This is a genomic window from Serratia proteamaculans (assembly GCF_949794035.1).
Classification (GTDB): domain Bacteria; phylum Pseudomonadota; class Gammaproteobacteria; order Enterobacterales; family Enterobacteriaceae; genus Serratia; species Serratia proteamaculans.
Window position 1 is genome coordinate 57672 of record NZ_OX461105.1, and the last position, 230686, is coordinate 288357.

Below are 230686 nucleotides of genomic sequence, written 5' to 3' on the forward strand. Positions count from 1 at the left end.
CGGTGGGGTTCCGCTGGGCGATGGAAGCCAAAATACACAATAAAGCCAAGCTGATCGTCATCGATCCGCGCTTTACCCGTACCGCATCGGTGGCGGATTTCTACACGCCGATCCGTTCCGGGACCGACATTGCCTTCCTGTCGGGCGTGTTGCTGTACCTGATGACCAACGACAAGATTAACCGCGAATACGTCCACGCCTATACCAACGCCAGCCTGCTGGTGCGGGAAGACTTTACCTTCGAAGACGGCCTGTTCAGCGGTTATGACGCGGAGAACCGCAAGTACGATAAAACCACCTGGAACTACCAGTTCGACGAAAACGGCTTCGCCAAGCGTGATCTGACGCTGCAGGACCCGCGCTGCGTGTGGAACCTGCTGAAACAGCACGTCAGCCGTTATACGCCGGAGGTGGTGAACAATATCTGCGGTACGCCGACCGAAGATTTCATCAAGGTCTGTGAATACATCGCCGAAACCTGCGTGGCGGATAAAACCGCGTCGTTCCTGTACGCCCTGGGCTGGACTCAGCACTCGGTCGGCTCGCAGAACATCCGTACCATGGCGATGATCCAGCTGTTGCTCGGCAACATGGGCATGGCGGGCGGCGGCGTCAACGCGCTGCGCGGCCACTCCAACATTCAGGGTCTGACCGATCTGGGTCTGCTGTCGCAGAGCCTGCCGGGCTATATGACGCTGCCGTCGGAGAAACAGACCGATCTCGACACCTACCTGAAAGCCAATACGCCGAAGGCGCTGCTGCCAGGCCAGGTGAACTACTGGAGCAACTACCCGAAATTCTTCGTCAGCATGATGAAGAGCTTCTACGGCGACAAGGCGCAGAAGGACAACGGTTGGGGCTTTGACTGGTTGCCGAAGTGGGACAAAGGCTACGACGTGCTGCAGTACTTCGAGCTGATGTCACAAGGCAAGGTCAACGGTTACTTCTGCCAGGGCTTCAACCCGGTGGCGTCGTTCCCGAACAAGAACAAGGTAGTGGCCTCGTTGTCAAAACTGAAGTTCCTGGTGACCATTGATCCGCTCAATACCGAGACCTCCAACTTCTGGCAGAACCACGGCGAGTTCAACGACGTTGATCCGTCGAAGATTCAGACCGAAGTGTTCCGCCTGCCGTCCACCTGCTTCGCCGAAGAGAACGGTTCGATCGTCAACTCCGGGCGCTGGCTGCAGTGGCACTGGAAGGGCGCGGATGCCCCGGGTGAAGCGATGAACGACGGGGAAATCCTGGCGGGCATCTTTATTCGTCTGCGTGAGATGTACGCGCGTGACGGCGGTGCGGTACCGGAACAGGTACTGAACATGACCTGGGATTACCTGACGCCGGAAAATCCTGCTTCGGAAGAAGTGGCGATGGAAAGCAACGGTAAAGCGCTGGCGGATGTACTCGACGCCGACGGCAAAGTGTTGGCGCAAAAAGGTGAGCAGCTCAGCACCTTTGCCCATCTGCGTGACGACGGCACGACGGCCAGCGGCTGTTGGATCTTCGCCGGTAGCTGGACGCCAGCCGGTAACCAGATGGCGCGGCGCGATAACGCCGATCCGTCCGGCCTCGGCAATACGCTGGGTTGGGCCTGGGCCTGGCCGCTCAACCGCCGCATTCTGTACAACCGTGCGTCGGCCGATCCGCAGGGCAAGCCTTGGGATCCCAAACGTCAGTTGCTGGAGTGGGACGGCACCAAGTGGGGCGGGGTCGATATCCCGGACTACAGCGCCGCCGCACCGGGTAGTGACGTTGGGCCATTCATCATGCAGCCGGAAGGCATGGGCCGCCTGTTCGCCACCGATAAAATGGCCGAAGGGCCGTTCCCGGAACACTACGAGCCGTTTGAAACGCCGCTCGGCACCAACCCGCTGCACCCGAACGTGGTTTCCAACCCGGCAGCTCGGGTGTTCAAGGACGATCTGGCGGCAATGGGCACGTCCGACAAGTTCCCGTACGTCGGGACCACTTATCGCCTGACCGAGCACTTCCACTACTGGACCAAGCACGCGGTACTCAACGCCATCGCGCAGCCGGAACAGTTTGTGGAGATTGGCGAGAAGCTGGCGGAGAAAAAAGGCATTCAGCACGGGGATACGGTGAAGGTCAGCTCCAACCGCGGGTTTATCAAGGCCAAGGCGGTGGTGACCAAGCGTATCCGCACCCTGCAGGTGAATGGGCAAGACGTCGACACCATCGGTATCCCGATCCACTGGGGTTACGAAGGGGTGGCGAAGAAAGGCTTTATTGCCAACACGCTGACGCCGTTTGTCGGTGATGCCAATACGCAAACGCCAGAGTTCAAGGCGTTCCTGGTCAACGTGGAAAAGGTGTAACGGAGACGAATTATGGCAATGCAATCTCAGGACATCATTCGTAAATCCGCCACCAATGGCTTCACGCCGGCGCCACGCGCCCGTGACCACCAGGAAGAAGTGGCCAAACTGATCGATGTCACCACCTGTATCGGCTGCAAGGCCTGTCAGGTGGCCTGTTCCGAGTGGAACGACATCCGCGATGAAATCGGGCATAACGTCGGGGTGTACGATAACCCCGCCGATCTGACCGCCAAGTCGTGGACGGTGATGCGCTTCTCCGAAGTGGAGGAAAACGGCAAGCTGGAGTGGCTGATCCGCAAGGACGGCTGCATGCACTGCGCTGATCCGGGCTGCCTGAAGGCCTGTCCGTCGGAAGGGGCAATCATCCAGTACGCCAACGGCATCGTCGACTTCCAGTCCGAGCACTGCATCGGTTGCGGTTACTGCATCGCCGGTTGCCCGTTCGATGTGCCGCGCATGAACAAGGACGACAACCGGGTGTACAAGTGCACCCTGTGTGTCGATCGCGTTGATGTCGGCCAGGAACCGGCCTGTGTGAAGACCTGCCCGACCGGCGCTATCCATTTTGGCACCAAGGACGCCATGAAGGAGATTGCCGCCGAGCGCGTCAGCGAGCTGAACACCCGTGGTTATCAGAACGCCGGTCTGTACGATCCGGCGGGCGTGGGTGGCACCCATGTGATGTATGTGCTGCACCATGCCGACAAACCGCAGCTGTATCACGGTTTGCCGGATAACCCGACCATCAGCCCGGCGATCACGTTCTGGAAAGGCGTGTGGAAACCCCTGGCGGCCATCGGCTTTGCCGCCACCTTTGCAGCGAGTGTGTTCCACTATGTCGGTGTCGGTCCAAACCGCGTCGAAGAGGAAGACAACGACGAGCTGCACGATGAGGAGACGCGCAAATGAGGAAGGAAAAGCGTATTCAGCGCTACAGCGCGCCGGAGCGGATTAACCACTGGATTGTGGCGTTCTGCTTTGTGTTCGCCGCCATCAGCGGGCTGGGGTTCTTTTTCCCCTCCTTCAACTGGCTGATGAACATTTTCGGCACGCCGCAGTTGGCGCGCATTCTGCACCCCTTCGTTGGGGTGATCATGTTTGCGGCCTTCCTGCTGATGTTCCTGCGCTACTGGAAGCATAATCTGATTAACCGCGAAGACATCGTCTGGGCCAAAAACATCCAAAAAATCGTCATGAACGAGGAAGTGGGTGACACCGGGCGTTATAATTTCGGTCAGAAGTGCGTATTCTGGGCGGCAATCATTAGCCTGGTGTTGCTGCTGGCCAGCGGTGTGGTGATCTGGCGGCCGTACTTTGCGCCGTCCTTCCCGATACCGCTGATCCGCATCGCGCTGCTGGTGCATTCGCTGGCTGCGGTGGGGTTGATCATCGTGATTATGGTGCACATTTACGCTGCGCTGTGGGTAAAAGGCACCATTACCGCCATGGTGGAAGGCTGGGTGCCGGCGGCCTGGGCTAAAAAACATCATCCGCGTTGGTACCGAGAGGTCCGCGAGAAACAACAGGAAGACAAACCCTGATGAGCATCCGCATTGTTCCTAAAGAGCAACTAGGGGCACAGCGTGAGAAGTCCACAACGGCGGAAACCATCCCGCCGTTACTTTTCGCGAATCTGAAAAGCCTTTACAGCCGCCGTGCTGAACGCCTGCGCAAGCTGGCGACCGACAACCCGCTGGGCGACTACCTGAACTTCGCCGCCCAACTGGCCGAGGCGCAACATCATGCGCTGCACGACAACCCGCTGACGCTGGATTTGACCGACGCGTTGCAGCAGAGTGCCGCCAGCGGCAAACCGCCGCTGGATCTGAGCGTCTACCCGCGCAGTGAACACTGGCACAAGCTGCTGGCCTCGCTGATTGCCGAGTTGCGCCCGCAGGCGCCGGAACACATTCTGGCGGTGCTGGATAACCTGGAAAAGGCCTCGTCACACGAGCTGGAGTTGCTGGCCGACGCCTTGCTTAACCAGGATTTCGGCAAAATTGGCAGCGAGAAAGCGCCGTTTATCTGGGCCGCGTTGTCGCTCTATTGGGCGCAGATGGCCGGGCAAATCCCTGGCAAAGCGCGCGCGGAATATGGCGAACACCGCCAGTTCTGCCCGGTATGCGGTAGCATTCCGGTGTCCAGCGTGGTGCATATCGGTACCGTCAGCGGCCTGCGTTATTTGCACTGCAACCTGTGCGAAAGCGAATGGCACGTGGTGCGGATCAAGTGCAGTAACTGTGAGCAAACGCGCGATCTCAACTATTGGTCGCTGGACAGCGAACTGGCGGCGGTGAAGGCGGAAAGCTGCGGTGACTGCGGCACTTACCTGAAGATTTTGTATCAGGAAAAAGACCCGCAGGTTGAAGCGGTTGCCGACGATTTGGCCACGCTGGTGCTCGACGCCAAAATGGAAGATGAAGGCTTTGCCCGCAGCAGCATCAACCCGTTCCTGTTCCCGGGGTCGTAATCTCTGGCATATTGGGCTGAATGTATTCGGCCCTTAGCATTTACCGGATGATTAATTTCGGATTGGGCTTCTGGCATTCGCCCGGGCGAGTTGCTACGTTTACGGCATGACGCGCGAAGCGAAAGGAAAGGGATTGACGATGTTGAAGACCATTGCGAAATTGACGGCGGTTGCAGTTTTGACCCTTGTGCTGGCGGCCTGCGACAACAAGGACGACACCAAGCCGGAAGTGCCGAAGCCGGATACAAAACCGACCGTCACTCAACCTGCACCGCCACCGCCGGTGGTGGAGGCCCCACCCGCGGCGCCTCCAGGCCTGAAAGTCTCGATGCAAAAGGGCAAGATTACCTTTGAATTGCCGTCGGGCTTTAGCGATCAGACCGAGAACAGCGGCATTATCAACGACAGCAAATCCACCATTCAGCGCTTCCTTGACGGCAAGTCGCGTCAGAGCACCGTCTCTTCCGAAGTGATCCCGCCGGACGACATGAAGCTCAACAGCAGCGATAAAATGCTGAAAGAGCTGACCCAGAGCATTATCACCGAACTGGGCGACCGCTATCAGAACATCAAGACCACTAAAGAAGAGAGTTTCACCGTTGGTAAACAGAAATTCCATCGTCTGGATACCGAGCAGAGCGTCAACGGGCAGAAGGTGATGTCCACCATCATGCTGACGGTATTCAATAAGCGGGTGGTGACGTTGCAAATGTTGTCGCCGGCCAAAACGCCGGAGGCGCATCAGGCGCTGGTTCAGCAGGTTATCGACACGCTGGCGGTGAAATAACACCGCTGTGGTTTGCAAACCGAGGGGAAGACTGATGAAGCTTATTGGCAGTTACACCAGCCCTTTTGTCCGCAAGATTTCCGTGATGTTGTTAGAAAAGGGGATCGCGTTCGAATTCGTTAACGATCCGCCGTATGAGCCGGGCAGTCGGGTGGTGGAGCTGAATCCGCTCGCCAAGGTCCCGGTGCTGGTGGCCGAAGACGGTGCCGTCTTTTACGACTCGCGGGTGATCGCCGAATACCTCGAACTGCTGTCGGTGGCCCCGGCGTTTTTGCCCGCCGATCGCGCGGCAGCGCTGCGCATTCGTCAGGTGGAAGCCCTGGCGGATGGTGTAACCGAGGCCGCCGCCACGCTGTTTCGCGAGAGCAAACGGGCGTCGGAAAAACAGGACGAAAACTGGATCCTGCGCCAGCGCGCCAAGCTGACGCACGGACTGGACGCGCTGGAAAAACTGGCGCAGGAAAAAACGCTGCTGAACACCGACACGCTGACGCTGGCCGATATCGCCACCGGCTGCGCGCTGGGCTACCTTAATTTCCGCCGCATCATGCCCAACTGGTGCGTTGAGCGACCGGCGTTGATCAAGCTGGCCGAACGGCTGTTTGCCCGCGAAAGCTTTGCCCGCACCTCGCCCCCCTGATCTCCCTCACCCCGCTGCTGCGGGGTTTAGATTGATGACAAACACCCGAAAAACGTGGTTTTCGGATGTTTGGGGTAAACCAGGAGACATAATTCTTTTGTTTTTATTGGTACTCAAATCATTACGTTAACCACCAAGGCTTGGTCAGCAGTCTTACCCCGCTGCTGCGGGGTTTTGCTTTATGCCGAGACCACTACATTAAAACCGAGCGACCATGAGCACTGAATCCCAGTATCTTTACAGCCAGTTACCCGCCATTGACCGCCTGCTGCGCGATCCCGCTATTGAACCGCTGGTGGAACAACATGGCCAGACGCTGATTAGCGACCTGCTGCGCCAACTGCAACTGCAGGCGCGTGAAACCATTAAACAACATCAACGGCTGCCCGACTGGTGCGCCGATTGGCCGCAGGCGCTTGGCGCAGCGCTGGCACAACGGCAGCGCACGGCGTTGACACCGGTATTCAACCTGAGCGGTACCGTGCTGCACACCAATCTGGGCCGTGCCCTGCTGGCGCAGCCGGCGATTGAGGCGGTGACGCGCTCAATGGGAGAGCCGGTGACGCTGGAATACGATCTGGATGGCGCCGGGCGTGGGCATCGCGATCGCGCCATCGCGGATTTATTGTGTCAGCTGACCGGCGCGGAAGACGCCTGTATCGTCAATAACAATGCGGCAGCGGTGCTGCTGATGCTGGCGGCAATCGCACCCGGCAAGCAAGTGGTGGTGTCGCGCGGTGAGCTGGTGGAAATCGGCGGTGCATTTCGCATACCTGACGTGATGCGTCAGGCGGGCTGCCAGTTGGTGGAGGTGGGCACCACCAACCGCACTCACCTGAAAGACTACCGTAACGCCATTAACGACCAGACCGGGTTGCTGATGAAGGTGCATACCAGTAACTACAGTATTCAGGGCTTTACCGCCGCGGTGGACGAAGCCGAACTGGCGCAGCTCGGTGCAGAGCACGGCCTGCCGACCGCCACCGATCTGGGCAGCGGCTCACTGATTGATATGGCGCAGTATGGTCTGCCGGCCGAGCCTATGCCGCAGCGGTTGCTGGCCGCCGGGGTTGATCTGGTGACCTTCTCCGGTGACAAACTGTTGGGCGGCCCGCAGGCCGGTATCATCGTCGGTAAAAAGGCGCTGATTGCCCGACTGCAGCAGCATCCTTTAAAGCGTGCGCTGCGCGTTGGCAAGCTGACGTTGGCAGCGCTGGAGGCTACCTTGCGGCTCTATCAGCAACCCGAGCTGCTGGCACAACAGCTGCCGACGCTGCGATTGCTGACTCGCCCACAACAGGCAATGCAGCAGGCCGCCGAGCGACTGTTGCAGGCGCTTACGCCACAGTTTGCCGGGCATTTCCAACTGCGTGCCGAACCCTGCTGGTCGCAGATTGGCAGCGGCTCGTTGCCGGTGGATCGGTTGCCGAGCTATGCACTGACCTTTACGCCGAAGGACGGCCGCGGCGCGACGCTGGAGGCACTGGCGGAACGCTGGCGCCGTCTACCGCAGCCGGTGATTGGCCGAATTAACGACGGCCGGCTGTGGCTCGATCTGCGCTGCCTGGAGCAGGAAGAGGCGTTGATTGAGGCATTGAGCGCATGATTATTGCTACCGCAGGCCATGTCGACCATGGCAAGACCACCTTGCTGCAGGCGATCTCCGGGATCAACGCCGATCGTCTGCCGGAAGAAAAACGCCGGGGCATGACCATAGATCTGGGCTATGCCTACTGGCCGCAGCCCGATGGTCGGGTGCTGGGCTTTATCGACGTGCCTGGCCATGAAAAATTCCTCGCCAATATGCTGGCGGGCGTTGGCGGCATTGACCATGCGCTGCTGGTGGTGGCCTGCGACGACGGTGTGATGGCACAAACTCGTGAGCACCTGGCGATCTTGCGGTTGAGCGGCCGCCCGGCATTGACGGTGGCGCTGACCAAGGCCGATCGGGTGGATGAGGCGCGTATTGATGAGGTACGGCAGCAGCTTGGCGAAGAACTGGCCCGCCAGGGTTGGCATCAGGTGCCAATGTTCGTCACTGCTGCGCTACAGGCGCGGGGCATTGATGCACTGCGTGCGCACCTGTTGGCATTGCAGCCTGACGAACATGCGTTGACGCGCCGTTTCCGCCTGGCGGTGGATCGCGCATTCAGCGTGAAGGGGGCGGGTTTGGTGGTGACCGGCACTGCATTGGGTGGAAAGGTCGCGGTGGGTGACCTACTGTGGCTGACCGGTGTCGATGCTCCGGTGCGGGTACGAGGTTTACACGCTCAAAATCAGCCGGTTGAGCAAGCGCAAGCCGGGCAGCGTATCGCCCTGAATATCAGCGGTGACGTCAGCAAAGAACAGGTGGCACGCGGTGACTGGCTGCTGGCGCAAAAGCCGCTGTTGCCCGCCGAACGCATTCTGGTCGCACTGGATGCCGATCGGCCGATACGCCACTGGCAGCCACTGCATCTGCATCATGCCGCCAGCCATATCACCGGGCGAATTTCGCTGCTGAATGAAGGCTTGGCAGAGCTGCTCCTCGATCGCCCGTTGTGGCTGGCGGAAAACGATCGGCTGGTGCTGCGAGATATTGGCGCACGCCAAACGCTGGGGGGAGCCAGGGTGCTGAGTTTGACGACGCCGAAACGTGGCAAGCGCCAACCTGAGTATCTGGCCTGGCTGGCAGCGCTGGCACAGGCTGACGACGACCGACAGGCGCTGGCGTTGCATCTGCCTAACGGCGCACTGGATCTGGCCGCTTTTTCCTGGGCACGGCAACTGACCGAAGGCGAACTGGCGTCGCTGTTGGCGGGCCGTGAATTGCTGATTAGCGGCAATATGGCGCTGGCGCAGGAGAATGCCCAGCAGGGCCAACGGCGTCTATTACAGGTATTGGCCGAGTATCATCAGCAGCATGCCGATCAGCTCGGTCTGGGGCGGGCACGCCTGCGGCGTATGGCCTTGCCTCAGTTGGCTGAACCGCTGGTATTTATGATGATCGATCGGCTGCTGGCCGAGGGGGTTATACACAATACGCGGGGCTGGTTGCACCTGCCGGAGCACGGTTTGGCCTTCAGTGCAGAAGAGCTGGCTCTGTGGGTGCGTATCGAGCCATTGTTCGGCGACGAGGCCTGGTGGGTGCGCGATCTGGCGACCGAATTGGGCGAGGATGAGGCCCAGGTGCGGGCGACGTTGCGTAAAGCGGCGCAGTTGGGGCATGTCACGGCGGTGGTGGTGGATCGTTACTACCTAAGCCGACGCATAGAACAGTTCGCTGCACTGATCCGCGAGCTGGATGTGGAACAGGGCAGTGCTAACGCCGCCGATTTTCGCGATCGTCTTGGTGTGGGCCGCAAGCTGGCGATCCAGGTACTGGAGTTCTTCGACCGCAGCGGTTTCACCCGCCGCAAAGGTAACCAGCACCTGCTGCGTGATAGTGGGTTGTTTAAAATGTGATGTTGCTTTAGCCACACTTGTTCAATATTTGATAGATTACATCAATAAAATTAATATATTTAAGGATGAATATCATGGGAAGTATTGAGCAAGGGCAACTGTTGTATCATTTAACCAGCTTGAGTAATTTGTCTTCTATTTTGCGGTTGGGCTTATTAACCCGTGCTGAACTTAATCCTGAATTATTTGAAGATGTTGCAGATGGTGGCATTTTAGAAAAACGGAAAAAACTGGGTTTGGACTATCGGGTTCCGTTCCACTTTTTTGCCAATAACCCTTTTGATGGCAGGGTTCAAGCTGAACATCAAGGCAAACAATTCATTATCATCAGTGTCCGCCGAGATATGGCAGCACGCGACAATTGGCACATTGTTCCTCGTCACCCTCTTTCCCATGAAGATATACAACTTTTTGATTATCTGGACGGTATTGATCAAATTGACTGGGAGTGTATGGAGCGGCGTGACTATCATGATAGCCAATCAAAATGTGTTTGTATGGCGGAGTGCTTAGCGCCGGGCAAAGTTGAACCCGCATTGTTTAACACTATTTGGTGTAAAGATGAGGATACCAAGCAGCAAGTAGATGTGCTGCTGGCAGAGACGAAATATACTCCCCGAGTGACTATTAACCAGTGGATGTTCTTGAAGCAACATGGCGAACTATAAAAGCCTGAATCCCCAGAAAGCGCTGATTTGGCGCATCGTTCACAAGGATAATCTTCCTTGGATCCTGGCTAATGGTTTGCATGCCGGCAGTAGCGAGAAAAAAGCGTCTGACTGGGTGAGTATCGGCAACACGGAGCTCATTGAGCGTCGTAAACACCGTAAGGTGCCTGTAGCACCCGGTGGGACACTGGATGACTATATCCCTTTCTATTTCACTCCTTTTTCGCCGATGCTGTACAATATTCATACTGGCCGTGGTGGTGTAGCCCGGCAAGCTAACGAAGACATTGTCATTTTGGTTTCAAGCCTGCATCGGTTACAGCAGCAGGAGCGGGTTTTTGTATTTACCGATCGCCATGCATATACCCCTATGGCAGGTTACTACAGCCACCTTGCGCAGTTAGATAAAATTGATTGGGAACTGTTACAGCAACGTAATTTTAACCGAGTACCCGATAAACCTGAGCAAATTGAACGGTACCAGGCTGAAGCCTTGGTTCATCACCATTTGCCCGTCACCGCATTGTTGGGGATTGTTTGTTATAGCTCGGCGTTACAAGAAAAATTGCAAAAAGAATTCGGTCATTTACTGAACATACAGTGCTTGCCAGATTGGTATTTTAATGGTGGGGGGAACCAATGATTCGTTTTACACAAGGTAACCTGTTAGATGCGCCCGTAGAGGCGCTCGTCAATACTGTTAATACCGTCGGTGTCATGGGCAAAGGTATTGCCCTGATGTTCAAAGAACGTTTCCCGGCCAATATGAAAGCCTATTCTGCGGCGTGTAAGGCCGAGACGGTGCAAACGGGCAAAATGTTCGTTACTGATACCGGGGAGCTAATGGGGCCGCGTTGGATTATTAATTTTCCAACCAAACAACATTGGCGCAGTCCGTCCAAATTAGAGTGGATTGTTGAAGGGTTACGCGATCTGCGCCGCTTTATCATGCAAAACAATATAGCTTCAATTGCCATCCCACCTCTTGGGGCTGGGCATGGTGGGCTAGACTGGGTTGCGGTTCGTGATGTGATTATTCAAGAACTCAGCGATTTGCCACAGGTGGATATCATTATTTATGAACCCATTGAAAAATATCAGAATGTGGCAAAAAGCGTGGGTGTTGAAAAACTCACCCCAGCTCGGGCGCTGATCGCGGAGTTGGTCCGTCGCTATTGGGTCTTGGGGATGGAGTGCAGTTTACTTGAAATACAAAAGCTGGCGTGGTTCCTGGAGCGCGCAATCATCGCTCAACAAGTTGAAAATCCCTTGAATCTTCAGTTTAAAGCTCAGAACTATGGCCCTTATGCGGACAGACTACGTCATTTGCTTAACGGGTTGGATGGGAGCTATTTACGGTGTGAGAAACGGCTGGGGGATGCCAAGCCTTTGGATATCATCTGGTTTAATGATGCTAAGCGCGATGTGGTTCTTGCCTATCTCAAAAGCGAAGCTAAAACCTGGTTACCCGCGTTGCAGAAGACAACGGAGTTGATTGATGGCTTTGAATCGCCTTATGGACTGGAATTGCTCTCGACAATCGATTGGTTAGTCTACCAGGAACATATCTCTGCTGATGAAGAATCACTAGCGGAAGGAATTCGCCACTGGCCAGCAGGTGAGCGTTGGGCGCAACGGAAGTCGGGATTGTTCGACAAGACGGCAATAAATATGGCGTTAACCCGCTTACAAACATTATATCCCCCTCATGCTTGATGGGGGGCAGTTTATCAAACTGCCCCCCATCAGATGAGATTACATGCTTGTAGTTGCCGTCGGGGTTGCGTCGCCGCTGCGGCGTTTGCTGAGGAACAGCGCCACCAGAGCCAGCCAGCACAGGCCGCTGACCAGGTTGAACAAATTGAACAACCCGCTGCCGCCCCAGACGTAGGCCACTTTCGCCAGCTCAATTCCGACGGTGAACACCATCATGCTCAGCATGCCCATGGTGGCGGAAACCGTGCCCTTGCTCACATTGCTTGAGAACAGCGTCAGGCGATACAGCCCGGCGTTGGCCAGCCCGATACCGTAAGCGTACAGACTCAGGCCCGCAGTCATCCACAGATAGGCGTGAGTTGAGAACAGCGTGGCCAGCGCCGCGATCAGCAGCCCCAGCATCATTGGCCCTGCGCCCAGTTTGATCAGCCGTTGGACGCTGTTCTTGCCGGTCATCCGCGCCAGCGTCAGGTTGCCGAGGATCAGCGCGCCGAACACCGGAATTTGCAACAGGCCGTAATCCAGCGTCGACAGCGACTCGCCACTGATCAGGATCACCGGTGATTGGGCAATCCAGGCCAGCAGCGGCAGGCTGGCGAAGCCAATGGCCAACGCACCGCAGACAAAGCGACGGTTGGACAGCACCTGGCGATAGTCACGCCACAGGTTGGCAGCCGAGAGTTTCTCACCCTGCAGCGACGCGGTTTCCGGCATCGCTTTCCACAGGCCGTAGAAGGCAAACGCTGCCAGTGCCGCAAACAGCACGAACATGCTTTGCCATGGTGCGACGTGGATCAGCGCTGCACCGGCCAGCGGCCCGAGCAGCGGGGCGATCAGTGCCACGTTAGCCATCAGCGCGGTGATTTTTATGCACACCGATTCCTCAAAGGATTCCTGTATCGTGGCGTAGCCCACCGCACCGATAAAGCACAGGCCAATCCCCTGCAGGAAACGCATAAAGATAAACTGTTCAATGCTGGTCACCAGCAAAATCGCCAGGCAGGCGACGATAAAGAACGCCACGCCGGCCAGCATCACCGGGCGACGGCCACGGCGATCCGACAACGGCCCCAGCAGCCATTGCAGGAAAATACCGCCGGCCAGATAGGCGGTCATGGAGGTGGGCACCCACTCTTCACCGGCATTGAAATCGGCCACCACCGCCAGCATGCCAGGCTGGATCATATCGTTGGCGATATAGGTGGCGAATTCGAACAGCACCAGACACAGAGGGAATAAAAGCGCCTGTCGACCCAAGCGAGCCGCAGGTGGTAATGTTGTTTTCATATTTATCGTACTGAAAGTAAAGAAGAAATAAGGAACTGTCAGGGCGGGAAGCGCTATCTGAGCGAGTTGTGGCGGCTATTTTGCCGCCAATTGTTCACCTTGGCAATAATAAGGTGTTGTTTCAGCACATTCTGATATTGCCCGTCAGGGTTGCCACCCACACTTTCGCTGGTTAACCTCCTTTTAACAGACGAAGATGACAATATTGCGGGCGACCTTTTGAGTAATAAAATTGGCTGGATAGATAACTTGCGCGCGGTGGCGTGCATGATGGTGGTGATGATCCACGCGACCACCTATTACGTCACCAGCGGGGTGGCGGTGGGCGAACACAACTGGGATATTTCCAACCTGTTGAATTCGATGTCGCGCGTCTCGGTGCCGTTATTTTTCATGATTTCCGGTTATCTGTTTTTCGGTGAGAAAAGCGCCGGTAAGAAACATTTCATCCGTATTGGCTGCTGTATCTTGTTCTACAGCGCCATCGCGCTGATCTATATTGCGACGTTCACCAAGATTGGCTTCTGGCCGTCGCTGCGCGGCATATTGCTGAAACCGGTGTTCTATCACCTGTGGTTCTTCTATGCGATCGCGGTCATTTATTTGCTGTCGCCGCTGATCAACGTCAAACCGGTATCGCGCCGCTATCTGGCCGCTGTACTGGTGATCCTGGCGGTGATCGCCAACCCCAATACCCGTCCGCTGACCCTGGACAATGCGCACCTGCTGCCGGTGAATCTGTATATCTATGGCGACACCTTCTATTACCTGCTGTATGCGTTGGCCGGCCGGGCGATTGGCATGATGGACACCCAGGGACGTGGCATCAGTTGGCTGGCGGCGTCAGGTTTTGTGTTTAGCGTGGCGTTGATTATTCACGGCACCAAAAGCCAGATGTTTATTAACGGTAATTTCGCCGATACCTACTACATCTACTGCGGCCCGCTGGTGTTTATCGCGGCGGTATCACTGCTGATCTGGTTTAAAAACTGTCTGCCGGAGCCGATTGGCTGGTTGGGCGTTTTTTCCCGCCATTCGCTGGCGATCTACGGTTTTCACGCCATTATCGTTAACTTTATGCGTAACCGGCATCTGGAGCTGACGGCCCATCCATTGCTGGATATCTTCTGGGTGTTCGGGGTGGCGTTGGCACTCAGCTTGCTGTTGTCGATAGGGCTGCAGAAAATAGACCCTCGACGGCTGGTGTCATAGCTCGGCTGAACCGCGTTGCTGGGCGCGTCTCAGTTGGCGGCCGGAGGAAAACCCCGCCGCCAAGGCCGCTTTCTCCAGCCCATAGCCTTGCTGCAGGCGCTGCTGCGCTACTGCCAGCCGTAGCTGCTCATGATACTCGCGCACGCTGATACCGATATGGCTACGGAACAATCGTGCCAGATGACGGCTACTGACGTGGGCCTTTTCCGCCACCTGCGGCACCGACCATTCCGCTTCCGGTTCGGCGGCCATCACGTCTTGCGCACGGTGCACCGCCGGGTGCAGGTGGTTACGGTAGCGTAGCCAGGGTGAAAGCTGCGGGTCGTCGCCGGAACGGCGAAAATACACCACCATCTCACGGGCGATTTCCATTGCCCGGGTAGCGCCACACTGGCGGTTAATCAGGTGCAGAGCCAGATCGATACCGGCAGTGATCCCCGCGCTGGTGTAAACGCCGCGGTCTTCAACAAAGATGCGATTTTCTTTCACCTGCGCTGCCGGGGCCTGCTGGCGCAGGCGATCGAGCACGTCGTGATGGGTGGTGCATTGGTAGCCGTCGAGCAAACCGGCCTGCGCCGCCAACAGGGCGCCGGAACAGACGCAGACCAATGTGATACGTTGCTGTTGCAGGTCGGGCTTCAGCGCAGCCAGCCAGCGGCGGGCCTGTTCGGCTGGCGCAGTGGCGAAGAAATGCTGCGAATCACTGACGCCCGGTACCACCAGAATAGCGCCGTTTTCCAGCCGGTCAGGCAGCGGCTGTAGCTGACTCAACGTCATGCCGATCGAACAGGTGACCTGCGGCAGTGGGCTGATGTAGCGCAGGCTGAACTGCCCGGCCAGGCGCAGAGTTTCCGCCGGGCCGCTGACGTCCAGCGACAGCACCTGGGGCAGCATCAGAAAGTAGACGGCCTGCGGCATGATTACTCCTGTGAGAGTTGCGCCAGTGCCTCATCCACGCTGGCGATGCGGGCGAAGCGATCGACCAGCACCGTCTCAGTATGCCGCTTGAGCTGTTCGCTGGTAAAGACTTGTCCGTCGGGGTGTTGCATCGGGAAGGTCAACGTGGCTTCGGTGACAAAGGTGACCTGATAGCCGAGATCGGCCGCTACCCGGGTGGTGGTTTCACAGCACTGCTCGGTACGGATGCCGCAGATAATCAAATGCTTGATATGTCGCTCAAGCAACCAGGCATCCAGGCCGGACTCGGTCAGTGCGTTGTGCACCTGTTTGTGTACCGTGACATCGGCCTGATGGTCGAGGAAGGGCAGGCGCTTTACCCAGCCGGACGCCAACGAAAAGGGCCCCTCTGGCGACACGTGGAACACGTCAACCAGCGGCACGCCTTGCTGGTGACAGCCTGCGATCAACCGCGTCAGCGCCTGTTGGAAAGCCGGCAGATCCTCTTCTTGCCAGAATGGACGATGCTGGAATGATTGCTGAACATCGATGATCAATAACGCGCTCTGTGACATTTTCGGCCCTCCGCCAATTAGGTATAACGCCATACTGCGCCGTTATCCTGCAGGGAAGAAGGCCAAAAACGGCCATTATGGTGGCATCAGCGGACCAGCATCAGGCTTTGCCGATCTGGCCGGCGACCAGCCGCCCCTGATGGAAGGTGGCGCGGCGAGTTGGCAGGCGGGCTACCGCTTCGGCGGAGCAACTGGCGTTGATCAGCACGAACTCTGCGCTGTCACCGGCTTTGGGCCACACTCGTTGACCCTTGTCATTCAGCGGCAGCACGCCGCCGGTGGAAATGGCCATGGCGCGTGACAGATGAAACTCGTCAGAACCCCGGTAAAGTTGGGCGTAAAGGTTGGCTTTTTCCAGAATGTCGCCAGTGCCGAACGGGGACCAGTGGTCGATCACGCTGTCGGTTCCGGTCATCACAAATACCCCTTTCTCACTGAGCTGTGGCAGCGGCATCATCAGCCCGCCAATCGGCACCGTGGAGGCGATGGTGATTTGCTGCGCGGCCAGGCGGGTGGCGGTTTCCTCCAGCTCATTCGGATTCAGCGAGGTCAGGGCAAATGCGTGGCTGATGGTGACTTTACCGCGCAGCGAAGGGTTCTTTTCTACGGTGGTAATCATGTAGTTGATGGCGGCCACCCCGGCCGGGCTGGTTTCATGCAGGTGGATATCGACGCCTTTGCCGGTGTCGAGCGCAATCTGGAACATGGCGTCCAGTGACTGTTCCATCGCGCCGTCGACGTTGGTCGGATCCAGCCCGCCAACGTATTGCACCCCCATCTGCATGGCTTCACGCATTAAGCCGTCAACTTTAGAGTGCAGCAGGCCGTGCTGTGGGAAGGCGACGATTTCACAGCTGAAATCGGCCTGGTGAATTTCCAGCGCGCGCTGCAGGTGTTCCAGGCTTTTCAGCCCGCTGACCGGATCGATATTGCAGTGGCTACGCGCCACGGTACTGCCTTTGGATTGCAGCAGGGCGATCAGGTTTTCTGCACGTTGTTGTGAGGTAGGCAACAGCTTGGGGATCAGCGTCTGTTCCAGCGCAATCATATCCATAATGGTTTTGCCCTGGCGCGGACGCGGTGCCTGCCATGGGCCGCTGTAAAAGGTTTTATCCAGGTGGATATGCATGTCGCGAAATGCCGGCAACAGCAACTGACCCTGTGCCTGATAATGTGGCACGCCAGTGGGAACCGCTGCCTCTTTTGGGTGGATAGCGGCAATTTTTCCGTCTTTGATTTCAAGCTGATAGAGCGCGGTGCGGGTGCCTATCACCGTGTCACCGTCGTACTCAAAACCGTCTTCCAGCCGCACATCGCTCAGCCAGTAGTGGCTGTCGGTCAGGGTCATGGGTTGGGTCTCCGGTGTGCAGGGGCTTCCCGGCGGCACGGCGGCCTGCGCCACGCCGCCGGTCAGGCCGATCACCGCACAGGCAGTGGTAATTTTGCCGGTTTGGCTGAGGAAAGCTCTGCGGCTTTGTTGTTGATTTTTTTCCACGTTCAGTTCCTTAATCCAGAGGTGAGGTGTGTCAAAAGACAGCCACCAATTTAGGAGAGGAGCCGACGGGTTGGCAGTGACATTTGCCACTGGCGACTATTCGATTTGGCAATAATAAGGGGGGCGGGTATTACCCCACCCCTGTTTTTACATCAGCGGCAACAGACGGGTATAGAGTTCGCGGAAGGTGCTGCGTAGCGCAGTGTACTGTTGGTGGCGCTCGGCATCTGGGGTATGTACCTGCTCCAGCGGTAATTCAGGCAGCAGTTCGCCGAGTGGGCGCTGCGGGTTCAGTGCGATCTGCGCCAGCCGCGCGGCCCCCAGCGCCGGACCGACGTCGCCGCCGGTTCGGTATTCCAGCCGCTGGCCACTGATGTCCGCCAGCATTTGCCGCCAGAATGGACTGCGTGCGCCGCCGCCAATCAGGGTGATGCTGGAGGGCTGCAGGCCGCTGGCGTGCAGCACGTCCATCCCGTCGGCCAGGGCGAAACCGACGCCTTCCAGTACCGCCCGCGCCAGATCGTTCGGACCATGCTGATGGGTGAGCCCCCAGAATGCCCCCTTGGCGTTCGGATTATTATGCGGAGTTCGCTCTCCGGACAGATAGGGCAAAAACCACAGCGGAGCCGCCGCCGGGGAGGCCTGTTCAACGTTACGCAGCAGGGTGGCGACGTCTTCGACATTAGTCAGTTTGCAAACCCAGTCCAGACAGGAGGCGGCGCTGAGCGTCACCGACATCAGGTGCCAGGTGTCAGGCAACGCATGGCAGAAGCTGTGCACCGCGCTGGCCGGGTTGCTGAGAAAACCGTCGCTGACCGCAAAATACACCCCCGAGGTACCGAGTGACAGCATCGCCTGCCCGGCCTGATACAGCCCCACGCCGATCGCCCCGGCCGCGTTATCGCCGCCGCCGGCCACCACCGGTACCGGCGACATACCCCAGCGGCGGGCCAGTTCGGTATGGGTCTGGCCGGTTACCTGATTGCCCTCGAACAGTTGCGGCATCTGGCGGCGGGTCAGGCCGCAGGCGGCCAGCATCTCGTCGCTCCAGTCGCGTTGCGCTACGTTCAGCCAGCCGGTGCCGGCGGCGTCCGACATGTCGCTGGCGAAGTCGCCGGTGATGCACCAGCGCAAATAATCTTTGGGCAATAGCACTTTATCGATGTGCTGAAACACCTGGGGCTCATGCTGTTGTACCCACAGCAGCTTAGGGGCGGTGAAGCCCGGCATCATCAGGTTGCCGGTGATTTGCCGTGATTGCGGTACCGCCTGTTCCAGCGCCAGACATTGCGCGGCACTTCTGCCGTCGTTCCACAGGATCGCCGGGCGTAGCACCTGTTGCCGTGCGTCCAACAGCGTGGCGCCGTGCATCTGGCCGCTGAGACCGATGGCTTTTACCTGCTGCAGGCTGTGCTGCTTGCCCAGCGCCAGCATCGCGCGATCGGTGGCGTGCCACCAGTCCTGCGGCGCTTGCTCTGACCACAGGGGGTGAGGGCGGGAAATGGGCAGCGACTCACCGTGGCTGGCAAGCAGTTGGCCCTGCTCACTGAGCAAAATGACTTTTACGCCGGAGGTGCCGAGGTCGATGCCGATATACATGGTTAAGGATCCTTAAATGCGCGGCGGAGTGCCGCGCGGGGTCAGTTAGCCGAACAGGTAGCGGTTCATCAGGTTTTCAAGCTGCTCCTGGCGGCCGCTGACGTGCTGTGGCGCCAGTGCATGTCCTTCAGCGTACTGCGCCAGGGCTTCGAGCGACAGTTTGCCCTGCAAAATTTGCTGGCCCAATTCACCATTCCAGCCGGCATAGCGTTTGGATACCTGCTGGTGTAACTGACCGTCAGTCACCATTTTCGCTGCGACCTTCAGCGCCAGCGCCATGGTGTCCATGGCACCAATATGGCCATAGAACAGGTCGTATTTGTCGGTGCTTTGACGGCGTACCTTGGCATCAAAGTTCAGCCCGCCGGTGGTAAAGCCCCCGGCCTTGAGAATTTCGAACATCACCAGCGCGTTCTCTTCTACGCTGATCGGGAACTGGTCGGTGTCCCAACCCAACTGCGGGTCGCCCCGGTTGGCATCGACGGAACCAAAGATGCCGAGCGCAATGGCGGTGGCGATCTCATGGTGGAACGAGTGACCCGCCAGCGTGGCGTGGTTGGCTTCGATATTCACCTTGATCTCTTTCTCAAGGCCGAACTGCTTGAGGAAGCCGTAAACGGTGGCGACATCGTAGTCGTATTGATGCTTGGTCGGTTCCTGGGGTTTGGGCTCAATCAGCAAGGTGCCCTGGAAACCGGTTTTATGTTTGTGCTCCACCACCATCTGCATAAAGCGGCCAATTTGCTCACGCTCCTGGCGCAGGTCGGTGTTCAGCAAGGTTTCATAGCCTTCGCGGCCGCCCCACAGCACGTAGTTCTCACCCCCCAGGCGTTGAGTGGCATTCATGGCGGTAAACACCTGAGTGGCAGCCCAACTGAACACTTCCGGATCCGGGTTGGTGGCGGCACCGGCGCCGTAACGCGGGTGGGTAAAACAGTTGGCGGTACCCCACAGCAGTTTTACGCCGCTGCTGTACTGTTTTTCCTCCAGTACGTCGGTCATGACCGCAAAGTTGTGCAGATACTCTTTCAGCGAAGCGCCTTCCGGCGAAACGTCGACGTCATGGAAGCAGTAGTAGGGGACGTTCAGCTTGTGGAAGAACTCGAACGCCACGTCGGCTTTGCGTTTGGCCAGCGCCAGCGCATCGCCCGGTTGCTGCCAGGGACGATCGAAAGATCCGACGCCGAACATGTCCGCGCCGTTCCAGCAGAAAGTATGCCAGTAGCAGGCGGCAAAACGCAGGTGCTCCGCCATACGCTTGCCGAGCACCAGTTCATCCGGATTGTAATGATGAAAGGCCAGCGGGTTATTACTGGTAGGGCCTTCGTAGCGCACTTGCTCAAGCTGATCAAAATAAGATTGCATTATCGACTCCTGGGTAGCAATGCCCGGTTTACGGGATGCCTTTATCTTCGGAGTTTGCGACAGGCTGCTCAATTACGTTATTTCACACTTAAATTCACAGAATTATTAAATGTGCGGCAGATCTCATAATAGGTTTTTAACCACGGTTTATTTAAGGTTTCTTCATTTTTATTTGTCGACCTGCTGTTTTTCAGCCTGAAAGCATGACCGCCATCATAAAAACAACATTAAACCAAAAATCATAATTAGCCGGTAAAAATCAGTAATTGCTGAATATTAAATAACCGATAACAATCCGCTCTAAGCTGCGTCACTAGCCCGTTTCAATTATTGCCCCTACACGTTAAATAACAAAGGTATATAAGATGAAATTTAAACCTGTGTTCCTTTCGGTCTGCGCACTGCTGGCGCTGGCCAGCCAACCGGCGTTCAGCAAAGAAGTCAAAATCGGCATGGCGATCGACGACCTGCGTCTGGAGCGCTGGCAGAAAGACCGCGATATCTTTGTCAGTAAGGCCAAATCACTGGGGGCCGATGTGTTTGTCCAGTCGGCCAACGGCAATGAAGAAACCCAGATGGCGCAGATTGAAAATATGATCAACCGCGGCGTCGACGTGCTGGTGATTATTCCTTATAACGGCAAGGTGTTAAGCAACGTGATCAGCGAAGCCAAGCGGGAAGGCATTAAGGTGCTGGCTTACGATCGCATGATCAATAACGCCGATATCGATTTTTACATCTCCTTTGATAATGAAAAGGTCGGTGAACTGCAGGCGCAAAGCCTGGTGCAGCGGGTACCGCAGGGCAATTACTTCCTGATGGGCGGCTCGCCGGTGGATAATAACGCCAAGCTGTTCCGCCAGGGGCAGATGAAGGTGCTGCAACCGCTGATCGACGGCGGGAAAATCAAGGTAGTGGGCGATCAGTGGGTCGACGGATGGTTGCCGGAAAACGCATTAAAAATCATGGAAAATGCGCTGACTGCCAACAATAACAAGATTGATGCGGTAGTGGCTTCCAACGATGCCACCGCCGGTGGTGCGATCCAGGCGCTGGCCGCTCAGGGCCTGGCGGGCAAGGTAGCCATCTCCGGTCAGGATGCCGATTTGGCGGCGGTTAAGCGTATTGTCGCCGGTACCCAGACCATGACGGTGTATAAGCCGATCAGCAAGCTGGCCGACGAGGCGGCGGGCATCGCGGTGCAACTGGGCAAGGGTGAACAGCCGAAGGCCAACGCCACGTTAAATAACGGCAGCAAAGATGTGCCATCCTGGTTATTAACCCCTATTCCGGTGGATAAATCGAATATCGACAGCACCATTGTTGCCGACGGCTTCCACAAAAAAGCCGACATTAATTAATTCCGACAGCCGGTAATGCGGAGGGAATAATGCCCAGCCTATTAGAAATGAAAAATATCACCATGCAATTCGGGGTGGTCAAGGCGGTGGATAATGTCAGCCTGAAATTAGAGGCCGGACAGGTATTATCGCTGTGTGGTGAAAATGGTTCGGGAAAATCCACCCTGATGAAAGTGCTGTGCGGAATATATCCGCACGGCAGTTATCAGGGCGATATTTATTTCTCTGATGATTTATTAGCGGCAAAAAACATTCGCGACACCGAGCAGAAAGGCATCGCCATCATCCATCAGGAGCTGGCGCTGGTGAAGCAGATGACGGTGCTGGAAAACATGTTTCTCGGCAATGAATGGTGTCGATACGGCGTAATGGATTACGACGCCATGTACCTGCGCTGCCGACGGATGCTGGCGCAGGTCAAGCTGGAGGTGGATCCCAACACCCCTATCGGCGAACTGGGGCTGGGCCAGCAGCAGTTGGTGGAGATCGCCAAGGCGCTGAACAAGCAGGTGCGGCTGCTGGTGCTGGATGAGCCGACGGCGTCGTTGACCGAAAGTGAAACCGCTACGCTGCTGGCGATCATTGGGGATCTGCGCGATCACGGCATCGCCTGTATTTACATTTCGCACAAGCTGAATGAGGTGAAGGCGATCTCGGATCTGATCTGCGTGATCCGCGACGGCAAGCACATCGGCACCCACCCGGCGGCGGAAATGAGCGAGGACGATATTATCGCCATGATGGTCGGGCGTGAGTTAACCGAGCTGTATCCGCAGCAACAGCATGATATCGGTGAGGTGATCCTGCAGGTGGATAACCTGACCGCCTGGCACCCGGTGAATCGCCATGTTCGACGGGTGGATGATGTTTCTTTCAGCCTGCGACGCGGCGAGATCCTCGGTGTGGCCGGCTTGGTCGGCTCCGGACGGACCGAAACCATGCAGTGCCTGTTCGGCGTCTACGCTGGCCGGTGGCAGGGAAGCATTACCCTCAATGGCCAGCCGGCCGCTATTAATAATTGCCGCCAGGCGATGCGATATGGCATCGCCATGGTGCCGGAAGACCGCAAGCGTGATGGCATCGTACCGGTGATGGGCGTGGGGGCCAATATGACGTTGGCCGCACTGAGTGATTTTAGCGGTGCGCTGACGGTGATCGATGACGCCCTGGAACAGGCGACCATTCGCCAGTCGCTGGCACAGCTTAAGGTAAAAACTTCCTCGCCTGAACTGGCGATTGCCCGGCTGAGCGGTGGTAATCAACAGAAGGCTATTCTCGCCAAGTGCCTGCTGCTGAAGCCGAAGATTCTGATATTGGATGAGCCGACGCGCGGTATCGACATCGGTGCCAAACATGAAATCTATAAGTTAATCAATCAACTGGTACAGCAGGGGATTGCGGTGATCGTGGTGTCTTCGGAACTGCCGGAAGTGCTGGGATTAAGCGATCGTGTCCTGGTGATGCACCAGGGGCGCATCAAGGCGTCGTTGATCAACCGGGGTCTGACCCAGGAACAGGTGATGGAAGCCGCATTGAGGAGTGAAACAGATGTCGAAAAACACGCAGTCTGAAGCGATCGTGCCGGCAATGGTGGAAAAAAGACCCATAGTGAAACTGAAATCCATCAATTTGCAGGTGTTTGTGATGTTGGCGGCGATAGTCGTCATTATGCTGTTCTTTACCTTTACCACCGAGGGGGCTTATCTCAGCGCGCGTAATATTTCCAACCTGCTGCGCCAGACGGCGATCACCGGCATTCTGGCGGTCGGTATGGTGTTCGTGATTGTGTCGGCAGAAATCGATCTGTCGGTCGGTTCAATGATGGGGTTGTTAGGTGGGGCGGCGGCGGTTTTCGACGTTTGGCTTGGCTGGCCATTGCCGCTGACCATCGTGGTGACGTTGCTGGCCGGTCTGCTGTTGGGGGCCTGGAACGGTTGGTGGGTGGCTTATCGCAAGGTTCCGTCGTTTATCGTTACCCTGGCGGGGATGTTGGCCTTTCGCGGCATCCTGATCGGCATTACCAATGGTACTACCGTGGCACCGACCAGCGGCGCGATGTCGCAAATTGGCCAGAGCTATTTGCCGAACGGCCTGGGTTTTGGCATCGGTGCGGTTGGGCTGATGCTGTTTGTTGCCTGGCAGTGGCGGCGGCGCAGTCGGCGTGCCCAGCTCGGTTTGCCCGTGGCCACACCGACCGGTGACGTCACCCGGCAAAGTATTTTGGCGCTGCTGGTGCTCGGCGCCATCTATTTGCTCAACGATTACCGTGGGGTACCGACGCCGGTGTTGATCCTCACCGCGCTGATGCTGGCAGGGATATTTATGGCCACCCGCACCGCCTTTGGCCGTCGGATCTACGCCATCGGCGGCAATATTGACGCGGCGCGGCTGTCGGGTGTCAACGTCGAACGCACCAAGCTGGCGGTGTTTGCCATCAACGGTTTGATGGTGGCCATTGCCGGTCTGATCCTCAGTTCACGCCTGGGGGCCGGGTCACCTTCGGCGGGCAATATCGCCGAGCTGGACGCCATCGCCGCCTGTGTGATTGGCGGCACCAGCCTGGCCGGCGGCATCGGTAGCGTGGCTGGCGCGGTGATGGGCGCGTTCATCATGGCATCGCTGGATAACGGCATGAGCATGCTGGACGTGCCGACCTTCTGGCAGTACATCGTCAAGGGCGCCATTTTGCTGCTGGCGGTATGGATGGACTCCGCCACCAAGCGCCGGGCATAAGAATAGCGTCTGAGCTCACAGTTATGAGGTGATGCCTGCTGCTCTCGCAGATAATACCCTGTAGCTTTCAGGTTGCAGCCAGGCGACTCACTCGCCTATCCCCAGACATTGTAGGGGCGCTGCATGCTGCGCCCGCCTTAATCGGGGCGAATTTATTCGCCCCCTACAGTCACTGGGGGTTACCGGGGATGCCCATGTTCGAAAAGCGCTTTCGCATTACCTTGCTGTTCAACGCCAATAAAGTGTACGACCGCCAGGTGGTAGAAGGCGTCGGCGAGTATTTACAGGCTTCACAATGTGACTGGGACATCTTTATCGAAGAGGATTTCCGCTGCCGTATCGACAACATCAAGGACTGGCTGGGCGATGGGGTGATCGCCGATTTCGACGACGGTGAAATCGAACGGTTGCTGCACAACGTCAGGGTGCCGATCGTCGGGGTGGGTGGTTCTTATCATCGCGATGAGGACTACCCGCCGGTGCACTACATTGCCACCGACAATCAGGCACTGGTGGAGGCGGCATTTACTCATCTGAAAGAAAAAGGCATTAACCGTTTTGCCTTCTACGGTTTGCCCAGCGAAGGCGGTAAACGCTGGGCACAGGAACGTGAGCATGCCTTCCGTCAGCGGGTGGCGCTGGAGCAGTATCAGGGCGTGGTGTATCAGGGAATGGCCACCGCGCCGGAGAACTGGCAATACGCACAGAACCGGCTGGCAGACTGGGTGCAGACCCTGCCGCAGCAGACCGGCATTATCGCGGTGACCGATGCGCGGGCACGGCATTTGCTGCAGGTGTGTGAACATCTGGATATCGCGGTGCCAGAGAAGCTGTGCGTGATCGGCATCGACAATGAAGAACTGACGCGTTACCTGTCGCGGGTGGCGCTGTCTTCGGTGGCGCAGGGCACCCGTCAGATGGGGTATCGCGCCGCCAAATTATTGCACCAACTGCTTGATCGCCGTGAATTGCCGCTGCAGCGCATTCTGGTGCCGCCGGTGAAGGTGATTGAACGACGTTCTACCGATTTCCGCTCGCTGCGCGATCCGGCGGTGATCCAGGCGATGCATTACATTCGTCATCACGCCTGCAAGGGCATCAAGGTCGAACAGGTGCTGGACGCGATCGGCATGTCACGCTCCAATCTGGAAAAACGCTTCAGGGATGAAACCGGCGAAACTATCCACCATGTGATCCATCAGGAAAAGTTGGATCGCGCCCGTAACCTGCTGACGGCAACCTCACTGACCATCAACGAGATCTCACAGATGTGTGGCTACCCGTCGCTGCAGTATTTTTATTCGGTGTTCAAGAAAGGCTATGACATGACGCCGAAAGATTATCGCCAGCGTTATGGCGAGGTGAGCTATTAGGCTGCTTGTTTAATGTAGCCAATATGGCTACATTTGTAGCTAATATGGCTACAAAGAGAAACATCATGTGCGGTTCCCTGCTTGATCTCTTATTCAGTGAATATCGGCGAAAAGTGCTAAGTCTGTTGTTAACACAACCAGAACAAGCATTTCATGTCCGCGAAATTGCGCGCCGTACCGCAACTCAGGCCGGTACCCTACATAAAGAGTTGAACAAGCTGGCGCAGAGCGGCATCTTGCTCAGGCAGCAACAGGGAAACCAAATCTGTTATCGGGCTAACCCCGATTGCCTGATTTTTCCTGAACTGGCGGCTATTTTCCGCAAAACCTCCGGGGTGGCCGAGCGTTTGTGCCAGGCGTTGGTCGAACTTAACGCCGAGCTTGAACTGGCCTTTATTTTTGGTTCGATTGCCAGTGGTAAGGCCAAGGCTGATAGTGATATAGACGTCCTGATCGTCGGCAACTTGTCTTTCTCTGAGGTGATTAACGCGTTTTACCCGTTGCAGCAGGAATTGGGCAGGGAAATTAACCCCAAACTGTACTCGCCGGCAGAGTGGCGGGCGGCTTTGGCGGAAAACTCCGCCTTTATTCAGGACATTATGAGTAAGCCCCAGCTAGGGATTTTGGGAGACAAGGATGACGTTAGACAATTTGATAGGCCTTGGCCTGGAGGCGATACGACCTGACGCAGGCGCAATCAGAAAATTACTCTCCGCTGCTGCGCGTAATCGGCATGACGCCAGTATCACTCTGCTCAGCAATGAAACGCGTTTTGACACGGCGTATAAAGCGGTCATGCAAATCGCGAATGCAGCCCTGCAGGCAGAGGGTTTTCGGACCTCGCCCCATAAACCCGGTCATCATCAACTCATGATCCAATCATTGCCGCTGACCCTGGGTATTTCGCGTGAAGCAATGATCTGTTTGGATGCTTTACGAAAACAACGCAATATCGCTGATTATTCAGGTGATTTGGTGACGGATGCGGCGGTGCATGCCTGCCTGGAACAGGCAGAAATACTTTGGCTGGCGGCTAACGATTGGCTGCAGCTCAAACATCCGCAGTTTTTGGAATAACCTTCTCACACCAACCCACAAAACGCCTTTAGCCGTTCGGCCAGCGCCGGGGTAGCGGCGGGGGCACCATCGCGGTAATACAGCGCCAGTTCAATGTTGTCGATCGGCGGTAATCCTTCGGCGATGCCCAGTACCCGGTGGCAGGGCAAACGGCAGCCGGCTGGCAACAGGGTGACACCCAGCCCAGCGGCGGACGCGGCGGTAAGCGCGGCCAGACTGGCGCTGCTGTAACCGATGCGCCAGCGTTTGCCGAGGTTATCCAGCGCCTGACACAGGGAGTCGCGGTATAACCCATTGAGTGGGAACACAGCCAGCGGCACCGGCGATTGTTCGATAGCCGGGAAGGCCAGACTGTCCAGCCACAGCAGAGGCTCCGGCCTGGCGGCACGCGGTGGCTGGCTGCGACGTTGCTTAACCAGGATCAGATCCAGCTCTTCGCGGGCATAGGCGCTGTGCAGATCGGCACTCAGGCCGCTGGTGACATCCAACCGCAGATGCGGGTTTGCGCGGCTGAACTCTGCCAGCAGTTCGGTGGTGGGCGCGGCGAAATCCTCCGGCATCCCCAGCCGCAGTACACCGTCATGCCAGATGCCGGTCAAGGCATCGTGCGCCTCTTCATTCAGCGCGATGATGCGCCGCGCATAGCTCAACAGCTTGACGCCTTCCTCGGTCAGCAACACCTGATGGGAAGACCGTTCAAACAGCGGTTTGCCCAGCATCTCCTCCAACCGGCGTACCTGTTGGCTGACGGTAGATTGTGACAAAAACACCCGTTCTGCGGCGCGGGTGAAGCTGTTGCTGTCACACACCGCGACGAAGCTGAGCAGTAACTGCGGATTGAACATCGGATAACGATTCATTTTCCCACTGTTGGCTATTTTATTATTTAATTTCCCAATACTAGCGGGGATGCCTAGAGTAAGGCAACGCTGCGGCGGCCACTCTGTGACTCCGCACTCTTCATCCCGGAAGTTCAGGAATAGACCGTGTTAAATCATTTTGTTGTTCCCTCCTTGTTACGCCGCTGGTTCAACCCCCTGCTGTGGGCGCTGGTGCTGATTGGCCTGAATATGCGGCCATTGCTGACCTCGATCGGCCCGTTGTTACCGACGCTGCGGCAGGCTACCGGACTGAGTTTTGGCGGCGCAGCCCTACTGACTACCTTGCCGGTACTGATGATGGGGCTGATGGCGCTGGCGGGTGGGGCGATTAACCGCCTGTTCAGCGAACGCACTGGCGTGGTGTTGAGCCTGCTGGCGATTGGTGTGGGTGCCGCCTGGCGTGAGCTGGCACCGGGCAGCACGCAATTAATGCTGAGTGCGGTACTGGGTGGGCTGGGGATTGGGGTGATCCAGGCGGTGATGCCCGGCATTATCAAACATCACTTTCTCAAGCAGATGGCGCTGGTGGCCGGGCTGTGGTCGGCGGCACTGATGGGCGGTGGCGGCCTGGGGGCGGCGATTACCCCCTGGCTGATGAGTGTCGGCCATGACTGGCACAGTGCCCTGGCCTGGTGGGCCGCACCGGCGCTGGTGGCGTTAATCGCCTGGTGGCCGGTCAGCCGTGGTTTGGCGCGCCTGACGCCGTCGGGGACTTCCAGCGGGCCGAGCCTGTGGTTCAGCCGTCGTGCCTGGTTGCTCGGTGCCTATTTTGGTTTGATCAACGGCGGCTATACCAGCCTGATCGCCTGGCTGCCACCCTATTATATGCAGCTCGGCTGGCAGCCGCAGGCCAGCGGATCGCTGTTGGCGCTGATGACCTTCGGCCAGGTGGTAGGGGCGTTGCTGTTGCCGGCGCTGGCCCGCTCGGCGGATCGTCGCCCGCTGTTATTGCTGGCACTGGCCATGCAGTTGGTTGGTTTCATTGGCCTGATCTATCTGCCGCAGACGCTACCCTGGCTGTGGGTGTTGCTCTCGGGTTTGGGGCTGGGCGGTGCCTTCCCGTTGTGTCTGGTGCTGGCGCTCGATCATATCCCACACCCGGCGGCGGCGGGGCGGCTGGTGGCCTTTATGCAGGGTATCGGTTTCCTGCTGGCGGGTACCACGCCGTACATTTCCGGTCTGCTGCGTGATTACAGCGGCAGTTTTGTGCTGGATTGGCAAATCCACGCGCTGCTGGTGGTGGTGCTGATCGCCATCACCTGGCGCTTCCACCCGCACAGCTACCAGCAGGCCTTCGCCGAATAATATTTCTGTCATTGCGGCTCCCTATAGTGACGTTGCTTTTACTTCTGGGCGATAACAACAAAAAGGGAACCAAGACATGCACATCACCAAAACCCGCCTGGCGCTGTTGGCCGGCTGTATGGCGCTGAGCAGTAACCTGTGGGCAGAAGCTCAACCGGTGCCAGCGACCTTGGCCGGACACGCGTTACTGGCGGTGAAATCCAACGTTGCAGCCCCACAGGATGCCCCCGCCGATTTGCAGCAAAGCGGTAAATACACCAGCGGCAAACGCGTGACCGAACTGGGCAGCGTGGCGGGCAAATCCGCCGATCGCATGACCGGTATCGGCCTGCCGATCAACGGCCAGCCGCTGCAGGGCCATTCCGGCATCAAGCATATGCCCGACGGCACCTACTGGGTGCTGACCGACAACGGCTTCGGCAGCAAGGCCAATTCGCCGGATGCCATGCTGTACCTCAATCACTACAAAATCGACTTCGGCAACGGCACGGTGACGCCACTGAAAACGGTGTTTCTGCACGATCCCGACAAAAATGTGCCCTTCCATATCATCAATGAGAGCACCGATAAACGTTACCTGACCGGCAGCGATTTTGACCCGGAAAGCTTCCAGTTCGCCGACAATGCCCTGTGGATTGGCGACGAGTTCGGGCCTTATCTGATCAAGGCCGATCTGAACGGCAAGGTGCTGGCGGTGTTTGACACCAAGGTGGACGGCAAGGTAGTGAAGTCGCCGGATAACCCGACGCTGACCCTGCCGGGTGCGCCGGACGGCAAACAGAACTTCCAGGTGGCACGTTCCAAGGGCTTTGAGGGCATGGCGGCGTCACCGGACGGCAGCAAACTGTACCCGTTGCTGGAGGGCGCACTGTGGGACGGTGAAAAGTTTGAGAACCTCGACGGCAAACGCTATCTGCGGGTGCTGGAATTCGACGTGAAGCAGCAGGCCTGGACCGGCCGCAGTTGGCAATATGTGTTGGAAGACAATCAGAACGCCATCGGTGATTTCAATATGATCGACGCCACCCATGGGCTGGTGATTGAGCGTGATAACGGCGAAGGCACACAGGACAAAGCCTGTGCGGCGGGCGCACCGACCGACAACTGCTTCAACCAGGTGGCGAAGTTTAAACGGGTATATAAAATTGCTTTCTCCGACGATAACGTCGGTAAACCGGTCGACAAGTTGGCCTATATTGACCTGATGAACATTCAGGATCCGAACAAACTGGCGCACAAACCGCTGAACAACGGCGTGCTGACCTTCCCGTTCTTCACCATTGAAAACGTGGATGTGGTGGACGGTAGCCATATCATTGTTGGCAATGATAATAACTTCCCGTTCTCCTCCAGCCGTCAGCCGAACGTGGCGGATGACAACGAGTTTATCCTGCTGGACGTGAAGGACTTGCTGAAGCCTTAAACCCTGCGAGCCTCCGGCGCATTGCCGGGGGCTAGTGCTATTTCCCTCTTAGCACTGAGGGTAAACTGCGCTATAATCAGCCCCTTGCTTCCGATTCCCGAAGGAAGATCCTCGTCCCCGGTGGGGCGGCCGGACTTCAAATCCGGTTGGGGCCGCCAGCGGTCCTGGGCAGGTTCGACTCCTGTGATCTTCCGCCAAATTTCATCCTGACAGTTTCTGTAAATTCCATAAATCCCCCCAAATCAGTGCAGAACTGCTTTCATTCTAACTAATGGCAGATAATAAATTTTTGGTGAAAATAAACTTCACCAGTTTTAGCACAAAGAGCTAAAAACGCGTCTATCTTTACCATTGAACACTGGATCCGTAAATTAGAGGCGGTTATGTTTCTTAATTACTTTGCGCTGGGTGTCCTTATTCTGGTTTTCCTTATTATTTTCTATGGGATTATTATTCTTCATGATATCCCCTATCTCATTGCAAAGGCACGTAACCATCCGCATGCCGATGCTATCCATGTCGCGGGCTGGGTGAGTTTATTTACTCTGCATGTTATCTGGCCGTTTTTATGGATATGGGCTACGTTATACCGCCCCGAGCGTGGTTGGGGTATGCAAGGTCAGGAGGCATCGTTCGCACAGTTGCAGCAACGTGTGGCGGAGCTGGAGTTGAAACTGGGTGATAATAAAATGCCGCCTTCGGAGTAGCCACCATGGATCTGCTCATTATCCTGACGTATGTCGCTTTTGCCTGGTCTATTTTTAAAATTTTCAAAATCCCGGTCAATAAATGGACCGTGCCTACCGCTGCACTGGGCGGAGTGTTTTTAATCGGGGCGTTAATTCTGCTAATGAATTACAACCACCCCTATACTTACCTGGCGCAGAAAGCGGTGATCTCTATCCCTATTACTCCGCAGGTGACAGGTATCGTTAGCGAAGTAACCGATAAGCAAAACGTATTAATTAAAAAAGGTGAAGTGCTGTTTAAATTAGACCCTGTGCGCTACCAGGCAAGAGTTAATAGACTTCAGGCCGACCTGGTCACCGCGATTAATAATACTCAGGTGCTCAAAGGGCAGCTCGATGAAGCTATTGCCAACACTTCTCGGGTTAGCGCGGAACGCGATCGGTTATATAAAGACTACCAACGTTATGTCAGGGGCAGTCAGGCCAAGGTCAATCCATTTTCGGAAAGTGATATTGATAACGCCCGACAGAACTATCTGGCACAAGATGCGTTGGTAAAAGGCTCGGTGGCTGAACAGGCACAGATAAAAAGTCAGTTAGACAGCGTAATTAACGGGGAGCAATCTCAAATCGTGAGCCTCAGGGCGCAGTTAGCCGAGGCCAAATATAATCTTGATCAAACGGTGATCCGTGCCCCAAGCAACGGTTACATCACCCAGGTGCTGATCCGCCCAGGTACCTATGCCGCGGCGTTGCCATTGCGCCCGGTCATGGTGTTTATTCCTGAGCAAAAACGCCAGATTATCGCGCAGTTCCGACAAAACTCGTTGCTGCGCTTGAAAGCCGGTGATGAGGCCGAAGTGGTGTTTAATGCGTTTCCCGGCCAGGTCTTCCCAGGCAAATTGATAAGAATTCTCCCGGTGGTGCCCGGTGGTTCATATCAGGCGCAGGGCACACTGCAATCGCTGAGCATGACGCCTGGCAGCGATGGTGTTCTGGCCGTGATTGAGCTGGCGCCTAACAGTGAAGTTGACGAATTACCTGACGGCATTTTTTCTCAGGTGGCAGTTTACTCCGATCACTTTACCCATGTGGCGGTAATGCGCAAGGTACTGTTACGAATGACCAGTTGGATGCACTATCTGTATTTGGATCACTAACTCAGTATAAAAAAGCCGCTTCCTGAGGAGGCGGCTTAGTGACTTACGGTTTAGGCATATTGCGTTAATCGCCAGGTGACAGCCTGGTTATTATAGGGGGGCATGGTATTGCCTTTAGCAATAGGAGCGGTGGTTGATGGTGTACCTACAACTGTCCAGACGCCGCTTTCAGGGCACTTGTGCCCGGTAGAGGCTGTAGTACCGATAGGGGATTTAGCCATGATGATCTTTCCTTAATCAGTGCGGTGCTACCCTTAGCCCCGCTAAGAAAGATATTTACAGGTTCTCGTATATATTCAATCCCACAAGCCAAATACAAAGCATTAGTTTTTTATTAGTAAATTTAGGTGTCTATTATTTAAGTTTACATGTTCTTCGCCGTGGATTACTTCAATATATAATAAATTTATATTGTCAGTGTGATGGTATTCTATTTTTATATCATTTTTTGAATAATTTAAATTCTTTATTATTAAGTGGAGAGTTGTTCTATTAATAGAACATTGAAATGGAAAATACAAAACAGGCCCAACGTACAGTCATTCCCTAACCCCTGAACAACGAAGTTATCGGTGACAATAGACGTCGGTTGTCTGGCATAGAAAGCAACCCAATAAGGTCGGGTAGACGGCCTGCGGCCCTGGAAAAGATGAGTTTGAAAGAGTAAATTAGCAGGGTTAAGGTGAGGATCCCGGCCAGCAGTGACTTTTTGTCTATTCTGTCTGACCGGAAAGTTTCCCTGGTGTTGGCTGAGTGACCTACCTGATCTTGCAGAGCAGTTTTTTACTCTTCGCCTAACGCGGTTCATTATAAGACAGAGTGCCTGATTCATAACCTGAACTTAAGTGCAGCTCGTACCTCTACATAAGTGCAGGTTTTCTCACTAAATGGACCAAGTCAGACTGCCACGGAGCCCGTATGTTTTCTTCCTTCAGTGAAAATCAAACAATAACGGAAACGCTCAGGGGACATATCGACCGAAAGTTGTCCTCACTCGGTAGCCCTGAATTCGCCTACACGGTGATTAGAAAAAAAGATCCGTCAGATGTACTTATTATTTCCAGCTATCCTGAAGAATGGGTAGATCTCTACCGCACCAACAATTTCCAGCTCACTGACCCGGTGGTGCTGACCGCGTTCAAGCGCAGCTCGCCCTTTGTCTGGGACGAAAATATCACCCTGATGTCAGATAAGATTTTTTGCCTTTCCAGGCGCTACAACATTGTTAACGGCTTCACCTTTGTGTTGCACGACTCTATGAATAGCTTGGCGTTGTTATCGGTCATCCTCGGCGGCAGTGGAGAAGAGGATCTGGAAAAGCGGATCTCATCCGATCGCGGAGCCATGCAAATGTTGCTGATCGATATCAATGAACAAATGTATCGTCTCGCAGGCTCCGTCTCTTCCAGCCGGCGGAAGCATCATACGGATACGGAAAAACCCATTTTTACCCCACGGGAGAGTGAAGTGCTGTATTGGGCCAGTATGGGGAAAACCTATGGCGAGATTGCCGCCATCGCCAGTATTTCCCCGAGTACGGTGAAGTTTCATATGAGAAATATTGTGGTTAAACTTGGCGTCAGTAACGCCCGGCAGGCTATTCGGTTGGGTGTTGAGTTGGGGCTTATGACGTCGTCAGCAGCCAGATAAAATGAGTCAGGCCCGGTGAGACTCCTTTATGTCATCTCACCGAACCAGCCGAAGGCAGTTTGGCTTTATCTGGCAGAAGGACAGGTCTCCGCCAACGCGGTTAACCCTTCGCTTTCCTGCCTGAATGACACCTTGCCTTGATCCAGCGTGACCACGAAGACGCTGTCGAAATCGCTACCCGGCCATTTGGGCACCGAATTGGCGTCGCCTCCGCGTGCGGCCACGATGTTCTTCACCGCCTTATCGAGATTCTTGTGTTCCCAGGCGATGAAAATGCGTGAGTTTTGGTATTTATCGCTGAGCAACTCCTGTTGCAGCCCGGCGATGTCATCGGCGTGGAACTGAATGCCGATCGGTAACCTCACACGCACGGCGGTGGGCATGATGGTCGACAGCGCCCGCAGTGAACTGCCGGCTTTGTTTTCTTTCGGCCCCGCGGCAAAGATAAAGTCCGGCTTGCCGTAGCGGCTCAGCAGTATGTCCGGCAGCGCCAGCGCGCGGTTCAACCCTTTGCAGGTCAGCTGCCCGCTGTTGTTGGCCGGCTTTTCCCCGTGTCGCACAAAGATCAGCGTTTCCTGCGCCAGTGCACTTTGGCTGAACAGCAGCAACGCCGCCAAACCGCCGAGTAAATTGTGAGCTACTTTGTTAAACATCCTCAACCCTTATGTAATGGCTTGCTGATTTCTGTGCGCTTTTCGCCGCGTTACTCGCTATCATAACCGGCGTGACAAAAGGCCTACCGCACCGATGCGGGGCCTCTGGGATAATTAAATACTGGCCTAAGGAAGGATTTACAATGAAAAACATTTTCTTTTTTGATGCGATGCTGACACCGAAAATCATCACCGGTGTTTACTGGCTTTGCCTGCTGAGCATTGTTGTTGGCGGGATAGGGGCGATGTTCTACGGTGAGTTTTTCCGTGGTCTGTTCGCGATCATCATCGGCGGCGTGTTTACTCGCGTTTGCTTTGAAATGATCATTATTGCGTTTAAAAATAACGAATACCTGCGCAAAATCTCCGAAAAGCCGTAATGCCGTAAAAATCCGCCTTCGTAGAAGGCGGCATTGCTTGGGCGCCCCATAGGGGCGTACTAAGCTCGAACCCTAAGGGTCCTCACTTCACATTCCATGTAAACTCAGCTGGTTTTCTTCTTGCTCGTGTTTCTCTTGGTACTTTACGTACTTGCGGATCATCTCTGCGTTTACACCTACGGTGTCCACACAGTAGCCCTTCGCCCAAAAGTGATTTCCCCACAACTTGTGCTTCCTCAAGTAGGGGAATTTATTAAACAAACGGATAGCTGTTCGGCCTTTAAGGTGGCCCATCACTTCTGATACTGACAGTTTCGGCGGGATCTTTATCAGTAAATGAACATGATCTAACTGAACATTTAACTCCACTATTTCTACATGGAGTTGTTCACTTAATATTCTTATTTGCCTGTAAACCTCTTTCCCTACATTGTTTTTCAGTATTCGAAATCGGCACTTGGGCGTCCAAACTATATGGTATTGACAATGCCAGAGCACATGCGATGCTTTTTCGAACCTACTCATGGTTAAATCCTTATCAGTTATGGGGATAACGGATTCGGATTTTCCCATGAGTAGCATTACTGGCAGAGCCAAAAAGTCGATAACCACGTCCATAGGACGTGGTATTCAGTTAGAAATAAAAATGCCGGGCATCGCCCGGCATCCTGTTATTCCCCCAAAGTTAACGCCAGCCGTTCCCGCATCAGCTCGATAAAATTATCCGGCAATGTTTTCGCCGTTGGCGCCCGCAACGCCTGGCTCCAGACCGGCTCAGGGAAGTGCGAGTCGTCGAGGTAACGCGGGACGATATGCCAATGCAAATGCGGCAGCGCGGTGCCCAGGCTGGCGATGTTGATCTTCGCCGGCGTCAGTCGTTGGCGCAACTGCGCCTCAACCTGTGCCACCACCGCCATGATGCTGTTGCGTTGGTCGTCACGCAGGTCGCTTAACTCGGCGATGTGTTCATGCCACACCACCCGACACCAGCCGGGGAATGGGCTGTCGGCGATAAAAATTGCCCGGCACTGTGAGTTTTGCCACAGCACGATCTCATCGGTCGGATGGCAGTAAACACAAGATTCATGATTCATTTTATTCTCCTGCTGCGGTTTTGGGCGCAGCGAAACCCCGCCGCGCGTTAGCACAGCCAGGTATTCAGTGTGAAAGAGAGCGGGACCGGCGGCCCCGCCGGGGCTACGAGTTAATCACCGACTGGCGGCGTACCAGGCTGGGGGCAAATAAAAACTCCTCAACCGGCAGTTCCGGGTTTTCCAACCGGCCGATCAGCCGATCGACAATTTTCACTGCCATCTCGCGCAGCGGGGGTGCCACAGAGCTGAGCGCCGGGTTGAACAGTTCGGACAGAAACATGTTATCGATGCCGACCACCGAAATATCCTCCGGTACCCGCACCCCCAATCGCTGCAAGGCAGAAATCATGCCGATGGCCAGCATATCGTTCAGCGCTACCACACCGTCCGGCCGTGGTTCACTCTGGCAGACTTGTTCGGCCAGCGTTTTCCCCAGTTCGGCCATTTCGGCATCGCCGTAGGCGAACTGCGCTTTACCTTCGATCACCCTGACCGGCAGCCCGGCAGCCTCCAGTGCCTGCCGGTAACCGGCAATCTTGTTGGCACGGCTGCTGGTCATGCCGGAGGCGGTGGCGAAAGCGATACGGCGGCAGCCCTGGGCGATCAGATGCTGGGCCGCCATGCTGCCGGCGGCGCTATTGTCCATCGACACGCTGTCGATCGGCAGTGCCGTCTCACCCGGTGCCGTCAGGGTGCGTTCGTCGTAGTTAATCATTACCAGGCCGCGTTTCAGGGCGTCACGGAAATGGGGGCGATCGTAAAAGGTGGAGGCGACCACCACGCCACGGATGCCTAACGCCAGCAGGTCGTCGAGAAAACGGATCTCTTCTTCCTGCTGGCGATGGGTATCACCCAGCAGCACCTGATAGCCGTAGTTTTGCTTGGCCGCCAGCTCAATCTCACGCACCAGCGCAGCGAAGCTGGGGTTGACGATCGAAGGCACCAGCAGGCCGAGCATTTTGACCTGTCCGGTTTTGAGCTGCTGCGCCGCCCGGTTCGGCTGGTACTGCAACGCCGCCATCGCCTGCTCAATACGGGCCAGCGTATCCTTGCGCATCTGATCGACCCGGCCGTTCAGCACGTTGGAAACCGTACTGACCGAAACCCCGGCATGACGTGCCACATCACGTATATTCGCCATCACATTCCCGTTTTGCATTAACCCATTACCGCGACTTTATCACGCGCTCGAAAGTGAGTCACAGACCCTTAGGGCGCGATCTGTCCGCCGTTGACGTCGATAATCTGTCCGGTGATGTAGCCGCTGCAGTTATGCGATGCCAGGAACAGATAAGTGGGCGCCACTTCTTCGCTGCGGCCAAAGCGGCCCATTGGGATCGAGGCGCACATCTTGCCCAGCACTTCTTCGCTTTTGCCATGATGGAAGGCGGTGTCGATACTGCCCGGTGAGACGATATTGAAACGGATGTTGTCCTGGGTGAACTCCTTCACCCAGTTGCGGTGAATGTTGTGCAGCCAGGCCTTGGCGCTGGCATACAGACCGGCACCGATACCGCCGCCTTCACGTGCGGCGATGGAACCGGTGCTGATCACACTGGCAGTAGCGCCGCTCTCGCGTGCCGAGGCGCGCAGGTGTGGGATAGCGAATTTGGTGACCATCAGCGCCGAGCGGCAGTTCAGGTCCATCACCCGGTCAAAGAATTCGTCGTCTATCGCTTCCAGGCCGTTGCGCCCGCCCAGCCCGCCGGCGTTATTGATCAGAATGTCGATGCCACCAAAGCGGGCGACAAAGGCTTCGACCAGCGCTTCACAGCCTGCGGAGCGCGATAAGTCGGCCGAGAAGAATGCGCATTCACCGGGAAAGGCGGCTATTTCTGCCGGGGGTTCGCTGCGCATGCCGTTAATGCCCACTTTGGCGCCGTGTTGGGCGAACAGGGCGGCGGTCGCCAGACCAATACCGGCGGTGGAACCGGTGATCAGCACGCGTTTGTTGGTTAAATCAGAGAACATGGTGTGACTCCTTGCTTGAGAAAATCAGTAACCCAGCTGCGTGGGCAGCCAGGTAGTGAGCGCCGGGAACAGCGCGATAACGATGATGCCGAGCAGTATGATCAGCAGGTATTTGGCCATCGGCTTAATCACGTCCTGCATCGGCACACCGCAGATGGCGCAGGTGGTGTACAGACCCAGGCCGATGGGTGGGGAAAACAGGCCGAAACCCATCGCCAGAATCATCACAATGGCGTAGTGCAGCGGGTTAAAGCCAAGTTGGGTAGCGATAGGCACCAGGATCGGGGCAAAGATAATCAGCGCCGGAGCGCCCTCCAGCACCGCGCCGAAGATAATCAGGATGACAATCGACAGCAGCAGGAACAGCCACGGGCCGTAGTCCGCGCCGATGGCGACCAGCAGCTGTGCGCACTGCTGGGGGATCATCTCGATGGTCAGGGCGAAGGACAAACTGGTGGCGCAGGCAACGATAAACAGCAGCATGCCGGACAGCGCGGCAGTATCGACAAACAGCTTCAGGGTGGCTTTCAGGGTCAGTTCCCCAAAGGCCAGCCGACCGACCACGATGGCGTAAACCACGGCGAAGGCGCAATGCCGTTCACTTAAGTGGTGAGGCATAACGATTCACCGGATAACGGGTTTTTGATATCTTAACCGCCCTCGGCCTTGATGGTCGGGGGCGTTTTGTTATGAACATCGCCTCCAAACTCCCCCTCAGGTGCATCAGCCGTTTCGGTATCGTTCCGGGGGATACCGTATTACCCAGCACTATCAGTTCCGTCGCTATTACCCCAAAAGCAAATTTAAAACTCATCTCCGACGGCGCTCTTTTATACTGTTTTGCCGTCAGCGCCGCTTCCCGCCTGATAAGGTTGTAAGCCAGCAGCAACCCCCACACTTCCTGATGCAGCAACTCCACTTTGCGGCTTCTCAGCACCATCGCATTACTCTGCAGGCTGCTTTTGATATTGCGAAAACCCACTTCGATTTCCCATCGGGAATGATAAAGCTCCGCCACCGCTTTGGCCGGATAACGATCCGCAGGCAATGAAGTCAGCACGGTTTTCTCCACACCGCCGATATCGTAACTGACCGCCCGGGCATACCAGGACTCAGGAAGGGCCGGGTTTTGCTTTCGAGCCTGCGCAGAGACTTTCATTTTTAGCAGACGGTCGCCCGCTCCGTAGCTTTCCTGCACGTCTGCGACCATCCCTTTGCGGGCAGGCAGTAGCCAGTGGCGATTTTCGCCGCCATGGTTCACCCCTGTTAGTAAATCCGCACTAAAAAATAGCTTATCAAACAGGGTGATGGAGTTATCCGGTAACGCCTTAATCAGGTCATGCGCCAACCGGGTCTCGCTACACCGGTAAGGCCCGGTGACCGCATCCAGCAGAACATGACTGCTCAGGTTCATCAACGCCACCAGACGCATCACCGGAAAAGGACTCTGTCGGTCTGTAGAGGTGTTACTGGAACCAAAATGCGCACGAAGTTCCGGTTCATCGGGCGTACGCAGTTGTGCACCGTCGACGGCAAAGAGCTGCAATCCTCTCCAGTCATCTTTGGGATAGCGTTCAGTCCCCCAGGTTCGTGCTGTCTGGCGAAACAGCCATTCAACAGGGGCAGCACCGACACGCTGGCGTGCCTGTGTAATGGCGCTGCGTGCCAGAAGCTGCGTGCCGGCTTCGCCATCGGCACTGAGGTTAAGGCGGCGGACAATATCGGTAATGGGCTCATTACGAAAGAAGGCCATACAAACGACCATCCAGACCACCATGTCCCCGGGCAGGCGGCGGCGTCTGACGGTGGCATGGGTAGACAGAGAAAGGCAATGCTGGAGCCATTCAACAGGAAGATGTTCAGCAAAAATCTGCGCAGAAGGTGGCGGTAACAAAGGCTGGTCGCTAAAACTGAGCAGGTCATCGAGAAGTGGCATAAGAAAACGGCTCCCTGTAATGGAAGCCGTTATATTGCCGCAGATTAAGGATCGGTCAACCGATCCTTAACTGATCGGCATTGCGGCGAAGGCGGAAATCTCGGTGGAAGTGGCGATACCGGCCACCACGCCCTTGCCGATCATCAAAATCATTACCAGCCCGACGGCAGCCCCGATCAGCAGTTGGCGGGTCGGCATACGCACCGGGTAGGCGTCATCGACGTTGATGCGTTTGCCGAAAATCACGGCGGCAATCAGCAGCAATACCAGCAGGCACAGCGCCGGGATCAGTCCGGCGATGAACAGTGCGCCAATGGATATGTTGGCGATAAAGCCCATCACGATCAGGTTGACGCAGGGAGGAATGGTTTCCGCCATGATGGCCGAGGCGGCGAACACCCCAGCCGACTCTGCCGCCGGTTGGCGCGCTCGTCTTACTGCGGGCATCAGCACGCCGCCGACCGTGGCGACGTCCGCCAGCTTGGAACCGGAAATGCCGGAGAAAAACGCCATCGACACAATGGTGGTCATGTGCAGGCCACCGCGATAACGCCCCATGCCACGGACGATCAGCTCAACCAACCGCGACGACATGCCGTTAACCTCCATTACCGCACCGGCCAGCAGAAAGAACGGGATAGCCAGCAGCACGAAATGGTCGACGCCGGCAGTGACCTGCTGGGCAAAGAACACGAACGGCAGCGACGGATCGCTGAGGAAGAACACCATCGCCGACATGCCGAGGGTAAAGGCGATCGGCACGCCGGAGATGATGCCCAGAATAAAGCAGGCCAGCATCAGCACGGCGGGCAGTGAGCTGAATCCCAGCGGGATATGCAGGCTGAGGTAGCCCACGCCGCCCAACAGCACGACGGCGGCGGCGCTGATTAACACCACTTTCAACGGTGCCTGGCAGGCGTGATCGAGCGCGCTGACCAGCATCACCGCCGCGCCGATAAACACCGGCACCACAAAGATCGCCTGCGGCAGGCCGTGTTCGGTGGTCTGCGGCAGTGAAATACCCACCAGGCTGAAGCTGGAGACCGTCAGCCCCAAAGCCACCAGGACCAGCACCCAACGGCTGGCATGCACTACGTAGGGCCGAGCTACCGCGGGTACCCAGCGCAGGAACAGATCGACGCCGATGTGCCGACCGCGCCCGGTGGAGGTGGCGACGCCGAAGAACACCAACGTCACCATCAGCGCGCGCGCCACTTCTTCCGCCCATTCGATCGGGCTGTGCAGCGCGTAGCGCCAAATCACCGAGGCGAACACCACCACCACGTTGATCAGCAGCGCCAGTGCGCCACCCCAGGCGGTAAAACGGGTCAGGGCGCGGCTTAACTGCGTCAGGATGGCCACTTTTTTCACACTCATTTCAAGGGTTACAGGAAGGGTCATAGCAAATCCTCCGCCAGAGGGGCGTTACGGCTGCGCTGTGGCATGAATGGCATCCAGCACCGCTTTGGCCTGTGGATATTTCCCGCTAAACGCCGCCTGAAGTGGCAACGTTTGCTGACGGAAATAGTCGCGGTCGGTTTCGGTAAAGGTCACGCCGGCGGCTTTCAGTTTTTCCATCGCCTGAGTTTCTTTTTCCGCCGCGATTTTGCGTTCATAAACCGTGGCTTCGCTGGCTGCCGCCAACACCTCGGCTTGCAGTGGCTGCGGGATGCGTTGGAACGCCGCCTGGCTGATGGTGGCGACAATCGGGTTGTAGATATGGCGGGTCAGCGTGGCGTATTTGGCGATCTCGTAATACTTGCTGGTGTAGACCGTGGCAGCGTCATGTTCCACGCCGTCGATCACCCCCATTTGCAGCGCGGAATAGACTTCACCGCCGGGCATCGGGATCGCCGTGGCACCCATGCTTTTCAGCGTGGCGATAAAATTGGGTGCCGGCAGCACGCGTACTTTCATTCGGTTGAGGTCGTGCGGCGACTGCAGCGGCTTTTTACTGTAAATGTTGCGCGCGCCCAGGCTGAAGCCGTAGCCCAGTACCTTGATATTGCTTTGTTTGGCCAGCATGGCGCTCAGCAGTTGGCCCGCCTGGCCATCCAGCGCCCGACCCAATTGCGGGTTATCGTTAAACAGATAACCCAGATCCAGCACGCCGATTTCCGGTACCAGCGTGCCCCAGATGGAGGTGCCGGAGATCATCATGTCGATCGCGCCAATACGCACCTGCTGGACGGCATCGGCCTCTTTGCCCAGCATGCCGTTGGGGAAATAGTTGAGGGCGATTTTGCCCGGCAGGCGCTGGTCCAGATTCTGTTTGAAACGGTTAAACCAGATGGCGTGCGCGGAATATTCATCATCGGGCAGCGATGAATAGACCCGCAGGTTAACTTCGGCCGCATTGGCGCGCAGTGGCAAGATAAACAGCATAAATAACAGCGTGATAAACAGGCGCGGCGTTAAGCGGCATGTCAGTGATTTCATCAGCCTGGCTCCCGATCGCAGACAGCCTGCGATGCTGGTGGTGAAGATGATTTCCCCTGCGTGGCAAAGCTGTAGGGACAGGGGGAACGAGTACGATACTTTGTCTCTGGTCTTTAACTGTAACGTTTTAGTGTATCGTTACAGAAAACCTACAAACATTCCGTCGGCAGATCAATTTTTATCCGCAAAAATGGCTGGGAAATGCGGGTTCTGTGAGCAGGTTCTAAAAATCGGTGGGTCACGGCCGGCGATTGTCGGGCTGCCCCTGCGGGCATTTAACTTCTATAATCGCAGCTGGGATCACCGTGAATTCAGGAGTGGGCATGCCTTCCAGGGCGATAATTAAATGGACCAAACGGCTGACGATTGTGGCTGTCACTGTGTTGCTCACGCTGTTTGCGGTGCGCATTTATGATACTCAGAGCGGTCCGGCACTGGAGCCGTGGCATACCTTTGTGCCACACGAACTGTCGGCTGCCGAAATGGACAAGACTGACTGGCAGGGCTATCTGGCCGCAGAGAGCCGGGTGTTTGATGAGGTGAAGACCAACGTCACGGACAAACTTTCCGCCAGCGAACGCATCCCACTTAACCGCTACTTCGATGGCAGTCCGGTGTATCCGGAGCACTTTGCCCGCGACTGGAACCGTTCCTACGAACTGCTGCCGCAGGGGGAGCCGCGCGGTGCCGTGGTGCTGTTGCATGGCCTGACCGACTCCCCTTACAGCCTGCGGCACATTGCAGAGAATTACCGGCAGCAGGGTTATGTGGCGGTCGGCATTCGCCTGCCGGCACACGGTACGGTACCGGGCGCCCTGACCGATATTGAATGGCAAGACTGGTTGGCGGCAACGCGGTTAGCAATACGTGAGGCGCGCAGCCAGGCCGGGGGCGACAAGCCGCTGCATATTGTGGGCTTTTCCAACGGCGGAGCGCTGGCGATGAAGTACGCGCTGGATGCATTGGATGATCCACAATTGGCGGCGCCGCAGCGATTGATCCTGATCTCACCGATGATCGGTGTCACCAGCTTTGCCCGCTTCGCCGGCATTGCCGGTTGGCCGGCGGTGTTCCCGGCGTTTGCCAAAGCCGCCTGGCTTGGGGTACTGCCGGAGTTTAATCCTTTTAAATACAATTCGTTCCCGGTAAATGGGGCACGCCAGTCCTATCTGCTCAGCAATGGTCTGCAACAGCAAATCGCCCGCGCGGCGCGTGACGGCAAGCTGGATAAATTAGCGCCGGTGCTGACTTTCCAGTCGGTAATGGATTCCACCGTCAGTACCCGGGCGGTGATCCGCGCGTTATATAACGAACTGCCGGCGAACGGCAGCGAACTGGTGCTGTTTGACGTCAATCGTACGGTGAACTTCGGTCCGTTACTGCGGCCAAACGCGGCGGCGGCGGTCAGCCAACTGTTGCCTGCGCCTCCGCGCCGTTATCAGACCACGGTGATCGCCAACGCCTCACCGGAAAGCAGCGAGGCGATCGCCAGTGTGACACCGGCCGGGGCTACCACGCCAAGCGAGCAACCGCTGGGCATGACTTACCCGGCGGATATTTATTCGCTTTCGCACGTGGCGCTGCCGTTCCCGGTGAGTGATTCGCTGTATGGTCGGTTTCCGGCGCAGCGTGATGAGTTCGGTATTAGCCTGGGTACCCTTGCTGCGCGCGGCGAACGTTCCGTGCTGGTGGTCGATCTCGATTCGCTGATGCGCATTGCCTCGAACCCGTTTTTCCCCTACCTGTTGCAGCGCATCGATAGCAAACTCTAGGCGAAACCCAGGATGCTGAATGCATCGTCCTGCGGGTAGTAGCCGAGCAGGCGACTGGTTTCCTCCAGCGACAGTCGCTTATAGCGGTTATTGGACACGCCGTGCACCACCGCATGGTGCACGCCTTCAATGCGCAGGCAACGTTCCAACAGATCGGCGGCGTCACGGTGGCTGAGAAAAGCGCTCATGTCACGGGCGCTGAGCTGCTCGCCGGGTTTCAGCGTGGTGAAGTTGGCGATGCGTACCGACAGGGCGGAAAGCCCTTCCTGATGGGCGAAATAGGCGGCGATACCTTCGCCAAAGGCCTTGCTGACGCCGTACATATTTTTCGGTTTGGGCGCGTCCTGTGGCCGAATCTGGTAATCCAGCGCATAGCCTTCCACTGCCTGCGCACTGCTGGCGAAGACTACCCGTTTGCAGCCGGCGTCTTTTGCCGCCCGGAAAATATTGAAGGTACCGAGGATGTTGTTATCCATCAGCGAATGGCAAAAGTCCGCATCGGGCGAGGGATCGGCCGCCAGATGCAGCACGGTGTCAATATTGGCGCAGGCCGCACGGCAGGCTTCAATATCGGCGATATCAAAGCTGATCACCTCATCACCAGGCAGCAGATCGGTCAGCCGATCGAGGTTTTTTTCCGCCAACCGTAGCTGATAGCGATTTCCCACCGATTGACGGAATGCCGTCGCCACCCGGCCACCCGCGCCGGTAATCAGAATTCGTCCAAATTCAGTACGCAAAGTCATGATCTTAGCCAGTCCCTAAAGTCCATTATGTCGTGACCAGTAATAATCCGCCGCGTAAGATTTGTCCAGTATCAAATTAGCATGACTTATGTTTCAGCGCGTCAGTGGGCATTTTTCTCCGATGAGATCAGTCAGAAAAGTCATCACCGCGCGCACGGCCGTTGAGCGTGCCAAATCCGGGTAAGTGACCAGCCACAGTTCGCGGGTCGGTGCAGCGATTGAAGTCGGCAGTGTCACCATGTCTGGGTCGCTATCGGCGACAAACGTCGGCAATACCACCGCTCCTAGTCCCGATCGTGCCGCTTCCTGGAGCGAGAACAGATCGCTGGCCTGAAATACCACCGGACGGCCCTGCAACAGCTGTTGTAGCCACTGCTGATGCGGTTGGTTTTGGTAGTGGTGGTCGTAGCCGATAAAGGCCCGCGCCGACTCCGGCAGGGCGGCGTGCTGCGGCGTGGCGTACAGCCCGTAGCGCATCATGCCGATACGTTGCACCAGCAGATCCGGTTGTTGCGGGCGCACCATACGCACCGCGACTTCGGCGTCACCGCGATCCAGCTCGGCGATCGCCGATTCGCCGGAGAGTATCAGCGTAATGTGCGGAAAAGTATGATGAAATTGCGCAATTTGTGGGGCGATAACCCGTGCGGCAATCGACGGCGGCGCGCTGATACGCACCTGAGTTTGCGGCGTCTCACCGGCGCTGCGCGCATGGCGGACAATGGCGTGGCTTTGATTTTCGATGTCGGCCGCCAGCCCGGCAATCATTCTGCCGTCCTGCGTCAGCGGCGTACTGCGTGGCAGACGCAGGATCAGTCCCAGGCCGAGCGCCTTCTCCAGCGCCGCCACCCGTCGGCCTACCGTGGCGTGATCGCAGCCCAGCTCCCGCGCCGCTGCCGACAATGAACCGGTGCGTGCCAGCACCACGAAGTGTTTTAAATCCTGCCAATCGAACATCAGTGAATTCCTGCACAGTCTTGCCGCGAATTTATGGAATATTCACACAGACTGGGACGTGATTCAATGACGTTATCTTTGTAACCAGGTTGAATAATTCAATTAGGATATCTTATGAATTTGCATCTACAGGGGCGTATCGCGTTGGTGACGGGTGCCAGCGAAGGGATTGGCGCAGGCATGGTTCGGGTATTGGCGGCACAGGGGGTGATTGTGGTGGCGACGGCGCGCCGCGAAGACCGTTTGCAGACCCTGGCGGATGAGGTTGAGCAAGCCGGTGGCATACGGCCCTATGTCATCGCGGCAGATATCACCCAGACACAGGCGCTCGACAGCATGCTGGCGCTGGCGATACAGCAGTTCGGGACCATCGATATTGTGATTAATGCGGTTGGGGGTGCCCGCCCGACTTCACTCAGCGAAGGCGACGCGGGTTGGGAAGAGGCGTTTGCCCTGAACTTTACCCCGGCGCGTCGGATAACCCATGCATTGCTGCCCCGCATGCAGGCGCAGGGCTGGGGGCGCGTGATTAACATCAGCGGCTCGATGGAGCCGCGTAGCCTGAACGCGGCCACTGCCGCCAAAGGGGCATTGCATCTGTGGGCCAAGGGGTTGGCAGGCGAAGTGGCGGCGCAAGGGATTACCGTCAATACGCTGCAACCCGGGCGGATTAATAGCGAACAGGTGCGTGAAAAACTGCACCCGACCGAGGCCGCGCGCCAGGCGTTTATCAAACAGAATATCCCGATTGGCTACTTTGGTGAGCCGGAGGATATGGCCTATCTGGCCGCGTTTCTTTGTTCCCCGCAGGCGCGCTATATCACCGGAGCGGTGATCCCGGTAGACGGCGGCATGCATTATTTCGCTCACTGAAGCCGTTTTGCCCGCCGGATCACAGTTCGGTAATTTGCCGGGGCAAAGCCTTGCCCCACTGAAAAGCACAGTGTTAACGTCTTAGCTCAGCCGATTTAGGGTTGTCACTGCTCCGGCAGGCAAAACCTAAACCTCGTGCTTCTGTCCCCCTGGTGGGAGCAGAGGCCATGAGGTTTAGGTTTTTTTTTGCGCTGAATTTCGTGACGACGATTGGCCATCGCGGCACTGAGGTTGGCAGAACGTAGATTCTAAGGGTAACACTATGAAATATGAACAATTAGCCAGTGAGATCTTGGCCGGCGTCGGTGGCCGCGACAACGTGAGAAGTCTGGTGCACTGCGCCACCCGCCTGCGTTTCAAGCTATGTGACAGCCAGCGTGCCGATGCCGCGGCACTGAAAAAAAATCCCGGTGTGATCATGGTAGTGGAAAGCGGCGGGCAGTTTCAGGTGGTGGTGGGTAACCACGTGGCGGAGGTCTACAACGCGGTCAATCAGGTTGGTGGGCTGGGCGATGGCGCGGTGGCGGAGGATGACGGCAAAAAGGAAAACCTGTTCAGTCGCTTTATTGACGTGGTGTCCGGCATTTTTACGCCGCTGCTGGGGGTGATGGCCGCTTCGGGGATCCTGAAGGGGTTTCTGGCGTTGAGCCTGGCCTGCGGCTGGCTGCTGGAGAGTGGTGGCAGTTTTAAAATGCTGTTTGCTACCAGTGACGCGCTGTTCTATTTCCTGCCGATTATGCTCGGCTATACCGCCGGGAAAAAGTTTGGCGGTAATCCGTTCATTACCATGGCGATTGGTGGGGCTCTGACCCACCCGCTGATGATGGCGGCATTTGAAGCGGCACAGCAGCCAGACGCGGTGCGCGAGTATTTCTTCGGCATTCCGCTGACCTTTATCAATTACAGCTCGTCGGTGATCCCGATTATTTTTGCCGCCTGGATCTCGTGCCGGCTGGAGCCGCTGTTTAATCGGGTGATCCACAGCGCGCTGCGCAATTTTATTACGCCGCTGCTGTGCCTGGTGGTCACCGTGCCCTTGACCTTCCTGCTGATCGGCCCGGCAGCCACCTGGCTCAGCCATTTACTGGCCAACGGTTTTCAGACCATCTACGGATTTAACCCGATTATTGCCGGTGCCTTTATGGGGGCGATGTGGCAGGTGTGTGTGATCTTCGGTCTGCATTGGGGACTAGTACCCTTGATGATCAATAACCTGAGCGTGCTCGGCCGCGACACCATGGTGCCGTTGCTGCTGCCGGCGGTGATGGGGCAGGTGGGCGCCACGTTGGGCGTCATGCTGCGTACCCGCGATGCCAAACTGCGGGCTCTGGCCGGGTCCGCCATCGGTGCCGGGGTGTTTGGTATCACCGAACCGGCGGTTTACGGCGTGACCCTACCGAATAAACGGCCGTTTATTTTCGGCTGCATCGGTGGTGCGCTGGGGGGCGCGGTGATCGGCTATTTCCATACCGCCACCTATTCCTTTGGTCTGGTGAACATCTTTACCTTTGCGCAGATTATCCCTGCCAGCGGCTTCGATGCCACGGTGTGGGGCGCGATTGTCGGCACCTTGCTGTCATTTTGTTTCGCGGCGGTGGCCAGTTACCTGTTCGGTGTGGCGCCCGTTGAGGCCGCCGTGGAACCGGCACCTGTCGCACCGCTTAACCGTAAACAGTTTGTCGTCAGCCCGATTGCCGGCGAAGTGATGTCGCTGGAGCAGGTTAACGACGCCACCTTCGCCAGCGGGTTGCTGGGCAAGGGAGTGGCGATCGTGCCGCTGCAAGGGCGGGTGGTCGCGCCGGTTGCCGGGCGTGTGGCCTCGCTGTTTAAAACCAAACACGCCATCGGTATTGAGTCGGACGAGGGCGCAGAGATTTTAATTCACGTCGGCATAGATACCGTCAAGCTTGATGGGCTGCATTTCACTGCCCATGTGCAAGAGGGCGATCGGGTTAACCCGGGCGATCTGCTGATTGAGTTTGACCAGGTGGCGATCCGTGCCGCCGGCTTTGATACCACCACGCCGATCATCATCAGCAACAGCGATGACTACGTCGACGTGCTGACCAGCGGCCAGGGCAGGGTGCAGGAACAGGCACCGCTGCTGACTTTATTAGGTTAACCGAGGAGAAAGCGATGAGCAGCAAATTTCCAGACCATTTTCTGTGGGGCGGCGCAGTGGCGGCCAATCAGGTGGAAGGGGCTTATCAGACCGACGGCAAAGGGCTGTCGACCTCTGATTTGCAGCCGCAGGGCATCTTCGGCGCGATTACGCCACGGGTTGACGGCGACAGCGGCATCAAGGATGTGGCGATCGACTTTTATCATCGTTATCCGCAGGACATCGCGTTGTTCGCTGAAATGGGCTTCAAGTGCCTGCGTACCTCCATCGCCTGGACGCGTATTTTCCCGCAGGGCGATGAGGAGGCTCCGAACGAAGCCGGGCTGGCGTTCTATGATCGGCTGTTCGACGAAATGGCCAGGTACGGCATTCAGCCGTTGGTCACTTTGTCGCATTACGAAATGCCCTACGGGCTGGTGAAGCAATACGGCGGCTGGGGCAACCGCAAGACTATCGGCTTTTTCGAGCACTACGCGCGCACGGTGTTCGAACGCTATAAGCACAAGGTGCAGCACTGGCTGACCTTTAACGAGATCAATATGTCGCTGCATGCGCCGTTTACCGGCGTCGGTCTGGCGGAAGACAGCAGCAAAAGCGAGATTTATCAGGCGATCCACCATCAGCTGGTGGCCAGTGCCAGGGCGGTAAAAGCCTGCCATGAGATTGTGCCGGGCGGCAAAATCGGCAATATGCTGCTGGGCGGTATTCTCTATCCGCTGAGCTGCAAACCGGAAGACGTGCTGGAAACCCAGCGCCAGAACCGCGACTGGTTGTTCTTTGGCGACGTACAGGCGCGCGGCGGCTACCCGGCGTATATGCGACGTTACTTCCGTGAAAACGGCATTCAGGTCGAGATCACCGCCGAAGATCAACAGGCATTGCGCGAGACCATCGATTTTATCTCCTTCAGCTATTACATGAGCGGCTGTGTTACCACCGACGAGGCCCAGAACAACACTGCCCGGACCAACATTCTCAATATGGTGCCGAACCCGCATTTGGCCAGTTCGGAGTGGGGTTGGCAGATCGACCCGGTTGGCCTGCGTTATCTGCTCAATGTGCTGTACGACCGCTACCAGAAGCCGCTGTTTATTGTGGAGAACGGCCTGGGAGCCAAGGACCGTGTCGAGGCCGACGGCAGCATCAATGACGACTACCGCATCAATTATCTCAACGACCATCTGGTGCAGGTGGCGGAGGCGATTGACGATGGCGTGGAGGTGATGGGTTACACCAGTTGGGGCCCGATAGACCTGGTCAGCGCCTCTAAGGCCGAGATGTCCAAGCGTTACGGCTTTATTTATGTCGACCGCGACGATGCCGGCAACGGGAGCCTGGAGCGCCGCCGTAAAAAGAGTTTCTACTGGTATCGCGATGTGATCCAGAGCAACGGTAACAGTCTGAAAGACAAAGCTTAAACTTTATCAACCCACCCGGTGGCAACCGCCGGGTTATTACCTTTATCTACTGCTGCCAATTATGGGAAATTCTCGCCCAGGGAATGCTGTTGCCCGCAGTCAGCGTAACAGGCGGAGAAATATAATAATGAAATATCCATTACCTCACTCTATGACACTCGCCGCGCTCTTGCTGACCTGCAGCGGCGCGCAGGCGGAAACTTTGCAAAGCGCCAAGGACGTGGAGGCACCCACCGCCAAATGGCAAGGCGTCGCGCTCGGGTTTGAACCGCCGCAGCCAGGGCTGTTGGGCGATATGCTGGGGATCAGACCGATCCTGGAAGATCATGGCTTTCACTATAATCTGGGTTATCTCAGCCAGATTTCCTATAACGCCGGCGGTGGCTATAACCACGATAAGCAGCTGTCCTATATCGATCAGTTCTCGCTGACCTTCAGCCAGGACTTGCAGGCGCTGACCGGTATCCCGGATGCGGCGCTTGAAGGCAATATCGTTAACCGTAACCATGATAACAACCTGACGCGCGATCGCTTGCAGGACCCGCGTGTTAATCCGACTGACCTGTCGCAGGAAAGCTATGGTGGTCAGTCGATCACCCGACTGGGCTGGCTGACCTTTAGCCGCAGCTTCCTTGATCGCCGGCTGCAATGGCGTATCGGCATGATGAACAAGGTGCAGGACTTCGACCAGATCATTCCCTGCGATTTCCAGACGCTGACGCTGTGCGGCGGCAAGTCTGCCAACTCATTGACCTGGTATAACTGGAACGTCCACTACTGGGGCACCACCCTGCAATATAAACTGACTGACGGGCTGACCTTCAAGACCGGCGTGATGGAGCAAAACCCGCAGGCACCAAGCCGCAGCCATGCCTGGAGTGGGTCGACCAAGGGCAGTAAAGGCATGCTGTTACCGATGGAGTTGGAACTGAAGACCAACGCGGTCAATCAGTTGCCGGGGGTTTACAATATTGGCGTGCTGTTTACCAATGCCGACCAGCAGGATTTGTATGAGGGGGTTTCCGGTGGCCCGGGGGCGAGCGATCCAAACGGCTACCGCAGCCACGATCGCACCTGGTTCCTGTATAGCGGTTTTAACCAACAGGTCACGCGCCACCCAGACGACGCCAATCGCGGTCTGAGCCTGTTCTACAGCCTGGGGCTGGCGGATCAGCGCTCCAACTATATGCATTACTCCACTTCGACCGGTATCCGCTATCGCGGGCTGTTTGACGCACGGCCAGACGACTGGCTGGGTCTGGGGGTGTCCATGGTTAAGCTGAGCAACCATTACCGGGATAACCAGCGCTACCTGAATCAAGTCAACAACGCTACCGGGTATAACGATCCCAACTATCATCCGGTGCCGGGGCATTCGGTGACGGCAGAACTCTATTACCGCTTCAACGTCACCCCGTGGCTGCAACTGCAGCCGGGCATACAATATTGGCACCATCCGGCGGGCGTCAACGAAACTCAGGACGCCTGGGTGACGGCGCTGAAAACGGTGGTGACTTTCTGACGACTACGCCGCATCGCTTTCCCGGTAACGCTGGCGTGCATGTTCGAACCAGCTTGCCGGGACGTTATGCGGCGGCAACTGCAGCCTTTCCAGGCCTTTTTCGACGATGTGATGCGCCTGTTGCCACAGCGTCGGGTCACCTTCGGTCAACACTTCCAGCAGCCGCTGCTTTTCGATCAGATAGGTTCGGGCGAAATGACTGTCATAGTCCAACAGTGAGCGGGTGTTGTCGATCAGGTCCGCCAGCTTGATGGTCTTGGCCTGCGGTGATGCCTGGGCGCTGTGGTGTCGATCGCGATTTTTACGCTCGAAGCGGTTGCCGTCGCCGCTGCCGCTGACGTTGGTCAGCATTGCTACCAGGGCTGCGACCTGTGGCCCAAAGTGGCTTTCGATATCGCCGAGGGTGGTGGGCGTATCCTCTACCGTGTCGTGCAACCAGGCGGCGGCCAGCATTTCTTCACTGTGCGGCACGCTGCTGACGATTTCCATCACCGCCTGCGGGTGAACAATGTAGGGGTCATTGGTGTATTTGCGGCGCTGATCGATGGCCGCATGCGCCTTGGTGGCGTAGCGGCGCGCGCGTTCTGTCAGTGTGTCTGTCATATCCTTTCCCTCCAAACAGCACTTCGCTGTGGCATCCCCTGCTTTTAACAAGGTAGCATATTGGGTGACTGCTCCCCGCCGTAAACGGTGAGGCTTCCCACTTCTCAGGCCGCTACTGTCGATATGACAGATTTACGCTGGCCTCCATGGGCAGAAACGACGAGTCCCGCCGCCTGTAAATCCGTTATGCCCTTGCGCTGGATGTTGATGGCCGCGTTAATATCGCGGTCATGTTCAACACCACAGGCCGGGCATGGCCAGATACGTTTATTCAGCGGCATTTCTGCCATTTTATAACCGCAACAATGGCAGGTTTTAGAGCTGGCAAACCATTGATCACTTTTCACCAGATGTTTGCCGGCCTGCTCCGCTTTGTATTCCAGTTTCATCACGAACCCAGTCCACGACGCATCCGCAATGTGCCGCGCCAGCCGGTGATTTTTCATCATGTTTGCTGCTTTCAGTGTCTCAACAATGACCGCTTGGTTTTCGTCAACCAGTGTACGAGACAATTTATGCTGGAAGTCAGCACGGGAATTCGCCACATGCTCGTGACATTTAGCCACCCGTAAACGCGCTTTTGCCCGGTTTGCACTGCCTTTTATTTTCCGGGATAGCGACTTTTGTTTGCGCCGCAGATTACGGCTGGCGCGTACCAGAGGCCGTGGATTGGCTGTTTTTTCGCCATTAGACTGAATGAGGTAATGGGTCAGACCCAAATCACAACCGGTTACACGAGTTATCAGTGTGGGTTTGGCTGGCGCAGCCAGTCCATCGTCACAGAGTATTGAAGCATAATATTTTCCTGTCGCGCCACGACTGACGATGATACTGGATACCCTCCCGATAATATCGCGATGAATGACTGCTTTCATCGGTGTCATTTTTGGCAACTGGATCGCGTCGGTTAATACTTTGCCGTTGGGGTGATAGCTGGATTGTTTGCCATGCTTGCGCTTAAAGGTGGGGAAGCGAGCACGTTGCCTGAAAAAGTGTCCAAAAGCGGTATCAAGATTAATCACCGCCTGCTGTAACGCCAGTGAATCATAGTCTTTCAGCCAATGGTAACGACGGGATCTTTTTCCTACCGCCAGTAATGGTTTCAGGTCTCGCTTAACACTGACCGATACACCATGCCGCTGGTACCTGTGGCGGCTGATATGCAGAGCTTTGTTGTACGCAAAACGCACCGCGCCGAACTGAGCATTCAAGAATGCTTCCTGTTCGGTCGTCGGGTACAGGCGTACTTTAGTGGCTCTTTTCATCATGGACGCTCACCGATAATCAGCTTGTACTGTATGACCTTAGGAAGTCTTTGACCAGAAAATGTGCATCACTATAAGTTGACCGGTTATCTTCGCCGTCACCATTGGGTCAGCAAATGAGTTGTCCATTCTGGACGGGTTTTTATCTCACCGCAGCGCAACAATCGAAACACTGAAAACCTATGTACCATCGCAGAAAATACCTGATTAGCTCCCCTTATATCCCCGCCCGAGGGGGCGAGGGTTTACGGGGCAAATGCTAAAAAATAGTTTGCGATTACATCGTGCACTATCTATATTCAGAACATGAAAACCGAAAACACCGAACAACCCGAGACGAAAAACCTGCTGCTGCTCGACCAGCAACTGTGTTTTGCCCTGTACTCCGCCAACCTGGCGCTGAACAAGGTGTACCGTAAATTGCTGAGCCGGCTTGAACTCACCTATCCGCAATACCTGGTGATGCTGGTGCTGTGGGAACGGGATGAAATCAGGGTTACGGACATTGGCGAGCGGCTGTTTCTTGATTCCGCGACCCTGACACCGCTGCTGAAACGGCTGGAAATAGCCGGGCTGCTGGTGCGTTACCGTGCCACCACCGATGAGCGGCAGGTGATTATTGCGTTAACCGACGCCGGTCGCGCGCTGCGTGAAAAAGCTCAGTCGGTACCGGAAGCCGTCATGTGCGCTACCGATTGCAGCCTCGATGAAATCGTCAATATCAAGCAGCAACTGGAAAAGCTGCGCGGCAAGCTGATCAACCAGCTCTGACGGCCGGTGCCAGACGCAGGATCGGCCTTGATGGACTACACTGGAAGTAAGCGTCAAATATATAGTGTGCGATTTAATCGCGAAAGATATACCAATGACGGCGTTTTGCCTGCAAGAACCGCCGTCTAGCCTCCAACCAGAAAGAAGGAATGATGTATGTCGATTGAAAAAGTTGTTTACCGTGCTCATGCCACAGCAACCGGTGGCCGCGATGGCCGTGCGACCTCATCTGACGGTGTGTTGGATGTCAAACTGGGCGTGCCGAAAGAAATGGGCGGCGCGGGCGGTGAAGTCACCAACCCGGAACAGTTGTTTGCTGCCGGTTATTCGGCCTGCTTCCTCGGCGCACTGAAGTTTGTCGCGGCGAAAGAAAAGGTGAAGATCCCGGCCGAAGCCAAAATTGACGGTACCGTGGGTATTGGCGAAATCCCCAACGGCTTCGGTATCGAAGTGCAGTTGGATATCACCTTGCCGGGCATAGAGCGCAGTGTGGCAGAAGATCTGGTGAAAAAAGCCCACGTGGTCTGTCCTTATTCCAACGCCACCCGCGGCAATATTGATGTAACGCTTAACGTTAAGTAAGGTTTTCGCTAACGCCACGGAAAAAATGGAGGGTTCCCCCTCCATTTCTCATCCTGCCCCGCCCCTGCTTTTTGCACAAAAAATGACAAAAATGCTTATTTTTTGAGAATTCTCTTGATTATTACCCCCAAAATAGCGCTTATTGCCGATCGGCTGAACCTGCGGCCGCAATAAATGTCTGACTGACTTCAGAACTGTTAAAGCCCCCGGAGCCACCGCGTTACATGAACAAAGTTAAATCGCTATCACAGCAGAATTTATCGTTATTGTTAGCGATCTATATCGGCATCTTTTTGAACCTTTCCGTTTTCTATCGTCGCTTTGATTCATTTTCGCACGGCATTCAGGGGATTAAGGTTATTGCAGCGGTAACTGAGGTTGTCGCTATCGTTCTGTTCACCTTCTTTATTATGCGGCTGGTATCGCTCGGCGGCCGGCTGTTCTACCGCATCATTGCCTCGCTATTGGTGCTGATTTCCGTGGCTGCCAGCTATTACATGACGTTTTTCAACGTGGTGATCGGCTACGGCATCGTGGTGTCGGTGATGACCACCGATGTTGACCTGTCGAAAGAAGTGGTCGGCATGCACTTTGTGCTGTGGATGGTGGTGCTCAGCGCATTGCCGTTGCTGTGCATCTGGAAAAACAACCTGCGTTATACCCTGATCGAACAGCTGAAAACGCCCGGACACCGGATCAAACCCCTGGTGGTGCTGGTGGCGGTGGTTGCGTTGGTCTGGTTGCCGCTGCGTATGCTGGATAACGAGCAAAGCGCGCAGGAGAAAATCACCAATGTGGACTTGCCAAGCTACGGCGGCGTAGTGGCGCATTCCTATTTGCCATCCAACTGGCTGTCGGCGCTGGGGCTGTTTGCCTATACCCGTTACGACGAAAGTCAGGATCAGGCCAATTTGTTCGACCCGGCCAAGAACTTTACCTATGTGGCACCGGCCGATATTGATGACACCTACGTGGTGTTTATCATTGGTGAAACCACACGCTGGGATCACATGGGTATTCTCGGCTACGACCGTGACACCACGCCACGTTTGTCCAAAGAGAAGAACCTGGTGGCGTTCCGCGGCACGTCTTGTGATACCGCCACCAAACTCTCGCTGCGTTGTATGTTCGTGCGGGAAGGCGGCACGGCAGACAATCCGCAACGTACGCTGAAAGAGCAAAACGTGTTTGCGGTGATGAAAGATTTGGGCTTCACCTCCGAGCTGTTCGCCATGCAGAGTGAGGTCTGGTTCTATAACAATACCGAAGTGAACAACTATTCGTTCCGCGAGATGATCGCCTCCGAGAAACGCAACGACGGCAAACCGGTTGACGATATGCTGTTGGTGGATGAAATGAAGGAGTCGCTGGCCCGCTATCCCAAGGGCAAGCATCTGGTGATCCTGCACACCAAAGGCTCGCATTACCTTTACTCACAGCGTTATCCGCGCAGCTACGCACGCTATCAGCCGGAGTGTATCGGTGTTGATGATTTCTGCTCCAAGGATCAGTTGGTTAACGCCTTCGATAACTCGGTGCTGTATACCGACAGCTTTATTGCCAATGTGATTGACCAGGTGCGCGAGAAGAAGGCGATTGTGTTCTATTCTTCCGATCACGGTGAATCGATAGGCGAGAATTCACACCTGCATGGCACGCCGCGTGAAATGGCGCCGGTGGAGCAGTTCCGCGTGCCGATGATGGTATGGGCGTCCGACAAGTTCCTGGAAGACCCACAGCATCGCGGTGCGTTTGAGCAATTGCAGGCGCAACAGCGGGTTGGCAAAACCCACCGTCATGTTGAGTTGTTCGATACCATTCTCGGTTGCCTCGGTTATACCTCGCCGAACGGCGGCATCGAGGCCAAAAACAACTGGTGTAATATTCCGCAGGAAAAAGCGTCACCCAGCGAGCTGTAACCCTCCCATACCGGGCGCATGGCGCCCGGTAAAATCCGTTAATACCTTCCCTTCATCAACTAATCCGGCTCAGGCTTGCGGTATACTTGCGCACTTTCCCCCTCGGACCGGAGATTTCCATGACCTTGCGCGTGGCGTTTATTGACGATCATGACATTGTGCGATCGGGCTTTGTGCAACTGCTGTCGCTGGAGCCGGATATTCAGGTGGTCGGCGAGTTCAGCAGCGCGGCTCAGGCACGCGCCGGCCTGCCCGGTCTGGAGGCGGAAATCTGCATCTGTGATATTTCGATGCCGGACGGCAGCGGGCTGGATTTACTGGCGGATATTCCCTCCGGTATTCGGGTGGTGATGCTGTCGATGCATGACAACCCGGCGCTGGTGGAGCTGGCACTGGAACGCGGTGCCTGCGGGTTTTTATCCAAACGTTGCAAGCCGGAAGATTTGATCACCGCGGTACGTACCGTCGCCAGCGGTGGCGTGTACCTGATGCCTGAAATCGCCCAGCAGCTGGCGCGGGTGAAGGTGGACCCCCTGACTCGTCGCGAACGCGAAATCGCGCTGTTGCTGGCGCAAGGGCAGGAGGTGCGGGAGATTGCCGCTGCGCTGGGACTGTCACCCAAAACGGTACACGTGCATCGTGCCAATCTGTTTGCCAAGCTGGGTATCAATAACAACGTTGAACTGGCGAAGCGGATGCTGAACCTGTGATGCAACGCCTGATCACCCAACTGGCGCTGTTTTTTATCTATGCGACCAGCGCATTTTGCCTGTGGGGCATCGGCACCGCGCTGATCGACCCGCCGTGGCAGGCGCTGTTGCTGTTCCCGTTTGGCCTGCGTATGGGGATTCTGCTGCAAAGCCCTTATCGCTTCTGGCCGGGTATCCTGCTGGCCGATCTGCTGCTGATGGTAGTGCTGGCGGATCAGTTCGGTTACGGGCCGGCGCTGTGGGCTTCGGTGGTGGTGCTGGTGTTGACGGTATTGCTCAGCCTGGTGGCTTCCCCCTGGTTGCTGCGGCATCAGGAAAGCGACAGCGAATGGCAATGGCCCTTGATGCAGGGCGCGGTGGTGGCAGTGGCCGCGTTGCTGCAAGCGCTGGTGTGGCAGCTGGTGAACGGTGAGGGGGCCCGCGCGCTGCTGCTCGGGCTGGCGGGCGGCTTTACCATTGCCCCGACCTGTCTGCTGCTGTGGCACTATCTGGCGCGGCAGATCTGGGTCCCGCTGGAACCGGGTCTGATCCATAAGCCGGTGACGCTGCGGTTGCGCCATCTGGCCAGTTATTTGCTGCTGTTTGCTCTCAGTATCTGGCTGCAACAGCAGGTTAATGCCGCCGAGCTGCGCCGCTTTGCGCCCTTCTGTCTGGCCATCCCGATCGTCTTTATGTCTTATCGCTACGGCTGGCAGGGCGCGCTGCTGGCGACGTTGCTCAATGGCGTGGTGCTGGTGGCCAACGAACCGCCACAGCCCGAATCACACCGCGATTTGCTGTTGTCGTTGCTGGCCCAGAGCCTGACCGGCCTGCTGCTCGGCGCGGGTATTCAACGCCAGCGCGAACTGAACCAGCAACTGCGGCTGCGGTTGACGGAAAATCGCCAACTGGCGCGCGCGCTGGTCACGGCAGAAGAGCAGACCCGGCGGGAAGTGGCGCGGGAGCTGCACGACGAGGTCGGTCAAACCATCACCGTGATCCGTACCCAGGCCAGTATTATCAAGCGGTTGGCACCGCAGCCGCAGGTGATGGGCTGCGCAGAGGCGATAGATACGCTGGCGCTGCGAGTATATGACGGCGTGCACGATGTGCTGACCCAACTGTGGCCGGCCGCGCTCAATAATTTGCCACTTTCGGCGGCGGTGGCAGCGATGCTGCGTGAATCCTTGCCACAGGATGCGTCGCTGGTGAGCGTGATGCAGTGGCAGGTGCCGGATGAACTGCTGGATGAGACGCTGAAAATCACCCTGTATCGGGTGTGTCAGGAAGGGGTGACCAATGTTTGTCGTCACGCTGCTGCCAGCCGGATTGAGCTGGATGCGCGTCTTCGCCAGCGTAAAGGACGGCTGCCGCAAGTGCTGCTGACCATTCGCGATAACGGCGTCGGTATCGATCTGGCCAATCATGAGCCGGGTTATGGTCTGCGCGGCATGCAGGAACGCATCAGCGCACTGGGCGGCCGCCTGCGGCTGACGTCGGAGAATGGCACCTGTTTGAATGTGATCTTACCCACAGTTTCACCGGCGGAAGGGCCAAACTAGGAAATACTCCTAGCCGCGTCGGGAATCCGGCGTAAGTCATTTTCGCGCGCGCGCAGCATGATAGCGGCACTTTTCATATTCTCTGAGGTTTCACATGTGGTCTTTCCTTAAAAGCCGCGACGATGTGCCGCCGGTTACCGATCAAAAACAGATCGATGCCAGCTATAAATACTGGCGCATCCAGCTGATGTGGACGATGTACATCGGCTATGCCGCGTTTTACTTCACGCGCAAAAGCTTCAACTTCATTATGCCGGCGATGCTGAGCGATCTTGGCCTGACGATGTCCGACGTTGGCATCCTCGGCACGTTGTTCTACATCACTTACGGCTGCTCGAAGTTTATCTCAGGCATGATCAGCGATCGTTCCAACCCGCGCTATTTTATGGGGTTAGGCCTGATCATGACCGGCATACTCAATATCTTCTTCGGCCTCAGTTCTTCGCTGTTGATGCTGGGCACGCTGTGGATCCTCAACGCCTTCTTCCAGGGCTGGGGCTGGCCACCTTGTTCAAAAATCCTCACCAGCTGGTATTCGCGCTCCGAGCGCGGCGGTTGGTGGGCGATCTGGAACACCTCGCATAACTTTGGCGGTGCGCTGATCCCATTGCTGGTTGGCTTTATCTCGCTGCACTTCAGCTGGCGCTACGGTATGATTATTCCGGGCATTATCGGCGTGGTGATGGGCCTGTTGATGTGCTGGCGCCTGCGTGACAAGCCGTCCACCATGGGACTGCCTAGCGTGGGAAAATGGCGTAACGACGCCATGGAACTGGTGCAGGAATCGGAAGGTCAGGGGCTGACCAACCGCGAAATCATCAAGCGTTACGTGTTGACCAACAAGTATATCTGGCTGCTGGCGGTGTCCTATGTGCTGGTGTACATCGTGCGTACGGCCATCAATGACTGGGGCAACCTGTACCTGACCCAGGAGAAAGGCTATTCGCTGATGACCGCCAACTCGGCGATTTCCCTGTTCGAAGTGGGTGGTTTTATCGGCTCGCTGGTGGCCGGTTGGGGCTCTGACAAGTTGTTCCGCGGTAACCGTGGGCCAATGAACCTGATCTTCGCCATCGGTATCTTCCTGTCGGTTGCGGCGCTGTGGATCATGCCGGGCGTCACCTTCCTGCTGCAGGCCGCCTGCTTCTTTGCTATCGGCTTCTTCATCTTTGGTCCGCAGATGCTGATCGGCATGGCGGCAGCGGAATGTTCGCACAAGGATGCTGCTGGGGCGGCGACCGGCTTTGTCGGCCTGTTTGCTTACCTGGGTGCCGCGTTGTCCGGCTACCCAATTGCGCGGATTATGGAAATCTGGCACTGGAACGGTTTCTTCGTGGTGATTTCCATCGCCGCCTGTTTGTCTGCGCTGTTCCTGTTGCCGTTCTTACGCGCCCAATCTCCGGCGCTGAAAACGGCTAAGGCATAATGAAAAAGCGCGCTGCAGGCTGCTACAGCGCGCTTTATGCCGATTTTATCACCACTTGATGTGTCGGGACGAGAAAGTGATTGACGCGTATTATCGTCAGCAGTAACATGCGCCCGCATCGGCGAGTAGCGCAGCTTGGTAGCGCAACTGGTTTGGGACCAGTGGGTCGGAGGTTCGAATCCTCTCTCGCCGACCACATTCGAAAAACCTGCTTTTTTAAAGCAGGTTTTTTTTCGTCCGTAGTTTATAGGATGAGCACCTCCGAAGGAGGTTTGAGCCGAGCGCAGCGAGACAACGTTGCTTTAGCAACGGCCCGCAGGGCAGCATCGCAGATGCAGTAATCCTCTCTCGCCGACCACATTCGAAAAACCTGCTTTTATAAAGCAGGTTTTTTTTCGTCTGCAATTCAGGCAGCCTTGCCGACCACGAAGTCAAAATGGATCTCGTCATAGGGGAAGATAATGCCCCTTTCGCTTTTATCAATAATGCCGCAACCCAGCAGAGCCTGCAGATCGGTATGCACCGCTTTCACATCCCGTTTGACACGACGCGCCACTTCTCTGATGGAAAGCTCCCCACAACCGGTCATGGTATGCAGGATTTGCATTTTCTTGGGCGACAGGGTTTTCCACAGACTCTCCCAATCTAAAAATGTGATGTAGTTTCCTTGTTGCCGTTTTTTGCCTTGCAGGGCTTCATCCATATTGCGTTGAACCTCCTCAAGAGAAGCAACGCGGATAGTGACTCTGTTCATTCTCCTTCCCCTCTTAGTTGCGCGACTTCATCGAAGAAGCTGCGTTTCAGCGCTATCGGGTGGGTAAAAATAATAGGTTGCTCTTTATTTCCCACATGTTTGTGATCGCCTTTGCCTGCTTCATTGTCATAACGTAAACGGCAAATGCCCTCTTTGACGTAGGCAAATCGATACTTATAGTTATGAGTGCTGCCGTTAACCGGGGGCTCAACATGCCAAATAACCAATTGTATAAATTCAATGTTTGTTAGTTGGATTTTGTCCTGATAGATCAGTTGAGAAGGCACTTCCGTCTCCTTCATGTTGTTTAAAATAACAGCACATTTAGAGTGTTGTCAATGGTGACAACACCTTGTGGCATGACAAATATTTATCCTTTCCCTGTATTTAATTCACTATCCTTATTCCCACTGCTACGGATTATCCATTATTAAATTAATTCATTGTTGCTCAATAAAACCCGGTTGATGGCGCTATTGTTTTAATGATTATTTTATCTATAGTCTGAATACACGAGATGGGAATGATAGATTTCCATTACGTGGGAAAGATTAATGCTTATTTATTCATTTTAATCGGCCATGATTATTGCGGAATTGTTTTGCTCTGACAATCGGCGGCCGTCATTAAATATTTTATGTTTATCCTCTCGGAATAAAGGAATCAGTTATGCGCAAATTTAATAAACCGCTGTTGGCGTTGCTGATCGGCAGCACGCTGTGTTCTGCGGCGCAGGCCGCCGTACCGGGCAAGCCTACGCTGGCCTGGGGCAATACCAAGTTCGCCATTGTCGAAGTCGATCAGGCCGCGACGGCTTATAATAATCTGGTGAAGGTTAAAGATGCCGCCGACGTTTCTGTTTCATGGAATTTATGGAATGGCGATACCGGTACCACGGCAAAAGTATTATTAAATGGCAAAGAAGTCTGGAGCGGTGCCTCAACCGGCGCTTCGGGCACGGCAAACTTTAAGGTTAATAAAGGTGGCCGTTATCAAATGCAGGTGGCGTTATGTAATGCCGACGGTTGTACCGCCAGCGATGCCACCGAAATTGTAGTGGCAGATACCGATGGTAGCCATTTGGCACCGTTAAAAGAGCCGCTGCTGGAAAAAAATAAGCCTTATAAACAAGACTCCGGCAAAGTGGTCGGCTCTTATTTTGTTGAATGGGGCGTTTATGGCCGTAATTTCACCGTCGATAAACTGCCGGCGCAGAACCTGACGCATCTGCTGTACGGTTTTATTCCGATCTGCGGCGGTGACGGCATCAACGACAGCCTGAAAGAGATCGAAGGCAGTTTCCAGGCACTGCAGCGCTCCTGCCAGGGCCGCGAAGACTTTAAGGTGTCGATCCACGATCCGTTTGCCGCGCTGCAGAAAGGGCAGAAGGGGGTTACCGCCTGGGACGACCCCTACAAAGGTAACTTCGGTCAGTTGATGGCGCTGAAGCAGGCCCGTCCGGACCTGAAAATCCTGCCGTCGATTGGTGGCTGGACGCTGTCTGACCCGTTCTTCTTTATGGGCGACAAAGTGAAGCGCGATCGTTTCGTCGGCTCAGTGAAAGAATTCCTGCAAACCTGGAAGTTCTTTGACGGCGTGGATATCGACTGGGAATTCCCGGGCGGGCAGGGCGCTAACCCGAAACTGGGCAGTGCTCAGGATGGGGCAACCTATGTGCAACTGATGAAAGAGCTGCGGGCGATGCTGGACCAGCTTTCAGCACAAACCGGTCGCAAGTATGAACTGACCTCCGCAATCAGCGCCGGCAAGGATAAGATCGACAAGGTGGACTACAACACCGCGCAGAACTCGATGGATCACATCTTCCTGATGAGCTACGACTTCTATGGCGCGTTCGATCTGAAAAATCTGGGTCACCAGACCGCGCTGAAAGCGCCTTCCTGGAAACCGGATACGGCGTATACCACGGTGAATGGCGTTAACGCGCTGCTGACGCAGGGGGTGAAGCCGGGCAAAATCGTGGTGGGTACCGCCATGTACGGCCGCGGCTGGACCGGAGTGAACGGCTACCAGAACAACGTTCCGTTCACCGGCACCGCGACCGGCCCGGTCAAAGGCACCTGGGAAAATGGCATCGTGGATTACCGCCAAATCGCCAATGAGTTTATGAGCGGCGAATGGCAGTACAGCTATGACGCCACCGCCGAAGCGCCTTATGTGTTCAAGCCTTCGACTGGTGACCTGATTACCTTCGACGATGCACGCTCGGTGCAGGCCAAGGGCAAGTATGTGCTGGATAAGCAGTTGGGCGGGTTGTTCTCCTGGGAGATTGACGCCGATAACGGGGATATTCTGAACAATATGAATACCAGTTTAGGCAACAGCGCCGGCACGCAATAAATCGGTTGTAGCACGTTGCCGGGGGATATCCTTTCGCCCCCGGCTTTTTGACAGACGAAAGTTTTTTTACGGCGAATAGATTGTGGTGCCACTCAACTAAAAAAAGTGCCGACACCTCACCCTTTCGGGTAAGAGGGGCAGCATTTCATCCTGTATTTTACCTAGATCACAAAAATAACCGTTCAGATATTCATCATTCAGCAACAAACTTTTTTTGTTTTTTATCGGAGTTAAACACCAGTAACTTTCTGCAACACAGTCTATCGAGCTAAAAATGACCGCATAGCATAAGTTTTCATGCTGCAACTGTTAAAGAAAGGTTTTTTTTATGTTTGTTTGCTGTTTCTCACAGTCTGTGTAAATCCCCACTGGTTATATTGACGACACCCCAAACAGTTGGCAATTTGGTAGCCTGAGGGGTAAGAGCGAGAGTTGTTTGAGTGAATCCCATACGCTCAGACGTCCCCACCGGGAGGCGTTCCATCCGGCTCTCTTGCGACTATCCCCCCAGCCTTCGGGCACGACTGCACAGGCCGCGCAATAAAAAATACAGGCTCTGGCGGTAATACACACATCACATCACATAATGGAGCACAAACGATGACAAGTTCCTTGGGAAAAACGGGGATTCTGAAATTCGGTATTGGGCTGATTGCGCTGACCGTTGCGGCCAGCGTGCAAGCCAAGACTCTGGTTTACTGTTCTGAAGGTTCCCCGGAAGGGTTCAACCCACAGTTGTTCACCTCGGGTACCACCTACGACGCCAGCTCGGTCCCTATTTACAACCGTCTGGTCGAATTCAAAATCGGCACCACCGAGCTTCAGCCGGGCCTGGCTGAAAAGTGGGATGTTAGCGAAGACGGCAAAATCTACACCTTCCACCTGCGTAAAGGCGTGAAGTGGCAGAGCAGCAAAGACTTCAAACCGACTCGTGATTTCAACGCCGACGACGTGGTGTTCTCCTTCGAACGCCAGCTGGACGCCAATAATGCCTATCACAAAGTCTCCGGCGGCAGCTATGAGTACTTTGAAGGCATGGACATGCCGAAGCTGATTGCCAAAATCGAAAAAGTGGACGACTACACCGTACGCTTTGTGCTGACCCGTCCGGAAGCTCCATTTGTGGCTGACCTGGGCATGGACTTCGCTTCTATTCTGTCTGCCGAATATGCCGACGTGATGATGAAAGCCGGCACCCCGGAAAAAGTTGACCTGAATCCTATCGGTACCGGTCCGTTCCAACTGCTGCAATACCAGAAAGACTCCAAAATTCTCTACAAGGCATTTGACGGTTTCTGGGGCACCAAGCCGAAGATTGACCGTTTAGTGTTCTCTATCACGCCAGACGCTTCAGTGCGTTACGCCAAACTGCAGAAAAACGAATGCCAGGTAATGCCGTACCCGAACCCGGCCGACATCGCGCGCATGAAGCAGGACAAAACCATCAACCTGATGGAACAACCGGGGCTGAACGTTGGCTACCTGTCGTTCAACGTTGAGAAAAAACCGCTGGATAATCTGAAGGTGCGTCAGGCGTTGACCATGGCGGTCAACAAGCAGGCGATCATCGACGCGGTCTATCAGGGCGCAGGCCAGGCGGCCAAGAACCTGATCCCGCCGACCATGTGGGGCTATAACGACGCGGTGAAAGACTACACCTACGATCCGGTCAAGGCCAAAGAACTGCTGAAAGAAGCGGGCATGGCGGACGGTTTCTCCATTGACCTGTGGGCGATGCCAGTACAACGTCCGTATAACCCGAACGCACGCCGTATGGCGGAAATGATCCAGTCTGACTGGGCGAAAATCGGCGTGAAAGCCAAAATCGTAACCTATGAGTGGGGCGAATACCTCAAGCGCGCCAAAGCGGGCGAGCACCAGACGGTGATGATGGGCTGGACCGGCGACAATGGGGATCCGGACAACTTCTTCGCCACGCTGTTTAGCTGCGCCGCAGCCAAAGACGGTTCCAACTACTCTCGCTGGTGCTACAAGCCGTTTGAAGATCTTATTCAACCGGCGCGCGCCGAATCGAACCACGACAAACGCGTAGAACTGTACAAACAGGCTCAGGTAGTGATGCACGATCAGGCTCCGGCGCTGATTGTTGCCCACTCCACCGTTTACGAGCCAGTGCGTAAAGAAGTGAAGGGCTACGTCGTGGATCCGCTTGGTAAGCATCACTTTGAGAATGTCTCTCTGGATTAATTCCACTACCGGTTAAGTCAGCGCCCTCTCTCCCCAAAGGAGGGGGGCGTTGTTGCCCGTAGGCAGAGAAACACCAGAAGTGTGTGAGCTTTAATAAGCCTGGCGGACGATGAGCTGCCGGGCATTGATACAGAGAGTTCGGGATATGTTGCAGTTCATACTCCGACGTTTGGGGTTAGTTATCCCAACGTTTATCGGCATTACTTTGCTGACTTTTGCATTCGTCCATATGATCCCCGGTGACCCGGTGACCATCATGGCCGGGGAACGCGGGATCTCCGCAGAACGCCATGCACACCTGATGGCGGAAATGGGGCTGGATAAACCGCTCTATCAACAATATTTCACCTACGTATCCAACGTGTTGCATGGCGATCTGGGTACTTCCCTTAAAAGCCGTATCTCCGTGTGGGAAGAGTTTGTTCCCCGCTTCAAGGCCACTTTGGAACTGGGCCTCTGTGCGATGATTTTCGCCGTGCTGGTGGGCATTCCGGTTGGGGTGCTGGCGGCGGTCAGGCGAGGCTCAGTCTTCGATCATACCGCGGTCGGCATTTCACTGACCGGCTACTCGATGCCGATCTTCTGGTGGGGCATGATGCTGATCATGCTGGTCTCGGTGCAGCTCAATCTGACGCCAGTCTCGGGGCGGGTCAGCGATACGGTGTTCCTTGACGATAGTCTGCCGCTGACGGGTTTTATGCTGATCGACACCCTGATCTGGGGCGAGCCGGGCGACTTCGTTGACGCGGTGATGCATATGATCCTGCCGGCCATCGTGCTGGGTACCATCCCGCTGGCGGTGATCGTGCGTATGACGCGCTCCTCGATGCTGGAAGTGTTGGGCGAAGATTACATCCGTACTGCGCGCGCCAAGGGCGTGAGCCGCATGCGGGTGATTGTGGTGCATGCGTTGCGTAACGCTTTGCTGCCGGTCGTCACTGTGATCGGCCTGCAGGTCGGCACCATGCTGGCCGGTGCGATCCTGACCGAAACCATCTTCTCCTGGCCGGGCCTGGGGCGCTGGCTGATGGACGCGCTGCAACGTCGTGACTATCCGGTTGTTCAGGGCGGCGTGTTGCTGGTCGCCTGTATGATTATTCTGGTTAACCTGCTGGTAGACGTGCTCTACGGCGTGGTCAACCCGCGTATTCGCCACAAGAAATAAGGGGCGCTCTAATGTCTCAAGTCACTGAGTCTGTTGTTAAAGGTGCGCCGAAGCCAATGAGCCCATTGCAGGAGTTCTGGCACTATTTCAAGCGCAATAAAGGGGCCGTTGTTGGCCTGGTATATATCGTTCTGATGTTTGTGATTGCCATCGGGGCCGGGGTGCTGGCACCGCATGCACCGGCGGATCAGTTCCGCGACGCGCTGCTCAGGCCACCGGTCTGGCAGGAAGGCGGCAGTTGGCAATATCTGCTGGGTACCGATGACGTTGGCCGCGATGTCCTGTCGCGCCTGATGTACGGTGCGCGGCTGTCGCTGTTGGTGGGCTGTCTGGTGGTGGTGCTGTCGCTGATCATGGGCGTGGTACTGGGCCTGCTGGCCGGCTACTTCGGCGGTGTGGTGGATGCGATCATCATGCGTATCGTCGACATCATGCTGGCGTTGCCAAGCCTGTTGCTGGCATTGGTATTGGTGGCGATTTTCGGTCCGTCGATCGTCAATGCTTCCCTGGCGCTAACCTTCGTTGCCTTGCCGCACTATGTGCGTCTGACCCGTGCCGCAGTCCTGGTGGAAGTGAACCGCGACTACGTCACCGCTTCACGCGTGGCGGGTGCCGGTGCGATGCGCCAAATGTTTATCAATATCCTGCCAAACTGCCTGGCACCGCTGATCGTCCAGGCTTCTCTTGGCTTCTCTAACGCTATCCTGGATATGGCCGCTCTCGGCTTCCTGGGTATGGGTGCACAGCCGCCTACGCCGGAGTGGGGCACCATGCTCTCCGACGTGTTGCAGTTCGCACAAAGCGCCTGGTGGGTTGTGACCTTCCCCGGTGTGGCGATCCTGCTGACGGTGCTGGCATTTAACCTGATGGGGGACGGCTTGCGTGATGCTCTCGACCCCAAACTCAAGCAGTAACAGAGGACGAGAGAGATGGCGTTATTAAATGTAGACAAGCTTTCGGTGCACTTCGGTGACGAAGGCACCCCTTTCCGCGCGGTAGACCGAATCAGTTACAGCGTGGAGCAGGGCCAGGTAGTGGGTATCGTCGGTGAATCCGGCTCCGGCAAGTCTGTCAGCTCGTTGGCGATCATGGGGCTGATCGACTTCCCCGGTAAGGTGATGGCCGACAAGCTGGAGTTTAACGGCCAGGATCTGCGCAAAATTTCCGAAAAAGAGCGCCGCCAACTGGTGGGCTCGGAAGTGGCGATGATTTTCCAGGATCCGATGACCAGCCTGAACCCGTGTTACACCGTCGGTTTCCAGATTATGGAAGCGTTGAAGGTGCATCAGGGCGGCAACCGTCGTACCCGTCGTCAGCGGGCTATCGACCTGCTGACGCAGGTAGGCATCCCCGATCCGGCCTCGCGGCTGGACGTGTACCCGCACCAGCTGTCCGGTGGTATGAGCCAACGCGTGATGATCGCCATGGCGATTGCCTGTCGGCCAAAGCTGTTGATTGCCGATGAGCCGACCACCGCACTCGACGTAACCATCCAGGCGCAAATTATCGAACTGCTGCTGGAGTTGCAGCAGCGGGAAAATATGGCGCTGCTGCTGATCACCCACGATCTGGCGCTGGTGTCCGAGGCGGCGCATCACATCATCGTGATGTATGCCGGTCAGGTGGTGGAATCCGGCAAGGCATCGGAAATCTTCCGTGCGCCACGTCACCCCTATACTCAGGCGTTACTGCGTGCGCTGCCTGAATTCGCTGCCGACAAGGCGCGCCTGGCCTCGCTGCCGGGCGTGGTGCCGGGCAAATATGACCGCCCAAGCGGTTGTTTGCTCAACCCACGTTGTCCGTACGCCAATGAGCGCTGCCGTACTGAAGAGCCGGAATTACGCACTATTCCCGGCCGTCAGGTTAAATGTCATACACCGCTGGATGATGCGGGGAGGCCGACCGTATGAGCCAGAACCAACCCTTATTGCAGGCGATTGACCTGAAGAAACACTACCCGGTCAAGAAGGGCATCTTTGCCCCGGAACGGCTGGTTAAAGCACTGGATGGCGTCTCTTTCACCCTCGAGCGTGGCAAAACGCTGGCGGTGGTGGGCGAGTCCGGTTGCGGCAAGTCGACGCTGGGCCGCCTGCTGACAATGATTGAAGTGCCGACCGGCGGTGAGTTGTACTACCAGGGACAAGATTTGCTGAAGCCGGACGTCACCGCTGAGAAGCTGCGGCGTCAGAAGATCCAGATTGTGTTCCAGAATCCTTACGGATCGCTCAACCCACGTAAAAAGGTCGGGCAGATCCTCGAGGAGCCGTTGCAGATCAATACCGGGTTGAACAGTGCACAGCGTCGTGAGAAAGCGTTGGAAATGATGGCCAAAGTCGGCCTGAAAACCGAACATTACGATCGCTATCCGCATATGTTTTCCGGCGGTCAACGCCAGCGTATCGCTATCGCCCGTGGCCTGATGCTCAACCCGGACGTGGTGATTGCCGATGAACCGGTCTCCGCCCTCGATGTCTCGGTGCGGGCGCAGGTACTGAATCTGATGATGGATCTGCAGCAGGATCTGGGGCTGTCCTATGTGTTCATCTCGCACGATTTGTCGGTGGTGGAGCATATCGCCGACGAAGTGATGGTGATGTACCTCGGCCGCTGCGTGGAGAAGGGCAGTAAAGACGCGATTTTCAACAATCCGCGTCATCCGTATACCCAGGCGCTGTTGTCCGCGACGCCGCGTCTGAATCCGGATATGCGCCGTGAACGTATCAAGCTGACCGGCGAACTGCCGAGCCCGATGAACCCGCCGCCGGGCTGTGCATTCAATGCCCGCTGCCGTCGTGCTTTTGGGCCATGCACCCAGTTGCAGCCTCAGTTGAAGCAATACGGCGACCAGATGGTGGCCTGCTTTGCGGTCGATCAGGATGAAAATCCTGCGGCATAACTTTGTTATCAATGACTATTACTATCAATGCCGGCATCTACGCCGGCATTTTTTTGATTTAATCCAAGGGATTATTAATTAGATTATTTAGTCAAAAGCCAATCTGTATTAATGGCGCTTATTCAGTTTAACGAAATCCTTACTAAATAACCTTTCATTAGGAATCTTCGCAGGATCATAATAAATTAACCACTTAATTTTACTTTGCCTAATACCGGCTATAAAAAAGCACGCCCGAAGGCGTGCTGAGTATTAAAGGGAATATTCTTAGGCACGTTTACTGTGGGTAAGGCACCCAATCACCGCCGTTCAAACGGATGTAGGGCTTGCCCTGATACTGCATCACGATGGCGTTGTCATTTTCTGAAATGACCGCCGTCTGCGGCAGGTTCTGCGTCAATGCCTGCCAGTCTACGCTCGGTGCGGTAAACGCCTTGCCGTCGACCAGGCGCGAGACCAGATCGGACAGCGCCAGGTAGCTGCTCGGCGTCTTGATCTGCAGCGGGCTACCCTGATGTGGCGCTTTCATGCCCACCAGTTTGATGCCCACCGGGGTATGGGTAATGTTCGGGCTTGGGATATCCCGCAGGCCGGACATCTGCATTTTGTCACCCACCAGGGCTGCGCCGTGCTCCGGCACAATCACCACCATTACCTTGCGCCCGGACTTCTCCAGTTGATCAAGGAAGGTATTTAACTGGTCGAACAGCTTCTGCGCCCGTGGCTGATAGTCCGCACTCTTGTTTGAACCAACGAAGCGGTTACCGTCATGCAGCGGAATGATGTTGAAGAAGGTGGCGCTGCGGGTATCACCGCTCTTCTGCTGCTGGCTCAACCAGCGGGTGAGCAGTTCCAGATCGTTGTAGATCGGCTCGCCGTCAAACGACGCCAGCTCATTGCCGATACCGGCCTGAGACATCAGTGGTGCCTGCATATCACCCTGTTCGCGCAGCTCTTTCAGGAAGTTGCCGAACACGCCGGAGTGATCCAGCATCAGCTGTTCTTTGAAGCCCAGCTTGGCCAGATTATCAAACAGATAGCACTGCTGGTTCACCGGTTGATACAGGTCGTGGTGCGAGGGCTGGCCGCAGCTGGCACGCAGCAAACGGATTGCCGCCGGGCCGCTGTAGGCGGTTGCCGAGTTGAAGTTGTCGAACATAATGTCCATCTTCGACCACAGCGGGTGGTTTTCCAGTTTCACCGCATCCATGTCAGCCCAGGCCAGCGAACAGATATTAATCACCAGCAGGTCGAACGGTTGAGCATCGGCAGGCAGGCTGGCCGGGAAAGCGGTGGCGCGGGATTTTTCCTTATCGTAGAACTGGTTCAGATAGGCCGTCAGGTTGGCGCTGGTGGGCGGCGCGCTGTCCGCCGGAGCGCTATCACCGCCAGCCGCCGGGGCTGTCGTTGCCGGCGTGCTGCTGCTGGTGGAGGCGGTGGTGCTGGCCGGCAGCAGTGACACCGCCGGACCGGCAATATTGACCAGATTCAGCCACACCAGCGCAGCGACGGTGAAGACCGTCACCCGCACCCACTGGGCCAAAAACAGATAGGCAATCAGCATCACAAAGGCGGCGCCGATCATCTGCCAGTTGATAAAGCGGTTGGTCAGCTCCAGCAGATACTGGGCACTGAAGCCGGTCAGTTGCGAACCCTGACTCATAATGCTGTTGATACCGGGTAGCCAGGTGTCGTGATAGAACAGCGCGATACCTATCGGGATCGCCACGTAATGGCGCCAACGGTGCACGCGCAGTGCCGGTATCGGCATCAACAGAAACGCCATGAACACCAGGTTTGGCAGCGCATGGAAGTTCAGGTAACCGAACCACAGCAGGGCAAACTTGGCCAGGAAGTAGTAGTTCCAGCCGCCCAGCCCACGCCAGTAGCGCCACAGGGAGTTGTCGGATTGCGGGGTGTTTGTTGGCTTCATGGCTGCTTCTTACGTTTAATCTGAGATGAAGAACCTTCGCGCACCCATAACCCGACGGATTTTAAATAGCGCGGTGATAACAACAGGTTTTGCCAGTATTGACGCCAGCGCGGGAAACGCCGGTGAAAGGCATAGCCCAGTGGAATGAAAATAAGCGCGCACAGGATAATCAACTGCACAATATCGTTAAGATTCAACATGCTTGTTCTCCTGCGTCGCGGTGGTGAGCGTGAAGGCCACCGGCTGACGGCGCTCCGGCGGGCTGTCGGCCTCGGCGGCGGTCTGGCGTGGCGTCGCCGGGGCGGTTGCTGCCGCCAACGGAACCGGGGCGTTGTGCGCCAGCCGTTTGATTTCTGAAATAATGTCCACGTCCTGGTGCCACACCACCCGGTTACTGAAAGCTTCGTCCACCGGCAGGCGGAAGATAAATTTCAGGGCGGTATCCAGATCGTTAATCCGGCAGGTAGAAAGGAACAGCACCAGCCGGCCTTGCACCACGGTCATCACGTCGCCGAAGCGGCGCAAAAAACACAGGGTCATCGCCTGTTCGGCACGCAGTCCTGGAGCCGGGCGCAGTGCGACCATCACGCCCTTGCCGTCTTCCGGCAGCAGCGTGTTGCCCATCAGCGAAATGACCGCTTGGCTGAAATCCTCCGGCCGCATATAGCCCTTCAGTTGCAATGGACGCAGCCCGGCCAGCAGGGTATCGATATCTGCCGGAACGTGGCGTGAGAAGCGTTGCCCCTGGATACCTTCAAGCATGGTCAGAAAGCGCGACAGCGGCGCCACGTGCGGCACAATCAGGTTGGCGCCGCAGGCCAGCAGCAGGCGTTCGTCGCTGTAACGCAGGCTGGCGCTCATCTCGCGCACGACGATTTTCAGTCCGTTACCGCGCTGGCGGCGCAGGCTGTGAATTTGGTGGGCCAGTGCATCGATTTCGTCGCTCTGGTATAGCGCAAAAATCAACGTTGCCGAGAGTGTCAGCATGCCATGCTGCGCCAGCAGCGCGTTGCTTTCCAGCAGCTGCCAGTTGGCCGACAGCGGGGGGGCACCTTCCAGAATACTCTGCTGGGCCAGATACAGGCCCTCGTCGCTGCGGATAGCGGTCGGGGAGGGTTTGTTGTCATCGTCACCCTGCCAGCCGTGCTCACCGACATACAGCGTCAGCAGTTGGTTGGCGTTGATGCCGTTTTCGGTGCTCCACCAGTTGACCAGATACTGGGCGCTGTCCTGTTGCCATTGCAGGCTGGACAGGCCGTTAAGGATCCGGTGTTGGGCGCTGAGCTGCCCCTTGAGTTTGTTGACGCCGCTGCCGTGGCTGAGGATCAGCAGCGTGCAGCCTTGTCGGCGCAACCAGGCACCGGTAGCGCGGGTCCAGTCACGCAGTTCTTCACTGGTGAAGGTTTGCCACAGGCTGGCGTGGGCCAACAGGATTAACAAGCGGTTTTGCGGTTTTAAGGCGCGCATCAGGTCGTCGCTGAAATGCGTCAGCGCAGCTTTTTTTTCCGGTAACTGATACAGCGGAATTTTTTTCAGGGCAGGGGAGGCGAGTTCAGCCAGCAGCCGATCGGGTTTTTCTCCGCTGCAAATCAAAGCGACCTGGCTGGTTGCAGCCTGGGCAGCTAAAGTTTGTTGGCAGAGCAGGTTAGCATCGGTTTGACGGTCGATATTCACCCAATACAGACCCGGAGCCTGCATGACAGACAGTTCTTCCCAAATCTGCCGAATACCTAATGAGAAAGATTGCGCCATAGGTTATGTTTCTACTTTCGTTGAAAGTGTCGTCGCGGCCAACTGAGTCTTGCTATTCAGTCATACTATCATTGGGATCAATAATAACAAATCTTACATTCTGTGTAATAATATCTCTTAGGAATCATCTTATTGGCCATGTCTTTTTATTACGTTGCTATAGTTAATTAACATTAGCCTATTTTTAAAGGCGGCAGAATGAATAATCAATTAACGCGCTTTCATGCAGTTGTACCGCCAGAAACACAGGATGATCTACTGGCCCTCAGCCATGCCTTTTCTTTACCAAAATTAAGTTATATCGATATTTCGCGTCAGGAGCGTTTAACGCAGATGATGACGCGCTGGCCGCTGCTGGCCGAACTGGTGCAGACCACGGGGAGTCGCTAATTTATGCCGGTGATTGCGCTGCAGGGTTTGCGAGGCGGAATGGGCGCGACGTCGGTCACTGCGGCGCTGGCGTGGGCATTACAGCAGTTGGGCGAGTCGGTGCTGGCGATAGATTTCGCGCCGGATAACTTACTGCGCCTGCATTTTAATACGCCGTTTGAGCTGGCGCGCGGCTGGGCCCGGGCAGAGCAGGACGGCGGCGATTGGCGGCAGGGCGCGATGCGCTACTGCGAAAACCTCGACTTTCTGCCTTTTGGCCGACTTACTGCGCCGGAACGGTTAAATTTACAACAGCATTGTCAGCAACATCCCGCCCGCTGGCAGGATAATCTGGTGCAGTTAAGCGCCAGTACCCAGTACAACTGGATCCTGCTGGATCTGCCTGCGGATGACGAGGTGCTGGCCCAACAGGCGCTGCCGCTGGCGGATTGTGTGTTTATGCTGATCGCGCCGGATGCCAATTGCCAGGTGCGGCTGCATCAACAGGCGTTACCGGACGACTGCCGTTTCCTGATTAACCACTACTTCGCCGCCAGCCAGCTACAGCAGGATTTGCATCAGCTGTGGTTGCAAACGCTGGGCGGGTTATTGCCGGTGGTTATACACCGCGATGAGGCGATGGCCGAAGCATTGGCGGTGAAGCAACCCCTGGGCGAGTACCGACCGGAAAGCCTGGCGGCGGATGAAGTGCTGACGCTGGCCAACTGGTGTTTGATCAATCTGAAGGATACGGCACCATGAGCCGGGTGATGAGCCTGCTGCTGGTACCACCGGTCCAACAGGCGGTGCAGACGCGTTATCGCGCCTACCGTCGCCATGGCTCATCGGCATTTACCGCCTTTTTCACCACGCTGCTGGTGGCGTTGGGCTGGATTTTCCTGCGCTTTGAATCTCCGGGTTGGCAACGGCTGCGAGCCGGTCGCGCCTATTGGTTCCCGCATCTGTCGTTTAGTCGCCCACGCCCGGCGGATGTGCTGCGCTATCTGGTGCAGGGGGTGTGGCTGTTGGTGTTCCGTACCGACCGCGAACCTCTGGGCCGCAATTATTTCGCCGGCTGGCAGCGCCTGCAATTGCGCTATGCCAACTGGCTGAAAACGGTGCCGCAGCGGCTGGAAAGCGCCGGGCTGGAGCAGCGTTCGGTGGCACGACTGAGCCGGATGAACCGGCGCCTGCGTCGCGTGCTGTTTATTATTGTCGGTGTTCTGGCGGCGATCCTGGCGATCCTGTGTATTTCGCAGCCGTTCGACCTGTCGGCGCAGTTTGTGTTTGTGCTGTTGCTGTGGGGCATCGCGATGGTGGTGCGTCGGGTGCCGGGCCGTCTGCCGGCGCTGATGTTGATCGTGCTGTCGCTGACCGTCTCCTGCCGCTATTTGTGGTGGCGTTATACCGCCACGCTGAACTGGGACGACCCGCTCAGCCTGACCCTGCGGCCTGCTGCTGCTGGTGGCGGAAACCTATGCCTGGGTGGTGCTGGTGCTGGGCTATTTCCAGACCGTCTGGCCGCTTAACCGCCAACCGGTACCGATGCCCGCCGACAGCGCGACCTGGCCGACCATTGATCTGCTGGTACCCACCTACAACGAAGACCTCGGGGTGGTGAAACCCACCATCTACGCCGCGTTGGGTATCGACTGGCCGAAAGAGAAGGTGACCATTTACATCCTCGACGACGGCAACCGACCGGAATTCAAGGCCTTTGCCGAAGAGGTGGGGGTGAAATATATCGCCAGGCCCACCCATGAGCACGCCAAGGCCGGTAACATCAATAACGCGTTGAAACAGGCGACCGGCGAGTTTGTGGCGATTTTCGACTGCGACCACGTGCCGACGCGTTCCTTCCTGCAACTGACCATGGGCTGGTTCTTCAAAGACAAAAAGCTGGCGATGCTGCAGACCCCGCATCACTTCTTCTCGCCGGATCCGTTTGAACGCAACCTCGGGCGTTTTCGTCAGACACCGAACGAAGGCACGCTGTTCTATGGGTTGGTGCAGGACGGCAATGACATGTGGGATGCGACCTTCTTCTGCGGCTCCTGCGCCATTCTGCGCCGCAGCGCGCTGGATGAAATTGGCGGTATTGCGGTGGAAACCGTCACCGAAGATGCCCACACCTCACTGCGTTTACACCGTCGCGGCCACACCTCGGCCTATATTCGTATCCCACAGGCCGCGGGGCTGGCGACCGAAAGCCTGTCGGCGCACATTGGCCAGCGTATTCGCTGGGCTCGCGGCATGGTGCAGATCTTCCGGCTGGATAACCCGCTGTTTGGCAAAGGGTTGAAGCTGGCGCAGCGGTTGTGTTACGCCAACGCCATGCTGCACTTCCTGTCCGGTATTCCGCGGCTGATCTTCCTCACCGCGCCATTGGCCTTCCTGCTGCTGCACGCCTATATCATCTTTGCTCCGGCGCTGGCGATCGCGCTGTATGTGCTGCCGCATATGATCCACGCCAGCCTGACCAACTCACGCATCCAGGGTAAATACCGCCACTCTTTCTGGAGCGAGATCTACGAGACGGTGCTGGCCTGGTACATCGCCCGGCCGACCACGGTGGCGCTGTTCAATCCGCACAAAGGCAAATTCAACGTGACCGCCAAAGGCGGGCTGGTGGAGGAGGAGCATGTCGACTGGGTGATTACCCGGCCCTATATGTTCCTGGTGATCTTGAATCTGGCCGGGTTGGTCTTCGGCGTCTGGCGGCTTGGCTACGGCCCGGCGGATGAAGTCATGACGGTCGTCATCAGCCTGGTATGGGTGTTGTACAACATGACCATCCTCGGTGGCGCAGTGGCGGTGGCGGTAGAGGCCAAGCAGGTTCGCCAGGCGCACCGGGTGGAGATTGCCATGCCGGCGGCGATCGCTCGCGCCGACGGGCATCTGTTCCCCTGCACGTTGCGTGATTATTCCGACGGTGGGGTGGGGATTGAGATGCGCGTAGCGGATGCGCTGAAAGACGGTGACAAGGTGTCGCTGTTGCTCAAGCGCGGTCAGCAGGAATACAGCTTCCCGTGTGTGGTGACGCGTGCCTTCGGCAGCAAGGTGGGGATCCGCATGGTCGGCCTCAGCACCCGTGAACATATTGATTTTATTCAGTGTACCTTTGCCCGCGCCGATACCTGGGCGTTGTGGCAGGACGGGTTCCCTGAAGATAAACCGATCGAAAGCCTGCGTGACGTTCTGGCACTGGGCTTCCGGGGTTATATACGTATGGCGGATTACGCACCGCCGATGGTGCGCCGCCTGCTGGTCGGAACCACGACGCTGATTGGGTGGGTAGTGTCATTTATCCCGCACGGCGTCGGCAGGGCTCCGGCCTTCAGCCAAAAAGAGACAGTGGTATAGGCAAACCGCCCGCTTACTCGCCTGGCCCCCAGGCTCTAACATTGATGATGATACGATGACGAGAAAAATAACCTGGTTTACCGCCCTGGCCTTAGGCATCAGCACCCTGTCTCAGGCTGAAACAGCCACCGCGCCGACCGTTGCCGCACAACCGCCGGTGACGGTGCCTGCCGATGGGCCGGTCACCACGCCGATGGGATCGGTCGCACCGCAGGATCCGAATGCCCCGGTGCGTGACGTGCAATTGCCGTTTGCCAAGATTGCGCCGCCGCCGGGGACTTTCACCCTGCGCGGTACCCGGCCGGATGGTCAGGTCGAGTTTGGCGTGCGCAGTGATGAAGTGGTGTCGCAGGCGATGCTCGATCTTGAGTTCACTCCGTCACCGTCACTGATCCCGGTGGAATCACAGGTCAAGGTGTACCTCAATGACGAACTGATGGGCGTGACTGCCCTGGCCAAAGAGCAGCTCGGCAAGCCCAATCGCCTCCAAATGGCGATCGATCCCCGCTATATCACCGATTTTAACCGTGTGCGACTGGTGTTCGTCGGTCACTACCAGAACATTTGTGAAAACCCGGCCAGTACCACGCTGTGGCTTGAAGTCAGTAAATCCAGCTCGTTGAATTTGCGCTACCAAACCTTGCCAGTGAAGAACGAACTGTCGCATTTCCCGGAGCCGTTCTTTGACAGCCGCGACAACCGACCACTGACCTTGCCGATGGTGTTTGCCGGCCAGCCGGATATCACCCAGCAGCGTGCCGCAGGTATTCTGGCCTCGTGGTTCGGCGGCAAAGCCCAGTGGCGTGGCCAGTCGTTCCCGGCGTTGTATAACCAGCTGCCGGAACAGCATGCCATCGTCTTCGCCACCAATAAGCAGCGCCCGGACTTCCTGCGGGATTACCCACCGGTCAATGGCCCGACGGTGGAAATGATCAGCCATCCGGATAACCCGTACATCAAACTGCTGTTGGTACAGGGCCGCGATGACAACGATTTGATCACCGCAGTGAAAGGCATTGCGCAGGGCAACATCCTGTTCCGCGGTCAGAACGTCACGGTCGACAAAGTGGAACAACTGGCACCGCGCCAGCCCTACGACGCGCCTAACTGGGTGCGAACCGACCGGCCGATGACCTTTGCCGAGCTGCAACAATACGCTGAACAACTGCAGACCAGCGGCATCGAGCCCGGCCCGATCTCGCTGACCATGAACCTGCCGCCGGACCTGTTCCTGATCCGCAGTACCGGCATTGATATGCATCTGAAATACCGCTACACCGCGCCGCGTATTCAGGACGGCTCGCGCCTGAGCGTCAGCCTGAACAACCAGTTTGTGCAGGCCTATTCGCTGGTGCCGGAGCATGAGCAGGGCACTCAACTGTTGCGTTTGCCGCTGACTCAGGGGCTGATCGACTCGGACAAGAGCGTCAATATTCCGGCGCTGCGGTTGGGGGCGACCAATCAGCTGCGTTTCGACTTTGACTACACCACGCTGCTGGCCAGCGGTGCCGAAGGGCGCTGTGAAACCTACTCCTTTACTGCCAACCATGCGGTGATCGACGGTGCATCGACCATTGATTTCTCTGGTTACCGCCACTTTATGGCGATGCCGGATCTGCGTGCCTTCGCCAACGCTGGTTTCCCTTTCAGCCGCCTGGCCGATTTGTCGCAGACCCTGGTGCTGGTGAACAAACAGCCACAGCCACCGCAGGTCAGCGCATTGCTGAACGCGATGGGCATTATCGGTGCCCAGACCGGTTACCCGGCGCTGGCGGTGACGGTGAGTGATGACTGGTCACAGGCCAAGGAACGCGACGCCGATATTCTGATGATCGGCACTATCCCGCCAGAGCTGCGGGACGACAAAAAAATCAACCTGCTGGTGGACGCGACCCAAAGCTGGGTGAAACAGCCGACACGTCAGCTGTCGCTGCCGACCATGGACGTGCTGGCGGAAGACACCAGGGCGGACAGCAAAACCACCATCAGCTCAGAAGGTGCGATGTCGGCGATAGTCGGTGTGCAGTCACCGTTTAACAGCCAACGCAGCATTGTGGCGCTACTGGCCGACAGCCCGCGCGGCTACGATCTGCTGAACAACGCGCTGCTGGACAGTGGCAAGCGTGCGGCAGTGTTTGGTTCGGTGGCGGTGATCCGGGAATCAGGGGTGAACAGCCTGCGAGTGGGCGACGTTTATTATGTCGGTCACTTGCCGTGGTGGGAACGCATCTGGCACGCACTGTCGACCCATCCGGTATTGCTGGCGGTGATCGCGGTAGCGGTGGTGGTGATCCTGGCACTGATGCTGTGGCGTGGTCTGAAGGCCTTCAGTCGTCGTCGTTTGTCACCTGAAGATCGGGACTGATTGCCATGCCTGCGACGCTGAAAGGTCTGACATTTGGCATGCTGCTGCTGTGCGCTTTCAGCGCGGCGGCGGCCTGCGAGTGGCCGGCCTGGCAACAGTACAAACAGTTTTATATCAGCGAGCAGGGGCGGGTGATCGACCCGAGCAGCCCGAACCGTATCACCACCTCGGAAGGCCAGAGTTACGGCCTGTTCTTTGCGCTGGTGGCGAACGATCGACCGGCGTTCGACCACCTGCTGGAGTGGACGGAAAACAATTTGGCGGCGGGCGATCTCAGCGCCCATTTACCCGCCTGGTTGTGGGGTGAAGACGATAAAAAACAGTGGACGGTGCTGGACAGCAATTCGGCCTCCGATGCCGATCTGTGGATTGCCTATAACCTGCTGGAGGCCGGCCGCCTGTGGAAAAGCCGTCGCTATCAAACCCTCGGCACCCTGCTGTTGCAGCGTATTGCCCGTGAAGAAGTGGCGGATATCCCCGGTCTGGGGCTGATGCTGTTGCCGGGCAAGGTGGGGTTCGTGGCGGAAGATCGCTGGCGGCTCAACCCGAGCTACCTGCCGCCGCAACTGCTGGCGCGTTTTGCCGCGTTGAACGGCCCGTGGCGTGCGATGCAGCAGACCAATCAGCGGTTGTGGCTGGAAACGGCCCCTCACGGCTTCTCGCCGGACTGGGTGGTGTGGCAGGTTGGCAAAGGCTGGCAGCCGGACACCGTCAAACCGAATATTGGCAGTTATGATGCTATCCGGGTTTATTTGTGGGCCGGCATGCTGGCGGAGGACGATCAACACAAGGCGGCGCTGCTCAAGCAGTTGCAGCCGATGGCGCAGCTCACCGTTCAACAAGGTGTACCGCCGGAGAAAACCGATACTGCCAAAGGTAAAACCACGGGTGACGGCCCGGTGGGCTTCTCCGCCGCGATGCTGCCGATGCTGGCGAATCAACCCGAGGCGTTGCAGGTGCAGCGCCAACGCATTAAGCAAAACCCGCCGGGCGACGATGCCTATTTCAGTGCCTCGCTGGCGCTGTTCGGCCAGGGGTGGGATCAACAACGTTATCGTTTTAATCGGCAGGGTGAACTTCAACCCGCCTGGGGCGGCCAATGCGTAACTTCCGAATAAACTGGCTGGGCCTGGTGCCTTTAAGTCTGGCAATGTTGCCGCAGGCGCAGGGGGCAGAAACCGTCGCGCCGGAGCAATGGCTGTTGGAGCAGGTGCGCGTCGGTGAAGCCAGTAATAAGGATGAACTGGTTCGCCAGTCGCTCTACCGGCTTGAACTGATGGATCCGAACAACCCGGATGTGATTTCGGCGCGCATGCGGCTGGCCTTGCGGCAGGGGAATCAGGCGTTGGCACAGCAGCAGTTGGATAAGCTGAAAAAGATTGCGCCGCAGTCCAGCGCCTATCGCCAGGCGGAAATGAACATGTTGCTGACCCAGCCGGAAACCCGGCAAAAGCTGCAGCAGGCGCGGCTGATGGCGACCGCTGGTCGTTTGCCGGAGGCGAAGGCGCAGTATGACGCCCTGTTCCATGGGGATCCGCCGACGCTTGAACTGGCGGTGGAATACTGGCGGCTGGTGGCACGGCTGCCGGGGCAGGAAGCGGCGGCGCTAAAGCAGCTACAGACGCTGGATCAACAATATTCCGGCAACGTACCGCTGCGTATGTCGCTGGCGCGGATGCTGTTTAGTCAGGATCGTGACGCTCAGGCCTATGATTTGCTGCAGAAAGTGGCGGCCGATCCTGCCGGACGGGGAGATGCGGCCGATCTGTGGCTGGAGAAAGTGAAGGCCATGCCGGTCAGCCCGCAAAGCGTGGCGGCCCTGAACCGTTTCCTCGGGGTATTTGATACCGGCGATCAGGCGGTCAGTGCCCGGCAAGAACTGGCCCGGCAGCAGGCGCTGTTGTCGGACCCGGTCTATCTGGCGCGGGTGCGAGGGTTGGCACAGGTCGACAAGGGCGGCAGCCGTGCTGCGATCCCTGAACTGAAGAAAGCGCTGGCGGCGTCCCCCAATGATGCCGAAGTGCTGGGCGCGCTCGGGCAGGCCTATTCCCGCGCAGGTAATCGCCCGCAGGCGTTGAGCCTGTTCCGGCAGGCATTGCAGGCCGATAAAAGCGGCTACGGCAGCAGTAAGTGGCAGAGCCTGATCAAGAGCAACAGTTACTGGCTGGCGGTCGACGAAGGTGACAAGGCGTTGAAAGCCGGCAATCTGCCGTTGGCGCAGCAAAAATACCAACAGGCGCGGCAGTTCGACAGCACGGACAGCAGTGCCGTGATCGGCCTGGGTGACGTTGCGGTGGCGCGTAAAGATGACGCCGCCGCCGAGCGTTTTTATCAGCAGGCGTTACGGCTGGATCCGGGCAGCGGCAGTGCGGTGCGTGGCTTGGTGAATATCTATCAGCGTCAGTCGCCGGAGAAGGCGCTGGCCTATCTCAACAGCCTGCCGCGCAGCCAGCAAAATAAACTGCGCAGCACGCTCGAAGGCTTGCAACTCGATATGCTGAAACAGCAGGCCGACCAGCTGGTTCAGCAGCAACAGTGGCACCAGGCGGCGGAGAAATACCGCCGTGCCCAGCAGATGGACCCCGATGACGTCTGGCTGACTTACCATTATGCGCAAACGCTGCGTCAGGCCGGGCAGCCACAACAGGCGGATGCCCTGTTCAAGCGATTGGCGCAAAAACAGCGCGGCAACCCGCAGCTGAGCTATGCCTATGCGCTGTACCTCTCCGGCAGCGATCGCGACCGGCAGGCACTGGCGGAGTTGAATTCTTTGCCCACCGCGCAGTGGAACGACAATATGCGCGAACTGGCACAGCGACTGAAAATGCAGGCGACGCTGGAGCATGCCGAGCAGCTACGTGCCGCAGGTGACGAGCCGGGCGCGGTGGCTTATCTGCGCCGACAGCCGGCGGATACCCGCATCGATCTTCAGTTGGCCGACTGGGCGCTGGCGCGGGGTGACTATGACGCCGCACTGGCGGACTATCAGCGGGTACGAACGCGTGAGCCGAATAACCCGGATGCGCGGCTGGGGGAAATTGAGGCCTATGTGGCTCAGGGCAGGCTGAGCGAGGCTCGCCAGGGCTTGCAAACCAAAGCGTCGGAACCGACGCCTTCAGGCAACAGTGAGCGGCGGGAAGCAAACGCCTGGTATGCCGTCGGCGAACCGCAGAAAGCCACCGATATCTTTACCCGGCTGAAAACGGCGGCCCAGCCTGAGCCGGCAAGCCAGTCGAAGGCGCTGATTTACCGCGATGCGGCAAGGCTGGAACGTGACCAATTACAACCAGCGCTGGCGCAACAGGATTATAAACAGGCGATGGTGGCCAGCGGCATTGCGCCGAGCGTGCCGCAGGATAACGACAGCTACACCTATTTGACGCGCAATAACCCAGGCGACGACTGGCTCAAGCGCGGTATCCGCTCGGACGCGGCGGATTTGTACCGTCAGCAGGATGTTAACGTCACGCTCGATCACGATTACTGGGGCTCGAGCGGCACCGGCGGCATCTCCGATTACAAAGCGCATGACACCATGCTGCAGGTGGATATGCCGTTGTACGACGGGCGGGCGTTTTTCCGTTCCGATACCGTGCAGTTGGATGCCGGCAGTTTCTCCACCGACAGCAGCGGCAAATATTACGAGACCTTCGGCACCTGTAATACCCAGGGCTGTAGCGGCGACGAGCATCAGAAAACCACCGGCACCAGCGTGGCGGTGGGTTGGCAGAACGATCGCTGGTCGGGGGATATCGGTACTACCCCGATGGGCTTCGAAGTGGTCGACTGGGTCGGCGGGCTGGCCTACAGCAATGACTGGAACCACATTGGCTGGACGCTAGCGGCTTCGCGCCGACCGGTTTCCAGCTCATTACTGGCATTTGGCGGTACCAGAGACCCGAATACCGGCACCACCTGGGGCGGCGTTCGCGCCACCGGGGTTAGTCTGAGCGGCAGTTACGATCGCGGCGAGGCGCACGGCGTCTGGGCCGATCTCAGTGCGCATCAGTTGACCGGTAAGAACGTTGAGGATAACCAGCGTGAGCGTTTCATGGCCGGTTATTACTACAAGCTGATCAATGAAGATAACCGCCGCGTCACCGTCGGGCTGAACACCATGCTGTGGCATTATCAGAAGGATTTGAGCGGTTACTCTCTCGGCCAGGGGGGCTACTACAGTCCACAGCAATATATGTCGCTGGCGGTGCCGATCAATTATCGCCAGCGTACCGAAAATTGGTCATGGGAGTTGGGTGGATCGGTGTCGTTGTCCCATTCGAAAACCAACAGTCAGCAACGCTATCCACTGCAGGGGTTGATCCCGGACTCGCTGCCGGACAAGTTTGCGGTAGAGGACGGCAGCTCTTCTTCTGGCGTGGGTTATACCCTGCGGGCCATTGTTGAGCGCCGTCTCAGTTCGCACTGGACCCTCGGTGCCGGTCTCGATATTCAGCAGGCGAAAGACTATACGCCAAGCCACGCATTGATTTATCTGCGCTATTCGATGGCCGGCTGGCAAGGCGATTTGGATTTACCGCCGCAGCCGCTGACGCCGTACGCCGATTTCAAGTAACCCAACTCAGGTAGATTCAGAGTGTCGGACACAGGGTAGTTTTGCTACCCTGTGTGAGTTTGGTGTGCATCCTGAGATACCCGGGCCTAGCGCACCGAGGGGCGCTCCGGCAACTAAAGTTGCTACGACCCCTTCGGCACGCTCTCCCTAATAATCGGCTTTGCAGGCCGTTAGACACCCGGTAGTTTTGCTACCCTGTGTTTATTCCCATTAGGAAAAGACTGAAACCCGCGGTTTTCTTGGTTTTGTCCTGGGTATGGCCAGATAAAAACAGTCAACGATCGAGTATACTCAGACCGGTCCGAGGGATGGGTATTATTCATCCCTTTTTTATTTCAGCCCGAAGTAGCGGAGAGCAGGTTTGCGGGTCAGGCGTTCATTAACGATTAAACAGATGGCAACGGTATCCGGCGTAGCGCTGGTGACAATCTGTATCTTTATCGTGATCCAGTTATTCCATTTTGTGCAGCAGCGCAGGGATGACTATGCCCAGCAACTGGAAAATATTGCTCATTCCGTCCGTCAGCCGCTGGCGGAGGCCGTGTTGCGCATGGACGTGCCGGAAACCAAACGGGTGCTGAATACCCTGTTGCCGGTGGGTATCCTGAGCCGGGCGGATATCGTGTTGCCGAACGAATTCCAGGCGTTACACGCTAATTTCCCGCCGGAACGTCCGGTACCAACGCTGATCGCTCGCCTGTTCGAACTGCCGATCCAGATTTCCGTTCCGCTCTATTCGCTGGAGCGCGTGCCGGCCAACCCGCAGCCACTGGCTTATCTGGTGCTGCAGGCCGATTCGTTCCGCATGTACCAATTCATTCTCAGCATGCTGTCGACCATGTTATCGACCTATTTGCTGTTGGCGCTGATCCTGTCGGTTTCCATAAGCTGGTGTATGAATCGGTTGATGGTGCACCCGCTGCGCGCGATGGCTAAAGAGCTGGATAATATTTCGCAGGAAGAAGCGCCTTATCATCAACTGATGCTGCCGGTGTTACACCAGGACGATGAGCTCGGGCTGCTGGTGCGCAACTACAACCGCAATCAACAGCGGCTGGCCAAGGCTTATGCCGAGATGAGCCGCATGAGCACCCATCATCCGGTCACCGAGCTGCCCAATCAGGCGTTGTTTACTGCCCTGCTGGAGCAGCATATCGCTTCCAGCCTGCGGCCCGAGCGTTTTAATTTGCTGGTTATTGGCATTGAAACCTTGCACGAGGCCTCCGGCGTACTCAATCCGGCAATGCGTGAAGCGCTGTTGTTGACGCTGGCGAAGAAGCTGCGTGAATGCATAGATGAAAACGGCGTGCTGGCGCAGCTGAGCAAAACCGAGTTTGCCATTCTGGCCAAAGGCGTAGAGCGTCCGTTCCATGCCATGCAACTGGCGCGTCGCATCATGGCGCAGATTAATGCGCCGTTGAGCCTGCAGGAAATGCCGTTGCGGCCAAGCGCCAGCATCGGTATTGCCCATTATCTTAATTCGGGGGAGAGCGCGGAACAGCTGTTGCGTAGTGCCACCTCGGCGATGATGACGGCGCACCGCGAAGGCAAAAATCAGGTGTTGTTCTTCGAGCCAAGCCTGACGGAACGCACTCAGAAGCGACTGACGCAGGAAAGTGAAATCCTGCATGCCATCGAGCAGCGCCGCTTTACCCTGTTTTTACAGCCGCAGGTCGATATGCAGTCCAACGCGGTGATCGGCGCCGAAGCATTGCTGCGCTGGCAACAATATGACGGCAGCTTTATCCTGCCGGCAGACGTTATTCCGTTAGCCGAAGAACTCGGCGTGATCGTGCCGCTCGGCAACTGGGTCCTGGAAGAGGCTTGTCTGATCCTGGCGGATTGGCAGACCCGTGGCATTACGCTGCCGCTGGCGGTCAACGTGTCCCCGATCCAGATGAAGCACGAGGATTTTGTCCCGCACCTGAAGAGCCTGTTGGCGCAGCATCAGATTGACCCGCGCAAGCTGCTGTTGGAAATTACCGAAACGGTGCGTATTGACGATCTCGATCGTGCGCTGGCGCTGTTGCGGGAGTTGCACGATTTGGGGCTTTCCATCGCACTGGATGACTTTGGCATGGGATATTCCAGCCTTAATTACCTTAACCGATTGAAATGTTTGCCAATCGACTTGATTAAAATCGACAAGAGCTTTATTCAGGGCCTGCCGACGGACGACGCCATGGTGCGCATCGTCAGTTCGATTTCCGAGGTATTGGCGTTGCCGGTGATGGCCGAAGGCGTCGAAAATGCCGAGCAGCGTGACTGGCTGCTGCAGCACGGTATTCATAGCGGCCAGGGGTTCCTGTTTGCTCGTCCTTTACCGCGCAGTGAGTTTGAAGCCGAGTTCTGCCAGCCTCCAGCCTGAGGCCCTTCCTTGCCTTTTGCCATGGGCGGCATCCTCGTCGCCCGTTAATCCCGTCCGAAAACCTTCACTGGGCATCTACCTCTTTTGCATTAGTGCAAACAAAGGCTTACGTAATTTACAGCCTTACATTCGGGCTGGCGCGTTTCAGCTCTTAAATTCGTATCAACATGTATCTAGTGGTGCAACAAATTATTTCCATGTTGTTAGGTGGGTGTTATTTTCCGCGCAAGCGATGAACAGGCGAGATAACTAGACTACCGCCTGGTGCGTGTCTTCCCCCCCAAAGGATGTTCATATGAAACTCACTATCTTTAAGAGCCTCTATTTTCAGGTGCTGACAGCGATAACGCTGGGCGTCCTGCTTGGCCATTTCTACCCTGACATTGGCGCGCAGATGAAACCTCTGGGCGATGGATTCGTTAAGCTGATTAAAATGATCATCGCTCCGGTGATCTTCTGTACCGTGGTGACGGGCATCGCGGGTATGGAGAGCATGAAGGCCGTAGGCCGCACCGGTGCGATTGCACTGCTCTATTTTGAAATTGTCAGCACCATTGCGCTGCTGATTGGGTTGCTGATCGTCAACGTGGTACAGCCAGGGGCCGGGATGAACATCGACCCTGGCACGCTGGATGCCAAAGCGGTCGCGGTCTACGCCGAGCAGGCTCAGCAGCAAGGTATCATTCCGTTCTTGCTGGACATCATCCCTGGTAGCGTCATCGGCGCCTTCGCCAGCGGTAATATTCTGCAGGTGCTGCTGTTTGCCGTGCTGTTCGGTTTTGCCCTGCATCGTCTGGGTGACAAGGGCCAACTGATCTTCAATGTGATCGAAAGCTTCTCCCGCGTGATCTTCGGCATCATCAATATGATTATGCGCCTGGCGCCGTTGGGGGCATTCGGGGCGATGGCGTTTACCATAGGTAAGTACGGTGTGGGCTCGTTGCTGCAACTCGGCCAACTGATTGCCTGCTTCTATCTCACCTGTGTGTTGTTTGTGGTGGTGGTGCTGGGCTCGATTGCCCGTGCCAACGGCTTCAGCATTTTCAAGTTTGTCCGCTATATAAAGGAAGAGCTGTTGATCGTACTCGGGACGTCTTCTTCCGAGTCGGTACTGCCACGCATGCTCGACAAGATGGAAAAACTGGGCTGCAAAAAATCGGTGGTGGGATTGGTTATTCCGACCGGCTATTCCTTTAACCTCGATGGCACCTCAATCTACCTGACCATGGCGGCGGTATTTATCGCGCAGGCAACCAACACCCATATGGATGTTATCCACCAGGTGACTCTGCTGGTGGTGCTGTTGCTGTCCTCTAAAGGGGCGGCAGGGGTGACCGGCAGTGGCTTTATCGTGCTGGCGGCGACCATTTCCGCCGTGGGTCATCTGCCGCTGGCCGGTCTGGCGCTGATCCTGGGTATTGACCGCTTTATGTCTGAAGCCCGCGCCCTGACCAATCTGGTCGGTAACGGGGTGGCCACGGTGGTGGTGGCAAAATGGTGTAAACAGTTGGATGAAAAACAACTGCATGACACCCTGTCCAACAAGCACGGCTCAGGAGCTGATAAAACACTGCCTTCAGCCTGATTTTATCGTCAAATCACCGGTTGCAGCCGCAACCGGTGATGTTTTATCCCCCCGCGTAATGATTTCTTGCATTAAAAACTCGGTTATCCATTATTTTTCACACTAATGAGTGACATCCGCAAAGGCGCGCGGTCTAACTCGATGGTACACTTTCTGCTTTCCGCCCCACTGTGAAACTCAGGGCGTTTTGTAGGCTGTTCGTCGCAGCCTAATATTCCGGTGAATGGAATATCCGCATTTGCATAAAGAAATTGGATATACCCTATGAATTTCACGTTGCGGCTAGGCGGCCAGCTCGCTCATCCTCAGGCGCTTACTTGAGTAAGTAACTGAGGTGAACGAGTGCAGCTAACAACGCTGCAACTTGAAAGGCGACGGGTATAGTTATTAAGTAGGGGTTCACATGCAGGGCACCAGAATTCATCTCATAGCAGGTGGGCTGCTGTTGGCTGCAGCCAACAGCAGCGTGCAGGCTGAAACACTACAACCCGATCCTGCCTGGCAGCAGGGGGCGTTGGCCAACGGGTTTTCATGGCAGATATTAGACACGCCGCAACGACCGAGCGATCGCGTCGAACTGCGGTTGATGGTCAACACCGGCTCGTTAGTGGAGTCTTCGCAACAGATTGGCTTTGCCCATCTGTTGCCGCGCCTGTCTTTGGCGCGTAGCGAAAGCTTTACGCCACCGCAGCTGCGTTCACTGTGGCAACAGAGCGTGGACAGCGAGCGGCCTTTACCGCCGGCCATCAGCTCTTATGACTTCACCATTTATAATCTCAGCCTGCCGAATAACCGCCCAGATGTGCTGAAAGAAGCGCTGGCGTGGCTTTCCGACACTACCGGCAAGCTGGCGATCGACGAACATACGGTGCATGCGGTGGTTAATTCCAGCGTTGATCCGGTCGGGACCTTCCCGCCGAACCCGAAAGATGCCTGGTGGCGTTATCGCCTGAAAGGCTCGACGCTGTTGGCGCACGATCCAGCCCAGCCGCCGAAGCGTCCGGTGAATATCGATCAACTGAAAAAATTCTACCAACAATGGTACACCCCGGATGCGATGACGTTGTACGTGGTGGGTAAGGTAGACAGCCGCAGCCTGAGCGAGCAAATCAACAAAGCCTTTTCGCCGCTGCAAGGCAAGCGTGAAACGCCGGCCCTGATGCCAACGCTGACGCCACTGCCACCACAGCCGGTCAGCCTGATCAGCGAACAGGTGAAGCAGGATACTCTGTCGATCATGTGGGATGCCCCATGGCACCCGATCCGGGATTCACAGAATCTGAGCCGCTATTGGCGTGGCGATATGGCCCGCGAAGCCTTGTTCTGGCATCTCCAGCAGGTGTTGGAAAAGAGTGACCAGAAGAACCTGCATCTGGGCTTCGATTGCCGCGTGCAATATCAACGTGCTCAATGTGCCATCCATCTCGACACGCCTAATAACAACCTGAACAACAGCCTGGGCTTTATCGCTCGCGAGTTGGCTAATGTACGTAACAATGGGTTGTCGCAGGACGAGTTTAATGCCCTGCTGGCGCAGAAAAACGATCAACTCAGCAAGTTGTTCGCCACCTATGCCCGTACCGATACGGATGTGTTGATGAGTCAGCGCTTGCGCTCGCAACAAAGCGGCGTAGTGGATATCGCGCCGGAGCAGTATCAAAAACTGCGTCAGGAGTTCCTGAGCGGATTGACGCTGGAGGTGCTGAATCAGGAGCTGAAGCTTCAGCTATCCCAGGATGCGACGTTGGTGTTGATGCAGCCGAAAGGGGAGCCGGAGATGAGCATGAAGCAGTTACAGGAAACCTATAACGGCATTATGTCCCCAGCCCCGGCGGTGGTATCGGAAGAAGTCAAACCCACCGATACCGCACCCGCGCCAGAGACCAGCGCACAGTAACGAGAGAGGGGCGCTCGCCCCTCAGCTACGGTACAGTACTTTGATGATGTGGTAGCCGAACTGGGTCTTCACCGGGCCGTAGGGCTTCAGCAGCGGAATGCTGAACACCGCTTTATCAAAGGCCGCCACCATGGTGCCCTTGTTGAACTCGCCCAGAGAGCCGCCGTTGCGTTTTGATGGGCAAGTTGAGTATTTGCGCGCCAGGGTGTCAAAGCTGACACCGCGTTTAAGCTTGGCCAGCAGTTCGTCGGCCAGTTTTTCGTTATCTACCAGAATGTGCAGGGCGCACGCCGTCTTTGCCATGGTATTGCCTTTATCGATACAGAAATTGCGCTGATTATACCCGTTAAATCTCATCGGTGCTTTCTGCTACAATCCTCTTCCACGTTATAAATTCGAGCAATAAAGCGCCATGCGATTAAACCCCAGCCAACAACAAGCCGTCGAATTCGTTACCGGGCCCTGCCTGGTGCTGGCCGGTGCCGGTTCCGGCAAGACGCGCGTCATCACCAACAAAATCGCTCACCTGATCCACAACTGTGGTTATCAGGCGCGGCACATCGCCGCCGTGACCTTTACCAATAAGGCTGCGCGTGAGATGAAGGAGCGTGTGGCGCAAACCATGGGGCGCAAAGAAGCACGCGGGCTGTTGATTTCCACTTTCCACACGCTGGGGCTGGAGATCATCAAACGTGAATATGTTGCGCTGGGGATGAAGTCCAATTTCTCACTGTTCGACGACCAGGATCAGTTGGCACTGTTGAAAGAGCTGACCGAAAAATGGCTGGAGAATGATAAAACGCTGGTGGCGCAGCTGATTTCCACCATCTCCAACTGGAAGAATGACCTGGTCGATCCCCAGAAGGCGATGGAGCTGGCGCGTTCCGAACGCGACAAGTTGTTTGCCCATTGCTACGGTCTGTATCACGCGCATATGCGTGCCTGTAACGTGTTGGATTTCGACGATTTAATCCTGTTGCCGACTTTACTGCTGCAGCGCAATGAAGAAGTGCGTGAGCGCTGGCAAAACCGCATCCGCTACCTGTTGGTGGATGAATATCAGGATACCAACACCAGTCAGTACGAACTGGTGAAACTGTTGGTGGGCAACCGTGCGCGCTTTACCGTGGTCGGGGACGATGATCAGTCGATTTACTCCTGGCGTGGGGCGCGCCCACAGAACCTGGTGCTGTTGAAGGAAGACTTTCCGGCACTGCAGGTGATTAAGCTGGAGCAGAACTACCGTTCCAGCGAGCGTATCCTGAAGGCGGCGAATATCTTGATCGCCAATAACCCGCACGTGTTTGAAAAACGGCTGTTTTCCGAGCTGGGCTACGGCGAAGAGCTGAAAGTGGTGACCGCCAATAATGAGGATCACGAGGCCGAGCGCGTAGTAGGGGAACTGATTGCCCATCACTTCGTGAAGAAAACCAACTACGGCGATTATGCGATCCTCTATCGCGGCAACCATCAGTCGCGGCTGTTTGAAAAAATGCTGATGCAAAACCGCATCCCTTACAAAATCTCCGGCGGCACCTCGTTTTTCTCGCGGCCGGAAATCAAGGATCTGCTGGCCTATCTGCGCGTTCTGACCAACCAGGATGATGACAGCGCGTTCCTGCGTATCGTTAACACGCCAAAGCGTGAGATCGGCCCGGCGACGTTGCAAAAACTGGGTGAATGGGCAAACCAGCGTAACAAAAGCCTGTTCCGTGCCAGTTTCGATCTCGGCCTGAGCCAGCACCTGACTGGTCGCGGGTTAGAATCACTGCAGCGCTTCACTCACTGGCTGGACGGCATTGCCCAACTGGCGGAGCGTGAACCTATAGCCGCAGTGCGTGATCTGCTCCACGGCGTCGATTACGAAAGTTGGTTGTTTGAAACCTCACCCAGCCCGAAAGCCGCCGAAATGAGGATGAAAAACGTCAATACGCTGTTCGGCTGGATGACGGAAATGCTGGAAGGCAGCGAGCTGGATGAGCCGATGACGCTGACCCAGGTGGTAACCCGCTTTACCCTGCGTGATATGATGGAACGTGGTGAGAGCGATGAAGAACTGGACCAGGTTCAGTTGATGACATTGCATGCCTCCAAAGGGCTGGAGTTTCCCTATGTGTTCCTGGTGGGGATGGAGGAGGGGTTACTGCCGCATCAGAGCAGCATTGACGAGGATAACGTCGATGAAGAGCGGCGTCTGGCCTATGTGGGGATCACCCGTGCCCAAAAAGAGCTGATTTTCACCCTGTGTCGCGAACGTCGCCAGTATGGCGAGCTGGTACGGCCGGAACCGAGCCGTTTCTTGCTGGAGTTGCCGCAGGATGATCTGGCGTGGGAAAGTGAACGCAAAGTGGTTAGCCCGCAAGAACGGATGCAAAAAGGGCAGAGCCACCTGGCCAATATTCGTGCTCAGTTGGCCAAGGCGAAAGGCGAAGGTTAAAAGAAAGGGCGCTATTAGCGCCCTTGTCATATCAACGTTGTTCTTCCAGTATCAACGGCCAGTGAACGTAGCTTTGCCAATGACTTTCCTGATCCAGCGCCTCCGCCCGAAGCGGGTGCTGTTCCAGCCAACCTGGCGGCAGGATCACCGTCAACTCGTCATCATTGTTAGCGCGCAGACGTACCGCGGGCAGCGTGTCGTCGCGACGACGACTGGCAAAGATGATCGCCAGGCGTAAAAGTCGGCATAGACGTTGCGCCATACGCGGCGGCAGGGCGTTTTGCTGGCTCAGCAGCGGCAGATCGATAGTGTTGCTCTGATTTTGCAGCAGGGTGGCCAGCAGCTTTTTCTGTGCCGGGGTGAAACCGGGTAAATCCAGATGGCGAATCAGGTAGGCGGCGTGTTGCGGCGCTTGCTTGAAATCAACGCTGAGGCCAATTTCGTGGATCAGACAGGCGCTGTGCAATAACTCGCGACATCGCGCATCCAGTTGCCATTCATTGCTCACCTGCTGTGAGAAGTTGGCAGCCAACTGGCTGACGCGTTCGGCCTGCTCGGTATCCAACAGGTAACGCCGCTGCAGGTTGCGAATGGTGCGGCTGCGGATGTCCTGTTCAACCGGCAGATGCAGCATGCCATAGACCAGTCCTTCGCGCAGTGCGCCACCGGCCAGCATCATGCTTTCAATGCCCAGCTCCTGGAAAATTGCCAGCAGGATCGACAGCCCACTTGGAAACACCAGTGCGCGCTCCAGCGTCAGCCCTTCAATTTCCAACTCTTCCAGTTTGCCACACTGAATGGCGCGCTGTTTCAATTGGCGTAGCTTGGACAGGGTGATACGTTCATCCATGCCCTGCGCCACCATGATTTCCTGCAGTGCCTGAACGGTGCCGGAAGCGCCGACGCAGATTTGCCAGCCGTGTTGACGCAGCTGTGGCGCAATGGGACGCACCATTTCACGTGCTGCCTGTTCGGCCCGCTCGAAATTCTCCTGCCCCAAATTACGATCGCTGAAGAACCGTTCCAGCCAGGTGACACAGCCCATCGACAGGCTGTACAGCTGGGCCGCCTGCGCACCGGTGCCGGTGACCAGCTCGGTGCTGCCACCGCCGATATCGACCACTAAACGTTTGTCCGGCCCCCCGGTGGTATGGGCAACGCCGTGGTAGATCAGGCGCGCTTCTTCCTCGCCGCTGATCACCTGGATCGGGCAACCGAGGATCTGCTCGGCGGTCTGCAGGAATTCATCGGCATTGGATGCCAGACGCAGCGTGGCCGTGGCGACCACACGGATCTGTGCACGGGGAATGTCCTGCAGGCGTTCAGAGAACAGCTTCAGGCATTGCCAGCCGCGCTGCATGGCCTCATGCGAAAGGTGACTGTTCTGATCCAGCCCGGCGGCCAGACGCACTTTGCGCTTGATGCGCGCCAGGGTCTGAATACTGCCGGCCACCTCGCGTACCACCAACATATGGAAGCTGTTGGAGCCAAGGTCGATGGCGGCATAAAGTGCGCTGGAACTGAGCATTATCTATCAGCCTGAACGTTTACGGTTGCTGCGTGGCGCACCGCCACGACGTGGCGCGGAGTTACGGCGTGGGCCGTTGCCGCCGCGTGGGCGTGCCAGGCGTTTCGGCGCAGGCAGGTCACTCATTAACGCATCGCTGTTGTACTTGCTCACCGGAATGCTGTGACCGGTGTAGGTTTCGATCGCCGGCAGGTTGAGTGCGTACTCTTCACAAGCCAGGCTGATGGAATGACCGCTTTCGCCGGCACGACCGGTACGACCGATACGGTGAACGTAGTCTTCGCAGTCGTCAGGCAAGTCGTAGTTGAAGACGTGAGTCACCAACGGGATGTGCAGACCGCGGGCGGCGACGTCGGTGGCGACCAGAATATCGAGGTTGCCCTTGGTGAAGTCATCGAGGATACGCAGACGTTTTTTCTGTGCCACATCGCCGGTCAACAGGCCTACGCGGTGACCATCGGCAGCCAAATGGCCCCAAACGTCTTCACAGCGGTGCTTGGTGTTGGCGAAGATGATGCAGCGGTCTGGCCACTCTTCTTCGATCAGCGTCTGCAACAGGCGCATCTTTTCTTCGTTGGACGGGTAGAACAGTTCTTCTTTAATGCGGTGGCCGGTTTTTTGTTCCGGTTCCACTTCAACATATTCAGCGTTGTTCATCTGCTCGAAGGCCAGCTCGCGTACGCGGTAGGACAGGGTGGCAGAGAACAGCATGTTCAGGCGTTGATCGACCGCAGGCATGCGGCGGAACAACCAGCGGATGTCTTTAATAAAGCCCAGATCGTACATACGGTCGGCTTCATCCAGCACCACAACCTGGATCGCGCCCAGGTCGATATAGTTCTGTTTGGCGTAATCGATTAAACGGCCGGTAGTCCCCACCAGGATATCCACGCCGCTTTCCAGCACTTTCAGCTGTTTGTCGTAGCCATCGCCGCCGTACGCCAGACCCATTTTCAGGCCGGTGGATTGGGAGAGGGCTTCCGCATCGGAGTGGATCTGCACCGCGAGTTCACGCGTTGGCGCCATGATCAAGGCGCGCGGCTGGTTGATCTTGCGATCCTGTTTCGCCGGGTGAGAAAGCAAATAGTGAAAAGTAGACGCTAAAAATGCCAACGTCTTTCCGGTACCGGTTTGCGCCTGACCTGCAACGTCACGCCCAGAGAGCGTGAGCGGCAATGCTAACGCCTGGATAGGCGTGCAATATTGAAACCCTTTCTTTTCAAGGGCTTCAACGACTAACGGGTGCAGGGCGAAGTCGGAAAACTTCTGTTCGGTCAAGTGTGTTTTGCTCATAGTGTGGTAGAATATCAGCTAACTATTGCTTTACGAAAGCGTATCCGGTGAAATAAAGTCACCTTAGGTTGGTTAATGCTACACCAACAAGGTAGACACAATCCTTTGGAGTAGAACATGAGCGATAAAATTATTCACCTGACTGACGGCAGCTTCGACACCGACGTGCTGAAAGCTGAAGGGCCAATCCTGGTCGATTTCTGGGCTGAATGGTGTGGGCCGTGCAAGATGATTGCTCCGATTCTGGATGAGATTGCCGATGAGTTTGAAGGCAAGCTGACCATCACCAAGCTGAATATCGACCAGAACCCGGCAACCGCACCCAAGTACGGTATCCGTGGTATCCCTACGCTGTTGCTGTTCAAGAACGGTGAAGTGGCCGCGACCAAGGTTGGTGCGCTGTCCAAAGGTCAGCTCAAAGATTTCCTTAACGCGAATCTGTAATCGGGCGGGAAGCCCTATACCCACTGGATGTGACGCTACGGCCGAAAACGCCGCCGCGTGAGAGACAACGGGGATATACAGGCGTCTGGCGGGGATGTTCAATTCACCGCTAGACGCCTGCCAAGAAGCGTGTTAAGTTTAACCATACTGCATATAGAACTTGCCCGAAGTTGTAAATCTAAAGAGTCTAAATCTAAAGCTTTACTCTGTGTTGAACCGCTGGTTTTGAAAGAAAAAATGAACTCAGCCCGCGTTTTAGCAATCAAACAGTTTTGCAAAATCAATTTTAAGGTACCTTCGATCTTAAACCGTCAATGCGCGCGTCCTCTGTAAGCCATTTCTTACCGTGACAGCTCAGCGCCCGGTGGTCGAACGTCCAGTAAACAGGCACGAATATCCAATGGATTTCAAGGTGTGGCCAGTCGGCAACCGAACACATCTCCGCAGCTTAGTCCGCTAAGCCCAGAGGTGAGCAAGGCAAGCCAACGCAACCACTAGAAAGACCAAAGATATATCCCGCTGCCATACCATTCACGATATTAGTTCGAGACATACCCCGAGTTTAAGAACCCACCACTATGAATCTTACCGAATTAAAGAATACGCCGGTTTCTGAGCTGATTACTCTCGGCGAAAATATGGGGCTGGAAAACCTGGCCCGCATGCGCAAGCAGGACATTATCTTCTCTATCCTTAAGCAACATGCGAAAAGTGGAGAAGATATCTTCGGTGATGGCGTGTTGGAGATATTGCAGGATGGATTTGGTTTCCTCCGCTCTGGAGACAGTTCCTACCTTGCAGGCCCCGACGACATCTACGTATCCCCTAGCCAAATCCGCCGTTTTAACCTCCGTACAGGTGACTCCGTTTCCGGTAAGATTCGTCCGCCAAAAGAAGGCGAGCGCTACTTTGCCCTGTTGAAAGTTAACGAAGTTAACTACGACAAACCGGAAAACGCCCGTAGCAAGATCCTGTTCGAAAACTTAACCCCACTGCATGCCAACTCCCGTCTGCGGATGGAACGCGGTAACGGCTCAACCGAAGACCTGACGGCACGCGTGCTGGATCTGGCTTCGCCGATTGGTCGTGGCCAGCGTGGTTTGATTGTAGCGCCGCCGAAAGCCGGTAAAACCATGCTGCTGCAGAACATTGCGCAGAGCATTGCTTACAACCACCCAGACTGCGTGCTGATGGTGCTGCTGATCGACGAACGTCCGGAAGAAGTGACCGAGATGCAGCGTCTGGTGAAGGGCGAAGTTATCGCTTCTACCTTTGACGAACCGGCTTCTCGCCACGTTCAGGTTGCAGAAATGGTGATCGAGAAGGCCAAGCGCCTGGTTGAGCACAAGAAAGACGTGATCATCTTGCTTGACTCCATCACCCGTCTGGCACGTGCCTACAACACCGTAGTTCCGGCTTCCGGTAAAGTGTTGACCGGTGGTGTGGATGCTAACGCCCTGCATCGTCCAAAGCGTTTCTTCGGTGCGGCACGTAACGTTGAGGAAGGCGGCAGCCTGACCATCATCGCTACCGCGCTGGTTGATACCGGGTCGAAAATGGACGAGGTTATCTACGAAGAATTTAAAGGTACCGGCAACATGGAATTGCATCTGGCGCGTAAAATCGCCGAGAAGCGCGTATTCCCTGCGATCGACTACAACCGCTCTGGTACCCGTAAAGAAGAATTGCTCACCACTTCTGAAGAACTGCAGAAAATGTGGATCCTGCGTAAAATCATTCACCCGATGGGCGAGATTGATGCAATGGAATTCCTCATTAACAAGTTGGCCATGACTAAAACTAACGATGAATTCTTCGATATGATGAAGCGCTCATAATGACGATGCGCTCATAATTGAGTAAAAATTCAAAGAACGCCACGCCTAGTCGTGGCGTTTTTTGCTTTTGGCAGATACGATAAGTAACAGAAATGGAAACGTAAGTTATTTTCGTGACTTACTGAGAATTCATCTTATTTGCGGTCGGCGCTTCGTCGTTCGCGCATTGCTACTGTCGAAACAGCAGACAGAGACATTGGAATAAGAATGAATGGCTGTTGTCATAGGAAATGACTGAAAGGTAGCGGGATACCATGGCGCAACCTGTCGCCCGTGTTAAGCTGCCTTATCTTCTACAGAGATCTTGTTAACTGTGAACTTACTCACTATGAGTACTGAAATTCTATTTGTTTTCCTGTTTTCTTTGGCTTTTCTCTTTGTTGCCCGTAAAGCAGCAAAACGTATTGGTCTGGTTGATAAACCTAATTACCGCAAACGCCATCAGGGGCTGATCCCTCTGGTCGGGGGTATTTCTGTTTACGCCGGGCTGTGCTTCGCCTTCTTTATCTCTGACCAATCGATTGCGCATGGCAAACTCTACCTCGCTTGCGCGGGGATATTAGTGTTCGTTGGTGCTCTTGACGATCGTTTCGATATCAGCGTTAAAATTCGAGCGCTGGTTCAGGCTCTGGTCGGCATTGCGATGATGGTCTTCGCCGGGCTCTACCTGCGCAGTTTTGGCCATGTGTTGGGTGACTGGGAAATGCAGTTGGGGCCGTTCGGCTATCTGGTCACGTTATTTGCCGTGTGGGCTGCGATCAACGCCTTTAACATGGTAGATGGCATCGACGGTCTGCTGGGGGGGCTCTCGTGCGTGTCTTTTGGCGCGCTGGGCGTGTTGCTGTACCTGAGCGGCCATTCTGACCTGGCTTTCTGGTGCTTCGCGATGATTGCCGCCATCGTTCCTTATATCCTGCTTAACCTCGGCATTCTCGGTCGCCGGTATAAAGTGTTTATGGGGGATGCCGGCAGTACGCTGATCGGTTTCACCGCCATTTGGTTGCTGCTGCAAAGCTCGCAGGGTAAAGCGCATTCCATCAACCCTGTAACCGCACTGTGGATTATCGCTATTCCACTGATGGACATGATTGCGATCATGTACCGTCGTTTACGTAAAGGGATGAGCCCTTTCTCCCCAGATCGCCAACACATTCACCACCTGATTATGCGCGCGGGCTTTACGCCACGGCAGGCTTTCGTGTTGATTACCCTGGCGGCGGCACTGCTGGCGGCCATTGGCGTGCTCGGCGAACGTCTTACTTTTATCCCTGAGTGGGTAATGTTGGCATTATTCTTGCTTGCCTTCTTTTTATACGGTTACTGCATTAAGCGCGCCTGGCGTGTTGCACGTTACATTAAGCGTATCAAGCGCCGTCTGCGGCGTTCGAACGGCAATAAGCAAGTATCTTAACCAGAGGCTTTTGGGCAGTGATGAATCCAGAAACAATGTCTGACAAGAATATCCCGGCAGTGGATAACGAACTCGATATCCGCGGCCTGTGCTGCACCCTGTGGCGCGGTAAGCCATGGATTATCGGTATAGCGGCGTTATTTGCCGTGGTTGCGCTGATGGTTTCCTACCTGGTGAAACAGGAGTGGAGTGCGGCAGCAATTACCGATCGGCCAACAGTGAATGCGTTGGGGGGTTATTATTCCCAGCAGCAATTCCTGCGTAATCTGGATGTGCGGACGATGCCGGCCGCCAGCGCCGAGCAGCCGGGCATTGCTGACGAAGCCTATAATGAATTCATTATGCAGTTGGCAGCCTACGATACGCGTCGCGATTTCTGGCTGCAGAGCGATTATTACAAACAGCGCCAGGAAGGCGATGCCGCTGCCGATGCGGCATTGCTGGATGAACTGATTAACAACATTCAGTTTACTCCGCGCGATGATAAAAAAGTGCCGAACGACGGCGTGAAGCTGACGGCGGAAACGGCGGCAGATGCCAACCGTCTGTTACGTCAATACGTGGCGTTTGCCAGCCACCGTGCTGCTCAGCATCTGAACGAAGAGATCCAGGGCGCCTGGGCGGCCCGCACCACCTCGATGAAAGCGCAGGTCAAGCGCCAGGAAGCGGTGGCGGCGGCAGTGTATAAGCGTGAGTTGAACACCATTCAACAGGCGCTGAAAATTGCCGAGACGCAGGGCATCAGCCGGACTCAGACCGATACCCCGGCAGAACAACTGCCAGACTCTGACCTGTTCCTGCTGGGTAAACCTATGCTGCAGGCGCGTTTGGAAGGGCTGCAGGCTTCGGGACCGACCTTCGATCTGGATTATGATCAAAATCGTGCGATGCTGTCGACATTGAACGTCGGCCCGACGCTGGACGAGAAGTTTCAGACTTACCGCTATTTGCGGACCCCGGAAGAACCGGTAAAACGTGATAGCCCACGGCGGATATTCTGGTTGATCATGTGGGGCGCGATGGGCGCTTTGGTTGGCGCAGGTGTTGCCCTGGTGCGTCGGCCGCGTAATTAAAAATAATATAATAACTCGCTGATGGGCATGTAAGTGCCCAATTCGCAGGTACGCCTGCGGTTAACCGACCAAAAGAGATTCGCTGTGAAAGTGTTGACTGTTTTCGGCACCAGACCTGAAGCCATCAAAATGGCCCCGCTGGTACATGCCCTGGCTCAGGATGAAGCCTTTGAATCAAGAGTCTGCGTTACGGCACAGCATCGTGAGATGTTGGATCAGGTATTGCGGTTATTTGAGATAGTGCCTGATTACGACCTGAATATCATGAAGCCCGGTCAGGGATTGAGTGAGATCACCTGCCGTATTCTGGAGGGCCTGAAAGGCGTTCTTGAAGAGTTCAAACCGGACGTGGTACTGGTTCACGGTGATACCACTACCACGCTGGCGACCAGTTTGGCGGCGTTTTACCAGCGTATCCCGGTTGGGCACGTAGAGGCGGGTCTGCGCACCGGCGATCTTTACTCCCCGTGGCCGGAAGAGGCTAACCGCAAACTGACCGGTCATCTGGCGATGTATCATTTTGCCCCGACGGAAAACTCGCGTCAGAACCTGTTGCGCGAACTGCTGCCGGACGATCATATCTTCGTTACCGGCAACACGGTGATTGACGCGCTGTTCTGGGTTCGCGATCGGGTGATGGGTGATGCTGCATTGCATGACAGCCTGGCACAACGCTACCCGTTCCTGGATGCCAATAAAAAAATGATCCTGGTGACCGGCCACCGTCGTGAGAGCTTTGGCGGCGGGTTTGAGCGGATTTGCAGCGCGCTGGCAGAAATTGCCCGTTCGCATCCAGAGGTGCAGGTCGTGTACCCGGTGCATCTCAATCCCAACGTCAGCGAGCCGGTCAATCGCATTCTGAAAGGGATTGATAACATCATCCTGATCGACCCGCAGGATTACTTGCCCTTTGTCTACCTGATGGCTAACGCTTATATGATCCTGACCGACTCTGGTGGTATTCAGGAAGAAGCGCCGTCATTGGGCAAACCTGTGCTGGTGATGCGTGACACCACCGAACGACCGGAAGCGGTAGATTCGGGCACGGTGCGTCTGGTGGGAACCGACGTAGCCAAAATTGTTGATGCGGTTACCCGGTTGCTGACGGACGAAAACGAATATCACGCCATGAGCCGGGCGCATAACCCTTACGGTGACGGGCATGCCTGCCAGCGTATTCTCGAAGCTTTGAAGAATCATCAGGTGACACTATGAGTTTTAACACTATTTCGGTTATCGGCCTGGGTTATATCGGTCTGCCAACGGCGGCGGCGTTTGCCTCCCGCAAGAAAAAAGTGGTGGGCGTAGATGTTAACCAACATGCGGTGGATACCATTAACCGTGGCGCGATCCATATCGTAGAACCCGATCTGGATAAAGTGGTGAAAGACGCGGTCGACGGCGGCTACCTGCAGGCGGTGACCAAACCCCTGGCTGCGGATGCTTTCCTGATCGCGGTGCCAACGCCGTTTAAAGGCGACCATGAGCCGGACCTGGCCTATGTTGAAGCGGCGGCCAAATCACTGGCACCGGTGCTGAAAAAGGGCGACCTGGTCATTCTGGAGTCGACCTCTCCGGTGGGTGCCACCGAGCAGATGGCGCAGTGGCTGGCCGAGGCGCGTAGCGATCTCAGCTTCCCGCAGCAGGCGGGTGAAGCCGCAGATATCAATATTGCTTACTGCCCGGAGCGCGTGCTGCCAGGGCAGGTGATGGTTGAGCTAATTCAGAACGACCGCGTGATTGGTGGCATGACGCCAAAATGCTCAGAGCGTGCCAGCACGCTGTACAAGATTTTCCTCGAAGGCGAGTGTGTGATTACCAATTCACGCACTGCAGAGATGTGCAAACTGACCGAAAACAGCTTCCGCGATGTGAATATCGCCTTTGCCAATGAGCTGTCATTGATTTGCGCCGATCAGGGCATCAATGTCTGGGAACTGATCCGTTTGGCAAACCGCCATCCGCGGGTGAATATCCTGCAGCCTGGTCCTGGCGTTGGCGGCCACTGCATCGCGGTCGATCCTTGGTTTATCGTGTCACAGAACCCGCAGCAGGCGCGTTTGATCCATACTGCGCGCCTGGTGAATGATGGAAAACCTTTGTGGGTGGTTGACCGCGTCAAAGCGGCAGTGGCCGACTGTCTGGCCGCTACCGATAAACGCGCTTCAGAAGTGAAAATCGCCTGCTTTGGTCTGGCCTTCAAGCCAAATATCGACGATTTGCGTGAGAGCCCTGCGGTGGAAGTGGCGCATCTGATTGCCGATTGGCACGTGGGTGAAACCCTGGTGGTTGAGCCGAATGTGGAACAGTTGCCGAAATCGCTGGCTGGCCATGTGACGCTGAAAGCGCTGGCCGATGCACTGCAGCAGGCGGATGTGATCGTGATGCTGGTCGACCATAAGCAATTCAAGGCGATCAAGCCGGAAGAAATTACGCAATCCTGGGTCGTGGATACCAAAGGGGTATGGCGTTGAGACGTATTTTAGTCACTGGGGGCGCCGGTTTTATTGGCTCCGCGGTTGTGAGGCATATTATCGAAGCCACGCGGGACAGCGTCCTGGTGGTCGACAAACTCACCTATGCGGGCAATCTGGAGTCGCTCACGGTGATTGCCGATAACCCACGCTATTCGTTTGAGCAGGTGGATATCTGCGATCGCGCGGCGTTGGATCGTGTGTTTGCCGAGTATCAGCCGGACGTGATTATGCACCTGGCGGCAGAAAGCCATGTTGACCGTTCTATCGACGGCCCGGCGGCATTTATTGAAACCAACGTGGTAGGCACTTACACCATGTTGGAGGCGGCCCGCCATTATTGGCAGCCGCTGGATGCGAAGAAGAAGCAAGGCTTCCGCTTCCACCATATTTCTACCGACGAAGTGTATGGCGATCTGCACGGCACGGACGACTTGTTCACCGAAACCACGCCTTACTCGCCAAGCAGCCCGTATTCGGCCTCCAAGGCTTCCAGCGATCACCTGGTCCGCGCCTGGCTGCGTACCTACGGCCTGCCGACCCTGGTCACCAACTGTTCCAATAACTACGGCCCGTATCACTTCCCGGAGAAGCTTATTCCGCTGGTGATCCTCAATGCCGTTGCCGGTAAGCCATTGCCGGTGTATGGCGACGGGGCGCAGGTGCGTGATTGGCTGTATGTGGAAGACCACGCTCGTGCGCTGTACCAGGTGGTTACCGAAGGCGTGGTGGGGGAAACCTACAATATCGGCGGCCACAACGAGCGCAAGAATATTGAGGTGGTACAAACCATCTGCGATCTGCTGGAAGAGCTGGCACCAAACAAGCCGCAGGGCGTAGAGAAATACCGTGACCTGATTACTTACGTCAAGGATCGTCCGGGCCATGATATGCGCTACGCGATCGATGCCGGAAAAATTGACCGGGAGCTGGGTTGGCACCCGCAGGAAACCTTTGAAAGCGGCATCCGCAAAACGGTTTCCTGGTATCTGAACAATGAAACCTGGTGGCGTCGCGTACAGGACGGTTCCTATGCGGGTGAACGTTTAGGTTTATCCGACTAAATTTAGCGAGGTCGCTGCTAGGGTAGCGGCCCTGTGAGTCTGGAGTGAGTATGAAAGGTATTATTCTGGCGGGCGGTTCCGGCACGCGTTTACATCCGATTACCCGCGGCGTCTCCAAGCAGCTGTTACCTATTTACGACAAACCAATGATCTACTATCCGTTGTCGGTGCTGATGCTGGCGGGGATCCGCGATATTTTGATCATCTCTACTCCGGAAGATTTACCTTCGTTCAGACGCTTGTTGGGTAGCGGCGAAGAGTTTGGCATTAATCTCAGCTATGCCGAACAACCCAGCCCTGACGGCCTGGCGCAGGCGTTTCTGCTTGGCGAAGAGTTCCTGAACGGCGAACCAAGCTGCCTGGTGCTGGGCGATAATATTTATTTTGGTCAAGGGTTTAGTCCGAAACTGAAAACGGTTGCTGCCCGTACGCAAGGCGCCACCGTGTTTGGTTATCAGGTGATGGATCCTGAGCGCTTTGGCGTCGTGGAGTTTGACGATAATTTCCGTGCGCTGTCGATCGAAGAAAAGCCGAAAGAGCCTAAATCCAATTGGGCGGTGACCGGGCTGTATTTTTACGATAGCCAGGTGGTGGAGTTCGCCAAACAGGTCAAGCCTTCGGAGCGCGGCGAGTTGGAGATCACCAGCATTAACCAGATGTATCTGGAGCGTGGTGAACTGACGGTTGAACTGTTGGGACGTGGTTTCGCCTGGCTGGATACCGGTACTCATGACAGTCTGCTGGAAGCCAGCAGCTTTGTGCAGACGGTGGAAAAACGTCAGGGCTTCAAAATTGCCTGTCTGGAAGAGATTGCCTGGCGCAACGGCTGGCTGGACGATGATGGAGTTAAGCGCGCTGCCCAAGCGTTGCTGAAAACCGGTTATGGCAAGTACCTGCTGGATCTGCTGCATGCGCGTCCACGCCAGTATTGAGCCCTTAGCCTGGGAAACCGAGTTTTTCGCCCTTAACAGCGCCAAACTCAACTTTTCTACGCCTGCCCCGGTGCTCATCGAGGCCGATCTGGCCGCTTATACCTTGGTACAGGCTAAAATTCTTGCGCATCAAACGGCCTGGGCGGACGGCTTGGCCCGTTTGGGTTTCCAACTGGTAGAAGGCGAAGTCGATCTGGTGCTGAATATCGGCACGGAATGTGCATCCTCCCAGAGAGTGACTCCGCAGGCGATTCGTCCGGCGGTATCGGCTGATATCCCGATGCTGCGCGCGGCGGCAGCCAGCGTGTTCACCGCCAGCCGTTTCCGCGCCCCCTGGTATCACTCCCAGGATAGCGGCCGCTTTTATGCCGAATGGATAGAAAAGGCGGTATTGGGGACATTTGACCATCAGTGTCTGCTGGCACTGGACGATACTGGGCAGCCGGAAGGCTTCGTCAGCCTGCGTGAACTGGGTGGCCAGGAGGCCAGAATCGGCCTGTTGGCGGCGTTCCCCGGCGCGGCAGGCAAAGGAATAGGCTCGCGATTGATGGCGGCGGCCATTGCAGAGTGCCGGCAAGGGGCGTTGCAGCGTCTGCGGGTTGCGACTCAGTTCGGTAATATCGCCGCACTACGGCTCTATCAACGACAGGGTGCTGCTATTGAAAGCACCTCGTATTGGTTATACAGAGGAAGACATGATCCCATTTAACGCACCACCGGTTGTTGGCACTGAACTTGACTATATGCAGGCTGCGATGAGCAGTGGCAAGCTGTGTGGTGACGGTGGTTTTACCCGTCGTTGCCAGCAGTGGATGGAACAGCGCTTTGGCAGCCCGAAGGTGCTGTTGACGCCGTCCTGTACTGCCTCACTGGAGATGGCGGCGATCCTGCTGGATATTCAGCCGGGCGATGAAGTGATCATGCCAAGCTTCACCTTTGTTTCCACCGCCAATGCTTTTGTGCTGCGCGGCGCTACCGTGGTGTTTGTCGACCTGCGTCCGGACACCATGAACATCGATGAGAGCAAGATCGAAGCGGCTATCACCGATAAGACCCGTGCCATTGTGCCGGTGCATTACGCTGGCGTAGCCTGCGAAATGGACACCATCATGGCTCTGGCGGCAAAGTACAAGCTGTTCGTGGTGGAAGATGCTGCGCAGGGCGTGATGTCCACCTACAAGGGGAAGGCGCTCGGTACCATCGGTCATATTGGCTGCTTTAGCTTCCACGAAACCAAAAACTACACCGCAGGCGGTGAGGGCGGTGCCACGCTGATTAACGATCCGGCGTTGATTGACCGGGCGGAAGTCATTCGGGAGAAAGGCACCAACCGCAGCCAGTTCTTCCGCGGCCAGGTGGACAAGTACACCTGGCGTGATATCGGTTCCAGCTATCTGATGTCAGATTTGCAGGCCGCTTATCTGTGGGGCCAACTGGAAGCGGCCGAAGCTATCAACCAACGCCGTCTGAAGCTGTGGCAACAGTACTATGACAGCTTGCAGCCGTTAGCCGAGGCGGGCCGCATTGTGCTGCCGACCATCCCGGCGGACTGTGTGCAAAACGCTCACATGTTCTATATCAAATTGCGCGATGTTGAAGACCGTACGGCGTTTATCGATTACATGAAAGAAGCCGAGATCATGACGGTGTTCCATTACATTCCGCTGCACGATTGCCCGGCGGGCGATCGTTTCGGCCGCTTTGCCGGTGAAGATCGCTTCACCAGCCAAGAGAGCGCACGTCTGGTCCGTTTGCCATTGTTCTACAATATGACTGATATCACTCAGCGCACGGTGATCAATACCATTCTCAGCTTCTTCGCCTGATATGTCGCTGGCAAAAGCATCGATTTGGACCGCCGGTTCCACGCTGATCAAGATTGGCGTGGGACTGTTGGTGGTGAAACTGCTGGCGGTGGCGTTTGGCCCCAGCGGGGTTGGGCAGGCGGGTAACTTCCGCCAGTTGATTACCGTGCTGGGCGTGCTGTCCGGTGCCGGGATTTTTAATGGCATCACTAAGTACGTTGCCGAATACCATCAGGATCCGCAGCGGTTGAAACTGGCCGTCGGCACGGCGTCAACTATCGTGCTGGGCTTTTCCACGCTGTTGGCGCTGGTGTTCTTGTTCGCGGCAGAACCGATCAGTATCGGGCTGTTCGGCCATGCTGATTATGTTGGCGTGGTGCGGGCGGTGGCCTTTATTCAGATGGGCATTGCCTACGCCAACCTGTTTATGGCGGTGCTGAAGGGCTACCGCGACGCGATGGGCAATGCGCTGGCGGTGATTGGCGGCAGCCTGATTGGCGTGGTGGCCTACTACCTGTGCTTTAAGCTGGGTGGCTATGAAGGTGCGCTGGCGGGGTTGGCGTTAGTACCGGCATTAGTGGTGTTGCCCGCCGGCTTTATGCTGTGGCGGCGCAAAACCCTGCCGCTGAGCTATCTGGCGCTGGCATGGGACAAGGCGCTGGCCAGCCATCTCGGCAAGTTCACCATCATGGCGCTGATCACTTCAGTGACGCTGCCGGTGGCCTATGTGATGATGCGTAACCTGCTGGCCCGTGATTACGGTTGGGATGAGGTGGGGATTTGGCAGGGCGTCAGCAGCATTTCCGACGCGTACCTACAGTTTATCACCGCTTCCTTTACCGTCTATTTGCTGCCGACGCTGTCGCGGTTGAAGGAAAAAAGTGCCATCTCTCAGGAGATTGTGCGCTCGCTGAAATTTGTGCTGCCTGCGGTGGCGGCGGCAAGTTTCACCGTCTGGCTGCTACGCGATTTCGCCATCTGGCTGCTGTTCACGGACAAGTTCGTCGCAATGCGCGATCTGTTCGCCTGGCAACTGGTGGGGGATGTGCTGAAGGTCGGTGCCTATGTGTTTGGTTACCTGGTTATCGCCAAGGCGTCGCTGCGTTTTTATATCCTGACCGAAGTCAGCCAGTTCCTGCTGTTGACGCTGTTCTCGCATTGGTTAATCCCCTTGCACGGCGCGCTGGGTGCGGCACAGGCTTACATGGCAACCTACATTGTGTATTTCACGCTCTGTAGCTGCGTATTTATTCTTTATCGTAGACGAGTATGACTACACTGATTCACGTATTGGGATCTGACATCCCGCATCACAATCAGACGGTGCTGCGTTTCTTCAACGACGTGTTGGCGAAGCGCCTGCCGTCCGATCAGACACGCCATTTCATGGTGGCCGCCAAAGATGCCGCCGCCTTGGGGCCGCTCCCTGAACTGAACATTGAATATCATCCGGATAAGAAAAGCCTGGCGATGGCGGTGATTGCCCGTGCCCAGGCCGATCGCAAGACGCGTTTCTTCCTGCACGGTCAGTTTAACCCGACGCTGTGGTTGGCATTGCTGAGCGGTAAAATCAAAGCCCAGCAGGTGAGCTGGCATATCTGGGGCGCCGATTTGTATGAAAACGCCACCAGTTGGAAATTCCGCCTGTTCTATTTGCTGCGCCGTATTGCACAGGGGCGGGTGGGGCACGTATTCGCGACCCGTGGCGATGTGATCCACTACCAGCAGCGACATGCCCGCGTACCGGCCTCCCTGCTGTATTTCCCGACGCGGATGGATCCGGCATTGACCGGTGTCAGCGTAGAGAAAAATCTGGCCGGGCCGATGACCATTCTGGTGGGGAACTCCGGCGATCGCACCAACCGCCACGTTGAGGCACTGAAAGCGATTCACCAGCAGTTTGGCCCAGATGTGCGCGTGATCCTGCCGATGGGCTATCCGGCTAATAACGACGCTTACATTGAACAGGTCCGCGCTGCCGGGCTGGCGCTGTTCAGCGCCAAGAACCTGCAGGTACTGACGCAGCAGGTGGCGTTCGACGACTACCTGAATATCCTGCGCGAGTGCGACCTCGGCTACTTTATCTTTAACCGTCAGCAGGGGATTGGCACGCTGTGTCTGCTGATCCAGTTTGGTGTGCCGTTCGTGCTGAGCCGACAGAACCCGTTCTGGCAGGATCTGGCGGAGCAGCACTTGCCGGTGTTGTTCTATGGTGATTCGCTGGATGAGGCGGTAGTGCGTGAAGCGCAACGCCAGCTGGCGTCCGTCGATAAGCAGGCGATTGCCTTCTTTAATCCCAACTACGTTGATGGCTGGCAACAGGCATTAACCCTGGCGGCAGGGGATAATTCATGACGCTGGCGCAATTTGGCGGGTTATTCGTCGTCTACCTGATCGGTGCGTTGTTTGTTCTGACGTTGACCTACCAGGAGTTTCGGCGCGTCCGCTTTAATTTCAACGTCTTCTTTTCGCTGCTGTATTTGCTGACGTTTTACTTCGGCTTCCCGCTAACCTGCCTGTTGGTGTTTCAGTTTGACGTTGAGGTGGTGCCGGTAGAATTCTTGTTGTACGCCATCCTCTCGGCTACCGCGTTTTATGCGATTTACTACGTAAGCTATAAAACCCGGCTGCGAAAGCGTAGCGTGCAGCCGCGTAAACCGGTATTCAGCATGAACCGGGTTGAAACCCATCTGACCTGGATCCTGCTGGCATTGGTGGCGATGGTTACCGTCGGCATTTTCTTCCTGCAAAACGGCTTCCTGCTGTTCAAACTCAATTCTTACAGCCAGATCTTCTCCAGTGACGTGGCTGGCGTAGCGCTCAAGCGGTTCTTCTATTTCTTCATTCCGGCGATGCTGGTGGTGTATTTCCTGAAGCAAGATCTGCGAGCCTGGTTCTTTTTCCTGGCAGCGACGGTGGCTTTTGGCATCCTCACTTATGTGATTGTCGGCGGCACCCGCGCCAACATCATTATTGCCTTCTCACTGTTCCTGTTTATCGGCATTGTACGCGGCTGGATCTCGCTGTGGATGTTGGTGGCCGCGGGCGTGTTCGGTATTGTCGGCATGTTCTGGCTGGCGTTAAAGCGCTATAGCCTGGACGTCAGTGGCCCCGAAGCGTTTTATACCTTTCTTTATCTGACGCGAGACACCTTCTCGCCGTGGGAAAACCTGGCGTTATTGCTGCAAAACTACGACAAGATTGATTTCCAGGGGCTGGCGCCGATAGTGCGTGATTTCTACGTGTTCATTCCAGCCTGGCTGTGGCCGGGCCGACCGGACACGGTGTTGAACACCGCTAACTACTTCACCTGGGAAGTCCTGAATAACCATTCCGGCCTGGCCATTTCACCGACGCTGATTGGTTCGCTGGTGGTGATGGGCGGCGCGTTGTTCATTCCTGTTGGCGCGGTGCTGGTGGGGATGATCATCAAATGGTTCGACTGGCTGTATGAAATGGGCAAAAGCGAGTCGAACCCTTATAAAGCCGCCATATTGCAGGGTTTCTGCTTTGGTGCGGTATTCAATATCATCGTATTGGCGCGAGAAGGGGTGGATTCGTTTGTCTCGCGGGTGGTGTTCTTCTGCCTCATTTTCGGCGCCTGTTTGCTGATGGCAAAATTGCTGTATTGGCTGTTTGATACTGCCGGATTGATTAAGGTGCGGGTGCTGCGTTCGCGAACGCTGAGTCGTCCTGCTTCATCCGTGCAGGCCGACGGCCTTTTGTAAGGGTAATAACAAGATGGAAGCAAAAATCTCGGTGCCCAAATACGAGCTGCGCGGTTTCAGCCTGTGGGGATTTCGCGATATGGCGCAGTGCATGGATTTTCTGTTCGACGGTGGCCACGTAAAGCGAGGCACGCTGGTCGCCATGAACGCCGAAAAAATTCTGACGGCGGAACAGGATACTGAGCTGCATGCCTTGCTGGATGAGGCCGAGTACAAGTATGCCGACGGTATCAGCATGGTACGGTCAATTCGCCGGAAATATCCGGGAGCCGATGTGTCACGCGTAGCCGGAGCCGATCTGTGGGAAGCGCTGATGCAACGCGCCGGGCGTGAGGGTACGCCAGTATTTCTGATTGGCGGCAAGCCGTCGGTGCTGGCAGAAACCGAACAGAAGCTGCGCAGCCAGTGGAATGTGAATTTGGTCGGTAGCCAGGACGGTTATTTCAAGCCGGAACAGCGTGAGTCGCTGTTTGAGCGTATCCGCGCCAGCGGTGCCGCCATAGTGACGGTTGCCATGGGGTCACCGAAACAGGAAATCCTGATGCGTGACTGTCGCAAGGTACACCCCCAGGCGTTGTATATGGGCGTAGGCGGGACCTACGACGTGTTCACCGGGCACGTGAAGCGTGCACCCAAGGTTTGGCAGAACCTCGGCCTGGAGTGGCTCTATCGGCTGCTCAGCCAGCCGAGCCGCATCGGGCGCCAACTGCGGTTGCTGAAATTCGTGAGTTACTATTATCGCGGCAAGATGTGATGAAGGTGCCGGGGCGGATTATTCTGTCCCGGCGCAACAAGTTGTTCAAATAACCTGCTTTGTGGCCAATTTTCCAACATTCTATAACCTCAGCCGCTAAACCCCCTTGTGTTTATTCCATAAAGTTTTAACTTGCGGTTTGCTTATAGCGGCAAAATGCGAAACGATACCGCCCTGAAATTACCCCCAGCTGTTGGCGCCTGATACGGTCGCGCTGAACGACGTTTTTCTCGCCGTAAGATAGCCCCATCACAAGTTGATGACCGCCAACGCGGCGGGAGATGATTTACGCTATTTTTCATTAAAACAATAACGACCGGTAACGGCCGGCATGCAGACACAATCAAAAGAATATTATCGAGGATTTATGCCACACACTGAAAAACCGCAAGGACTACACCGGGGGCTGGAAGCCCGGCATATCGAGCTGATTGCTCTGGGCGGCACCATTGGTGTCGGCCTGTTTATGGGCTCGGCCAGTACGCTGAAATGGGCGGGGCCGTCGGTGTTATTGGCTTATATCATCGCCGGGCTGTTCGTGTTCTTTATTATGCGTTCGATGGGCGAGATGCTGTTCCTGGAGCCGGTCGCGGGCTCCTTTGCTGTTTATGCACATAAATATATGAGTCCGTACTTTGGCTACCTGACTGCCTGGGGCTATTGGTTTATGTGGATTGCCGTCGGGATCTCGGAAATTACCGCCATTGGGGTCTACGTGCAGTTCTGGTTCCCGGAGATCCCGCAGTGGCTACCGGCGCTGATCGCCGTAGCGATGGTGGCGTTGGCTAATGTGGCGGCGGTACGCCTGTACGGCGAGCTGGAGTTTTGGTTTGCCATGATCAAGGTGACCACCATTATTGTGATGATTTTGGTGGGGCTGGGGGTGATCTTGTTTGGTTTTGGTAACGGGGGGCAGCCTATCGGTTTTGCCAACCTGACCGAACACGGTGGTTTCTTTGCCGGTGGCTGGAAGGGTTTCCTGTTTGCGTTGTGTATTGTCGTGGCATCCTATCAGGGGGTTGAACTGGTCGGTATTACCGCCGGTGAGGCCAAGAACCCGCAGGTCACGCTGAAACGCGCAATTAATAATATCCTGTGGCGCATCCTGATCTTCTACGTCGGCGCCATTTTTGTCATTGTCACCATCTTCCCATGGAACGGTATTGGCACCGCCGGCAGTCCGTTCGTGCTGACCTTTGCCAAAATCGGCATCGTTGCCGCCGCCGGTATCATTAACTTTGTGGTGCTGACCGCCGCACTCTCTGGCTGCAACAGCGGCATGTATAGCGGGGGGCGTATGCTGTACGCGTTGGCCAAGAACCGTCAATTGCCCGCCTCGCTGACCCGACTGTCTGCCAGCGGCGTGCCGGTGAACTGTATTGCCGTGACCATCGCCTGTTTGCTGGTCGGTTCCTGCTTGAATTATCTGATCCCCAATCCGCAGGCGGTGTTCGTCTACGTTTACAGTGCCAGCGTGCTGCCGGGCATGGTGCCGTGGTTTGTGGTGCTTATCAGCCAGCTGTATTTCCGCCGCGCCCATAAGGAAGCGATCAAAACCCACAGCTTTAAGTCAATTATGTTCCCCTATGTGAACTATCTGACCATCGCTTTCCTGGTCTGCGTGCTGATCGGCATGGGAATTAACCCGGATACGCGTATTTCTCTGCTGGTCGGGGCAATATTCTTAGCAGCAGTCAGTCTGTGCTACTTTGCTTTCGGTATGCACAAGAAACATCATCCGGCTGAAAAACGGACAGAAACCCAGCAATAACCGGTCAAAAGGGGCTACGGAGAGCCCTTTCCTGCGCGGGAGTGAGCAAAGCGTAATCAAACGCAACATTTCTGCGAAAAAGCACTAGACAGGATTGGGTTAAAACCGTAGTATCCCCTCCCGCAACGGCGCTATGCGCCCGTAGCTCAGCTGGATAGAGCGCTGCCCTCCGGAGGCAGAGGTCTCAGGTTCGAATCCTGTCGGGCGCACCATTAAGTTTGTGTGCAAGAGCTGCGGTGGTAGTATTACCGCGTGAAGTTAAGAAGTAATGGTGGCTATAGCTCAGTTGGTAGAGCCCTGGATTGTGATTCCAGTTGTCGTGGGTTCGAGTCCCATTAGCCACCCCACTTCCTAAGAGAAGTGAAGAATTGTAAGCTGTTTTGTGACTGTGCGAAGGTGGCGGAATTGGTAGACGCGCTAGCTTCAGGTGTTAGTGTTCTTACGGACGTGAGGGTTCAAGTCCCTCTCTTCGCACCACACACAAAATGTCTAATAAATTTAATATTTACATAGACATAAGCGATAAAATTCGGTAGTATCTGCAACAAGAAATCGGCGAGTAGCGCAGCTTGGTAGCGCAACTGGTTTGGGACCAGTGGGTCGGAGGTTCGAATCCTCTCTCGCCGACCACATTCAAGAAAACCCGCTTTTAGCGGGTTTTTTTACATCTGTAGTTTATAGGATGAGCACCTCCGAAGGAGGTTTGAGCCGAGCGCAGCGAGACAACGTTGCTTTAGCAACGGCCCGCAGGGCAGCATCGCAGATGCAGTCATCCTCTCTCGCCGACCACCTTCAGAAAAGCCCGTTCAGCAATGAACGGGCTTTTCGCTTTCTGCCATTCAGTAAACCTCACTTTTAACTTCCTGCTGTCCTGCTTTTGGTTTCTGGAGTCGTGTTGGCTTTCAGCGACATCGGCACGGCGCATTGTCGCCAGGTTGAGACATATAACATCATGATTTAATACGATAAAAATCACTTTGGCTTAAGTCGTCGTTATAAGGCGACATATCTGCTGGGGTCAGGGAGAGGGTGGGGTAATACCCGATGAGAGGCGATAAATTTAATATGATGCTTAAATTGCTTTTAATTCATAGTTTTAGTTTATTTCCTTCAGGCTAAACGGCACTTCTCCCAAAGTTGGCACGCCAAGTGCAATATCTATTCCGTAGATGCTCATTCCACCTCTTATGTTCGCCTTAGGCTTCATAAACCCTGGGAATGACGCAGAGCCGATTTAGGGTGCCTATTGCCCACCAGAACGATGTCAGCGTTGCTAGCAACCCGACATCACACTCCGGGCATAACGTTGAGTGAGGCACCGCCCCTGTTGTCCTAGACCTGATTGCTTTTTTATACACTTGCCCCCGCGGCAAGTGTTTTTTTTTGCCTATCCCCTTCATACTTGAAGCTGCATCTGTGTTGGCTGCGTTCGTATGTCCCGGTAAGAGAATAAAGAGGATAAAAAAGGCGCACCCACAGGGCGCGCCTTGAAGACAATGCATTGTCGCGTTATTCGCCGTTCTGCTTCAGGGTCAACATCAGGCCTTCACGACGCATCTGGGCAGCCTCATCGGAACGGTGCAGCTTATCCAGTACGTCCGCCAGCCAGGCGTAGTCGTAGGCATCCGGACGCTGTTTCAGCGCTTCCCGGAATGCATCGGCAGCCTGTTGCCACTCGCCGTGTTTCATCAACAACTGACCCAGCGTGCTGTTCAGCAGCGGTGTGGCGCCATGCTGTTTCACCTGCTGGCGCAGCGCTTTCTCCAACTGTTGCGGATTGCCGGACTTCAGACGCGGGATCAACAGCACCAGACGCTCATCATATTGGCGCTTCAGGCTATCGAGCACGATTTCCTGTGCCAGCTCGTGGTCATTGCATTCAATCAGGTGATCCACCATCGCAATTTGCAGTGGAACTTCATGGCGCGTTTTGCGGCTCTGATCTTTCCACCAGCGTTTCAGACCGTCGCTGCCTTCATCTGCCATGGCCTGATTCATCAGGCCAATATAGGCCTGCTGCTGCAGGGTCTGCAGTTCAGCCTCGGTATGCAGGTTAATCTTGCTCATCGACGGCAGGATCTCCAGCAACGAGGCAAAAGCGCCGGTGCGCAGATAAGCCAGTTCCGCCAGACGCAACACTTCCGGATGACGCGGTGCCTGGTTCAGCAGGCGATCGACACCGTGACGTGCAGCATGGTTTTCTCCCTGCGCCAGTTGGATGCGCACGCGGGTGATATCTACCGGCAACTGGTCGGTGTCGGCGGCTTCGGCGGCACGTTCCAGGTACTGGTTAGTGCGGAAGTCGTCACCGCGTTGCTGTGCAGCTTCGGCAGCCAGCAGGTAGTTCACCACCGGCTGTTCGGCGTGATCGGCATTGCGCGTCAGCAGTTTTTCGACCTGCTTGTAATCGCCTTCGGCCAGTTTGATCAGCGCGGCCTTGGTTTGCTTGCGCGCGCGGCTACGTTTGCGGCCCAGGAACCAGCCGCGGGTACGTGCGCCGGTGCGGAAGACGCGGCGCAGGATCCATTCGATCACCAGCAGCACGACAAACAGCAGGACGCCCATGATCACCAGGCCGGTGACGCTGGTTTCGATATTGTAGTTATCGGTCTGAATCAGCACATAGCCCTGATGGCCGGCCAACATCGGCCCGACCACCACGCTTGCGATCAGCACCAGGAACAGAAATAGCACGCGTAACATGGCTTATCCCTCCTGGTGGGCAGCAGGGGACTGGGTCATCAGATTGCGCACCCGGGTCTGCATCAGTTTTTCCAGCAGTGGCTGGCTTTTCAGCTGATCCGGCACGTCCATGGTGATCGACTGCTGGCTCAGGGTATCCAACTCTTCCAGGAAAGCTTTCGTGGCCGGGTCGGTAGTATCGAAATAGGCGCGGACCCAGGTAGAGATGGTTTCCAGCGACTGTTTATACACTTCGTTCTGGTGGCGTGGAATTGCCTGCGCGGCCACCAGCAGGCGTGAACGGATATTTTCACGCAGGTAAATATCCTGATTCGGTGCCAGCAGCGGTTCGGCACTGCTATCACGGCGGCGAACGGTAATAAAGTCGGCCATAAAGTTGTGCCAGCTTTTGGTCAGGTTTTGCCGCCACTCGCCGATCGAACTGGATAGCTCGCTGCTGTCCTGATCCATCGGTGATTCGTCATTGTCGTTATCCGCCAGGCGCAGGTTATCAACCTGATTGGATAACTGATTGGTCTTGAGAATGATGCCGTCGAAATCTACCTGGGTCAGAGTGGACAGCGTGCTGACGTCTTCGGTAATCGCCCGGCGCACTTCGAGCAGGCTCGGATCGTTCATGTCTGCCAGGCTGGCATCGGCGCTTTTCAGCAGAGCGGCGGCGGTGGTGACGTCCTGATCGCTCCACAGTTTACGGCCGGCCATTTTCACCAGGAAATCGGCCTGTGCCAGTAACCAGGTCTTGGCATCGCTGCCGGAGATGATGGCGACTTTTTCTTGCAGCTCATTCAGTTGTCGCGTCAGGGTCGCTTGCTCGCGGTCAGCGGCATCCAGCGTTTTACCCTGTTGCTGCAACAGACCTTCCAGCGCGCTTCTTTCCTGCTGTTGGCTCTGCTTCAGCGCTTCCAGCTGTTGCTGCAAGGTTTGATTGGCGGCGATCAACTGCTGTGCCTGTTGATGTGTGTGGTAATAGCCGCCGGCGCCCAGGGCAATGACCAGCACGATGGCGATCGCGCCCAGTACTGGACCGGTATTTTTACCTTTACGCTTGTCAGCGTCGGGTGGCTTGGGGCTATCAGCCACTGGGGTTGGCTCTTCAACCGGGGCGGAGGGGGTATTTTGTTCCGTCATAGTGGCACATCCCATAGTCAGGTTTATTGTAGCGCGCGGATCAGCGCGTCATTATCGGCGTTATCAGCTACCCGAATTGTGCTCCAGCCCAATTCCTGGGCGAGGGTAGCCAGGCGTTCGCTCACCACTACCAGGCGGCAACGCAACAGCCACGATGAACGGTAGTAATCAGGAACTAAAGTATAGAGCTGTTGTAACATTTCACCGCTGGTGACTACCAGCGTATCAACACCGGCACGCTGCCAGTGGGCGCTTTGCTCGCTGCCATCATAGTGCACCGGGCTGCGTTGATAACATTCATAATAGCTGACGGTGGCACCACGTTCACTCAGGCTGTTGCCAAGCAGCTCGCGCCCGCCGTTGCCGCGCAGGATCAGCGCCTGCTTGCCGTCCAGCTTCTGTAAGGCAGGTAATAGAAGCAGCGTTTCGCTGATCTCCTGCTCACGTGGGTACTCCACCGGCAGGCTGCTGATGCGGTGCATCGCCAGCGCGGTGTTGCGACCGATAGCATAATAGGCCAGCCTGGCAGGCCATGGCAGCCCAACGCGACCCATCACCGAGTTGGCGTAGCTGACTGAATGCTGCGACAGGATAAACACCAAATCGCCATCATTAAGTTGCTGCAGCGCCTGTGGCAGTTTGGGCAGATCGCCGCCTGGGGCGAAGTCGATCAACGGGGCATGATAGGCAACCCGGCCGAGCGCGCGCAGTCGGCTCACCAATTGCTCTCCCGAAGGAGAAGGGCGGGTTACCAGGATCGTCATGCCGGGGGATTCCCTTGATAAACATCCTGCAGAATTTCACGGGCGCCCTGCGCCAGCAACTCTTCCGCCAGCTCAACGCCCATTTGTTCCGCTTGCGCGGCGGGGCCGCGACGTTCGCCACGTACCATCTGGCTGCCGTCCGGGGAGCCGACCAATGCACGCAGCCACAGGCTGTCGCCATCCAGTTCGGCATAGCTGCCGATCGGTACCTGGCAACCGCCTTCCAGTCGGGTATTCATCGCCCGTTCGGCGCGAACACGAGTTTCGGTTACGGCGTGATTGAGTGGAGCCAACAGCGCGCGGGTGGTTTCATCGTCAAGGCGGCATTCAATGCCCACTGCACCCTGACCGACGGCCGGCAAGCACTCTTCCGGGCTCAGCGGGCTACGGATGCGTTGTTCCAGGCCCAGGCGTTTGAGCCCGGCGACCGCCAGAATAATGGCGTCGTAGTCGCCGTTGTCCAGTTTTGACAACCGGGTACCGACGTTGCCGCGCAGGTCACGCACGATCAGGTCCGGACGACGTTCACGTAACTGGCACTGACGGCGCAGGCTGGAGGTGCCGACCACGCTGCCCAGCGGCAGTTGATCGAGCGAGGCGAAACGATTGGATACAAATGCGTCACGCGGATCGTCACGCTCACAAATGGTCACCAAACCCAGGCCCGCGGGAAAATCTACCGGCACGTCTTTCATCGAATGGACGGCGATATCCGCGCGGCCATCCAGTAACGCCAGCTCAAGTTCCTTAACAAACAGCCCTTTACCGCCGACTTTAGCCAGCGGCGTATCCAGAATAATGTCGCCCCGCGTGACCATCGGTACCAGTTCGACCTGCAGGCCAGGGTGGCTGGCCATCAGACGCTGCTGCACATAATGTGCCTGCCAGAGAGCGAGTGGGCTTTGTCGGGTGGCAATTCGAATAATTTTGTCTAACATGCTTGTTACCGTTTTTATAATTCGCTGTTCATCCTACCACTGAGTGTGAAAACTGTCAGTGCAAGAAGCCACAGGCGAATAAAGGACAACGGAATCAACGGGACGTGTGATGTGTTTTGGGGCAGTTAACACTGCGGGTAAATCGTTTGGAGTGGCGCAACAATAATAGTGAAGCGTTACCTCCTTTACGGTCAATCAGCAAGGTGTTAGATTGATCACGTTTCCAGCAATAAGTTGCCAAATATTCTTCCAATACTAACGGCGCTTATGGAATACGGGTTTTTTTCTAAATACCGGGATAATCAGGCGAGACGTCTTGTACCTCTACATCGAGACACTGAAGCAGAGACTGGATGCGATCAATCAATTACGCATCGATCGCGCCCTAGCGGCCATGAAGCCCGCGTTCCAACGGGTATACAGTCTGCTGCCTACCTTACTGCACCACCACCACCCACTGATGCCAGGTTATCTGAACGGTAACGTTCCCCATGGCGTCTGTATCTACACGCCTGATGAAACCCAGCAAGAATACCTCAACGATTTAGAAGACAAATGGGGCAGCCCGTTTGACAAGCTGGCCAGCGGTGAACTGCCGATTACCGGGGTTTATTCGATGGGCAGCACGTCGTCGATCGGCCAGAGTTGCAGCTCGGATCTCGACATCTGGGTGTGCCACCAGTCCTGGCTGGATAACGAAGAGCGTAACCGCCTGCAGCAGAAATGCAGCCTGTTGGAAAAATGGGCAGCGTCGATGGGGGTGGAAGTCAGCTTCTTCCTGATCGATGAAAACCGCTTCCGCCATAACGAAAGTGGCAGCCTGGGCGGTGAAGACTGCGGTTCCACCCAACATATCCTGCTGCTGGACGAATTTTACCGCACCGCGGTGCGCCTGGCCGGCAAACGCATTTTGTGGAACATGGTGCCGGGCGAAGAAGAAGCGCATTACGATGAATATGTGCTGTCGCTGTACTCGCAAGGTGCGCTAACGCCGAACGAGTGGCTGGATCTCGGCGGCCTGAGCACGCTGTCGGCGGAAGAATACTTCGGCGCCAGCCTGTGGCAGCTGTACAAAAGCATCGACTCGCCTTACAAGGCGGTGTTGAAGACCCTGCTGCTGGAAGCCTATTCCTGGGAATACCCGAATACTCAGCTGTTGGCGATGGACATCAAGCAACGCCTGCATCAGGGCGAAATCGTCTGCTTCGGTCTCGACTCCTACTGTATGATGCTCGAACGCGTTACGCATTATCTGAATGAAATCAACGATACCACCCGCCTCGATCTGGTCCGCCGCTGTTTCTACCTGAAAGTCTGTGAAAAACTTTCGCGCGCTAATGCGTGCGTCGGCTGGCGTCGTGAGATCCTCAGCCAGTTGGTCAGCGAATGGGGCTGGGACGAAGAGCGTCTGGCGATCCTGGATAACCGCGCCAACTGGAAAATCGAACGGGTGCGTGAAGCGCACAACGAACTGTTGGATGCGATGATGCAAAGCTATCGCAACCTGATCCGCTTTGCCCGTCGTAATAATCTCAGTGTCAGTGCCAGCCCGCAGGATATCGGCGTGCTGACCCGCAAGCTGTACGCCGCGTTTGAAGCGCTGCCCGGCAAGGTGACGTTGGTGAACCCGCAGATCTCGCCGGACCTGTCAGAAGACGATTTAACCTTTATTCACGTGCCGATTGGCCGCGCCAACCGCACCGGCTGGTACCTGTACAATCAGGCACCGGCCATGGACTCGATCGTCAGCCATCAACCGCTGGAATATAACCGCTACCTGAACAAACTGGTGGCCTGGGCCTATTTCAACGGCTTGCTGACGCCGAAGACCCGTTTACACATCAAGAGCGGCAATCTGTGCGACACCGCCAAACTGCAGGAACTGGTGGCCGACGTGTCGCACCATTTCCCGCTGCGGCTGGCCGCACCTACGCCAAAAGCCTTGTACAGCCCGTGTGAAATTCGCCATCTGGCGATTATTGTCAATCTGGAAAACGATCCGACCGCCGCCTTCCGCAATCAGGTGGTGCATTTCGATTTCCGCAAGCTTGACGTGTTCAGCTTCGGCCAGCAGCAGCAATGCCTGGTGGGCAGTATCGACCTGCTGTACCGCAACTCCTGGAACGAAGTGCGTACTCTGCATTTCAGCGGTGAGCAATCGGTGTTGGAAGCCTTGAAGACCATTCTTGGCAAAATGCATCAGGACGCCGCCCCGCCGGAATCGGTGGAGGTGTTCTGCTACAGTCAGCATCTGCGCGGCCTGATCCGTACCCGCATCCAGCAATTGGTGTCAGAGTGCATTGAACTGCGTCTGTCGAGTACCCGACTGGAGCCGGGCCGCTTTAAAGCGGTACGCGTTGCCGGTCAGACCTGGGGCCTGTTCTTCGAACGGTTAAGCGTATCGGTACAGAAGCTGGAAAACGCGGTGGAATTCTATGGCGCTATTTCCAACAACAAATTGCACGGCCTGTCGATCAAAGTGGAAACCGATCAGGTGCATTTGCCGCCGGTTGTGGATGGCTTCGCCAGTGAGGGGATCATTCAGTTCTTCTTTGAAGACACCTCGGACGACAAGGGCTTTAACATCTATATTCTGGATGAGTCGAACCGGGTTGAGGTTTACCACCATTGTGAAGGCAGTAAAGAAGAGCTGGTGCGTGACGTCAGCCGTTTCTATTCTTCCTCGCACGATCGCTTCACCTACGGCTCCAGCTTTATCAACTTCAATTTGCCGCAGTTCTACCAGATAGTGCAGCTTGATGGCCGCACTCAGGTGATCCCGTTCCGCAGCAACGTGTTGTCGAGCCTGTGTGTGCCGCTGACCGATGGTTCCGCTCAGCCGCTGAAACAGCAGTTCCAGCTACACTGACATTACAGGGGCTCGCGTTTGCTGAACCCCTGTGAATGCCGTTATTTTCAGGCAAATTTCACTGCTTCGCCTGCCTGCGCGCTGGCAGCTTCGCTCAGCAATGGGTAGAAGGCGCGATCGCTGCGATCGCAGAGCCACACGCCATCACGGTAGTTAAAGTGATAGCCGCCGGTCTTGGTCGCCAGCCAAACCTGATGCAGTGGCTCCTGGCGATTGATGACAATTTTGGTGCCATTTTCGAAGCTTAACGTCATTACGCCGCCGTTAGTTTCGTAATCGATATCCGCATCGCCAGCAAAATCGTCCAGTGTCTCTTCAATATTAAGCATCAGTTGGTCAGCTAACTGGTGAAACTCACTGTCGTTCATATTCAATTCCTATTGCTTTTCATGATCCACCTGCGATTATAGAGACCTTGGACGCATGAATTACAGGCATTAATGCAAATGAAAAAACAACTACGCTATGCGCTGATGGCAGTTCTGCTTGCCGGGCTCTCCGGCTGTGGTCTGAAAGGCCCGCTGTACTTCCCTCCAGCCGATCCGGCCAGCACTAAGAAACCGGCCACTCAGGTTCAGACTGGCGAGCAGGTACAGAAAAATCAGCAGGAACTTTCCAGCTCTCAGCAAAAACCGTCGATGAGCGCTCAGTAACACCTTGTTTGCGGCGGCACAGGCCACCGCAAACCAAGACGGATAGCGGAGTATGATATGCAGTTCTCCAAAATGCACGGTCTGGGCAACGACTTTATGGTGGTCGATGCCGTTACACAGAATGTCTATTTTTCACCCGAGCTGATCCGCCGTTTGGCCGATCGGCACCTGGGCGTTGGCTTTGACCAGCTGCTGGTGGTAGAACCGCCTTACGATCCGGAACTGGATTTCCACTACCGTATTTTTAACGCTGACGGCAGTGAAGTGGCGCAGTGCGGTAACGGCGCTCGCTGTTTTGCCCGCTTTGTGCGGCTGAAAGGGCTGACCAACAAGCGCGATATTCGCGTGAGTACCCAGACCGGGCGCATGGTGCTGAGCGTCACCGATGATGATCTGGTGTGCGTGAATATGGGCGAGCCGAACTTCGATCCTCAGACTGTGCCCTTCCGCGCGACCAAAGAAGAAAAGACTTACATCATGCGTGCGGCGGAGAATACGGTGCTGTGCGGCGTGGTGTCGATGGGCAACCCGCATTGTGTTTTACAGGTAGATGAGGTAAAAACCGCCAAAGTGGAGTTGCTCGGCCCGGTGCTGGAAGGGCATGAACGTTTCCCTGAGCGGGCCAATATTGGTTTTATGCAAGTTGTCAGTCGTGAGCACATCAAACTGCGCGTGTATGAGCGCGGTGCCGGCGAAACCCAGGCCTGCGGAAGCGGTGCCTGTGCGGCGGTGGCCGTGGGGATCCAACAGGAATTGCTGTCGGAAGAGGTGCATGTAGAACTGCCGGGTGGCAGCCTGCATATTCGCTGGAAAGGACCGGGCAGCCCGTTGTTTATGACCGGCCCGGCAACCCATGTATATGACGGATTTATTCATCTATGAAGAGCGTTGAGGACCAGGCTGTCGCAGGCATTGAGCTTGACGACGACGCCGTGATGCAGTTTCTGCTGCAAAACCCGGATTTCTTTATCCGCAACGCGCGGTTGGTGGAACAGATGCGCGTTCCCCATCCCGTTCGCGGTACCGTGTCGTTGGTCGAGTGGCATCTGGCCCGCCAGCGTAATCATATCAACCGGCTGGAAGAAGAAATTACCCTGCTGATGGAGCAGGCCAGCGCCAACGAAACGCTGTTTGCCAGCCTGCTGCATTTACAGGCCAATCTGGCCACCGCCGACAGCCTGCAGGATATGCTCAACCGCCTGCAGCGTTGGGCGCGCGGTTTCGGTTTGGCCGGTGCCAATATCCGCCTGTTTTCCGAAAGCTGGAAAATCGGTGCGCCTTCCGATTTCACCCACCTTGCCCTGTCGCGTTCGTCGTTTGAACCGCTGCGCATTCAGCGCCTGGGTGACCAACAGCATTTTCTCGGCAGCCTGAATGGCCCTGAGTTGCTGTTGTTACTGCCGCAGGCCAAGCTGGTCGGCTCGGTAGCGCTGTCGATGCTGGGTGAAGACGGCGAGCTGGGTATGGTGATCTTCAGCAGCCGCGATACGCAACACTATCAACAAGGCATGGGCACGGTGATGCTTAATCAACTGGCGCGCATGTTACCGGAATTGCTGGAACGCTGGGTCGAACGCGCATGACTCCGTTGGCGGCCAGCCTGCAACAGCCGGTGGACGCTTTTTTGCGCTATCTGAAGGTCGAGCGTCAGCTTAGCCCGCTCACCCAGTTGAGTTATTCGCGTCAATTGCAGGCGCTGATGGTGCTGGCGCAGGAGATAGGCGTGACGGAGTGGCCGGTGCTGGACGCCGCCAAAGTCCGCCAGCTTGCAGCACGCAGTAAGCGCGCCGGGCTACAGTCATCCAGCCTCGCGCTGCGCCTGTCGGCGTTGCGCAGTTTTCTCGACTGGCAGGTCAGCCAGGGTATGCTGATTGCCAACCCCGCCAAAGGGATCCGAACGCCACGCAGCGGCCGTCATCTGCCGAAAAACATCGACGTCGATGAAATGAATCAGCTGCTGAATATCGATCTTAACGATCCCCTGGCGGTGCGCGATCGCGCCATGCTCGAAGTCATGTACGGTGCCGGGCTGCGTCTTTCTGAACTGGTGGGTCTGGATTGTCGCCATGTCGATCTGGCCGCCGGTGAAATCTGGGTGCTGGGTAAGGGCAGTAAGGAACGCAAGCTGCCGGTGGGGCGGACTGCGGTGACCTGGCTTGAACACTGGCTGGCGATGCGCGATCTGTTCGGGCCATCAGACGACGCGATGTTTCTGTCCAATCAGGGCAAACGCATCTCGACCCGTAACGTGCAAAAGCGTTTTGCCGAGTGGGGCGTCAAACAGGGCGTTAACAGTCACATTCATCCGCACAAGCTGCGCCACTCGTTTGCTACCCATATGTTGGAGTCCAGTGGCGACTTGCGAGCGGTGCAGGAACTGCTCGGTCACGCCAACCTGACCACCACCCAAATCTACACCCACCTCGACTTTCAACATCTGGCCAACGTGTACGATGCCGCGCATCCACGCGCCAAACGGGGGAAATCCTGATGCATTTTTATCGTCCGTTGCGGCCGCTGGCGGCGCTGACCTTTGATCTGGACGACACGCTGTACGACAACCGGCCGGTGATCAAACAGACCGAGCTGCAGTCGGTGGCCTTTCTGCAGAACTATCATCCCGGACTGAACCACTTCCAGTCGGCGGATTTTCATCGCCTGCGCCAGGAACTGCGTGAACAGGATCCGGAGATTTATCATGATGTCACCCAGTGGCGCTGGCGTGCTATCCATCTGGCACTGAGCCGTCAGGGGCTGCGTGATGCCGAAGCCGCCGACGGGGCCGATGCGGCGATGCAGAACTTTGCGCTGTGGCGCAGCCGTATCGAAGTACCTGAAGCGACGCATGCTACGTTGAAGGCGCTGGGTGAACGTTTTCCGCTGGTGGCGATCACCAATGGCAATGCCGATCCGGCGCTGTGCGGGCTGGACGGTTACTTCCAGTTTGTGCTGCGTTCCGGGCCGGATGGCCGCGCCAAGCCCTATCAGGACATGTATCAACTGGCCGCTGAGCGGTTAGGCGTTGCCCCTGAAAGCATTCTTCACGTGGGTGATGATTTGACCACCGACGTCGCCGGGGCATTGCGCTCCAGCCTGCAGGCCTGTTGGATCAACGACCGCCAGCGCAGCCTGATGCAGGCCGCCGACAGCCGTCTGCTACCACATATTGAGATTTCGCAGTTGGCATCGCTGACAGCATTGTTATAATCCCTGCCAGAACTCTGTATAAATTCCCAGTGGAATCGCGTCCCTGACGCGCTTTCCCTTACCAATTAATGGTGCCTATGGACGTTTCCGATCTGCTCGACAGCCTGAATGAAAAACAACGCGAAGCCGTGGCGGCGCCACGTGGCAACCTGTTGGTACTGGCCGGCGCGGGCAGCGGTAAAACCCGGGTACTGGTGCATCGCATTGCCTGGCTGCTGTCGGTAGAGAACTGCTCGCCGTATTCGATTATGGCGGTGACGTTCACCAACAAAGCGGCGGCGGAAATGCGCCACCGTATCGAACACCTGATTGGCACCAGCCAGGGCGGCATGTGGATCGGAACCTTCCACGGCCTGGCTCATCGGCTGCTGCGTGCTCATCATTTGGATGCCAACCTGCCGCAGGATTTCCAAATCCTCGACAGTGACGACCAGTTCCGCCTGCTTAAACGCATCGTCAAAGCGCTGAATATCGATGAAAAACAATGGCCGCCGCGTCAGGCGATGTGGTACATCAACGGCAAAAAAGATGAGGGCCTGCGTCCACACCATGTTGAAACCTACAACAACCCGGTGGAGGCGACCTGGCTGCGAATCTACCAGGCCTACCAGGAAGCCTGCGATCGCGCCGGGCTGGTGGACTTTGCCGAACTGTTGCTGCGCGCCCATGAGCTGTGGCTGAACAAGCCGCATATCCTCAATCATTACCGCGAACGCTTCACCAACGTGCTGGTGGACGAGTTTCAGGATACCAACAGCATCCAGTATGCCTGGATCCGCCTGCTGGCCGGCAATAACAGCAACGTGATGATTGTCGGTGACGATGACCAGTCGATCTACGGCTGGCGCGGCGCTCAGGTGGAGAATATCCAACGCTTCCTGAAGGATTTCCCCGGTGCGCAAAGCGTGCTTTTGGAACAGAACTACCGTTCGACCAGCAATATCCTGAAGTCGGCCAACACCCTGATCGCCAACAACGGCGGCCGCATGGGTAAAAACCTGTGGACCGAAGGGGGCGAAGGCGAACCTATCTCCATCTACTGTGCCTTTAACGAGCTCGACGAGTCGCGCTTTGTGGTGGGCCGTATCAAAGCCTGGCAGGAAAACGGCGGTGCGCTGAATGACTGCGCCATCCTTTATCGCAGCAACGCCCAGTCACGCGTGCTGGAAGAGGCGCTGCTGCAAACAGCGATGCCATACCGCATTTACGGCGGGCAACGCTTCTTCGAGCGTCAGGAGATCAAAGATGCCCTGGCCTACCTGCGGCTGATAGCCAACCGCAACGACGATGCTGCCTTCGAACGCGTGGTGAATACGCCGACGCGCGGCATTGGCGACCGCACACTGGACGAAGTGCGCCGCACGGCCCGCGATCGTCAATTGACCATGTGGCAGGCTACCCGCGTGCTGCTACAGGACAAAGTGCTGGCCGGGCGTGCGGCATCCGCGCTGCAACGCTTTACCGAACTGTTGGACTCACTGGCGCACGAAACCGCCGATATGCCGTTGCACGTCCAGACCGACCGGGTGATCCGCGACTCGGGGCTGTTCATCATGTATGAGCAGGAGAAGGGCGAAAAAGGTCAGGCACGTATCGAAAACCTTGAAGAGCTGGTGACGGCAACGCGTCAGTACAGCTATCAGGATGAAGATCAGGATCTGATGCCGCTGCAGGCGTTTCTGTCACACGCTGCGCTGGAAGCGGGCGAGGGGCAGGCCGATGCTTATCAGGACGCAGTACAGTTGATGACCCTGCACTCGGCCAAGGGGCTGGAGTTCCCGCAGGTGTTTATCGTCGGTATGGAAGAGGGGATGTTCCCGAGCCAGATGTCGCTGGACGAAGGCGGCAGGCTGGAAGAAGAGCGCCGCCTGGCCTACGTTGGTCTGACCCGCGCCATGCAGAAACTGACGCTGACCTATGCCGAAACACGTCGTCTGTACGGCAAAGAGGTTTATCACCGGCCTTCACGTTTCATCGGCGAACTGCCGGAGGAGTGTGTGGAAGAAGTGCGTTTGCGCGCCAGCGTATCACGCCCGGTGAGCCATCGTCGCATGGGCACGCCGATCAGCGAAAACGACACCGGTTACAAGCTGGGCCAGCGCGTGCGCCATCCCAAGTTTGGTGAAGGGACCATCGTCAATCTGGAAGGCAGCGGCGAACACAGTCGGTTGCAGGTTGCTTTCCCGGGTGAAGGGATCAAGTGGCTGGTGGCCGCTTACGCCCGTCTGGAGACAGTCTAAGCTCTGGCGCTAACAGGGGCGAATGGACCCGCCCCTGCAGCCACATCAAACAGAACGGGTATAGCGATCGCCAATCTGCGCAGTAGCGTACCAACGTATCACGGCTTCAGTACCCTCAGCCCCTTCCTGCGGTGCCCACGGCATGCAGTCTTCTTCCGACAGCGCCTGATAAGGCCCTTGTTTCACTTCGAACACCACGCCGCCCGGATCAACCGACAGCACGGCATGCCAGGTAAACGCCGGCATCTCCAGTACTTTGGTTTCTTCGCCAAGCAGGGTGCGTTGGGTGACCACGCCGTCCTCGTCAAACTGCAACACCACAAAGCGGCCGCGCAGCGGCGTCAGCAGTTCCCAGGTTTGCGGATGGCGGTGGGGACGGATATAGGTGCCGGGTTCCATGGCAATCGCCAGCCGTTGCACCGGGTCGCTCAACTCTTCGTGTAAGGTACGGTGCGCGCGCAGGCGTGCCACTTTAGCGGCCTGTTCACTCATCGCCGTCAGGTCGTGGGCGGTAATCTGTTTCATCAGTAAAGTCCGCAAGCTTATCGTGGCCTAATCTTAGCAACATTCCTGTGCGTGGTCAGAGATCGCCGCGACTATTTCGTTACTGTTTATCGTGGATTAAGCCGATTCTGCCCCATGGGTTATGGCGATGAATTGTTGCGCAATTATCGAACCTAACCGGTTGACAGACTTTTTCTTCTCGGCGTAACATGCGCGCACTATTATCAATGAGGACATACGCCTTGGACACACCCAGTAGATACTGGCTCACTGACCTGGACAACAACAGGTACAACTTCTAAGGCTATCCCATTGAGCTGATAGCCTTCGTGGTTGTCGGCGACCGCTTATGTGTCGCTATGAGTCAGATCCTTCATGGTCTGAAACAAGCTGGTGATACAACATCCCCCCTGTTTCTGTGCTTCCACGCGTTGTTTACCCCTGTCACCCCAAGGGAGTTTTAGCAGATGCTGAGCGCGTTTAAATTAGAGAACAGCCGCCTGTCCCGTCTGGAGTTGGATGACTCCGATGATCTCACTACGTCACTGTGGGTTGACCTGGTTGAGCCGGAAGAAGGCGAACGTGAGCGCGTGCAAAACGAGCTGGGCCAAAGCCTGGCAACACGCCCGGAGCTGGATGATATCGAAGCCTCCGCGCGTTTTTTTGAAGACGAAGACGGCCTGCATATTCACTCCTTCTTCTATTTTGAAGATGCGGAAGATCATGCCGGTAACTCCACCGTGGCTTTCACCATTCGCGACGGACGCCTGTATACCTTGCGTGAGCGCGAGTTGCCGGCGTTTCGCCTGTACCGCATGCGCGCCCGTAACCTGACGATGGTTGACGGCAACGCCTACGAGCTGTTGCTGGATCTGTTCGAAACCAAGATTGAGCAGTTGGCGGACGAGATTGAAAACGTCTACAGCGATCTGGAAAAGCTCAGCAGGGTGATCATGGAAGGCCACCAGGGCGATGAATACGACGAGGCGCTGTCGACGCTGGCCGAGCTGGAAGATATCGGCTGGAAAGTCCGTTTGTGCCTGATGGATACCCAACGTGCGCTGAACTTCCTGGTGCGTAAGGCGCGGTTGCCGACCGGTCAGTTGGAACAGGCGCGTGAAGTGCTGCGCGATATCGAATCCCTGCTGCCGCATAACGAATCTCTGTTCCAGAAAGTGAACTTCCTGATGCAGGCGGCGATGGGCTTTATCAATATCGAACAGAACCGCATCATCAAGATCTTCTCGGTGGTTTCGGTGGTGTTCCTGCCGCCCACGCTGGTGGCCTCAAGCTACGGGATGAACTTTGAGTTTATGCCGGAGTTGAAGTGGTCGTTCGGTTATCCTGGCGCCATCAGCCTGATGATCCTGGCGGGGCTGGCCCCCTATCTGTACTTCAAACGCAAAAACTGGCTTTAATCTGACGGGCGACCCTGTTCGCCCGATATTTCTGCTGCTGCCAAAGATTAGCCTGCTAAATGAGGGTAGAATGCCCGCTTAGCTTATCTGTCCTTAAGGCGTGCGTGTCGATGGAGAAGTTCCCCCGCTTGATTCAATGGTTGATCCTGCTGCTGGCTTCGCTGGTGCTGGGGTTTGGCCTGCAAACTTTCCATATTCCCGCTGCGCTGTTGCTGGGGCCGATGATTGTCGGCGTGGCCATGGGGTTGTTGGGGGCCTCGGTTCGCATTCCCGGTTACCTTTTTATCGCCGCCCAGGCGGTGCTGGGCTGTATGATTGCACAAAGCCTTTCTCCCGCTATTCTCACGCCGTTACTCGACGACTGGCCGCTGGTGCTGCTGGTGCTGATCGCCACGCTGCTGGCCAGTGGCATTTCCGGCTGGTGTCTGGTGCGTTTTAGCAGCTTGCCTGGGCCGACCGGTGCCTGGGGCTCATCGCCTGGCGGAGCGTCGGCGATGGTGGCAATGGCCGGGGATTTTGGCGCGGACGTTCGACTGGTGGCCTTTATGCAGTATCTGCGGGTGCTGTTTGTCGCGACCGCAGCCGCTATGGTGGCCCGCATTGGGCTGGGTGATGAGGCGGGGCACGGTAGTGCGGCGCTGGAGTGGTTTCCGTCACTGGACTGGCGCTTCCCGGCAACGCTGGGTGTGGCCATTGTCGGTGCCTGGTTGGGCCCCCGGCTGCGCATTCCTTCCGGTGCACTGTTGTTGCCGATGATCATCGGTGCGGCACTGCATTCCAGCGGTACTATGGCGCTGCAGGTGCCGGAATGGCTGTTGGCGTTGGCCTATACGTTGATTGGCTGGAGCGTCGGGCTGCGTTTTACCCGGCCGATATTTTTGCTGGCATTGCGGACTCTGCCGCAGATGGTGGTGTCGATCGTCGCGCTGATGCTGTTTTGCGGCCTGCTGGCGTGGATGCTGACGCACTTTCTGCCGGTAGATCTGATGACGGCCTATCTGGCGACCAGTCCGGGCGGGTTGGATACCGTGGCCATCATTGCGGCGGGCAGCCGGGTGGATATGTCTTTTGTGATGGCGATGCAGACGCTGCGGCTGTTCACCATTCTGCTGACGGGGCCGGCGATGGCGCGGTTTATTTCCAACCACGCCACGCCGGCCTCAACTTAGCCCTGGCATCAACGCAGTTTACGTTGGGTGTAGAGTGCGTCGAGGATAAACAGCAGCAATGCCGCCCAGATAAAGCCGAAGGTGACCAGTTTGTCCTGACCGATAGTTTCACCGTAGAAGGTGACGGCCAGCAGGAACATCAGCGTAGGGCCAAGGTACTGGAAGAAGCCGAGCGTCGACAGGCGCAGACGGGTGGCTGCAGCGGTAAAGAACAGCAGCGGTATGGTGGTGACGATACCGGCGGCCACCAGCAACAGGTTCAGCGACCAGGCATTGGCCCCGAGGTGGCTGGTCGGGCTGTCAGCGAACAGGAACAGATAGGCCGCTGCCACGGGTAGCAGCCAAAGGGTTTCGATCAGCATACCGGTCTGCGCGTCGATGGCGATCTTCTTGCGTAGCAGGCCGTAGAAGGCAAAGCTGAATGCCAACCCCAGGCCGATAATCGGTAGCGAACCGAACTGCCATAGCTGGATCAGTACGCCCGCGAAAGCCAGTGCCACCGCCAACCACTGCATCCGGCGGAAGCGTTCGCCCAGGAACAACATCCCCAGCAGCACGTTCACCAGCGGATTAATGAAATAGCCCAGGCTGGCTTCCAGCATATGGTGGTTATTCACCGCCCAAATGAACAGCAACCAGTTACCGCCGATCAGCACTGCGGTTACCGCCAACAGCAGCAGCCGTTTGCGGTCGTGGCAGGCGGCACGCACCTTCGGCCAGTTACGGCCCAGCGAGATCAGCGCCAGCATAAAGAAGAAGGACCAAATCACCCGATGGGTGAGGATCTCATCGGCGGGTACCTGTTGGATCAGCTTGAAATAAGCCGGGGCGATACCCCAAATAAAATAGGCGGCCAGAGCAAAGAAGATGCCCTGCCGTGTTTGCTGTGCGTCCATGACGTTACTCGGATGGGTAAAACGGAGATGCGGTGAGTGTACTGAAGACCCTCACCGCACACAATCACCCGACCAGGTAGGTGGCGGTGGCGCTGGCGATATGCAGGCCATCGTGGTTATGCAGTTCGACGCGGGCGACCGCGACTTTATTGCCGCTGCGCAAGACGCTGGCGGCAGCGACGAAATGTTCGCCACGGCCAGGGCGCAGGTAGTCAACGCGCAGATCGATAGTCCCCATACGCGAAAGACGGGTGGCAACTTCTTCTTCGATCAACGGATCCAGGCGCATTAACACGCTGCCGGCGCATGCCAGGCCAGCGGCGACGTCCAGCACTGAGGCGATCACCCCACCGTGCAGGATTTTCTGGGCGGCATTGCCTACCAGCTTGGGCTGATTGGTAAAACTCAGTTCCACATAGTCGTCGTCAAAGCGGCGCAGCTCTAAGCCCAGCTCGCGATTAAACGGCATGTGATAAACAAAGATTTCGCCAATCTTCTGGCGGGCGGCTTCAAGTGTCAGTGGTGTGGTAGACATAAATACCCATTTTTTTCTGTGTAGTAGGGGAAGCTAACTGGTCAGTCCAGGTTAACTGTTTGTTGATATTATGCCTATATTTTGTTGCTTTCCAGACTAATCCAATAAATACACGTCACACTGCTGTAAAACCGGCTTTGTGTGTAAAATGGCCTGTTTTTATTTCAGAATTTGTCAATTTTGTTGGGGTGAGGAACGTTATGCGCATTTTGTCAGGGTTCATTTTGGCCACGCTGGCGGCGGCACCGCTGGTTCAGGCGGAAGAAGCCAAAGAGCAGCAAATTCATGATAAACCGGCGGTGCGCGGCAGCATTATTGCCAACATGCTGCAGGATCACGACAACCCATTCACGCTGTATCCGTATGAAACCAACTACGTGCTGTACACCGATACCAGCAATATCAACAAAGAGGCCATCAAGTCCTATAACTGGGCCGATAATGCGCGCAAGGATGAAGTGAAGTACCAGCTCAGCCTGGCTTTCCCGCTGTGGCGTGGCATTCTTGGTGACAACTCGGTGCTCGGTGCCTCTTATACTCAACGTTCCTGGTGGCAGCTTTCCAACCACAGTGAATCCTCGCCGTTCCGCGAGACCAACTACGAACCGCAGGTGTTCCTGGGGTGGGCGACCGATTACAGCTTCGCCGGCTGGACACTGCGTGATGTTGAAGTCGGTTTGAACCACCAGTCCAACGGTCGCTCGGATCCCACCTCTCGCAGTTGGAACCGCGGTTATGCGCGCTTTATGGCGCAAAACGGCAACTGGCAGGTGGATCTCAAACCCTGGTTCCGCTTCTCGGAAAGCGACAGCAGCGACGACAACCCGGATATCACCAAATACATGGGCTATTACCGCCTGAAAGTCGGTTATGCCTGGGGTGACAGCGTGTTCAGCGTCGACAGCCACTACAACTGGAACAGCGGCTACGGCGGTGCAGAAATGGGCTGGAGCTACCCGATCAGCAAGCACGTGCGTTTCTATACTCAGGTGTTCAGCGGCTATGGCGAATCCTTGATTGATTACAACTTCCGGCAGACACGGGTTGGCGTTGGTGTCATGCTTAACGATATTATGTAGTCCGGCCGTCATCAAGGCGTCGCTATACAGCAAAAAATGGGGAAGTGTGTGTCAACCGCAGCAGTGATAAACAAAGAGTTGCTGGCCGAACAGGTATTACGCGATACCTTCGGCTACCAGCAATTCCGACCGGGTCAACAAACGATTATCAACACGGCGATCGGTGGGCAGGATTGCCTGGTTGTCATGCCGACCGGCGGCGGTAAATCGTTGTGCTACCAAATCCCGGCGCTGGTGATGGATGGCCTGACGTTAGTGGTTTCCCCTTTGATCTCGCTGATGAAAGATCAGGTCGATCAACTGCTGGCCTATGGCGTCGCCGCCGCCTGCTATAACTCGACGCAAACGCGCGAGCAGCAGCTCGAGGTAATGGCGGGCTGTCGCAGTGGCCAGATCAAAATGCTGTATATCGCCCCCGAGCGGCTGATGATGGACAGTTTCCTCGATCAGCTCGGTGGCAATCCGCCGGCCTTGCTGGCGGTGGATGAGGCGCACTGTATTTCGCAGTGGGGCCACGATTTCCGTCCCGAATACCGCGCATTGGGGTTGTTGAAGCAACGCTTCCCGAATATGCCGGTGATCGCCCTGACCGCCACCGCCGATGAATCCACCCGTGGCGACATCGTACGCCTGCTGGCGCTGCAGGATCCGCTGGTGCAGGTCAGCAGCTTTGACCGCCCCAATATCCGCTATACGCTGGTGGAGAAGTTTAAACCGCTCGACCAACTGTGGCGCTTCGTGCAGGACCAACGTGGCAAGAGCGGCATTATTTACTGCAACAGCCGCGCCAAGGTAGAAGACACTACGGCACGTCTGCAAAGCCGCGGGCTGAGCGTGGGGGCCTACCATGCCGGGCTGGATAACGACCGCCGTGCGCAGGTACAGGAAGCGTTCCAGCGCGACGATTTGCAGGTGGTGGTTGCCACCGTCGCTTTTGGTATGGGCATTAACAAACCCAACGTGCGCTTTGTGGTGCACTTTGATATCCCGCGCAATATCGAATCTTACTATCAGGAAACCGGCCGCGCCGGTCGTGATGGCTTACCGGCCGAAGCGATCCTGCTGTATGACCCGGCTGATATGGCCTGGCTGCGCCGCTGTCTGGAAGAGAAACCCGCCGGACAGCAACTGGATATAGAGCGCCACAAGCTGAACGCCATGGGCGCTTTTGCTGAAGCGCAAACCTGCCGCCGCCTGGTGCTGCTCAACTATTTTGGCGAAGGCAAACACCAAAACTGCGGCAACTGCGATATCTGTCTGGATCCCCCCAAGCGTTACGATGGGCTGGAAGATGCGCGCAAGGCGCTGTCCTGCGTGTACCGTGTCGGCCAGCGTTTCGGACTGGGATATATTGTCGAAGTGCTGCGTGGTTCCAATAATCAGCGCATCCGTGAATACGGGCACGAGAAACTGCCGGTTTACGGCATCGGCCGTGAGCAAACCACCGAGCACTGGACCAGCGTATTGCGTCAGTTGATCCACCTGGGCTTTATCACCCAGAACATCGCCATGCACTCGGCGCTACAATTGACCGAGTCTGCGCGGCCGGTGCTGCGTGGCGAGCTGGAGCTGCAACTGGCTGTGCCGCGTATCCAGAGCCTGAAGGCGCGCAGCAGTGCCAACCAGAAATCCTACGGCGGCAATTACGATCGCAAGCTGTTTGCCAAACTGCGCAAGCTGCGTAAATCGATTGCCGACGAAGAAAACATCCCGCCTTACGTGGTGTTTAACGACGCCACACTGCTGGAAATGGCGGAACAGATGCCTATCAAGGCCGGTGACCTGTTGAGCGTTAACGGTGTCGGTCAGCGCAAGCTGGAGCGTTTTGGCGCTCCGTTTATGGCGATGATCCGCGATCACCTCGATAATGATGAAAATTAAGGGCAATAAATCATGCTGATGCTGTTTCTGACCGTGGCGCTGGTGCACCTGATTGCGCTGATGAGCCCGGGGCCGGACTTCTTTTTTGTTTCGCAAACCGCCGCCAGTCGCTCACGCCGTGAGGCGATGATGGGCGTGATGGGCATTTCACTGGGTATCGTGGTGTGGGCGGGCGTAGCGTTGATGGGCCTGCACCTGATCCTGCAAAAAATGGCCTGGCTGCATCAGATTATCATGGTCGGCGGTGGGATCTACCTGTGCTGGATGGGTTGGCAACTGCTGCGTTCCGCGCGTTCCCAAAATGCACAGTCGGAGCCTGCGCCAGAGGTGAAAGTGGCCTTGCCGAAGCCTGGGCGCAGCTTTATCCGTGGCTTTCTGACCAACCTATCGAACCCCAAGGCAGTTATCTATTTCGGCAGCGTGTTTTCACTGTTTGTGGGTGACGACGTTGGTGCCGGCGCACGCTGGGGCTTGTTCCTGCTGATCATTGCCGAGACCTTTGTCTGGTTCAGCCTGGTGGCGGTGGTGTTTGCATTACCGACCATGCGTCGTGGCTATCAGCGACTGGCTAAGTGGATCGACGGGCTGGCGGGCATGCTGTTTACCGGTTTCGGTTTACACCTTATTTTTACCCGCTAATCACTGCCACAGAAAATTTGAAGGCCGAACAGTCATGTTCGGCCTTTTTGCTTTATGCCTTGCGTGCCGTAGCCAGCAACCCGGCCACCAGAATAAACAGCGAACCGAAGATGCGGTTCAGCAACTGCATTTGGCGCGGTGTTTTCAGCCAGCCGGCAATGCGAGTGGCCAGGGTGGCGTAACCAATCATCACGAAAATATCCACCACCACAGTCGTGACGCCGAGCACCAGGTACTGTTCGGCCTGCGGCTGGTTGGGCAAGATAAACTGCGGGAACAGCGCGGCCAAAAACACGATGCTCTTCGGATTGGTCAAATTGACCAGGATAGCGCGGCGGAACAGGCGACGGCGCGGCATTGTCCCCGCCAGCGTATGCAAGTCCAGCGAACCTGCTGCACGCCACTGTTGAATGCCCAGCCATACCAGATAGGCGGCACCGAACCATTTCAGCATTTCAAACGCCAGCAGCGACTGTGACACCAGCGCGCCCAGACCGATGCCCACCAGCACGATATGCAGGCTCAGCCCGACCTGCAGGCCGGCAATGGATGCCGCTGCGCCGCGATAACCGTGGCTGATACCGGTGCTCATGGTGTTGATCGCCCCTGAACCGGGTGACAGGCTGAGGATAAGAGTTGTCAGAAGATAGGTTAACCACCAGTCCAAGGTCATTGAGGTACTCCCTGAAAGTGCCAATATGTGCCAAAATAGCCTCTATCCGGCGTCTTTCAAGCTGCAGCGTTGTTACCTGCACTCGTGCACCCCAGTCACTTACCGGAGTAAGCTCCTGGGGATGAACGAGCTGGGCGCCTAGCTGCAACTTGAAATCCATCGGATATAGTAATATTTATCACATTTTTATAGGCTCTACCTCCAGCTAAAAGGCATGTGATGACGTCGTTTACTCTCAGCACTAATGACTGGTTAACGCGTGAAAAGCAGTTTGCTGCTTTCGCCACGGGACCGCTGCTGGACTTTTGGCGGCAGCGTGAGGAGGGCGAGTTCAATGGCGTGGGTGGCGTGCCCATCCGTTTCGTGCGCTTCAGTTCTGCCCGCCATCAGCGAGTGGTGGTGATCAGCCCCGGTCGTATCGAAAGTTACATTAAATATCCTGAGGTTGCCTACGATCTGTTCCATTGCGGCTATGACGTGATGATCCTGGATCACCGCGGGCAAGGCCGTTCCGGTCGTTTGCTGGCTGATACGCACCGTGGTCATGTGATAAACTTTGCCGATTACGTCGACGATTTCGCCCAGTTTTATCAGCAGGAGGTGGTGCCGCACGGTTACCGGCAACACTTTGCGTTGGCCCACTCGATGGGCGGTGCAATTCTGGCACAGTTTCTGGCTCGTCAGCCGCAGGCCTTTGACGCCGCGGCGTTTTGCGCGCCAATGTTCGGCATTTATTTACCGATGCCGGGCTGGATGGCCAACCGCATTCTGAACTGGACGGAGAAGCACCCGGCGGTACGCGATTACTATGCGATAGGCACCGGTCAGTGGAGGCCGCTGCCCTATGTGGTCAACGTGTTGACCCACAGCCGTGAACGCTATCGTCGCTGTTTACGCTATTACGCCGATTATCCCGAGCTACAGGTGGGCGGGCCAACCTACCACTGGGTACGGGAAAGCCTTCAGGCCGGGCGAGAAATCATCGCCCAGGCGGCTAAAATTACCACGCCGCTATTATTATTGCAGGCCGGTGAGGATCGGGTGGTCGACAACCGTTCCCATCAGGCTTTTTGTCAGGCATTGTCAGACGCGGGCCATCCCTGTGAAGGGGGAAAACCGCAGGTTATCGAAGGTGCACGGCATGAGATCCTGTTTGAGCGGGACGCGATGCGCGCCGAAGCATTGAACGCAATCCTGCGTTTCTTTGCTCAACATTTAGGTGGTACCCCAACCGCCGACCACACCATTAGAGGTTAGAAATTACCGCTATGTATCACGTCGTCGCTTCCGATTTAGATGGCACGCTGCTATCACCCGACCACACTCTGTCACCTTACGCCAAAGAGACGTTGAAGCTGCTGACCCAGCGCGGCGTGCATTTTGTCTTTGCTACCGGCCGTCATCACATCGACGTTGCGCAGATCCGCGATAACCTCGATATCAGCGCCTTTATGATCACCTCCAACGGCGCTCGCGTGCACAATACCGACGGTGAGCTGATTTTCAGCCACAACCTGGCCGAAGACATCGCCCGCGATCTCTACGGTATGCTGCATAACGATCCGGACATCACCACCAACGTTTACCGTAATGACGACTGGTTCATTAACCGCGAAAGCCCGGAACAGAAAGAGTTCTTCCGCGAATCTGTTTTCCAGTACCAATTGTTCGAGCCGGGCCTGCTGGAAACCGACGGCGTGTGCAAGGTGTACTTCACCTGTGAAGATCATGAAAAGCTGCTGCCGCTGGAAGATGCCATCAATGCGCGTTGGGGCGATCGGGTTAACGTCAGTTTCTCGTTCCCAACCTGTCTGGAAGTGATGGCGGGTGGCGTATCAAAAGGCCACGCGCTGGAAGAAGTGGCCAAGATCATCGGATATACGCTGAAAGAGTGCATTGCCTTCGGTGACGGTATGAATGATCTGGAAATGCTGTCGATGGCCGGCAAAGGCTGCATCATGCGCGACGCGCATCAGCGTCTGAAGGACAAGCTGCCGGAACTGGAAGTGATTGGCTCCAACGTCGACGATGCGGTGCCGCACTACCTGCGCAAGATGTTCATCGCCTGATATACCCTTTGTCTTTCGCGCCGCAGCGTTGTTGGCTACGCGCGTTTACCCCAGTCACTTACTTGAGTAAGCTCCTGGGGATTCACGTGCTTGCCGTCTAGCTGCAACGCGAAATCCATTGGGTATCAATTAACGATAAGGGCACCTTGCAATTACTTGTGCTGGCCCTGCTTTTGCAGGAATTGCACACCTTTGTCAGGGAAGTCGGTGAACACGCCGTCAACGCCTGCCTGGTTGTAAATCACGTCATACAGTTGATTCACGTCGGTGACGTAGTTCGGCAGTGCATCGGCACGGATGGTGAAGGGGTGTACCGCCAGCTTATTGGCATGGGCTTCTTTCACCATGTCGGTCAGCACCACCTTGCCCGGCTTGGATTTCTCTGCCACGACCAGCATATGGTAGTCCGGCCCGATGCCATCGGCGTACTGGGCAATCTGCTTCATCGCACCCGGTTTGAACATCCAGTCATAGTCGTATTCCACCCACTTGCCGTCGGCCTTCTGCTCATAGGTTTCCTGCCATTTGTTATAGGCGATCAGCTGGATCAGCTTCAGATCCATGCCCATCTTCGGCTCCAGCTCGGTTTTAATCCGCTTCAGCTCGTTGGCGTCAAAGCATTGCAGATAAACGTTGTCGCCCTTGCCGGTATAACCGTACTGCTTCAGCACCGCCAGCACTTTGCTGGAAATATCCTTGCCTTCCTGCTTGTGGAACCACGGCGCTTTGATTTCCGGGTAAATACCGATGTTTTTGCCGGTTGAATGGTTCAGCCCCTGCACAAACTCGATCTCTTCCTGGAAGGTATGGACGCGGAAGTCGGATTTGCCCATCGGGAAACGGCCAGGGTAGCCCTGCACTTTTTTACCGTTTTCGATCTCAAAGCCTTCGGTGAACTTCAACGATTTGATTTCTGCCAGCGTAAAGTCGATGGCGTAATAGCGGCCGTCCTTACGGGCGCGGTCCGGGAAGCGTTCGGCTACGTCGGTGACGCGATCGAGATAGTGGTCATGCAAAACCACCAGCTCGTTGTCCTTGGTCATCACCAGATCCTGCTCGAGGAAGTCCGCACCCTGCGCGTAGGCCATGGCCTTCGCCGGCAGAGTGTGTTCCGGCAGATAACCGCTGGCACCCCGGTGGGCGATCACCACCTTGTCGGCGGCCTGTGCGGCGCTGACCATTGAGGTGGCCAGGATAATCCCTGTCAGCAGGGCTTTGACTTGAGTCCGCATTCTGTTGTTCTCCATGTTGTAGGGGCAGGGGTAGTAAAAAGGCCGCAGCGCGGCCTTTAAATAATGCGAAAGTTGTATGACGCTTAACCGCGTTTGTTGGCAGCGATTTCCGCGTGGTGTTTTTTCTCGCTCAGCATGGTCAACAACAGCAACAATACTGCGCCGACGCTGCCGCCAATCATCACCATAAAGCCACCGTCCCAACCGAAGTAGTCAACGGTGTAGCCGACAATGGCGCTGGCTGCGACCGAACCGCCCAGATAACCGAACAGACCGGTAAAGCCCGCAGCGGTACCGGCCGCTTTCTTCGGCGCCAGTTCCAGTGCGTGCAGACCGATCAACATTACCGGGCCGTAAATCAGGAAACCGATGGTGATCATACAGGCCATATCGATGCCAGGGTTACCGACCGGGTTGAGCCAGTAAACCACGGTAGCGATGGTCACCAGGGTCATAAAGAACACGCCGGTGGCGCCACGGTTGCCCTTGAACACCTTGTCCGACATCCAGCCACACAGTAGGGTGCCCGGGATACCGGCATATTCGTACAGGAAATAGGCCCAGGAAGACTTATCCAGCGAGAAGTGCTTCACTTCTTTCAGGTAGGTCGGTGACCAGTCCAGGATGCCGTAACGCAGCAGGTAAACGAACACGTTGGCCACGGCGATGTACCACAGCAGCTTGTTCGGCAGGATGTACTGCATGAAGATTTGCTTGGCGGTCAGCTCTTCTTCCGCTTTCTCGCTGTAGTCGTCCGGATAATCGTTTTTGTATTCTTCAATCGGCGGCAGGCCACAGGATTGCGGGGTGTCACGCATCAATGCGAAGGCGATCAGGGCCACCAGAATGGCACCGAAGGCCGGCATATACAGTGCAGCGTGCCAGTCGTTGAACCAGGCCATGCCCAGCAGGAACAGCAATGGCGGCAGACCGCCACCCACGTTATGGGCGCAGTTCCAGACCGAAACAATGCCGCCGCGCTCTTTCTGCGACCACCAGTGCACCATGGTACGGCCACATGGCGGCCAGCCCATACCCTGGAACCAACCGCACAGGAACAGCAGCACGAACATCACCGCAATGCTCGAAGTCGCCCATGGCACGAAGCCCATGAACAGCATCACTGCGGCAGCCAGGATCAGGCCGGCGGGCAGGAACACCCGGGGGTTGGAGCGGTCAGAAACCGACCCCATGATGAATTTGGAAAAACCATAGGCGATGGAAATACCGGACAGCGCGAAACCGAGGTCACCGCGGCTGAAGCCCTGGTCGATCAAATAAGGCATGGCCAGGGTGAAGTTCTTGCGCACCAGGTAGTAGGCGGCATAACCGAAGAAAATCCCCATAAAAATTTGCCAGCGCAATTTACGGTACAGCGGGTCGACTTTGTCGACCGGCACACGGGAAATGTGTGCTGCCGGCTTAAAAATACTCAACATGAGCGCCTCCGATGGCTTTATCTAGTTATCACATCAATATGACCTTTTACGTTCATTTGATGATTGAGCGGATATCGAATGTGGTGTTTTTTTGTTCCATAACGAGCGTCATCCTAGTCAAATCAGCCTGGTGTCGCTGTGATGAATGGCGCAATTGTTACACTTTTATGAAACACCGGCGGATTTTGAGCGATTCGTTAACGTTATGAAATAGAAAAACGCCCAAAAATCGTGATTATGATCACATTCATGGTTTTTTGTGGACATTTGGTTTTCGTTTATAGTTCGTTATTGTTCCTTATCAAACAAAGACCCCAATGACTGTGGCTCAATAGGCCAATAATCACGGATCCTGAGAGAGCCTCATGAGCAGTCATTCACCGGATAACGAAACGGATGTGATCATCATTGGCGGCGGTGCGACCGGAGCGGGCATTGCTCGTGACTGTGCGCGTCGTGGCCTGCGTTGCATACTGCTGGAGCGCCACGATATCGCCACCGGTGCCACCGGCCGTAACCACGGTCTGCTGCACAGCGGAGCACGCTATGCGGTGACCGACGGTGAGTCGGCGCGCGAATGCATAGAAGAGAACCAAATCCTCAAGCGCATTGCGCATCACTGCATCGAGCGTACCGATGGGCTGTTTATCACGCTGCCGCAGGATTCGCTGGCCTACCAACAACAGTTTATTGTCTCCTGCCACAGCGCTGGTATCAAAGCCGAAGCAATTGACCCGCAGTTGGCGCTGCGCCTGGAGCCGGCCGCCAACCCGGCGCTGATCGGTGCGGTGCGGGTGCCGGACGGCACTGTCGACCCCTTCCGTCTGACCGCCGCCAATATGCTCGATGCCCGTGAGCACGGTGCGCAGATCCTCACTTATCATCAGGTGGTCGGTTTACTTCGCGCGGGCGATCGCGTAACCGGCGTGCGCGTTTTCGACCATCAATCGGCACGCCACTACGATATTCACGCCGAGGTGGTGGTCAACGCGGCCGGTATCTGGGGCCAGCAGATTGCGGAATATGCCGATCTGCGCATTCGTATGTTCCCGGCCAAGGGCGCTCTGCTGATCCTCGGCCATCGCATCAATAACATGGTGATCAACCGCTGCCGCAAACCGGCGGATGCCGACATTTTGGTGCCGGGCGACACCATTTCGGTGATTGGCACCACCTCCACCCACATTGATTATGACCAGATCGACAACATGCTGGTGACGCCGCAGGAAGTGGACATTCTGATCCGTGAGGGGGCGCTGTTGGCGCCGGAACTGGCTCAGACCCGTATTCTGCGTGCCTATGCCGGTGTGCGGCCGCTGGTGGCCAGCGATGACGACCCCAGCGGTCGCAATGTCAGCCGTGGCATCGTGCTGCTCGATCATGCCAGTCGCGACGGGCTGGAAGGCTTTATCACCATTACCGGCGGCAAGTTGATGACCTACCGGCTGATGGCGCAATGGGCGACCGATAAAGTGTGTGAAAAGCTTGGGTTAGACAGCCCCTGTACCACCGCGCAGGAAGCCTTGCCCGGCTCCCGTCAGTCGGCGGAAGAGACGGTGCGCAGCGTGGTTTCCCTGCCTGCCAGCATTCGTGGTTCGGCGGTGTATCGCCACGGCGATCGTGCCAGTCAGGTACCGGCCGGCGATCGGCTGGATAACAGCCTGGTGTGTGAATGTGAAGCGGTCACCGCCGGTGAAGTGCGCTATGCGGTTAACTCCCTTACCGTCAATAACCTGGTCGATCTGCGCCGCCGTACCCGTGTCGGCATGGGCACCTGCCAGGGAGAACTCTGCGCCTGCCGTGCCGCCGGGTTGCTGACGCGTTTTAACGTCACCACCCCGCAGCAGTCGATCGATCAGCTATCGCATTTCCTCAACGAACGTTGGAAAGGAGTAAGGCCGATCGCCTGGGGTGATGCATTGCGTGAAAGTGAATTTACCAGTTGGGTTTACCAGGGATTGTGCGGGCTCGATGCCCGGGGGGAACAGGAGGCCGATGATGCGATTTGACGTAGTGGTGATTGGCGGCGGCCTGGCGGGCATGACCTGTGCCATTCGGCTGGCGGAACAGGGTAAGCGTTGCGCCGTGGTCAGCTCAGGCCAAAGCGCGCTCTATTTTTCATCCGGATCGCTGGATCTGCTGGCGCAGCTACCCGACGGCACCCCGGTAACCTCACCCCTGGCGGCAATGCCGGCGCTTGCGCTACAGGCGCCACGGCATCCTTATGCGCTAATAGGTGCCGAACGGGTGGCGGCACTGTCGGACGACGCAGCTCAGTTGCTGCAGCGCTGTGGTTTGAGCCTGCAGGGCAGCAGTGAACGTAATCATCTGCGGGTTACGCCATTAGGCACGCGTCGGGCGACCTGGCTCAGTCCTCAGGCCATCCCGGTCACGCCGTTGGACGGCGAACTGCCGTGGAAAAGTATCGCGGTGATTGGCATCGAAGGATTTTTGGATTTTCAGCCACAGTTGGCCGCCAGTTCCCTGACGCAGAGCCTGGGTATCCAGGCGGAAGTCGCTTATATGCACTTGCCGTCGCTCGACCGGCTGCGCAACAACCCCAGTGAGTTCCGGGCGGTGAATATTGCCAGAGTGCTGGATCTGCCGGAAAACCTGACGCCGATGGCGGACGAGGTGAGCCGATTGGCCGGTGATGCCGAGGCGATCTTCCTGCCCGCCTGTCTGGGGCTGGAAAATGATAGCTCACTGGCAGCACTGCAGATGGCGGTGGGTAAACCGATCCGTCTGTTGCCGACGTTGCCGCCTTCGGTACTGGGCATGCGCCTGCACCAGGCCCTGCGTTCGCGTCTGCAGCAACTGGGCGGCGTGTTCATGCCGGGTGACAGCGTGCTGCGGGCGGATATCGAAGCCGGGCGAGTCACCGGCCTCTATACCCGCAACCACACCGATATTCCGTTGCTGGCGCAACAGGTGGTGTTGGCCAGCGGCAGCTTTTTCAGCAACGGGCTGGTGGCGGACTTCGAGGGCATACGTGAGCCGGTGTTTGGGCTGGATGTCGACAGCCGGGCGGATCGCGCTGACTGGAGCCACCGTAATCTGTTTGCTCCGCAGCCTTACCTGCAATTTGGGGTACGCACCGATGAGCGGCTGCGGGCCTTAAGGCAGGGAGAGCCCCTGAGCAACCTGTATGCCATCGGTGCAGTGACCGGCGGCTATGATCCCCTGCAGCAGGGCTGCGGTGCGGGTGTTTCGCTGATTGGGGCGTTGTACGTCGCGCAACAGATTGCGGCACAGGAGGAGCGTCCATGAGCCTGCAGAAAGACAACAGCTTTGAAAACTGCATCAAGTGCACCGTCTGCACCACCTATTGCCCGGTGGCCAAAGTCAATCCGCTCTACCCAGGGCCCAAACAGGCAGGGCCGGACGGCGAGCGCCTGCGGCTGAAGGATCCGGCGCTGTATGACGAAGCGCTGAAGTATTGCACCAACTGCAAACGCTGTGAGGTGGCCTGCCCGTCCGACGTCAAAATCGGCGACATCATTCAGCGCGCCCGTGCCGACTTTGCCCAGAGCAAACCCACGCTGCGCGACGCCATCCTCAGCCATACCGACCTGATGGGTTCGCTGTCGACGCCGTTTGCGCCGATTGTGAACGCCGCCACCGGGTTAAAACCGGTGCGTGCCCTGCTCGACAAGGCGCTGAAAATTGACCATCGGCGTGAACTGCCAAAGTACTCGTTCGGCACCTTCCGCCGCTGGTATCGCCAGCAGGCTCAGGCCCAACAGCGTTATGCCGAGCAGGTGGCATTCTTCCACGGCTGCTTCGTCAATTACAACCACCCGCAACTGGGTAAGGATCTGATCAAGGTCTTTAATGCGATGGATATTGGCGTGCAGTTGCTGAAACGCGAGAAATGCTGCGGCGTGCCGCTGATCGCCAATGGCTTTATCGCCCAGGCCAAAAAACAGGCCAGGGTGAATGCCGAATCGCTGCACGAGGCGGTGCTGGAGCGGGGTATCCCTGTGGTGGCGACCTCTTCCAGCTGTACTTTTACCCTGCGCGATGAATATCCGCATTTGCTGGAAGTGGATACCTCGGCGGTGCGCGAGCGGGTGGAGCTGGCGACGCGCTATCTGTACCGCCTGCTCAATCAGGGTCGTCAGTTACCGCTGAAACACACACCGCTGCGGGTGGCCTACCATACGCCATGCCATATGGAGAAAATGGGCTGGACTGCCTATACGCTGGAGCTGTTGCGACAGATACCGGGGCTGGAGCTGGTGGTGCTGGATTCGCAGTGCTGTGGCATTGCCGGCACCTATGGATTTAAATCGGAGAATTATGAGACGTCGCAGGGCATTGGTGCGTCGCTGTTCCGTCAAATAGAGGAAAGCGGGGTGGACCTGGTGGTCACGGACTGCGAAACCTGCAAATGGCAAATCGAGATGTCGACCAGCAAGCGCTGCGAACATCCGATCACCTTGTTGGCGCAGGCATTGGCATAGGGCGCAGCGGGCTGCGCCCAGAGTAAGATTACTTGTTCAGTTTCAGCGTTTTGATGATGCCTTCGGCTTCGCTCTGCGCTTGCTGCTGGTTATCCGCCGGCAGCGTCACCTGAATGGTCAGCATATTGTTGTCCAGCGTGCCGATCAGGATAGAGGAATAGGCTTTCTCGCCGCCGCTGGTGATGATGCTGTCCAATTGACGCAGCGGTACGCCGTTAACGTCGATGGCTTTGTTGGTGATCACCTGCAGGTTGGCGTCACGCGAGCGCTGGGTATCTTCCAGACGCTTGCTCAGGGTTTCCAGGCTGTCGGCTGTTTTATCGCCGAGGATCACGATCAGAGCGCGCTGGCCGGTACTGTCGGCGTAAACGTGCATGTTGTTCGCCTGATTGCCCAGCTTGCCGCTTTGGTCCGCCATGCCCACCGGCAGGGTGAATGCCAGCTTGCCATCCAGCAAGCTCACCTGTTGCCCGGCTGGGGCGCTGGCTGCGGCATCACCTGCCGACGCCTTGGTGTCTTTGGTTTCGCCGTCACAGGCCGCCAGGCCAAGCACTAACAGGCTGATACCCATCAATTTTGCTACTTTACGCATTGGGCTTCCTTCTTCCTTTCAGGTAGGGTTTCACTGCCTTATCGCAACCTATTCCACGTTGAAATGCAAGGCTGATGTTGTCACAAGGTTTTCTCAAGTAATAGCCGATAATCAGCCACTTCGCCTTTCTTTTCCAGTTGAACAATCTGATAGTGACGGCCGATGAGCATCATCAGCGGCTGTGCAGGTTGCCGAATTCGGGGATTTGCTGATAAAGACGGTGAGTTTCTTCGAAGGTGGCGTGGCGGGTGGTGATGGTCATGGCGGCCTCCGGATCGATGCAGGCCGCCAATGATAACACGGGTCAGCCTGCTTGCAGGCTGCCGTTGTCTTGGCGGGCGGCGATACGCTTAAGCAGCATATTCAACAGAACGCCATACATCGGCAGGAAGAACAGCATGCAAATCAGCACTTTGAAGCTGTAGTCCACCAGGGCAATCTCAACCCAGTTGTTGGCCATAAAGGCGTCGCTGCTCTTGTAGAACGCAATAAAGAAGAACGACAGAGTATCGCTGATATTGCCGAGGAACATGGCGGCGGCAGGGGCAACCCACCAGGCACTGCGCTGACGCAGGCGATTGAAAACGTGAACGTCGAGGATCTGGCCGAGTACATAAGCCATAAAGCTGGCGACGGCGATACGCGCCACAAACAGATTAAAGCTACCCAGTGCGGCAAAGCCCTGCCATTCGCCCTGATAGGTCACGGTGGAAATCACGTACGAGATAAACAACGCCGGTACCATCACCGAAAGAATGATGCGTCGTGCCAGCGGGGCACCGAAAATTCGCACCGTCAGATCGGTAGCCAGAAAGATAAACGGGAAGGTAAATGCACCCCAGGTGGTATGAAAGCCGAAAATGGACATCGGCAACTGCACCAGGTAGTTACTGGAGGTAATGATGACAATATGGAACAGCGATAGCCAGACTAACGCGGTAAGGCGCTGCCGAGCAGTAAACGAATACATGTTGTAGCCTTTTTAATAGTGGGGTGAGGGAACCCAAATTGATACCCGTCGTCTTTCAAGCTGGTCGCCTAGCTGCAACTTGAAAGCCATAGGGTATCGTTATCAAAGCAGCGAAATAAGCTGCGCGGCCGCATGATACGCGTTTGCGCAACCAATGCAATGGTTAAATTTAACGCAAACGTTAACGCATCTTGCGCAGAAAAACTACCGGCGTAAACTAGGCGCTGATGAGATGCGGCGAGCGTTCGCCGATCGCTTTTGACCGAGAAAAATTGCATGACTGACTTATTTGCCCAGGCCGACCAGACGCTTGATGCGCTGGGGCTGCGCTGTCCGGAACCGGTAATGATGGTGCGTAAAACCGTACGCCATATGGATGACGGTGAAACGCTGCTGATTATTGCTGATGATCCGGCCACCACCCGCGATATTCCGGGGTTCTGCCGCTTTATGGAACACACGCTGGTGGCGCAGGAAACCGACGCCGCGCCTTACCGCTACCTGTTACGTAAGGGCGTCTAAGTACCGTAGCCATATTATGACACCCCAGGGGCAAGATATTCGCTGCCCCTGGGGTGTGTTATGACTTAGTCGCGCTTCTTCAGCAGTCGCAGGGCGTTGGCGGTGACCAGCGCGGTGGCGCCAGAGTCCGCCAGCACCGCCAGCCACAGCCCGGTCAGGCCCAGCAGGGTGGTGATCAGGAATACCCCTTTCAGCCCTAGCGCAATGGTGATGTTCTGCCGAATATTGGCGTGTGTTGCGCGTGAGATACGGATCATTTCCGCCACGCCCACCAGCCGGTTATGGGTCAGCGCCGCGTCGGCGGTTTCCAGCGCCACGTCGGTACCGCTGCCCATCGCGATGCCGATACTGGAGGCTTTCATCGCCGGTGCATCATTGATGCCGTCGCCGATCATCGCCGTTGGCCGCAGTTCGCTCAGTTCAGTCACCGCCTTCACTTTATCTTCCGGCAGCAGCCCGGCCCGGTAATCCAGCCCCAACTCAGTGGCAATCGCCGCCGCCGCACGCGGGTTGTCACCGGTTAACATCACCCCGTTGATCCCCAGCGCTTTCAGTTCGGCAATCGCCTGTTTGGCATCGCTACGCAGTGTGTCACGCAGTGCCAGCAGGCCAATCGGAATACCGTCTTCCAGTACCACCACCGCCGTTTTACCGGCATTTTCCAGTCGTTCTACCTGACTGACGTCTTGCGGAGTGAGCAGGCCTGCGGCCAGCTTGGCGGGAGCACTGATCAGCAGGGTTTTACCGTCGATAACACCCTCGACCCCAACGCCTGCCAGTGCGCGACGGCCCTGTGCCAGCGGCAGAGGCACGCCATACTGTTCGGCGCGGTTGATAATCGCTTGCGCCAACGGATGATGGGAACCGGCCTCGACGGCGGCGGCCAGGGTTAGCAATTGCTGTTCGCTGATGCCGTTGAGCGGGAGCACATCGGTCACCGTCGGTTTGCCTTCTGTCAGCGTACCGGTTTTATCGAAGGCGATGGTTTGCACCTGGCCCAGTTGCTCCAGCGCCGCACCGCCTTTAATCAGCGCACCGCGACGGGTGGCGGCTGCCAATCCAGAGGTGATCGCCGCCGGGGTAGAGATCACCAGCGCACAAGGACAGCCGATCAGCAGCAGGGTCAGGCCGCGATAAATCCAGATATCCCAGGGCTGTGCATACAGCAACGGTGGCACCAGGATCACCGCGATGGCCAGCAGCATAATCGCCGGGGTGTAGTAACGGCTGAAACGGTCGAGGAAACGTTCGATCGGCGCACGGCGTTCTTCGGCTTCTTCAATCAGTTGCAGGATACGGTCAATGGCGTTTTTACCCGGCTCGGAAATGACCTTCATCTGCGCGGCCTGATCGACCGACAAACTGCCCGCTGCGACTTTCTGGCCCTGCTGACGTTCGACCGGTACAGATTCGCCGGTCAGGGCGCTTTCGTCGAAGCTGGCGAACGGGTTGAGCAGCTCGGCATCGGCCGGCAGACGGCCGCCGGGGGCAATTTCAATCACATCGCCGGGGCGCAGGCTGGCAACGGGGACGCGTTTGCGTTGTGTTCCCTGCAACAGCAGGGCGTCTTCCGGCACCAGCTCCATTAGCGCCTTTACGCCGCGTCGCGCACGGTTGGCGGCATAGGATTCCAGCATCTCGCCAACCATAAACAGCAGCAATACCATTGCCGCCTCGGCGGTCGCGCCGATAAAGAGTGCGCCAATGGCCGCGACGCTCATCAGGGTTTCGATGGCAAACGGCGTGCCGGAGCGGATCAGGCGTACCGCCTTGGTGGCGACCGGGGCCAGGCCTACCAGCGTGGTGGCGATAAAGGCAATGCGGCTTAGCTCGGGGTTAACCAGGCTGAGTGCCCAACTGACGATCATCAGCGCAGTGAGCAGCAACAGGGGGCCAAACTCGCCAAGGCGTGACGTTTTTGGCAAATCGGCTGGGGTGGTCTGGGTACCGAGCAGGGTAAAACCGGCCTGTTTCACCGCATCCTGAATGCGCTGGCTGATATCGGATTGGGCGTCGACCACCAGTTTTTCGGTGGCAAACAGCACGCGGGCGTTGTCGACACCCGGGAGCGCCGTCACCGCATTTTCAATTTTCTTGGCACAGCTTGGGCAGTCCATGCCGGTGACTTTCCAGCTGTAGCGTTGGCTACCGGAGAGAGGGGCGGCGGCTAATCTGTCGCTTTCCTCATCCGGATCCTCATGATCGTCAGTGCTGCAACCGCCTGCGCCATGATCGTGCGTATGGGCATGTTCACCAGGGCTGGCGACACTTGGCTTTTCACTGCTGCAACCGTGCTGGGTTTTGCTGTGGCTGTGGTTGCAACCGCAGCCGCCTTCCGCGTGGTGATGTTCCTGATGATTATGCTTTTCATGGTGAGTCATAGCGTCCCCCTCCGGGCCGTTAATGAAGTTCATTGGCCAGACTCTACACCCTGGAGTCAACTCCAGAGTCAAGCAGCGGATGAGAATTATTGCTAACTGTGAGGCGGGAGTTATCGCGGGTGGATCAGGGCCGTTAGGCGAAATAATAAGATGTTATTCCAATACAAACTTAAAGGTCCCGGCGGCTAATAATAAAGAGTTATTAATCTATAACTCTTTAGCTAAATTTAACTTTTTGTCACTTAAATGCCAGCACGATCCGCTTGCACCTGCAGGCCGCATTTTTGTTGAAGTTTGTTGCTAACATGTGACGATTAAGTTTCATTTAGATTGTAAAGATCGCCAAAACCCAGCATAAGTCTCCTTCGTTGTGAAAATATATAGCTGATTATTTTATGTTCAGTTTTGCGGTCCTGCCTATAATTGGAATCGATTACCATTTATGGCGGTAATCTTATTTGCTGATATATATGCATTAATTCTATCTAACACACTGCCGGTAACGGCGCATAAGTCCCTGCCGGTTAGCCGACGGATCCTTCTTCGTGGCTGTCTGGCAGGTTATGTCTATCTGTCTGATTGATAACGATCAGCTAATGAGTGGAATCGAACCAATGCAATCTACTAAAAAGGCAATTGAAGTTACTGAATCCAGCCTCGCAGCGACCGGGTCCGGCTACAATGCTGTAGACGATCTGTTGCATTACCACGAGCGTGGCAACGGGATCCAGGTTAATGGCAAGGACTCATTTTCAAACGAACAAGCTGGGCTGTTTATTACCCGTGAGAACCAAACCTGGAACGGTTATAAAGTTTTTGGTCAACCGGCCAAATTAACTTTCTCGTTCCCGGACTATAAATTCTCCTCCACCAACGTCGCCGGCGACACTGGGCTGAGCAAGTTCAGCGCGGAACAGCAGCAACAGGCCAAACTGTCACTGCAATCCTGGTCTGACGTGGCCAATCTCACCTTCACCGAAGTTGCCGCCGGCCAAAAGGCCAATATCACCTTCGGCAACTACAGTCAGGATCGTCCCGGTCATTATGACTACGACACCCAGGCCTACGCCTTCCTGCCGAATACCATTTATCAGGGTCAGGATCTGGGCGGCCAGACCTGGTACAACGTCAACCAATCCAACGTTAAACATCCGGCCAGCGAAGACTATGGCCGTCAGACGTTTACCCACGAGATTGGTCATGCGCTGGGCCTGAGCCACCCGGGTGAGTACAACGCCGGTGAGGGCAACCCAACCTACAATGACGTCACCTATGCCGAGGACACCCGCGAGTTCAGCCTGATGAGCTACTGGAGTGAAACCAACACCGGCGGTGATAACGGCGGACACTATGCAGCGGCACCGCTGTTGGATGACATCGCCGCTATTCAACACCTGTATGGTGCCAACCTGTCGACCCGTACCGGCGACACCGTGTATGGCTTCAACTCCAATACTGGCCGCGATTTCCTCAGCACCACCAGCAACTCACAGAAAGTGATCTTTGCTGCCTGGGATGCGGGCGGTAATGACACTTTCGACTTCTCCGGTTACACCGCCAACCAGCGCATCAACCTGAACGAGAAGTCCTTCTCCGACGTGGGCGGGCTGAAAGGCAACGTGTCTATCGCGGCGGGTGTGACCATTGAGAACGCCATCGGCGGGTCGGGCAATGACGTGCTCGTTGGCAATGCGGCCAACAACGTGCTGAAAGGTGGTGCGGGCAACGACGTGCTGTTCGGCGGTGGCGGAGCGGATGAACTGTGGGGCGGCGCAGGCAAGGATATCTTTGTCTTCTCTGCGGTCAGTGATTCCGCACCGGGCGCTTCCGATGTGATCAAGGATTTCCAGAAAGGCGCCGACAAAATTGACCTGTCGTTCTTCAATCAGGGCAAACAGGGCGGCGATCAAATCCACTTCGTCGATCATTTCAGCGGCGCCGTGGGCGAAGCCTTGCTGTCCTACAATGCGTCAAATAACGTCAGCGATTTAGCCCTGAATATCGGCGGCCATCAGGCGCCGGACTTCCTGGTGAAAATCGTGGGTCAGGTAGACGTCACCACTGATTTTATCGTGTAACCGTGAGGATAACGCCCGGTGCAACCTGGCCGGGCGTTATGCAGGAGCCGATATGAAAGGCAGCTTGGCGCGTACCGCCATCATGGCGGGGAGCATAATGGTTACGGGGGCAGTTATGGCCAGCAGTTTGGTTCTTCCTACCGCAGGGTCACTGGCCGGGCAATGGCAAGTCGCTGATGCGCAACAACAGTGCCAGATCGAGTTTTTGGCCAGTGAACAGCGTGCAACTAACGGCTTTCAGCTGGTGGATCGGCAGAATTGCCTGAAGAAGGTGTTAACGGCTGAAGTGGTCGGCTGGCGTCCGGCGCCGGATGGCATCGCTCTGCTACAGGCGGACGGCAGCACGCTGGCGTTCTTTTCGCGCGACGGGGATATTTATCGTAACCAGCCAGGTGCGGGTGACGGCCTGACGCTGAAGGCGCTGGTGTAATCATAGCGGGTTCGGCAGCCGAACCCGCCCTGAGAAATTACAGGTAAAGCGAACGTACAATCAGGAAATGGCCCGAGAAGTAGCAGAATGCCACCAGCGCATCGGCTGCGCGGAAGGTAAAGCGATAGCGATTCAGCAGCCACACCACGTTGGCCAGCAACAGCAGTGAGGTCCCCGCCAGCAGCGAGAAACCGAAATCGGTGCTGCGCATGAAGTACTGTTCCCCCGCCAGCCACACCATCAGCAGCGTCATTGCTACCAGGGTGGCAATCGGCCAGCGCATCTCTTCCAGCCGGGTCCAGATAGTCGCCAGCAACAGCACACCAATCACCAGCAGCGCCAATGGCAGCGGCCAAAATAGGCTGAAGGTCATCTGACTGGCGAAACTCAGGGTATACAGCAGATTCGACAGGAAAAATGCACCGATGGCGTACAGCACGCGTTCGCGCGGCAGCAGTAACAGTGCGTCGGCGATCAGCGTCGCCAACAGGCCGAGGACAATCAGATAGCCCGCTGGGCCGAGCACCGGCGCTTGCCAGGCCAGTAATAACAGCAGCAGCAGGGTAACCGGTTTAAACACCCAACGTTGCCAGCGTGGCCCGCGGTAGGAGGCGTCAACGAACAGCCAACCGGAAAAGAATACGGCAAGGAACGGCCAACTCATATGTCTTCCTTATTCATTATGGGAGCCACAGCCTCCGGCTCCAAATTGTCACCAGTGTCACTTCCTGATTGCAGTGTAGGCAGCACGCCTGTAATCGACAACGCTTTCTTGAGAATGCTATGTTTACGCCGATTTAACCGCGAAGGGAATGGGAATCAAGATGAGTAAGCCACCGCTGTTTTTTGTCGCCGTGATTGCGTTGATCGCCGTACTGGCGACGCATCGCTATTTCAACCAGCGCCGTTCGGAGGCGGAAAACGACCGCGCGCCGGTTCGCAGCTTGCAGGTTACGGTGAGCGATAAGCGTGAGTTCCCTGCTTCAAATAACCGTTCACGCCAGCGCGAACATATCGTCAATGAAGCGATGCGGTATGAAGTGGTGTTCCACCCGCAGCGTGGGGGAGAGGACATTACCCTGCGGCTGAAACAGCAGCAATACGGCCCTATAGAGAAAGGTGCGCAGGGCATGCTGCTCGTACAGGGCACACGCTTTGTCTCTTTTACCGCTCAGCCGTAGGGCTCCCGATCCCGCGCCCGCGTGGTGTTATTTTCTTTTGATCGGCGGCTGTTTTTTCTGCCAGGCCAGCAGTTCGAAAACGCCAAAGATGAAGATCTTGGCTTCCTGCCAGTAGCTTATCGGCTGATCTTTAGGTTGCGTCGACTTCAGCAACACCAATTGCAGCCCGTGCATCACCACCATAAAGAACAGCGCCACGTCGATGAAGTACTTCAGCGGCTTGGGAAAAGGGTGAAACAGATTGGAGAGCAGAAAGCCCCATACGCACAGCATCAGCAGGCGACCCAGATTAATCAGCATTGTCGGTTTTCTCTTGAGAACGGATATAAAGACGGTAAGCCACCTGACCGGCGACTTTTTCACGGTGTAGCTGCCAGTTGGCCGGGACGTCCGTGGCGGCACTTTCGGCTTCGGCCTCTACATAGATCCAGGCCTCATCGGCCAGCCAGCCCTGTTGCTCCAGCAGCGTGACGGTTTCCGCCAGCAGCCCTTTGCGAAAAGGTGGATCGAGGAACACGACGTCAAACGGCTGAGCTTTGCCTGCCAGCCAGCTTAACGCGTTGGTATTGACCACCTTGCCTTTGCCTTGCAGCAGCGCCAGATTCTTTTCCAACTGCTGCGCCACCGGGCGTTCAAACTCTAACAGCGTGACGCTGCCGGCATAGCGTGACAGCGCTTCCAGGCCGAGTGCGCCGCTACCAGCAAAACAGTCCAGACAGCGCGCGCCCTGGATCACCGGTGCCAGCCAGTTAAACAGGGTTTCACGGACGCGGTCGGTGGTTGGACGCAGCCCTGGGCTATTCGGTACCGGCAGTTTTCGTCCACGCCATTGGCCGCCGATAATGCGGATCTGCCCGGCCGCAGCCTGAGGCGGTTTTTTGGCCGACGCCCGGGGCGATATTCTTGTCATAGGTTTGCTTTATTTCTTTCTGGGGCGGTGAAGGCCGCACAAGTTAACGAAAAGTTGCCTCTATTCTACCGGTGAGACGCGCCGGGGGAAACGGTAAAACTTTGTTGCCTGATTTCACAGCGGAAAGCATACCGGATGCGTGTTGCTGCGCGAGGGAAAGTGATAGACTCGGCGGAATAATTGTCAGTATAAGCAAGCCTTCGGTACGGAGTAGAGTCATAACATGGCAAAAGATAAGAAACGCGGGTTTTTCTCCTGGCTGGGCTTCGGCCAGAAGGAAGAAGAGCAACAGCAACCTGAAACGTCGGTAGAACCGGCGGAAAATCAGGCCGTGGAGACCCCGGCTGAACCGGTTGCTCCCAAGCTGGATGACCAGCTTCCCGCCCAGGAATCTGAACCTGCCGCCTCCGTAGAGACCCCTGGCGAATGGGACGGCAGCCTGACCGGCGAACATATCGCCGAAAGCGTGCCGGTGGTGACCGAGCACCCTACAGCGGCAGAAACGCTGGCAGAAGAGATTGTTATCCTTACCGAACAGGTGGCGGCAGAGCAACAACCTGCGGTAGTAGAGGAGATCGCCGAGCCGATTGCCGAGGTTGAGCCTGAACCGGAAGTGATTGCACCTGAGCCGGTTATCGAACCTGAGCCAGAACCGGTTGCTGTGATTGAACCTGAAGTGGTCGAGCCCGAACCTGAGGTGATTGCGCCAGAGCCAGAGCCTCTGCCGGCCAGCGTGGCGCTGGAGCCGATTATCGTCGCACCGGCCATTATTGAAGAGATTGAACAACAGCAACCTGAGCTGCTGGCCCCTGCGGTGACTCAGGAACAGGAACGCCCGACCAAAGAAGGCTTCTTTGCCCGCCTGAAGCGCAGCCTGGTGAAAACCAAGCAGAATCTGGGTTCCGGTTTTATCGGTCTGTTCCGTGGCAAGAAAATCGATGACGATCTGTTTGAAGAGCTGGAAGAACAGCTGCTGATTGCCGACGTCGGCGTGGAAACCACGCGTAAAATCATTACCTCCCTGACCCAACACGCCAGCCGCAAGCAGTTGAAAGATGCTGAGGCGTTGTACGGCAAGCTGAAGGAGGAAATGTCTGAAATTCTGACTAAAGTTGAACAGCCGCTGGATGTTAGTGGTAAAACCCCGTATGTCATTCTGATGGTTGGGGTGAACGGCGTGGGTAAAACCACCACCATCGGTAAGCTGGCTCGCCAGTTCCAGGCGGAAGGCAAATCGGTGATGCTGGCAGCGGGGGATACCTTCCGTGCGGCAGCGGTGGAGCAGTTGCAGGTGTGGGGCGAACGTAACCGTATTCCGGTCATCGCGCAGCAAACTGGCGCAGACTCCGCCTCGGTGATTTTCGATGCCGTACAGGCCGCCAAGGCGCGCGGTATCGACGTACTGCTGGCCGATACGGCAGGGCGTCTGCAGAATAAAGCGCACCTGATGGAAGAGCTGAAGAAGATCGTCCGCGTTATGAAAAAACTGGACGACCAGGCCCCCCATGAGGTTATGCTGACTCTTGATGCCAGCACCGGACAAAATGCGGTCAGCCAGGCGAAATTATTTAATGAAGCCGTAGGCTTAACCGGTATCACACTGACTAAACTGGACGGTACCGCCAAGGGCGGGGTGATCTTTGCCATTGCCGATCAGTTCGCTATCCCGATTCGCTATATCGGCGTTGGGGAAGGCATCGAAGATTTGCGGCCGTTTAAGGCTGACGATTTTATTGAGGCACTTTTTGCCCGAGAGGATTAATACGGATGATTCGCTTTGAACAGGTCAGTAAAGCTTATCTGGGCGGACGGCAGGCACTGCAGGGGGTAGATTTTCATCTGCGCCCGGCAGAGATGGCGTTTCTGACCGGCCATTCCGGCGCGGGTAAAAGTACCCTGCTGAAACTGATTTGTGGCATCGAACGGCCGAGCGCCGGCCATATCTGGTTTGGTGGTCACGACATCAGTCGCCTGAGAAACAGTGAGGTGCCGTTCCTGCGTCGTCAGATCGGCATGATTTTCCAGGATCACCATCTGCTGCTGGATCGTACGGTGTATGACAACGTGGCGATGCCGCTGATTATCGCCGGTGCCAGTACCGAAGACATCCGCCGCCGCGTTTCTGCTGCGCTGGACAAGGTCGGGCTGCTGGATAAGGCGAAAAACTTCCCGATCCAGCTTTCAGGTGGTGAGCAACAGCGTGTGGGCATTGCCCGTGCGGTGGTGAACAAACCGGCGGTGCTGCTGGCGGATGAGCCAACCGGTAACCTGGATGATGCGCTGTCGGAAGGCATTCTGCGCCTGTTTGAAGAATTTAACCGTGTTGGCGTGACCGTGCTGATGGCCACCCATGACACCGGGCTGATTGCCCGTCGCAATTACCGCACTCTGCGCCTGAGCCAGGGTCGTATGGCTGGAGGAGCGCATCATGGCGAATAACGCAAAAACCGCCAAGAGCAAAGCGCTGCGCGGCGGCTGGCGTGAACAATGGCGTTACGCCTGGATGAACGCCATCAAGGATATGCTGCGCCAACCCTTGGCAACGCTGTTGACGGTGATGGTGATTGCCATCTCCCTGACACTGCCGAGCGTGTGTTACATCGTCTGGAAAAACGTCAGTACCGCCGCGACCCAATGGTACCCAACGCCGCAGTTGACGGTTTATCTGGATAAATCCCTCGATGACGACGCGGCGGTGAAAGTGCTCGACGCCATCAAGGCGGAAGCCGGCGTAGAGAAAGTGAATTACCTGTCGCGTGAAGAGGCCCGCGGTGAATTCCGCAACTGGTCCGGCTTTGGCGGCGCACTGGACATGCTGGAAGAGAACCCGTTACCGGCGGTCGCCATTATTACGCCGAAAATGAGCTTCCAAAGTTCCGACACCCTCAACACCCTGCGCGATCGCGTGGCAGCGGTACAGGGTGTGGATGAGGTAAGGATGGATGACAGCTGGTTTGCCCGCCTGGCGGCGCTGACCGGACTGGTGGGCCAGGTGGCTGCGATGATCGGCGTGCTGATGATTGTGGCGGTGTTCCTGGTGATCGGTAACAGCGTGCGGCTGAGCATCTTCAGCCGTCGTGACACCATCAACGTGATGAAGTTGATCGGCGCGACCGACGGCTTTATCCTGCGGCCGTTCCTGAACGGCGGGGCGATGCTGGGCTTCTTTGGCGCATTGTTGTCGTTGCTGTTGTCCGGCGGGATGGTGTGGCGTCTGGAGTCGGTGGTCACCGGCGTGGCCAAGGTCTTTGGCACCACCTTTACCCTGCATGGGTTGGGTTGGGATGAAGCACTGTTACTGCTGATTGTCTCTGCGATGATCGGCTGGATCGCCGCCTGGCTGGCGACGGTGCAACATTTACGTCGATTTACACCACAATAAAGTTTTTTTGGTATACTCTTCTCCTGCTGCTCCGAGCGTGTTGCGGGAGAAGAGCTACCGGCACCAATCCAAGCACCATCCAGTCTCTTCTTTGCGCACAAATTCCCTATCGGCCTGAGTCTTCGTCACGTATTGTCATGCACAATGTGATCGAAAAACTGTGAACTAATAGGGCGGAACACGGTCAAAATCTGCAGCAAAATGTTATGGTGCCCGGCGTGTGGACCGCTTTTGCAATAGCAACTGCCGTAGAATCAATCATTTCCCCGCCGTGATAATCACCTGCATGACCTGTTTTTTTCAAGAGAGGGTTTGAATGACCAAAGAAATGCAAACTTTAGCTTTAGTGCCCCTGGGCAGTTTGGAAGCCTATGTTCGGGCCGCCAACACCTATCCGATGCTGACGGCAGAGGAAGAGCGGGAGCTGGCTGAACGGCTGCATTATCAGGGCGATCTGGAAGCCGCTAAGCAGCTCATCCTGTCTCACCTGCGCTTTGTCGCTCATATTGCCCGGAATTACTCTGGTTACGGCCTGCCGCAGGCGGATCTGATCCAGGAAGGTAATATCGGCCTGATGAAAGCTGTTCGCCGCTTCAACCCAGAGGTTGGGGTGCGTCTGGTTTCCTTTGCGGTGCACTGGATCAAGGCAGAAATTCACGAGTACGTACTGCGCAACTGGCGTATCGTTAAAGTTGCGACCACCAAGGCACAGCGCAAGCTGTTCTTTAACCTGCGTAAAACCAAGCAGCGTCTGGGCTGGTTTAATCAGGACGAGGTGGAACTGGTGGCCCGTGAATTGGGTGTGACCAGCAAGGACGTGCGCGAGATGGAGTCTCGTATGGCGGCACAGGATATGACTTTCGATCCAACGCCGGACGACGACGCCCGTGAAGGCCAGTCGATGGCGCCAGTGCTGTACCTGCAGGATAAAAGCTCTGACTTCGCCGAAGGTATCGAAGAAGATAACTGGGAAAGCAACGCCGCAGACAAACTGGCCTATGCGATGGAAGGCCTGGACGAGCGTAGCCAGCACATCATTCGTGCCCGTTGGCTGGACGACGACAATAAATCCACGCTGCAAGAGCTGGCCGATCAGTACGGTGTTTCTGCTGAGCGCGTACGCCAGCTAGAAAAGAACGCCATGAAGAAACTGAAAATGGCGATCGAAGCCTAATCCCGCGTAAGCGTTAAAAAGCCCGGCTCGCCGCAATGCCGTTCACTTAAGTGGTGAGGCATAACGATTCACCGGATAACGGGTTTTTGATATCTTAACCGCCCTCGGCCTTGATGGTCGGGGGCGTTTTGTTATGAACATCGCCTCCAAACTCCCCCTCAGGTGCATCAGCCGTTTCGGTATCGTTCCGGGGGATACCGTATTACCCAGCACTATCAGTTCCGTCGCTATTACCCCAAAAGCAAATTTAAAACTCATCTCCGACGGCGCTCTTTTATACTGTTTTGCCGTCAGCGCCGCTTCCCGCCTGATAAGGTTGTAAGCCAGCAGCAACCCCCACACTTCCTGATGCAGCAACTCCACTTTGCGGCTTCTCAGCACCATCGCATTACTCTGCAGGCTGCTTTTGATATTGCGAAAACCCACTTCGATTTCCCATCGGGAATGATAAAGCTCCGCCACCGCTTTGGCCGGATAACGATCCGCAGGCAATGAAGTCAGCACGGTTTTCTCCACACCGCCGATATCGTAACTGACCGCCCGGGCATACCAGGACTCAGGAAGGGCCGGGTTTTGCTTTCGAGCCTGCGCAGAGACTTTCATTTTTAGCAGACGGTCGCCCGCTCCGTAGCTTTCCTGCACGTCTGCGACCATCCCTTTGCGGGCAGGCAGTAGCCAGTGGCGATTTTCGCCGCCATGGTTCACCCCTGTTAGTAAATCCGCACTAAAAAATAGCTTATCAAACAGGGTGATGGAGTTATCCGGTAACGCCTTAATCAGGTCATGCGCCAACCGGGTCTCGCTACACCGGTAAGGCCCGGTGACCGCATCCAGCAGAACATGACTGCTCAGGTTCATCAACGCCACCAGACGCATCACCGGAAAAGGACTCTGTCGGTCTGTAGAGGTGTTACTGGAACCAAAATGCGCACGAAGTTCCGGTTCATCGGGCGTACGCAGTTGTGCACCGTCGACGGCAAAGAGCTGCAATCCTCTCCAGTCATCTTTGGGATAGCGTTCAGTCCCCCAGGTTCGTGCTGTCTGGCGAAACAGCCATTCAACAGGGGCAGCACCGACACGCTGGCGTGCCTGTGTAATGGCGCTGCGTGCCAGAAGCTGCGTGCCGGCTTCGCCATCGGCACTGAGGTTAAGGCGGCGGACAATATCGGTAATGGGCTCATTACGAAAGAAGGCCATACAAACGACCATCCAGACCACCATGTCCCCGGGCAGGCGGCGGCGTCTGACGGTGGCATGGGTAGACAGAGAAAGGCAATGCTGGAGCCATTCAACAGGAAGATGTTCAGCAAAAATCTGCGCAGAAGGTGGCGGTAACAAAGGCTGGTCGCTAAAACTGAGCAGGTCATCGAGAAGTGGCATAAGAAAACGGCTCCCTGTAATGGAAGCCGTTATATTGCCGCAGATTAAGGATCGGTCAACCGATCCTTAACTGATCGGCATTGCGGCTCGCCGGGCTTTTTTGTGCCTGAAATTCGGCGTTATGGCGCAACGGCGGCGAAGTCCGGTGCCGGGCAGCTATAGCCAAACTTGTTGGCCCAGGGGTAACGAGTCCCGGTGTTGATATAGCGCTGGTACAACGCCTGACCGGTTTTTGCATCACGTTTGATCACCCAACCGGCGGCATTACACAGCACGGCAGCATAGGCCTGGCTTTTAGGCGGCAACAAATCGGCCGCCTGCTGGGCCAGTGTGACGGCCTGCCAACGATAATGCAGGAAGCGATTATCCTGCGGCGGCAATGCCGCTTTGGCCCGCGCGGCCTCTGCGCTGCTGATCCAACTCTTATGCTTCAATTCACGGGTATCAAAGGCATCCCCCAGATAGGAATAGCCCGCGTCATAAATCGCGTAATCCGGCGTCATCTCATAACCGGTGAACGTTAACCCCTGGGTGCGCAGCAGCGTTGCCGCCTGATAGTAGGCTTGGGCGCGCGCCAGTTTATCGGTGGTTTTGTCCTGAGCCGTTTTCAGCTTATCGGCGTACTGTTGCGCCACCTGGCGATAGTTAGGGATGTCAAAATAACCCATGGCCTCTTGAGGACGTCCGGCGCGCATCAGCCGCCGCGCCAGCAGTTCGCGCAATTGCACTTCCGGCGTGAGGGGCTGGCCGTTGTATTCGTCCGGATTGACCGGTTTTAGCGGCGTGGTCGGCGCAGGCGCATGCTTATCGACAAAGCCTTTCAGTTCGTCGACGGTCAGCACCCGTTCGGCCACGTCGGCGACGTCCGCCCAATAAAGCGCCTTGCCGCGATACAGGAAATCCATCGCCTGCAGATAGTCACCGCGATCCAACGCCAGGATCGCCTGTTCCCCGGCCACCCGACACTCGGGGACGATAGTTTCCGGCGTAAAGTCGGCATTGCGCTGCTCGCCCCAGCTTTCACTGGATGGGAAAGCGGCCGCCGCTTTGGCGTAGTCTGCAGTCGCGGCCTTAACATCACCGTCACGCAGCGCCATCTTGGCGCGTAGCCACCAGGCCAGCCCGCTGTCACCGGCGTGTTTCAGCAGGCTGGCCGCCATCGGATATTGTCCGGCGCGGTAAGCCAATGCCGCCAATCGATCGCTGCCGCTGAAGCCGCTTTTCACCGAGGCATCCAACAGCGTCAGAATTTGGCTGACGATCTGCGTTGAGCGGCTGCTGGTGCCGTCGGTATCGGCCATTTGCAGATTACTGCTGCGGGCGAACAGTTCGATGGTCACCAGCTGTTGGATCAGCGGATCGGCAATCGCCTGTTTTAGCACCTCGAAGTGGTCAGGGTTGACCAGATAACTGGAGACGTACTGCAGCGACAGTCCACCCTCTTGATCGCCCTGTGCCGCCTGCTGCGCATACAGCCGCGCCGCTTGAGTGACGTCATTCAGCCACAGGTGAATACGTGCCTGCTGCCCCAGGCTGCTCAGCGCCAGCTGATCCGGATCGGCCGTGCCGGTTTTCACTCGTTCAATCACCTGCTGGAAAGCCGCCAGCGCTTGCTCCAGCTGTGGTTTCGCCGGGTGTTTGACTACCGTGGTCGCCGCGCCGTTCTCGTTCTCCGGCGTGCCATGGTCGTTCATCAGCAACCGACCCAGTGAGTACTGCGCCCGCAGTCCCCAGCCGCCCTGATCTGCGGCGGGCAGTGCCAGCACCTGCTGAAAGTATTCACCGGCACGTGGATCTTCACCGGCAAAAGCTACGGCGCCCAATTGGTAAAGGCGCGCAGCGTCAGACAGCCCCTGGGTATTGACCGCATCGGCTTCCTCAACCGTTTTGGCGGCGCGCATTTTGCCAATGATGATGGTTTCCGGCGGCTGCGGCATGGGTTTCGGCGGCATAGGCGGCGGTGGCGCTTTCCATAACGGCAGCTGTTTATCCACGGTGACCAGGCGACCGGCTTCAAAGGCAAAGTTGCCCTCCGGCATGTACAGCAGCGTGCCATTGCGATCGACCAGCAAACGGTTAGGGAAATCCGGCCCGCAGGCGTAACCGTTAATCGGCATCGCTAACGCTGAGCCGATCAGGGCAGCCAGTGGAAGGGTGCGAGTATTAAGGTGTGACAAGGGTGCCTCCTGGCGTCAGTTGTTGGCAGCGTAGCCAGCCCAGTGGCCGGGATTGCCCGGCGCGTAGTTGGTCGCCGCTAATCAGGACAAAGCGTTGCCGTTGAGGCTCACTTTCCAGCCGGTAATTGCCCGCGGCATCCCCCGCCAGGCACTCGCTGGCGGTGATGACGATTTCATGGGGCAGCGGGGCGTCAACCGGCCCGTTATTATGAATTATCAGATCATTCAACCCATTTTGCTGTGGCTGAGGGCTAAATTTTACCTGCCAGTTGACGCTGAGCGGCCGGTTTTCTATCACCGCCCGCAGCGTAGCCAGCGACCAGGCACGACGATCTTCCGCCAGTGGTAGCCGGAACCAGATAATGCCGCGCAGGTGTGGCGTGGTCTGCGCGTTCAATTGATGCAAAAAATCAGCCACCTGTTGCGGCGCGACCGTCAGTTCACGCGTGGTACCAGCCACGCGCAGCGAGGCTTCGCTTTCAACCTGTGCACCTTGCGCATCAAACCCCACCAGACCCATGCCATAGGCAGGTAACGCCACCCGGAAGGGTTTTGGCGTGATTTTCGCGTACTGTTTTACCCAGCGCAGTGCCAACGGGCCGGAAAATAACCCTTGCTGAGGAGACAGCACCGCATGCACCTGCAGTACCGAACTGTCCACCTGTTGTAATACACCCGGCAACGCCGCGGAGCCGATCCAGGCCGGTAAGGCGGTAATACCCAGTTGCAGTGAGTGAGGGAGCTGTTGACGCAGTTGCTGGAGGAAATGCTGATAATCAGGCAGACGTGCGGTGGCGGCGTCATGGTCTATTTCAACGCCGACGACCTGCAGCCCGGCGGCCTGCCACTGTTGTACCTGCTTTAGCAGGCGCTGGCGAATGGCGGGCTCATCCAACTGCGCCAGTTGTCCGTCCAGACGAGCCACCAACCACAGCGGGCGGCCATCTTGTTTCAGTAACGGCAGATTGACCGGGATCTCACGCCAGCCTTCACGCGGATGCACCTGCAAACCCAGCACCCGCAATGCAGGGAACAGATCGCGGCTTTGCGCCAACGCCACTGCATGTTGCGGCGTCCAGACCCGTTGCCAGACGTAGACCTGGTTATCCCAGGGCTGCGGTAACTGCAGTGCCTGCTGACGGCCGCCGAACCAGGCGATCGATGCCAGGGCCAGCATTAATAACGCCATTAGCCTGCGTTTCATTGCTGCCAGAGTTCGCCTTGCTGTGTGAACCCGCAGGCGCGCATAAAGTTATCCACTTCACCGCGTTCGCGTGGCGTCAGACCGGCGGTAGAAAGCTGCCAGTGCGTTATCTGCGGCAGCTGGCGCTGGGCGTCCTGTACCAGATACAGCCCGACACCGCGGCGGCGCGTCACTTCGCGCACCAGTAAATCCTGCAACTTGGCGTGATCACCGTTCAGCTCGATTTTCACCGCGCCCAACAGGCGTTCGTTGAAGCGAGCGGCAAACAGCGCTTTATCGCCGCCCAGCCAGCTTTCCCACTGTTCCGGCTGCTGATGCGGCCAGATTTTGCCAAGGTCGATAAGGTCTTGTGGGGACAGCGTGGTTAATCGCTCAATAGTCAGTTTCATGCAGGATTTCCGAACGGCTAATCGATGCCGACAGTGTAATAGATCTTGCGCAGAGCGATGTGTAAGTTTTTCTGTACGATTACTGGGCGAAATGTTTTTTGCAAGACGCATTTTCCGAGTAAATATGTAGTGAATCGATCGAGAACCAGCATAACGCGCTGCGCCTGGTGCTAAACAGCGCAGATTTAATCCGGATTTTATGCTGTTTACACCGCTTGTTCCTGATTGTGCAAGTTGATTTGCAGCAGAAAATTCCTGTTTAATGGCATGAAAAATAAAGTCTTATTAGAAAATATTGCCATGAAAACACCTAAATCATTATTACTTATGAATAAAAGCAGTAAATAAGGGTCAGGTGCAGGCAAACACAACAGGTACGTTCACAACGACAGATGGGGATTTGCGGATGAAATTAACAAAAGGTAAGGCGCTGTTGGCAGGTTGTATCGCGATGGCTATCGGGCATGCGGCAATGGCCAAAGACATTAAGGTTGCGATCGTCGGGGCGATGTCAGGGCCGGTCGCACAGTATGGTGACATGGAGTTCACCGGTGCCCGTCAGGCGATTGCCGACATCAATGCCAAGGGCGGTATCAAGGGCGATAAGCTGGTCGCCGTGGAATACGATGACGCCTGTGACCCGAAACAGGCGGTAGCGGTGGCCAACAAGGTGATCAACGACGGTATCCGTTATGTGATTGGCCACCTGTGCTCTTCCTCGACGCAGCCGGCTTCCGATATTTATGAAGATGAAGGCGTGATCATGATTACCCCGGCGGCCACCAACGCCGATCTGACCACCCGCGGTTACAAGATGATCATGCGCACCACCGGCCTGGACTCCGATCAGGGCCCGACGGCGGCCAAGTACATTCTCAGTGAGATCAAACCCAAGCGCATTGCGGTGATCCACGATAAACAACAGTACGGCGAAGGTCTGGCGCGCTCGGTGCGTGACAGCCTGAAAAAACAGGGTACCGACGTGGTGATGTTTGAAGGCATCACCGCCGGCGATAAAGATTTCTCCACTCTGGTGGCACGTCTGAAGAAAGAGAACGTCGATTTCGTTTACTTCGGCGGTTACTACCCGGAAATGGGTCAGATCCTGCGCCAGGCCAAACAGGCCGGCCTGACCACCCGCTTTATGGGGCCAGAGGGTGTGGGCAACTCCTCACTGTCTAACATCGCCGGTGCCGCTTCTGAAGGCATGCTGGTGACCTTGCCGAAACGCTACGATCAGGTTCCGGCCAACAAACCTGTCGTGGATGCGTTGAAAGCCAAGAAACTGGATCCGACCGGTCCATTCGTCTGGACGACTTACGCCGCACTGCAATCTCTGACCACCGGGATGGAGCGCAGCGGCAGCCAGGAGCCGGCCGACATCGTCAAGGATCTGAAAACCGGCAAGCCGGTGGACACCGTGATGGGGCCGCTGAGCTGGGATGACAAAGGCGATCTGAAAGGCTTCGAGTTCGGCGTGTTCGAGTGGCATGCAGACGGCACATCAACACCGATTAAATAAGCCATAATCATCAGGGTAGGGCGCAGTTCTGCTGCGCCCGCGGGCCGGTTCGCCGGCTCCGTATCCCTTTACCTGAATGATCTTCGCGTTCAGGTTTCGCAGCCAAGGGTTAGAGTATGTCAGAGCAGGTTCTCTATTTTCTGCAGCAGATGTTCAACGGCGTCACGTTGGGCAGCACCTATGCATTGATCGCCATCGGTTACACCATGGTCTACGGCATCATCGGCATGATCAACTTCGCCCACGGCGAGGTGTATATGATCGGCAGCTATGTCTCCTTTATTGTTATCGCCGCCCTGATGATGGTGGGTATCGACGTTAGCTGGCTGCTGATTGGCGCCGGTTTCCTGGTGTCGATCGTCATTGCCAGCGCCTACGGCTGGAGTATTGAGCGGGTGGCCTACAAGCCGGTGCGCAACTCCAAACGTCTGATCGCGCTGATCTCCGCCATCGGGATGTCGATATTCCTGCAAAACTACGTCAGCCTGACGCAGGGCTCGCGCGATCTGGCGCTGCCAAGCCTGGTCACCGGCCAGTGGGTGTTGGGTGAAAGCAACGGCTTTGCCGCCACCATCACCACCATGCAGTTGATTATCTGGGTCGTCACCTTCCTGGCGATGCTGGCGCTGACGATATTTATTCGTTACTCGCGCATGGGCCGCGCTTGCCGTGCCTGCGCGGAAGATTTGAAGATGGCCAGCCTGCTGGGTATCAATACCGATCGGGTAATCTCGCTGACCTTCGTGATTGGCGCAGTGATGGCGGCGGTGGCCGGCGTGCTGTTGGGCCAGTTCTACGGGGTGATCAACCCGTACATCGGTTTTATGGCCGGTATGAAAGCCTTTACCGCGGCCGTGCTGGGCGGCATCGGCAGCATTCCCGGCGCAATGATTGGCGGCCTGGTACTGGGCGTGGCGGAAGCGCTGACCTCAGCCTACCTGAGCACCGAATATAAAGACGTGGTGTCGTTCGCGCTGCTGATCGTGGTGTTGCTGATCATGCCAACCGGCATCCTTGGGCGTCCGGAGGTTGAGAAGGTATGAAACTCAATCTGCTCAATGCGTTGATCGCCACCCTGGTGCTGTTTGTGATGGCTTCATTCCTGATGGGGATGCAGCTAAGTCTCGACGGCACCAAACTGGTGGTGCATGGCGCGGCGGAAGTCCGCTGGATGTGGATCGGCATTGGCTGCGTCATCGTGTTCTTCTTTCAGTTACTGCGCCCGCTGATGCAGCAGGGGCTGAAAAAAATCTCCGGCCCTTCATTCGTCTTACCGAGCTTTGATGGCACCACTGCGCGTCAGAAGCTGCTGGCCGCGGCGATCATTGTTGCCGCCGTCGCCTGGCCGTTTCTGGTGTCGCGTGGCACGGTGGATATCGCCACCCTGACGCTGATCTACGTGATGCTGGGTCTGGGTCTGAACGTGGTAGTGGGGCTGTCCGGTTTGCTGGTGCTGGGTTACGGCGGCTTTTACGCCATTGGTGCTTATACCTACGCGCTGCTGAACCACTACTATGGCCTGGGTTTCTGGGAAAGCCTGCCGCTGGCGGGCATAGTCACCGCCATCTTTGGTTTCCTGCTCGGTTTCCCGGTGCTGCGACTGCGCGGCGACTACCTGGCGATTGTGACGCTGGGCTTCGGTGAGATCGTGCGCATCCTGCTGCTGAACAATACCGAGATCACCGGCGGCCCGAACGGTATCAGCCAGATCCCGAAACCGACCTTCTTTGGGCTGGAGTTCAACCGCAGCCTGCGCGACGGCGGCTGGGACACCTTCCATAACTTCTTTGGTCTGAAATACGATCCGAGCGATCGCATTGTGTTTTTGTATCTGGTGGCACTGCTGTTGGTGGTGCTGACGTTGTTTGTGATTAATCGTCTGCTGCGCATGCCGCTGGGCCGTGCCTGGGAAGCGCTGCGTGAAGATGAAATCGCCTGCCGTTCACTGGGCCTTAACCCGACCAAAATCAAACTGACCGCCTTCACCATCAGCGCCGCCTTCGCCGGGTTTGCCGGCACGCTGTTTGCTGCGCGTCAGGGCTTTGTCAGCCCGGAATCCTTTACCTTCGTCGAGTCGGCCTTCGTGTTGGCGATTGTGGTATTGGGTGGCATGGGGTCACAGTTTGCAGTGATCCTGGCGGCTATTCTGCTGGTGGTATCGCGCGAACTGATGCGTGATCTGAACGAATACAGCATGTTGTTGCTGGGTGCTCTGATGGTGTTGATGATGATTTGGCGGCCGCAGGGGCTGCTGCCGATGAAACGGCCACAGCTCAAACTGAAAGCGGCAGATATCCACGCGGGCAAGGGAGAGCAGGCATGAGTGTGCAACCTTTGCTGAAGGTCGAAGGGCTGTCGATGCGTTTCGGCGGCCTGCTGGCGGTCAATAACGTGGCGCTGGAGCTGAATGAAGGCGAAATTGTTTCGCTGATTGGCCCGAACGGTGCCGGAAAAACCACGGTGTTTAACTGCCTGACCGGCTTCTACCGCCCGACTGGTGGCACCATCAAACTGCGCGAACGTCACCTGGAAGGGTTGCCCGGCCAGACGATTGCTCGCATGGGCGTGGTGCGGACTTTCCAGCACGTGCGGCTGTTTCGTGAAATGACGGTGATCGAAAACCTGTTGGTTGCGCAGCATCAGCATCTGAAAAGCGGCGTCTTCGCCGGCCTGCTAAAAACGCCGGCTTTCCGTCGCGCCGAAGCCGATGCGTTGGATCGTGCTGCGGTGTGGTTGCAGCGGGTTGGCCTGCTGGAGATGGCTAACCGCTCGGCGGGTAACCTGGCTTACGGGCAACAGCGGCGGCTGGAGATTGCACGCTGCATGGTAACCCGGCCGGAACTGCTGATGCTGGACGAGCCGGCGGCGGGGCTGAACCCGAAGGAAACCGACGAACTGGACCACCTGATTGTCGAACTGCGTAATCAGCATAAGGTGTCGGTACTGTTGATTGAACACGACATGAAGCTGGTGATGGGCATTTCCGACCGCATCTACGTGGTGAACCAGGGCACGCCGCTGGCGCAGGGCACCCCGGCAGAAATCCGTAACAACCCGGATGTGATCCGGGCCTATCTGGGCGAATAATTTATGTTGTCATTTAATCAGGTATCCGCCCATTACGGCAAAATCCAGGCGCTGCATCAGGTCAGCCTGAACATTAAGCAGGGCGAGATAGTCACGCTGATCGGCGCTAACGGCGCCGGTAAAACCACGCTGCTCGGCACGCTGTGCGGGGAACCTCGCGCCAGCGAAGGCAGCATCACCTTCCTCGATCAGGACATCACCCAGTGGCAGACCTCACGTATCATGCGTGAGGCGGTGGCCATTGTGCCGGAAGGGCGGCGGGTGTTCTCGCGCATGACGGTGGAAGAGAATCTGGCGATGGGCGGTTTTTTTGCCGACCGTCAGCAGTATCAGCAACGCATCGAGCGGGTGTTCGAGCTGTTCCCACGCCTGCTGGAACGCCGTGCTCAGCGCTCCGGTACCATGTCCGGCGGTGAGCAACAGATGTTGGCGATCGGTCGTGCGCTGATGAGCCAACCAAAGTTACTGTTGCTCGACGAACCCTCCCTGGGGCTGGCACCGATCATTATTCAACAGATTTTTGACATCATTCAGCAACTGCGCGAAGAGGGAATGACCATCTTCCTGGTGGAGCAAAACGCCAATCAGGCGCTGAAACTGGCAGATCGTGGTTATGTACTGGAAAACGGCCGCGTGGTGTTGGAAGATACGGGAGCCGCATTGTTAGCAAACGAAGCAGTTAGGTCGGCATATCTGGGCGGCTGAAATACCCGTCGTCTTTCAAGCTACAGCGTTGTTAACTGCACTCGCTTACCTCAGTCACTTACTAAAGTAAGCTCCTGGAGGATAAGCGAGTTGGTCGCCTGGCTGTAACTGGAAATCCATAGGGTATTAGAGGGAATTTACCGATAAAGGTAACTCAGGCTGCACCTGCATTTTTAACGATTACGAGAAGAAGAAGAAATGAACACAGAAGGGTTACTCGCGCAGCGCATCGTAAAAGTAAAAAGCTCGGCAATCCGTGAATTGCTCAAGCACAGTAAGATGGAAAACGTCATTTCGCTGGCGGGCGGCATCCCCTCTGATGCCCTGTTTGATTTCGAAGGTTTGAGCATCGCTACCCATCAGGCGATCACCGAGCAGCCGAAAAGCGCCTTCCAGTATGGTCTGACCGAAGGCAGCCCGGTGCTGCGTGAGCGCATTTGTGAGCTGTGCGCCCAGCGTGGTGTTTCTGCCACCGCCGAAGAAGTGATGGTGACAGCAGGATCTCAGCAGGCGCTGGATCTGGTGATGCGTGCCATCGTCAACCCGGGCGACGTGTTTGTGGTGGAGCGTCCGACCTATCTGGCGGCGTTACAGACGCTGGAGCTGGCGGAAGCCAACATCATGTCGGTGTCGTCCGACAGCGATGGTATGGTGGTCGAAGAGCTGGCCGAGCTGCTGAAAACCCAGCGTATCAAGGGCGTGTATGTGGTGCCGAACTTTGGCAACCCGAGCGGTATCACCCTGAGTGCAGCCCGTCGCGAGCTGTTGGTGAAGCTGGCCGCAGAGCACAATTTCCTGATCATCGAAGATGACCCGTACGGCGAGCTGCGCTTTACCGAAGAGCGCCACGCCACGCTGCACCAGATTTCGCAGCAGGTGCTGGGCCATACCGATAACATTATCTACACCTCGACCTTCTCCAAGATCCTGGCGCCGGGCCTGCGTCTGGGCTGGGCAATTCTGCCGCCGTTCCTGCTGCACAAAGTGGCGATCATCAAGCAGGCGGCGGATCTGCACGCCAGCGCGCTGTCGCAGAGCATCGTAGAATGTTACCTGGGGCTGGATCGTCTGCCGACGCAGATCGAAAAGATCCGCGCAGCCTACAAGCAAAAAGGGGAGATCCTGGCCGGATTGGTGGAGCAAGAGCTGGGCGACCACATCAGCTTTGATATGCCGAAGGGCGGTATGTTCCTGTGGGCGCGTTTCCGTCAGCCGTTTAACGCCACCGAATGGCTGAAAACCACTCTGCAGCAGGGTGTGGTCTTCGTGCCGGGGGAATACTTCTTCTCTGACAATCCGGATCGCTCGACCTTCCGCCTGTCGTTCGCTACCGCCACTGAACAGCAGATGCAAGAAGCCGTTGCCCGCCTGCGTCGTTCACTGTAATTCCCACGGCGGCGGGGCACTTTTCCCCGTCGCCGACATCAAACCGCAATCTGCACTTCACTCTCCCGTCATATGGCTGTCATCTGGCGGTTATATTTCTGTCATCCGAGCATGGCATGTTATCCCCGTCATCTTTCAAGCCGCAGCGTTGTTGCCTGTCCTGATGCTTCCCTGTCACTTAGTTAACTAAGCTCCGAGGGATCCATCAGGTTGCCGCCTGGCTGCGACTTGAAAGCTATAGGGGAACGCTTCCGAACAAGAATTGATTCTTTTCGCTCACGCGCTTATTACACCAGCTTTTTTCAGGAGTTAGGCATGCTCACCTACGCTATTCGCAAAACTACGCTGTGCGTCGCGTTGACCCTGGCGGTCAGCACTCAGGCACTGGCGGCGACCGAGATCCCGTTCTGGCATTCGATGGAAGGTGAATTGGGTAAAGAAGTGGACTCCCTGGCGGACCGCTTTAACCAGTCGCACACCGACGTCAAAATTGTCCCGGTTTATAAAGGTAACTACGAACAGAGCCTGGCGGCGGGCATTGCGGCCTATCGCTCCGGTAAAGCACCGGCGATCCTGCAGGTGTACGAGGTGGGTACGGCAACCATGATGGCCAGCAAGGCGATCAAGCCGGTGTATGAGGTGTTTAAAGACGCCGGTATCAACTTTGACGAGTCGGTGTTCGTGCCGACGGTGTCCGGTTACTACACCGATAACAAGAGCGGGCACCTGCTGTCCCAGCCGTTCAACAGCTCCACCCCGGTGCTGTATTACAACAAAGATGCGTTTAAAAAAGCCGGTTTGAACCCGGACCAGCCGCCAAAAACCTGGCAGGAACTGGCGGCGGATACCGCCAAACTGCGCGAGGCCGGCATGAAGTGCGGCTACGCCAGCGGTTGGCAGGGCTGGATCCAGCTCGAGAACTTCAGCGCCTGGCACGGGGTGCCATTCGCTACGGAAAACAACGGCTTTGGCGGTACCAGCGCCAAGCTGGAGTTCAACAAGCCGTTGCAGGTCAAGCATATCCAACTGCTGGAAGAGATGAACAAGAAGGGTGACTTCACCTATTTCGGCCGTAAAGATGAATCCACCGAGAAGTTCTACAGCGGTGACTGCGCCATTACTACCGCATCATCCGGCTCACTGGCGGATATCAAACACTACGCCAAATTCAACTACGGCGTGGGCATGATGCCGTATGACGCCGACGCCAAGAATGCGCCGCAGAACGCCATCATCGGGGGTGCCAGCCTGTGGGTGATGAATGGCAAAGATGCCGCCACCTACAAGGGTGTCGCCGAGTTCCTGCAGTATCTGGCGCAGCCGGAAATTGCCGCCGAATGGCACCAGAAGACCGGCTATCTGCCGATCACCACCGCCGCTTACGATCTGACCAAGCAACAGGGCTTCTACGACAAGAACCCGGGCGCCGATGTGGCGACACGTCAGATGCTGAACAAGCCGCCGTTAGCGTTCACCAAAGGCCTGCGCCTGGGCAATATGCCGCAGATCCGTACTGTGGTGGATGAAGAGCTGGAAGGTGTGTGGACCGGCAAGAAAACGCCACAGCAGGCACTGGACGCTGCCGTGCAGCGCGGTGACGTCTTGCTGCGTCGCTTCGAGTCCCAGACCAAGTAGCGTCAACCGGGACTCCGTTCCGGCGAACGACACCGATCCACCCCCTCTCCCCTGGGAGAGGGCCGGGGTGAGGGGCTCAGTCAGCCCTTCCCCCACATTAACGGTTAACCCCTATGTCATCTTCCCGTCCCGGTTTCGGCTGTAGCTGGCTGCCCTACGTATTGGTGCTGCCGCAACTGTTGATCACCGCAATCTTCTTCCTGTGGCCCGCCGGCGAGGCACTGTGGTATTCGGTACAGAGCCTAGATCCGTTTGGCCTGTCCAGCCAGTTTGTCGGGCTGGATAACTTTACCCAGCTGTTCCAGGACCCTTACTACCTCGATTCGTTTTACACCACGCTGATCTTCAGCTTCCTGGTGGCGGGGATTGGGTTGGTGGTATCCCTGTTTTTCGCCGCGCTGGTGGACTACGTGCTGCGCGGCAGCCGAATTTACCAGACGCTGATGATCCTGCCTTATGCGGTGGCCCCGGCGGTGGCGGCGGTGCTGTGGATTTTCCTGTTTAACCCCGGTCTGGGGCTGATTACCCATTTCCTCAGCGGCTTGGGCTACAACTGGAACCACGCGCAGAACAGCGGGCAGGCGATGTTCCTGGTGGTGCTGGCTTCGGTATGGCAGCAAATCAGCTATAACTTCCTGTTTTTCCTGGCGGCATTACAGTCCATTCCGCGCTCGCTGGTGGAAGCGGCAGCCATCGACGGTGCCGGGCCAGTGCGGCGTTTCTTCAATCTGGTGTTGCCGTTGATCACGCCGGTGAGCTTCTTCCTGCTGGTGGTGAATCTGGTGTACGCCTTCTTCGATACCTTCCCGGTGATCGATGCCGCGACCGGCGGCGGGCCGGTACAGTCCACGACCACGCTGATCTACAAGATCTACCGTGAAGGCTTTGCCGGTCTGGACTTGTCCAGCTCCGCAGCGCAGTCGGTGATCCTGATGCTGTTGGTGATTGGCCTGACGGTGATCCAGTTCCGTTTTGTCGAACGTAAGGTGCGCTACCAATGATTGAGAACCGACGCGGGCTGGATATCTTCAGCCACGTAATGCTGATTATCGGCGTGCTGGTGGTGCTGTTCCCGCTGTACGTGGCCTTTGTCGCCGCCACGCTGGACGACAAACAGGTGTTCCAGGTGCCGATGACCCTGATCCCGGGCGGCCACCTGTGGGAAAACATCAGCAATATCTGGCAGGGTGGCGTGGGCAACCTCAAGGTGCCGTTTTCGCTGCTGCTGCTGAATAGCGTGATCATGGCGCTGGCCATTACCTTTGGCAAAATCCTGGTGTCGGTGCTGTCGGCCTACGCCATCGTTTACTTCCGTTTCCCGCTGCGCAGCCTGTTTTTCTGGCTGATTTTCCTCACCCTGATGCTGCCGGTGGAAGTGCGTATCTTCCCGACGGTGGAGGTGATCTCCAACCTCAACCTGCTGGACAGTTACACCGGCCTGACGCTGCCGCTGATGGCTTCTGCCACCGCCACCTTCCTGCTGCGTCAGTTCTTTATGACCTTGCCGGACGAACTGCTGGAAGCCGCGCGCATTGATGGCGCGGGGCCGATGCGCTTCTTCTGGGACATCGTGCTGCCGCTGTCGAAAACCAACCTGGCGGCGCTGTTTGTCATCACCTTTATCTACGGCTGGAACCAGTACCTGTGGCCGATCCTGATCACCAGCGACGCCTCAATGGGCACTGCGGTGGCGGGGATCAAAAGCATGATCTCCACCTCCGGCGCGCCGACCCAGTGGAATCAGGTAATGGCAGCGATGATTCTGACTTTAATCCCACCGCTGGCGGTGGTTCTTCTGATGCAGCGCTGGTTTGTACGCGGTCTCGTCGACAGCGAAAAGTAACGAGAGAAATTTTCACATGGCAGGTTTAAAACTACAGGCAGTCACCAAATCTTACGACGGTAAAACGCCGGTGATTAAGCAGATCGATCTCGATGTGGCGGACGGTGAGTTTATCGTGATGGTCGGCCCGTCCGGCTGTGGCAAATCGACGCTGCTGCGCATGGTCGCCGGGCTGGAACGTACCACCAGTGGCGATATTTATATCGATGGCCAACGCGTGACTGATATGGAGCCGAAAGATCGCGGCATCGCGATGGTGTTCCAGAACTATGCGCTGTATCCGCACATGAGCGTGTATGACAACATGGCCTATGGCCTGAAAATTCGCGGCTTTGGCAAACAGCATATCCAACAGCGGGTTGAAGAAGCGGCGCGCATTTTAGAACTGGAACCGCTGTTGCAGCGCAAGCCGCGTGAGCTTTCCGGCGGGCAGCGCCAGCGGGTGGCAATGGGGCGCGCTATCGTGCGTGAACCGGCGGTGTTCCTGTTTGATGAACCCTTGTCCAACCTGGATGCCAAGCTGCGTGTGCAGATGCGTCTGGAATTACAGCAACTGCACCGTCGACTGAAAACCACCAGCCTGTACGTCACGCACGATCAGGTGGAGGCGATGACGCTGGCACAACGGGTGATCGTGATGAACAAGGGCGTGGCGGAGCAGATTGGTACCCCAAGCGAGGTCTACCAGCGCCCGGCATCGCTGTTTGTTGCCAGCTTTATTGGCTCACCGGCGATGAATCTGTTGCCTGGCACCCTGAGTGCCGACGGCAGCCAATTGTTGCTGGCGGAGGGCATGACGCTGAATTTGCCGCAGGCCAAAGCGCAGTGGGCCGGCCGGCCGTTGACGGTCGGTATCCGTCCGGAGCATATTCAACTGACTACCGAGCAACAGGGCGGCGTACCGCTGGTGCTGCAAACGCTGGAGCTGTTGGGCGCAGATAATCTGGCGCACGGGCAGTGGGGCGGTCACGGCGTGATTGCGCGGCTGTCGCATGAAACTATGCCGGCGGCGGGCAGCACGCTATATTTACAGCTGCCTGCACAGGCACTGCACTTTTTTGATACCGATAGCGGATTACGGATGGAACAATGACCACAGCCTGGCCTTACCCACACATTGTCGCCCACCGTGGCGGCGGTTCCCTGGCGCCGGAAAATACCCTGGCGGCGATCGACGTTGGCGCGCGTCACTGCCACAAAATGATTGAGTTCGACGCCAAACTGGCGCAGGACGGGCAAATCTTTCTGCTGCATGACGATACCCTGGATCGCACCAGCAACGGCTGGGGCGTGGCGGGTGAGTTGCCGTGGGACAAGCTGGTGCAACTGGATGCCGGCAACTGGTATAACTCCGCCTACAAGGGCGAGCGTTTGCCGCTGCTGGCCGAGGTGGCGGAACGCTGCCTGCAGCATGGCATGATGGCGAACATTGAAATCAAACCCACCACCGGCAGCGATGACGAAACCGGTCGGGTGGTGGCGTTGGCGGCGCGTCTGCTGTGGCAGGGACAAACCGATCCGCTGCTTTCATCATTCTCGGTTGAGGCACTTGAGGCGGCACAGCGCACGGTGCCGGAGCTGCCACGTGGCCTGCTGCTGGATCAGTGGGATGACAACTGGCCGGCGCTGACCGAACGTCTGGGCTGCGTATCGTTGCACATCAACCACAAAGAGCTGACGGAAGAGCGGGTGGCGGCGCTGAAAGCGGCAGGTTTACGCATTCTGGTTTATACCGTTAACCAACCGGCGCGTGCGCGCCTGTTGTTGAACTGGGGCGTTGATTGTATTTGTACTGACCGGATAGATTTGATTGGCCCCGATTTTCCGAATGGTTAACCTGGGTTAAAAATTTGCCGCTGTCCGCTCTACCCTGCTGACAGCGGCTACGATCATCCTCATGGGCGCATCGGCGTAGCCGGCAACGGAGCCTGCGGCACCGAAGGCGTGGTGCGGTTGAACGGGTTACGTGGTTGGTTACCATTTGGCAGCAGTTGCCCGCCGTTCGGCGAATTTGGCTGCAGTTGCTGCTGATTGTTGTCGAACTGCCGCTGTTGTTGCAGGCGGCGCTGATCCAACTGCTGGTTATTCAGCATGCGCTGTTGCTGCGCTTGCTGATTGCGTTGGTTGAGAAACTGCTGTTGCGAGCTGAGCTCGGTGACGCCGTTGGCTGCGGTGGCCAACCCGGACAGCAGCAACAGGCCGTAGAGCAGGTGATAACGCTTCATGATCTTTACCTCCGTTTTCTATTAAGACTAACTCACCGGTGAAATTTTGCCGACAGTTTGTATTTTGCACAGATGTAAACCGCCTTTTCGTCACGACCTTTCCTGCCTTCCGTTACAATCGCCCTTTGTGAATTTTTAGGGTGAACCCATCGTGCTACTTCTGGTGATTACTACCATTCTGTGGGCGTTCTCTTTCAGCCTGATTGGCGAATATCTGGCGGGTCAGGTCGACAGCTGGTTCTCGGTGCTGATGCGTATCGGCCTGGCGGCATTGGTGTTCCTGCCGTTCCTGCGCTGGCGCAATATCAAACCGAAAGTGATCCTGATGTACATGCTGGTGGGGGCCTGTCAGCTCGGCATCATGTACCTGTTCAGCTTCCGCGCTTACATGTACCTGACGGTGCCGGAATTCCTGCTGTTTACCGTGCTGACGCCGCTGTACGTCACGCTGATTTATGATTTGATCAGCGGCCAGCGTCTGCGCTGGAGCTACGTATTCAGTGCGCTGCTGGCGGTGCTGGGGGCGGCGATCATCCGTTACCACCAACTTAGCGAGCATTTCTGGTGGGGATTACTGCTGGTGCAGGCGGCGAACATCAGCTTTGCCATCGGCATGGTCGGTTACAAGCGCCTGATGGAAGTGCACCCGTTACCACAGCACACCGCGTTCTCCTGGTTCTACCTGGGCGCGTTAGTGGTGGCGGTGGTAGCCTGGTGCCTGTGGGGCAATCCTCAGCAGTTGCCGACCACCAACCTGCAATGGGGCATTCTGGTGTGGCTGGGCGTGGTGGCTTCCGGGCTGGGGTATTTCATGTGGAACTACGGTGCAACGCAGGTGGATGCCGGCACGCTTGGCATCATGAATAACATGCATGTGCCCGCCGGGCTGTTGGTGAATCTGGCCATCTGGCAGCAACAACCGCACTGGCCAAGTTTTATTATCGGTGGGGCGGTGATTGTCGCTTCGCTGTGGGTGCATCGTCGTTGGGTGGCACCCAAGATAATCAGTAAATAAACCGGGCCGCCCAAGCGCAGGCAGCCCTGTTTTCAGGGTTGCGAAGCCAGCGGTTTGACGCTGGCAACACCGGCGCTTGGGCGGTCGGCATCACGCACGAAGGGCAGATGATTGCAGGCGTGCTGGCGCGCCGAACGGATAAAGGCTTCGGTTACCGCCTGGCGCTGCTCACCATCACGTACCGCCGCATACAGACGACTCCACAGGCCATCCCCCAGAGTTTTGGTCACCACCAGCCCCTGGCGTTCAAAACTTTCCACCACCCAATGCGGTAATGCCGCAATCCCCATCCGCGCCGACACCATCTGGATCAGCAGCAGGGTGTTATCGACGTTTTTCAGCGCCGGGCTGATGCCCGCCGGTTGCAGGAAATGACGCCAGATATCCAACCGCTGGCGCTGTACCGGATAAATCATCAGCGTTTCATCGATTAAATCTTCAGGCTCAATGTGCAGCTTGCTGGCTAACGGGTGGTCCGGCGCCAGCACCAACCGTACTTCAAAATCAAACATCGGTGAATAATGCAGACCGCTGCGCGGCAGAATGTCGGAGGTCAGCACCACATCCAGCTCGCCCTGCTGCAATGCCGGCTGCGGGTCAAAGGTGACGCCGGACTTGAAGTCCATCACCACCTGCGGCCAACTCTGGCGGAAGTTATCCAGCGCCGGTGTCAGCCACTGAATACAACTGTGGCATTCAATGGCGATGCGCAACGTGGCTTGATGCGGCTCGTGGCAAGTCTGCAGTGCCTGCTGGATTTGTGGCAGCACCTGCTCCGCCAGCTGTAACAGGATCTCTCCCTGCGCGGTAAAGCGCAGCGGTTGGCTTTTGCGAACGAACAGCTTGAAGCCCAGACGCTGCTCCAGATCGCTGAACTGATGCGACAGAGCAGACTGCGTCTGATGGAGTTGGGCTGCTGCGGCCGCCAGCGAGCCGGTATTGCGCAGAGCCTGCAGCGTCCGTAAGTGTTTCAGTTCGATCATGAGAGTCCTTCACAGTGACAGTGAATAAATTGCGCTTGTGGTTAATACAGTACCTGCGGATTATGGATGTGTAAACATCTGGACGGCTAAATGGGGAATATGACGATGGCAATTTTAAATCACACACTCGGTTTTCCACGCGTTGGGCTACGACGTGAGCTGAAAAAAGCTCAGGAAAGCTACTGGGCAGGTAACTCAACGCAGGAAGAACTACTGGCGGTTGGCCGCGAGCTGCGCGCTCGACATTGGCAACAGCAACAGCAGGCCGGAGTGGATTTAGTGCCGGTCGGCGATTTCGCCTGGTATGACCATGTGTTGACCACCAGCCTGTTGCTGGGCAACGTGCCGGCGCGTCATCAGAATGCGGACGGCTCAATCGATCTGGACACGTTGTTCCGTCTGGGCCGTGGCCGTGCACCGACCGGCGAACCGGCGGCAGCGGCGGAAATGACCAAATGGTTTAACACCAACTACCACTACATGGTGCCTGAATTCCATAAGGGCCAGCAGTTCAAACTGGGCTGGACCCAATTGCTGGACGAAGTTGACGAAGCGCTGGCGCTGGGTCACAAAATCAAGCCTGTACTGCTGGGGCCGGTCACTTATCTGTGGCTGGGCAAAGTGAAGGGTGAGTCGTTTGACCGCCTGTCGCTGCTGAACGATATCCTGCCGGTTTACCAGCAGGTACTGGCCGAACTGGCGAAACGTGGCGTTGAATGGGTGCAGATCGACGAGCCTGCGCTGGTGCTGGAATTGCCGCAGGAGTGGCTGAACGCCTTCAAACCGGCTTATGACGCACTGCAAGGCCAGGTAAAACTGCTGCTGACCACCTACTTCGACAGCGTTGGCCACAATCTTGACACCCTCCGTGAGCTGCCGGTGCAGGGGCTGCACGTCGACCTGGTTGGCGGCCACGACGATATCGAGGTATTGAATAAAGCGCTGCCGAAAGAGTGGCTGCTGTCACTGGGTGTGATCAACGGACGCAACGTCTGGCGCGCCGATCTGAGCAGCTGGTTTGAGCGTTTGCAGCCATTAGTGGGCAGCCGCCCGCTGTGGATCGGGACTTCCTGTTCATTGCTGCACAGCCCAATCGATCTGAGCGTGGAAACCCGCCTGGATGAAGAAGTGAAAAGCTGGTTCGCCTTCGCTCTGCAAAAATGTGCCGAAGTGGCGTTGCTGAGCGCAGCGTTGAATGCCCCGGGCGCAGCAAAACAGGCTGAACTGGACGTCTACAGCGCGCCAATCCGTGCCCGTCGTCAGTCCAGCCGCGTGCATAATGCGCAGGTTGGTCAACGCCTGGCGGCAATTACTGCCCAGGACAGCGAACGTCAGCGTCCTTACGTCGAGCGTGCTCAGGCACAGCGTGAGCGTTTTAACCTGCCGGCCTGGCCGACCACCACTATCGGTTCATTCCCACAGACCACCGAAATCCGTGGCCTGCGTCTGGACTTCAAACAGGGGCGTTTGGACGGCAATAACTACCGCACCAGCATTAGCGAGCACATCAAACAGGCGATCACAGAACAAGAGCGTCTGGGTCTGGACGTATTGGTGCACGGCGAAGCCGAGCGCAACGACATGGTGGAATACTTCGGCGAGAACCTCGACGGCTTCGTCTTCACCCAAAACGGCTGGGTACAGAGCTACGGTTCCCGCTGCGTAAAACCACCGGTGATCATCGGTGATATCAGCCGCCCGGAAGCCATCACCGTTGAGTGGGCGAAGTATGCTCAGTCACTGACCGACAAACCGGTAAAAGGCATGTTGACCGGCCCGGTGACCATTCTTTGCTGGTCGTTCCCGCGTGAAGACGTGACCCGTGAAGTGATTGCCAAACAGATCGCCCTGGCACTGCGTGATGAAGTGCAAGATCTGGAAAAAGCCGGCATCGGCATCATCCAGATTGACGAACCGGCACTGCGTGAAGGCCTGCCGCTGCGTCAATCCGACTGGGCTGCTTACCTGAACTGGGCGGTGGATGCGTTCAAACTGAATGCCGCCGTGGCGCAAGATGACACGCAGATCCACACCCACATGTGTTATTGCGAGTTCAACGACATCATGGATTCGATAGCTGCGCTGGATGCCGATGTGATCACCATCGAAACCTCACGTTCCGATATGGATCTGTTGGAAGCCTTCAAGGAGTTCGAATATCCAAACGAAATTGGCCCGGGCGTGTATGACATTCACTCGCCAAACGTGCCAAGCGTGGAGTGGATCGAAGCGCTGCTGCGTAAGGCTGCGCAGAACATTCCGGCAGAACGTCTGTGGGTCAACCCGGACTGCGGCCTGAAAACCCGTGGCTGGCCGGAAACCCGTCAGTCGCTGGCCAACATGGTGCTGGCAGCGCAGCGCCTGCGCGAACAGCAGGCCTGATAACCCTATTTTGGTGAGCTGATTCTGGGCGCTTCGGCGCCCTTTTTTATGTCGAGTTTGTTGGCGTTTGCTGCTGATGTCATTTGTTGTTCTTCCCCCGCGTTTTCGTTGTCGCTTTTGGTTATGATCGGCTATCGCTTTACCCCCGATTTGAAGGATTGCTTCGATGAAACACCCGCTTGCAACCTTGCTGGCACCACTGCTTAATGATGTGCAGGGTATTCGGCAGGTGTATTTCGCCGGTAATCAGCAACCGGCACCCGAACTGGCTTATCAGGTGGATTTTCCGCGTCTTGAAATGGTGATCGAAGGTGAACAGGAGATGGCTTGGGAGGGCGGTCAGGGTATCCAGCAACAATTGCTGCTGTCGGGAGATGTGCTGTTTGTTCCGGCGCAAGGGTGGAACAGCCCGCGTTGGCAACGGCCCGTAACCACGCTCAGCCTGTTGTTTGGCAAACAGCAACTGGGGTACAGCCTGGTGGGCTGGGATGGGGAAAATACGCGGCCGTTGGGGAAAGATAACGTGGCGCGTCGTGGCCCTCGTGTGGGGTCATTTATGTTGCAGGCGCTCAACGAACTGGCCTGGCGTCAAAGCGATCAAGCTACCGCACGTTTTCTGACCAAGGGATTGTTGAGCCATGCGCTCGATCTGTTCGGCAGCTCAGTGAAAACCGCTTCCCGCAGCCAGGCTTTGTTCGACGCAGTGCGCTGCCATCTGGAAGAGCATTATCGCGAACCTCTAACCCGTGAGTCGGTAGCCCAGGCATTTTATATCTCGTCAAACTACCTCTCTCACCTGTTTCAAAAAACCGGTGGGGTTGGGTTTAACGAGTATTTAAATCACGTGCGGCTGGAGCAGGCGAAGCATTTGCTTAAACGCTATGACATGAAGGTAAAAGAGGTGGCGCATGCCTGCGGATTTGTCGACAGTAACTATTTCTGCCGCCTGTTTCGCAAAAATACCGAGCGCTCTCCCTCGGAATATCGTGGGCAATACCATAGCGAACTGAAAGCGCGGGACGAGGCGGATTAAACCACCCGGATATGCGTTTGCTGCGGTGATGCGGCGGCTTTACGTACCGCACTTAGCGCCTTTTCCGGGGTATGTAAAAAAGTGTTGATGCCGATCTGCACGCAGCGGTGGTGCTCAAAGCGTTCACTTTCCGCCAGCAGGATATCGCTGATTAACAGTACTACGTCGGCCTCAGACAGGTCATTTACCGTCAGCGGATTTTCAATCCCCAGCGCGCCTTGAGTTTCGACTTTCAGCGGCCACTTTTCCTGAGCACAGAGTTTTTCCAACCTTTCGGCAGCCATATAGGTATGGGCAACCCCGCTGACGCAAGCCGTCACGGCCACCAGTTTTATCGCCATAAGATACCCCTTCCTCTGTTATCGCCAGTCATCCACCCATCGTTACCCGGAACCCTGCCTGTTGCGCCATGGCCTGCAACGGCGCGATCTCCTGCTCTGACGGGGGAGCAACATTGCGCAGTGTATATTCACGCCCCAGCAGTTCATATTTGGCCTCGCCATATTGATGAAAAGGCAGCAGGTGGATCTCCGACAGCCCAAAAGGTGCCAGGAATGCCAGTACCTGAGCCATATTCTCCCGGTCCAGGGTGTAGCCGGGGATCAACGGCAGGCGAGGGAGCAGCTTAATGCCGCGCTGTGCCAGCATGGTAAAGTTTGCCAATACCCGCGGCTGATTTATGTTCAACAGGCGTTTTGCAGCATTGGTGTTCATGATTTTCAAGTCGAACAACACTTGATCGCAATGTTCCGCCAGGGCCAGCACGCTGGCTAACGGCGCATCCCCGGCAGTTTCTATCGCAGTATTGATGCCCAATGCCTGCAAGCGCTGTAACAGTTGGCCGGCAAACTCGGCCTGCATCAGTACCTCGCCGCCGGAAAGCGTGACGCCGCCGCCGGAGCTGCGGTAGAACACCTCATCTTTTAAAATTTGCAGCAGCAGGGCATCCAGCGTCATGCTCTGACCGATAAGCTCCATCGCCCCGCTTGGGCACTCTTGTGCATCATTCAGGCAAGGTTGGCAGTGCAGGCATTTGGCTTTACGCCGCACCAGGTGGAACTTGCCCGACATCGATTCCGGATTGGCGCACCATGGGCAGGTGTGGGGGCAACCTTTAAAAAACACCAGGGTACGTATGCCCTGTCCATCATTCAGCGAAAACCGCTGAATGATGAAAATACGGCCCAGAGGGGCGGCGGTAGCGGCCCGGTCAAACCCGGGCGCAATAAGGTTACAGTTGATGCGCTGTACGGCGGATGATGTCATCCTGGATCTCCTTCGACAGCTCTACGAAGAATGCGCTATAGCCGGCGACCCGCACCACCAATCCGGCGAAATCCTGCGGCCGGGCTTGCGCTTCCCGCAGTGTTTCGGCATTCACCACATTGAACTGAACATGCTGCAATTTGAGCTTGGTAAAGGCCCCGAGGAAATCCGCCAGTTTGTTCAGCCCTTGTTGACCCTCCAGCGTAGCGGGTGTGAACTTCACGTTCAGCAACGTGCCGTTCGAAAGCAAATAGTTATCCAGTTTGCTTACCGATTTCAGCACTGCCGTCGGCCCTTGAGCATCCTGGCCGAGCATCGGTGAAAGCCCTCCGTCCGCCAGTTGTTCTCCGGCGTAGCGTCCATCCGGCGTTGCCCCCACCACGGCACCCAAGGGGACATGGGCGGATACGGTATAGGAACCTGGTGTAAATTGGCCGCCGCGCGGGTTGCGATATTTCTCCACTTCTTTGCAGTAAAAACGCAGCAAATCGGCACTGATCAGATCAACTTCGTCGATATCATTGCCGTACTTATCGAAATGGTTAATCAGTCTGGCCCGGATTTTTTCCCCCTCTGTCGTGGCAAAGTTGGCTTTTAACGTCGCCAGCAGGTCGTCAAAACTCAGACGCTGCTGTTCAAATACCAATCCTTTCAGGGCAAATAGCGAGTCGCTCAGGTTAGCGATGCCGATACCTTGTACGCCGGAGAAGTTATAGCGTGCTCCGCCGTCGGTAATATCTTTGCCGTTTTTCAGGCAGTCTTCGATAAACGAAGACAGCAGCGGAACCGGTGCCCAGTCGCGGTGGCCGATATCACAAATATTGCTGCCTTGCGCCATGAGCCGAACGTAGTGGCGGATCTTCTCACGGATCTGTTCCAATAACAGTGGATAGGTAAGGCTGCTATTGCCTTCATTGTCCAACAGCGTCAGTTCCATTACCTTCAGCAGGTTGAACATGGCGATATCGTGCAGGCCGTAGGTCCGTCCGGGGATCGACAGTTCAACACAGCCGACGACCGCATAGTCACGCGCATCTTCCAGCGACACCCCACGGTTAAGAAATGCCGGCACGACCACTTCATCGTTGAATATTTGCGGAATGCCGGTACCAAGACGAATAGTTTCGGCGGTTTTCAGCAGGAACGGTCGGTCGATAAATTCATTAACCCGTACGCCCAGGTTCGGCTGGGGCAAACGGATAGTCTGATAGGCGTCCAGGCACAGGAACGACAGCAGGTTGACCGCGCTGCGGCCGGTTTCCGTCAGGCCGCCCAACAAAATGGTGTAACCGGTAGGGAAGCCGGCGAAATAACGGGCGCTGGAGGTGGATCGCAGCAGGACGATGTCGTTGCATTTCACCCACAGGCTTTCCAGTAACTCCCGCAGGAAGGCCGGATCTTCTCCCTGATTGAGGGAGGCCTGGTAAAACGGCAGCATGTACTGATCGAAGCGGCCCAGTGATAACGAGCTGGCGTTGGATTCGTACTGCAAAATAATATTCATGTACCAAAATAGCTGGCAAGCCTGATAGAAATCTTGTGGTTTGTGGTGTGCGATCTGGGCAGAAACCCTGGCAATACGCAGCAATTCGGCGCTGCGGGTTTCGTCGCTGCACTCGGCCGCCATACCTCTTGCCAGTGTGGCATAGCGCAGGATATGGCGTTGTGAGGCTTGTAACAACAGCAGCGCGGCGGCGTAGAACGGGTTGTCCGGTTGCTGCACTACATGCTGTTGCAGTTCGGCTAATAAGCTATCCAGTCCATGGTTCAGCAGGCGGGGATAATCGATAATGATATGCCCCTGGCCCTTGTCGGTCTGATTGATGCTGAAAATCTGGGTTTGCGTAGCCGTTTTCACCTCTTCCGGCATTTGGCTGTTGATGAAGTCTTTCATCGAGCGCGTTGCCCAGTAGGGATAAAGCTGTTCACGGTAAAGCTGTTTGTCGGCATCAGAAATGGCGAAGCGATCTTGTGGACGGGTTGGAAAGGCATCCAGCTCTTCCAGCAGCCAGTAGGGGTCCATTTCTGGCGATACGATCCCCGCACGTGGTTTCACCGTGCGGTTACCGGCGATTAACTCGTCTGCCCGCAGCGAAATCTCAACGTGATCCAGAATATACGCGGTGGCTTTGGCACGGCGGATGAGGGTCGGTTCCCCTTCAGTTTGCCGGTGACTGTTAGTGTAAAGCTGCGCACGTTCCAGCGATATTTCACGTGGGGCGGAGAACAACGCAGTTTTCAGGCGTTCGATTCGGGAGGTCATCACGTTTTCCTTCTGTGAGGGTCTGCGGGCGGTAGCGCCCGGCATGGGGCCGGGCATACGTTCAGGCCAGTTGCGCCAGATGGGCTGCAATTTTGTCCATGATGGCGTCGGCGCGTTTTACCGCGTCGCTGATGGCTACGCGCACCACGGTCTTCCCCTTGAAACGCTCTTCAAATTTGATGCCGATATCTTTGGTCAGGATCACCACATCGGCGGCTGCCACGTCTTCGGTGCTGAGTTCGTTCTCCAGGCCAATAGAGCCCTGGGTTTCCACCTTGCACTGCCAGCCTTTGGCTTTGGCTGAACGTTCGAGGGCTTCGGCAGCCATATAGGTGTGGGCAACACCGGAAGGACAAGCGGTAACTGCGATAATTGTCGTCATAATCAGCTCCTTTTTTATTCAGTTAATTTCGAAATCCAGATCCAGGCTGGTTTCCTGCGGTGTATTGGCGGCCTGTTTCCTGGCGGCAAAGCGCTTCAGCAGGTTAACCAGCAGGGCGGTGACCACCATGCCTACCAGCAAGGCCGCGACGAAGCCCAGCTTGCCTTCAACCACCGGCAGCACAATCAGGCCACCCCAGCCGGCATAGCACTGCGCTCCGGTCAATGCGGCGGTAACGGCGGCACAGGCGGAACCGATCATGATGGAAGGGATAACCCGCAGTGGGTCGGCGGCGGCAAAGGGGATAGCGCCTTCGGTCACGCCGACGCAGCCCATCAACAAGGCGGCTTTACCGGCTTCGCGTTCTTCTGCACTGTAGTATTTACGGCCAATCAGCGTGGCGAACCCCAGACCGAGCGGCGGGGTGGCGATGGCAACGGCCGCTATGGCAACCACCGAGTAAACGCCTTGTGCCACGCAAATCAGCATAAAGGCATAGGCCACCTTGTTGACCGGGCCGCCCATATCAAATGCCAGCATCAACCCCAGGATAATCGCCAGTACGATGATGCTGCCCTGCTGCATGCCTTGCAGCCAATGAGTCAGGCCATTAGTCAGCGCACCGACCGGTTCCCCCAACCCCCACATCATGATGCCTGCGGTGAGCAGGGTGCCAATAATCGGGATCACGAAGATCGGCATCACCGAGCGCAGGATCTTCGGCACTGGGATCTTTTTCAGGTAGAACACGATAATGCCGCCCAGCAAACCGGCGATGATGGCACCAAAGAAGCCGGCACCGAAAGAGGCACCCACCCAGGCACCAATGGCGGAAGGCGCTAATGCAGAACGATCGGAAATCGAGTAGCCAATATAGGCTGCCAGGAAGGGCACCATCAGCGTCAGCCCCGCCACCCCGATGTCGAACAGTCTTTTCAGATTAGGATCGGTGGCGGCATCGGGTACGGCACCTTTGCCGTATAACATCACCGAGACGGCAAGCAGAATGCCGCCTGCGACGACAAACGGGATCATATGGGAGACGCCGGTCATTAAATGCTGACGCGTATTTTTAAGTATGCCGATCAGATCTTTCATTGCTCACTCCCTGGCCGCAACCAGCGTGCTTCTGGGGACAAAACCATCGGAGTAATAACCCCTGATGGAGAAAGGTTGTTGGCTATCACAATAGGCATCTGCCCGAGCAACAAACAGTGGATAAAATTGCCATTTACTGGATTTTTGTAATGTCAGAGTAAAAGTGCGATCAACCTCAAAGTGTGGGTCCCGATAAAGCGGCCTTGATAGAAAGGCTTTGTGAGCGGCTTCTCATTTATGCCGTCATCATACATTTGTCCAGTGTTTGGCATTTTTGTCCGATAGCCGCCACCCGCGTTGGGCTTTTATCCTTGTGACAAATTGGTGTTGTTCACTGCTGCCAAGGCATGAGGAAAGAGTGATGGCTAAAATTGTGACGTTTACCTGCGTGCTGCCTAATGGCGTTCATGCTCGCCCAGCGAGTCATATCGAAAAACTCTGTAACGGTTTTCATTCCCGCTTTGAATGGTATAACCCGCGCCGCGGTATCAGCGGTGATGGCAAAAGCGTGCTGTCGCTGATCGGCGCTGACATCCTGTTGGGGGATGAATGTCGGGTAACGATTGAAGGGGAAGATGAGCAGGCGGCGTCCGAACGCCTGAGCCAGTTCATTGAACATGAATTCCCACACTGTGACGAAGCATTGCCACAGGTGGATGATTCTGCCGAGCAGGAGCCCATCCCGGCCTCTCTGGCCAATCTCAATCCCTGGCTGCTGCGAGCATGCCCGGTCAGCCAGGGCACTGCCGGCGGTAAACTGGTGCACCTGGCGCGGGTCGATTTAAACTCGCTGGATTTACCAACGGCCAAAAGCGTTGAACAGGAACAAAATCAACTGGCGGACGGCCTGGCGCGTTTCGGTAAGGCGCTGGATCTGCAACTGATGGCAGGCAGCGGCACCACGACGGCGGTGCTGGAAGCGCACCGTTCGTTATTACGTGACGGCGCATTCCGCCAGCACCTGCTTGAAGCCGTGTTGTGTGGGGAAAGTTGTGCGGCAGCGATTGTGAGCGCCGCCGCTCACTTTAGTCGGCAGTTGGCGCAGTCTGCCAGTGCTTATCTGCGTGAACGCGAACTGGATATTCGTGATGTCAGTTTTCAGCTTTTGCAGCATATTTATGGCGAGCGCAGCTTCCCGGCGCAGCAGGCACTGAATGTCGACAGCATTTGCATCACCGATGAACTGACGCCGAGCCAGTTTCTCGAGTTGGATAAGCGCTATCTGAAAGGCTTGCTGCTGGGCAGTGGCGGCAGTACCTCGCATACGGTGATCCTGGCTCGTTCATTTAATATTCCGACATTGGTGGGGGTAGATGCCGCGGCATTGCAGCCCTACCTGAATCAATCGGTGCAGATCGATGGCGATCTCGGGCTGGTGGTCTGCGATCTCAGCGAATCGGTTCACCGCTATTATCAACAGGAGCAATGGCTGAGCGCGCAAATCCGCCAGCAGCAAAGTGCTTATCTTGATCAGCCGGGGCGCACGGCAGACGGTATCCGTATGGAAGTGGCGGCTAATATCGCCCATGCGGTGGAAGCGCAGGCCGCATTTGGCAATGGTGCCGAAGCGGTGGGCCTGTTCCGTACTGAAATGCTGTATATGGATCGCCTGACCGCACCTGCGGAAGATGAGCTGTATAACATTTATTGCCAGGCGATAGAGGCGGCCGGTGGCAAGGCGATTATCGTGCGCACCATGGATATTGGCGGTGACAAACCGGTGGATTACCTGAACATCCCAATGGAGAACAATCCATTTCTCGGCTACCGGGCGGTGCGTATCTATCAGGAGTTTTTGCCCCTTTTCCGTACCCAACTGCGCTCGATCCTGCGGGCTTCAGCACATGGCCCGTTGAAGATCATGATCCCAATGATCTCTTCGATGGAAGAGATCCTGTGGGTGAAAGACCAATTGGCGGAAGTGAAGCAATCACTGCGCGCTGCTCAAATCCCTTTTGATGAAAAAATCCCCCTCGGCATCATGCTGGAAGTCCCCTCGGTGCTGTTTATCATCGATCAGTGCTGCGAGGAGATTGATTTCTTCAGCATCGGCAGCAACGACCTGACGCAATACCTGCTGGCGGTGGATCGCGATAACGCCAAAGTCATCAAACACTACAACAGTCTGAACCCGGCCTTCTTACGCAGCCTGGACAGTGCGGTGCGCGAGGTGCATCGCCACGGCAAATGGATAGGGTTGTGCGGTGAACTGGGGGCCAAGGGCTCGGTGCTGCCGTTGCTGGTAGGCATGGGGTTGGACGAGATCAGCATGAGTGCGCCTGCGATTGCCGCCACTAAAAGCCGCTTGGCCAAATTGGACAGTCGTGAATGCCGTCTGCTGCTGAACCGGGCGATGGCTTGCCGTACTTCACTGGAAGTGGAACATCTGCTCGCGCAATTCCGTATGGAGCAAAGCGATGCACCGTTGATTACGCCAGATTGTATTGCGCTAGGGGCTGACTGGTGCAGTAAAGAAGAAGTGATCAAAGGTATGGCGGATAACCTGCTCCTGGCTGGGCGCTGTCGTTATCCCCGCAAGTTGGCTGCCGATTTGTGGGCCCGTGAGGCTGTCTTTTCCACCGGTCTGGGTTTTGGTTTTGCCATTCCACATACCAAATCCGAACACATTGAGCAGTCCACTATTAGCGTGGCCAAGCTGGCGCAGCCGGTCGTCTGGGGTGATGAAGAGGCGCAGTTCATCATCATGCTGACACTCAACAAGCATGCCGCGGGTGATCAACATATGCGCATTTTCTCCAAACTGGCACGACGCATTATGCATGAAGGCTTCCGCGATGCGCTGGTGAAAGCCGTGACGGCCCAACAGGTGGAAGCATTGCTGAAACAAGAACTGGAACTGTGATCCATTCAGGGCGCTGCGGCGCCCTTCATTTTAGCTTCGAGGGACAATTATGGAACTCTATCTGGATACTGCGGATATCAGTGCAGTAAAGCGTTTGGCGCGAGTGTTACCGCTGCAGGGGGTGACGACTAACCCGAGCATAGTGGCTGCGTCACATACCTCATTATGGGAAGTGTTGCCGGCATTGCGTGATGCATTGGGTGGGGAAGGCAAATTGTTCGCTCAGGTACTGGCCGCTACGGCAGATCAGATGGTGGCGGAAGCGGTAATGCTTAACCAGCGGGTTCCTGGCCTGGTGGTGAAGGTGCCGGTGACGGCTGAGGGGTTGGCGGCGATCAAGACGCTGCATAGCATGGGTATCCCGACGTTAGGTACGGCGGTGTATGGCGCGGCGCAAGGGTTGCTTTCTGCTCTGGCTGGGGCGGAGTATGTGGCACCCTATGTTAATCGACTGGATGCCCAGGGCGGCAACGGTATGGTTACCGTGCAAGAGCTGCAACAATTGCTGACGCTGCATGCGCCACAGGCCAAAGTATTGGCCGCCAGCTTCAAAACACCTCGTCAGGCGCTGGAATGCCTGCTGGCAGGTTGTGAAGCCATTACGCTACCGGTAGATGTGGCGGAGCAGTTTATTTGTACGCCGGCGGTACAGGCCGCCGTGGATAAATTTGAGTGCGACTGGCGCGCCGCGTTCGGGGGATTGACCTTAGGTTAATGGTAAAAGGGACGGGGCAATGTTTGCCCCTGCCCCTTATTTAACGCCCGGCACGCCATGTTGGGCGAACCATGCCAGCATGCGTTGCCAACCGTCTGTTGACGCTTCCGCATCATAGCTTGGTCGATAATCGGCATAGAAGGCGTGGCCGGCTTCGGGGTAGACCACGATCTCGGCTTCGGCATTGGCCGCGCGGATCGCCTGACGCATGCTGTCCACCGAATCCAGCGGGATACTGGTATCCTGCCCGCCATATAATCCCAGCACCGGCGCAGAAAGTTGCGTAGCGACATCGATCGGATGTTTTGGCGAATTCAGCGTTTTCTCACCCACCAGTTTGCCGTACCAGGCAACAGCGGCTTTCAACTGCGGGTTATGCGCGGCATACAGCCAGGTAATGCGCCCGCCCCAGCAAAAACCGGTAATCGCCAACTTGCCGGCATCGCCGCCGTGGCGCATCGCCCAATGAGCGGCATGATCCAGATCCGCCAGCACCTGACGATCTGGCACCTTGAGCACCAGCTTTTGGAACAGCTCGCTGATGTCGGTGTAATCTTTGGCATCCCCCTGGCGGAAATACAGCTCCGGCGCGATCGCCAGATAACCCTGTTTCGCCAGGCGGCGACAGATATCCTGAATATGTTCGTGAACACCGAAAATCTCCTGTACCACCAGCACCACCGGGAAGGGGCCGCTGTGATCTGCAGGTTTGGCGATATAGGCCGGCAGATTGTCACCCTGTGAAGGAATGGTGGTTTCCCCGGCATGAATGCCTTGTTCATCGGTGAGAATGGTCGAAGCAGCCAAGGGTGTAACGGCCGGGGTGAATCCCCCCTGGGCCTGTTTTAATGTCATCACTTGATCGGTTTTCATTGCGGGGCTCCATGCAATCGAGAAAAGCGCTGAGATTAACTATAGGAAAGATTAGCGGTTATTGGCACCGGGTGGAGCATTTTCAGTCAAGTCTGTAAAAAACGAATAATTATCTGGCTTTAGCGCATTTTTGTTGTCTTTTTATCATGCTATTACGCCTGTTGACCCGCATTAGCACCATAAGGTGCGTTAGCTCCCTTTATTGTGGCTAAGTCACCGATAAAATAAGGTTATTTTCTGTCATCTGGTAAATAGTTTCATCAGGTAATCAGCCCTGAGCTCAGGAAACAGAGTGAAAAATGGCGATGCATTTTGTCGACTAGACTAGGGGCATCTGAGACGTTCATATCGACTGCTCACTTTGTTTTTGTGACTTAAATCACAAAAGTTATGTAGATTGCAGTCTGTTTCTTTATTCATAGTGATGGTTGTCACGAAAATGAGTGACAATTTTCAGTAGAGTACTTTTTTGTTCCTCCCAATAAACATGATCTATGAGGAGTCTCGTATGTCCCAATCTGACGTTTTTCATCTCGGCCTCACTAAAAAAGATTTACAAGGGGCCCAGCTTGCCATCGTTCCAGGCGATCCACAGCGCGTAGAGAAAATTGCCAAGCTGATGGAAAATCCGGTGCATCTGGCTTCCCATCGTGAATTTACCTCCTGGCGCGCAGAACTGGACGGCAAAGCCGTGATCGTCTGCTCTACCGGTATCGGCGGCCCGTCTACCTCAATCGCGGTTGAAGAACTGGCGCAATTGGGTATCCGTACCTTCCTGCGTATCGGCACCACCGGTGCGATCCAGTCGAACATCAACGTTGGTGATGTCCTGGTCACTACCGCAGCGGTTCGCCTCGACGGTGCCAGCCTGCACTTCGCACCGATGGAGTTCCCGGCCGTGGCCGACTTTGCCTGTACTACGGCACTGGTCGAAGCCGCCAAGGCTGCCGGCGCCACCACGCACATTGGCGTGACCGCGTCTTCCGATACCTTCTATCCGGGCCAGGAGCGTTATGATACCTACTCCGGTCGCGTCGTCAGCCGCTTCAAAGGCTCGATGGAAGAATGGCAGTCGATGGGCGTGATGAACTATGAAATGGAATCTGCCACGCTGTTGACCATGTGCGCCAGCCAGGGCCTGCGTGCCGGTATGGTTGCCGGTGTGATTGTTAACCGCACCCAGCAGGAAATCCCGAACGCAGAAACCATGAAAAACACCGAAAGCAAAGCGGTGCAGATCGTGGTTGATGCGGCGCGTCGCCTGCTGTAATTACCCCGCAGTTCAACGGGTCGCCGACGCGGCCCGTTTCTCCATTCAACCGTAATCTGTTACGGTTAACCTCATCAGCGCCATCTTTATGGCCACCTCTATGACCCGTTGAGCCCGGCTTTGCTGCTGCTCTCTGGTTGCGTTTTTTCAGACAATCACCACGAGGACGTCTATGACCGCCCAGATCTTGCTTCATCCCTCATTGGCGCCGCTTGATGGCGGCATTAACTTTCGCGATCTCGGCGGCAACAGCGTCGCCGACGGCCGCCGTATCAAGCGTGGCCTGCTGTTCCGCTCCGGCTCGCTGGAACGTCTGACGGAAAACGACTGCACCTTCCTGGCCGGTGTGCCGGTACGCTCGGTGCTGGATTACCGGGACCCTGATGAAGTTCAGGCCAAGCCAGACATCCTGTGGCGCGGTGCCGATTACCATCATTTTCCGGCCAATCCGTTGAGCAATGAGGTGAATGCCAATCTGGAAAAACTGACCAGCGATACGCTGGCCGGTTTCGACGCACAGGCGTTTATGCTGGAGCTTTACCGTCGGCTGCCTTTCGGCAATGCGGCATACAAACAGTTGGCCCAATTGCTGAGCAACGTCGATAACGGTGCCATCGTCCAGCACTGTGCGGTGGGCAAGGATCGCACCGGCGTCGGATCGGCGCTGGTGTTGTTTGCGCTGGGGGCTGATGAAGCGACGGTGGTAGAAGATTACCTGCTGACCGAAACCACGCTGGCGACCTTCCGCGAGCAGATGCTGGATCAACTGTCGATTCGCCTCAACGCCTCTGCATTGGGGCAGTTTGCCTACGTGCTCAGTGCTCGCGAAGAGTTCCTGATGACCGCACTGAGCTGCATCCGTGACCAATATGGTTCTACCGATCGCTGGCTGGAGGCTGAGTACGGCCTGGGCCAACACCAGCGTGAAGCGTTGCAGGCATTCTACCTCGAGTAAACCGCGCAGGTGTTTAGCCGGGGTTTAACCGACCCCGGCCGACATTGCGTATTCTTGGGGCCATAAATCCCGCATCAGGAGCCTATATTGAGCCTCAATGACATTATCCACTGGGTCAGCGAAACCGTGCGTCAGCACGAAGGCTGGGCTATCCCGATTATCTTCTTCCTGGCGTTCGGTGAATCACTGGCATTTCTGTCGCTGTTGTTACCGGCCACGGTGATCTTGCTGGCGCTGGGAGCGTTGATTGGTGAAAGCGGCATTGCATTTTGGCCGATCTGGGCCGCCGCTGCCGCAGGGGCATTCTTCGGCGACTGGCTTTCTTACTGGATTGGCTACCACTATCAAGATCGTGTGGCGCACATGTGGCCGTTATCGCGTAATCCGCAATTGTTGACGCGTGGCCATGCGTTCTTTGAACGTTGGGGCGTACTGGGTATTTTCATCGGCCGCTTCTTCGGCCCGTTGCGTGCTGTGGTACCGCTGGTCGGTGGCATTTGCGGCATGCCCCAGCGTTATTTTCAGGTGGCGAATATCACTTCGGCGATGATCTGGGCGTTCGGCATTCTCGCGCCGGGGGCGTTTGGCATCAAGTGGTTAAGCCAGTGGTTTGGCTAGTTCTGGTCTGACTTGCGTAGCGTTTCGCAATTTTGCGCCGTTGGGGCAAAAACAGACTGGACATCCATACAGCATCCCCTTAACGTGACGGGCAACAGGCGCATAAAACGCCGGAACGGTCAGGTGTAACAGGAGGCAGGGTGGATACCAGTTTGGTTTACGGTATGGGCGGGGTGGCAATCGGCCTGCTGCTGGGGTGGCTAATCGCCAGCCTGCGGGTGCAGCAGACACATGCACAGCATGAAACCGAGCTACGGCTGTTGGAACAATCACTGCAACAGACGCAGCAGGAAATTGCGGCCCGACAAGAAACGCTACAGCGTAATGAACAGCAAATGCGGCAGAGCGATTTGGAACTGCGCAATTTGCACAGCCAGTTGGCGGCCGGACATGAAAAACTGCAACAGCTCGATCACTGGCGTAACGAATGTGAGTTGCTGAATCAGGAGCTGCGGGCCCAGCGTGAGGTTAACAGCGCGCAAGAGGCCGAGCTGCGGGAGGTGACTATTCGCCTGGAAGAAACCCGCATGGCGGCAGAAGAGAAGCAGCGTCTGCTGATCAACAGCGAACAGCGCCTCACTACCCAGTTTGAAAATTTGGCCAACCGCATTTTTGAACACAGCGGGCGGAAGGTTGACGAGCAGAATAAGCAAAGTCTGGATCGCCTGTTGTTGCCGCTGCGCGAGCAACTGGACGGTTTCCGCCGTCAGGTGCAGGACAGTTTTGGTCAGGAAGCTCGCGAGCGCCATACGCTGACCCACGAAATACGTAATCTGCAGCAGCTCAATGCACAAATGGCGCGCGAAGCGATTAACCTCACCAAGGCCCTGAAAGGGGACAATAAAACGCAGGGTAACTGGGGTGAGGTGGTGTTAAGCCGGGTGCTGGAGGCCTCAGGCCTGCGCGAAGGGCATGAATACGAAACCCAGGTCAATGTGCGGCTGGACCATCAGAGCCGTATGCAACCCGACGTTATCGTTCGTCTGCCGCAGGGCAAGGACGTGGTCATCGACGCGAAAATGTCGCTGGTGGCCTACGAACGTTACTTCAACAGTGAAGATGAAGCCGAGCGCGAGGCGGCGCTGAGTGAGCATATTGGCTCGCTGCGCGGCCATATCCGCCTGCTGGGGCGCAAGGATTACCAGCAGTTGCCAGGCCTGCGTTCGCTTGATTACGTGTTGATGTTTATTCCGGTCGAGCCGGCTTTCCTGTTGGCCATCGACCGTGAGCCGGAGCTGATCAGCGAGGCACTCAAGCACAATATCATGCTGGTCAGCCCGACCACCTTGCTGGTGGCGCTGCGCACCATTACCAACCTGTGGCGCTATGAGCATCAGAGTCAGAATGCTCAGCGCATTGCCGACAGAGCGGCGCGGTTGTATGACAAAATGCGGCTGTTTGTTGACGATATGTCGGCACTGGGGCAGAGCCTGGATAAGGCTCAGGGGAGTTATCGTCAGGCGATGAACAAACTGAGTGAAGGCCGTGGTAATCTTATCGGCCAGACCGAGGGGTTCCGTGCGTTGGGGGTTGAGGTGAAAAGGCCGATCAACCCGCTGCTGGCTCAACAGGCCAGTGCGCAGCATGATGATGAATTCGAGGCGGCGGGCGACGATGAAGTTGGCGCGCTGCCGGAGGCGGAAGACGACGACTCCGCAGAGGAACCCCGCTCCGCATCGCAGGCATGACAGCCGCTGCGAGGTGGGGTATTCCGTGGGGTTCTGGTACACTCATCCACACTAAATTGACTGAATAGCAGGCAGGACAATGGCAGATCAACCGCAGGAAACCACTGACTTTGGTTTTCGCACCGTAGCTCGAGACGAGAAGCAGGCCATGGTGGCAGACGTTTTTCATTCGGTAGCTGCAAAGTATGACGTGATGAACGACCTGATGTCGTTTGGCATCCACCGTGTCTGGAAGCGTTTTACCATTGACTGCAGCGGCGTACGCCGTGGGCAGCGGGTGTTGGATCTGGCCGGGGGTACCGGTGACCTGGCCGCCAAGTTCTCCCGCATGGTCGGTGAGCAGGGGCAGGTGGTACTGGCGGACATTAATGATTCGATGCTGAAGATGGGGCGCGAGAAGCTGCGCGATCGCGGCATTATCGGCAACATCAGTTACGTGCAGGCCAACGCCGAAGCGCTGCCGTTCCCGGATAACTATTTTGACTGCATCACCATTTCATTCGGCCTGCGCAACGTCACCGACAAAGACAAAGCGCTGCGTTCCATGTTCCGCGTGCTGAAGCCGGGTGGTCGTTTGCTGGTGCTGGAGTTCTCCAAGCCGCTGCTGGCACCGCTGAGAAAAGCCTATGACGCTTATTCTTTCCATGTGCTGCCGAAAATCGGCGAGCTGGTGGTGAAGGATCCGGAAAGCTACCGTTATCTGGCCGAGTCGATCCGCATGCATCCCGATCAGGAAACCCTGAAGGGCATGATGGGGGCCGCCGGTTTTGACAACGTGACCTATTTTAACCTGACCGGCGGTATTGTAGCCCTGCATCGCGGCTTCAAGTTCTGATATGGATATGCCGATGCTGTTAACCCCGTTGTTAACCGGCGTGCTGGAAACATCGCTCAACAGCCTGCTGTTCCGCGATCGCAGCATGAAGGCTGCCCGTCTGCGCCTGGCGGGTAAGGTATTGCGTATTGAGTTGCAGGAGCTTGCTTCACCGCTGGTGCTGATCTTCAGTGAGCAACGCGTCGATGTCCTTGGCCAGTCTGACGATACCGCCGACTGCACGGTGCGCAGCCGCATTTCGGTGCTGCTGAAGCTGCGAGATCGCCAACAACTCTCGCCATTGATGCGCAGCGGTGAGCTGATTGTCGAAGGTGATATTCAGGTGGTTCAGCAACTGGTTGGGCTGCTCGATCTGGCGGAGTGGGATCCGGCTGAATGGCTGGCCCCCTACATCGGCGATATTGCCGCGCAGGGCGTCACGCAGGTGCTCGGTAAAGGTGCGAACCTGCTGAAGACCGGCTTCCAGCGGCAACAGCATTATGTGGCGGAAACGCTGACGGAAGAGTGGCGTGTGGCGCCAGGCCCACTGGAAGTGGTGTGGTTCAACGAGGAAGTTGACGCCACCGTTCGTAACCTTGAAACGCTGATTGCTCGCATGGACAAGTTGGAGGGTAAACGATGACCCCTGGCGAACTACGCCGCCTGTATTTGATCGTCCGCGTTTTTCTCAGCTATGGCCTGGATGAACTTATCCCCCAGATGCGTTTGACGTTGCCGCTGCGATTTGGCCGCCGTCTGCTGTTCTGGATGCCAAACCGCCATGCGGATAAACCTCTGGGTGAACGTCTGCGTTTGGCTCTGCAGGAACTGGGACCGGTATGGATTAAGTTTGGCCAGATGATGTCCACTCGTCGCGACCTGTTCCCACCACAGATCGCCGATCAACTGACGCTGCTGCAGGACCGGGTTGCACCGTTCGACGGGGCACTGGCGCGCAAGCATATTGAGTTGGCGATGGGTGGCCCGCTGGAAACCTGGTTTGATGATTTTGACCAACAGGCGCTGGCCTCGGCATCGATAGCCCAGGTTCATACCGCCCGACTAAAAACGACCGGGCAGGAAGTGGTGCTCAAGGTGATTCGGCCCGATATCCGGCCGATCATCAAGGCTGACGTTCGCCTGATGTACCGTTTGGCAGCCTGGGTGCCAAAGCTGATGCCGGATGGCCGCCGTCTGCGTCCGCGCGAAGTGGTGCGCGAATATGAAAAGACCTTGCTGGACGAGTTGAACCTGCTGCGTGAAGCGGCCAACGCCATCCAGCTGCGCCGCAATTTCGACGGTAGCCCGATGCTGTATGTGCCGGAGGTTTACTCCGATTACTGCCGCGAAAGCGTGCTGGTGATGGAGCGCATCTACGGGATCCCGGTTTCGGATATCCCGACGTTGGAAAAGCAGGGCACCAACATGAAACTGTTGGCCGAACGCGGGGTACAGGTGTTCTTTACCCAGGTATTCCGTGACAGCTTCTTCCATGCGGACATGCATCCCGGTAATATTTTTGTCAGTTATGAGCATCCTGAAGATCCCTGCTATATCGGCATCGACTGCGGTATTGTCGGCTCGCTGAACAAAGACGATAAACGCTATCTGGCGGAAAACTTTATCGCTTTCTTCAATCGTGATTACCGCAAGGTCGCGGAGCTGCACGTTGATTCTGGCTGGGTGCCACGTGATACCAATGTGGAGGATTTCGAGTTCGCTATCCGCACCGTGTGCGAACCGATCTTCGAGAAGCCCCTGTCGGAAATTTCGTTTGGCAACGTGCTGTTGAACCTGTTCAATACTGCACGCCGGTTCAATATGGAAGTCCAGCCCCAACTGGTGTTATTGCAGAAGACCTTGCTGTATGTTGAAGGTCTGGGGCGGCAGCTCTATCCACAGTTGGATTTGTGGACCACCGCCAAGCCGTTCCTGGAAAGTTGGATGCGCGATCAGGTCGGTATACCGGCGGTGATCCGCGCACTGAAAGAAAAAGCGCCGTTTTGGGCCGAGAAACTGCCCGAACTGCCTGAATTATTTTACGATAGCTTGCAGCAGCATAAACTGTTGCAACAAAGCGTTGATAAGCTGACCAATCAGATGCAGGCCCAGCGCGTCCGTCAGGGACAATCGCGTTATTTGTTCGGCGTTGGCGCTACACTATTGGTAAGCGGTACGATTTTGCTGCTGGGGGAGGTTGAAGTGTTCCCAGCATGGCTGATAGCGGCCGGCATCGTATCCTGGGTGATTGGCTGGAAGCGAACCACCTGAATTGATTCGAAACTCTGGTAAAATCTGCCGTATAATGCGGCGGATTTTGAGAAAACCCTGTAAAAATAGAGGTAATTGCAATGGGCGGTATTAGTATTACGCAATTGTTGATCATCGCAGTGATCGTGGTGCTGCTGTTTGGTACCAAAAAGCTCCGTACTTTGGGCTCTGATCTCGGTGCATCAATCAAGGGCTTCAAAAAGGCGATCGGTGACGAAAATACACCACCGACCAACACAGCTGAGAAAAGCAGCCTGGACGACGCTGACTTCACGGCCAAGCCTATTACCGATAAGCAGCCGGAAGTGAAAACGGAAGAGTCGAAGAACAAAGAGCAGGTATAAACCGTGTTTGACATTGGGTTTAGTGAACTGCTGCTGGTTCTGGTTATCGGCCTGGTGGTACTCGGGCCGGAACGGTTGCCGGTAGCGGTAAGAACAGTTTCGGGCTGGATCCGCGCGCTGCGATCGCTTGCGGCTTCGGTGCAGAACGAACTTTCTCAGGAGCTGAAGCTGCAGGAATTGCAGGACAGCCTGAAAAAGGTAGAGAAGGCGGGCATGCAGAATTTGTCGCCGGAGCTGAAGGCGTCAATGGATGAGCTGAAAGACGCGGCGGAATCGCTGAAACGTTCTTATCAGGGCGACAGTGACATCAAAACCGAACCTGCGCACACCATCCATAACCCTCTGGTCACCGATCCTGAAGCCATTCATGACGGCGTGACGCCGGCAGAAGCCGCGGCCGTGGCATCGTCCCCGGCTGCCGTGCCGGAGCCGGTGGTTTCAGTAACGCCGCCGGTTGCACAACCCGTGGTCGAGCCGGTTAAACAACTGGCCGCTTCGGCTGCTCAGGCGACCCCAGAACCTGTTGTGGATAAAACCCCAGCGTCTCACCAACCTAGTGGCGATCGTTAAAACATGGCTGTTGAAGATACCCAACCCCTTATCAGTCATCTGATAGAACTGCGTAAGCGGTTGTTAAACTCGATTATCAGCATACTGGCGATCTTCCTGGTGCTGGTTTTTTTCGCCAATGACATTTATCAACTGGTGTCAGCGCCGCTGATCAAGCAGTTGCCCGCCGGGGCGAGCATGATTGCCACCGACGTGGCTTCACCCTTCTTTACCCCAATCAAGTTGACCATGATCGTCTCGGTGTTTGTTTCTGCGCCGGTGATCCTGTACCAGGTCTGGTCATTTATTGCACCGGCGTTATACAAGCATGAACGCCGCCTGATGATGCCTTTGCTGGTTTCCAGCAGCCTGCTGTTTTATCTCGGCATGGCATTTGCCTACTTTATCGTGTTCCCGCTGGCGTTCGGCTTTTTTGCCAAGACCGCACCGGCGGGGGTGATGATAGCGACCGATATTAATAACTATCTCGATTTCGTCATGGCGCTGTTTATGGCGTTTGGCGTGGCGTTCGAGGTGCCGGTTGCCATTATTCTGCTGTGCTGGAGTGGCGTCACTTCACCGGAAGACCTGAAAAAGAAACGGCCTTACGTGTTGGTCGGGGCATTTGTGGTTGGCATGCTGTTGACCCCGCCGGATGTGTTCTCGCAGACGCTGCTGGCGATCCCTATGTATCTGCTGTTTGAAGTGGGCGTGTTCTTTGCCCGTTTCTATACCGGCAAGCGTCGTTCGCAACCGGAAGAAGAAGACGAGGGTGACGAACCCCCGGCCGTTTAAAAATTAGTATGTCGCAAGCCGCCCGATGGGCGGCTTTTGCTTTGGAAAAACCATGTTTGATATCGGCGTCAATCTCACCAGTTCACAGTTTGCCAAAGACCGCCCTGCGGTAGTAGATCGTGCCCGCGCCGCCGGCGTGAAAGGATTGCTGATTACCGGCACCGACCTGCAGGAAAGTCTGGCAGCCAGTGAACTGGCGCAACAACATGCGGGTTTTTGTTGGTCTACCGCCGGGGTGCATCCGCACCATGCCAGCAGTTGGGACGATAGAGTCGCCGACCAACTCCGTGAGTTGGCCTCCCTGCCGCAGGTCGCGGCGATTGGCGAATGTGGACTGGATTTCAACCGTAATTTTTCTACTCCAGAGCAGCAGGAAGTGGCCTTCAGCGCACAATTGGCGCTGGCGGCAGAGTTGGCGATGCCGGTTTTTCTTCATTGCCGTGATGCACACGCACGTTTTGCCGCGCTGCTGGCGCCGTGGTTGGATAAACTGCCCGCGGCCGTGGTGCACTGTTTTACCGGCACCGCCGAAGAATTAGAAAGCTGCCTGTCGCTAGGCCTGTTTGTGGGGATTACCGGGTGGGTCTGTGATGAGCGGCGTGGCCTGGAATTGCGTGCGTTGTTGCCGCATATTCCGGCGGATCGTCTGTTGCTGGAAACCGACGCCCCCTATCTGTTGCCCCGGGATTTACATCCGAAACCTGCATCTCGCCGCAACGAACCCTGTTTTTTGCCTCATATCGTCCGGCAAGTGGCCGCCTGGCGACAAGAAGACCCCGAATGGCTGGGGCAGAAAACCGATGAGAACGCCCGCCGGTTATTCCGGCTGGAATGAGTTAGGAGAAAACTATGAGCTATGCATTTCCGGGTACCTTCCCAGGTCGCCGTATGCGCCGCGTGCGCCGTCATGATTTCAGTCGTCGTCTGGTGGCGGAGAACCAACTGACGGTTAACGACCTGATCTATCCGGTATTTGTTATGGAAGGCAGTAACCGTCAGGAAGCGGTGTCATCCATGCCTGGTGTATCGCGCATGAGCATCGATCTGCTGGTTAAAGAAGCAGAAGCCATCGCCAAACTGGGCGTGCCGGTGATCTCCCTGTTCCCGGTGATTGAGTCTGGCCTGAAGTCACTGCACGCAGAAGAAGCCTATAACCCGGACGGTTTGGTGCAGCGTACGGTACGCGCGTTGAAAGACGCGGTGCCTGAGCTGGGTATTCTGACGGATGTGGCGCTTGACCCGTACACCACCCACGGTCAGGATGGCATCATTGACGAGCAGGGTTATGTCATTAACGACATCACCAAAGAGATCCTGGTGCGTCAGGCACTGTCCCATGCCGAAGCCGGGGCAGAAATCGTGGCGCCAAGCGACATGATGGATGGCCGCATCGGTGCGATCCGCGATCAACTGGAGCATCAGGGCCTGATTAATACTCAGATCATGGCTTACTCTGCCAAATATGCGTCCTGCTACTATGGCCCGTTCCGTGATGCGCTCGGTTCCAGCGGCAATCTGAAAGGCGGCAACAAGAAAACCTACCAGATGGACCCAGCCAACAGCGACGAAGCCCTGCAGGAAATTGCGCAGGACTTGCAGGAAGGCGCGGATATGGTGATGGTGAAGCCAGGCATGCCGTATCTGGACGTGGTGCGTCGGGTAAAAGACACCTTCGGTGTGCCGACTTTCGCCTACCAGGTTTCCGGTGAATATGCGATGCACATGGCGGCGATTCAGAACGGTTGGTTGCAGGAACAGCCGGCGGTGATGGAGTCGTTGATGTGCTTCAAGCGTGCCGGTGCCGATGGTGTGCTGACCTACTTCGCCAAGCGGGTCGCTCAGTGGATGCATGACGAAGCCATGCAGCGCTAAGCTGTCTGTCTCCAATAATAAAGGCGCCTAGGCGCCTTTTTGCATTACAGTTTTTGGAACTGTCGATTATCCACGCTTTGACTGACCTGTTTGTTGATCAGATTCAGCAACAGCATTGAGCGTGCTTCACCATCCGGCTCGGTGTAAATCGCCTGCAGGCCTTCAAACATACCGTCGACGATCAACACGCTGTCTCCCGGTTGCGGCGTTTCCGGATCGAAGTAGGTTTCGCAGGTATGCGTCTGCAACTCTTCAATCACCTTCTGTGGGATGGTGGTCGGCGTCGAACCAAAGCGCACGAAGTGGCTGACACCACGTGTTGCGCTGATGGTGGTGGTATGGATACGCTCCGGATCAAATTCCACAAACAGATAGTTGGGGAACAAAGGTTCGCTGACCGCGATGCGTTTACCACGCACGATCTTTTCCAGCGTAATGATCGGGCTCAGGCAGTTCACTTCCTGCCGTTCCAAATGTTCTTGCGCCCGTAAAAGTTGGCCGCGTTTGCAATACAGTAGATACCAGGATTCCATAATTTCACATGCCTTTCTGTCAGCCGGTAAGCATATCAAAAGCCATTACGGATACATAGTGATGCAAGTTTCAGCATGTAACAGCCGCTATCTGTATGAATCGTTGGCAATTAGCGAGGGGTCACACACTTATCCGCACGGCTTGGGTATAACAGAGGGCTGAAAATTTGCTACCGTCGCAGTATGCCTTGAGGCGCTGTCGCCTGATGTGACGGTATTCATCGTTTTTGATTGAGGGGGAGAAATGGAGTTATTTCTGTTGAGCAACGGCAAGCTGTCCGGTGAGAGTGAACTGCTGGGCTATGCCAAGAACCACCTGTTGGCGATGATCGCGCGTCGCGGTATTACGTCCGCCGTTTTCATCCCATATGCCATGATCCGCAGTGATTACGATCAGCGCGCGCAGGATCTGGCACAAACTTTAGGCATCAAGGTCACCAGTATTCACCATGCCGAGTCTCCTGCCGCGGCGATTGAACAGGCGGAATGTATTTTGGTCAGCGGCGGCAATACCTGGATGCTGAACCAGATGCTGCATGAGAAGGGCCTGATCGTCCCGATCCAGCGAGCCGTTGGTGAACGCAGCATTCCCTATGTTGGCTGGAGCGCCGGGTGTAACGTGGCCACGCCGAGCATTCGTACCACCAATGACATGCCGGTGCGCAACAGCGTCGTGTTGCCGGCGTTGAGCCTGTTCCCGGTACAAATTAACCCGCATTACATTGACGCCCATATCAGTGGCCACATGGGTGAAACCCGTGATGAGCGCCTGGCGGAGTTCTGTGCAGTCAATCCGAGCGAATCTGTGGTGGCGCTGCGCGAAGGCAGCCTGTTGCACGTTGAGGGCAATGATCTGCGTTATTTCAGTGCCAGAGACCAGGGCTTCAAGGTGTTCCGCCACGGCGTGGAGACCCAGGAGTATCAGGATACGCAGGCATTAAGCCCGCTGGTGCCGTTCACGTGCCACTGAGTGCCGGTGAGGTCTTTACCGGTGTTTAACAAAAGTGCAGCAACAACCGTGAAGAGGGCCTATAATGCCCTTCTCACTGGCCGTTATAATGATCAGCATGAAATACCGTGACTTACGCGATTTCCTCTCGTTGCTGGAAAAGAGAGGCGAACTAAAACGCATTAGCCAGCCGATTGATCCCTATCTGGAAATGACAGAAATTGCCGATCGTACTTTACGTGCGGGCGGCCCGGCGTTGCTGTTCGAAAACCCTAAAGGGTACGACATGCCGGTGCTGTGCAATCTGTTCGGTACTCCCGGTCGGGTAGCGCTGGGGATGGGCCAGGAGGATGTCAGCTCGTTGCGCGAGGTCGGCAAGTTGCTGGCGTTCCTTAAAGAGCCGGAGCCGCCAAAGGGCTTTCGCGATCTGTTCGATAAACTGCCGAAGTTCAAGCAAGTGTTGAACATGCCGACCAAGGTGTTGGGTTCAGCACCTTGTCAGGAGCAGGTATGGCAGGGGGATGATGTCGATCTCAGCCGTATCCCGGTGATGCACTGCTGGCCGGAAGATGCCGCACCGCTGATCACCTGGGGCCTGACCGTGACCCGCGGGCCGCAAAAAGAGCGACAGAACCTGGGCATTTATCGCCAACAGGTGCTGAACAAGAATAAAGTCATCATGCGTTGGCTGTCGCACCGCGGCGGCGCGTTGGATTACCAGGAATGGTGCCAGGCGCATCCCGGTGAGCGTTTCCCGGTTGCGGTTGCGCTGGGCGCAGATCCCGCCACCATTCTCGGCGCGGTAACACCGGTGCCGGATACCCTGTCTGAATATGCCTTTGCCGGGCTGCTGCGCGGCAACAAAACCGAAGTGGTCAAGTGCATCTCCTGCGATCTGGAAGTGCCCGCCAGTGCGGAAATCGTATTGGAAGGCTATATCGAGCCGGGTGAAATGGCGCCTGAAGGTCCGTATGGCGATCACACCGGTTACTACAACGAAATAGACCACTTCCCGGTATTCACCATCACCCATATCACCCAGCGTCGTGATGCCATTTATCACTCGACCTACACTGGTCGTCCGCCGGATGAACCGGCGGTGTTGGGCGTGGCGCTGAATGAAGTCTTCGTTCCTATCCTGCAAAAGCAGTTCCCGGAAATTGTTGATTTCTATCTGCCGCCTGAGGGTTGCTCTTATCGTCTGGCGGTGGTGACTATCAAGAAACAGTATGCCGGTCATGCCAAACGCGTAATGATGGGTGTCTGGTCGTTCCTGCGTCAGTTTATGTACACCAAGTTTGTTATCGTCTGTGACGATGACGTCAACGCACGCGACTGGAATGATGTGATTTGGGCGATCACCACCCGAATGGATCCGGCAAGGGATACCGTTTTGGTGGAGAATACGCCGATCGATTATTTGGACTTCGCCTCACCGGTTTCCGGTTTGGGATCGAAGATGGGGCTGGATGCCACCAATAAATGGCCGGGTGAAACCCAGCGCGAATGGGGCCGTCCGATTCAGATGGATGAAAAGGTGCGTGCGCGCGTCGATGACATCTGGGATGAGCTCGCAATTTTCAGTGACAGAGAACCGACGCTGTAGCGCCAGGCTTTGTTCTCAGTTTTGCATTGATGACCCGACAGAGGGAACGCATGACAATATTGAGCTGTAAAGTGACCTCCGTAGAGGCCATTACCGATACGGTTTATCGGGTACGTTTGGTGCCTGAGGCACCGTTTTCTTTCAAGGCAGGGCAGTATCTGATGGTGGTGATGGATGAGCGCGACAAGCGTCCGTTCTCACTGGCATCGATTCCGACAGACAAGGATTACATTGAGCTGCATATTGGCGCTTCGGAGCTGAATCTGTACGCCATGGCGGTGATGGATCGTATTCTGAAAGAGCAGGCTATTACCGTTGATATTCCGCACGGTGACGCCTGGCTGCGTGAAGAAGGCAGCCGTCCGCTGGTGTTGATCGCCGGCGGTACGGGCTTCTCCTACGCGCGCTCGATTCTGTTGGCCGCACTGGAACAGCAGCCGGATCGCGATATCTCTATCTACTGGGGCGGGCGTGAGCTGAAGCACCTGTATGATCTGAGTGAACTGGAAGCCTTGTCGTTGCAGCACCCGAATCTGAAAGTGATCCCGGTGGTTGAACAGCCGGAAGAAGAGTGGCGTGGCCGTAGTGGCACGGTGCTCAGCGCGGTGTTGCAGGACTTCGGCACGCTGGCAGAACACGACATTTATATTGCCGGCCGTTTCGAGATGGCAAAAATCGCTCGCGAACGTTTCTGTGCCGAACGTGGCGCACTGGAAGCGCATATGTTTGGCGACGCCTTCTCGTTTATCTGAGGCGCGAAGCGGTATCAAACGGGGTGGCCAATGGCTGCCCCTTTTTATTGGGGGCGTCAGCGGATTTCAGGCATAAAAAAACCCGCCCCTGACAGGCGGGAAGTACGGCAACTAAACTTGGCGGGATGCTGCGGTTTTAAGTGTTGACGCAGGCATCCCAAATAGACACAGCTAAACGCGTTCGAAGACGGTGGCAATCCCCTGACCCAGACCGATGCACATGGTCGCCAGACCAAACTGCACGTCACGGCGTTCCATATTGTTCAGCAGGGTGGTAGAGATACGTGAACCCGAGCAGCCTAATGGATGGCCCAGAGCAATGGCGCCACCGTTCAGGTTGATTTTGTCGTCAATGCTGTCCAACAGCCCCAGATCCTTGATGCACGGCAGTGACTGGGCGGCAAAGGCTTCATTCAGTTCAAACAGATCGATGTCCTGCACGCTCAGTCCGGCGCGTTTCAACGCCAACTTGCTGGCAGGTACCGGGCCATAACCCATGATGGACGGGTCGCAACCGACCACCGCCATCGAACGAATGCGGGCTCGGGCTTTCAGGCCCAGCGCTTTGGCTCGTGACTCACTCATCAACAGCATGGCGGAAGCACCGTCAGACAAGGCCGAAGAGGTGCCGGCGGTGACGGTACCGTTGACCGGGTCGAATGCCGGACGCAGTGCCGCAAGGCTGGCGACGGTAGTTTCCGGGCGGATCACTTCGTCGAAGTCATAGCGGGTCAGCACCCCGTCGGCGTCATGGCCGGTGGTTGGGATGATTTCATTCTTGAAATAGCCGGCCAGAGTGGCGGCATGCGCGCGTTGGTGCGAGCGTGCTGCGAACTCATCCTGCATCTGGCGGCTGATATTGTGCATCTTGGCCAGCATTTCGGCGGTCAGGCCCATCATACCAGCGGCTTTTGCCACGCTGCGGCTCAGACCCGGGTGGAAATCCACGCCGTGATTCATCGGCACGTGGCCCATATGCTCTACGCCACCAATCAGGCTGACGTGTGCATCGCCGACCATAATGGCGCGTGCGGCATCGTGCAGCGCCTGCATGGAGGAACCGCACAGTCGGTTGACGGTGACCGCAGGAACGCTATGCGGGATCTCGGCCAACAGGGAAGCGTTACGGGCGATGTTAAAGCCCTGCTCCAGCGTTTGCTGCACGCAACCCCAGTAGATGTCGTCAATTTCGGCGGCATCCAGCGCCGAATTACGGCTCAGTACGGCGCGCATCAGGTGAGCGGAAAGATCTTCAGCACGTACCTGGCGGAAGGCACCGCCCTTGGATCGGCCCATCGGCGTGCGTACGGCATCAACAATAACTACGTTTTCCATCTTTATGACCTCATGCCGGTTGGCCAGTGGAGACATCGGACAGCGGGGCTGCCACCGGGTAGTAGCTTTCATTATGTTCGGCTTTGGCGCGCAGGCCGGCAGGCACCTGATACAGGGCACCAAGATGCGCATAACGCTGGGCCAGCTCAACATAATTGGCGGTGCCAAGCGTATCCAGGTAGCGGAACGCCCCGCCGTGGAACGGAGGGAAACCGATGCCGTAGACCAGCGCCATATCGGCTTCGGCCGGGCTGGCAATAATGTTTTCTTCCAGGCAGCGCACCACTTCGTTAATCATCGGGATCATCATGCGGGCGATAATTTCTTCGTCGCTGATGGTCTGACGCGGTTGGCTGACTTCGGCCAGCAGCACATCGGTCTGCTCATCGTTGTCTTTACGCGGCTTGCCTTTGTTGTCCTGACTGTAACGATAGAAGCCCTGCTGGTTTTTCTGGCCAAAACGCTGGTTATCGAACATCACGTCGATAGCGTCGCGGTAATCTTTCCCCATACGCTCCGGGAAACCGGCCGCCATCACCGCCTGAGCGTGATGTGCGGTATCAATCCCCACGACGTCGAGCAGATAAGCTGGGCCCATTGGCCAGCCAAACTGTTTTTCCATCACTTTGTCGATCTGGCGGAAGTCTGCACCGTCGCGCAGCAGCATGCTGAAACCGGCAAAATACGGGAACAACACGCGGTTGACGAAGAACCCTGGGCAATCGTTAACCACAATTGGCGTTTTGCCCATACGGCTGGCATAGGCCACCACGGCGGCGATGGTGCTGTCGCTGGTCTGCTCACCGCGGATAATTTCCACCAGTGGCATACGGTGTACCGGGTTAAAGAAGTGCATACCGCAGAAATTCTGTGGGCGCTTCAGCGATTTTGCCAGGTGATTAATCGGAATGGTCGAGGTATTGGACGCCAGCACGGTATCTTCACCGATCAGGCCTTCCACTTCGGACAGTACTGCTGCCTTAATCTTTGGATTCTCGACCACGGCTTCGACGATCACCTGTGCGCGTTCGATACCGGCATAATCCAACGTCGGTTGAATGGTCGACAGCACCTGGGCCATCTTCATACCATCCAGCTTGCCACGTTCCAACTGCTTGTTCAGCAGTTTGGCGGCTTCATTCATACCGAGCGTCAGGGACTTGTCGCTGATGTCTTTCATGATCACCGGCACGCCTTTGAGCGCGGACTGGTAGGCGATACCGCCACCCATGATACCGGCCCCCAACACTGCAGCCTGCTTCGGTGCTTCGATACCTTTTGCCAGCTTCTTCGCCTGACCCTTCACAAACTGGTCATTAAGGAAGATACCGACTAATGCGCGGGCCTCTTTGGAACGGGCCAATGGCACAAAGCTGGCGGTTTCCAGTTTAAGAGCTTCATCCCGGCCCAGCCTGGCGGCGGCCTCAATGGTTTTAACTGCGGTCATTGGCGCCGGATAATGTTTGCCGGCGGTTTGCAGCACCATGCCTTTGGCGGTGGTGAAGCTCATGGCCGCTTCGATTGGGCTGAGTTTCAACGGCTCGAGCTTGGGTTGGCGATAAGCGCGCCAGTCCAGTTTGCCCTCAATGGCCTGTTGCAGCATTTTCAGCGCAGCTTCCACCAATTTTTCCGGTGCAACGACCGCATCCACCAGGCCGACCTTCAGCGCGTCTTTGGCGCTGACGTCTTTACCGGCGGCGATGATTTCCAGTGCGCTGTCATTACCCAGCAGGCGGGGCAGACGAACCGAACCGCCGAAGCCCGGCATAATGCCCAGTTTGGTTTCCGGCAGGCCGATGCGCGCATCTGGTGATGCGACACGGAAGTCGGTTGCCAGAATGCATTCACAGCCGCCGCCGAGCGCATAGCCATTAATGGCCGAAATGGTCGGTACCGGCAGATCTTCCAGCCGGTTAAAGATCGCATTGGCGAAGGTCAGCCACTGCTGCAGCTTTTCAGCCGGGGCAGCGAACAGCGAAAGGAATTCGGTGATGTCGGCGCCGACAATAAAGGCGGCCTTGGTGGAACGCAGCAGCAAGCCTTTCAGCTCGGTCTGCTTTTCCAGCACCGCGAGCGCTTCGCCCAGGCTGGCAACGGTGCGGGTATCCAGCTTGTTGACCGAGCCTGGGGCATTGAACACCAGCTCGGCGATGCCGTTGTCGAGCCAATGTAGTTGTAATGTTTCGCCTTGGTAGAGCATGTCTATCTCCTGAATCAGCGTTTGATCTGGTATGACCAGATGATGAGGAGTGTGGTTTTTATGTTAACAATATGCAAATGAGAGATTGCATTTTTGCTGGTCTGATCACATGGCGTTGGGTTAGTGTTTTGATTTAAAACGAAGTTATATTTTATGCTTTATGGTGATTTGTCGGCGTGTGAAAGCCCTATTACTCTTGCCAGAGCAGAGCGCTGCCCACGCAGAGGTGTGAAATGAGTAAAGCGGTATGTGTAAAACACAGCGGTTTCTGGAGTATTCCCGCCAGAACCATGACGTTGGCTTGCCTGCTGGTGTTTATGGCTCAGATGGCGACGACGGTGTATTTACCTTCATTACCGACGGTGATGCAGGAACTGGGAATGACGCGCCGCGCCACCGAGCTTTCGATATCGATATTCGTGATAGGTGCCGCCCTGCCGGTATTGTTCTGGGGGGCGGCAGCCGATCGTTTTGGCCGTCGCCTGCCGCTGACATTGTCTCTGGCGCTGTTTATCAGTTGCAGTGCGCTGCTGGCGTTTTGCAGTAACGGTACTCAATTATTGATGCTGCGGGCGCTGCAGGGGGTGGCCGCCGGCGGTGCTGCGATCATCGCGCGAATTATTGTTCGTGATAACTGGAGTGGCGATGAGCTGGCAAGGCGTCTCTCGGTTCTGTCGATAGCCTTTATCGCCGCGTTGGGCGGTGGGCAATTTGTCGGCGGGCTGCTTAGCCAGTACTCACACTGGCAAATGGGTTTTGTCCTGATGGGGCTGACCGGGTTGGCGATCCTGCTATTAATGGTGACGCTGCCACTGGAAGCGGGTCGCACCCTGGGCCAGCGCCCGGCCATGGTGGCAACCTATTGGCTTATTCTGCGTCGACCGGGATTCTTCTGGCCGGCGATTGTCGGCGGATTGGGGTTTGCTACCACGGTCACCTTGCAGGAAGTGAGCCCGTTTATCATGCAGCAGGGGTTTGGCCTCAACGTTACCGCCTTTGGGGCGCTGGGGCTGGTGATCGGCGTGGCTTACTTTACCGGGGCAATGGCAGTAAACCGGACGGTGGCACGTATTGGTGGTAAGCGGCTGATGCAGGCGGGGACGAGTATCGTCGCCGTCACCACCATCGCGATCATGCTGCTGTGGTGGAGCGGTACGCTGGTGGGGCTTTCCGGTATGACAGTTTTCATCGCGCTGTATTGCCTGACGATTTTTGGTCAGGCGGTACTGTTCCCCAACAGCATGGCGATGGCGGTGAGCGATGCCAAAGAACAGGGTGCCTATGCTATGGCGCTGTGTGGTTTTCTGCAGCAGTGTCTGGCGGGTATTGCCGCTGCCGGTGCGGTTTTGCTCGAACATCACGGTCTGTGGGCAGCCGTGATTGCATTGCTTGGCCTGATCGCCTGGCTAATTGTTAAGCTACGGATGTAACGACGTTTACAGTGATTTGCGAACCGCTCCGCATGCCAGAGCTGATGGGGTTGGTGCACCTGAACGGTGTGCTAAGATGACTCATTCCGTTCTAATGGTATGTATAAGGGTATTGTGATGGAAACACTGGCTTCTTTGTATAACGACCACCTGGCAGAGCTACAAAAGCGGGCGCGTGAAGTGTTAACGCGTAACAAACTGGATGCGTTGCTGATTCACTCCGGGGAATTGCAGCGGATATTCCAGGATGACCGTAGCTACCCGTTCAAAGTGAACGCACACTTTAAGGCCTGGGTGCCCGTCACTTCAGTGCCAAACTGCTGGCTGTGGGTGGATGGCGTTAACAAACCGAAGCTGTGGTTCTATTCGCCGGTAGATTACTGGCACAGCGTTGAGCCACTGCCGGAGAGTTTCTGGACCAAGTCCGTTGAACTGATACCGCTGGCCAATGCTGATGAAATCGCGCAGCAGCTTCCTGCCCAGCGTGAGCGTGTGGGTTATATCGGCTATGCGCAGCAGCGTGCTCGCGATCTGGGCATCCTGGCGGAAAACGTCAACCCGAAAGCGGTGTTGAACTACCTCGATTTCCATCGTTCCATCAAAACCGGCTACGAGCTGGCCTGTATGCGCGAAGCACAGAAGACCGCTGTAATGGGGCACCGTGCTGCTCATGAGGCCTTCCTGTCCGGCATGAGTGAGTTTGATATCAACCAGGCTTACCTCACGGCGACGGGGCATCGCGATACCGATGTGCCTTATGACAACATTGTTGCGCTGAATGAGCATGCGTCAGTGCTGCATTACACCACGCTGGATCATCAGCCACCGTCCGAAATGCTGAGCTTCCTGCTTGACGCCGGTGCCGAATATAACGGTTACGCCGCTGATTTGACACGAACCTACGCGGGCCAGAGCGGCAGTGATTTTGCACACCTGATAAAAGATCTTAACACTGAGCAACTGGCGCTGATGGCTACCATCAAAGCTGGCGTGCGTTACACCGATTACCATGTGCAAATGCATCAACGCGTCGCCAAACTGCTCAAGAGCCACAAGCTGGTGAGTGGCATCAGTGAAGAAGCCATGGTAGAGCAGGGGCTGACCACACCATTCCTGCCACACGGTCTGGGCCACCCTCTGGGGTTGCAGGTACATGACTCAGCCGGCTTTATGCAGGATGAACAGGGTACCCATCTGGCCGCCCCGTCCAAATATCCGTACCTGCGCTGCACCCGGGTGTTGCAACCAGGCATGGTATTGACCATTGAGCCTGGCATGTATTTTATTGAGTCCCTGCTGACGCCATGGCGCAGCGGTGAATTCAGTCAACACTTTGCCTGGGATCGCATCGATGCACTGAAACCTTATGGTGGTATCCGTATTGAAGACAATATTGTGATCCACGAAAAGCGTATCGAGAACATGACGCGCGATCTGAATCTGGCCTGATGCAGCCTTATCCGATCCCGGCAGGCCCCGTCAGTGTCAGCGAAGAAATAAAGAAGAGCCGTTTCATCACCCTGCTGGCACCGACCGGCGGGGTTGATGTGGCAAAGGCATTTATCCAGCAGGTTCGTGATGAACATCCGGCGGCCAGGCACCATTGCTGGGCATTTGTCGCCGGGCCACCGACGGACTCACAGCAGTTGGGTTTTTCCGACGACGGAGAACCTTCCGGCACGGCGGGTAAACCCATTCTGGCCCAACTGATGGGCAGCGGCATCGGCGAAATCACCGCCGTGGTGGTACGTTACTACGGCGGTATCAAGTTGGGTACCGGCGGCTTGGTGAGAGCCTACGGCAGTGGTGTGCAGCAGGCATTAAAGCAATTGGCCGTGAGCTACAAAATTCCGCAGGCCGAATATACTTTGCAATGTGACTATGCTCAGTTGGCGTTGGTAGAGAATCTGTTGCAGCAAACTGAAGGGCGGATTGTACAGGGGGAATATGGCGCTTTCGTCATGCTGCATCTGGCTTTACCGGTCACCGGCGTTGAAGCGTTCGGGAATAAATTACGTGATCTCAGTCGCGGTAATTTGCAATTAACCCCCATTTCGCAATAATTCCCCCAACTGAATTGCTAAGGATCGTGCTGAAATGCATTTTCGCGCTATAACCCGTATCGTTGGTTTGCTGGTCATCCTGTTCTCCGGGACGATGTTTATTCCTGGTCTGGTGGCATTGATATACCGCGATGGGGCGGGGCGGGCATTCAGCCAGACCTTCTTTGTGGCGGTAACCATTGGCCTGATGCTGTGGTGGCCTAACCGTAAACAAAAGCATGAGTTGAAGCCACGAGAGGGGTTTCTGATTGTGGTGTTGTTCTGGACGGTGCTGGGCAGCGTCGGGGCATTACCGTTTTTATTTTCGGAGCGACCTAATCTTTCGCTGACCGATGCCTTCTTCGAATCGTTTTCCGGTTTAACCACCACGGGGGCGACGACGCTGGTGGGGTTGGACTCACTACCCAAAGCCATTTTGTTCTATCGTCAGATGCTGCAATGGATGGGCGGGATGGGGATCATTGTGTTGGCAGTCGCGATACTGCCCATCCTCGGCGTCGGTGGCATGCAGCTGTACCGCGCAGAAATGCCAGGACCGTTGAAAGATAACAAAATGCGTCCACGCATTGCCGAAACGGCCAAAACTCTGTGGCTGATTTACGTTCTGTTGACCATTGCCTGTGCGCTGGCACTTTGGGGCGCCGGCATGTCGGTGTTTGACGCCATCGGCCACAGTTTCTCGACCATCGCTATTGGCGGTTTCTCTACCCACGATGCCAGCATCGGCTATTACGCCAGTCCGACCATCAACACCATCATTGCGATTTTCCTGCTGATCTCCGGTTGTAACTATGGCTTGCACTTCGCCTTGCTGAGCGGCCGCAGTCTGAAAGTGTATTGGCGAGATCCTGAGTTCCGTATGTTTATTGCCGTGCAGTTGACGCTGGTAGTGGTGTGCACCGCCGTGCTGTGGGGACATGGGGTCTACAAAACCGGAATGGAAACGGTCAATCAGGCGTTCTTCCAGGTGGTGTCGATGGCGACAACGGCGGGCTTTACCACTGACAGCATTGCCAAATGGCCGTTATTCCTGCCGATGCTGTTGCTGTGTTCCGCATTTATAGGTGGCTGTGCCGGCTCGACCGGTGGCGGCCTGAAAGTGATCCGTATCCTGCTGCTGTATTTACAGGGCTCGCGTGAGCTAAAAAGGTTGGTGCACCCTAATGCGGTTTACACTATTAAATTGGGTAACCGCGCGCTGCCGGAACGTATCCTGGAGGCGGTCTGGGGATTCTTCTCTGCTTATGCGCTGGTGTTTATCGTCAGCATGCTGGCAATTATTGCTACCGGCGTTGATGATTTCTCTGCCTTTGCTGCCGTAACGGCGACGTTGAACAACCTTGGACCTGGGCTGGGAGTGGTGGCGGATAACTTTACCACTATGCCTGCACCGGCGAAGTGGATCCTGGTTCTGACGATGCTGTTCGGGCGCCTTGAGGTCTTTACACTGCTGGTTCTGTTTACGCCGACGTTCTGGCGTGAATGATCCTGATAGAAGGAGTAACGCCGTGAAGGCACTGATTCTTTATTCTAGCCGTGATGGGCAAACACGTTCTATCGCTTCTTATATAGCAAACAAATTGCAGGATACGCTGCGCTGCGACGTGATCGATTTGCTGCAGGCGGACAATGTCGACCTCAATCAGTATCAGCAGGTACTGATTGGTGCCTCAATACGCTATGGCCATTTCCATCCGACGTTGGAAAAGTTCGTTAAGCGTCATGCCGAACAGTTGAACCTGATGCCGAGCGCATTCTTTAGCGTGAACCTGACCGCACGTAAGGCAGACAAGCGTTCCCCACAGACTAACGCCTATACCCGCAAGTTCCTGTTGTCTTCCCCCTGGCAGCCAAAACAGTGTGTCGTGTTTGCCGGCGCGCTTCGTTATCCACGTTATCGCTGGTTCGATCGAGTCATGATTCAACTTATTATGCGAATGACGGGCGGCGAAACGGATACCAGTAAAGAAGTGGAGTATACCGACTGGCAGCAGGTGGACCGTTTTGCTCAGGAGTTTGGCCATATTCAGTATGAAAAATGACGGAAACGCTGACTTGTGCAGCGCTTTGCCGAAAAAATCCGCGCTTGAAAAGTTTTTTGCATTTAGGGGTTGCGGCCTTCTGAGAACTCCCTATAATGCGCCTCCACTGACCGGGAACAACGACTCCTCTAACGAGAACCAAGTCGCCGGGTCAGGAAGAGAAAAGCGAAATAAACGCTTGACTCTTCGGGTGAAAAGCGTAGTATACGCCACCTCGAGATAGCAAGCTGCGGCGGCTAACTCACTGCTCTTTAACAATTTATCAGACAATCTGTGTGGGCACTCCACAAGACGATATCCAGAACCTTCGGGTTCGAAAAAATATCAAGTCTTGAAGAGTGACCAAGCAATACGTTGTTTCGTTGGCTTGTCCAACGGAACGACTATTACGAAAGTTATTTTCGAGCATCGCTTCACGAGTTGAAGCAAATCAAGCTTTTAATTGAAGAGTTTGATCATGGCTCAGATTGAACGCTGGCGGCAGGCCTAACACATGCAAGTCGAGCGGTAGCACAAGAGAGCTTGCTCTCTGGGTGACGAGCGGCGGACGGGTGAGTAATGTCTGGGAAACTGCCTGATGGAGGGGGATAACTACTGGAAACGGTAGCTAATACCGCATAACGTCTTCGGACCAAAGTGGGGGACCTTCGGGCCTCACGCCATCAGATGTGCCCAGATGGGATTAGCTAGTAGGTGGGGTAATGGCTCACCTAGGCGACGATCCCTAGCTGGTCTGAGAGGATGACCAGCCACACTGGAACTGAGACACGGTCCAGACTCCTACGGGAGGCAGCAGTGGGGAATATTGCACAATGGGCGCAAGCCTGATGCAGCCATGCCGCGTGTGTGAAGAAGGCCTTCGGGTTGTAAAGCACTTTCAGCGAGGAGGAAGGGTAGTGTGTTAATAGCACATTGCATTGACGTTACTCGCAGAAGAAGCACCGGCTAACTCCGTGCCAGCAGCCGCGGTAATACGGAGGGTGCAAGCGTTAATCGGAATTACTGGGCGTAAAGCGCACGCAGGCGGTTTGTTAAGTCAGATGTGAAATCCCCGCGCTTAACGTGGGAACTGCATTTGAAACTGGCAAGCTAGAGTCTTGTAGAGGGGGGTAGAATTCCAGGTGTAGCGGTGAAATGCGTAGAGATCTGGAGGAATACCGGTGGCGAAGGCGGCCCCCTGGACAAAGACTGACGCTCAGGTGCGAAAGCGTGGGGAGCAAACAGGATTAGATACCCTGGTAGTCCACGCTGTAAACGATGTCGACTTGGAGGTTGTGCCCTTGAGGCGTGGCTTCCGGAGCTAACGCGTTAAGTCGACCGCCTGGGGAGTACGGCCGCAAGGTTAAAACTCAAATGAATTGACGGGGGCCCGCACAAGCGGTGGAGCATGTGGTTTAATTCGATGCAACGCGAAGAACCTTACCTACTCTTGACATCCACAGAATTCGGCAGAGATGCCTTAGTGCCTTCGGGAACTGTGAGACAGGTGCTGCATGGCTGTCGTCAGCTCGTGTTGTGAAATGTTGGGTTAAGTCCCGCAACGAGCGCAACCCTTATCCTTTGTTGCCAGCACGTCATGGTGGGAACTCAAAGGAGACTGCCGGTGATAAACCGGAGGAAGGTGGGGATGACGTCAAGTCATCATGGCCCTTACGAGTAGGGCTACACACGTGCTACAATGGCGTATACAAAGAGAAGCGAACTCGCGAGAGCCAGCGGACCTCATAAAGTACGTCGTAGTCCGGATCGGAGTCTGCAACTCGACTCCGTGAAGTCGGAATCGCTAGTAATCGTAGATCAGAATGCTACGGTGAATACGTTCCCGGGCCTTGTACACACCGCCCGTCACACCATGGGAGTGGGTTGCAAAAGAAGTAGGTAGCTTAACCTTCGGGAGGGCGCTTACCACTTTGTGATTCATGACTGGGGTGAAGTCGTAACAAGGTAACCGTAGGGGAACCTGCGGTTGGATCACCTCCTTACCTAATGATATTGATTCGAGTGAAGTGCTCACACAGATTGTCTGATGAAAAAGTAATGAGCAAAAGCGCTACCTGTTGATGTAATGAGTCTCTGACTCATGCTGATACGAACCGATTAAGACGTTCAGTTTAATCGGATTTTCGTGTCCCCATCGTCTAGAGGCCTAGGACACTGCCCTTTCACGGCTGTAACAGGGGTTCGAATCCCCTTGGGGACGCCATCCGATAATGAGTGAAAGACATTATCACCGGTTCTTGCCGAACCGAAAACATCTTAAAGATGACTTTAACGAGTCGTGTTTAAGATATTGCTCTTTAACAATCTGGAACAAGCTGAAAATTGAAACATGACAGCTGAAACTTACTCCTCCGTAGATGTATTGGAGTAAGGATTAACCTGTCATAGAGTCTCTCAAATGTAGCAGCACGAAGGTGGAAACACTTTTGGGTTGTGAGGTTAAGTGACTAAGCGTACACGGTGGATGCCTAGGCAGTCAGAGGCGATGAAGGGCGTGTTAATCTGCGATAAGCGTCGGTAAGGTGATATAAACCGTTATAACCGGCGATACCCGAATGGGGAAACCCAGTGCAATTCGTTGCACTATCATACGATGAATACATAGTCGTATGAGGCGAACCGGGGGAACTGAAACATCTAAGTACCCCGAGGAAAAGAAATCAACCGAGATTCCCCCAGTAGCGGCGAGCGAACGGGGAGGAGCCCAGAACCTGAATCAGTTCTTGTGTTAGTGGAAGCGTCTGGAAAGTCGCACAGTAAAGGGTGATAGTCCCGTACACTAAAATGCATTAATTGTGAGTTCGATGAGTAGGGCGGGACACGTGACATCCTGTCTGAATATGGGGGGACCATCCTCCAAGGCTAAATACTCCTGACTGACCGATAGTGAACCAGTACCGTGAGGGAAAGGCGAAAAGAACCCCGGCGAGGGGAGTGAAATAGAACCTGAAACCGTGTACGTACAAGCAGTGGGAGCCTACTTTGTTGGGTGACTGCGTACCTTTTGTATAATGGGTCAGCGACTTATATTTTGTAGCAAGGTTAACCGTATAGGGGAGCCGTAGGGAAACCGAGTCTTAACTGGGCGAATAGTTGCAAGGTATAGACCCGAAACCCGGTGATCTAGCCATGGGCAGGTTGAAGGTTGGGTAACACTAACTGGAGGACCGAACCGACTAATGTTGAAAAATTAGCGGATGACTTGTGGCTGGGGGTGAAAGGCCAATCAAACCGGGAGATAGCTGGTTCTCCCCGAAAGCTATTTAGGTAGCGCCTCGTGAACTCATCTTCGGGGGTAGAGCACTGTTTCGGCTAGGGGGCCATCCCGGCTTACCAAACCGATGCAAACTCCGAATACCGAAGAATGTTATCACGGGAGACACACGGCGGGTGCTAACGTCCGTCGTGAAGAGGGAAACAACCCAGACCGCCAGCTAAGGTCCCAAAGTCATGGTTAAGTGGGAAACGATGTGGGAAGGCATAGACAGCCAGGATGTTGGCTTAGAAGCAGCCATCATTTAAAGAAAGCGTAATAGCTCACTGGTCGAGTCGGCCTGCGCGGAAGATGTAACGGGGCTAAACCATGCACCGAAGCTGCGGCAGCGACGCTTAGGCGTTGTTGGGTAGGGGAGCGTTCTGTAAGCCGTTGAAGGTGGCCTGTGAGGGTTGCTGGAGGTATCAGAAGTGCGAATGCTGACATAAGTAACGATAAAGCGGGTGAAAAACCCGCTCGCCGGAAGACCAAGGGTTCCTGTCCAACGTTAATCGGGGCAGGGTGAGTCGACCCCTAAGGCGAGGCCGAAAGGCGTAGTCGATGGGAAACAGGTTAATATTCCTGTACTCGGTGTTACTGCGAAGGGGGGACGGAGAAGGCTAGGCTAGCCGGGCGACGGTTGTCCCGGTTTAAGCGTGTAGGGGGAGTGACTTGGTAAATCCGGTTACTTATCTAACCCTGAGGCGTGATGACGATGCACTACGGTGCAGAAGTAGTTGATGCCAAGCTTCCAGGAAAAGCCTCTAAGCATCAGGTAACATCAAATCGTACCCCAAACCGACACAGGTGGTCAGGTAGAGAATACCAAGGCGCTTGAGAGAACTCGGGTGAAGGAACTAGGCAAAATGGTGCCGTAACTTCGGGAGAAGGCACGCTGGCGCGTAGGTGAAGAGACTTGCTCTCGGAGCTGAAGCCAGTCGCAGATACCAGCTGGCTGCAACTGTTTAATAAAAACACAGCACTGTGCAAACACGAAAGTGGACGTATACGGTGTGACGCCTGCCCGGTGCTGGAAGGTTAATTGATGGGGTCAGCCGCAAGGCGAAGCTCTTGATCGAAGCCCCAGTAAACGGCGGCCGTAACTATAACGGTCCTAAGGTAGCGAAATTCCTTGTCGGGTAAGTTCCGACCTGCACGAATGGCGTAATGATGGCCAGGCTGTCTCCACCCGAGACTCAGTGAAATTGAACTCGCTGTGAAGATGCAGTGTACCCGCGGCAAGACGGAAAGACCCCGTGAACCTTTACTATAGCTTGACACTGAACATTGAGCCTTGATGTGTAGGATAGGTGGGAGGCTTTGAAGCGTGGACGCCAGTCTGCGTGGAGCCAACCTTGAAATACCACCCTTTAATGTTTGATGTTCTAACTCGGCCCCATAATCTGGGGTGAGGACAGTGTCTGGTGGGTAGTTTGACTGGGGCGGTCTCCTCCCAAAGAGTAACGGAGGAGCACGAAGGTTAGCTAATCACGGTCGGACATCGTGAGGTTAGTGCAAAGGCATAAGCTAGCTTGACTGCGAGAGTGACGGCTCGAGCAGGTACGAAAGTAGGTCTTAGTGATCCGGTGGTTCTGAATGGAAGGGCCATCGCTCAACGGATAAAAGGTACTCCGGGGATAACAGGCTGATACCGCCCAAGAGTTCATATCGACGGCGGTGTTTGGCACCTCGATGTCGGCTCATCACATCCTGGGGCTGAAGTAGGTCCCAAGGGTATGGCTGTTCGCCATTTAAAGTGGTACGCGAGCTGGGTTTAGAACGTCGTGAGACAGTTCGGTCCCTATCTGCCGTGGGCGTTGGAAGATTGAGAGGGGTTGCTCCTAGTACGAGAGGACCGGAGTGAACGCACCACTGGTGTTCGGGTTGTCATGCCAATGGCATTGCCCGGTAGCTAAGTGCGGAAAAGATAAGCGCTGAAAGCATCTAAGCGCGAAACTTGCCTCGAGATGAGTCTTCCCTGGGGACTTGATCCCCCTGAAGGAACGTTTAAGACTAAGACGTTGATAGGCTGGGTGTGTAAGTGCAGCGATGCATTGAGCTAACCAGTACTAATGATCCGTGAGACTTAACCTTACAACACCAAAAGTGTTTTAGAGAGACAGATTTTCAGCGAATGTTCCGAGATTGGTTCTGATGGCTACGGGTAGTGGCGGTTGGAATGAAACAGAATTTGCCTGGCGGCAATAGCGCGGTGGTCCCACCTGATCCCATGCCGAACTCAGAAGTGAAACGCCGTAGCGCCGATGGTAGTGTGGGGTCTCCCCATGCGAGAGTAGGACACTGCCAGGCATCAATTAAAGTCGAAAGCCTCATGCGAAAGCATGGGGCTTTTTGCTGTGTGCGAAAGAAAGAAAAGAAAGAACGGACGTAGCTACGCCGTGTCCTGCGAGATAACTCCCCGCCACAATAAACCCCGAATAAAATCCAACTGTTTACCTATAATATATAAATATTAACAATGTTTAAAAACGATGAATAACTTTAAATATATATAGCTCAGGTTGGATGGAGTATTTTAGTCCTCAGTAATAAGACTAATTTATAAAGAAATGTAGGTATTAATCACGTTGACGCCAGTCTGGTTCGTACTCCTCCATTAATTTATATAGAAAATACCTTATAAAACAATTGGAAATATTCCCTCGGTGGATGTTATCCAGATAAAAACTCTATCTATGAAAACAAATATTAGCCTGGCGAGCCGAATCGAGTAGACTAGGCGAAGGTTCATTTCCGTATAGGTATTTATCGTTATGTCTACTGAAAGCGCGTCATTAAAAAAACACAATACTTTTGCGCTCCCGGTCAACGCAGCGCATCTGGTCATTGCAGAAACAATCGAATTAATGATCAAGGTTTGGCAGAAAACGCAGAAGCGCCAAGAGCCGCTGCTGGTACTTGGGGAAGGGAGTAACGTCCTGTTTCTTGAGGACTTTGCCGGTACGGTTATGATCAATCAATTAAAAGGAATCGACATCAGAGAAGAGAAAGACGCCTGGTTTCTCCACGTTAGCTCTGGCGAGAATTGGCATGGTTTGGTTTGTCGCACTCTGGAAACCGGCATTCCCGGCCTCGAAAACCTGGCGTTGATCCCCGGCCTGGTAGGTTCAGCCCCTATTCAGAATATCGGCGCCTATGGTATCGAGCTCAAGAGCGTATGTGACTACGTTGATCTGCTGGATCTGAATACGGGTGCCATTGATCGTATTGCGGCATCAGACTGTGGCTTTGGCTACCGTGAAAGCATTTTCAAGCATCATTTTCAGAAGGGCCATATCATTGTTGGTGTCGGCCTACGCCTGAGTAAGCAGTGGGAGCCGATGCTGAATTATGGCGATCTGACAAAGTTGGACCCGGAAACGGTGACACCCCGTCAGGTGTTTGACTCAGTATGCGCAATGCGCCGCAGCAAACTGCCTGACCCTAAAGTAACGGGTAATGCCGGCAGCTTTTTCAAGAACCCACTGGTCAGTAGCGAAAAGGCCAGAATATTGATTACTGAATATCCTGGCATGCCGCATTACCCACAGCAGGACGGTCAGGTGAAGTTGGCTGCAGGCTGGTTGATCGACCAGTGTGAGCTGAAGGGGCACCAAATTGGCGGTGCAGCGGTACATAATCAACAGGCGCTTGTGTTGGTTAATGTAGATAACGCTTCCAGTCAGGATGTGGTGGCGCTTGCTCGCCACGTACGTAATACCGTCGCGAAAAAGTTCGACGTATGGCTCGAGCCGGAAGTTCGCTTTATCGGTACGGATGGCGAGTTAAATGCCGTAGAGGTTCTCTCATGAAGGATACCAAAGTCCCTCTTAAGCTGATTGCAATACTGGCCGATGGTGGTTTCCATTCTGGTGAGCATCTTGGTGAGTTGCTGGGTATGAGCCGTGCAGCCATTAATAAACACATCCAGACAATCCGTGAGTGGGGCCTGGATGTATTTACCGTACCAGGGAAAGGTTATAGCTTGCCTGGCCCAATCCAATTACTGGATGTCGAGCGTATTCTTAGCCAACTGGCTGATAAGCGCGTCACCGTGCTACCGGTAGTGGATTCCACCAACCAATATCTGCTGGATCGTATTGGCGACCTGCAATCGGGCGATGCCTGTGTCGCTGAGTATCAACAGGCTGGTCGTGGCCGTCGTGGTCGCCAATGGATCTCGCCATTTGGTGCCAATCTGTATCTCTCAATGTTCTGGCGACTGGATCAGGGGCCTGCAGCAGCAATGGGTTTGAGTCTGGTCATCGGCATAGTGATGGCTGAGGTGTTGAAAGGCCTGGGTGCGGAAGGGGTCAGGGTCAAATGGCCAAACGACTTATACCTTAACGATCGCAAGTTAGCGGGTATCCTGGTTGAACTAACGGGTAAAACCGGTGATGCAGCGCAATTGGTGATTGGCGCAGGTATCAATTTGGCGATGCGTGAAACCAATGCGAATGCGATTAACCAGGGCTGGATAAACCTGCAGGAAGCGGGGATTAATATCGATCGTAATGAACTGGCCGCCACTTTACTCAATGAGTTACGTCAATCGCTGCGACAGTTCGAGATTGATGGTTTGGCACCGTTTATTGCGCGCTGGCGTGCGTTGGATAACTTTATTGATCGGCCGGTTAAACTGTTAATCGGCGAACAACAGATCTTTGGTATTGCACGCGGCATCGATCAGCAAGGGGCTTTATTACTCGATCAAGAAGGTGTGATTAAGCCATTTATCGGTGGGGAAATATCTCTGCGTAGCGCCGAATAATTATTATTAATAAGGGGCAAGAGTGCCCCTTGTCTATTATTAAACTACTTTCTTAAGCGCACGTTTTCAACCGCGTGATTAGCACTCTTAGTCATTATCAGACTGGCTCGCTCACGTGTGGGGAGGATGTTTTCCTGTAAATTCAGTCCATTAATCTCATTCCACAGCTGAGTGGCTATATTGATAGCCTCTGGCTCAGGTAGCTTGGAATAGTTATGGAAATAAGAATCGGGATTAGAGAACGCACCCTGACGAAACTTAAGGAATCTGTTAATATACCAGCTTTGCAGCAGTTCTTCAGGCGCATCGACATATATTGAAAAATCAACAAAGTCAGACACGAATACACGATGCGGATCGTGAGGGTAGTCCATCCCACTCTGTAATACGTTTAGCCCTTCCAGAATAAGAATATCCGGTTGTTCGATGACTTTATTGCCTTCGGGGACAACATCATAAATCAGATGGGAATATACCGGAGCGGTCACACGCTTGGCACCGGACTTCACTTCAGAAACGAATTTCACCAGGCTGTGCATATCGTAAGACTGTGGAAAGCCTTTTTTCTTCATCAGCCCGCGTTCGTTCAGCACCTTATTCGGATGCAGGAAACCGTCGGTGGTGATCAGTTCAACGCTACGATGTTCCGGCCAACTGCTAAGTAACGCCTGCAGCAAACGTGCGGTGGTACTTTTACCTACAGCAACGCTGCCGGCAATACCGATAATGTAGGGGATTTTTTGCCCGTCGGTGCCGAGGAATTGCTCAAGTACGGCCTGACGGCGCAGGTTGGAACTGATATAGAAGTTCAACAAGCGCGATAGCGGTAGATAAATCTGTGCTACCTCTTCCAAAGAGAGATCTTCGTTAATCCCTTTAAGTTTAACAATTTCTTCTTCTGACAGTGTCAGCGGCACCGAATTTCGCAACGCAGCCCACTGGGTACGATCGAACTGAAGATAGGGCGTCGCTAAAGATTGATCTCTTTTTATCATAAGCCAAATTCTGCCTGTTAACGCAGGTTGGGAAAGGCGCCGGACGCCAACTCCAGATAAGAAACAAGCTGCATATTATAGACAGCTTCGTTTTTGGCGTAGACTTTTTTCTAAAAAGTTGGCGATTAGTATGAGTTTATGTCAATTGTGCGAAGCGGCGCGCAGTAGGCTGAAGTCGATTTCGGCGTATTCCTGCTTCAATTCACAGCTTGCCGAATGGGAGGAAACTGCTGTTCAGGTAAAATATGTGGACGACACTCGCAAAAGAACAATTACAGTGTAGGGAGTGATGACTGTGATTGATGAATCTTTGTGCGCCTGACGGTATGAATTGCCAGACAGTGAGCAAAATTGGGTAATTTGTGAGCGAAAGTGCAGCTAACGCAATTTTTTTGTTGCATAGGCCGTCCGGTCTACCTAGAATGCGCTGCACTTGATGCCGGCTTAGCTCAGTTGGTAGAGCAACTGACTTGTAATCAGTAGGTCACCAGTTCGATTCCGGTAGCCGGCACCAATCAAGTCACAGTAGTTAAAATCTGGTGGGGTTCCCGAGCGGCCAAAGGGAGCAGACTGTAAATCTGCCGTCACAGACTTCGAAGGTTCGAATCCTTCCCCCACCACCATATCTTGCCTTCGGCAACTAACCGGCCAGCGATAAACTCGCAACGGTTAATCTGCGGAAGGGGAAGGCGAAAGCCTTCAGCAAGGTTCGAGTTGTGCAGCGCATTGCGTAGCCGGCCCGAAGGGTGAGAGTTAAGCGACGAACAATCCTTCTCCCACCTAAAAATTCTACAGAAAAGTCAGGTAGCCGAGTTCCAGGATGCGGGCATCGTATAATGGCTATTACCTCAGCCTTCCAAGCTGATGATGTGGGTTCGATTCCCACTGCCCGCTCCAAGATGTGCTGATATAGCTCAGTTGGTAGAGCGCACCCTTGGTAAGGGTGAGGTCGGCAGTTCGAATCTGCCTATCAGCACCACTTCTTATTCTCTCGCCCCCTGATTTTCTTTCTGTTCTGGATTCAACAAGCAACTGCTTGGTTGATGTGGTGATACCACCGATTTATCCGTGTCTTAGAGGGACAATCGATGTCTAAAGAAAAGTTTGAACGTACAAAACCGCACGTTAACGTCGGTACTATCGGCCACGTTGACCACGGTAAAACTACCCTGACTGCAGCGATCACCACCGTTCTGGCTAAAACCTACGGCGGTTCTGCACGTGCTTTCGACCAGATCGATAACGCGCCAGAAGAAAAAGCTCGTGGTATCACCATCAACACTTCTCACGTTGAGTATGACACCCCGTCTCGCCACTACGCGCACGTTGACTGCCCAGGGCACGCCGACTACGTTAAAAACATGATCACCGGTGCTGCTCAGATGGACGGCGCTATCCTGGTTGTTGCTGCGACTGATGGCCCTATGCCACAGACCCGTGAGCACATCCTGCTGGGTCGTCAGGTTGGCGTTCCTTACATCATCGTATTCATGAACAAATGCGACATGGTTGATGATGAAGAGCTGCTGGAACTGGTAGAAATGGAAGTTCGTGAACTTCTGTCTGCTTATGACTTCCCTGGTGATGACCTGCCGGTTGTTCGTGGTTCAGCGCTGAAAGCACTGGAAGGCGAAGCTGAGTGGGAAGCTAAAATCATCGAACTGGCTGGCTACCTGGACTCTTACATCCCAGAACCAGAACGTGCTATCGACAAGCCGTTCCTGCTGCCAATCGAAGACGTCTTCTCCATCTCCGGTCGTGGTACCGTTGTTACCGGTCGTGTTGAGCGCGGTATCGTTAAAGTTGGCGAAGAAGTTGAAATCGTGGGTATCAAAGACACCGTTAAGTCTACCTGTACCGGCGTTGAAATGTTCCGCAAACTGCTGGACGAAGGCCGTGCTGGTGAGAACGTTGGTGTTCTGCTGCGTGGCGTTAAGCGTGAAGATATCGAACGTGGTCAGGTACTGGCTAAACCAGGTTCTATCAAGCCGCACACTCAGTTCGATTCAGAAGTGTACATCTTGAGCAAAGAAGAAGGTGGTCGTCATACTCCATTCTTCAAAGGCTACCGTCCACAGTTCTACTTCCGTACAACTGACGTGACCGGTACCATCGAACTGCCAGAAGGCGTTGAGATGGTAATGCCTGGCGACAACGTGAACATGAAAGTCACCCTGATCCACCCAATCGCGATGGACGACGGCCTGCGTTTCGCAATCCGTGAAGGCGGCCGTACTGTTGGCGCTGGTGTTGTTGCCAAAGTTATCGCTTAATCGCTGATAACATTTGACGCGACACGCGGTAAAAGGGCATCATTTGATGCCCTTTTTCTACGCTGTGAACTAGAACCTATCTCATCAGCGATTTTGCAGTCATAATCATTGGTGAGATGGGCTCTTAAAGCGTATTGACTGAGATACGTCATAGCGTAAAACACCGAAATGCTGCCGAGCAGCATTTGATCGGTTTGGTTTGCCTTGCAGTGCGAGGCAAAGTTGTCTGTTCTGAATTCATTGTGACAGGTTGGTTTATGAGTGCGAATACCGAGGCTCAAGGGAGCGGGCGCGGCCTGGAAACGGCTAAGTGGCTGATCGTCGCTGTTCTGTTGGTTGTAGCGATTGTCGGTAACTATTTCTACCGTGATTTCAGTCTGCCATTACGCGCGCTGGCCGTTGTAGTGGTTATCGCCGTTGCAGGCGCAGTGGCGCTGATGACGACCAAAGGCAAAGCCACCGTTGCGTTTGCACGTGAAGCGCGTACTGAAGTGCGCAAAGTGATCTGGCCAACTCGTCAGGAAACGCTACATACCACGTTGATCGTTGCCGCGGTAACTGCCGTGATGTCACTGATTCTGTGGGGGCTGGATGGTATTCTGGTCCGTCTGGTATCGTTTATTACTGGCCTGAGGTTCTAAAATGTCTGAAGCTCCAAAAAAACGTTGGTACGTCGTTCAGGCGTTTTCCGGTTTTGAAGGTCGCGTAGCGCAATCGCTGCGTGAATACATCAAACTGCATGATATGGAAGAACTGTTCGGCGAAGTCATGGTTCCTACGGAAGAAGTTGTTGAAATCCGTGGCGGACAGCGTCGCAAAAGCGAACGTAAATTCTTCCCGGGCTATGTACTGGTTCAGATGGTGATGAACGATGCCAGCTGGCACTTGGTACGCAGCGTTCCACGCGTAATGGGTTTCATCGGCGGGACTTCTGACCGTCCGGCTCCGATCAGCGACAAAGAAGTTGATGCGATTATGAACCGCCTGCAGCAGGTTGGTGATAAGCCGCGTCCGAAAACGCTGTTCGAACCAGGTGAACTGGTCCGCGTTAGCGATGGTCCGTTCGCTGACTTCAACGGCGTTGTTGAAGAAGTGGATTATGAGAAGAGCCGCCTGAAAGTTTCCGTTTCCATCTTTGGCCGTGCAACGCCAGTGGAACTGGACTTTGCTCAGGTCGAAAAAGGCTGATCAATTAATCAGCAATAAGTGGCTTTTTGCCGCTTGTCAGAGGCGCGAAATTGAACTATAATTTCGCGCCTTTTGTTTTTATAGGCCTTGCTCGTTGAGCGAGGTGAAACACGGGGAGCCTCTTACGAGGCGTTATTACCCAAACCGAGGAATTGTAAATGGCCAAGAAAGTACAAGCCTACGTTAAGCTGCAAGTTGCAGCCGGTATGGCGAACCCAAGTCCGCCAGTTGGTCCAGCTCTGGGTCAGCAAGGCGTTAACATCATGGAATTCTGTAAGGCGTTCAATGCTAAGACTGACAGCGTTGAGAAAGGCCTGCCGATTCCGGTTGTTATTACTGTTTATTCTGACCGCTCCTTCACTTTCGTTACCAAAACCCCGCCAGCAGCAGTTCTGCTGAAAAAAGCGGCTGGTATCAAGTCTGGTTCAGGCAAGCCGAACAAAGACAAAGTAGGTAAAGTGACTAGTGCTCAGGTACGTGAAATCGCAGAAACCAAAGCTGCGGACATGACTGGTTCTAACGTTGAAGCGATGACTCGCTCCATCGAAGGTACCGCTCGTTCCATGGGCCTGGTAGTGGAGGATTAAGAAATGGCTAAGCTGACCAAGCGCATGCGCGTGATCCGTGACAAAGTTGATGCTACTAAACAGTATGACATCACCGAAGCTGTTGCTCTGCTGAAAGAGCTGGCCACCGCTAAATTCGTAGAAAGCGTTGACGTTGCTGTTAACCTCGGCATCGACGCTCGTAAATCTGACCAAAACGTTCGTGGCGCTACCGTACTGCCTAACGGCACCGGTCGTTCCGTTCGCGTTGCCGTATTTGCCCAGGGCCCTAACGCTGAAGCTGCTAAAGCTGCTGGCGCAGAGCTGGTAGGTATGGAAGATCTGGCAGACCAGATCAAAAAAGGCGAAATGAACTTCGACGTTGTTATTGCTTCCCCGGATGCAATGCGCGTTGTTGGTCAACTGGGCCAGATCCTGGGTCCACGTGGCCTGATGCCAAACCCGAAAGTGGGTACCGTTACTCCGAACGTTGCTGAAGCAGTGAAAAACGCTAAAGCAGGTCAGGTTCGTTATCGTAACGACAAAAACGGCATCATCCATACCACTATCGGTAAGGTTGATTTCGAGTCAGACAAGCTGAAAGAAAACCTCGAGTCTCTGCTGGTTGCGCTGAAAAAAGCAAAACCATCCCAGGCTAAAGGCGTGTACATCAAGAAAGTTAGCCTCTCCACCACCATGGGTGCTGGTTTGGCTATCGATCAAAGCGGCCTGACTGCTGTAGCGAACTAATCGCCCTGCGATTATCGCTTTGACTTGGGGTTAAGATTTGTCTAGAATCTTATCCCCCAAGGTTTTGCTATTGGCAATAGCCATCAGCGAGACAAAGATTTTTCGGTTGGAGCCTGGCCTATCCAGGCCTCCGTCCAAGACCGCAGGTGTATCGAAAGGTACTTAATCCTTCCTGCGTAGACGGTGACAGAGCCTAAAGAATTTTTTTCTTTTTATAAAAGAATAGTCTTTGCTGGATTCTGCTCACCGTGTTTGAACGCTCTCACTGCGTGATTTATCACAAGGTGTTGAGTGATGTGAGTGCCGGGGATTTCCCCCGGCTAAATCCAGGAGCAAAAAGCTAATGGCATTAAATCTTCAAGACAAACAAGCGATTGTTGCTGAAGTCAACGAAGTAGCCAAAGGCGCGCTGTCTGCGGTTGTTGCGGATTCCCGTGGCGTTACCGTTGATAAAATGACTGAACTGCGTAAAGCAGGTCGTGAAGCTGGCGTTTACATGCGTGTTGTTCGTAACACCCTGATGCGTCGCGTAGTTGAAGGCACTCCATTCGAATGCCTGAAAGACACGTTTGTCGGTCCTACCTTGATTGCATTTTCTCATGAACACCCGGGCGCTGCTGCTCGTCTGTTCAAAGATTTCGCGAAAGCGAATGCAAAGTTCGAGATTAAAGCTGCGGCCTTTGAAGGTGAGCTGATCCCTGCGGCACAAATTGACCGCTTGGCAACTCTGCCTACTTACGATGAAGCAATCGCACGCCTGATGGCAACCATGAAAGAAGCCGCTGCTGGCAAATTGGTTCGCACTCTGGCTGCACTGCGCGATCAGAAAGAAGCGGCATAAGCCCTTTTTCTTATCCGTTGCTTACGTATTTAAACTATTTCTGAATTTTAGGAACTTTTGTTATGTCTATCACTAAAGACCAAATTATCGAAGGCGTTGCAGCTCTGTCTGTAATGGAAATCGTTGAACTGATCGCCGCTATGGAAGAGAAGTTCGGTGTTTCTGCTGCTGCTGTAGCTGCAGGTCCTGCTGCTGCTGCTGAAGCTGTTGAAGAAAAAACTGAATTCGACGTTGTACTGAAAGGTATCGGCGCGAACAAAGTTGCAGTAATCAAAGCAGTACGTGGCGCAACTGGCCTGGGTCTGAAAGAAGCTAAAGACCTGGTTGAGTCTGCACCAGCAGCACTGAAAGAAGGCATCAGCAAAGACGACGCTGAAGCACTGAAAAAAGCTCTGGAAGAAGCTGGCGCTGAAGTTGAAGTTAAATAAGCCACTGCTTTCTGAGTGCAG

General features: G+C 56.0%; 197 protein-coding genes, 11 tRNA genes, 3 rRNA genes, 3 other RNA genes and 1 pseudogene (1 of these 215 running past the window's edge). 153 read left to right on the forward strand and 62 right to left on the reverse strand.

Annotated elements, in window-relative coordinates:
• The 11 genes from fdnG to darG all read left to right on the forward strand — a co-directional run.
• Positions 1-2336: the 3' portion of a formate dehydrogenase-N subunit alpha gene (fdnG, locus tag QOT07_RS00255; RefSeq protein ID WP_283602387.1), read on the forward strand. 712 nt of this gene lie to the left of the window's left edge; the window shows 2336 of its 3048 coding nt (coding positions 713-3048); its start codon lies off the left edge, out of view; it ends in the stop codon at positions 2334-2336.
• Between the two features lie 12 nt (positions 2337-2348).
• A complete protein-coding gene (gene fdxH, locus QOT07_RS00260; protein ID WP_085115213.1) occupies positions 2349-3248 on the forward strand; it encodes a formate dehydrogenase subunit beta in 900 nt (299 codons plus the stop codon).
• Positions 3245-3880, forward strand: coding sequence for a formate dehydrogenase cytochrome b556 subunit (fdoI, locus tag QOT07_RS00265; RefSeq protein ID WP_085115214.1), 636 nt, complete (start codon positions 3245-3247; stop codon positions 3878-3880). Before fdxH ends, fdoI begins: the two co-directional genes overlap by 4 nt.
• A complete protein-coding gene (fdhE, locus tag QOT07_RS00270; protein WP_085115215.1) occupies positions 3880-4809 on the forward strand; it encodes a formate dehydrogenase accessory protein FdhE in 930 nt (309 codons plus the stop codon). Before fdoI ends, fdhE begins: the two co-directional genes overlap by 1 nt.
• Positions 4810-4948: 139 nt before the next feature.
• Positions 4949-5596, forward strand: coding sequence for a DcrB-related protein (locus QOT07_RS00275; protein WP_283602388.1), 648 nt, complete (start codon positions 4949-4951; stop codon positions 5594-5596).
• 34 nt (positions 5597-5630) lie between these two features.
• Entirely contained in the window at positions 5631-6236 is a 606-nt protein-coding gene (locus tag QOT07_RS00280) for a glutathione S-transferase (protein WP_085115218.1), read from the forward strand.
• Between the two features lie 214 nt (positions 6237-6450).
• Positions 6451-7842 carry an L-seryl-tRNA(Sec) selenium transferase gene (gene selA, locus QOT07_RS00285; protein WP_283602389.1) on the forward strand — a complete coding sequence of 464 codons (1392 nt, stop codon included), beginning with the start codon at positions 6451-6453 and terminating at the stop codon, positions 7840-7842.
• A complete protein-coding gene (selB, locus tag QOT07_RS00290; RefSeq protein WP_283602390.1) occupies positions 7839-9680 on the forward strand; it encodes a selenocysteine-specific translation elongation factor in 1842 nt (613 codons plus the stop codon). The genes selA and selB overlap by 4 nt, the downstream gene beginning before the upstream one ends.
• A gap of 74 nt (positions 9681-9754) precedes the next feature.
• A complete protein-coding gene (locus QOT07_RS00295) occupies positions 9755-10348 on the forward strand; it encodes a DUF4433 domain-containing protein (protein ID WP_261417780.1) in 594 nt (197 codons plus the stop codon).
• Positions 10335-10991, forward strand: a complete 657-nt coding sequence (gene darT / locus QOT07_RS00300; RefSeq protein ID WP_261417782.1) for a type II toxin-antitoxin system toxin DNA ADP-ribosyl transferase DarT — start codon at positions 10335-10337, stop codon at positions 10989-10991. Before QOT07_RS00295 ends, darT begins: the two co-directional genes overlap by 14 nt.
• Entirely contained in the window at positions 10988-12064 is a 1077-nt protein-coding gene (darG, locus tag QOT07_RS00305; RefSeq protein ID WP_261417783.1) for a type II toxin-antitoxin system antitoxin DNA ADP-ribosyl glycohydrolase DarG, read from the forward strand. Before darT ends, darG begins: the two co-directional genes overlap by 4 nt.
• A gap of 39 nt (positions 12065-12103) precedes the next feature.
• Here darG and QOT07_RS00310 read toward each other — a convergent pair whose 3' ends face one another.
• Positions 12104-13351, reverse strand: a complete 1248-nt coding sequence (locus QOT07_RS00310; RefSeq protein ID WP_262261822.1) for an MFS transporter — start codon at positions 13349-13351, stop codon at positions 12104-12106.
• Positions 13352-13570: 219 nt separating this feature from the next.
• On the opposite strand from QOT07_RS00310, the gene QOT07_RS00315 reads away from it, so the two are divergent.
• Positions 13571-14563 carry an acyltransferase gene (locus QOT07_RS00315; RefSeq protein ID WP_283602391.1) on the forward strand — a complete coding sequence of 331 codons (993 nt, stop codon included), beginning with the start codon at positions 13571-13573 and terminating at the stop codon, positions 14561-14563.
• On the opposite strand, the gene QOT07_RS00320 is transcribed toward QOT07_RS00315, so the two are convergent.
• From QOT07_RS00320 to xylA, 5 genes are all read right to left on the reverse strand, one after another.
• On the reverse strand, positions 14558-15481 hold the full coding sequence (locus QOT07_RS00320; RefSeq protein WP_283602392.1) for a GlxA family transcriptional regulator: 924 nt from the start codon (positions 15479-15481) through the stop codon (positions 14558-14560). The genes QOT07_RS00315 and QOT07_RS00320 overlap by 6 nt on opposite strands.
• A gap of 2 nt (positions 15482-15483) precedes the next feature.
• Positions 15484-16035, reverse strand: a complete 552-nt coding sequence (locus QOT07_RS00325; RefSeq protein WP_085115225.1) for a cysteine hydrolase family protein — start codon at positions 16033-16035, stop codon at positions 15484-15486.
• Between the two features lie 100 nt (positions 16036-16135).
• Complete coding sequence (locus tag QOT07_RS00330; RefSeq protein ID WP_283602393.1) at positions 16136-17530, reverse strand: amidohydrolase family protein; 1395 nt, start codon at positions 17528-17530, stop codon at positions 16136-16138.
• 147 nt (positions 17531-17677) lie between these two features.
• Positions 17678-19129 carry a xylulokinase gene (gene xylB, locus QOT07_RS00335; RefSeq protein ID WP_099062245.1) on the reverse strand — a complete coding sequence of 484 codons (1452 nt, stop codon included), beginning with the start codon at positions 19127-19129 and terminating at the stop codon, positions 17678-17680.
• A 45-nt stretch (positions 19130-19174) separates the two neighbouring features.
• The gene (xylA, locus tag QOT07_RS00340) at positions 19175-20494 is read right to left on the reverse strand and encodes a xylose isomerase (RefSeq protein WP_283602394.1); all 1320 of its coding nucleotides are present in this window, start codon (positions 20492-20494) and stop codon (positions 19175-19177) included.
• 365 nt (positions 20495-20859) lie between these two features.
• On the opposite strand from xylA, the gene xylF reads away from it, so the two are divergent.
• The 6 genes from xylF (at position 20860) to QOT07_RS00370 (ending at position 27038) form a co-directional block, all read left to right on the forward strand.
• Entirely contained in the window at positions 20860-21855 is a 996-nt protein-coding gene (xylF, locus tag QOT07_RS00345) for a D-xylose ABC transporter substrate-binding protein (protein WP_099062243.1), read from the forward strand.
• A 29-nt stretch (positions 21856-21884) separates the two neighbouring features.
• A complete protein-coding gene (locus tag QOT07_RS00350; protein WP_283602395.1) occupies positions 21885-23426 on the forward strand; it encodes a xylose ABC transporter ATP-binding protein in 1542 nt (513 codons plus the stop codon).
• Positions 23404-24588 carry a xylose ABC transporter permease XylH gene (xylH, locus tag QOT07_RS00355; protein WP_283602396.1) on the forward strand — a complete coding sequence of 395 codons (1185 nt, stop codon included), beginning with the start codon at positions 23404-23406 and terminating at the stop codon, positions 24586-24588. Before QOT07_RS00350 ends, xylH begins: the two co-directional genes overlap by 23 nt.
• Before the next feature lie 194 nt (positions 24589-24782).
• Positions 24783-25961 carry a D-xylose utilization transcriptional activator XylR gene (gene xylR, locus QOT07_RS00360; RefSeq protein WP_112349423.1) on the forward strand — a complete coding sequence of 393 codons (1179 nt, stop codon included), beginning with the start codon at positions 24783-24785 and terminating at the stop codon, positions 25959-25961.
• A gap of 23 nt (positions 25962-25984) precedes the next feature.
• Complete coding sequence (locus QOT07_RS00365; RefSeq protein WP_283602397.1) at positions 25985-26647, forward strand: nucleotidyltransferase domain-containing protein; 663 nt, start codon at positions 25985-25987, stop codon at positions 26645-26647.
• On the forward strand, positions 26598-27038 hold the full coding sequence (locus tag QOT07_RS00370; protein WP_283602399.1) for a DNA-binding protein: 441 nt from the start codon (positions 26598-26600) through the stop codon (positions 27036-27038). The genes QOT07_RS00365 and QOT07_RS00370 overlap by 50 nt, the downstream gene beginning before the upstream one ends.
• Before the next feature lie 5 nt (positions 27039-27043).
• Here QOT07_RS00370 and QOT07_RS00375 read toward each other — a convergent pair whose 3' ends face one another.
• Complete coding sequence (locus QOT07_RS00375) at positions 27044-27898, reverse strand: LysR family transcriptional regulator (protein WP_283602400.1); 855 nt, start codon at positions 27896-27898, stop codon at positions 27044-27046.
• A 126-nt stretch (positions 27899-28024) separates the two neighbouring features.
• Between QOT07_RS00375 and QOT07_RS00380 the strand changes: the two genes are divergently transcribed.
• From QOT07_RS00380 to QOT07_RS00405, 6 genes are all read left to right on the forward strand, one after another.
• Positions 28025-29224, forward strand: a complete 1200-nt coding sequence (locus QOT07_RS00380; protein WP_275881013.1) for a cyanate transporter — start codon at positions 28025-28027, stop codon at positions 29222-29224.
• A gap of 76 nt (positions 29225-29300) precedes the next feature.
• A complete protein-coding gene (locus QOT07_RS00385; protein ID WP_275881014.1) occupies positions 29301-30647 on the forward strand; it encodes an esterase-like activity of phytase family protein in 1347 nt (448 codons plus the stop codon).
• 102 nt (positions 30648-30749) lie between these two features.
• Positions 30750-30844, forward strand: a tRNA-Sec gene (locus QOT07_RS00390).
• 186 nt (positions 30845-31030) lie between these two features.
• Positions 31031-31354 (forward strand): DUF3302 domain-containing protein, encoded by a 324-nt coding sequence (locus QOT07_RS00395; RefSeq protein ID WP_099062235.1) that lies wholly within the window; start codon positions 31031-31033, stop codon positions 31352-31354.
• A 5-nt stretch (positions 31355-31359) separates the two neighbouring features.
• Entirely contained in the window at positions 31360-32496 is a 1137-nt protein-coding gene (locus tag QOT07_RS00400; RefSeq protein WP_099062234.1) for an HlyD family secretion protein, read from the forward strand.
• Between the two features lie 918 nt (positions 32497-33414).
• Positions 33415-34146 (forward strand): helix-turn-helix transcriptional regulator, encoded by a 732-nt coding sequence (locus tag QOT07_RS00405; protein WP_099062233.1) that lies wholly within the window; start codon positions 33415-33417, stop codon positions 34144-34146.
• Between the two features lie 65 nt (positions 34147-34211).
• On the opposite strand, the gene QOT07_RS00410 is transcribed toward QOT07_RS00405, so the two are convergent.
• Entirely contained in the window at positions 34212-34799 is a 588-nt protein-coding gene (locus QOT07_RS00410) for a histidine phosphatase family protein (protein WP_283602401.1), read from the reverse strand.
• 143 nt (positions 34800-34942) lie between these two features.
• On the opposite strand from QOT07_RS00410, the gene QOT07_RS00415 reads away from it, so the two are divergent.
• Positions 34943-35179 (forward strand): DUF4282 domain-containing protein, encoded by a 237-nt coding sequence (locus QOT07_RS00415; RefSeq protein ID WP_099062231.1) that lies wholly within the window; start codon positions 34943-34945, stop codon positions 35177-35179.
• A gap of 87 nt (positions 35180-35266) precedes the next feature.
• Here QOT07_RS00415 and tnpA read toward each other — a convergent pair whose 3' ends face one another.
• The 8 genes from tnpA to QOT07_RS00455 form a co-directional block, all read right to left on the reverse strand.
• A complete protein-coding gene (gene tnpA, locus QOT07_RS00420; protein ID WP_283602402.1) occupies positions 35267-35704 on the reverse strand; it encodes an IS200/IS605 family transposase in 438 nt (145 codons plus the stop codon).
• Between the two features lie 146 nt (positions 35705-35850).
• Positions 35851-36273 carry an HIT family protein gene (locus QOT07_RS00425; RefSeq protein WP_283602403.1) on the reverse strand — a complete coding sequence of 141 codons (423 nt, stop codon included), beginning with the start codon at positions 36271-36273 and terminating at the stop codon, positions 35851-35853.
• Between the two features lie 103 nt (positions 36274-36376).
• Complete coding sequence (locus QOT07_RS00430; protein ID WP_207978645.1) at positions 36377-37414, reverse strand: LacI family DNA-binding transcriptional regulator; 1038 nt, start codon at positions 37412-37414, stop codon at positions 36377-36379.
• Between the two features lie 68 nt (positions 37415-37482).
• Complete coding sequence (locus QOT07_RS00435; RefSeq protein WP_207978643.1) at positions 37483-38244, reverse strand: SDR family NAD(P)-dependent oxidoreductase; 762 nt, start codon at positions 38242-38244, stop codon at positions 37483-37485.
• A gap of 24 nt (positions 38245-38268) precedes the next feature.
• Complete coding sequence (locus QOT07_RS00440; protein ID WP_283602404.1) at positions 38269-38862, reverse strand: TRAP transporter large permease subunit; 594 nt, start codon at positions 38860-38862, stop codon at positions 38269-38271.
• Positions 38843-40180 carry an IS4 family transposase gene (locus QOT07_RS00445; protein WP_219017319.1) on the reverse strand — a complete coding sequence of 446 codons (1338 nt, stop codon included), beginning with the start codon at positions 40178-40180 and terminating at the stop codon, positions 38843-38845. The genes QOT07_RS00440 and QOT07_RS00445 overlap by 20 nt, the downstream gene beginning before the upstream one ends.
• A gap of 66 nt (positions 40181-40246) precedes the next feature.
• The gene (locus tag QOT07_RS00450) at positions 40247-41581 is read right to left on the reverse strand and encodes a TRAP transporter large permease subunit (protein ID WP_283602405.1); all 1335 of its coding nucleotides are present in this window, start codon (positions 41579-41581) and stop codon (positions 40247-40249) included.
• A gap of 24 nt (positions 41582-41605) precedes the next feature.
• Positions 41606-42619: a TRAP transporter substrate-binding protein gene (locus QOT07_RS00455; RefSeq protein WP_207978638.1), complete on the reverse strand. Its 1014-nt coding sequence runs from the start codon at positions 42617-42619 to the stop codon at positions 41606-41608.
• A 323-nt stretch (positions 42620-42942) separates the two neighbouring features.
• Here QOT07_RS00455 and QOT07_RS00460 point away from each other — a divergent pair, with 323 nt between their 5' ends.
• Complete coding sequence (locus QOT07_RS00460; RefSeq protein WP_099062225.1) at positions 42943-44391, forward strand: alpha/beta hydrolase; 1449 nt, start codon at positions 42943-42945, stop codon at positions 44389-44391.
• Here QOT07_RS00460 and QOT07_RS00465 read toward each other — a convergent pair.
• Together QOT07_RS00465 and QOT07_RS00470 are read right to left on the reverse strand one after the other, a co-directional pair.
• The gene (locus tag QOT07_RS00465; RefSeq protein ID WP_283602406.1) at positions 44388-45137 is read right to left on the reverse strand and encodes an NAD-dependent epimerase/dehydratase family protein; all 750 of its coding nucleotides are present in this window, start codon (positions 45135-45137) and stop codon (positions 44388-44390) included. The genes QOT07_RS00460 and QOT07_RS00465 overlap by 4 nt on opposite strands.
• Positions 45138-45230: 93 nt before the next feature.
• Entirely contained in the window at positions 45231-46094 is an 864-nt protein-coding gene (locus tag QOT07_RS00470) for a LysR family transcriptional regulator (protein ID WP_207978634.1), read from the reverse strand.
• Positions 46095-46208: 114 nt separating this feature from the next.
• Between QOT07_RS00470 and QOT07_RS00475 the strand changes: the two genes are divergently transcribed.
• The 4 genes from QOT07_RS00475 (at position 46209) to QOT07_RS00490 (ending at position 52029) form a co-directional block, all read left to right on the forward strand.
• The gene (locus tag QOT07_RS00475; protein WP_219015079.1) at positions 46209-46967 is read left to right on the forward strand and encodes an SDR family NAD(P)-dependent oxidoreductase; all 759 of its coding nucleotides are present in this window, start codon (positions 46209-46211) and stop codon (positions 46965-46967) included.
• Between the two features lie 262 nt (positions 46968-47229).
• Entirely contained in the window at positions 47230-49089 is a 1860-nt protein-coding gene (gene bglF / locus QOT07_RS00480; RefSeq protein WP_219015080.1) for a PTS beta-glucoside transporter subunit IIABC, read from the forward strand.
• A 14-nt stretch (positions 49090-49103) separates the two neighbouring features.
• Positions 49104-50507 (forward strand): glycoside hydrolase family 1 protein, encoded by a 1404-nt coding sequence (locus tag QOT07_RS00485; RefSeq protein WP_262261807.1) that lies wholly within the window; start codon positions 49104-49106, stop codon positions 50505-50507.
• Between the two features lie 127 nt (positions 50508-50634).
• Positions 50635-52029 carry a carbohydrate porin gene (locus QOT07_RS00490; RefSeq protein WP_099062219.1) on the forward strand — a complete coding sequence of 465 codons (1395 nt, stop codon included), beginning with the start codon at positions 50635-50637 and terminating at the stop codon, positions 52027-52029.
• Positions 52030-52032: 3 nt separating this feature from the next.
• Here QOT07_RS00490 and QOT07_RS00495 read toward each other — a convergent pair whose 3' ends face one another.
• Complete coding sequence (locus QOT07_RS00495) at positions 52033-52632, reverse strand: HD domain-containing protein (protein ID WP_099062218.1); 600 nt, start codon at positions 52630-52632, stop codon at positions 52033-52035.
• A 104-nt stretch (positions 52633-52736) separates the two neighbouring features.
• The gene (locus tag QOT07_RS00500) at positions 52737-53897 is read right to left on the reverse strand and encodes an RNA-guided endonuclease InsQ/TnpB family protein (protein ID WP_283604264.1); all 1161 of its coding nucleotides are present in this window, start codon (positions 53895-53897) and stop codon (positions 52737-52739) included.
• A 306-nt stretch (positions 53898-54203) separates the two neighbouring features.
• On the opposite strand from QOT07_RS00500, the gene QOT07_RS00505 reads away from it, so the two are divergent.
• The 8 genes from QOT07_RS00505 (at position 54204) to QOT07_RS00540 (ending at position 61204) form a co-directional block, all read left to right on the forward strand.
• The gene (locus QOT07_RS00505) at positions 54204-54668 is read left to right on the forward strand and encodes a MarR family winged helix-turn-helix transcriptional regulator (protein ID WP_099062217.1); all 465 of its coding nucleotides are present in this window, start codon (positions 54204-54206) and stop codon (positions 54666-54668) included.
• Between the two features lie 156 nt (positions 54669-54824).
• Positions 54825-55250 carry an organic hydroperoxide resistance protein gene (locus QOT07_RS00510; protein WP_004950797.1) on the forward strand — a complete coding sequence of 142 codons (426 nt, stop codon included), beginning with the start codon at positions 54825-54827 and terminating at the stop codon, positions 55248-55250.
• Positions 55251-55474: 224 nt separating this feature from the next.
• Positions 55475-57169 carry a kdo(2)-lipid A phosphoethanolamine 7''-transferase gene (gene eptB, locus QOT07_RS00515; protein ID WP_207978624.1) on the forward strand — a complete coding sequence of 565 codons (1695 nt, stop codon included), beginning with the start codon at positions 55475-55477 and terminating at the stop codon, positions 57167-57169.
• Between the two features lie 119 nt (positions 57170-57288).
• Positions 57289-57879, forward strand: coding sequence for a response regulator transcription factor UhpA (gene uhpA, locus QOT07_RS00520; protein WP_017891232.1), 591 nt, complete (start codon positions 57289-57291; stop codon positions 57877-57879).
• A complete protein-coding gene (gene uhpB, locus QOT07_RS00525; protein WP_261417825.1) occupies positions 57879-59420 on the forward strand; it encodes a signal transduction histidine-protein kinase/phosphatase UhpB in 1542 nt (513 codons plus the stop codon). The genes uhpA and uhpB overlap by 1 nt, the downstream gene beginning before the upstream one ends.
• A 94-nt stretch (positions 59421-59514) precedes the next feature.
• Positions 59515-60846 (forward strand): MFS transporter, encoded by a 1332-nt coding sequence (uhpC, locus tag QOT07_RS00530; RefSeq protein ID WP_099062214.1) that lies wholly within the window; start codon positions 59515-59517, stop codon positions 60844-60846.
• 119 nt (positions 60847-60965) lie between these two features.
• A tRNA-Pro gene (locus tag QOT07_RS00535) sits at positions 60966-61042 on the forward strand.
• A gap of 34 nt (positions 61043-61076) precedes the next feature.
• Positions 61077-61204: non-coding RNA, RtT sRNA (locus QOT07_RS00540), on the forward strand.
• Between the two features lie 48 nt (positions 61205-61252).
• Here the strand turns inward: QOT07_RS00540 and QOT07_RS00545 are convergent.
• Complete coding sequence (locus QOT07_RS00545; protein WP_085115742.1) at positions 61253-61600, reverse strand: HVO_A0114 family putative DNA-binding protein; 348 nt, start codon at positions 61598-61600, stop codon at positions 61253-61255.
• Positions 61597-61887, reverse strand: a complete 291-nt coding sequence (locus QOT07_RS00550; RefSeq protein ID WP_085115743.1) for a toxin-antitoxin system TumE family protein — start codon at positions 61885-61887, stop codon at positions 61597-61599. Before QOT07_RS00550 ends, QOT07_RS00545 begins: the two co-directional genes overlap by 4 nt.
• 382 nt (positions 61888-62269) lie before the next feature.
• On the opposite strand from QOT07_RS00550, the gene chiA reads away from it, so the two are divergent.
• The 6 genes from chiA to dppF all read left to right on the forward strand — a co-directional run bounded on the left by chiA (position 62270) and on the right by dppF (position 70230).
• Positions 62270-63961: a chitinase ChiA gene (chiA, locus tag QOT07_RS00555; protein ID WP_261417828.1), complete on the forward strand. Its 1692-nt coding sequence runs from the start codon at positions 62270-62272 to the stop codon at positions 63959-63961.
• A 600-nt stretch (positions 63962-64561) separates the two neighbouring features.
• Positions 64562-66169 carry a dipeptide ABC transporter periplasmic-binding protein DppA gene (gene dppA, locus QOT07_RS00560; protein WP_099062211.1) on the forward strand — a complete coding sequence of 536 codons (1608 nt, stop codon included), beginning with the start codon at positions 64562-64564 and terminating at the stop codon, positions 66167-66169.
• 145 nt (positions 66170-66314) lie between these two features.
• On the forward strand, positions 66315-67334 hold the full coding sequence (gene dppB, locus QOT07_RS00565; RefSeq protein WP_099062210.1) for a dipeptide ABC transporter permease DppB: 1020 nt from the start codon (positions 66315-66317) through the stop codon (positions 67332-67334).
• Between the two features lie 11 nt (positions 67335-67345).
• Positions 67346-68248, forward strand: a complete 903-nt coding sequence (dppC, locus tag QOT07_RS00570) for a dipeptide ABC transporter permease DppC (RefSeq protein ID WP_099062209.1) — start codon at positions 67346-67348, stop codon at positions 68246-68248.
• Positions 68249-68263: 15 nt separating this feature from the next.
• Positions 68264-69244, forward strand: a complete 981-nt coding sequence (gene dppD, locus QOT07_RS00575) for a dipeptide ABC transporter ATP-binding protein (protein WP_099062208.1) — start codon at positions 68264-68266, stop codon at positions 69242-69244.
• Positions 69241-70230 carry a dipeptide ABC transporter ATP-binding subunit DppF gene (dppF, locus tag QOT07_RS00580; protein WP_099062207.1) on the forward strand — a complete coding sequence of 330 codons (990 nt, stop codon included), beginning with the start codon at positions 69241-69243 and terminating at the stop codon, positions 70228-70230. Before dppD ends, dppF begins: the two co-directional genes overlap by 4 nt.
• Positions 70231-70507: 277 nt before the next feature.
• Here the strand turns inward: dppF and bcsG are convergent, their stop codons facing one another.
• The 3 genes from bcsG to bcsE are packed head-to-tail and all read right to left on the reverse strand — an operon-like array spanning position 70508 to position 73915.
• Positions 70508-72163, reverse strand: coding sequence for a cellulose biosynthesis protein BcsG (gene bcsG / locus QOT07_RS00585; RefSeq protein WP_283602407.1), 1656 nt, complete (start codon positions 72161-72163; stop codon positions 70508-70510).
• Entirely contained in the window at positions 72160-72363 is a 204-nt protein-coding gene (gene bcsF, locus QOT07_RS00590) for a cellulose biosynthesis protein BcsF (RefSeq protein WP_085115751.1), read from the reverse strand. Before bcsF ends, bcsG begins: the two co-directional genes overlap by 4 nt.
• Complete coding sequence (gene bcsE, locus QOT07_RS00595) at positions 72350-73915, reverse strand: cellulose biosynthesis protein BcsE (RefSeq protein WP_283602408.1); 1566 nt, start codon at positions 73913-73915, stop codon at positions 72350-72352. The genes bcsF and bcsE overlap by 14 nt, the downstream gene beginning before the upstream one ends.
• Positions 73916-74113: 198 nt before the next feature.
• Here bcsE and bcsR point away from each other — a divergent pair, with 198 nt between their 5' ends.
• The 9 genes and pseudogenes from bcsR to QOT07_RS00640 all read left to right on the forward strand — a co-directional run bounded on the left by bcsR (position 74114) and on the right by QOT07_RS00640 (position 90435).
• Positions 74114-74305 (forward strand): cellulose biosynthesis protein BcsR, encoded by a 192-nt coding sequence (bcsR, locus tag QOT07_RS00600; protein WP_099062205.1) that lies wholly within the window; start codon positions 74114-74116, stop codon positions 74303-74305.
• 3 nt (positions 74306-74308) lie between these two features.
• Positions 74309-75046, forward strand: coding sequence for a cellulose biosynthesis protein BcsQ (bcsQ, locus tag QOT07_RS00605; protein WP_099062204.1), 738 nt, complete (start codon positions 74309-74311; stop codon positions 75044-75046).
• Positions 75043-77647 (forward strand): annotated as a pseudogene (bcsA, locus tag QOT07_RS00610) (UDP-forming cellulose synthase catalytic subunit). Before bcsQ ends, bcsA begins: the two are co-directional and overlap by 4 nt.
• A gap of 55 nt (positions 77648-77702) precedes the next feature.
• Positions 77703-80012: a cellulose biosynthesis cyclic di-GMP-binding regulatory protein BcsB gene (bcsB, locus tag QOT07_RS00615; RefSeq protein ID WP_283602409.1), complete on the forward strand. Its 2310-nt coding sequence runs from the start codon at positions 77703-77705 to the stop codon at positions 80010-80012.
• Between the two features lie 5 nt (positions 80013-80017).
• Positions 80018-81130, forward strand: a complete 1113-nt coding sequence (gene bcsZ / locus QOT07_RS00620; protein WP_099062201.1) for a cellulose synthase complex periplasmic endoglucanase BcsZ — start codon at positions 80018-80020, stop codon at positions 81128-81130.
• Positions 81112-84585, forward strand: a complete 3474-nt coding sequence (bcsC, locus tag QOT07_RS00625) for a cellulose synthase complex outer membrane protein BcsC (protein ID WP_283602410.1) — start codon at positions 81112-81114, stop codon at positions 84583-84585. The genes bcsZ and bcsC overlap by 19 nt, the downstream gene beginning before the upstream one ends.
• Positions 84586-84946: 361 nt before the next feature.
• Positions 84947-86953 carry a biofilm formation regulator HmsP gene (gene hmsP / locus QOT07_RS00630; protein ID WP_099062199.1) on the forward strand — a complete coding sequence of 669 codons (2007 nt, stop codon included), beginning with the start codon at positions 84947-84949 and terminating at the stop codon, positions 86951-86953.
• Positions 86954-87248: 295 nt separating this feature from the next.
• Positions 87249-88538 carry a dicarboxylate/amino acid:cation symporter gene (locus tag QOT07_RS00635; protein WP_085115759.1) on the forward strand — a complete coding sequence of 430 codons (1290 nt, stop codon included), beginning with the start codon at positions 87249-87251 and terminating at the stop codon, positions 88536-88538.
• A 403-nt stretch (positions 88539-88941) separates the two neighbouring features.
• The gene (locus QOT07_RS00640; RefSeq protein WP_112349383.1) at positions 88942-90435 is read left to right on the forward strand and encodes a M16 family metallopeptidase; all 1494 of its coding nucleotides are present in this window, start codon (positions 88942-88944) and stop codon (positions 90433-90435) included.
• 21 nt (positions 90436-90456) lie between these two features.
• Here QOT07_RS00640 and ppiC read toward each other — a convergent pair whose 3' ends face one another.
• Complete coding sequence (gene ppiC / locus QOT07_RS00645) at positions 90457-90738, reverse strand: peptidylprolyl isomerase PpiC (protein ID WP_017891252.1); 282 nt, start codon at positions 90736-90738, stop codon at positions 90457-90459.
• A 109-nt stretch (positions 90739-90847) separates the two neighbouring features.
• Here ppiC and rep point away from each other — a divergent pair, with 109 nt between their 5' ends.
• Positions 90848-92872 (forward strand): DNA helicase Rep, encoded by a 2025-nt coding sequence (gene rep / locus QOT07_RS00650; protein ID WP_207978594.1) that lies wholly within the window; start codon positions 90848-90850, stop codon positions 92870-92872.
• Positions 92873-92903: 31 nt separating this feature from the next.
• Here rep and ppx read toward each other — a convergent pair whose 3' ends face one another.
• Entirely contained in the window at positions 92904-94400 is a 1497-nt protein-coding gene (ppx, locus tag QOT07_RS00655) for an exopolyphosphatase (protein ID WP_099062196.1), read from the reverse strand.
• A 6-nt stretch (positions 94401-94406) separates the two neighbouring features.
• Complete coding sequence (gene rhlB / locus QOT07_RS00660; RefSeq protein ID WP_099062195.1) at positions 94407-95693, reverse strand: ATP-dependent RNA helicase RhlB; 1287 nt, start codon at positions 95691-95693, stop codon at positions 94407-94409.
• Between the two features lie 117 nt (positions 95694-95810).
• On the opposite strand from rhlB, the gene trxA reads away from it, so the two are divergent.
• From trxA to QOT07_RS00760, 20 genes are all read left to right on the forward strand, one after another.
• On the forward strand, positions 95811-96137 hold the full coding sequence (trxA, locus tag QOT07_RS00665) for a thioredoxin TrxA (protein WP_037422813.1): 327 nt from the start codon (positions 95811-95813) through the stop codon (positions 96135-96137).
• 578 nt (positions 96138-96715) lie between these two features.
• Positions 96716-97975 (forward strand): transcription termination factor Rho, encoded by a 1260-nt coding sequence (gene rho / locus QOT07_RS00670; protein WP_004950874.1) that lies wholly within the window; start codon positions 96716-96718, stop codon positions 97973-97975.
• A gap of 313 nt (positions 97976-98288) precedes the next feature.
• Positions 98289-99386, forward strand: coding sequence for a UDP-N-acetylglucosamine--undecaprenyl-phosphate N-acetylglucosaminephosphotransferase (wecA, locus tag QOT07_RS00675; RefSeq protein WP_099062194.1), 1098 nt, complete (start codon positions 98289-98291; stop codon positions 99384-99386).
• A gap of 20 nt (positions 99387-99406) precedes the next feature.
• The gene (wzzE, locus tag QOT07_RS00680) at positions 99407-100459 is read left to right on the forward strand and encodes an ECA polysaccharide chain length modulation protein (RefSeq protein ID WP_099062193.1); all 1053 of its coding nucleotides are present in this window, start codon (positions 99407-99409) and stop codon (positions 100457-100459) included.
• Positions 100460-100543: 84 nt separating this feature from the next.
• Positions 100544-101674 (forward strand): non-hydrolyzing UDP-N-acetylglucosamine 2-epimerase, encoded by a 1131-nt coding sequence (gene wecB, locus QOT07_RS00685; RefSeq protein WP_176979954.1) that lies wholly within the window; start codon positions 100544-100546, stop codon positions 101672-101674.
• Positions 101671-102933, forward strand: coding sequence for a UDP-N-acetyl-D-mannosamine dehydrogenase (gene wecC, locus QOT07_RS00690; RefSeq protein ID WP_219015089.1), 1263 nt, complete (start codon positions 101671-101673; stop codon positions 102931-102933). Before wecB ends, wecC begins: the two co-directional genes overlap by 4 nt.
• The gene (gene rffG / locus QOT07_RS00695; protein ID WP_261428197.1) at positions 102924-103997 is read left to right on the forward strand and encodes a dTDP-glucose 4,6-dehydratase; all 1074 of its coding nucleotides are present in this window, start codon (positions 102924-102926) and stop codon (positions 103995-103997) included. The genes wecC and rffG overlap by 10 nt, the downstream gene beginning before the upstream one ends.
• Before the next feature lie 50 nt (positions 103998-104047).
• Positions 104048-104929: a glucose-1-phosphate thymidylyltransferase RfbA gene (rfbA, locus tag QOT07_RS00700; RefSeq protein ID WP_085115768.1), complete on the forward strand. Its 882-nt coding sequence runs from the start codon at positions 104048-104050 to the stop codon at positions 104927-104929.
• Positions 104907-105638, forward strand: coding sequence for a dTDP-4-amino-4,6-dideoxy-D-galactose acyltransferase (rffC, locus tag QOT07_RS00705; RefSeq protein ID WP_283602411.1), 732 nt, complete (start codon positions 104907-104909; stop codon positions 105636-105638). Before rfbA ends, rffC begins: the two co-directional genes overlap by 23 nt.
• Positions 105625-106755, forward strand: a complete 1131-nt coding sequence (gene rffA, locus QOT07_RS00710; protein ID WP_261428195.1) for a dTDP-4-amino-4,6-dideoxygalactose transaminase — start codon at positions 105625-105627, stop codon at positions 106753-106755. The genes rffC and rffA overlap by 14 nt, the downstream gene beginning before the upstream one ends.
• 1 nt (position 106756) lies before the next feature.
• The gene (gene wzxE, locus QOT07_RS00715) at positions 106757-108007 is read left to right on the forward strand and encodes a lipid III flippase WzxE (protein ID WP_261259638.1); all 1251 of its coding nucleotides are present in this window, start codon (positions 106757-106759) and stop codon (positions 108005-108007) included.
• On the forward strand, positions 108004-109089 hold the full coding sequence (locus QOT07_RS00720; protein WP_283602412.1) for a TDP-N-acetylfucosamine:lipid II N-acetylfucosaminyltransferase: 1086 nt from the start codon (positions 108004-108006) through the stop codon (positions 109087-109089). Before wzxE ends, QOT07_RS00720 begins: the two co-directional genes overlap by 4 nt.
• Positions 109086-110462 carry an ECA oligosaccharide polymerase gene (gene wzyE, locus QOT07_RS00725; RefSeq protein ID WP_283602413.1) on the forward strand — a complete coding sequence of 459 codons (1377 nt, stop codon included), beginning with the start codon at positions 109086-109088 and terminating at the stop codon, positions 110460-110462. The genes QOT07_RS00720 and wzyE overlap by 4 nt, the downstream gene beginning before the upstream one ends.
• Positions 110463-110475: 13 nt before the next feature.
• Positions 110476-111216: a lipopolysaccharide N-acetylmannosaminouronosyltransferase gene (wecG, locus tag QOT07_RS00730; RefSeq protein ID WP_099062184.1), complete on the forward strand. Its 741-nt coding sequence runs from the start codon at positions 110476-110478 to the stop codon at positions 111214-111216.
• Positions 111217-111583: 367 nt separating this feature from the next.
• Positions 111584-112987 (forward strand): bifunctional threonine/serine APC transporter ThrP, encoded by a 1404-nt coding sequence (thrP, locus tag QOT07_RS00735; protein ID WP_099062183.1) that lies wholly within the window; start codon positions 111584-111586, stop codon positions 112985-112987.
• Between the two features lie 135 nt (positions 112988-113122).
• Positions 113123-113199 (forward strand) — tRNA-Arg (locus QOT07_RS00740).
• A gap of 59 nt (positions 113200-113258) precedes the next feature.
• Positions 113259-113334: transfer RNA gene (locus tag QOT07_RS00745), tRNA-His, on the forward strand.
• A 43-nt stretch (positions 113335-113377) separates the two neighbouring features.
• Positions 113378-113464, forward strand: a tRNA-Leu gene (locus tag QOT07_RS00750).
• Positions 113465-113540: 76 nt separating this feature from the next.
• Positions 113541-113617 (forward strand) — tRNA-Pro (locus QOT07_RS00755).
• 31 nt (positions 113618-113648) lie between these two features.
• Positions 113649-113776, forward strand: a non-coding RNA gene (locus tag QOT07_RS00760) — RtT sRNA.
• 720 nt (positions 113777-114496) lie between these two features.
• Here the strand turns inward: QOT07_RS00760 and hemY are convergent.
• Genes hemY through hemC form a run of 4 tightly spaced genes read right to left on the reverse strand, consistent with a single transcriptional unit; the run spans position 114497 to position 118520 of the window.
• Positions 114497-115690 (reverse strand): protoheme IX biogenesis protein HemY, encoded by a 1194-nt coding sequence (hemY, locus tag QOT07_RS00765; protein ID WP_283602414.1) that lies wholly within the window; start codon positions 115688-115690, stop codon positions 114497-114499.
• A 3-nt stretch (positions 115691-115693) separates the two neighbouring features.
• A complete protein-coding gene (gene hemX, locus QOT07_RS00770; RefSeq protein ID WP_207978574.1) occupies positions 115694-116818 on the reverse strand; it encodes a uroporphyrinogen-III C-methyltransferase in 1125 nt (374 codons plus the stop codon).
• Between the two features lie 23 nt (positions 116819-116841).
• Complete coding sequence (gene hemD / locus QOT07_RS00775) at positions 116842-117582, reverse strand: uroporphyrinogen-III synthase (RefSeq protein WP_129936270.1); 741 nt, start codon at positions 117580-117582, stop codon at positions 116842-116844.
• Positions 117579-118520 carry a hydroxymethylbilane synthase gene (gene hemC, locus QOT07_RS00780; protein ID WP_207978572.1) on the reverse strand — a complete coding sequence of 314 codons (942 nt, stop codon included), beginning with the start codon at positions 118518-118520 and terminating at the stop codon, positions 117579-117581. The genes hemD and hemC overlap by 4 nt, the downstream gene beginning before the upstream one ends.
• Before the next feature lie 316 nt (positions 118521-118836).
• Here hemC and QOT07_RS00785 point away from each other — a divergent pair, with 316 nt between their 5' ends.
• Entirely contained in the window at positions 118837-121389 is a 2553-nt protein-coding gene (locus tag QOT07_RS00785; protein ID WP_283602415.1) for a class I adenylate cyclase, read from the forward strand.
• 47 nt (positions 121390-121436) lie between these two features.
• Here QOT07_RS00785 and cyaY read toward each other — a convergent pair whose 3' ends face one another.
• Positions 121437-121757 (reverse strand): iron donor protein CyaY, encoded by a 321-nt coding sequence (gene cyaY, locus QOT07_RS00790; protein ID WP_099062178.1) that lies wholly within the window; start codon positions 121755-121757, stop codon positions 121437-121439.
• Positions 121758-121835: 78 nt separating this feature from the next.
• On the opposite strand from cyaY, the gene lptM reads away from it, so the two are divergent.
• The 6 genes from lptM (at position 121836) to uvrD (ending at position 127489) form a co-directional block, all read left to right on the forward strand.
• A complete protein-coding gene (gene lptM, locus QOT07_RS00795) occupies positions 121836-122042 on the forward strand; it encodes an LPS translocon maturation chaperone LptM (RefSeq protein ID WP_017891271.1) in 207 nt (68 codons plus the stop codon).
• A 57-nt stretch (positions 122043-122099) separates the two neighbouring features.
• A complete protein-coding gene (dapF, locus tag QOT07_RS00800) occupies positions 122100-122924 on the forward strand; it encodes a diaminopimelate epimerase (protein ID WP_099062177.1) in 825 nt (274 codons plus the stop codon).
• Positions 122921-123625 carry a DUF484 domain-containing protein gene (locus QOT07_RS00805; RefSeq protein ID WP_099062176.1) on the forward strand — a complete coding sequence of 235 codons (705 nt, stop codon included), beginning with the start codon at positions 122921-122923 and terminating at the stop codon, positions 123623-123625. The genes dapF and QOT07_RS00805 overlap by 4 nt, the downstream gene beginning before the upstream one ends.
• Positions 123622-124533: a tyrosine recombinase XerC gene (gene xerC, locus QOT07_RS00810; protein WP_207978566.1), complete on the forward strand. Its 912-nt coding sequence runs from the start codon at positions 123622-123624 to the stop codon at positions 124531-124533. Before QOT07_RS00805 ends, xerC begins: the two co-directional genes overlap by 4 nt.
• Positions 124533-125249, forward strand: a complete 717-nt coding sequence (yigB, locus tag QOT07_RS00815; RefSeq protein ID WP_283602416.1) for a 5-amino-6-(5-phospho-D-ribitylamino)uracil phosphatase YigB — start codon at positions 124533-124535, stop codon at positions 125247-125249. The genes xerC and yigB overlap by 1 nt, the downstream gene beginning before the upstream one ends.
• A gap of 77 nt (positions 125250-125326) precedes the next feature.
• On the forward strand, positions 125327-127489 hold the full coding sequence (gene uvrD, locus QOT07_RS00820) for a DNA helicase II (protein ID WP_283602417.1): 2163 nt from the start codon (positions 125327-125329) through the stop codon (positions 127487-127489).
• Between the two features lie 45 nt (positions 127490-127534).
• Here uvrD and QOT07_RS00825 read toward each other — a convergent pair whose 3' ends face one another.
• Entirely contained in the window at positions 127535-128014 is a 480-nt protein-coding gene (locus tag QOT07_RS00825; RefSeq protein WP_283602418.1) for a WbuC family cupin fold metalloprotein, read from the reverse strand.
• 446 nt (positions 128015-128460) lie between these two features.
• Here QOT07_RS00825 and corA point away from each other — a divergent pair, with 446 nt between their 5' ends.
• Together corA and QOT07_RS00835 are read left to right on the forward strand one after the other, a co-directional pair.
• Positions 128461-129411, forward strand: coding sequence for a magnesium/cobalt transporter CorA (corA, locus tag QOT07_RS00830; RefSeq protein ID WP_085116483.1), 951 nt, complete (start codon positions 128461-128463; stop codon positions 129409-129411).
• Positions 129412-129521: 110 nt separating this feature from the next.
• Positions 129522-130580, forward strand: coding sequence for an AbrB family transcriptional regulator (locus QOT07_RS00835; protein WP_099062172.1), 1059 nt, complete (start codon positions 129522-129524; stop codon positions 130578-130580).
• Between the two features lie 8 nt (positions 130581-130588).
• Here QOT07_RS00835 and rarD read toward each other — a convergent pair whose 3' ends face one another.
• Together rarD and QOT07_RS00845 are read right to left on the reverse strand one after the other, a co-directional pair.
• Positions 130589-131476 carry an EamA family transporter RarD gene (rarD, locus tag QOT07_RS00840; RefSeq protein ID WP_099062171.1) on the reverse strand — a complete coding sequence of 296 codons (888 nt, stop codon included), beginning with the start codon at positions 131474-131476 and terminating at the stop codon, positions 130589-130591.
• A gap of 64 nt (positions 131477-131540) precedes the next feature.
• Positions 131541-132011, reverse strand: coding sequence for a thioesterase family protein (locus tag QOT07_RS00845; RefSeq protein ID WP_012004662.1), 471 nt, complete (start codon positions 132009-132011; stop codon positions 131541-131543).
• Between the two features lie 200 nt (positions 132012-132211).
• On the opposite strand from QOT07_RS00845, the gene pldA reads away from it, so the two are divergent.
• From pldA to rhtC, 3 genes are read left to right on the forward strand one after another with little or no spacing between them, the layout of a single operon-like run.
• Positions 132212-133090: a phospholipase A gene (pldA, locus tag QOT07_RS00850; protein WP_099062170.1), complete on the forward strand. Its 879-nt coding sequence runs from the start codon at positions 132212-132214 to the stop codon at positions 133088-133090.
• A 48-nt stretch (positions 133091-133138) separates the two neighbouring features.
• Positions 133139-134971 (forward strand): ATP-dependent DNA helicase RecQ, encoded by a 1833-nt coding sequence (gene recQ / locus QOT07_RS00855; protein WP_283602419.1) that lies wholly within the window; start codon positions 133139-133141, stop codon positions 134969-134971.
• 12 nt (positions 134972-134983) lie between these two features.
• Positions 134984-135610, forward strand: a complete 627-nt coding sequence (gene rhtC, locus QOT07_RS00860) for a threonine export protein RhtC (RefSeq protein ID WP_283602420.1) — start codon at positions 134984-134986, stop codon at positions 135608-135610.
• A gap of 52 nt (positions 135611-135662) precedes the next feature.
• On the opposite strand, the gene rhtB is transcribed toward rhtC, so the two are convergent.
• Positions 135663-136283 (reverse strand): homoserine/homoserine lactone efflux protein, encoded by a 621-nt coding sequence (gene rhtB / locus QOT07_RS00865; protein ID WP_112349352.1) that lies wholly within the window; start codon positions 136281-136283, stop codon positions 135663-135665.
• 219 nt (positions 136284-136502) lie between these two features.
• On the opposite strand from rhtB, the gene pldB reads away from it, so the two are divergent.
• Together pldB and yigL are read left to right on the forward strand one after the other, a co-directional pair.
• Entirely contained in the window at positions 136503-137540 is a 1038-nt protein-coding gene (gene pldB / locus QOT07_RS00870; protein WP_283602421.1) for a lysophospholipase L2, read from the forward strand.
• An 11-nt stretch (positions 137541-137551) separates the two neighbouring features.
• Positions 137552-138352, forward strand: a complete 801-nt coding sequence (yigL, locus tag QOT07_RS00875; RefSeq protein ID WP_099062165.1) for a sugar/pyridoxal phosphate phosphatase YigL — start codon at positions 137552-137554, stop codon at positions 138350-138352.
• Between the two features lie 152 nt (positions 138353-138504).
• On the opposite strand, the gene glpQ is transcribed toward yigL, so the two are convergent.
• Together glpQ and glpT are read right to left on the reverse strand one after the other, a co-directional pair.
• Complete coding sequence (gene glpQ / locus QOT07_RS00880) at positions 138505-139584, reverse strand: glycerophosphodiester phosphodiesterase (protein ID WP_112349349.1); 1080 nt, start codon at positions 139582-139584, stop codon at positions 138505-138507.
• 83 nt (positions 139585-139667) lie between these two features.
• The gene (gene glpT / locus QOT07_RS00885) at positions 139668-141023 is read right to left on the reverse strand and encodes a glycerol-3-phosphate transporter (RefSeq protein ID WP_099062163.1); all 1356 of its coding nucleotides are present in this window, start codon (positions 141021-141023) and stop codon (positions 139668-139670) included.
• 365 nt (positions 141024-141388) lie between these two features.
• On the opposite strand from glpT, the gene glpA reads away from it, so the two are divergent.
• Genes glpA through glpC form a run of 3 tightly spaced genes read left to right on the forward strand, consistent with a single transcriptional unit; the run spans position 141389 to position 145489 of the window.
• Positions 141389-143032: an anaerobic glycerol-3-phosphate dehydrogenase subunit A gene (gene glpA, locus QOT07_RS00890; RefSeq protein WP_099062161.1), complete on the forward strand. Its 1644-nt coding sequence runs from the start codon at positions 141389-141391 to the stop codon at positions 143030-143032.
• Positions 143022-144293 carry a glycerol-3-phosphate dehydrogenase subunit GlpB gene (glpB, locus tag QOT07_RS00895; RefSeq protein WP_283604265.1) on the forward strand — a complete coding sequence of 424 codons (1272 nt, stop codon included), beginning with the start codon at positions 143022-143024 and terminating at the stop codon, positions 144291-144293. The genes glpA and glpB overlap by 11 nt, the downstream gene beginning before the upstream one ends.
• Positions 144290-145489: an anaerobic glycerol-3-phosphate dehydrogenase subunit GlpC gene (glpC, locus tag QOT07_RS00900; protein ID WP_099062159.1), complete on the forward strand. Its 1200-nt coding sequence runs from the start codon at positions 144290-144292 to the stop codon at positions 145487-145489. Before glpB ends, glpC begins: the two co-directional genes overlap by 4 nt.
• A 28-nt stretch (positions 145490-145517) precedes the next feature.
• On the opposite strand, the gene QOT07_RS00905 is transcribed toward glpC, so the two are convergent.
• From QOT07_RS00905 to QOT07_RS00915, 3 genes are all read right to left on the reverse strand, one after another.
• Positions 145518-146081: a DcrB family lipoprotein gene (locus QOT07_RS00905; RefSeq protein WP_085116498.1), complete on the reverse strand. Its 564-nt coding sequence runs from the start codon at positions 146079-146081 to the stop codon at positions 145518-145520.
• Positions 146082-146253: 172 nt separating this feature from the next.
• Complete coding sequence (locus tag QOT07_RS25880) at positions 146254-146382, reverse strand: hypothetical protein (RefSeq protein ID WP_283602422.1); 129 nt, start codon at positions 146380-146382, stop codon at positions 146254-146256.
• 3 nt (positions 146383-146385) lie between these two features.
• Positions 146386-147051: a 7-cyano-7-deazaguanine/7-aminomethyl-7-deazaguanine transporter gene (locus tag QOT07_RS00915; RefSeq protein WP_112349343.1), complete on the reverse strand. Its 666-nt coding sequence runs from the start codon at positions 147049-147051 to the stop codon at positions 146386-146388.
• Between the two features lie 276 nt (positions 147052-147327).
• On the opposite strand from QOT07_RS00915, the gene tusA reads away from it, so the two are divergent.
• Positions 147328-147573, forward strand: a complete 246-nt coding sequence (tusA, locus tag QOT07_RS00920) for a sulfurtransferase TusA (RefSeq protein ID WP_207978558.1) — start codon at positions 147328-147330, stop codon at positions 147571-147573.
• 65 nt (positions 147574-147638) lie between these two features.
• Here tusA and QOT07_RS00925 read toward each other — a convergent pair whose 3' ends face one another.
• Positions 147639-149954 carry a zinc/cadmium/mercury/lead-transporting ATPase gene (locus tag QOT07_RS00925; protein ID WP_283602423.1) on the reverse strand — a complete coding sequence of 772 codons (2316 nt, stop codon included), beginning with the start codon at positions 149952-149954 and terminating at the stop codon, positions 147639-147641.
• Between the two features lie 614 nt (positions 149955-150568).
• Here QOT07_RS00925 and QOT07_RS00930 point away from each other — a divergent pair.
• On the forward strand, positions 150569-152032 hold the full coding sequence (locus tag QOT07_RS00930; protein ID WP_099062152.1) for a serralysin family metalloprotease: 1464 nt from the start codon (positions 150569-150571) through the stop codon (positions 152030-152032).
• 52 nt (positions 152033-152084) lie between these two features.
• A complete protein-coding gene (locus QOT07_RS00935) occupies positions 152085-152462 on the forward strand; it encodes a protease inhibitor Inh/omp19 family protein (protein ID WP_283602424.1) in 378 nt (125 codons plus the stop codon).
• A 37-nt stretch (positions 152463-152499) separates the two neighbouring features.
• On the opposite strand, the gene QOT07_RS00940 is transcribed toward QOT07_RS00935, so the two are convergent.
• A complete protein-coding gene (locus QOT07_RS00940; RefSeq protein WP_085116501.1) occupies positions 152500-153126 on the reverse strand; it encodes a lysoplasmalogenase in 627 nt (208 codons plus the stop codon).
• Positions 153127-153286: 160 nt separating this feature from the next.
• Here QOT07_RS00940 and QOT07_RS00945 point away from each other — a divergent pair, with 160 nt between their 5' ends.
• Positions 153287-153643, forward strand: coding sequence for a DUF2500 domain-containing protein (locus QOT07_RS00945; RefSeq protein WP_099062150.1), 357 nt, complete (start codon positions 153287-153289; stop codon positions 153641-153643).
• Positions 153644-153670: 27 nt separating this feature from the next.
• Here the strand turns inward: QOT07_RS00945 and QOT07_RS00950 are convergent, their stop codons facing one another.
• Complete coding sequence (locus QOT07_RS00950; protein WP_006317223.1) at positions 153671-153943, reverse strand: DUF1145 family protein; 273 nt, start codon at positions 153941-153943, stop codon at positions 153671-153673.
• Positions 153933-154553, reverse strand: a complete 621-nt coding sequence (rsmD, locus tag QOT07_RS00955; RefSeq protein WP_099062149.1) for a 16S rRNA (guanine(966)-N(2))-methyltransferase — start codon at positions 154551-154553, stop codon at positions 153933-153935. Before rsmD ends, QOT07_RS00950 begins: the two co-directional genes overlap by 11 nt.
• A gap of 223 nt (positions 154554-154776) precedes the next feature.
• On the opposite strand from rsmD, the gene ftsY reads away from it, so the two are divergent.
• From ftsY to rpoH, 4 genes are all read left to right on the forward strand, one after another.
• Positions 154777-156315: a signal recognition particle-docking protein FtsY gene (ftsY, locus tag QOT07_RS00960; protein WP_207978547.1), complete on the forward strand. Its 1539-nt coding sequence runs from the start codon at positions 154777-154779 to the stop codon at positions 156313-156315.
• Between the two features lie 5 nt (positions 156316-156320).
• A complete protein-coding gene (gene ftsE, locus QOT07_RS00965) occupies positions 156321-156992 on the forward strand; it encodes a cell division ATP-binding protein FtsE (RefSeq protein ID WP_012004692.1) in 672 nt (223 codons plus the stop codon).
• Positions 156982-157935, forward strand: a complete 954-nt coding sequence (gene ftsX, locus QOT07_RS00970; RefSeq protein ID WP_012004693.1) for a permease-like cell division protein FtsX — start codon at positions 156982-156984, stop codon at positions 157933-157935. Before ftsE ends, ftsX begins: the two co-directional genes overlap by 11 nt.
• 316 nt (positions 157936-158251) lie before the next feature.
• Positions 158252-159109 (forward strand): RNA polymerase sigma factor RpoH, encoded by an 858-nt coding sequence (gene rpoH / locus QOT07_RS00975; protein ID WP_085116506.1) that lies wholly within the window; start codon positions 158252-158254, stop codon positions 159107-159109.
• A 42-nt stretch (positions 159110-159151) separates the two neighbouring features.
• Here rpoH and QOT07_RS00980 read toward each other — a convergent pair whose 3' ends face one another.
• The 4 genes from QOT07_RS00980 to panM all read right to left on the reverse strand — a co-directional run bounded on the left by QOT07_RS00980 (position 159152) and on the right by panM (position 164259).
• Positions 159152-160489 (reverse strand): IS4 family transposase, encoded by a 1338-nt coding sequence (locus QOT07_RS00980; protein ID WP_219017319.1) that lies wholly within the window; start codon positions 160487-160489, stop codon positions 159152-159154.
• Positions 160490-160608: 119 nt separating this feature from the next.
• Complete coding sequence (locus QOT07_RS00985; protein WP_283604266.1) at positions 160609-162606, reverse strand: hypothetical protein; 1998 nt, start codon at positions 162604-162606, stop codon at positions 160609-160611.
• A gap of 46 nt (positions 162607-162652) precedes the next feature.
• The gene (locus tag QOT07_RS00990; protein WP_283602425.1) at positions 162653-163870 is read right to left on the reverse strand and encodes a DUF3142 domain-containing protein; all 1218 of its coding nucleotides are present in this window, start codon (positions 163868-163870) and stop codon (positions 162653-162655) included.
• Positions 163867-164259, reverse strand: a complete 393-nt coding sequence (panM, locus tag QOT07_RS00995; protein ID WP_085116510.1) for an aspartate 1-decarboxylase autocleavage activator PanM — start codon at positions 164257-164259, stop codon at positions 163867-163869. The genes QOT07_RS00990 and panM overlap by 4 nt, the downstream gene beginning before the upstream one ends.
• Before the next feature lie 406 nt (positions 164260-164665).
• Here panM and QOT07_RS01000 point away from each other — a divergent pair, with 406 nt between their 5' ends.
• The 11 genes from QOT07_RS01000 (at position 164666) to ugpQ (ending at position 176273) form a co-directional block, all read left to right on the forward strand.
• The gene (locus tag QOT07_RS01000) at positions 164666-165781 is read left to right on the forward strand and encodes a branched-chain amino acid ABC transporter substrate-binding protein (protein ID WP_099065497.1); all 1116 of its coding nucleotides are present in this window, start codon (positions 164666-164668) and stop codon (positions 165779-165781) included.
• Between the two features lie 116 nt (positions 165782-165897).
• Positions 165898-166824, forward strand: coding sequence for a high-affinity branched-chain amino acid ABC transporter permease LivH (gene livH / locus QOT07_RS01005; protein WP_012004699.1), 927 nt, complete (start codon positions 165898-165900; stop codon positions 166822-166824).
• Positions 166821-168104 carry a high-affinity branched-chain amino acid ABC transporter permease LivM gene (locus tag QOT07_RS01010; protein WP_085116511.1) on the forward strand — a complete coding sequence of 428 codons (1284 nt, stop codon included), beginning with the start codon at positions 166821-166823 and terminating at the stop codon, positions 168102-168104. Before livH ends, QOT07_RS01010 begins: the two co-directional genes overlap by 4 nt.
• On the forward strand, positions 168101-168868 hold the full coding sequence (gene livG / locus QOT07_RS01015; RefSeq protein ID WP_099065496.1) for a high-affinity branched-chain amino acid ABC transporter ATP-binding protein LivG: 768 nt from the start codon (positions 168101-168103) through the stop codon (positions 168866-168868). The genes QOT07_RS01010 and livG overlap by 4 nt, the downstream gene beginning before the upstream one ends.
• A gap of 3 nt (positions 168869-168871) precedes the next feature.
• A complete protein-coding gene (livF, locus tag QOT07_RS01020) occupies positions 168872-169573 on the forward strand; it encodes a high-affinity branched-chain amino acid ABC transporter ATP-binding protein LivF (protein WP_085116513.1) in 702 nt (233 codons plus the stop codon).
• Positions 169574-169771: 198 nt separating this feature from the next.
• Entirely contained in the window at positions 169772-170959 is a 1188-nt protein-coding gene (locus QOT07_RS01025; RefSeq protein ID WP_099065495.1) for an aminotransferase-like domain-containing protein, read from the forward strand.
• A gap of 315 nt (positions 170960-171274) precedes the next feature.
• On the forward strand, positions 171275-172594 hold the full coding sequence (gene ugpB / locus QOT07_RS01030) for a sn-glycerol-3-phosphate ABC transporter substrate-binding protein UgpB (RefSeq protein ID WP_099065494.1): 1320 nt from the start codon (positions 171275-171277) through the stop codon (positions 172592-172594).
• Positions 172595-172707: 113 nt separating this feature from the next.
• Positions 172708-173595, forward strand: coding sequence for a sn-glycerol-3-phosphate ABC transporter permease UgpA (ugpA, locus tag QOT07_RS01035; RefSeq protein WP_099065493.1), 888 nt, complete (start codon positions 172708-172710; stop codon positions 173593-173595).
• Complete coding sequence (gene ugpE / locus QOT07_RS01040; protein WP_085116517.1) at positions 173592-174437, forward strand: sn-glycerol-3-phosphate ABC transporter permease UgpE; 846 nt, start codon at positions 173592-173594, stop codon at positions 174435-174437. Before ugpA ends, ugpE begins: the two co-directional genes overlap by 4 nt.
• Before the next feature lie 16 nt (positions 174438-174453).
• Positions 174454-175530 (forward strand): sn-glycerol-3-phosphate import ATP-binding protein UgpC, encoded by a 1077-nt coding sequence (locus QOT07_RS01045; protein ID WP_283602426.1) that lies wholly within the window; start codon positions 174454-174456, stop codon positions 175528-175530.
• The gene (ugpQ, locus tag QOT07_RS01050; RefSeq protein WP_283602427.1) at positions 175527-176273 is read left to right on the forward strand and encodes a glycerophosphodiester phosphodiesterase; all 747 of its coding nucleotides are present in this window, start codon (positions 175527-175529) and stop codon (positions 176271-176273) included. Before QOT07_RS01045 ends, ugpQ begins: the two co-directional genes overlap by 4 nt.
• A 59-nt stretch (positions 176274-176332) precedes the next feature.
• On the opposite strand, the gene QOT07_RS01055 is transcribed toward ugpQ, so the two are convergent.
• Positions 176333-176662, reverse strand: coding sequence for a hypothetical protein (locus QOT07_RS01055; RefSeq protein WP_129936298.1), 330 nt, complete (start codon positions 176660-176662; stop codon positions 176333-176335).
• A 151-nt stretch (positions 176663-176813) separates the two neighbouring features.
• Here QOT07_RS01055 and QOT07_RS01060 point away from each other — a divergent pair, with 151 nt between their 5' ends.
• Positions 176814-177677, forward strand: a complete 864-nt coding sequence (locus QOT07_RS01060) for a carboxylate/amino acid/amine transporter (protein WP_085116521.1) — start codon at positions 176814-176816, stop codon at positions 177675-177677.
• 32 nt (positions 177678-177709) lie between these two features.
• Here QOT07_RS01060 and metR read toward each other — a convergent pair whose 3' ends face one another.
• Positions 177710-178660 (reverse strand): HTH-type transcriptional regulator MetR, encoded by a 951-nt coding sequence (metR, locus tag QOT07_RS01065; RefSeq protein ID WP_099065489.1) that lies wholly within the window; start codon positions 178658-178660, stop codon positions 177710-177712.
• 105 nt (positions 178661-178765) lie between these two features.
• On the opposite strand from metR, the gene metE reads away from it, so the two are divergent.
• A complete protein-coding gene (gene metE, locus QOT07_RS01070; protein WP_283602428.1) occupies positions 178766-181042 on the forward strand; it encodes a 5-methyltetrahydropteroyltriglutamate--homocysteine S-methyltransferase in 2277 nt (758 codons plus the stop codon).
• A 166-nt stretch (positions 181043-181208) separates the two neighbouring features.
• A complete protein-coding gene (locus QOT07_RS01075; RefSeq protein ID WP_283602429.1) occupies positions 181209-182075 on the forward strand; it encodes an AraC family transcriptional regulator in 867 nt (288 codons plus the stop codon).
• Here the strand turns inward: QOT07_RS01075 and QOT07_RS01080 are convergent.
• The 5 genes from QOT07_RS01080 to QOT07_RS01100 all read right to left on the reverse strand — a co-directional run bounded on the left by QOT07_RS01080 (position 182072) and on the right by QOT07_RS01100 (position 187084).
• On the reverse strand, positions 182072-182416 hold the full coding sequence (locus tag QOT07_RS01080; RefSeq protein WP_085116525.1) for a PTS fructose-like transporter subunit IIB: 345 nt from the start codon (positions 182414-182416) through the stop codon (positions 182072-182074). The genes QOT07_RS01075 and QOT07_RS01080 overlap by 4 nt on opposite strands.
• 28 nt (positions 182417-182444) lie before the next feature.
• Complete coding sequence (locus QOT07_RS01085) at positions 182445-183341, reverse strand: [formate-C-acetyltransferase]-activating enzyme (protein WP_283602430.1); 897 nt, start codon at positions 183339-183341, stop codon at positions 182445-182447.
• Positions 183307-185604: a formate C-acetyltransferase gene (locus tag QOT07_RS01090; RefSeq protein ID WP_283602431.1), complete on the reverse strand. Its 2298-nt coding sequence runs from the start codon at positions 185602-185604 to the stop codon at positions 183307-183309. The genes QOT07_RS01085 and QOT07_RS01090 overlap by 35 nt, the downstream gene beginning before the upstream one ends.
• 61 nt (positions 185605-185665) lie before the next feature.
• Positions 185666-185986, reverse strand: a complete 321-nt coding sequence (locus tag QOT07_RS01095) for a PTS fructose-like transporter subunit IIB (protein WP_085116528.1) — start codon at positions 185984-185986, stop codon at positions 185666-185668.
• A gap of 18 nt (positions 185987-186004) precedes the next feature.
• On the reverse strand, positions 186005-187084 hold the full coding sequence (locus QOT07_RS01100; protein WP_219015125.1) for a PTS fructose transporter subunit EIIC: 1080 nt from the start codon (positions 187082-187084) through the stop codon (positions 186005-186007).
• A 361-nt stretch (positions 187085-187445) separates the two neighbouring features.
• On the opposite strand from QOT07_RS01100, the gene ptsP reads away from it, so the two are divergent.
• Both ptsP and fsa read left to right on the forward strand, forming a co-directional pair.
• A complete protein-coding gene (gene ptsP / locus QOT07_RS01105) occupies positions 187446-189947 on the forward strand; it encodes a phosphoenolpyruvate--protein phosphotransferase (protein ID WP_207978524.1) in 2502 nt (833 codons plus the stop codon).
• A 49-nt stretch (positions 189948-189996) separates the two neighbouring features.
• Positions 189997-190662 (forward strand): fructose-6-phosphate aldolase, encoded by a 666-nt coding sequence (gene fsa / locus QOT07_RS01110; RefSeq protein ID WP_207978522.1) that lies wholly within the window; start codon positions 189997-189999, stop codon positions 190660-190662.
• 36 nt (positions 190663-190698) lie between these two features.
• Here the strand turns inward: fsa and QOT07_RS01115 are convergent, their stop codons facing one another.
• Positions 190699-191535, reverse strand: coding sequence for a dienelactone hydrolase family protein (locus QOT07_RS01115; protein ID WP_099065480.1), 837 nt, complete (start codon positions 191533-191535; stop codon positions 190699-190701).
• Positions 191536-192043: 508 nt separating this feature from the next.
• On the opposite strand from QOT07_RS01115, the gene udp reads away from it, so the two are divergent.
• The 12 genes from udp (at position 192044) to hemB (ending at position 202711) form a co-directional block, all read left to right on the forward strand.
• A complete protein-coding gene (gene udp / locus QOT07_RS01120) occupies positions 192044-192805 on the forward strand; it encodes a uridine phosphorylase (RefSeq protein ID WP_085116533.1) in 762 nt (253 codons plus the stop codon).
• A gap of 172 nt (positions 192806-192977) precedes the next feature.
• Entirely contained in the window at positions 192978-193760 is a 783-nt protein-coding gene (locus QOT07_RS01125; protein ID WP_099065479.1) for a tyrosine-protein phosphatase, read from the forward strand.
• A gap of 87 nt (positions 193761-193847) precedes the next feature.
• Positions 193848-194378: a DedA family protein gene (locus QOT07_RS01130; RefSeq protein ID WP_085116535.1), complete on the forward strand. Its 531-nt coding sequence runs from the start codon at positions 193848-193850 to the stop codon at positions 194376-194378.
• Positions 194379-194518: 140 nt separating this feature from the next.
• The gene (gene rmuC, locus QOT07_RS01135) at positions 194519-196066 is read left to right on the forward strand and encodes a DNA recombination protein RmuC (RefSeq protein WP_261123613.1); all 1548 of its coding nucleotides are present in this window, start codon (positions 194519-194521) and stop codon (positions 196064-196066) included.
• A gap of 79 nt (positions 196067-196145) precedes the next feature.
• Complete coding sequence (gene ubiE / locus QOT07_RS01140; RefSeq protein WP_085116537.1) at positions 196146-196901, forward strand: bifunctional demethylmenaquinone methyltransferase/2-methoxy-6-polyprenyl-1,4-benzoquinol methylase UbiE; 756 nt, start codon at positions 196146-196148, stop codon at positions 196899-196901.
• 13 nt (positions 196902-196914) lie between these two features.
• The gene (gene ubiJ / locus QOT07_RS01145; protein ID WP_099065477.1) at positions 196915-197523 is read left to right on the forward strand and encodes a ubiquinone biosynthesis protein UbiJ; all 609 of its coding nucleotides are present in this window, start codon (positions 196915-196917) and stop codon (positions 197521-197523) included.
• Positions 197520-199151, forward strand: coding sequence for a ubiquinone biosynthesis regulatory protein kinase UbiB (ubiB, locus tag QOT07_RS01150; protein WP_207978518.1), 1632 nt, complete (start codon positions 197520-197522; stop codon positions 199149-199151). The genes ubiJ and ubiB overlap by 4 nt, the downstream gene beginning before the upstream one ends.
• 80 nt (positions 199152-199231) lie before the next feature.
• Entirely contained in the window at positions 199232-199495 is a 264-nt protein-coding gene (gene tatA, locus QOT07_RS01155) for a Sec-independent protein translocase subunit TatA (protein ID WP_085116539.1), read from the forward strand.
• A 3-nt stretch (positions 199496-199498) separates the two neighbouring features.
• A complete protein-coding gene (tatB, locus tag QOT07_RS01160; protein WP_261123611.1) occupies positions 199499-200065 on the forward strand; it encodes a Sec-independent protein translocase protein TatB in 567 nt (188 codons plus the stop codon).
• A gap of 3 nt (positions 200066-200068) precedes the next feature.
• Complete coding sequence (gene tatC / locus QOT07_RS01165) at positions 200069-200839, forward strand: Sec-independent protein translocase subunit TatC (RefSeq protein WP_099065474.1); 771 nt, start codon at positions 200069-200071, stop codon at positions 200837-200839.
• Positions 200840-200891: 52 nt separating this feature from the next.
• Positions 200892-201674, forward strand: coding sequence for a 3'-5' ssDNA/RNA exonuclease TatD (gene tatD / locus QOT07_RS01170; RefSeq protein ID WP_283602432.1), 783 nt, complete (start codon positions 200892-200894; stop codon positions 201672-201674).
• 14 nt (positions 201675-201688) lie between these two features.
• A complete protein-coding gene (gene hemB, locus QOT07_RS01175; protein ID WP_099065472.1) occupies positions 201689-202711 on the forward strand; it encodes a porphobilinogen synthase in 1023 nt (340 codons plus the stop codon).
• Between the two features lie 44 nt (positions 202712-202755).
• Here hemB and rfaH read toward each other — a convergent pair whose 3' ends face one another.
• Entirely contained in the window at positions 202756-203244 is a 489-nt protein-coding gene (gene rfaH / locus QOT07_RS01180; protein ID WP_099065471.1) for a transcription/translation regulatory transformer protein RfaH, read from the reverse strand.
• A gap of 244 nt (positions 203245-203488) precedes the next feature.
• On the opposite strand from rfaH, the gene pepE reads away from it, so the two are divergent.
• The 3 genes from pepE (at position 203489) to fre (ending at position 206551) form a co-directional block, all read left to right on the forward strand.
• Positions 203489-204214 carry a dipeptidase PepE gene (pepE, locus tag QOT07_RS01185; RefSeq protein ID WP_219015131.1) on the forward strand — a complete coding sequence of 242 codons (726 nt, stop codon included), beginning with the start codon at positions 203489-203491 and terminating at the stop codon, positions 204212-204214.
• A gap of 88 nt (positions 204215-204302) precedes the next feature.
• The gene (ubiD, locus tag QOT07_RS01190; protein ID WP_283602433.1) at positions 204303-205799 is read left to right on the forward strand and encodes a 4-hydroxy-3-polyprenylbenzoate decarboxylase; all 1497 of its coding nucleotides are present in this window, start codon (positions 204303-204305) and stop codon (positions 205797-205799) included.
• A 50-nt stretch (positions 205800-205849) separates the two neighbouring features.
• Positions 205850-206551, forward strand: a complete 702-nt coding sequence (gene fre, locus QOT07_RS01195) for an NAD(P)H-flavin reductase (RefSeq protein ID WP_085116546.1) — start codon at positions 205850-205852, stop codon at positions 206549-206551.
• 171 nt (positions 206552-206722) lie between these two features.
• Here fre and fadA read toward each other — a convergent pair whose 3' ends face one another.
• Positions 206723-207886 carry an acetyl-CoA C-acyltransferase FadA gene (fadA, locus tag QOT07_RS01200; RefSeq protein ID WP_261463642.1) on the reverse strand — a complete coding sequence of 388 codons (1164 nt, stop codon included), beginning with the start codon at positions 207884-207886 and terminating at the stop codon, positions 206723-206725.
• 10 nt (positions 207887-207896) lie between these two features.
• Positions 207897-210086: a fatty acid oxidation complex subunit alpha FadB gene (fadB, locus tag QOT07_RS01205; protein ID WP_283602434.1), complete on the reverse strand. Its 2190-nt coding sequence runs from the start codon at positions 210084-210086 to the stop codon at positions 207897-207899.
• Between the two features lie 233 nt (positions 210087-210319).
• Between fadB and QOT07_RS01210 the strand changes: the two genes are divergently transcribed.
• The 11 genes from QOT07_RS01210 to birA all read left to right on the forward strand — a co-directional run bounded on the left by QOT07_RS01210 (position 210320) and on the right by birA (position 223645).
• Positions 210320-211516: an MFS transporter gene (locus QOT07_RS01210; RefSeq protein WP_283602435.1), complete on the forward strand. Its 1197-nt coding sequence runs from the start codon at positions 210320-210322 to the stop codon at positions 211514-211516.
• Between the two features lie 117 nt (positions 211517-211633).
• Positions 211634-212965, forward strand: a complete 1332-nt coding sequence (pepQ, locus tag QOT07_RS01215) for a Xaa-Pro dipeptidase (protein ID WP_283602436.1) — start codon at positions 211634-211636, stop codon at positions 212963-212965.
• On the forward strand, positions 212965-213579 hold the full coding sequence (locus tag QOT07_RS01220; RefSeq protein WP_099065466.1) for an IMPACT family protein: 615 nt from the start codon (positions 212965-212967) through the stop codon (positions 213577-213579). The genes pepQ and QOT07_RS01220 overlap by 1 nt, the downstream gene beginning before the upstream one ends.
• A gap of 34 nt (positions 213580-213613) precedes the next feature.
• The gene (gene trkH, locus QOT07_RS01225; protein WP_012004734.1) at positions 213614-215065 is read left to right on the forward strand and encodes a Trk system potassium transporter TrkH; all 1452 of its coding nucleotides are present in this window, start codon (positions 213614-213616) and stop codon (positions 215063-215065) included.
• A gap of 22 nt (positions 215066-215087) precedes the next feature.
• Positions 215088-215621: a menaquinone-dependent protoporphyrinogen IX dehydrogenase gene (hemG, locus tag QOT07_RS01230; RefSeq protein WP_099065465.1), complete on the forward strand. Its 534-nt coding sequence runs from the start codon at positions 215088-215090 to the stop codon at positions 215619-215621.
• 439 nt (positions 215622-216060) lie between these two features.
• A 16S ribosomal RNA gene (locus tag QOT07_RS01235) occupies positions 216061-217603 on the forward strand.
• A gap of 145 nt (positions 217604-217748) precedes the next feature.
• Positions 217749-217824 (forward strand) — tRNA-Glu (locus QOT07_RS01240).
• Between the two features lie 234 nt (positions 217825-218058).
• Positions 218059-220968 (forward strand): 23S ribosomal RNA (locus QOT07_RS01245).
• A gap of 100 nt (positions 220969-221068) precedes the next feature.
• Positions 221069-221184: ribosomal RNA gene (gene rrf, locus QOT07_RS01250) — 5S ribosomal RNA — on the forward strand.
• Together the 16S, 23S and 5S rRNA genes with 1 tRNA gene alongside form the textbook arrangement of a ribosomal RNA operon.
• 464 nt (positions 221185-221648) lie before the next feature.
• On the forward strand, positions 221649-222686 hold the full coding sequence (murB, locus tag QOT07_RS01255) for a UDP-N-acetylmuramate dehydrogenase (protein WP_219015136.1): 1038 nt from the start codon (positions 221649-221651) through the stop codon (positions 222684-222686).
• Entirely contained in the window at positions 222683-223645 is a 963-nt protein-coding gene (birA, locus tag QOT07_RS01260) for a bifunctional biotin--[acetyl-CoA-carboxylase] ligase/biotin operon repressor BirA (RefSeq protein ID WP_099065331.1), read from the forward strand. Before murB ends, birA begins: the two co-directional genes overlap by 4 nt.
• Before the next feature lie 44 nt (positions 223646-223689).
• On the opposite strand, the gene coaA is transcribed toward birA, so the two are convergent.
• Entirely contained in the window at positions 223690-224640 is a 951-nt protein-coding gene (coaA, locus tag QOT07_RS01265) for a type I pantothenate kinase (RefSeq protein ID WP_085117644.1), read from the reverse strand.
• A 438-nt stretch (positions 224641-225078) separates the two neighbouring features.
• Between coaA and QOT07_RS01270 the strand changes: the two genes are divergently transcribed.
• The 12 genes from QOT07_RS01270 to rplL all read left to right on the forward strand — a co-directional run bounded on the left by QOT07_RS01270 (position 225079) and on the right by rplL (position 230665).
• Positions 225079-225154: transfer RNA gene (locus QOT07_RS01270), tRNA-Thr, on the forward strand.
• A 24-nt stretch (positions 225155-225178) separates the two neighbouring features.
• Positions 225179-225263: transfer RNA gene (locus tag QOT07_RS01275), tRNA-Tyr, on the forward strand.
• Between the two features lie 46 nt (positions 225264-225309).
• A non-coding RNA gene (locus QOT07_RS01280) (RtT sRNA) lies at positions 225310-225425 on the forward strand.
• 37 nt (positions 225426-225462) lie between these two features.
• Positions 225463-225537: transfer RNA gene (locus QOT07_RS01285), tRNA-Gly, on the forward strand.
• A 6-nt stretch (positions 225538-225543) separates the two neighbouring features.
• Positions 225544-225619: transfer RNA gene (locus QOT07_RS01290), tRNA-Thr, on the forward strand.
• A 109-nt stretch (positions 225620-225728) separates the two neighbouring features.
• Entirely contained in the window at positions 225729-226913 is a 1185-nt protein-coding gene (gene tuf, locus QOT07_RS01295; protein WP_208718403.1) for an elongation factor Tu, read from the forward strand.
• Positions 226914-227170: 257 nt separating this feature from the next.
• The gene (gene secE / locus QOT07_RS01300; protein WP_012004740.1) at positions 227171-227554 is read left to right on the forward strand and encodes a preprotein translocase subunit SecE; all 384 of its coding nucleotides are present in this window, start codon (positions 227171-227173) and stop codon (positions 227552-227554) included.
• Between the two features lies 1 nt (position 227555).
• Positions 227556-228101, forward strand: coding sequence for a transcription termination/antitermination protein NusG (gene nusG, locus QOT07_RS01305; protein WP_012004741.1), 546 nt, complete (start codon positions 227556-227558; stop codon positions 228099-228101).
• 158 nt (positions 228102-228259) lie between these two features.
• Positions 228260-228688: a 50S ribosomal protein L11 gene (gene rplK / locus QOT07_RS01310; RefSeq protein ID WP_006323135.1), complete on the forward strand. Its 429-nt coding sequence runs from the start codon at positions 228260-228262 to the stop codon at positions 228686-228688.
• Positions 228689-228691: 3 nt separating this feature from the next.
• Complete coding sequence (rplA, locus tag QOT07_RS01315; protein ID WP_112349313.1) at positions 228692-229396, forward strand: 50S ribosomal protein L1; 705 nt, start codon at positions 228692-228694, stop codon at positions 229394-229396.
• Between the two features lie 343 nt (positions 229397-229739).
• Entirely contained in the window at positions 229740-230237 is a 498-nt protein-coding gene (gene rplJ, locus QOT07_RS01320) for a 50S ribosomal protein L10 (RefSeq protein WP_006323136.1), read from the forward strand.
• A gap of 62 nt (positions 230238-230299) precedes the next feature.
• Positions 230300-230665 carry a 50S ribosomal protein L7/L12 gene (gene rplL / locus QOT07_RS01325; protein WP_012004743.1) on the forward strand — a complete coding sequence of 122 codons (366 nt, stop codon included), beginning with the start codon at positions 230300-230302 and terminating at the stop codon, positions 230663-230665.
• Positions 230666-230686: the final 21 nt, after the last annotated feature.

Bases quoted from the DNA above. Each gene is read 5' to 3' on its own strand.
- fdxH (WP_085115213.1), top strand. From the start codon at position 2,349: ATGGCAATGCAATCTCAGGACATCATTCGTAAATCCGCCACCAATGGC.
- fdoI (WP_085115214.1), top strand. From the start codon at position 3,245: ATGAGGAAGGAAAAGCGTATTCAGCGCTACAGCGCGCCGGAGCGGATT.
- fdhE (WP_085115215.1), top strand. From the start codon at position 3,880: ATGAGCATCCGCATTGTTCCTAAAGAGCAACTAGGGGCACAGCGTGAG.
- QOT07_RS00275 (WP_283602388.1), top strand. From the start codon at position 4,949: ATGTTGAAGACCATTGCGAAATTGACGGCGGTTGCAGTTTTGACCCTT.
- QOT07_RS00280 (WP_085115218.1), top strand. From the start codon at position 5,631: ATGAAGCTTATTGGCAGTTACACCAGCCCTTTTGTCCGCAAGATTTCC.
- selA (WP_283602389.1), top strand. From the start codon at position 6,451: ATGAGCACTGAATCCCAGTATCTTTACAGCCAGTTACCCGCCATTGAC.
- selB (WP_283602390.1), top strand. From the start codon at position 7,839: ATGATTATTGCTACCGCAGGCCATGTCGACCATGGCAAGACCACCTTG.
- QOT07_RS00295 (WP_261417780.1), top strand. From the start codon at position 9,755: ATGGGAAGTATTGAGCAAGGGCAACTGTTGTATCATTTAACCAGCTTG.
- darT (WP_261417782.1), top strand. From the start codon at position 10,335: ATGGCGAACTATAAAAGCCTGAATCCCCAGAAAGCGCTGATTTGGCGC.
- darG (WP_261417783.1), top strand. From the start codon at position 10,988: ATGATTCGTTTTACACAAGGTAACCTGTTAGATGCGCCCGTAGAGGCG.
- QOT07_RS00310 (WP_262261822.1), bottom strand. From the start codon at position 13,351: ATGAAAACAACATTACCACCTGCGGCTCGCTTGGGTCGACAGGCGCTT.
- QOT07_RS00320 (WP_283602392.1), bottom strand. From the start codon at position 15,481: ATGCCGCAGGCCGTCTACTTTCTGATGCTGCCCCAGGTGCTGTCGCTG.
- QOT07_RS00325 (WP_085115225.1), bottom strand. From the start codon at position 16,035: ATGTCACAGAGCGCGTTATTGATCATCGATGTTCAGCAATCATTCCAG.
- xylB (WP_099062245.1), bottom strand. From the start codon at position 19,129: ATGTATATCGGCATCGACCTCGGCACCTCCGGCGTAAAAGTCATTTTG.
- xylA (WP_283602394.1), bottom strand. From the start codon at position 20,494: ATGCAATCTTATTTTGATCAGCTTGAGCAAGTGCGCTACGAAGGCCCT.
- xylF (WP_099062243.1), top strand. From the start codon at position 20,860: ATGAAATTTAAACCTGTGTTCCTTTCGGTCTGCGCACTGCTGGCGCTG.
- QOT07_RS00350 (WP_283602395.1), top strand. From the start codon at position 21,885: ATGCCCAGCCTATTAGAAATGAAAAATATCACCATGCAATTCGGGGTG.
- xylH (WP_283602396.1), top strand. From the start codon at position 23,404: ATGTCGAAAAACACGCAGTCTGAAGCGATCGTGCCGGCAATGGTGGAA.
- xylR (WP_112349423.1), top strand. From the start codon at position 24,783: ATGTTCGAAAAGCGCTTTCGCATTACCTTGCTGTTCAACGCCAATAAA.
- QOT07_RS00365 (WP_283602397.1), top strand. From the start codon at position 25,985: ATGGCTACATTTGTAGCTAATATGGCTACAAAGAGAAACATCATGTGC.
- QOT07_RS00370 (WP_283602399.1), top strand. From the start codon at position 26,598: ATGACGTTAGACAATTTGATAGGCCTTGGCCTGGAGGCGATACGACCT.
- QOT07_RS00375 (WP_283602400.1), bottom strand. From the start codon at position 27,898: ATGAATCGTTATCCGATGTTCAATCCGCAGTTACTGCTCAGCTTCGTC.
- QOT07_RS00385 (WP_275881014.1), top strand. From the start codon at position 29,301: ATGCACATCACCAAAACCCGCCTGGCGCTGTTGGCCGGCTGTATGGCG.
- QOT07_RS00395 (WP_099062235.1), top strand. From the start codon at position 31,031: ATGTTTCTTAATTACTTTGCGCTGGGTGTCCTTATTCTGGTTTTCCTT.
- QOT07_RS00400 (WP_099062234.1), top strand. From the start codon at position 31,360: ATGGATCTGCTCATTATCCTGACGTATGTCGCTTTTGCCTGGTCTATT.
- QOT07_RS00405 (WP_099062233.1), top strand. From the start codon at position 33,415: ATGTTTTCTTCCTTCAGTGAAAATCAAACAATAACGGAAACGCTCAGG.
- QOT07_RS00410 (WP_283602401.1), bottom strand. From the start codon at position 34,799: ATGTTTAACAAAGTAGCTCACAATTTACTCGGCGGTTTGGCGGCGTTG.
- QOT07_RS00415 (WP_099062231.1), top strand. From the start codon at position 34,943: ATGAAAAACATTTTCTTTTTTGATGCGATGCTGACACCGAAAATCATC.
- tnpA (WP_283602402.1), bottom strand. From the start codon at position 35,704: ATGAGTAGGTTCGAAAAAGCATCGCATGTGCTCTGGCATTGTCAATAC.
- QOT07_RS00425 (WP_283602403.1), bottom strand. From the start codon at position 36,273: ATGAATCATGAATCTTGTGTTTACTGCCATCCGACCGATGAGATCGTG.
- QOT07_RS00430 (WP_207978645.1), bottom strand. From the start codon at position 37,414: ATGGCGAATATACGTGATGTGGCACGTCATGCCGGGGTTTCGGTCAGT.
- QOT07_RS00435 (WP_207978643.1), bottom strand. From the start codon at position 38,244: ATGTTCTCTGATTTAACCAACAAACGCGTGCTGATCACCGGTTCCACC.
- QOT07_RS00440 (WP_283602404.1), bottom strand. From the start codon at position 38,862: ATGCCTCACCACTTAAGTGAACGGCATTGCGCCTTCGCCGTGGTTTAC.
- QOT07_RS00445 (WP_219017319.1), bottom strand. From the start codon at position 40,180: ATGCCACTTCTCGATGACCTGCTCAGTTTTAGCGACCAGCCTTTGTTA.
- QOT07_RS00450 (WP_283602405.1), bottom strand. From the start codon at position 41,581: ATGACCCTTCCTGTAACCCTTGAAATGAGTGTGAAAAAAGTGGCCATC.
- QOT07_RS00455 (WP_207978638.1), bottom strand. From the start codon at position 42,619: ATGAAATCACTGACATGCCGCTTAACGCCGCGCCTGTTTATCACGCTG.
- QOT07_RS00460 (WP_099062225.1), top strand. From the start codon at position 42,943: ATGCCTTCCAGGGCGATAATTAAATGGACCAAACGGCTGACGATTGTG.
- QOT07_RS00465 (WP_283602406.1), bottom strand. From the start codon at position 45,137: ATGACTTTGCGTACTGAATTTGGACGAATTCTGATTACCGGCGCGGGT.
- QOT07_RS00470 (WP_207978634.1), bottom strand. From the start codon at position 46,094: ATGTTCGATTGGCAGGATTTAAAACACTTCGTGGTGCTGGCACGCACC.
- QOT07_RS00475 (WP_219015079.1), top strand. From the start codon at position 46,209: ATGAATTTGCATCTACAGGGGCGTATCGCGTTGGTGACGGGTGCCAGC.
- bglF (WP_219015080.1), top strand. From the start codon at position 47,230: ATGAAATATGAACAATTAGCCAGTGAGATCTTGGCCGGCGTCGGTGGC.
- QOT07_RS00485 (WP_262261807.1), top strand. From the start codon at position 49,104: ATGAGCAGCAAATTTCCAGACCATTTTCTGTGGGGCGGCGCAGTGGCG.
- QOT07_RS00490 (WP_099062219.1), top strand. From the start codon at position 50,635: ATGAAATATCCATTACCTCACTCTATGACACTCGCCGCGCTCTTGCTG.
- QOT07_RS00495 (WP_099062218.1), bottom strand. From the start codon at position 52,632: ATGACAGACACACTGACAGAACGCGCGCGCCGCTACGCCACCAAGGCG.
- QOT07_RS00500 (WP_283604264.1), bottom strand. From the start codon at position 53,897: ATGAAAAGAGCCACTAAAGTACGCCTGTACCCGACGACCGAACAGGAA.
- QOT07_RS00505 (WP_099062217.1), top strand. From the start codon at position 54,204: ATGAAAACCGAAAACACCGAACAACCCGAGACGAAAAACCTGCTGCTG.
- QOT07_RS00510 (WP_004950797.1), top strand. From the start codon at position 54,825: ATGTCGATTGAAAAAGTTGTTTACCGTGCTCATGCCACAGCAACCGGT.
- eptB (WP_207978624.1), top strand. From the start codon at position 55,475: ATGAACAAAGTTAAATCGCTATCACAGCAGAATTTATCGTTATTGTTA.
- uhpA (WP_017891232.1), top strand. From the start codon at position 57,289: ATGACCTTGCGCGTGGCGTTTATTGACGATCATGACATTGTGCGATCG.
- uhpB (WP_261417825.1), top strand. From the start codon at position 57,879: ATGCAACGCCTGATCACCCAACTGGCGCTGTTTTTTATCTATGCGACC.
- uhpC (WP_099062214.1), top strand. From the start codon at position 59,515: ATGTGGTCTTTCCTTAAAAGCCGCGACGATGTGCCGCCGGTTACCGAT.
- QOT07_RS00545 (WP_085115742.1), bottom strand. From the start codon at position 61,600: ATGAACAGAGTCACTATCCGCGTTGCTTCTCTTGAGGAGGTTCAACGC.
- chiA (WP_261417828.1), top strand. From the start codon at position 62,270: ATGCGCAAATTTAATAAACCGCTGTTGGCGTTGCTGATCGGCAGCACG.
- dppA (WP_099062211.1), top strand. From the start codon at position 64,562: ATGACAAGTTCCTTGGGAAAAACGGGGATTCTGAAATTCGGTATTGGG.
- dppB (WP_099062210.1), top strand. From the start codon at position 66,315: ATGTTGCAGTTCATACTCCGACGTTTGGGGTTAGTTATCCCAACGTTT.
- dppC (WP_099062209.1), top strand. From the start codon at position 67,346: ATGTCTCAAGTCACTGAGTCTGTTGTTAAAGGTGCGCCGAAGCCAATG.
- dppD (WP_099062208.1), top strand. From the start codon at position 68,264: ATGGCGTTATTAAATGTAGACAAGCTTTCGGTGCACTTCGGTGACGAA.
- dppF (WP_099062207.1), top strand. From the start codon at position 69,241: ATGAGCCAGAACCAACCCTTATTGCAGGCGATTGACCTGAAGAAACAC.
- bcsG (WP_283602407.1), bottom strand. From the start codon at position 72,163: ATGAAGCCAACAAACACCCCGCAATCCGACAACTCCCTGTGGCGCTAC.
- bcsF (WP_085115751.1), bottom strand. From the start codon at position 72,363: ATGTTGAATCTTAACGATATTGTGCAGTTGATTATCCTGTGCGCGCTT.
- bcsE (WP_283602408.1), bottom strand. From the start codon at position 73,915: ATGGCGCAATCTTTCTCATTAGGTATTCGGCAGATTTGGGAAGAACTG.
- bcsR (WP_099062205.1), top strand. From the start codon at position 74,114: ATGAATAATCAATTAACGCGCTTTCATGCAGTTGTACCGCCAGAAACA.
- bcsQ (WP_099062204.1), top strand. From the start codon at position 74,309: ATGCCGGTGATTGCGCTGCAGGGTTTGCGAGGCGGAATGGGCGCGACG.
- bcsB (WP_283602409.1), top strand. From the start codon at position 77,703: ATGACGAGAAAAATAACCTGGTTTACCGCCCTGGCCTTAGGCATCAGC.
- bcsZ (WP_099062201.1), top strand. From the start codon at position 80,018: ATGCCTGCGACGCTGAAAGGTCTGACATTTGGCATGCTGCTGCTGTGC.
- bcsC (WP_283602410.1), top strand. From the start codon at position 81,112: ATGCGTAACTTCCGAATAAACTGGCTGGGCCTGGTGCCTTTAAGTCTG.
- QOT07_RS00635 (WP_085115759.1), top strand. From the start codon at position 87,249: ATGAAACTCACTATCTTTAAGAGCCTCTATTTTCAGGTGCTGACAGCG.
- QOT07_RS00640 (WP_112349383.1), top strand. From the start codon at position 88,942: ATGCAGGGCACCAGAATTCATCTCATAGCAGGTGGGCTGCTGTTGGCT.
- ppiC (WP_017891252.1), bottom strand. From the start codon at position 90,738: ATGGCAAAGACGGCGTGCGCCCTGCACATTCTGGTAGATAACGAAAAA.
- rep (WP_207978594.1), top strand. From the start codon at position 90,848: ATGCGATTAAACCCCAGCCAACAACAAGCCGTCGAATTCGTTACCGGG.
- ppx (WP_099062196.1), bottom strand. From the start codon at position 94,400: ATGCTCAGTTCCAGCGCACTTTATGCCGCCATCGACCTTGGCTCCAAC.
- rhlB (WP_099062195.1), bottom strand. From the start codon at position 95,693: ATGAGCAAAACACACTTGACCGAACAGAAGTTTTCCGACTTCGCCCTG.
- trxA (WP_037422813.1), top strand. From the start codon at position 95,811: ATGAGCGATAAAATTATTCACCTGACTGACGGCAGCTTCGACACCGAC.
- rho (WP_004950874.1), top strand. From the start codon at position 96,716: ATGAATCTTACCGAATTAAAGAATACGCCGGTTTCTGAGCTGATTACT.
- wzzE (WP_099062193.1), top strand. From the start codon at position 99,407: ATGAATCCAGAAACAATGTCTGACAAGAATATCCCGGCAGTGGATAAC.
- wecC (WP_219015089.1), top strand. From the start codon at position 101,671: ATGAGTTTTAACACTATTTCGGTTATCGGCCTGGGTTATATCGGTCTG.
- rffG (WP_261428197.1), top strand. From the start codon at position 102,924: ATGGCGTTGAGACGTATTTTAGTCACTGGGGGCGCCGGTTTTATTGGC.
- rfbA (WP_085115768.1), top strand. From the start codon at position 104,048: ATGAAAGGTATTATTCTGGCGGGCGGTTCCGGCACGCGTTTACATCCG.
- rffC (WP_283602411.1), top strand. From the start codon at position 104,907: ATGCGCGTCCACGCCAGTATTGAGCCCTTAGCCTGGGAAACCGAGTTT.
- rffA (WP_261428195.1), top strand. From the start codon at position 105,625: ATGATCCCATTTAACGCACCACCGGTTGTTGGCACTGAACTTGACTAT.
- wzxE (WP_261259638.1), top strand. From the start codon at position 106,757: ATGTCGCTGGCAAAAGCATCGATTTGGACCGCCGGTTCCACGCTGATC.
- QOT07_RS00720 (WP_283602412.1), top strand. From the start codon at position 108,004: ATGACTACACTGATTCACGTATTGGGATCTGACATCCCGCATCACAAT.
- wzyE (WP_283602413.1), top strand. From the start codon at position 109,086: ATGACGCTGGCGCAATTTGGCGGGTTATTCGTCGTCTACCTGATCGGT.
- wecG (WP_099062184.1), top strand. From the start codon at position 110,476: ATGGAAGCAAAAATCTCGGTGCCCAAATACGAGCTGCGCGGTTTCAGC.
- thrP (WP_099062183.1), top strand. From the start codon at position 111,584: ATGCCACACACTGAAAAACCGCAAGGACTACACCGGGGGCTGGAAGCC.
- hemY (WP_283602414.1), bottom strand. From the start codon at position 115,690: ATGTTACGCGTGCTATTTCTGTTCCTGGTGCTGATCGCAAGCGTGGTG.
- hemX (WP_207978574.1), bottom strand. From the start codon at position 116,818: ATGACGGAACAAAATACCCCCTCCGCCCCGGTTGAAGAGCCAACCCCA.
- hemD (WP_129936270.1), bottom strand. From the start codon at position 117,582: ATGACGATCCTGGTAACCCGCCCTTCTCCTTCGGGAGAGCAATTGGTG.
- hemC (WP_207978572.1), bottom strand. From the start codon at position 118,520: ATGTTAGACAAAATTATTCGAATTGCCACCCGACAAAGCCCACTCGCT.
- cyaY (WP_099062178.1), bottom strand. From the start codon at position 121,757: ATGAACGACAGTGAGTTTCACCAGTTAGCTGACCAACTGATGCTTAAT.
- lptM (WP_017891271.1), top strand. From the start codon at position 121,836: ATGAAAAAACAACTACGCTATGCGCTGATGGCAGTTCTGCTTGCCGGG.
- dapF (WP_099062177.1), top strand. From the start codon at position 122,100: ATGCAGTTCTCCAAAATGCACGGTCTGGGCAACGACTTTATGGTGGTC.
- QOT07_RS00805 (WP_099062176.1), top strand. From the start codon at position 122,921: ATGAAGAGCGTTGAGGACCAGGCTGTCGCAGGCATTGAGCTTGACGAC.
- xerC (WP_207978566.1), top strand. From the start codon at position 123,622: ATGACTCCGTTGGCGGCCAGCCTGCAACAGCCGGTGGACGCTTTTTTG.
- yigB (WP_283602416.1), top strand. From the start codon at position 124,533: ATGCATTTTTATCGTCCGTTGCGGCCGCTGGCGGCGCTGACCTTTGAT.
- uvrD (WP_283602417.1), top strand. From the start codon at position 125,327: ATGGACGTTTCCGATCTGCTCGACAGCCTGAATGAAAAACAACGCGAA.
- QOT07_RS00825 (WP_283602418.1), bottom strand. From the start codon at position 128,014: ATGAAACAGATTACCGCCCACGACCTGACGGCGATGAGTGAACAGGCC.
- corA (WP_085116483.1), top strand. From the start codon at position 128,461: ATGCTGAGCGCGTTTAAATTAGAGAACAGCCGCCTGTCCCGTCTGGAG.
- QOT07_RS00835 (WP_099062172.1), top strand. From the start codon at position 129,522: ATGGAGAAGTTCCCCCGCTTGATTCAATGGTTGATCCTGCTGCTGGCT.
- rarD (WP_099062171.1), bottom strand. From the start codon at position 131,476: ATGGACGCACAGCAAACACGGCAGGGCATCTTCTTTGCTCTGGCCGCC.
- QOT07_RS00845 (WP_012004662.1), bottom strand. From the start codon at position 132,011: ATGTCTACCACACCACTGACACTTGAAGCCGCCCGCCAGAAGATTGGC.
- pldA (WP_099062170.1), top strand. From the start codon at position 132,212: ATGCGCATTTTGTCAGGGTTCATTTTGGCCACGCTGGCGGCGGCACCG.
- rhtC (WP_283602420.1), top strand. From the start codon at position 134,984: ATGCTGATGCTGTTTCTGACCGTGGCGCTGGTGCACCTGATTGCGCTG.
- rhtB (WP_112349352.1), bottom strand. From the start codon at position 136,283: ATGACCTTGGACTGGTGGTTAACCTATCTTCTGACAACTCTTATCCTC.
- pldB (WP_283602421.1), top strand. From the start codon at position 136,503: ATGACGTCGTTTACTCTCAGCACTAATGACTGGTTAACGCGTGAAAAG.
- yigL (WP_099062165.1), top strand. From the start codon at position 137,552: ATGTATCACGTCGTCGCTTCCGATTTAGATGGCACGCTGCTATCACCC.
- glpQ (WP_112349349.1), bottom strand. From the start codon at position 139,584: ATGCGGACTCAAGTCAAAGCCCTGCTGACAGGGATTATCCTGGCCACC.
- glpT (WP_099062163.1), bottom strand. From the start codon at position 141,023: ATGTTGAGTATTTTTAAGCCGGCAGCACACATTTCCCGTGTGCCGGTC.
- glpA (WP_099062161.1), top strand. From the start codon at position 141,389: ATGAGCAGTCATTCACCGGATAACGAAACGGATGTGATCATCATTGGC.
- glpB (WP_283604265.1), top strand. From the start codon at position 143,022: ATGCGATTTGACGTAGTGGTGATTGGCGGCGGCCTGGCGGGCATGACC.
- glpC (WP_099062159.1), top strand. From the start codon at position 144,290: ATGAGCCTGCAGAAAGACAACAGCTTTGAAAACTGCATCAAGTGCACC.
- QOT07_RS00905 (WP_085116498.1), bottom strand. From the start codon at position 146,081: ATGCGTAAAGTAGCAAAATTGATGGGTATCAGCCTGTTAGTGCTTGGC.
- QOT07_RS00915 (WP_112349343.1), bottom strand. From the start codon at position 147,051: ATGTATTCGTTTACTGCTCGGCAGCGCCTTACCGCGTTAGTCTGGCTA.
- tusA (WP_207978558.1), top strand. From the start codon at position 147,328: ATGACTGACTTATTTGCCCAGGCCGACCAGACGCTTGATGCGCTGGGG.
- QOT07_RS00925 (WP_283602423.1), bottom strand. From the start codon at position 149,954: ATGACTCACCATGAAAAGCATAATCATCAGGAACATCACCACGCGGAA.
- QOT07_RS00930 (WP_099062152.1), top strand. From the start codon at position 150,569: ATGCAATCTACTAAAAAGGCAATTGAAGTTACTGAATCCAGCCTCGCA.
- QOT07_RS00935 (WP_283602424.1), top strand. From the start codon at position 152,085: ATGAAAGGCAGCTTGGCGCGTACCGCCATCATGGCGGGGAGCATAATG.
- QOT07_RS00940 (WP_085116501.1), bottom strand. From the start codon at position 153,126: ATGAGTTGGCCGTTCCTTGCCGTATTCTTTTCCGGTTGGCTGTTCGTT.
- QOT07_RS00945 (WP_099062150.1), top strand. From the start codon at position 153,287: ATGAGTAAGCCACCGCTGTTTTTTGTCGCCGTGATTGCGTTGATCGCC.
- QOT07_RS00950 (WP_006317223.1), bottom strand. From the start codon at position 153,943: ATGCTGATTAATCTGGGTCGCCTGCTGATGCTGTGCGTATGGGGCTTT.
- rsmD (WP_099062149.1), bottom strand. From the start codon at position 154,553: ATGACAAGAATATCGCCCCGGGCGTCGGCCAAAAAACCGCCTCAGGCT.
- ftsY (WP_207978547.1), top strand. From the start codon at position 154,777: ATGGCAAAAGATAAGAAACGCGGGTTTTTCTCCTGGCTGGGCTTCGGC.
- ftsE (WP_012004692.1), top strand. From the start codon at position 156,321: ATGATTCGCTTTGAACAGGTCAGTAAAGCTTATCTGGGCGGACGGCAG.
- ftsX (WP_012004693.1), top strand. From the start codon at position 156,982: ATGGCGAATAACGCAAAAACCGCCAAGAGCAAAGCGCTGCGCGGCGGC.
- rpoH (WP_085116506.1), top strand. From the start codon at position 158,252: ATGACCAAAGAAATGCAAACTTTAGCTTTAGTGCCCCTGGGCAGTTTG.
- QOT07_RS00980 (WP_219017319.1), bottom strand. From the start codon at position 160,489: ATGCCACTTCTCGATGACCTGCTCAGTTTTAGCGACCAGCCTTTGTTA.
- QOT07_RS00985 (WP_283604266.1), bottom strand. From the start codon at position 162,606: ATGCCGATTAACGGTTACGCCTGCGGGCCGGATTTCCCTAACCGTTTG.
- QOT07_RS00990 (WP_283602425.1), bottom strand. From the start codon at position 163,870: ATGAAACGCAGGCTAATGGCGTTATTAATGCTGGCCCTGGCATCGATC.
- panM (WP_085116510.1), bottom strand. From the start codon at position 164,259: ATGAAACTGACTATTGAGCGATTAACCACGCTGTCCCCACAAGACCTT.
- QOT07_RS01000 (WP_099065497.1), top strand. From the start codon at position 164,666: ATGAAATTAACAAAAGGTAAGGCGCTGTTGGCAGGTTGTATCGCGATG.
- livH (WP_012004699.1), top strand. From the start codon at position 165,898: ATGTCAGAGCAGGTTCTCTATTTTCTGCAGCAGATGTTCAACGGCGTC.
- QOT07_RS01010 (WP_085116511.1), top strand. From the start codon at position 166,821: ATGAAACTCAATCTGCTCAATGCGTTGATCGCCACCCTGGTGCTGTTT.
- livG (WP_099065496.1), top strand. From the start codon at position 168,101: ATGAGTGTGCAACCTTTGCTGAAGGTCGAAGGGCTGTCGATGCGTTTC.
- livF (WP_085116513.1), top strand. From the start codon at position 168,872: ATGTTGTCATTTAATCAGGTATCCGCCCATTACGGCAAAATCCAGGCG.
- QOT07_RS01025 (WP_099065495.1), top strand. From the start codon at position 169,772: ATGAACACAGAAGGGTTACTCGCGCAGCGCATCGTAAAAGTAAAAAGC.
- ugpB (WP_099065494.1), top strand. From the start codon at position 171,275: ATGCTCACCTACGCTATTCGCAAAACTACGCTGTGCGTCGCGTTGACC.
- ugpA (WP_099065493.1), top strand. From the start codon at position 172,708: ATGTCATCTTCCCGTCCCGGTTTCGGCTGTAGCTGGCTGCCCTACGTA.
- ugpE (WP_085116517.1), top strand. From the start codon at position 173,592: ATGATTGAGAACCGACGCGGGCTGGATATCTTCAGCCACGTAATGCTG.
- QOT07_RS01045 (WP_283602426.1), top strand. From the start codon at position 174,454: ATGGCAGGTTTAAAACTACAGGCAGTCACCAAATCTTACGACGGTAAA.
- ugpQ (WP_283602427.1), top strand. From the start codon at position 175,527: ATGACCACAGCCTGGCCTTACCCACACATTGTCGCCCACCGTGGCGGC.
- QOT07_RS01055 (WP_129936298.1), bottom strand. From the start codon at position 176,662: ATGAAGCGTTATCACCTGCTCTACGGCCTGTTGCTGCTGTCCGGGTTG.
- metR (WP_099065489.1), bottom strand. From the start codon at position 178,660: ATGATCGAACTGAAACACTTACGGACGCTGCAGGCTCTGCGCAATACC.
- metE (WP_283602428.1), top strand. From the start codon at position 178,766: ATGGCAATTTTAAATCACACACTCGGTTTTCCACGCGTTGGGCTACGA.
- QOT07_RS01075 (WP_283602429.1), top strand. From the start codon at position 181,209: ATGAAACACCCGCTTGCAACCTTGCTGGCACCACTGCTTAATGATGTG.
- QOT07_RS01080 (WP_085116525.1), bottom strand. From the start codon at position 182,416: ATGGCGATAAAACTGGTGGCCGTGACGGCTTGCGTCAGCGGGGTTGCC.
- QOT07_RS01085 (WP_283602430.1), bottom strand. From the start codon at position 183,341: ATGACATCATCCGCCGTACAGCGCATCAACTGTAACCTTATTGCGCCC.
- QOT07_RS01090 (WP_283602431.1), bottom strand. From the start codon at position 185,604: ATGACCTCCCGAATCGAACGCCTGAAAACTGCGTTGTTCTCCGCCCCA.
- QOT07_RS01095 (WP_085116528.1), bottom strand. From the start codon at position 185,986: ATGACGACAATTATCGCAGTTACCGCTTGTCCTTCCGGTGTTGCCCAC.
- QOT07_RS01100 (WP_219015125.1), bottom strand. From the start codon at position 187,084: ATGAAAGATCTGATCGGCATACTTAAAAATACGCGTCAGCATTTAATG.
- ptsP (WP_207978524.1), top strand. From the start codon at position 187,446: ATGGCTAAAATTGTGACGTTTACCTGCGTGCTGCCTAATGGCGTTCAT.
- fsa (WP_207978522.1), top strand. From the start codon at position 189,997: ATGGAACTCTATCTGGATACTGCGGATATCAGTGCAGTAAAGCGTTTG.
- QOT07_RS01115 (WP_099065480.1), bottom strand. From the start codon at position 191,535: ATGAAAACCGATCAAGTGATGACATTAAAACAGGCCCAGGGGGGATTC.
- udp (WP_085116533.1), top strand. From the start codon at position 192,044: ATGTCCCAATCTGACGTTTTTCATCTCGGCCTCACTAAAAAAGATTTA.
- QOT07_RS01125 (WP_099065479.1), top strand. From the start codon at position 192,978: ATGACCGCCCAGATCTTGCTTCATCCCTCATTGGCGCCGCTTGATGGC.
- ubiE (WP_085116537.1), top strand. From the start codon at position 196,146: ATGGCAGATCAACCGCAGGAAACCACTGACTTTGGTTTTCGCACCGTA.
- ubiJ (WP_099065477.1), top strand. From the start codon at position 196,915: ATGCTGTTAACCCCGTTGTTAACCGGCGTGCTGGAAACATCGCTCAAC.
- ubiB (WP_207978518.1), top strand. From the start codon at position 197,520: ATGACCCCTGGCGAACTACGCCGCCTGTATTTGATCGTCCGCGTTTTT.
- tatA (WP_085116539.1), top strand. From the start codon at position 199,232: ATGGGCGGTATTAGTATTACGCAATTGTTGATCATCGCAGTGATCGTG.
- tatC (WP_099065474.1), top strand. From the start codon at position 200,069: ATGGCTGTTGAAGATACCCAACCCCTTATCAGTCATCTGATAGAACTG.
- tatD (WP_283602432.1), top strand. From the start codon at position 200,892: ATGTTTGATATCGGCGTCAATCTCACCAGTTCACAGTTTGCCAAAGAC.
- hemB (WP_099065472.1), top strand. From the start codon at position 201,689: ATGAGCTATGCATTTCCGGGTACCTTCCCAGGTCGCCGTATGCGCCGC.
- rfaH (WP_099065471.1), bottom strand. From the start codon at position 203,244: ATGGAATCCTGGTATCTACTGTATTGCAAACGCGGCCAACTTTTACGG.
- pepE (WP_219015131.1), top strand. From the start codon at position 203,489: ATGGAGTTATTTCTGTTGAGCAACGGCAAGCTGTCCGGTGAGAGTGAA.
- ubiD (WP_283602433.1), top strand. From the start codon at position 204,303: ATGATCAGCATGAAATACCGTGACTTACGCGATTTCCTCTCGTTGCTG.
- fre (WP_085116546.1), top strand. From the start codon at position 205,850: ATGACAATATTGAGCTGTAAAGTGACCTCCGTAGAGGCCATTACCGAT.
- fadA (WP_261463642.1), bottom strand. From the start codon at position 207,886: ATGGAAAACGTAGTTATTGTTGATGCCGTACGCACGCCGATGGGCCGA.
- fadB (WP_283602434.1), bottom strand. From the start codon at position 210,086: ATGCTCTACCAAGGCGAAACATTACAACTACATTGGCTCGACAACGGC.
- QOT07_RS01210 (WP_283602435.1), top strand. From the start codon at position 210,320: ATGAGTAAAGCGGTATGTGTAAAACACAGCGGTTTCTGGAGTATTCCC.
- pepQ (WP_283602436.1), top strand. From the start codon at position 211,634: ATGGAAACACTGGCTTCTTTGTATAACGACCACCTGGCAGAGCTACAA.
- QOT07_RS01220 (WP_099065466.1), top strand. From the start codon at position 212,965: ATGCAGCCTTATCCGATCCCGGCAGGCCCCGTCAGTGTCAGCGAAGAA.
- trkH (WP_012004734.1), top strand. From the start codon at position 213,614: ATGCATTTTCGCGCTATAACCCGTATCGTTGGTTTGCTGGTCATCCTG.
- murB (WP_219015136.1), top strand. From the start codon at position 221,649: ATGTCTACTGAAAGCGCGTCATTAAAAAAACACAATACTTTTGCGCTC.
- birA (WP_099065331.1), top strand. From the start codon at position 222,683: ATGAAGGATACCAAAGTCCCTCTTAAGCTGATTGCAATACTGGCCGAT.
- coaA (WP_085117644.1), bottom strand. From the start codon at position 224,640: ATGATAAAAAGAGATCAATCTTTAGCGACGCCCTATCTTCAGTTCGAT.
- tuf (WP_208718403.1), top strand. From the start codon at position 225,729: ATGTCTAAAGAAAAGTTTGAACGTACAAAACCGCACGTTAACGTCGGT.
- secE (WP_012004740.1), top strand. From the start codon at position 227,171: ATGAGTGCGAATACCGAGGCTCAAGGGAGCGGGCGCGGCCTGGAAACG.
- nusG (WP_012004741.1), top strand. From the start codon at position 227,556: ATGTCTGAAGCTCCAAAAAAACGTTGGTACGTCGTTCAGGCGTTTTCC.
- rplK (WP_006323135.1), top strand. From the start codon at position 228,260: ATGGCCAAGAAAGTACAAGCCTACGTTAAGCTGCAAGTTGCAGCCGGT.
- rplA (WP_112349313.1), top strand. From the start codon at position 228,692: ATGGCTAAGCTGACCAAGCGCATGCGCGTGATCCGTGACAAAGTTGAT.
- rplJ (WP_006323136.1), top strand. From the start codon at position 229,740: ATGGCATTAAATCTTCAAGACAAACAAGCGATTGTTGCTGAAGTCAAC.
- rplL (WP_012004743.1), top strand. From the start codon at position 230,300: ATGTCTATCACTAAAGACCAAATTATCGAAGGCGTTGCAGCTCTGTCT.